This window comes from Paracoccus sp. DMF-8, assembly GCF_029309835.1.
GTDB lineage: Bacteria > Pseudomonadota > Alphaproteobacteria > Rhodobacterales > Rhodobacteraceae > Paracoccus.
Map to the genome: position 1 here is coordinate 168,924 of NZ_JARJHL010000017.1, position 224,799 is coordinate 393,722.

The 224,799-nt window shown below is 64.9% G+C and carries 226 protein-coding genes and 9 pseudogenes (2 of these 235 running past the window's edge); 101 read left to right on the top strand and 134 right to left on the bottom strand.

Going from position 1 to position 224,799, the window contains the following annotated elements:
• Positions 1-407: pseudogene (locus tag PE067_RS18840) on the top strand (crotonase/enoyl-CoA hydratase family protein); it begins 391 nt to the left of the window's first position.
• Here PE067_RS18840 and PE067_RS18845 read toward each other — a convergent pair.
• The 5 genes from PE067_RS18845 to PE067_RS18865 all read right to left on the bottom strand — a co-directional run bounded on the left by PE067_RS18845 (position 408) and on the right by PE067_RS18865 (position 2,906).
• Complete coding sequence (locus PE067_RS18845) at positions 408-719, bottom strand: DUF2794 domain-containing protein (protein WP_276191228.1); 312 nt, start codon at positions 717-719, stop codon at positions 408-410.
• Positions 720-724: 5 nt separating this feature from the next.
• The gene (locus PE067_RS18850) at positions 725-1,132 is read right to left on the bottom strand and encodes an I78 family peptidase inhibitor (protein ID WP_276191230.1); all 408 of its coding nucleotides are present in this window, start codon (positions 1,130-1,132) and stop codon (positions 725-727) included.
• Positions 1,133-1,140: 8 nt separating this feature from the next.
• Positions 1,141-1,512, bottom strand: coding sequence for a hypothetical protein (locus tag PE067_RS18855; protein WP_276191231.1), 372 nt, complete (start codon positions 1,510-1,512; stop codon positions 1,141-1,143).
• Positions 1,513-1,691: 179 nt separating this feature from the next.
• Complete coding sequence (locus tag PE067_RS18860; protein ID WP_276191232.1) at positions 1,692-2,363, bottom strand: TetR/AcrR family transcriptional regulator; 672 nt, start codon at positions 2,361-2,363, stop codon at positions 1,692-1,694.
• A 300-nt stretch (positions 2,364-2,663) separates the two neighbouring features.
• The gene (locus PE067_RS18865) at positions 2,664-2,906 is read right to left on the bottom strand and encodes a hypothetical protein (RefSeq protein WP_276191234.1); all 243 of its coding nucleotides are present in this window, start codon (positions 2,904-2,906) and stop codon (positions 2,664-2,666) included.
• Positions 2,907-3,360: 454 nt separating this feature from the next.
• Between PE067_RS18865 and PE067_RS18870 the strand changes: the two genes are divergently transcribed.
• From PE067_RS18870 to pcaQ, 3 genes are all read left to right on the top strand, one after another.
• Positions 3,361-5,259: a glycosyltransferase gene (locus PE067_RS18870; protein WP_276191235.1), complete on the top strand. Its 1,899-nt coding sequence runs from the start codon at positions 3,361-3,363 to the stop codon at positions 5,257-5,259.
• Positions 5,193-5,714, top strand: a complete 522-nt coding sequence (locus PE067_RS18875; RefSeq protein WP_276191236.1) for a hypothetical protein — start codon at positions 5,193-5,195, stop codon at positions 5,712-5,714. The genes PE067_RS18870 and PE067_RS18875 overlap by 67 nt, the downstream gene beginning before the upstream one ends.
• Before the next feature lie 133 nt (positions 5,715-5,847).
• Positions 5,848-6,792 (top strand): pca operon transcription factor PcaQ, encoded by a 945-nt coding sequence (gene pcaQ, locus PE067_RS18880; protein ID WP_276191237.1) that lies wholly within the window; start codon positions 5,848-5,850, stop codon positions 6,790-6,792.
• Here pcaQ and PE067_RS18885 read toward each other — a convergent pair.
• Complete coding sequence (locus PE067_RS18885) at positions 6,779-8,059, bottom strand: alpha/beta fold hydrolase (protein WP_276191238.1); 1,281 nt, start codon at positions 8,057-8,059, stop codon at positions 6,779-6,781. The genes pcaQ and PE067_RS18885 overlap by 14 nt on opposite strands.
• Before the next feature lie 69 nt (positions 8,060-8,128).
• Positions 8,129-10,000 carry a sigma-54-dependent Fis family transcriptional regulator gene (locus tag PE067_RS18890; protein WP_276191239.1) on the bottom strand — a complete coding sequence of 624 codons (1,872 nt, stop codon included), beginning with the start codon at positions 9,998-10,000 and terminating at the stop codon, positions 8,129-8,131.
• 347 nt (positions 10,001-10,347) lie between these two features.
• On the opposite strand from PE067_RS18890, the gene PE067_RS18895 reads away from it, so the two are divergent.
• Positions 10,348-12,153, top strand: coding sequence for an NAD(P)/FAD-dependent oxidoreductase (locus tag PE067_RS18895; RefSeq protein ID WP_276191240.1), 1,806 nt, complete (start codon positions 10,348-10,350; stop codon positions 12,151-12,153).
• A 96-nt stretch (positions 12,154-12,249) separates the two neighbouring features.
• On the opposite strand, the gene PE067_RS18900 is transcribed toward PE067_RS18895, so the two are convergent.
• Both PE067_RS18900 and PE067_RS18905 read right to left on the bottom strand, forming a co-directional pair.
• Positions 12,250-12,774: an AraC family transcriptional regulator gene (locus PE067_RS18900; protein ID WP_276191241.1), complete on the bottom strand. Its 525-nt coding sequence runs from the start codon at positions 12,772-12,774 to the stop codon at positions 12,250-12,252.
• A complete protein-coding gene (locus PE067_RS18905) occupies positions 12,705-13,106 on the bottom strand; it encodes a hypothetical protein (RefSeq protein ID WP_276191242.1) in 402 nt (133 codons plus the stop codon). The genes PE067_RS18900 and PE067_RS18905 overlap by 70 nt, the downstream gene beginning before the upstream one ends.
• Positions 13,107-13,231: 125 nt before the next feature.
• On the opposite strand from PE067_RS18905, the gene PE067_RS18910 reads away from it, so the two are divergent.
• Positions 13,232-14,116: a DMT family transporter gene (locus PE067_RS18910; RefSeq protein ID WP_276191243.1), complete on the top strand. Its 885-nt coding sequence runs from the start codon at positions 13,232-13,234 to the stop codon at positions 14,114-14,116.
• Between the two features lie 102 nt (positions 14,117-14,218).
• A complete protein-coding gene (locus PE067_RS18915; protein ID WP_276191245.1) occupies positions 14,219-15,631 on the top strand; it encodes an FAD-binding oxidoreductase in 1,413 nt (470 codons plus the stop codon).
• On the opposite strand, the gene PE067_RS18920 is transcribed toward PE067_RS18915, so the two are convergent.
• From PE067_RS18920 to PE067_RS18940, 5 genes are all read right to left on the bottom strand, one after another.
• Entirely contained in the window at positions 15,628-16,464 is an 837-nt protein-coding gene (locus PE067_RS18920; protein ID WP_276191246.1) for a hypothetical protein, read from the bottom strand. The genes PE067_RS18915 and PE067_RS18920 overlap by 4 nt on opposite strands.
• Before the next feature lie 59 nt (positions 16,465-16,523).
• Positions 16,524-18,167: a C39 family peptidase gene (locus PE067_RS18925; RefSeq protein ID WP_276191248.1), complete on the bottom strand. Its 1,644-nt coding sequence runs from the start codon at positions 18,165-18,167 to the stop codon at positions 16,524-16,526.
• Positions 18,160-18,930: a hypothetical protein gene (locus PE067_RS18930; RefSeq protein ID WP_276191249.1), complete on the bottom strand. Its 771-nt coding sequence runs from the start codon at positions 18,928-18,930 to the stop codon at positions 18,160-18,162. The genes PE067_RS18925 and PE067_RS18930 overlap by 8 nt, the downstream gene beginning before the upstream one ends.
• Positions 18,927-19,673: a DUF4123 domain-containing protein gene (locus PE067_RS18935; RefSeq protein WP_276191251.1), complete on the bottom strand. Its 747-nt coding sequence runs from the start codon at positions 19,671-19,673 to the stop codon at positions 18,927-18,929. The genes PE067_RS18930 and PE067_RS18935 overlap by 4 nt, the downstream gene beginning before the upstream one ends.
• A 513-nt stretch (positions 19,674-20,186) precedes the next feature.
• On the bottom strand, positions 20,187-21,863 hold the full coding sequence (locus PE067_RS18940; protein WP_276191603.1) for a formate--tetrahydrofolate ligase: 1,677 nt from the start codon (positions 21,861-21,863) through the stop codon (positions 20,187-20,189).
• A gap of 346 nt (positions 21,864-22,209) precedes the next feature.
• Here PE067_RS18940 and PE067_RS18945 point away from each other — a divergent pair, with 346 nt between their 5' ends.
• The 12 genes from PE067_RS18945 to napH all read left to right on the top strand — a co-directional run bounded on the left by PE067_RS18945 (position 22,210) and on the right by napH (position 31,592).
• Complete coding sequence (locus PE067_RS18945; RefSeq protein ID WP_276191253.1) at positions 22,210-23,052, top strand: LysR family transcriptional regulator; 843 nt, start codon at positions 22,210-22,212, stop codon at positions 23,050-23,052.
• A gap of 294 nt (positions 23,053-23,346) precedes the next feature.
• Positions 23,347-24,321, top strand: a complete 975-nt coding sequence (locus PE067_RS18950; protein WP_276191256.1) for a hypothetical protein — start codon at positions 23,347-23,349, stop codon at positions 24,319-24,321.
• A 136-nt stretch (positions 24,322-24,457) separates the two neighbouring features.
• Positions 24,458-25,519, top strand: coding sequence for a methylamine dehydrogenase (amicyanin) large subunit (gene mauB, locus PE067_RS18955; protein WP_276191258.1), 1,062 nt, complete (start codon positions 24,458-24,460; stop codon positions 25,517-25,519).
• Position 25,520: 1 nt separating this feature from the next.
• Positions 25,521-26,681 (top strand): methylamine dehydrogenase accessory protein MauD, encoded by a 1,161-nt coding sequence (gene mauD, locus PE067_RS18960; RefSeq protein ID WP_276191260.1) that lies wholly within the window; start codon positions 25,521-25,523, stop codon positions 26,679-26,681.
• 43 nt (positions 26,682-26,724) lie between these two features.
• The gene (locus PE067_RS18965) at positions 26,725-27,027 is read left to right on the top strand and encodes a hypothetical protein (protein WP_276191612.1); all 303 of its coding nucleotides are present in this window, start codon (positions 26,725-26,727) and stop codon (positions 27,025-27,027) included.
• On the top strand, positions 26,931-27,293 hold the full coding sequence (gene mauA / locus PE067_RS18970; protein WP_276191262.1) for a methylamine dehydrogenase (amicyanin) small subunit: 363 nt from the start codon (positions 26,931-26,933) through the stop codon (positions 27,291-27,293). Before PE067_RS18965 ends, mauA begins: the two co-directional genes overlap by 97 nt.
• A 182-nt stretch (positions 27,294-27,475) precedes the next feature.
• Entirely contained in the window at positions 27,476-27,748 is a 273-nt protein-coding gene (locus PE067_RS18975; RefSeq protein ID WP_276191263.1) for an amicyanin, read from the top strand.
• 29 nt (positions 27,749-27,777) lie between these two features.
• A complete protein-coding gene (gene mauJ / locus PE067_RS18980; RefSeq protein WP_276191265.1) occupies positions 27,778-28,707 on the top strand; it encodes a methylamine utilization protein MauJ in 930 nt (309 codons plus the stop codon).
• A gap of 4 nt (positions 28,708-28,711) precedes the next feature.
• Complete coding sequence (locus tag PE067_RS18985; RefSeq protein WP_276191267.1) at positions 28,712-29,488, top strand: cytochrome-c peroxidase; 777 nt, start codon at positions 28,712-28,714, stop codon at positions 29,486-29,488.
• Positions 29,457-29,951, top strand: coding sequence for a hypothetical protein (locus PE067_RS18990; protein WP_276191268.1), 495 nt, complete (start codon positions 29,457-29,459; stop codon positions 29,949-29,951). The genes PE067_RS18985 and PE067_RS18990 overlap by 32 nt, the downstream gene beginning before the upstream one ends.
• Positions 29,952-29,982: 31 nt before the next feature.
• Positions 29,983-30,648: a ferredoxin-type protein NapG gene (napG, locus tag PE067_RS18995; protein WP_276191270.1), complete on the top strand. Its 666-nt coding sequence runs from the start codon at positions 29,983-29,985 to the stop codon at positions 30,646-30,648.
• The gene (napH, locus tag PE067_RS19000) at positions 30,645-31,592 is read left to right on the top strand and encodes a quinol dehydrogenase ferredoxin subunit NapH (protein WP_276191272.1); all 948 of its coding nucleotides are present in this window, start codon (positions 30,645-30,647) and stop codon (positions 31,590-31,592) included. Before napG ends, napH begins: the two co-directional genes overlap by 4 nt.
• Here the strand turns inward: napH and PE067_RS19005 are convergent.
• A complete protein-coding gene (locus PE067_RS19005; RefSeq protein ID WP_276191274.1) occupies positions 31,531-32,976 on the bottom strand; it encodes a GntP family permease in 1,446 nt (481 codons plus the stop codon). The genes napH and PE067_RS19005 overlap by 62 nt on opposite strands.
• A 195-nt stretch (positions 32,977-33,171) precedes the next feature.
• On the opposite strand from PE067_RS19005, the gene PE067_RS19010 reads away from it, so the two are divergent.
• A complete protein-coding gene (locus PE067_RS19010; RefSeq protein WP_276191275.1) occupies positions 33,172-34,011 on the top strand; it encodes an alpha/beta fold hydrolase in 840 nt (279 codons plus the stop codon).
• A gap of 145 nt (positions 34,012-34,156) precedes the next feature.
• Here the strand turns inward: PE067_RS19010 and PE067_RS19015 are convergent, their stop codons facing one another.
• Positions 34,157-35,050, bottom strand: coding sequence for a LysR family transcriptional regulator (locus tag PE067_RS19015; RefSeq protein WP_276191276.1), 894 nt, complete (start codon positions 35,048-35,050; stop codon positions 34,157-34,159).
• Positions 35,051-35,250: 200 nt separating this feature from the next.
• On the opposite strand from PE067_RS19015, the gene PE067_RS19020 reads away from it, so the two are divergent.
• Entirely contained in the window at positions 35,251-36,294 is a 1,044-nt protein-coding gene (locus PE067_RS19020) for an NAD(P)-dependent alcohol dehydrogenase (protein ID WP_276191278.1), read from the top strand.
• On the opposite strand, the gene PE067_RS19025 is transcribed toward PE067_RS19020, so the two are convergent.
• Both PE067_RS19025 and PE067_RS19030 read right to left on the bottom strand, forming a co-directional pair.
• The gene (locus tag PE067_RS19025; RefSeq protein WP_276191279.1) at positions 36,272-37,216 is read right to left on the bottom strand and encodes a GntR family transcriptional regulator; all 945 of its coding nucleotides are present in this window, start codon (positions 37,214-37,216) and stop codon (positions 36,272-36,274) included. The two genes, PE067_RS19020 and PE067_RS19025, sit on opposite strands and share 23 nt — an antisense overlap.
• A 30-nt stretch (positions 37,217-37,246) precedes the next feature.
• Positions 37,247-38,914 carry a glycerol-3-phosphate dehydrogenase/oxidase gene (locus PE067_RS19030; protein ID WP_276191281.1) on the bottom strand — a complete coding sequence of 556 codons (1,668 nt, stop codon included), beginning with the start codon at positions 38,912-38,914 and terminating at the stop codon, positions 37,247-37,249.
• Between the two features lie 265 nt (positions 38,915-39,179).
• Here PE067_RS19030 and PE067_RS19035 point away from each other — a divergent pair, with 265 nt between their 5' ends.
• The 8 genes from PE067_RS19035 (at position 39,180) to PE067_RS19070 (ending at position 48,720) form a co-directional block, all read left to right on the top strand.
• Positions 39,180-40,733, top strand: a complete 1,554-nt coding sequence (locus PE067_RS19035; RefSeq protein WP_276191283.1) for an FGGY-family carbohydrate kinase — start codon at positions 39,180-39,182, stop codon at positions 40,731-40,733.
• The gene (locus PE067_RS19040; protein WP_276191284.1) at positions 40,730-41,818 is read left to right on the top strand and encodes an ABC transporter ATP-binding protein; all 1,089 of its coding nucleotides are present in this window, start codon (positions 40,730-40,732) and stop codon (positions 41,816-41,818) included. Before PE067_RS19035 ends, PE067_RS19040 begins: the two co-directional genes overlap by 4 nt.
• Positions 41,811-42,899, top strand: coding sequence for an ABC transporter ATP-binding protein (locus PE067_RS19045; protein ID WP_276191285.1), 1,089 nt, complete (start codon positions 41,811-41,813; stop codon positions 42,897-42,899). Before PE067_RS19040 ends, PE067_RS19045 begins: the two co-directional genes overlap by 8 nt.
• On the top strand, positions 42,886-43,749 hold the full coding sequence (locus PE067_RS19050; RefSeq protein WP_276191286.1) for a sugar ABC transporter permease: 864 nt from the start codon (positions 42,886-42,888) through the stop codon (positions 43,747-43,749). Before PE067_RS19045 ends, PE067_RS19050 begins: the two co-directional genes overlap by 14 nt.
• 13 nt (positions 43,750-43,762) lie before the next feature.
• Complete coding sequence (locus tag PE067_RS19055) at positions 43,763-44,632, top strand: carbohydrate ABC transporter permease (RefSeq protein WP_276191288.1); 870 nt, start codon at positions 43,763-43,765, stop codon at positions 44,630-44,632.
• A 15-nt stretch (positions 44,633-44,647) separates the two neighbouring features.
• Positions 44,648-44,932 carry a DUF2160 domain-containing protein gene (locus PE067_RS19060; protein WP_276191289.1) on the top strand — a complete coding sequence of 95 codons (285 nt, stop codon included), beginning with the start codon at positions 44,648-44,650 and terminating at the stop codon, positions 44,930-44,932.
• 178 nt (positions 44,933-45,110) lie between these two features.
• Positions 45,111-46,850: an ABC transporter substrate-binding protein gene (locus PE067_RS19065; protein WP_276191290.1), complete on the top strand. Its 1,740-nt coding sequence runs from the start codon at positions 45,111-45,113 to the stop codon at positions 46,848-46,850.
• Between the two features lie 94 nt (positions 46,851-46,944).
• Positions 46,945-48,720 carry a thiamine pyrophosphate-binding protein gene (locus PE067_RS19070; RefSeq protein WP_276191291.1) on the top strand — a complete coding sequence of 592 codons (1,776 nt, stop codon included), beginning with the start codon at positions 46,945-46,947 and terminating at the stop codon, positions 48,718-48,720.
• Positions 48,721-48,792: 72 nt separating this feature from the next.
• Here PE067_RS19070 and PE067_RS19075 read toward each other — a convergent pair whose 3' ends face one another.
• The 8 genes from PE067_RS19075 to PE067_RS19110 form a co-directional block, all read right to left on the bottom strand.
• Entirely contained in the window at positions 48,793-49,569 is a 777-nt protein-coding gene (locus tag PE067_RS19075) for an enoyl-CoA hydratase (protein ID WP_276191293.1), read from the bottom strand.
• Positions 49,562-50,449 (bottom strand): 3-hydroxyisobutyrate dehydrogenase, encoded by an 888-nt coding sequence (gene mmsB / locus PE067_RS19080; RefSeq protein ID WP_276191294.1) that lies wholly within the window; start codon positions 50,447-50,449, stop codon positions 49,562-49,564. The genes PE067_RS19075 and mmsB overlap by 8 nt, the downstream gene beginning before the upstream one ends.
• A complete protein-coding gene (locus PE067_RS19085; protein ID WP_276191295.1) occupies positions 50,446-51,501 on the bottom strand; it encodes an enoyl-CoA hydratase/isomerase family protein in 1,056 nt (351 codons plus the stop codon). The genes mmsB and PE067_RS19085 overlap by 4 nt, the downstream gene beginning before the upstream one ends.
• Complete coding sequence (locus PE067_RS19090) at positions 51,498-52,640, bottom strand: acyl-CoA dehydrogenase family protein (RefSeq protein ID WP_276191296.1); 1,143 nt, start codon at positions 52,638-52,640, stop codon at positions 51,498-51,500. The genes PE067_RS19085 and PE067_RS19090 overlap by 4 nt, the downstream gene beginning before the upstream one ends.
• A 148-nt stretch (positions 52,641-52,788) precedes the next feature.
• Positions 52,789-53,715, bottom strand: a complete 927-nt coding sequence (locus PE067_RS19095) for an FAD-binding protein (RefSeq protein ID WP_276191298.1) — start codon at positions 53,713-53,715, stop codon at positions 52,789-52,791.
• On the bottom strand, positions 53,715-54,473 hold the full coding sequence (locus PE067_RS19100; protein WP_276191299.1) for an electron transfer flavoprotein subunit beta/FixA family protein: 759 nt from the start codon (positions 54,471-54,473) through the stop codon (positions 53,715-53,717). Before PE067_RS19100 ends, PE067_RS19095 begins: the two co-directional genes overlap by 1 nt.
• A 35-nt stretch (positions 54,474-54,508) precedes the next feature.
• Positions 54,509-56,794, bottom strand: coding sequence for a 3-hydroxyacyl-CoA dehydrogenase/enoyl-CoA hydratase family protein (locus tag PE067_RS19105; RefSeq protein WP_276191300.1), 2,286 nt, complete (start codon positions 56,792-56,794; stop codon positions 54,509-54,511).
• Positions 56,795-56,803: 9 nt separating this feature from the next.
• Positions 56,804-57,583, bottom strand: coding sequence for an enoyl-CoA hydratase-related protein (locus PE067_RS19110; RefSeq protein WP_276191301.1), 780 nt, complete (start codon positions 57,581-57,583; stop codon positions 56,804-56,806).
• A 276-nt stretch (positions 57,584-57,859) separates the two neighbouring features.
• On the opposite strand from PE067_RS19110, the gene bktB reads away from it, so the two are divergent.
• The gene (bktB, locus tag PE067_RS19115) at positions 57,860-59,035 is read left to right on the top strand and encodes a beta-ketothiolase BktB (protein ID WP_276191302.1); all 1,176 of its coding nucleotides are present in this window, start codon (positions 57,860-57,862) and stop codon (positions 59,033-59,035) included.
• A gap of 299 nt (positions 59,036-59,334) precedes the next feature.
• Positions 59,335-60,516 carry a DcaP family trimeric outer membrane transporter gene (locus tag PE067_RS19120; RefSeq protein WP_276191303.1) on the top strand — a complete coding sequence of 394 codons (1,182 nt, stop codon included), beginning with the start codon at positions 59,335-59,337 and terminating at the stop codon, positions 60,514-60,516.
• Between the two features lie 98 nt (positions 60,517-60,614).
• Here the strand turns inward: PE067_RS19120 and PE067_RS19125 are convergent, their stop codons facing one another.
• From PE067_RS19125 to PE067_RS19135, 3 genes are read right to left on the bottom strand one after another with little or no spacing between them, the layout of a single operon-like run.
• Positions 60,615-61,772 (bottom strand): acetyl-CoA acetyltransferase, encoded by a 1,158-nt coding sequence (locus tag PE067_RS19125; RefSeq protein WP_276191304.1) that lies wholly within the window; start codon positions 61,770-61,772, stop codon positions 60,615-60,617.
• Positions 61,765-62,154 carry an OB-fold domain-containing protein gene (locus PE067_RS19130; RefSeq protein WP_276191305.1) on the bottom strand — a complete coding sequence of 130 codons (390 nt, stop codon included), beginning with the start codon at positions 62,152-62,154 and terminating at the stop codon, positions 61,765-61,767. Before PE067_RS19130 ends, PE067_RS19125 begins: the two co-directional genes overlap by 8 nt.
• Before the next feature lie 12 nt (positions 62,155-62,166).
• Positions 62,167-63,435, bottom strand: coding sequence for a CoA transferase (locus tag PE067_RS19135; RefSeq protein WP_276191306.1), 1,269 nt, complete (start codon positions 63,433-63,435; stop codon positions 62,167-62,169).
• 178 nt (positions 63,436-63,613) lie between these two features.
• On the opposite strand from PE067_RS19135, the gene PE067_RS19140 reads away from it, so the two are divergent.
• From PE067_RS19140 to PE067_RS19165, 6 genes are read left to right on the top strand one after another with little or no spacing between them, the layout of a single operon-like run.
• Positions 63,614-64,375: an SDR family oxidoreductase gene (locus tag PE067_RS19140; RefSeq protein ID WP_276191307.1), complete on the top strand. Its 762-nt coding sequence runs from the start codon at positions 63,614-63,616 to the stop codon at positions 64,373-64,375.
• A 13-nt stretch (positions 64,376-64,388) separates the two neighbouring features.
• On the top strand, positions 64,389-65,669 hold the full coding sequence (locus PE067_RS19145; protein ID WP_276191308.1) for an aromatic ring-hydroxylating dioxygenase subunit alpha: 1,281 nt from the start codon (positions 64,389-64,391) through the stop codon (positions 65,667-65,669).
• A gap of 1 nt (position 65,670) precedes the next feature.
• On the top strand, positions 65,671-66,120 hold the full coding sequence (locus PE067_RS19150; RefSeq protein ID WP_276191310.1) for a MaoC/PaaZ C-terminal domain-containing protein: 450 nt from the start codon (positions 65,671-65,673) through the stop codon (positions 66,118-66,120).
• A gap of 1 nt (position 66,121) precedes the next feature.
• Positions 66,122-66,874: a ThuA domain-containing protein gene (locus tag PE067_RS19155; protein WP_276191312.1), complete on the top strand. Its 753-nt coding sequence runs from the start codon at positions 66,122-66,124 to the stop codon at positions 66,872-66,874.
• The gene (locus PE067_RS19160) at positions 66,871-67,764 is read left to right on the top strand and encodes an alpha/beta hydrolase (RefSeq protein WP_276191313.1); all 894 of its coding nucleotides are present in this window, start codon (positions 66,871-66,873) and stop codon (positions 67,762-67,764) included. The genes PE067_RS19155 and PE067_RS19160 overlap by 4 nt, the downstream gene beginning before the upstream one ends.
• Positions 67,764-68,570 carry an SDR family oxidoreductase gene (locus tag PE067_RS19165; protein ID WP_276191314.1) on the top strand — a complete coding sequence of 269 codons (807 nt, stop codon included), beginning with the start codon at positions 67,764-67,766 and terminating at the stop codon, positions 68,568-68,570. Before PE067_RS19160 ends, PE067_RS19165 begins: the two co-directional genes overlap by 1 nt.
• A 108-nt stretch (positions 68,571-68,678) precedes the next feature.
• On the opposite strand, the gene PE067_RS19170 is transcribed toward PE067_RS19165, so the two are convergent.
• Genes PE067_RS19170 through PE067_RS19180 form a run of 3 tightly spaced genes read right to left on the bottom strand, consistent with a single transcriptional unit; the run spans position 68,679 to position 71,999 of the window.
• Positions 68,679-70,388: an AMP-binding protein gene (locus tag PE067_RS19170; RefSeq protein ID WP_276191315.1), complete on the bottom strand. Its 1,710-nt coding sequence runs from the start codon at positions 70,386-70,388 to the stop codon at positions 68,679-68,681.
• Positions 70,378-71,226, bottom strand: coding sequence for a ThuA domain-containing protein (locus tag PE067_RS19175; RefSeq protein WP_276191317.1), 849 nt, complete (start codon positions 71,224-71,226; stop codon positions 70,378-70,380). The genes PE067_RS19170 and PE067_RS19175 overlap by 11 nt, the downstream gene beginning before the upstream one ends.
• A gap of 11 nt (positions 71,227-71,237) precedes the next feature.
• On the bottom strand, positions 71,238-71,999 hold the full coding sequence (locus PE067_RS19180; RefSeq protein WP_276191319.1) for an SDR family oxidoreductase: 762 nt from the start codon (positions 71,997-71,999) through the stop codon (positions 71,238-71,240).
• Between the two features lie 211 nt (positions 72,000-72,210).
• Here PE067_RS19180 and lpdA point away from each other — a divergent pair, with 211 nt between their 5' ends.
• Positions 72,211-73,650: a dihydrolipoyl dehydrogenase gene (lpdA, locus tag PE067_RS19185; protein WP_276191320.1), complete on the top strand. Its 1,440-nt coding sequence runs from the start codon at positions 72,211-72,213 to the stop codon at positions 73,648-73,650.
• 48 nt (positions 73,651-73,698) lie between these two features.
• On the opposite strand, the gene PE067_RS19190 is transcribed toward lpdA, so the two are convergent.
• The 6 genes from PE067_RS19190 to PE067_RS19215 form a co-directional block, all read right to left on the bottom strand.
• Positions 73,699-75,435: an FAD-dependent oxidoreductase gene (locus PE067_RS19190; protein ID WP_276191321.1), complete on the bottom strand. Its 1,737-nt coding sequence runs from the start codon at positions 75,433-75,435 to the stop codon at positions 73,699-73,701.
• 114 nt (positions 75,436-75,549) lie between these two features.
• Positions 75,550-76,734 (bottom strand): class I adenylate-forming enzyme family protein, encoded by a 1,185-nt coding sequence (locus PE067_RS19195; protein ID WP_276191322.1) that lies wholly within the window; start codon positions 76,732-76,734, stop codon positions 75,550-75,552.
• Between the two features lie 40 nt (positions 76,735-76,774).
• On the bottom strand, positions 76,775-77,656 hold the full coding sequence (locus PE067_RS19200) for an SDR family oxidoreductase (RefSeq protein WP_276191323.1): 882 nt from the start codon (positions 77,654-77,656) through the stop codon (positions 76,775-76,777).
• Positions 77,653-78,453, bottom strand: coding sequence for an enoyl-CoA hydratase-related protein (locus PE067_RS19205; RefSeq protein WP_276191325.1), 801 nt, complete (start codon positions 78,451-78,453; stop codon positions 77,653-77,655). Before PE067_RS19205 ends, PE067_RS19200 begins: the two co-directional genes overlap by 4 nt.
• A 3-nt stretch (positions 78,454-78,456) precedes the next feature.
• Entirely contained in the window at positions 78,457-79,710 is a 1,254-nt protein-coding gene (locus PE067_RS19210; RefSeq protein WP_276191327.1) for an aromatic ring-hydroxylating dioxygenase subunit alpha, read from the bottom strand.
• Positions 79,711-79,845: 135 nt separating this feature from the next.
• The gene (locus tag PE067_RS19215; RefSeq protein WP_276191328.1) at positions 79,846-80,520 is read right to left on the bottom strand and encodes a GntR family transcriptional regulator; all 675 of its coding nucleotides are present in this window, start codon (positions 80,518-80,520) and stop codon (positions 79,846-79,848) included.
• A 293-nt stretch (positions 80,521-80,813) separates the two neighbouring features.
• On the opposite strand from PE067_RS19215, the gene PE067_RS19220 reads away from it, so the two are divergent.
• The 9 genes from PE067_RS19220 (at position 80,814) to PE067_RS19260 (ending at position 88,835) form a co-directional block, all read left to right on the top strand.
• Complete coding sequence (locus PE067_RS19220; RefSeq protein WP_276191330.1) at positions 80,814-81,371, top strand: VOC family protein; 558 nt, start codon at positions 80,814-80,816, stop codon at positions 81,369-81,371.
• A gap of 27 nt (positions 81,372-81,398) precedes the next feature.
• Complete coding sequence (locus PE067_RS19225; RefSeq protein WP_276191331.1) at positions 81,399-81,716, top strand: 2Fe-2S iron-sulfur cluster-binding protein; 318 nt, start codon at positions 81,399-81,401, stop codon at positions 81,714-81,716.
• Positions 81,717-81,771: 55 nt separating this feature from the next.
• Positions 81,772-83,415 (top strand): class I adenylate-forming enzyme family protein, encoded by a 1,644-nt coding sequence (locus tag PE067_RS19230; RefSeq protein WP_276191333.1) that lies wholly within the window; start codon positions 81,772-81,774, stop codon positions 83,413-83,415.
• Between the two features lie 176 nt (positions 83,416-83,591).
• Entirely contained in the window at positions 83,592-84,722 is a 1,131-nt protein-coding gene (locus PE067_RS19235; protein ID WP_276191335.1) for an ABC transporter substrate-binding protein, read from the top strand.
• A 68-nt stretch (positions 84,723-84,790) separates the two neighbouring features.
• Positions 84,791-85,681 (top strand): branched-chain amino acid ABC transporter permease, encoded by an 891-nt coding sequence (locus PE067_RS19240; RefSeq protein WP_276191336.1) that lies wholly within the window; start codon positions 84,791-84,793, stop codon positions 85,679-85,681.
• Positions 85,678-86,589 (top strand): branched-chain amino acid ABC transporter permease, encoded by a 912-nt coding sequence (locus tag PE067_RS19245; RefSeq protein WP_276191337.1) that lies wholly within the window; start codon positions 85,678-85,680, stop codon positions 86,587-86,589. Before PE067_RS19240 ends, PE067_RS19245 begins: the two co-directional genes overlap by 4 nt.
• Positions 86,570-87,340, top strand: coding sequence for an ABC transporter ATP-binding protein (locus tag PE067_RS19250; RefSeq protein WP_276191339.1), 771 nt, complete (start codon positions 86,570-86,572; stop codon positions 87,338-87,340). Before PE067_RS19245 ends, PE067_RS19250 begins: the two co-directional genes overlap by 20 nt.
• Positions 87,330-88,034: an ABC transporter ATP-binding protein gene (locus PE067_RS19255; protein ID WP_276191341.1), complete on the top strand. Its 705-nt coding sequence runs from the start codon at positions 87,330-87,332 to the stop codon at positions 88,032-88,034. Before PE067_RS19250 ends, PE067_RS19255 begins: the two co-directional genes overlap by 11 nt.
• Positions 88,035-88,040: 6 nt before the next feature.
• Positions 88,041-88,835 carry a TIM barrel protein gene (locus tag PE067_RS19260; RefSeq protein WP_276191343.1) on the top strand — a complete coding sequence of 265 codons (795 nt, stop codon included), beginning with the start codon at positions 88,041-88,043 and terminating at the stop codon, positions 88,833-88,835.
• Here the strand turns inward: PE067_RS19260 and PE067_RS19265 are convergent.
• Positions 88,832-89,170 carry a Rieske (2Fe-2S) protein gene (locus PE067_RS19265; protein ID WP_276191344.1) on the bottom strand — a complete coding sequence of 113 codons (339 nt, stop codon included), beginning with the start codon at positions 89,168-89,170 and terminating at the stop codon, positions 88,832-88,834. The two genes, PE067_RS19260 and PE067_RS19265, sit on opposite strands and share 4 nt — an antisense overlap.
• 73 nt (positions 89,171-89,243) lie before the next feature.
• Positions 89,244-90,407, bottom strand: a complete 1,164-nt coding sequence (locus tag PE067_RS19270) for an acyl-CoA dehydrogenase family protein (protein WP_276191345.1) — start codon at positions 90,405-90,407, stop codon at positions 89,244-89,246.
• 125 nt (positions 90,408-90,532) lie between these two features.
• Between PE067_RS19270 and PE067_RS19275 the strand changes: the two genes are divergently transcribed.
• From PE067_RS19275 to PE067_RS19290, 4 genes are read left to right on the top strand one after another with little or no spacing between them, the layout of a single operon-like run.
• Positions 90,533-91,510, top strand: coding sequence for a thiamine pyrophosphate-dependent dehydrogenase E1 component subunit alpha (locus tag PE067_RS19275; RefSeq protein ID WP_276191346.1), 978 nt, complete (start codon positions 90,533-90,535; stop codon positions 91,508-91,510).
• Positions 91,507-92,520, top strand: a complete 1,014-nt coding sequence (locus PE067_RS19280; RefSeq protein WP_276191347.1) for an alpha-ketoacid dehydrogenase subunit beta — start codon at positions 91,507-91,509, stop codon at positions 92,518-92,520. The genes PE067_RS19275 and PE067_RS19280 overlap by 4 nt, the downstream gene beginning before the upstream one ends.
• 2 nt (positions 92,521-92,522) lie before the next feature.
• Positions 92,523-92,903 carry a biotin/lipoyl-containing protein gene (locus PE067_RS19285; protein WP_276191348.1) on the top strand — a complete coding sequence of 127 codons (381 nt, stop codon included), beginning with the start codon at positions 92,523-92,525 and terminating at the stop codon, positions 92,901-92,903.
• Positions 92,818-93,939: a dihydrolipoamide acetyltransferase family protein gene (locus tag PE067_RS19290; RefSeq protein WP_276191349.1), complete on the top strand. Its 1,122-nt coding sequence runs from the start codon at positions 92,818-92,820 to the stop codon at positions 93,937-93,939. The genes PE067_RS19285 and PE067_RS19290 overlap by 86 nt, the downstream gene beginning before the upstream one ends.
• Before the next feature lie 62 nt (positions 93,940-94,001).
• Here PE067_RS19290 and PE067_RS19295 read toward each other — a convergent pair whose 3' ends face one another.
• The 3 genes from PE067_RS19295 to PE067_RS19305 are packed head-to-tail and all read right to left on the bottom strand — an operon-like array spanning position 94,002 to position 95,045.
• Positions 94,002-94,481: a VOC family protein gene (locus PE067_RS19295; RefSeq protein WP_276191350.1), complete on the bottom strand. Its 480-nt coding sequence runs from the start codon at positions 94,479-94,481 to the stop codon at positions 94,002-94,004.
• The gene (locus tag PE067_RS19300; RefSeq protein WP_276191351.1) at positions 94,441-94,911 is read right to left on the bottom strand and encodes a nuclear transport factor 2 family protein; all 471 of its coding nucleotides are present in this window, start codon (positions 94,909-94,911) and stop codon (positions 94,441-94,443) included. Before PE067_RS19300 ends, PE067_RS19295 begins: the two co-directional genes overlap by 41 nt.
• Complete coding sequence (locus PE067_RS19305; protein WP_276191353.1) at positions 94,887-95,045, bottom strand: nuclear transport factor 2 family protein; 159 nt, start codon at positions 95,043-95,045, stop codon at positions 94,887-94,889. Before PE067_RS19305 ends, PE067_RS19300 begins: the two co-directional genes overlap by 25 nt.
• A gap of 106 nt (positions 95,046-95,151) precedes the next feature.
• On the opposite strand from PE067_RS19305, the gene PE067_RS19310 reads away from it, so the two are divergent.
• The 4 genes from PE067_RS19310 to PE067_RS19325 are packed head-to-tail and all read left to right on the top strand — an operon-like array spanning position 95,152 to position 97,970.
• On the top strand, positions 95,152-95,679 hold the full coding sequence (locus tag PE067_RS19310; protein WP_276191355.1) for a PaaI family thioesterase: 528 nt from the start codon (positions 95,152-95,154) through the stop codon (positions 95,677-95,679).
• Entirely contained in the window at positions 95,679-96,131 is a 453-nt protein-coding gene (locus tag PE067_RS19315; RefSeq protein WP_276191356.1) for a hypothetical protein, read from the top strand. Before PE067_RS19310 ends, PE067_RS19315 begins: the two co-directional genes overlap by 1 nt.
• A complete protein-coding gene (locus PE067_RS19320; RefSeq protein ID WP_276191358.1) occupies positions 96,106-96,471 on the top strand; it encodes a MaoC/PaaZ C-terminal domain-containing protein in 366 nt (121 codons plus the stop codon). Before PE067_RS19315 ends, PE067_RS19320 begins: the two co-directional genes overlap by 26 nt.
• Complete coding sequence (locus PE067_RS19325) at positions 96,471-97,970, top strand: AMP-binding protein (RefSeq protein WP_276191604.1); 1,500 nt, start codon at positions 96,471-96,473, stop codon at positions 97,968-97,970. Before PE067_RS19320 ends, PE067_RS19325 begins: the two co-directional genes overlap by 1 nt.
• Positions 97,971-97,997: 27 nt before the next feature.
• Here PE067_RS19325 and PE067_RS19330 read toward each other — a convergent pair whose 3' ends face one another.
• The 10 genes from PE067_RS19330 to PE067_RS19375 all read right to left on the bottom strand — a co-directional run bounded on the left by PE067_RS19330 (position 97,998) and on the right by PE067_RS19375 (position 106,090).
• Entirely contained in the window at positions 97,998-98,780 is a 783-nt protein-coding gene (locus PE067_RS19330) for an SDR family oxidoreductase (protein WP_276191359.1), read from the bottom strand.
• Positions 98,773-98,988, bottom strand: a complete 216-nt coding sequence (locus tag PE067_RS19335) for an aldo/keto reductase (protein WP_276191360.1) — start codon at positions 98,986-98,988, stop codon at positions 98,773-98,775. Before PE067_RS19335 ends, PE067_RS19330 begins: the two co-directional genes overlap by 8 nt.
• On the bottom strand, positions 98,940-99,707 hold the full coding sequence (locus tag PE067_RS19340) for an aldo/keto reductase (RefSeq protein ID WP_276191362.1): 768 nt from the start codon (positions 99,705-99,707) through the stop codon (positions 98,940-98,942). The genes PE067_RS19335 and PE067_RS19340 overlap by 49 nt, the downstream gene beginning before the upstream one ends.
• A gap of 12 nt (positions 99,708-99,719) precedes the next feature.
• A complete protein-coding gene (locus PE067_RS19345; RefSeq protein ID WP_276191364.1) occupies positions 99,720-100,133 on the bottom strand; it encodes a VOC family protein in 414 nt (137 codons plus the stop codon).
• A 109-nt stretch (positions 100,134-100,242) separates the two neighbouring features.
• Positions 100,243-100,569 (bottom strand): hypothetical protein, encoded by a 327-nt coding sequence (locus tag PE067_RS19350; protein ID WP_276191365.1) that lies wholly within the window; start codon positions 100,567-100,569, stop codon positions 100,243-100,245.
• Positions 100,523-101,038, bottom strand: coding sequence for a hypothetical protein (locus PE067_RS19355; RefSeq protein ID WP_276191366.1), 516 nt, complete (start codon positions 101,036-101,038; stop codon positions 100,523-100,525). The genes PE067_RS19350 and PE067_RS19355 overlap by 47 nt, the downstream gene beginning before the upstream one ends.
• 43 nt (positions 101,039-101,081) lie before the next feature.
• Entirely contained in the window at positions 101,082-101,378 is a 297-nt protein-coding gene (locus PE067_RS19360) for a DUF4286 family protein (protein WP_276191368.1), read from the bottom strand.
• A complete protein-coding gene (locus PE067_RS19365; protein WP_276191370.1) occupies positions 101,375-103,219 on the bottom strand; it encodes an FAD-dependent oxidoreductase in 1,845 nt (614 codons plus the stop codon). Before PE067_RS19365 ends, PE067_RS19360 begins: the two co-directional genes overlap by 4 nt.
• Positions 103,219-104,859, bottom strand: coding sequence for a GMC family oxidoreductase N-terminal domain-containing protein (locus tag PE067_RS19370; RefSeq protein WP_276191372.1), 1,641 nt, complete (start codon positions 104,857-104,859; stop codon positions 103,219-103,221). The genes PE067_RS19365 and PE067_RS19370 overlap by 1 nt, the downstream gene beginning before the upstream one ends.
• Before the next feature lie 103 nt (positions 104,860-104,962).
• Positions 104,963-106,090 carry an ABC transporter substrate-binding protein gene (locus PE067_RS19375; RefSeq protein WP_276191373.1) on the bottom strand — a complete coding sequence of 376 codons (1,128 nt, stop codon included), beginning with the start codon at positions 106,088-106,090 and terminating at the stop codon, positions 104,963-104,965.
• A gap of 206 nt (positions 106,091-106,296) precedes the next feature.
• Between PE067_RS19375 and PE067_RS19380 the strand changes: the two genes are divergently transcribed.
• Genes PE067_RS19380 through PE067_RS19400 form a run of 5 tightly spaced genes read left to right on the top strand, consistent with a single transcriptional unit; the run spans position 106,297 to position 109,537 of the window.
• On the top strand, positions 106,297-107,187 hold the full coding sequence (locus PE067_RS19380) for a branched-chain amino acid ABC transporter permease (protein WP_276191374.1): 891 nt from the start codon (positions 106,297-106,299) through the stop codon (positions 107,185-107,187).
• Entirely contained in the window at positions 107,187-107,663 is a 477-nt protein-coding gene (locus PE067_RS19385) for a branched-chain amino acid ABC transporter permease (RefSeq protein ID WP_276191375.1), read from the top strand. The genes PE067_RS19380 and PE067_RS19385 overlap by 1 nt, the downstream gene beginning before the upstream one ends.
• A 4-nt stretch (positions 107,664-107,667) precedes the next feature.
• Positions 107,668-108,069 (top strand): branched-chain amino acid ABC transporter permease, encoded by a 402-nt coding sequence (locus PE067_RS19390; protein WP_276191376.1) that lies wholly within the window; start codon positions 107,668-107,670, stop codon positions 108,067-108,069.
• Positions 108,066-108,824, top strand: a complete 759-nt coding sequence (locus tag PE067_RS19395) for an ABC transporter ATP-binding protein (protein WP_276191377.1) — start codon at positions 108,066-108,068, stop codon at positions 108,822-108,824. Before PE067_RS19390 ends, PE067_RS19395 begins: the two co-directional genes overlap by 4 nt.
• The gene (locus tag PE067_RS19400; RefSeq protein WP_276191378.1) at positions 108,824-109,537 is read left to right on the top strand and encodes an ABC transporter ATP-binding protein; all 714 of its coding nucleotides are present in this window, start codon (positions 108,824-108,826) and stop codon (positions 109,535-109,537) included. Before PE067_RS19395 ends, PE067_RS19400 begins: the two co-directional genes overlap by 1 nt.
• 67 nt (positions 109,538-109,604) lie before the next feature.
• Here the strand turns inward: PE067_RS19400 and PE067_RS19405 are convergent, their stop codons facing one another.
• The 14 genes from PE067_RS19405 to mbhE all read right to left on the bottom strand — a co-directional run bounded on the left by PE067_RS19405 (position 109,605) and on the right by mbhE (position 125,157).
• Positions 109,605-110,789 (bottom strand): FAD-dependent oxidoreductase, encoded by a 1,185-nt coding sequence (locus PE067_RS19405; protein WP_276191380.1) that lies wholly within the window; start codon positions 110,787-110,789, stop codon positions 109,605-109,607.
• 230 nt (positions 110,790-111,019) lie between these two features.
• Positions 111,020-113,953 (bottom strand): FAD-binding and (Fe-S)-binding domain-containing protein, encoded by a 2,934-nt coding sequence (locus PE067_RS19410; protein WP_276191381.1) that lies wholly within the window; start codon positions 113,951-113,953, stop codon positions 111,020-111,022.
• A gap of 237 nt (positions 113,954-114,190) precedes the next feature.
• The gene (locus PE067_RS19415; protein ID WP_276191382.1) at positions 114,191-114,871 is read right to left on the bottom strand and encodes a GntR family transcriptional regulator; all 681 of its coding nucleotides are present in this window, start codon (positions 114,869-114,871) and stop codon (positions 114,191-114,193) included.
• A 108-nt stretch (positions 114,872-114,979) separates the two neighbouring features.
• Positions 114,980-115,672, bottom strand: a complete 693-nt coding sequence (locus PE067_RS19420; protein WP_276191383.1) for a GntR family transcriptional regulator — start codon at positions 115,670-115,672, stop codon at positions 114,980-114,982.
• Positions 115,673-115,794: 122 nt separating this feature from the next.
• Positions 115,795-116,220 carry a heme-binding protein gene (locus PE067_RS19425; RefSeq protein ID WP_276191385.1) on the bottom strand — a complete coding sequence of 142 codons (426 nt, stop codon included), beginning with the start codon at positions 116,218-116,220 and terminating at the stop codon, positions 115,795-115,797.
• Between the two features lie 225 nt (positions 116,221-116,445).
• Positions 116,446-117,633 (bottom strand): aminotransferase class V-fold PLP-dependent enzyme, encoded by a 1,188-nt coding sequence (locus tag PE067_RS19430; protein WP_276191386.1) that lies wholly within the window; start codon positions 117,631-117,633, stop codon positions 116,446-116,448.
• A gap of 42 nt (positions 117,634-117,675) precedes the next feature.
• Positions 117,676-119,175 (bottom strand): SLC13 family permease, encoded by a 1,500-nt coding sequence (locus PE067_RS19435; RefSeq protein WP_276191388.1) that lies wholly within the window; start codon positions 119,173-119,175, stop codon positions 117,676-117,678.
• Positions 119,176-119,581: 406 nt separating this feature from the next.
• Positions 119,582-119,875, bottom strand: a complete 294-nt coding sequence (mnhG, locus tag PE067_RS19440; protein ID WP_276191389.1) for a monovalent cation/H(+) antiporter subunit G — start codon at positions 119,873-119,875, stop codon at positions 119,582-119,584.
• Positions 119,868-120,164, bottom strand: coding sequence for a monovalent cation/H+ antiporter complex subunit F (locus tag PE067_RS19445; RefSeq protein WP_276191390.1), 297 nt, complete (start codon positions 120,162-120,164; stop codon positions 119,868-119,870). Before PE067_RS19445 ends, mnhG begins: the two co-directional genes overlap by 8 nt.
• A complete protein-coding gene (locus PE067_RS19450; RefSeq protein WP_276191391.1) occupies positions 120,164-120,643 on the bottom strand; it encodes a Na+/H+ antiporter subunit E in 480 nt (159 codons plus the stop codon). The genes PE067_RS19445 and PE067_RS19450 overlap by 1 nt, the downstream gene beginning before the upstream one ends.
• Positions 120,640-122,154, bottom strand: coding sequence for a Na+/H+ antiporter subunit D (locus PE067_RS19455; RefSeq protein WP_276191392.1), 1,515 nt, complete (start codon positions 122,152-122,154; stop codon positions 120,640-120,642). Before PE067_RS19455 ends, PE067_RS19450 begins: the two co-directional genes overlap by 4 nt.
• A complete protein-coding gene (locus PE067_RS19460) occupies positions 122,151-122,513 on the bottom strand; it encodes a Na+/H+ antiporter subunit C (protein ID WP_276191393.1) in 363 nt (120 codons plus the stop codon). The genes PE067_RS19455 and PE067_RS19460 overlap by 4 nt, the downstream gene beginning before the upstream one ends.
• On the bottom strand, positions 122,513-122,914 hold the full coding sequence (locus PE067_RS19465) for an MnhB domain-containing protein (RefSeq protein WP_276191394.1): 402 nt from the start codon (positions 122,912-122,914) through the stop codon (positions 122,513-122,515). The genes PE067_RS19460 and PE067_RS19465 overlap by 1 nt, the downstream gene beginning before the upstream one ends.
• Complete coding sequence (gene mbhE, locus PE067_RS19470) at positions 122,911-125,157, bottom strand: hydrogen gas-evolving membrane-bound hydrogenase subunit E (RefSeq protein ID WP_276191395.1); 2,247 nt, start codon at positions 125,155-125,157, stop codon at positions 122,911-122,913. The genes PE067_RS19465 and mbhE overlap by 4 nt, the downstream gene beginning before the upstream one ends.
• A gap of 131 nt (positions 125,158-125,288) precedes the next feature.
• Between mbhE and PE067_RS19475 the strand changes: the two genes are divergently transcribed.
• Entirely contained in the window at positions 125,289-126,191 is a 903-nt protein-coding gene (locus tag PE067_RS19475) for a hydrogen peroxide-inducible genes activator (RefSeq protein WP_276191397.1), read from the top strand.
• A gap of 364 nt (positions 126,192-126,555) precedes the next feature.
• On the opposite strand, the gene PE067_RS19480 is transcribed toward PE067_RS19475, so the two are convergent.
• Together PE067_RS19480 and PE067_RS19485 are read right to left on the bottom strand one after the other, a co-directional pair.
• Positions 126,556-127,434, bottom strand: a complete 879-nt coding sequence (locus PE067_RS19480) for a bifunctional allantoicase/(S)-ureidoglycine aminohydrolase (protein WP_276191605.1) — start codon at positions 127,432-127,434, stop codon at positions 126,556-126,558.
• Positions 127,435-127,456: 22 nt separating this feature from the next.
• Positions 127,457-128,788 (bottom strand): C4-dicarboxylate transporter DctA, encoded by a 1,332-nt coding sequence (locus PE067_RS19485; RefSeq protein ID WP_276191398.1) that lies wholly within the window; start codon positions 128,786-128,788, stop codon positions 127,457-127,459.
• A gap of 117 nt (positions 128,789-128,905) precedes the next feature.
• On the opposite strand from PE067_RS19485, the gene PE067_RS19490 reads away from it, so the two are divergent.
• The 3 genes from PE067_RS19490 (at position 128,906) to PE067_RS19500 (ending at position 131,249) form a co-directional block, all read left to right on the top strand.
• Positions 128,906-129,805, top strand: coding sequence for a LysR substrate-binding domain-containing protein (locus PE067_RS19490; protein ID WP_276191399.1), 900 nt, complete (start codon positions 128,906-128,908; stop codon positions 129,803-129,805).
• A gap of 131 nt (positions 129,806-129,936) precedes the next feature.
• Positions 129,937-130,164, top strand: a complete 228-nt coding sequence (locus PE067_RS19495; protein ID WP_276191400.1) for a hypothetical protein — start codon at positions 129,937-129,939, stop codon at positions 130,162-130,164.
• Positions 130,165-130,172: 8 nt separating this feature from the next.
• The gene (locus PE067_RS19500) at positions 130,173-131,249 is read left to right on the top strand and encodes an alpha/beta hydrolase (RefSeq protein WP_276191401.1); all 1,077 of its coding nucleotides are present in this window, start codon (positions 130,173-130,175) and stop codon (positions 131,247-131,249) included.
• A gap of 160 nt (positions 131,250-131,409) precedes the next feature.
• On the opposite strand, the gene PE067_RS19505 is transcribed toward PE067_RS19500, so the two are convergent.
• On the bottom strand, positions 131,410-132,945 hold the full coding sequence (locus PE067_RS19505; RefSeq protein WP_276191402.1) for a Na/Pi symporter: 1,536 nt from the start codon (positions 132,943-132,945) through the stop codon (positions 131,410-131,412).
• A gap of 44 nt (positions 132,946-132,989) precedes the next feature.
• Positions 132,990-133,226 carry a hypothetical protein gene (locus PE067_RS19510; protein WP_276191404.1) on the bottom strand — a complete coding sequence of 79 codons (237 nt, stop codon included), beginning with the start codon at positions 133,224-133,226 and terminating at the stop codon, positions 132,990-132,992.
• A gap of 553 nt (positions 133,227-133,779) precedes the next feature.
• Between PE067_RS19510 and PE067_RS19515 the strand changes: the two are divergent.
• A pseudogene (locus PE067_RS19515) lies at positions 133,780-134,499 on the top strand (IS5 family transposase).
• Between the two features lie 484 nt (positions 134,500-134,983).
• Here PE067_RS19515 and PE067_RS19520 read toward each other — a convergent pair.
• The 3 genes from PE067_RS19520 to PE067_RS19530 all read right to left on the bottom strand — a co-directional run bounded on the left by PE067_RS19520 (position 134,984) and on the right by PE067_RS19530 (position 138,056).
• The gene (locus PE067_RS19520) at positions 134,984-136,309 is read right to left on the bottom strand and encodes a TRAP transporter large permease subunit (protein ID WP_276191405.1); all 1,326 of its coding nucleotides are present in this window, start codon (positions 136,307-136,309) and stop codon (positions 134,984-134,986) included.
• On the bottom strand, positions 136,306-136,938 hold the full coding sequence (locus PE067_RS19525; RefSeq protein WP_276191407.1) for a TRAP transporter small permease: 633 nt from the start codon (positions 136,936-136,938) through the stop codon (positions 136,306-136,308). Before PE067_RS19525 ends, PE067_RS19520 begins: the two co-directional genes overlap by 4 nt.
• Before the next feature lie 113 nt (positions 136,939-137,051).
• The gene (locus PE067_RS19530; protein ID WP_346429743.1) at positions 137,052-138,056 is read right to left on the bottom strand and encodes a TRAP transporter substrate-binding protein; all 1,005 of its coding nucleotides are present in this window, start codon (positions 138,054-138,056) and stop codon (positions 137,052-137,054) included.
• Positions 138,057-138,205: 149 nt separating this feature from the next.
• Here PE067_RS19530 and PE067_RS19535 point away from each other — a divergent pair, with 149 nt between their 5' ends.
• The 3 genes from PE067_RS19535 to PE067_RS19545 are packed head-to-tail and all read left to right on the top strand — an operon-like array spanning position 138,206 to position 140,878.
• Positions 138,206-139,435, top strand: coding sequence for a PAS domain-containing protein (locus PE067_RS19535; RefSeq protein ID WP_276191409.1), 1,230 nt, complete (start codon positions 138,206-138,208; stop codon positions 139,433-139,435).
• Between the two features lie 29 nt (positions 139,436-139,464).
• Positions 139,465-140,247, top strand: a complete 783-nt coding sequence (locus tag PE067_RS19540) for an ATP-binding protein (protein WP_276191410.1) — start codon at positions 139,465-139,467, stop codon at positions 140,245-140,247.
• 16 nt (positions 140,248-140,263) lie between these two features.
• Complete coding sequence (locus PE067_RS19545; RefSeq protein ID WP_276191411.1) at positions 140,264-140,878, top strand: response regulator; 615 nt, start codon at positions 140,264-140,266, stop codon at positions 140,876-140,878.
• Between the two features lie 213 nt (positions 140,879-141,091).
• Here PE067_RS19545 and PE067_RS19550 read toward each other — a convergent pair whose 3' ends face one another.
• The 16 genes and pseudogenes from PE067_RS19550 to PE067_RS19625 all read right to left on the bottom strand — a co-directional run bounded on the left by PE067_RS19550 (position 141,092) and on the right by PE067_RS19625 (position 155,796).
• Positions 141,092-141,757 carry an ABC transporter permease subunit gene (locus tag PE067_RS19550; protein WP_276191412.1) on the bottom strand — a complete coding sequence of 222 codons (666 nt, stop codon included), beginning with the start codon at positions 141,755-141,757 and terminating at the stop codon, positions 141,092-141,094.
• Positions 141,758-141,772: 15 nt separating this feature from the next.
• A complete protein-coding gene (locus PE067_RS19555; protein WP_276191413.1) occupies positions 141,773-141,919 on the bottom strand; it encodes a hypothetical protein in 147 nt (48 codons plus the stop codon).
• Positions 141,916-142,773 (bottom strand): ABC transporter permease subunit, encoded by an 858-nt coding sequence (locus tag PE067_RS19560; RefSeq protein ID WP_276191414.1) that lies wholly within the window; start codon positions 142,771-142,773, stop codon positions 141,916-141,918. Before PE067_RS19560 ends, PE067_RS19555 begins: the two co-directional genes overlap by 4 nt.
• Before the next feature lie 10 nt (positions 142,774-142,783).
• Complete coding sequence (locus tag PE067_RS19565) at positions 142,784-143,854, bottom strand: glycine betaine/L-proline ABC transporter ATP-binding protein (RefSeq protein ID WP_276191415.1); 1,071 nt, start codon at positions 143,852-143,854, stop codon at positions 142,784-142,786.
• Between the two features lie 65 nt (positions 143,855-143,919).
• Complete coding sequence (locus PE067_RS19570) at positions 143,920-144,771, bottom strand: glycine betaine ABC transporter substrate-binding protein (protein ID WP_276191416.1); 852 nt, start codon at positions 144,769-144,771, stop codon at positions 143,920-143,922.
• 283 nt (positions 144,772-145,054) lie between these two features.
• Positions 145,055-146,020, bottom strand: a complete 966-nt coding sequence (locus PE067_RS19575; protein WP_276191417.1) for a LysR substrate-binding domain-containing protein — start codon at positions 146,018-146,020, stop codon at positions 145,055-145,057.
• A 26-nt stretch (positions 146,021-146,046) separates the two neighbouring features.
• The gene (locus PE067_RS19580) at positions 146,047-147,393 is read right to left on the bottom strand and encodes an FAD-binding oxidoreductase (protein WP_276191418.1); all 1,347 of its coding nucleotides are present in this window, start codon (positions 147,391-147,393) and stop codon (positions 146,047-146,049) included.
• 3 nt (positions 147,394-147,396) lie between these two features.
• A complete protein-coding gene (locus PE067_RS19585) occupies positions 147,397-148,905 on the bottom strand; it encodes an aldehyde dehydrogenase (protein WP_276191419.1) in 1,509 nt (502 codons plus the stop codon).
• A gap of 1 nt (position 148,906) precedes the next feature.
• Positions 148,907-149,824 (bottom strand): dihydrodipicolinate synthase family protein, encoded by a 918-nt coding sequence (locus tag PE067_RS19590; protein WP_276191420.1) that lies wholly within the window; start codon positions 149,822-149,824, stop codon positions 148,907-148,909.
• A 228-nt stretch (positions 149,825-150,052) separates the two neighbouring features.
• Entirely contained in the window at positions 150,053-151,270 is a 1,218-nt protein-coding gene (locus PE067_RS19595; protein ID WP_276191422.1) for an MFS transporter, read from the bottom strand.
• An 18-nt stretch (positions 151,271-151,288) separates the two neighbouring features.
• A complete protein-coding gene (locus tag PE067_RS19600) occupies positions 151,289-151,636 on the bottom strand; it encodes a carboxymuconolactone decarboxylase family protein (protein ID WP_276191423.1) in 348 nt (115 codons plus the stop codon).
• A gap of 13 nt (positions 151,637-151,649) precedes the next feature.
• Positions 151,650-152,237, bottom strand: coding sequence for a TetR/AcrR family transcriptional regulator (locus tag PE067_RS19605; RefSeq protein ID WP_276191424.1), 588 nt, complete (start codon positions 152,235-152,237; stop codon positions 151,650-151,652).
• 78 nt (positions 152,238-152,315) lie between these two features.
• The gene (locus tag PE067_RS19610; RefSeq protein ID WP_276191425.1) at positions 152,316-153,599 is read right to left on the bottom strand and encodes an NtaA/DmoA family FMN-dependent monooxygenase; all 1,284 of its coding nucleotides are present in this window, start codon (positions 153,597-153,599) and stop codon (positions 152,316-152,318) included.
• 121 nt (positions 153,600-153,720) lie between these two features.
• A complete protein-coding gene (locus PE067_RS19615) occupies positions 153,721-155,088 on the bottom strand; it encodes a TonB-dependent receptor (RefSeq protein ID WP_346429744.1) in 1,368 nt (455 codons plus the stop codon).
• Positions 155,089-155,313: 225 nt separating this feature from the next.
• Positions 155,314-155,568, bottom strand: a pseudogene (locus tag PE067_RS19620) (TonB-dependent receptor plug domain-containing protein); the annotation flags it as partial.
• Positions 155,569-155,592: 24 nt separating this feature from the next.
• Positions 155,593-155,796, bottom strand: coding sequence for a hypothetical protein (locus PE067_RS19625; RefSeq protein ID WP_276191426.1), 204 nt, complete (start codon positions 155,794-155,796; stop codon positions 155,593-155,595).
• A gap of 197 nt (positions 155,797-155,993) precedes the next feature.
• On the opposite strand from PE067_RS19625, the gene PE067_RS19630 reads away from it, so the two are divergent.
• On the top strand, positions 155,994-156,791 hold the full coding sequence (locus PE067_RS19630) for an IclR family transcriptional regulator (RefSeq protein ID WP_276191427.1): 798 nt from the start codon (positions 155,994-155,996) through the stop codon (positions 156,789-156,791).
• On the opposite strand, the gene PE067_RS19635 is transcribed toward PE067_RS19630, so the two are convergent.
• Positions 156,788-157,591, bottom strand: coding sequence for an ABC transporter ATP-binding protein (locus tag PE067_RS19635; protein WP_276191428.1), 804 nt, complete (start codon positions 157,589-157,591; stop codon positions 156,788-156,790). The genes PE067_RS19630 and PE067_RS19635 overlap by 4 nt on opposite strands.
• A 180-nt stretch (positions 157,592-157,771) precedes the next feature.
• Between PE067_RS19635 and PE067_RS19640 the strand changes: the two genes are divergently transcribed.
• The 4 genes from PE067_RS19640 to PE067_RS19655 are packed head-to-tail and all read left to right on the top strand — an operon-like array spanning position 157,772 to position 161,671.
• Positions 157,772-158,638 carry a siderophore-interacting protein gene (locus PE067_RS19640; protein ID WP_276191429.1) on the top strand — a complete coding sequence of 289 codons (867 nt, stop codon included), beginning with the start codon at positions 157,772-157,774 and terminating at the stop codon, positions 158,636-158,638.
• Positions 158,639-158,649: 11 nt separating this feature from the next.
• Positions 158,650-159,588: a Fe2+-enterobactin ABC transporter substrate-binding protein gene (gene fepB / locus PE067_RS19645; protein ID WP_276191430.1), complete on the top strand. Its 939-nt coding sequence runs from the start codon at positions 158,650-158,652 to the stop codon at positions 159,586-159,588.
• Positions 159,585-160,625 (top strand): iron ABC transporter permease, encoded by a 1,041-nt coding sequence (locus PE067_RS19650; RefSeq protein ID WP_276191431.1) that lies wholly within the window; start codon positions 159,585-159,587, stop codon positions 160,623-160,625. The genes fepB and PE067_RS19650 overlap by 4 nt, the downstream gene beginning before the upstream one ends.
• The gene (locus tag PE067_RS19655) at positions 160,622-161,671 is read left to right on the top strand and encodes an iron chelate uptake ABC transporter family permease subunit (RefSeq protein ID WP_276191432.1); all 1,050 of its coding nucleotides are present in this window, start codon (positions 160,622-160,624) and stop codon (positions 161,669-161,671) included. Before PE067_RS19650 ends, PE067_RS19655 begins: the two co-directional genes overlap by 4 nt.
• Positions 161,672-161,762: 91 nt before the next feature.
• On the opposite strand, the gene PE067_RS19660 is transcribed toward PE067_RS19655, so the two are convergent.
• Positions 161,763-163,199, bottom strand: coding sequence for a helix-turn-helix transcriptional regulator (locus tag PE067_RS19660; RefSeq protein WP_276191433.1), 1,437 nt, complete (start codon positions 163,197-163,199; stop codon positions 161,763-161,765).
• Positions 163,200-163,344: 145 nt separating this feature from the next.
• Here PE067_RS19660 and PE067_RS19665 point away from each other — a divergent pair, with 145 nt between their 5' ends.
• The 4 genes from PE067_RS19665 (at position 163,345) to PE067_RS19680 (ending at position 166,941) form a co-directional block, all read left to right on the top strand.
• Positions 163,345-164,601 (top strand): malate synthase A, encoded by a 1,257-nt coding sequence (locus PE067_RS19665; RefSeq protein ID WP_276191434.1) that lies wholly within the window; start codon positions 163,345-163,347, stop codon positions 164,599-164,601.
• Positions 164,602-164,787: 186 nt separating this feature from the next.
• Positions 164,788-166,125 carry a hypothetical protein gene (locus PE067_RS19670; RefSeq protein WP_276191435.1) on the top strand — a complete coding sequence of 446 codons (1,338 nt, stop codon included), beginning with the start codon at positions 164,788-164,790 and terminating at the stop codon, positions 166,123-166,125.
• Positions 166,126-166,127: 2 nt separating this feature from the next.
• Positions 166,128-166,655 carry a DUF2249 domain-containing protein gene (locus tag PE067_RS19675; RefSeq protein WP_276191436.1) on the top strand — a complete coding sequence of 176 codons (528 nt, stop codon included), beginning with the start codon at positions 166,128-166,130 and terminating at the stop codon, positions 166,653-166,655.
• A complete protein-coding gene (locus PE067_RS19680; RefSeq protein WP_276191437.1) occupies positions 166,648-166,941 on the top strand; it encodes a metal-sulfur cluster assembly factor in 294 nt (97 codons plus the stop codon). Before PE067_RS19675 ends, PE067_RS19680 begins: the two co-directional genes overlap by 8 nt.
• 46 nt (positions 166,942-166,987) lie before the next feature.
• On the opposite strand, the gene PE067_RS19685 is transcribed toward PE067_RS19680, so the two are convergent.
• Positions 166,988-168,184, bottom strand: coding sequence for an NnrS family protein (locus PE067_RS19685; RefSeq protein WP_276191438.1), 1,197 nt, complete (start codon positions 168,182-168,184; stop codon positions 166,988-166,990).
• 205 nt (positions 168,185-168,389) lie between these two features.
• On the opposite strand from PE067_RS19685, the gene nirK reads away from it, so the two are divergent.
• Entirely contained in the window at positions 168,390-169,523 is a 1,134-nt protein-coding gene (gene nirK / locus PE067_RS19690; RefSeq protein ID WP_276191439.1) for a copper-containing nitrite reductase, read from the top strand.
• 236 nt (positions 169,524-169,759) lie between these two features.
• Here nirK and PE067_RS19695 read toward each other — a convergent pair whose 3' ends face one another.
• Positions 169,760-169,915, bottom strand: coding sequence for a hypothetical protein (locus PE067_RS19695; RefSeq protein WP_276191440.1), 156 nt, complete (start codon positions 169,913-169,915; stop codon positions 169,760-169,762).
• A 14-nt stretch (positions 169,916-169,929) separates the two neighbouring features.
• On the opposite strand from PE067_RS19695, the gene PE067_RS19700 reads away from it, so the two are divergent.
• The 4 genes from PE067_RS19700 (at position 169,930) to PE067_RS19715 (ending at position 172,652) form a co-directional block, all read left to right on the top strand.
• A complete protein-coding gene (locus PE067_RS19700) occupies positions 169,930-170,409 on the top strand; it encodes an SUMF1/EgtB/PvdO family nonheme iron enzyme (protein WP_276191441.1) in 480 nt (159 codons plus the stop codon).
• Positions 170,410-170,534: 125 nt separating this feature from the next.
• The gene (locus PE067_RS19705) at positions 170,535-171,191 is read left to right on the top strand and encodes a Crp/Fnr family transcriptional regulator (RefSeq protein WP_276191442.1); all 657 of its coding nucleotides are present in this window, start codon (positions 170,535-170,537) and stop codon (positions 171,189-171,191) included.
• A gap of 260 nt (positions 171,192-171,451) precedes the next feature.
• Entirely contained in the window at positions 171,452-171,805 is a 354-nt protein-coding gene (locus tag PE067_RS19710; protein WP_276191607.1) for a pseudoazurin, read from the top strand.
• A 124-nt stretch (positions 171,806-171,929) separates the two neighbouring features.
• Positions 171,930-172,652, top strand: coding sequence for a Crp/Fnr family transcriptional regulator (locus tag PE067_RS19715; RefSeq protein WP_276191443.1), 723 nt, complete (start codon positions 171,930-171,932; stop codon positions 172,650-172,652).
• Here PE067_RS19715 and PE067_RS19720 read toward each other — a convergent pair.
• The 8 genes and pseudogenes from PE067_RS19720 to PE067_RS19745 all read right to left on the bottom strand — a co-directional run bounded on the left by PE067_RS19720 (position 172,645) and on the right by PE067_RS19745 (position 178,029).
• A complete protein-coding gene (locus PE067_RS19720; protein ID WP_276191444.1) occupies positions 172,645-172,869 on the bottom strand; it encodes a cytochrome C oxidase subunit IV family protein in 225 nt (74 codons plus the stop codon). The two genes, PE067_RS19715 and PE067_RS19720, sit on opposite strands and share 8 nt — an antisense overlap.
• A 25-nt stretch (positions 172,870-172,894) precedes the next feature.
• Positions 172,895-173,431, bottom strand: a complete 537-nt coding sequence (locus tag PE067_RS19725; RefSeq protein WP_276191445.1) for a cytochrome c oxidase subunit 3 — start codon at positions 173,429-173,431, stop codon at positions 172,895-172,897.
• The gene (locus tag PE067_RS22025; protein ID WP_346429735.1) at positions 173,431-174,171 is read right to left on the bottom strand and encodes a VWA domain-containing protein; all 741 of its coding nucleotides are present in this window, start codon (positions 174,169-174,171) and stop codon (positions 173,431-173,433) included. The genes PE067_RS19725 and PE067_RS22025 overlap by 1 nt, the downstream gene beginning before the upstream one ends.
• 42 nt (positions 174,172-174,213) lie before the next feature.
• Positions 174,214-175,110, bottom strand: a complete 897-nt coding sequence (locus PE067_RS22030) for a hypothetical protein (protein ID WP_346429736.1) — start codon at positions 175,108-175,110, stop codon at positions 174,214-174,216.
• Positions 175,111-175,181: 71 nt separating this feature from the next.
• The gene (locus PE067_RS22035) at positions 175,182-175,358 is read right to left on the bottom strand and encodes a hypothetical protein (protein ID WP_346429737.1); all 177 of its coding nucleotides are present in this window, start codon (positions 175,356-175,358) and stop codon (positions 175,182-175,184) included.
• Positions 175,359-175,363: 5 nt separating this feature from the next.
• Positions 175,364-176,172, bottom strand: a pseudogene (locus PE067_RS19735) (CbbQ/NirQ/NorQ/GpvN family protein).
• A gap of 4 nt (positions 176,173-176,176) precedes the next feature.
• A pseudogene (locus PE067_RS19740) lies at positions 176,177-177,554 on the bottom strand (cbb3-type cytochrome c oxidase subunit I).
• An 18-nt stretch (positions 177,555-177,572) separates the two neighbouring features.
• Positions 177,573-178,029, bottom strand: a pseudogene (locus tag PE067_RS19745) (cytochrome c).
• A gap of 133 nt (positions 178,030-178,162) precedes the next feature.
• On the opposite strand from PE067_RS19745, the gene PE067_RS19750 reads away from it, so the two are divergent.
• The 10 genes and pseudogenes from PE067_RS19750 (at position 178,163) to PE067_RS19800 (ending at position 187,704) form a co-directional block, all read left to right on the top strand.
• Positions 178,163-178,408, top strand: coding sequence for a hypothetical protein (locus PE067_RS19750; RefSeq protein ID WP_276191446.1), 246 nt, complete (start codon positions 178,163-178,165; stop codon positions 178,406-178,408).
• Between the two features lie 226 nt (positions 178,409-178,634).
• Positions 178,635-178,991 (top strand): DUF2946 family protein, encoded by a 357-nt coding sequence (locus PE067_RS19755; RefSeq protein WP_276191447.1) that lies wholly within the window; start codon positions 178,635-178,637, stop codon positions 178,989-178,991.
• Between the two features lie 62 nt (positions 178,992-179,053).
• Positions 179,054-181,220: pseudogene (locus tag PE067_RS19760) on the top strand (4Fe-4S binding protein).
• Between the two features lie 17 nt (positions 181,221-181,237).
• Positions 181,238-183,181 (top strand): annotated as a pseudogene (gene nosZ, locus PE067_RS19765) (TAT-dependent nitrous-oxide reductase).
• Between the two features lie 4 nt (positions 183,182-183,185).
• On the top strand, positions 183,186-184,514 hold the full coding sequence (locus PE067_RS19770; protein WP_276191448.1) for a nitrous oxide reductase family maturation protein NosD: 1,329 nt from the start codon (positions 183,186-183,188) through the stop codon (positions 184,512-184,514).
• A complete protein-coding gene (locus PE067_RS19775; protein ID WP_276191449.1) occupies positions 184,480-185,379 on the top strand; it encodes an ABC transporter ATP-binding protein in 900 nt (299 codons plus the stop codon). Before PE067_RS19770 ends, PE067_RS19775 begins: the two co-directional genes overlap by 35 nt.
• The gene (locus PE067_RS19780) at positions 185,376-186,197 is read left to right on the top strand and encodes an ABC transporter permease subunit (protein ID WP_276191450.1); all 822 of its coding nucleotides are present in this window, start codon (positions 185,376-185,378) and stop codon (positions 186,195-186,197) included. The genes PE067_RS19775 and PE067_RS19780 overlap by 4 nt, the downstream gene beginning before the upstream one ends.
• A complete protein-coding gene (locus tag PE067_RS19785; RefSeq protein ID WP_276191451.1) occupies positions 186,194-186,778 on the top strand; it encodes a nitrous oxide reductase accessory protein NosL in 585 nt (194 codons plus the stop codon). Before PE067_RS19780 ends, PE067_RS19785 begins: the two co-directional genes overlap by 4 nt.
• 11 nt (positions 186,779-186,789) lie before the next feature.
• Positions 186,790-186,954 carry a hypothetical protein gene (locus PE067_RS19790; RefSeq protein WP_276191452.1) on the top strand — a complete coding sequence of 55 codons (165 nt, stop codon included), beginning with the start codon at positions 186,790-186,792 and terminating at the stop codon, positions 186,952-186,954.
• 23 nt (positions 186,955-186,977) lie between these two features.
• Positions 186,978-187,704 (top strand): annotated as a pseudogene (locus tag PE067_RS19800) (FAD:protein FMN transferase).
• Positions 187,705-188,190: 486 nt separating this feature from the next.
• Here the strand turns inward: PE067_RS19800 and PE067_RS19805 are convergent.
• From PE067_RS19805 to PE067_RS19835, 7 genes are all read right to left on the bottom strand, one after another.
• Positions 188,191-188,670 carry a hypothetical protein gene (locus tag PE067_RS19805; protein ID WP_276191454.1) on the bottom strand — a complete coding sequence of 160 codons (480 nt, stop codon included), beginning with the start codon at positions 188,668-188,670 and terminating at the stop codon, positions 188,191-188,193.
• 161 nt (positions 188,671-188,831) lie between these two features.
• Positions 188,832-189,035, bottom strand: a complete 204-nt coding sequence (locus PE067_RS19810) for a hypothetical protein (protein WP_276191456.1) — start codon at positions 189,033-189,035, stop codon at positions 188,832-188,834.
• A 15-nt stretch (positions 189,036-189,050) separates the two neighbouring features.
• Entirely contained in the window at positions 189,051-189,287 is a 237-nt protein-coding gene (locus PE067_RS19815) for a hypothetical protein (RefSeq protein WP_276191457.1), read from the bottom strand.
• Positions 189,288-189,452: 165 nt separating this feature from the next.
• Complete coding sequence (locus PE067_RS19820) at positions 189,453-189,650, bottom strand: hypothetical protein (protein ID WP_276191460.1); 198 nt, start codon at positions 189,648-189,650, stop codon at positions 189,453-189,455.
• Entirely contained in the window at positions 189,628-190,308 is a 681-nt protein-coding gene (locus PE067_RS19825) for a hypothetical protein (protein ID WP_276191462.1), read from the bottom strand. Before PE067_RS19825 ends, PE067_RS19820 begins: the two co-directional genes overlap by 23 nt.
• Positions 190,257-190,889, bottom strand: coding sequence for a hypothetical protein (locus PE067_RS19830; RefSeq protein WP_276191463.1), 633 nt, complete (start codon positions 190,887-190,889; stop codon positions 190,257-190,259). The genes PE067_RS19825 and PE067_RS19830 overlap by 52 nt, the downstream gene beginning before the upstream one ends.
• Positions 190,867-191,196 (bottom strand): hypothetical protein, encoded by a 330-nt coding sequence (locus tag PE067_RS19835; protein WP_276191464.1) that lies wholly within the window; start codon positions 191,194-191,196, stop codon positions 190,867-190,869. The genes PE067_RS19830 and PE067_RS19835 overlap by 23 nt, the downstream gene beginning before the upstream one ends.
• Here PE067_RS19835 and PE067_RS19840 point away from each other — a divergent pair.
• Positions 191,188-191,544 (top strand): hypothetical protein, encoded by a 357-nt coding sequence (locus PE067_RS19840; RefSeq protein WP_276191465.1) that lies wholly within the window; start codon positions 191,188-191,190, stop codon positions 191,542-191,544. The two genes, PE067_RS19835 and PE067_RS19840, sit on opposite strands and share 9 nt — an antisense overlap.
• Before the next feature lie 436 nt (positions 191,545-191,980).
• Here PE067_RS19840 and PE067_RS19845 read toward each other — a convergent pair whose 3' ends face one another.
• Genes PE067_RS19845 through PE067_RS19880 form a run of 8 tightly spaced genes read right to left on the bottom strand, consistent with a single transcriptional unit; the run spans position 191,981 to position 200,713 of the window.
• The gene (locus tag PE067_RS19845) at positions 191,981-192,706 is read right to left on the bottom strand and encodes an aldolase/citrate lyase family protein (RefSeq protein WP_276191467.1); all 726 of its coding nucleotides are present in this window, start codon (positions 192,704-192,706) and stop codon (positions 191,981-191,983) included.
• A gap of 11 nt (positions 192,707-192,717) precedes the next feature.
• On the bottom strand, positions 192,718-193,776 hold the full coding sequence (locus PE067_RS19850; protein WP_276191468.1) for an Ldh family oxidoreductase: 1,059 nt from the start codon (positions 193,774-193,776) through the stop codon (positions 192,718-192,720).
• Positions 193,777-193,787: 11 nt separating this feature from the next.
• On the bottom strand, positions 193,788-194,753 hold the full coding sequence (locus tag PE067_RS19855; RefSeq protein WP_276191469.1) for a phosphoglycerate dehydrogenase: 966 nt from the start codon (positions 194,751-194,753) through the stop codon (positions 193,788-193,790).
• A gap of 4 nt (positions 194,754-194,757) precedes the next feature.
• Positions 194,758-195,639 carry a dihydrodipicolinate synthase family protein gene (locus tag PE067_RS19860; protein WP_276191471.1) on the bottom strand — a complete coding sequence of 294 codons (882 nt, stop codon included), beginning with the start codon at positions 195,637-195,639 and terminating at the stop codon, positions 194,758-194,760.
• Positions 195,639-197,309 carry an ABC transporter ATP-binding protein gene (locus PE067_RS19865; protein ID WP_276191472.1) on the bottom strand — a complete coding sequence of 557 codons (1,671 nt, stop codon included), beginning with the start codon at positions 197,307-197,309 and terminating at the stop codon, positions 195,639-195,641. Before PE067_RS19865 ends, PE067_RS19860 begins: the two co-directional genes overlap by 1 nt.
• A complete protein-coding gene (locus PE067_RS19870; protein WP_276191473.1) occupies positions 197,302-198,213 on the bottom strand; it encodes an ABC transporter permease in 912 nt (303 codons plus the stop codon). Before PE067_RS19870 ends, PE067_RS19865 begins: the two co-directional genes overlap by 8 nt.
• 14 nt (positions 198,214-198,227) lie before the next feature.
• Positions 198,228-199,139: an ABC transporter permease gene (locus PE067_RS19875; protein WP_276191475.1), complete on the bottom strand. Its 912-nt coding sequence runs from the start codon at positions 199,137-199,139 to the stop codon at positions 198,228-198,230.
• Positions 199,140-199,192: 53 nt separating this feature from the next.
• Positions 199,193-200,713, bottom strand: a complete 1,521-nt coding sequence (locus tag PE067_RS19880; RefSeq protein WP_276191476.1) for an ABC transporter substrate-binding protein — start codon at positions 200,711-200,713, stop codon at positions 199,193-199,195.
• Between the two features lie 341 nt (positions 200,714-201,054).
• On the opposite strand from PE067_RS19880, the gene PE067_RS19885 reads away from it, so the two are divergent.
• The 3 genes from PE067_RS19885 to PE067_RS19895 all read left to right on the top strand — a co-directional run bounded on the left by PE067_RS19885 (position 201,055) and on the right by PE067_RS19895 (position 204,400).
• Positions 201,055-202,254: an exo-alpha-sialidase gene (locus PE067_RS19885; protein WP_276191477.1), complete on the top strand. Its 1,200-nt coding sequence runs from the start codon at positions 201,055-201,057 to the stop codon at positions 202,252-202,254.
• On the top strand, positions 202,251-203,201 hold the full coding sequence (gene pdxA, locus PE067_RS19890; protein ID WP_276191478.1) for a 4-hydroxythreonine-4-phosphate dehydrogenase PdxA: 951 nt from the start codon (positions 202,251-202,253) through the stop codon (positions 203,199-203,201). Before PE067_RS19885 ends, pdxA begins: the two co-directional genes overlap by 4 nt.
• Before the next feature lie 89 nt (positions 203,202-203,290).
• Positions 203,291-204,400 (top strand): iron-containing alcohol dehydrogenase, encoded by a 1,110-nt coding sequence (locus PE067_RS19895; protein ID WP_276191479.1) that lies wholly within the window; start codon positions 203,291-203,293, stop codon positions 204,398-204,400.
• A 241-nt stretch (positions 204,401-204,641) separates the two neighbouring features.
• Here PE067_RS19895 and PE067_RS19900 read toward each other — a convergent pair whose 3' ends face one another.
• The 6 genes from PE067_RS19900 to PE067_RS19925 all read right to left on the bottom strand — a co-directional run bounded on the left by PE067_RS19900 (position 204,642) and on the right by PE067_RS19925 (position 210,721).
• Entirely contained in the window at positions 204,642-205,361 is a 720-nt protein-coding gene (locus PE067_RS19900; RefSeq protein ID WP_276191480.1) for a FadR/GntR family transcriptional regulator, read from the bottom strand.
• On the bottom strand, positions 205,358-206,380 hold the full coding sequence (locus tag PE067_RS19905) for a four-carbon acid sugar kinase family protein (RefSeq protein ID WP_276191481.1): 1,023 nt from the start codon (positions 206,378-206,380) through the stop codon (positions 205,358-205,360). The genes PE067_RS19900 and PE067_RS19905 overlap by 4 nt, the downstream gene beginning before the upstream one ends.
• Entirely contained in the window at positions 206,377-207,876 is a 1,500-nt protein-coding gene (locus tag PE067_RS19910) for a tripartite tricarboxylate transporter permease (protein WP_276191482.1), read from the bottom strand. Before PE067_RS19910 ends, PE067_RS19905 begins: the two co-directional genes overlap by 4 nt.
• Entirely contained in the window at positions 207,873-208,358 is a 486-nt protein-coding gene (locus tag PE067_RS19915; RefSeq protein WP_276191483.1) for a tripartite tricarboxylate transporter TctB family protein, read from the bottom strand. The genes PE067_RS19910 and PE067_RS19915 overlap by 4 nt, the downstream gene beginning before the upstream one ends.
• Positions 208,359-208,451: 93 nt before the next feature.
• Positions 208,452-209,423 (bottom strand): tripartite tricarboxylate transporter substrate binding protein, encoded by a 972-nt coding sequence (locus PE067_RS19920; protein WP_276191484.1) that lies wholly within the window; start codon positions 209,421-209,423, stop codon positions 208,452-208,454.
• Positions 209,424-209,964: 541 nt separating this feature from the next.
• Positions 209,965-210,721, bottom strand: a protein-coding gene (locus PE067_RS19925; protein ID WP_276188865.1) for an IS5 family transposase whose coding sequence is annotated in 2 segments (ribosomal slippage) — positions 209,965-210,391 and positions 210,390-210,721 — 759 coding nt in all. Because the reading frame shifts where the segments join, the coding sequence is not laid out codon by codon here.
• A gap of 258 nt (positions 210,722-210,979) precedes the next feature.
• On the opposite strand from PE067_RS19925, the gene PE067_RS19930 reads away from it, so the two are divergent.
• Positions 210,980-211,456 carry a hypothetical protein gene (locus PE067_RS19930; RefSeq protein WP_276191485.1) on the top strand — a complete coding sequence of 159 codons (477 nt, stop codon included), beginning with the start codon at positions 210,980-210,982 and terminating at the stop codon, positions 211,454-211,456.
• A 128-nt stretch (positions 211,457-211,584) separates the two neighbouring features.
• Here PE067_RS19930 and pcaD read toward each other — a convergent pair whose 3' ends face one another.
• The 10 genes from pcaD to PE067_RS19980 form a co-directional block, all read right to left on the bottom strand.
• Entirely contained in the window at positions 211,585-212,379 is a 795-nt protein-coding gene (gene pcaD, locus PE067_RS19935) for a 3-oxoadipate enol-lactonase (protein ID WP_276191487.1), read from the bottom strand.
• Between the two features lie 62 nt (positions 212,380-212,441).
• The gene (locus tag PE067_RS19940; RefSeq protein WP_276191489.1) at positions 212,442-213,773 is read right to left on the bottom strand and encodes an aromatic acid/H+ symport family MFS transporter; all 1,332 of its coding nucleotides are present in this window, start codon (positions 213,771-213,773) and stop codon (positions 212,442-212,444) included.
• Positions 213,774-213,859: 86 nt separating this feature from the next.
• A complete protein-coding gene (gene benD, locus PE067_RS19945; protein WP_276191490.1) occupies positions 213,860-214,645 on the bottom strand; it encodes a benzoate diol dehydrogenase BenD in 786 nt (261 codons plus the stop codon).
• Positions 214,642-215,670 (bottom strand): benzoate 1,2-dioxygenase electron transfer component BenC, encoded by a 1,029-nt coding sequence (gene benC / locus PE067_RS19950; RefSeq protein ID WP_276191492.1) that lies wholly within the window; start codon positions 215,668-215,670, stop codon positions 214,642-214,644. The genes benD and benC overlap by 4 nt, the downstream gene beginning before the upstream one ends.
• Before the next feature lie 39 nt (positions 215,671-215,709).
• Positions 215,710-216,219: a benzoate 1,2-dioxygenase small subunit gene (gene benB / locus PE067_RS19955; RefSeq protein WP_276191493.1), complete on the bottom strand. Its 510-nt coding sequence runs from the start codon at positions 216,217-216,219 to the stop codon at positions 215,710-215,712.
• Positions 216,216-217,568, bottom strand: coding sequence for a Rieske 2Fe-2S domain-containing protein (locus PE067_RS19960; protein ID WP_276191494.1), 1,353 nt, complete (start codon positions 217,566-217,568; stop codon positions 216,216-216,218). Before PE067_RS19960 ends, benB begins: the two co-directional genes overlap by 4 nt.
• 110 nt (positions 217,569-217,678) lie before the next feature.
• On the bottom strand, positions 217,679-218,620 hold the full coding sequence (gene catA, locus PE067_RS19965) for a catechol 1,2-dioxygenase (protein ID WP_276191495.1): 942 nt from the start codon (positions 218,618-218,620) through the stop codon (positions 217,679-217,681).
• Positions 218,621-218,684: 64 nt separating this feature from the next.
• On the bottom strand, positions 218,685-218,975 hold the full coding sequence (gene catC / locus PE067_RS19970) for a muconolactone Delta-isomerase (RefSeq protein WP_276191496.1): 291 nt from the start codon (positions 218,973-218,975) through the stop codon (positions 218,685-218,687).
• A gap of 2 nt (positions 218,976-218,977) precedes the next feature.
• The gene (locus PE067_RS19975; protein WP_276191497.1) at positions 218,978-220,165 is read right to left on the bottom strand and encodes a muconate/chloromuconate family cycloisomerase; all 1,188 of its coding nucleotides are present in this window, start codon (positions 220,163-220,165) and stop codon (positions 218,978-218,980) included.
• Positions 220,166-220,300: 135 nt separating this feature from the next.
• Positions 220,301-220,699, bottom strand: coding sequence for a hypothetical protein (locus tag PE067_RS19980; RefSeq protein WP_276191498.1), 399 nt, complete (start codon positions 220,697-220,699; stop codon positions 220,301-220,303).
• A 127-nt stretch (positions 220,700-220,826) separates the two neighbouring features.
• Between PE067_RS19980 and PE067_RS19985 the strand changes: the two genes are divergently transcribed.
• The gene (locus PE067_RS19985; protein WP_276191499.1) at positions 220,827-221,294 is read left to right on the top strand and encodes a LysR substrate-binding domain-containing protein; all 468 of its coding nucleotides are present in this window, start codon (positions 220,827-220,829) and stop codon (positions 221,292-221,294) included.
• A 78-nt stretch (positions 221,295-221,372) separates the two neighbouring features.
• Here PE067_RS19985 and PE067_RS19990 read toward each other — a convergent pair whose 3' ends face one another.
• The gene (locus PE067_RS19990; RefSeq protein ID WP_276191501.1) at positions 221,373-222,131 is read right to left on the bottom strand and encodes an IclR family transcriptional regulator C-terminal domain-containing protein; all 759 of its coding nucleotides are present in this window, start codon (positions 222,129-222,131) and stop codon (positions 221,373-221,375) included.
• A gap of 110 nt (positions 222,132-222,241) precedes the next feature.
• On the opposite strand from PE067_RS19990, the gene PE067_RS19995 reads away from it, so the two are divergent.
• The 3 genes in view from PE067_RS19995 to pcaF are tightly spaced (at most 1 nt apart) and all read left to right on the top strand, a layout consistent with a single transcriptional unit that may run on beyond the window.
• Positions 222,242-222,976, top strand: a complete 735-nt coding sequence (locus PE067_RS19995) for a 3-oxoacid CoA-transferase subunit A (RefSeq protein WP_276191503.1) — start codon at positions 222,242-222,244, stop codon at positions 222,974-222,976.
• Positions 222,973-223,644 (top strand): 3-oxoacid CoA-transferase subunit B, encoded by a 672-nt coding sequence (locus PE067_RS20000; RefSeq protein ID WP_276191504.1) that lies wholly within the window; start codon positions 222,973-222,975, stop codon positions 223,642-223,644. The genes PE067_RS19995 and PE067_RS20000 overlap by 4 nt, the downstream gene beginning before the upstream one ends.
• 1 nt (position 223,645) lies before the next feature.
• On the top strand, positions 223,646-224,799 hold the 5' portion of the coding sequence (pcaF, locus tag PE067_RS20005; RefSeq protein WP_276191505.1) for a 3-oxoadipyl-CoA thiolase. Its footprint extends 46 nt past the window's final position; the window shows 1,154 of its 1,200 coding nt (coding positions 1-1,154); its start codon is at positions 223,646-223,648; its stop codon lies beyond the right edge, outside the window.

Sequence of the window (224,799 nt, forward strand, 5' to 3'; positions counted from 1 at the left end):
TGGATCACACCACCTATTTCGCCCTGCCCGAAGGCCAGCGCGGCCTGTTCACCGGCGGCGGCGCGACGATCCGCGTGGCCGGTCTGATCGGCAAGGCGCGGATGATCGACATGATGCTGACCGGCCGCATCTACCGCGAGGCCGAAGCCGTGACCGTCGGTCTGGCCCAGTATCGCACCCCCGATTCCGAGGCATAAGCCTATGCGCTGGCCCGCATGGCCGCCCAGAACCCGCCCCTGACGAATTTCGCGATCTGTTCGGCGATTTCGCATATTCAGAACATGTCCGCGCTGGATGCCGCCTATGCCGAGGCGGTCGTGGCTGGCGTCGTCAACACGCAGGACGCGGCACGGGGGCGGCTGGAATCCTTTTCCAAAGGCACGGCGGCCAAGGTCAAGCCGCAGTAGTCAATCAATCGGGCGGATCAGCTTGCGTTCCAGCACGCGCAGAACGGCGCGCAGGTCATGGCCGCGTTTCAGCACGCGCCCATCCATGCCGATCACCGCATAGGCGCCCTGCGCCGCCCGCAGCCGGGGCCGCTTTTCGATGCGATACAGCGGATGTTCGGTCGCCCGGCGAAAGACCGAGAAGACGGCGACATCGCGCAGAAAGGACATGGCGTAATCGCGCCACTCACCCGCGGCGACCATCCGGCCATAGACGGTCAGGATGATGCCCAGTTCACCCCGGTCAAAGACGACGCGGTCGGGATCGGGCATCTGGGTTACCTGCGGGTTCGACATGACGGAATGGTGACAGCCGATCCCACGGCAATCAACAGGAAAGGGCGGCCACGGCCGCCCCCTCTGGCGCGAATGCGGTCCGGTGTGGCGCGAATGCGCAACCCGTGACGCGGATCAGTAGCAGGAAATCTTTCAATCCGCTGGTTCGTCGAAATCTCGACGTTCAGGCGGTTGGGGCGATAATCCATCGTCACCGCGCTGCCCGGCTGGATGATCCGGGTGCCGATGGGAAAGTTCATCTTGTCCAGAACCGAAGCGGGCTGACCGACCAGCCCCTGATACTGGCTGGCCGCACATTCATCCACGGGCGGCTCGGCCGGTGGGGTCTGCTCCTCCGGCACGCAGGCCATCAACGCAAGCAGCGGGGCATAACGCAGAAATCGTGTCATCCTGAACCTCAACCACAGTCGATATTGGTGATGTTGCCCGCCTGATCCAGACGGAAAACGATGCGCAGCGAATCGTATTCCTGCGATCTGATGCCGCGATATTCGACGACATTATAGCTGCGGGTGATGCCAAGCGTCGGAATGACCGAACCGGGCTGGCCGATCACATGGCGGTAATCCCCGGCGTGGCAGGCGTCGGGTTCGCGCGACTGCAGCCCGCTGATCCCCGCGACAGGCGCCACGCCCGGGGCGGGTGCGACGGGGTCGGCCATCGGCACGGGCTGGTTATAGGACGGGTCGAAGGGCTGGTCGTAGGACTGCGGGGCCATGCAGGCCGCCAGCGGCAGAATTGCAAGAAGCGCGGTCAGGGCTTTGTTCATTCTCGGGCTTTCCGGCTCGGACGTGTGATCGGGCCAGCTTACACATCCGGCCGGGGCTTGAGAAGCGGGCTGCATGGGGAAGCTGCGCACAAATTCGCTTGTTTCCCCACGGCAACCAAATGAATTTCCGGTGTTTTCAGAGTGATCTCGTCGAAATTTCGCGATAATCAATGCCGGCGCTATTCCGCCACGGCACGCGTCGAACCTGCGCCCGAACCGGCCGCCGCACTTGCGCCCGCGACGCCGTAGCAGGCCAGAAACATCCGCACGGCCCCGCGATTGATCCGGCGCAGCAGTTCCTTGTCTATCGAGTCGGGTCCCAGAAACACCGCGCGGTCGTGGATCGAGGTGCTGGACAGTTCGATCAACTGATCCGCCGCCAGTTCGAAATCATTCACCGCCAGTTCGCCGCGTTCGACACAACGCTGGAAATAGCGGATCAGCTGCGACCGCAACTGTCCCGGACCCGCTTCGTAATATTCGCGGGCAAGCGACGGAAAACGTTCGGATTCACCGACGCTGACACGGAAAACCCGCACGCCGAATTCCGACACCATATAGGCAGAGATCATCTGCACGATGAACGGCAGCACCTGTTCGATCGGCAGGTCCACGTCGATCAGCGCGCTGGCATCGGCGGTTTCACGGGTCAGTTCCGCCCGAAAGACTTCGATGAACATCAGCCGCTTGTCGGGAAAATAGCTGTAAAGCGTCGCCTTGGAAACAGCCGCCTCGCGCGCGATATCATCGACACTGGCGCCTTCGAAACCGTCACGCAGAAACACTTTTCGCGCGCCTTCAAGCACTTGGGCGAATTTTCGTCCCCGGGTGATCGGCAGAACTCTGGACATCGGAAACAACTCCTTTGGAAACGGCGACTGCAATAGCCTTACTTTACGTCAATACAAATCACTCATAACAGATCAGGGCTGACGAATTAAACGGTCCGGTTCTCTCCTTCGGTGCAATGCCCGGGTAAGGCGCCAAGCGGCAAAACAAGTCAATATCGAATTGCGAAAACCGGCCATAAAACAACACACTCATGCAGCGTTTCAACAACAGCGCCAGTGCGCCATACCCCGGCGATGATTGTCGCAGACAAGTCGGGTGCAAGACAATTGGCATAAAACTGCCTATCCTTAATCGTGTATTCATATAATAAAAACAACCATTACGGGAATTTTGGACGCCAATCCCTCTGTCCGCCACAGAGTCAAACTGCATATGATCTGCGCAATTTCATCAAATGAGTGGCGATACGCATCTATAGTGTGCCCTGCCTGCCTGATGACCTGCCCAAGCAACACGGACGGATCACAAACCATCTCAATACCAATGAGTTCACTTATCGCTCTGAATTCAGACAGCCGTTCCGGATGCAGCAGCGAATCCATGCCGATCCTCAAACCCGCCATCCTGCCCAATCCAGCAGACACCGGGGGAATATCACCCAAGGCATTGGAGTAACAGGATAACAAACAACGGACACAGCAGGCGACAGTTCGCTCATCCTTGGGTTGAAGCTGCGTCTTTTCAGCGCCATAACGACAAAAAAGCGATCTCCTGCGGAATGGGATCGGGCAGCATGCTATCCTATCGAATGTTCTTTCCGCGTGGCGCCCGCCGCGCACCCCGGATAGTCAGGCGCCATCGCACAAAAGAGACGCGAATTTCGTAGATTGATTTCCCCTGTCGCGGTTTTCGCGACCGACCGCATGACGGCAAGACGATATTCTGAAGCTGATCCAGACCAGTCCATTCTTTGACGCGGATTGGTATATCCGGAGCTATCCGGATGTCGCCGTTTCGGGCCTGTCGTCCGCCCGGCATTATCTGCGCTTTGGCCGGTTGCTTGGCCGCGACCCCGGCCCGGATTTCAGCAGCGCGCCTTATCTGCATCATAATCCGGACATTCCCGAAAAAGGGTTAGAGGCGCTGACCCATTATGAAAGCCGGGGCCGCAAGGGCAACCGGCGCCATTTCGCCTCGGATGCCGCCCGCCCCGGCGAAGATCCGGCGATCATCGCCTCGGTGATCGACCGGCGGCGGCTGAAGCTGGATCCCCAGCAGGCGCGGGACGAGGTTCTGGCCATTCTGGCCGAACGGCCGCAGGGGCCGATCCGGCGCAAGCTGGACCGTTTCGATGCCGACATCAGCGCGGCGCTTTGTCGACGCGCTGATGTCGCTGCGCCCCGAAGAAGGAGCAGCAAGCCTTCGACCCATGACAACGTCGCGGTGGTGCTGCGCGGGCTGGCGGGCGACCGGCCCCGGCCCGGCCAGCTCAGCCTGATGTGGAACATCTCGCATCCCGACCAGATCGGCTATGACGAATATGCCGCCTATCACGGGATTTTCGTCGCCTCGTCATCCTGGGCGGCGCTGCTGTCGCAGATTCTGGGCCGCCCGGTCGAAACCATGCTGCAATGCACCGACCGCAGCCGCTTCGGCTTTGATCCGCGCCCGCCCGCGCCGGCTGGTCCGGGCGTCTTTGTCGGCAATTCGCGCAAGACCTATCGCGACATCGTGCGCTGGTCGGTCGAGCCGGGCCTGCCCGTCGATATCCACGGCCAGCATTGGGAAGACTATATTCCCGCCGCCATGATCCGCAGCCAGAACGTGCCCAACACCCGGCTGTCGGGCCTTTATGCCACGGCGGCCTTTGTGCTGAACGACCATTGGCCCTCGATGCGCGATTTCGGCTTTGTGTCGAACCGGGTCTTTGACGTGCTGGGCTGCGGCGGGCGGCTGGTGTCGGACGAACTGCCCTCGATCCGGGGGCTGTTCGGGGATGCGGTGCTGATGGTCCGCGACCAGCAGGATTTCAATGCGCGGGTGTCGGGCGGGCTGCCCGCCCTGTCCCCGGCCGAGCGGCGGGCGGCCGCGCAAAAGGTGCTGCGTCACCATAGTTTCGACGCCCGCGCCCGGCAGCTTGTCGATTGGGTGCGCGCCTATCTGTCGACGGAAACGCCGGTGGCCAGCGGCGCCGCGCAGGCGATGGTGGCCGCAGGGCGGCTGCGCATCGGCATGATCGCCGCGCGGACGAACGGGCATCCCGACGCGGCGGCCTTTGTGCGCCTGTTCGGCCCGCTGACCACCGATGCCGCGAATGCCTGGATCGAACTGCTGTCGCTGGACACCGATACGCCCCGGCTGGCCGGTCTGGACGGGGTGATCGTGCAGGATGGTGCCCTGTCGGCGGATGCGGCGCTTGCGCTGACCGCGCGTCTGGCCAAACGCAACCTGCCGCTGTTTCTGGACATTCCCGCCGGGACGACCGGCGATGACGCGACCCGCGGCCTGCTGGCCGATGCCGCCCATCAGGTCTGGGCTGCGACCCCGCAGGCCGTGCCCGGCATCGCGGCCCGGATCGTGCCCGACGGAATCGATCCGCGCTACTGGCGTAATTACCGCAAGCCGCGCCTGCCGCATTACCGCAAGGGCAAGCTGCGGTCGAGGATTTTCTGGAAGACGGGCTGCGCCATTTCGACAGCAAGGCACAGGATCAGGACGCGCCAATCCTGCATGGCGTGTCGGATTGGCTGCAAGAGACGTTCCGCATCATGGAAAGCTGGGCCGGTCAGGGCGAAAACCCTGCCGATCGCGCCACGCTGGACCGCATCCGGGCAGAGCTTGACCGGGCGGAAACGCTGTTCGGCGGGCTGGTCCGCGATGGCCGTAACGTGCGGCGCACGCTGCAGGCGATTGGCGACATTCGCGCCGACGCCCGGCAAAGCGCCGCAGAGCTGACCGCCGCGCAAAAGCAGTTGGCCGCAGCCGAGGCCCGTGAAAAAGACGCCCTGACGCGGCTGCGCCAACAGGCCGATCAGGCCGACAGGCGCATCCATGATCTGGAATCGCGCCTGTCCGTGGCCCAGACCGAGGCCCGCGAACAACGCGGCGATGTCGCATCCGCGATCCGCCGCCTTGAGGCACGCAGCCACGAACTGGGCCTGCTGACCCGCCGTCTGGTCGAAACCGAAGATGCCCTGACCGCCGCCAGAACCACTGCGGCGAACCCCGTCGCGCCCGAACCCGCAATGCCCACACCCGCAGCACCGGTGATCGACTCCGCCGAACATGATGCGCTGAAACGGCGCATTGCGGAACTGGAACAGCTGGACGCCCTGACGCGCGGCAGCCTGTCATGGCGCGTCACCCGCCCGCTGCGCGCCATCCGCCGGATGATCCCGCCCCGGTCCTGACCCATAAGGCCCCCCGCCGCATCGTGCCGAGCACGTGCCGGACCGGCGCGGGCGGTGGGGGCGCGCATGACATTCCATTCCGGCAAGAAAAACCCGCTTTACGCCGGTATTTCTGCGCCATACGGTTATCTGCATGGATCGGCGCATCAAATTCAGACATCTGGAATCCTTCATCGAAATCACCCGGCAAGGCAGTCTCAAGGGGGCGGCCGAGGTGCTGCACCTGACCCAGCCCGCCATTTCCAAAACCCTGCGCGAATTGGAGGAAATCCTTGAACTGCAACTGCTGATGCGGGGTCGTGCGGGCATTTCCCTGACGCCCGAGGGCGAAACCTTCGTGCAATTCGCCGAACTCAGCCTGCGCGCGCTGAAGCTGGGCATCGACAGCCTGGACCAGATGCGGCAGGGCGAACGCGAACGCCTGATCACCGGCGCGCTGCCAAGCGCCGCCGCCCGCCTGATGCCAGAGGTTTCACGCGTGTTTTCCAGCCTGTCGCCGGGCACGCTGCTGCAGATCGAGGACGGCCCCCACAGCTATCTGGCCGACCGTTTGCGGGGCGGCGATATCGAGGTGCTGATCGGCAGGCTTGGCACGCCCGCCCAGATGGACGGGGTCAGCTTTACCCAGCTTTACCTGGAGGATGCGGCCTTTGTCGTCCGCGCGGGCCATCCGGCGTGCCACAGTTCGACCCTGCGCGAGATCGAGGGTTATCCGCTGATCTATCCCCCCAAGGGCGCGGCGATCCGCGAACAGGTCGACCGCATGGTCCTGTCCAGCGGCGCCGATCTGGATTTGCGGATCGAAACCATCTCGGGCGCCTTCGGCCGCAATATGACGCGAAGCTCGGATGTGATCTGGGTGATTTCACGCGGCACCATCGCGCCGGAACTGGAAAGCGGCGAATTCGTCACCCTGCCGATAGATTGCAGCGGCAGTTCGGGGCCGGTGGGGCTGATGATGCGGGCGGACGAAGAACCCTCGCCCATCGCGCGGCTGTTCTGCCATGCGGTGCAAAAGGCCGTCGAGCAACTGGGGCTGGCCGATTTCCGCGACGACGGCCGGGTCAGGAAAAGTTGAAGCCTTCCAGCCCGTCACCCATCGCCAGCAGCCGTTCCAGAACCCGGCTCGCGGCGCGCAGCCCGTTATGTTCGTATTCGCTGGTGATCCACAGCCGCGCATTGCCCAGATGGCGCGCGGTTTCCAGCGACAGGTCCATATCGACATACATGTCGTCGCTATAGACCGCCGCCGTCACCGGCACCTCATTCGCGGCCAGCCGCGCCGCGTCATAGAAACCACCCCGCGCGGGCATCCGCGCCAGCGCATCGGCGGCGGGCGCAAAGGGGCGCAGGGCCGCCATGTCCTGAAACATCCACGGATAGATCATTTCCCCGGTGAACAGCAGCGGCCGGGCAGCGGCGGCAAAAGCCGGGAATTCCGACAGCAGCCGTTCCGCTGCCCAATCGGTCGCCGCGCCGGTCCGGCCATAGATCGCCTCGTGAATCGCGGCATAGAGCGGGCGCTGGTGGTAGGATGTGGCATCGGCCACGGCGGCAAGAAAGCCGTCCGACAGCCGGTCATCGGCGCAAAAGGCATCCTCCAGCAGCCAATGCAGCGCCTCGAACCCTTCGGACATGCCCAGCCCCATGCCCAGATGCTGAAGCCGGCGGCTGTGCAGCCGGTCGCCGTCGGGCAGGCGGATGTCATGGGCGTCCAGATGGTCGTCCAGCCGGTCCAGCAGCGCGCGGTCCTGCGGATAGCGGCGGAAATATTGCGCGTTCTTGGACGCCACGCGCGGATAGGTCTGGCGATAGACCTGCGCCGCATCGGCATGGATGCCGGGCAGCCCGCCGGTGACATAGCAGCCCGCCAGACCTTGGGGCGCGTGCGACAGATAGGTCAGGGTCAGGAAACCGCCATAGCTTTGACCAAGGGTGAACCATTTCCGGCCGTCGAACAGGGTCTGGCGGATATGTTCGGCGTCGCGGATGATGCTGTCGGCCAGAAAATGCGACAGATAGCGCCCGCCGTCCCCGGCGTCCATCGCCTGCATCCGCCGCGCCTGAACCGGCGATGACAACCCCGTGCCGCGCTGGTCCAGCAGCAGCACGCGAAAGCGTTTCAGCGCGACCGACAACCACCCCGGCCCGCCATTCGGGCGCGGCGATCTGCCCCCCGGCCCGCCCTGCAGGAACAGCAGCACCGGCAGGTCGCGCCCTTGCCCCGGCGCGGCGATCTCCCGCGCGAAAACGGTGATCCGCTCGCCCTCCGGCTGCGCCCAGTCCAGCGGCACGGGGATGCGGTGATCGGTCACGGTAAAGCCGGGAATGGAATAGCTGGTCATGGTCACCGCCTGTCATCTGCGCATTCGCCGCCACCCTACAGGCTTGCACCGACGCGCAACAGGCCCCGGCTAACCCCCGCGCGGATCCAGCCCATAGCGCCGGATCCGGCGATGCACGGTGGACCGGTCCACCCCCAACCGCCGCGCGCAGGCTGAAACATTGCCCCGCGTTTCGCGCAGCATCCGTTCCAGCACCAGCGCATCCGAGGACGGGTTGGCACGAACCGGAACCGTCACCAGCCCCGCCAGCGCGATTTCGGACAAGACCCCGCCACCCGTCCCGAACGCGGCCAGCCTGCGCGCCAGAAAGCCCAGTTCGCGCAGATTGCCGGGCCAGGGATGGGCAGCCAGGGCGCGCATCACCTCGGGCGGGATATCCAGCCGCCGTTCGGCTGCCTGACAGATCATCCGGTCGGCCAGCCACAGCAGGTCCTGACGTTCGGCCAGACGCGGCAGCGCAAATGTCGCGCCGCACAGGCGATGGCAGAAATCGGCCCGCAGCGCGCCCGTTTCGATCAGCGCCGCCGCGCCCTGCTGGCTGGTCGCGATGACGCGCAGATCGACCGGCACGGGACGCAGACCGCCCAGAGGCACAAAGCTGCTTTCCGACAAAAGCCGCGACAGGCGGCTTTGCAGACGGTCGGGCAGTTCGTCGATATTCTGCAGGACCAGCGTGCCGCCTTCCAGCTCGGCCAGCAGGCCCGGCTCCAGCCTGCGCGCGGACAGGCGACCGAAAAGCTGCGCATCGGACAGGGGATCGGCCAGATCGGCGCAGGACAGGGTGACGACCGGGCCGCGACGGCTGGCCTCGTGGATGGCGCGGGCCAGCGTCAGCTTGCCCGTGCCGGTTTCGCCGGAAATCAGGATCGGCAGGCGCGAGGTCGCGACCGAGGCCGCGCGGGCCAGCAGGTCGGTCATCTGGGGATCATCGCCCGCCAGCGCACGCAGGGGGGCGGACATCCCGTCGCGCAGCGCCTCGGCCCGGCCCACCGCCCTGACTGGCGCGGGGCGCGGCTCGATCGCATGGGCGAACAGGCGGTGGCCGTCGCGGGTTTCGATCAGACGCTCGGCTGCGGCGCGGTCGCGGGTCAGTTCGTCCAGACGGTCCAGCCGCACATTCAGGAAATCCGACACCGGCCGCCCGATCAGATCGCCGCCCCGCCGCCAGTCGATCCCGGCGGTCCCGGTCAGGATCCGCATCGCGCCATGGGTCGCGCCAATGATCCGCCCCGAGCCGTCCAGCGAAATCGCGGCCTCGGGGTCGACATCCAGAAAATCGGGGCTGCCCGCCAGCCGCAACACCCATTCGCGGCGGCTTTCGGCCATGATATTGGCCATTTCGATGCGCCTGACCGCCTGCTTGACCAGATTCAGCGCCATCGACTGGCTGGCGCGCGGCAGGGGCGAGGACAGCAGCGAGATATCCAGCGCCGCCACCAGCCCGCCCCGCGTGTCATAGACCGGCGCCGCCGTGCAGGACAGCGCGCCATGGGTCGCATCGAAATGGTCGGTCTGGTGGATGATCAGCGGCTCGCCCGATTCAAGGCAGGCGCCGATGGCGCAGGTCCCGGCGCGGGGTTCGGACCATTCGGCGCCCAGATACAGGCCGCCCCGCCGCAGCATCGCCTTTTGCGCCTCATCCCCCAGATATTCGACGGTGACGCCCAGATTGTCGGACAGCATCAGCACATAGTTCTGGCCCGCGACCAGCGCATACAGCCGTTCGATCCCGGAACGCGCGATGGCGACCAGATCCTCGGATCGCTGGCGATGTTCGCGCAATTCGGCATCGGTGACGATATGGGCGGCGGCGCGATTGGCCGGGTCCAGCCCGTGCTGGTTCAGGCAGCGCAGCCAGCTTTCGACCACGACCGGGTCGCGCTTGGCGTTCCGCCCCTGCCAGACGCTTTCGATTTCGCGGATATGGTGCAGGTCATCCACCGGCGACCCCGCCCACCGGCCGGCACAAGGCCGGGCGACAGGCCCAAGGCCCACAGGCCGCCCCCGCCGCTGCCCGCGCCGCAACGCTGCGAATCCACCCGGTCATGCAATCTCCTCCGCGCGATCAGCCTAGCGCGAAGCCCCGGACCGGCCAAACATTCTTTCGTCTCATGGCCCGCGCCACACCTGTTGCAGCGGGTGCAACAGTCCTGACGGCCAAGCCATTGATAACACGCGATGCGATTTTTTCCCTTTGCCACGCTGCGGCCCGCGCCGATGCTTTTGACCAAGCGCATCGCGGGAAAGAGGAGCCCGCCTGCACCACATCTGGGCACGAAGGAGGAGAGATGCTCGACCAATCCATACATGACACGCGGTTGACGGCACTGGTCGCGGAACTGGAATCGGCGCTGGTGGCGCAGGATGCCGACCGCGTCGCCGAGCAGTTTCTGGAAACCGGCTTCTGGCGCGATCTCGCGGCCTTTACCTGGAACATCAAGACCAGCGAGGGCCGTGACCAGATCCGCGCCATGGCCGCCGCGCAACTGCCGAAAATCAGGCCGCAATCCATCGCCCTGAACCCGGCCGAGCCGACCGGCGGCGCCGATGGCGTGACCGAGGGCTGGCTGGTTCTGGAAACCGAAACCGGGCGCGGTGTCGGCCATATCCGCATGAAGGACGGCAAGATCTGGACCCTGCTGACCACCCTGCACGAGTTGAAGGGCCACGAGGAACCGCGTGGCCTCCGCCGCCCGATGGGTGCCGAACACGGCCACGACCCGCATCGCAAGACGTGGAAGGAAAAGCGCAGATCCGAAGCCGCGACCCTTGGCTATGACACCCAGCCCTATGTGCTGGTGATCGGCGGCGGTCAGGGCGGCATCGCGCTTGGCGCGCGACTGCGCCAGCTGGGCGTGCCCGCGATCATCGTCGACAAGCATCCCCGCCCCGGCGACCAGTGGCGCAACCGCTACAAGTCGCTGTGCCTGCACGACCCGGTCTGGTATGATCACCTGCCCTATATCCCCTTTCCCGACAACTGGCCGGTCTTTGCCCCCAAGGACAAGATCGGCGACTGGCTGGAGATGTATACCAGGGTCATGGAACTGAACTACTGGTCCAGCACCACGGCGCAATCGGCGGTCTGGGATGACGTGAAAAAGGAATGGACCGTCACCGTCGATCGCGACGGCGAACAGGTCGTCCTGCGCCCGAAACAGCTTGTGCTGGCGACCGGCATGTCGGGCAAGAAAAACATCCCCGTCATCCCCGGTCAGGATATCTTCAAGGGCGAACAGCAGCATTCCAGCGAACACCCCGGCCCCGACGCCTGGCGCGGCAAGAAGGTCGTGGTGATCGGCGCCAACAACTCGGCCCATGACATCTGTGCCGCGCTTTGGGAAGGCGGGGCGGATGTGACGATGGTGCAGCGCTCATCAACCCATATCGTCAAGTCGGACAGCCTGATGGATATCGGTCTGGGCGATCTGTATTCCGAACGTGCGCTGGCCAATGGGATCACCACCGACAAGGCAGACATGATCTTTGCATCCCTGCCCTATGCGATCATGGCCGATTTCCAGATCCCGATCTATGACAAGATCAAGGAACGCGACGCCGAATTCTACAAGGCGCTGGAAAACGTGGGCTTCATGCTGGATTTCGGCGATGACGAATCCGGGCTGTTCATGAAATACCTGCGCCGGGGGTCGGGCTATTACATCGACGTGGGGGCCTGCGATCTGGTCATCGACGGGTCCATCAAGCTGCAATCGGGCAAGGGCATCAGCCATCTGTCGGAAACCGGCGTCGTGCTGGACGACGGCACCGAACTGCCCGCCGATCTGGTGATCTATGCCACCGGCTTTGGCTCGATGAACGGATGGGCCGCCGATCTGATTTCGCAAGAGGTCGCGGACAAGGTCGGCAAATGCTGGGGGCTTGGCTCTGGCACGACCAAGGACCCCGGCCCATGGGAAGGCGAGCAGCGCAATATGTGGAAACCGACCCAGCAGGAGGGCCTGTGGTTCCACGGCGGCAACCTGCACCAGTCGCGCCATTATTCGCGCTATCTGGCCTTGCAGTTGAAGGCCCGTCAGGTCGGGCTGGATACGCCTGTCTATGGCCTTCAGGAACGCCACCACATCAGTTGACCGCCCATCCCGGTCCCGGCTGATCCGGGGCCGGGTCGGTCAAACCATCCCCACCTGCCCGGCGCGCATCCAGGATGCGGCCGGGTTCTTTTTTCGTCAGATGGCCAGCGGCCTCGCCCCGCCCTGTTTCAGCGCCGCGCGATAGGCGGCGGGGGTCAGCATCGTGCGCGCCTTGAAGACGCGGGTCAGGTGGCTTTGGCTGGCGAAACCGCAGGCGACGGCGACCTCGATCAGGGGGCTGCGCCCGCGCAGCAGCAGCTTGGCGCGGTCGATGCGGCGGGTGGTGATCCAGTCCTGCAGCGTCATCCCGCGCGAAAGCCGAAACATCCGGTGCAGGTGAAAGGGCGACAGATCGACGAGCCGCGCCAGATCGGCCAGCCGGATCGCGCCGTCCAGATGGGCCTCGATCCAGTCGTCGATGCGGTGCGACAGATGCGGGGCAAGGCCGCCCTTCAGCACGATCTGCCGCGCGCCAAGCCGGGCCAGCAGGTCGGCCAGCGCGATCTCTGCCGCCAGCCGGTCCTGTGCCTGCGCGGCGCGCGACAGGCCGGTCAGGGGGCAATCAGATGGGGCATGTCGACCAGCGTGACCTCTGGCAGGTCCAGACGCCGGGCGTCGCAATCATGGATCTGCGCGAACCCGGCCTTCAGCGCATCGTCGGGCAGATACAGATGGACGAAACGATGGGCGGTCGTCACCTCCCATTCAGAGCTGTGGCCCCTGGGCATGATGCAGATCGCGCCGGGAAAGCCCGTGCAGTCACGGCGGTCGACCCGGCGCGTGCCCGCGCCACCCGCCAGATACAGGCTGAAGACATTGTCGCTGGCGCGCTGGTAGCTGACCCGGTCGCTCTGGTTTTCCCAGACCGCGACCGCCTGCCCTGCGCCCAGATCAAGCTGGGCGGTCGCGCGCGCCGCCGATGAACTGCCCAAGACATCGCGTATAGAGCCCATGGCCCATTCTTGCCCCTTGATCGTCAACCGACAATAGGCCCGCGCCATTCCACCGCAAGATCGTGCAACGCCGCCGCGCCGCGCCGGGCTAGACACGGGGCGCAGCCAACAAGGTGACCGCCATGATGACCACACCCGCCCTGTTCATTTCGACCGTGCTGATCTGGGGCACGACCCGGATCGCCATCGCCGCGCAGGTGGGCGATGCGCCCATCGCCGTGTCGGTGTTCTACCGCTTTGCCGTGGCGGGTGTGGTCATGGTGGCGGGGCTGGCGCTGGTCGGGCGGCTGAAGCGCCCGGTCGCATGGCGTTTCGTGCTGGTGCAGGCGCTGTGCCTGTTCTGCATGAATTTCATGGCGCTTTATACCGCGACCTCGCTGATCCCGTCAGGGCTGGTTTCGGTCATCTTTTCGCTGGCCTCGATCTTCAACGCGGTCAATGCGCGGCTGTTTTTCGGCGACAGGATCAGCCGCCAGACGGTGCTGGCGGGTGGGCTGGGGGTCATCGGGCTGGTCGGGTTGTTCTGGCACGATCTGGCCGTGACGCTGAACCCCGACACGCTGCGGGGGATTGGCTGGGCGGTGCTGGGCACCTCGTTCTTTTCATGGGGCAACATGGCCTCGCGCCGGAATGCGATGCTGGGGGTGCCGCCGGTCACCGCGAATGCACTGGGGATGTGCATCGGGGCGCTGATCCTGCTGGCCGTTCTGGCGCTGCGCGGCCAGCCTCTGGTCGTGCCGCAGGTGCCGGATTACTGGGTCGCGCTGGCCTATCTGTCGGTGATCGGCTCGGTTATCGGCTTCACCACCTATCTGGAGCTGGTGCGGCGCATCGGGCCCGCGCAGGCGGGCTATGCGACGGTGCTGTTCCCGGTCGTCGCGCTGACTGCCTCGACCCTGTTCGAGGGGTATGAATGGACCGCCGCCTCGGTCATCGGCATGGGTTTCGTCATCGCGGGCAATGCCGTGATGTTCCGGCGCAGCGCCCCGCCTCCGGTCCCCGCCAGATGAGCCGGGGCCAGCGGATTGGCCCGATCAGGATCGCGCCCCTTGCCGGCAGGCGCATCGCCGGGCAGGGTTGCGCAAGAGAGCCGGAACAGATGGGCAGAGGCGATGACGACCGCCAGCGACACGGGACATGACGCGCCCCGCAACGGCCGGGTGTCGTTCTGGTATGCCGATATCGGCGGGCTGCCCGACAGGCGCCCGCCGCTGCCCGGCGACCGGCAGGCGGACGTCTGCATCATCGGCGCGGGCTATACCGGGCTGTGGGCCGCCCGGTATCTGAAGGCCCTGCAGCCCGATCTGGATATCGCGGTGGTCGAGCGGGAATTCGCGGGCTTCGGCGCCTCGGGGCGCAATGGCGGCTGGCTGACGTCGGAGTTTTCATGGAACCGCGAACGCTATGCCGCCGCGACCTCGCGCCAGCAGGTGATCGCGCTGGAAACGGCCCTGCGCGACAGCGTGGCCGAGGTGATCGGCCTTGCCGATGCGCAAGGCATCGACGCGGATATCCGGCGCAATGATTGCATGATCCACGCCTGCGCGCCCGCCCAGTGGCAGCGGCTGCGGGATGACCATGCGCGTGAGCTTGGCTGGCAGGTGCCGGCAGACAGCCTGTCGCTGATCGGCGCGGCCGAGGCGCGGGCGCGGATCGACGTCGCCGGCAGCATCGGCGCGCTGGTCCGCCATGGCACCGCCCGCATCCAGCCCGCGAAACTCGTGCGCGGGCTGGCGCGGGTGGTCGAGCGCGCGGGCGTGCGCATCTTCGAGGCGACCACGGTCACCCGGATCGACCCCGGCCGCGTGGTGACCGATCGCGGCACCCTGACCGCCCCGATCATCCTGCGCGCGACCGAAGGCTTCACCCCGACCCTTGCCGGGCATCGCCGCGATCTGGTGCCGGTCAATTCCGCGATTGCCGTGACCCAACCCCTGCCCCGCGCGCTGTGGGACCGGATCGGCTGGCAGGGCTGCGAATTGCTGTCCGATGCCTCGCATCTCTATTCCTATGCGCAGCGCACGCGCGACGGGCGGATCGCGATGGGCGGGCGCGGCGTGCCCTATCGCTATGGCTCGGGCATCGACGACCGGGGCCGGACGCAGGATGCGACCATCCGCCAGCTGCAGGACATGCTGCACCGTCTGCTGCCGCAGGTGCGGGGCCTGCGGCTGGATCATGTCTGGTGCGGCGTGCTGGGCGTGCCGCGCGACTGGTGCGCCAATGTCGCCTATGATCCGGGCAGCGGCATGGGCTGGGCGGGGGGCTATGTCGGCACGGGGGTTGCGGCCTCGAACCTTGCCGGGCGGGTGCTGGCCGATCTGGTGCTGGGCCGCGACACCGATCTGACGCGCCTTGCATGGGTCAACCGCACCGCCCGCCGGTGGCAGCCCGAGCCGCTGCGCTGGCTGGGCATCCATGCGATGTATCGCCTGTATCATCTGGCCGACCGGCAGGAACGCCGCGGCGACGGGCGGCGCGGGTCTTGGCTGGCCGATCTGGCCGACCGGCTGACGGGGCGCTAGTCGCGGTCGTCGGGCAGCGCGACCGGCTGCAATCGCAGCGCATCGCGTTGCCCCGTCACCCGCAGGTTCAGCCCGACATCCTGCGGCAAGGGCGCGCGGCCGATGGATTGCGCGCCGGGCAGTTCCAGCACCTCGGCATGGCCGGGATCAGCGGCGCGGCGGATCAGCAGATAGCGTTCCGCGACATCGAAAAAGACCATGTCGATTTCAAAGACCGCATCGATGCGCCGCTCCTGCCCGCCATCGAAATCCTGCAGACGGTAATGCCCGTCACCATCGCTGTCCACCGACAGGCCATAGCGCCCGCTGTCCGAGATCACGATCACCGATCCGGCACCATCCTGATCGGCAAACGGCACGCCGATATCCAGAACCGTAAAGCCCTCGCCGTCCAGAGAGGGGGCGAAAAAGCGTTTGCCATCGCAAGACATCTGGCTGCGCAGCGCGATGGTGTCCAGCAGATACGGTTCCGCCACGAAATCAACGGCGTAGAACGGGGCAAACGACTGCCGCGCCAGTTCGTGCAGCGCATCGTCCAGCACCAGAAGTTCCGCCTGATCGGTCAGAAAGGGCATCGCGGCCAGACAGGCGGTCTGCCCCGCGCCGGGCAGGAAACGCGCGCCCGGCACCACCTGCCGCAAGGCACCGTCAGGGCCCAGCACGCGCGCATCCGCACCCTCCTGCACAACGATACAGCCGCCGCCGCAGGCCATCCACGCCGGGACGCCCGCAATGGCGCTGGCCGCCGGATCGGTGCAGCCGCGCAGTTGCGACGCCACCGGATCGGAACAGCCATCCGCAGGCGGCTGCGCGGCAGAGGGATCGGCAATCATCAGGCTTGCTCCTGCCAGAAGGGCCGCGAAGGCCACGGCCTTGTTGATCGGATCGCGGCTCAGTTTTCGGCCTCGTCCTGACGGCGATAGGTGCCGGGATGCATTCTTTGCGCGATCTGTTCCACGGTCAGGGCCGTGGTCGGCTCGACGACGCTGGTCCATGCCTGCCCCTTCAATCTGAAATTGCCGCGATAGTCACCTTCGGTCCCGCCATTGTAATAGACATGGCGGCCACGGTCGCCGGTCGGGCCGTTGCGTTCGTTTTCGACGGCGGAATATTTCGGGCTGCTGCCTTCGGCGACGCGCTGGTTCAGCCGCCGCATCGTCTGGCCGCCGGCGTCGATCACCCCATCCGCACCACGCCCCTGAAAGGCGCGGATCGCGGCAATCGTCGGGTCGTTCGGATCGTCGCCATTGATCGCGGCACCCGGTTCGCCGGTATAATGCCGGGTGCGGATCAGCGCCTCCTGCACGGCGCGGACATCGGCGGGCGCATTCGCACCCCCTGCCCCGACCGAGCCGGTCAGATCCAGCGTCCCATAGATGGAATCGACACTGGCCAGCGTGCCGTTCGGGTCGTTCAGGATCAGCCATTCGCTTTCGTCGTCATGTTTGACCACCGCCCCGATGACGATCATCACATGGCCATCCGTCGCATAGGTCGAGGTGACGACCGGCACGCCCTGCGCCACCCTGGCCGTGATACGATCCGCGTAACCGCTTGGGATCGTTTCGACATCCGCGTTCGAGGCGGGACCGTTGTTCACCGTGAACCCGCCCGCCCGATGCGCCTCGGACAGATCCGTCATGGCGCCGCGCAGGTTCGTCCAGTCCTGCCAGTGGCGCGGAAAGGCCCCCAGCCTGAAGCCTCGGGGATTGCGATCATAGGCTTTCTGCATCACGTCCAGCCGGTCCATCTCGGCGCGGGTCTCGGCACCGTCCGCGGCGGTGGCGACCGACTGGATGCCCCAATAGCGCGCCTGCATTTCGGCGGAACTGGGCATGCACAGAACCGACCCGCTGGTCGTGACGCCATTCACCGTTTCGGATGCGTCGTTCTGGTTGCGATAGGGCACATCCAGCGACAGAGTCGCCATTTTCACGCTGACCCGGACCTCTGGCGCGCCCTGACCCTGCGCCGGGACGCTGACCAGATCGGCGCCGCTGTAGCTGTCATCGAAATCCTTGTCACCGGGAAAGCCGCCCGCGCCCGAGCCGAACACATCCTGCACCTTGGGAATGAAATTCCGCGCCCGGCCCCCCGTCGCACGGCGCGCGGCCATGTCGATGCCGGTGATTTCAAGGGTGAATTCCTCGCGTTTCAGCCGCGCCGCCTGATTTTCATAGATCGCCTTGAGCCGGATGCGCCCGTCGCAGGCCGAAACCTGAGCGCGCAGCAGCCCCTGGGCATTGGTGCGCCCGACCAGCCGGCCATCCGCCTCGATCACGATCCCGCGCAGGGGCAAATCGCCCGCGCGCGTCGTCACGGTGACGGCAACCGCGACGGGGCAGCGCACGCGATCCCCCCCGACCTCGGCATCGGGCGCGGCGGCGACGGCCTGCGCGGTCCGGCGCGCATCGGCATTGCCGCCCGGCGCCTGCGCCCCCGTCCCTGCCCCACCCCCGCCAGAGGTGAACCGCGACAGCAACGCGCGCAGCGTATCGGCGATGCCCATCGGTTCGCTCATTGTTGCATCAACCATGCCTGTCCTCACTTGGTGAGGGCTCGGAGGCCCAAATCCTGCGGATCGTTTCTGCCGCTGCGACCGACCGGGTGGCATCATCCTCGCCCTTGTTCACAAAGGCGCGGGAGAGATCGACATATCGGGCGTCATGGAAAAAATAGGCGCCCAGATGTAACGACAATACGGCAAAAATAACGGAAACGTCATAAGGCATGCGCTGCCGTTTGACGTTTTGCATGACGTGTTCGGCAAAACCGTCCATGGCGCTGTCGCTGGCAACCGACGACCGGTCGGGCCAGGCCTCGGTCACGATCCGGGCGACGCGGCACATATCCAGATTGCCGCCGGCTTCGATCGCGCGCAGACAACTGTCCAGCGCCACGGCGGGGTCATCGCATTCGACCCGCCCCATGCCCTGCCAGCGGTTGGCAAAAGGGGTAAAAGCCTCGGTATCGGGGGCAAGCGTGGCCGCGCCGCGTTCGTCCAGCCAGCCCGCGCGGGCCAGTTCGTGCCGGAAAAGCGGGTTTTGTTCAAAGGCATAGCCACACAGCACGCTATGCGACAGATAGCGCAGATGTTCGCGTTGCCGGACAATGCCAAGCGCCTGCGACCGGTCCAGACAGGCGCGGGCGAAATCGCGCCTTGGCTGCGCCGCAGCCAGCCACGGATCGTCGTCATAGGCAAAGCCCAGAAAGCTGATGGCATCGTCCAGATAGACCTCGGCCCGCTGTTCGCGCGCTTCCCGCTGCGCATAATGGGTCAGGATGTCATACAGCCTCACGCCATGGCCTCGCGCGGATCATCAAGCGGCTTCAGCCGGAGCGGTGGCGGATCAAACAGCAGGGGCGCAGAGGGCAATGTCGCGTCAGTGGCAGAAAGCCCGTCGTCAGGCGGTGGCGGGGCCAGAGGTGTCTGCGTCAGAGGCAGCGGTTCGACCAGCAGGCAGCTGTCGCGGTCGGGGACCGGAACCATCACCCGTTCGCAGGGCGCGAAAAAGCGCCGCGCCTCGGGCAGGGAGGCCGCGCTTTTTTGCAGCATCTGCACCGATTGCGCGTCCCAGAAGCGGAAATACAGCCAGGCACCATTATCGTCCTGAACGCGGGTATATTTGCGGAAATGGCGCCACAGATCGTCCATCGTCCGTCGCGAGCGCAGGAACATCGCCGCCGCCGCATCCCACAGGCCAAAGGGCGCCCCGGCCGTGAACAGGCGGCGGGTCAGCCGGGCATCGGGGCGCAGCGCGACCAGCCAGGGCGCGACATGGCCCCAATCCTCCTGCGCCTTGCCGCGAAACAGGCAGCGATGGACAAGGCCGCTGGCCTCAAGCTCTTCGGCCAGGTTGGGCAGGCGCGCGGCGTCCAGAACCGCCCAGGTCGAACAGGGGCTGGCAGGCTCGTCGGGGCGGCCGCGGTCGGGCAGATCGCCAAACAGCAGATCGGCCAGAGCGTCCGGCACGCAGCGTTTCGGCCAGACACCGATCTGCGGCCCAAGCGGTTCGATCATGGAAAGCGAGGTCAGCCTCAACGTGGGACCTGCCCCATCCGGGGAGGACGCAGATCTGCGGATGCGCCGCCAGACATTTGAACCGCCCGCCCCATTGGGCACCCCGACCTGAATTCCCATTCGCCCCCGCATGATAGCAGCGGTGAAATACGCAAACAACTCGATATGTCTGTCTTGTCGGGGCCGGATGCAATGGCGGCGGACAGCGCGGGTGCGGGCCAACCCATGACGCAACGCAGGCGCGCGGAAATTCAGGGGCGCGCAGACATCAGGCAGCCCTGCGGTCGGGCCAGACAGGCCGAGATGCAGAACGGCCCCGGCCCGCCGCGTCGCCAAGGCGCGCGCCCCTCACGGCTGGCTGGCGCCGGGTCGCCTGACCATCGCTGATTGCGCGGTCTGTCCGATATCGCGCGGGCACCGGCAGGCGCGGCGGTCTTTTCCGCCTGCCCCGCAACCCGTATCCGGATCGCGGGGATCACGGCGCAGTGACATCATCCGGCAATGGTGCCCCGGACATGCGTCAGGGATCGGGGGTCAGAAAAGCCCCTCGATCTGTCCTGCCGCGTTCAGGCGGATCGATTCCGCCGCCGGGTGGCGCGGCAGGCCCGGCATGGTCATGATATCGCCGCAGATCACCACGACGAAACCCGCCCCCGCCGACAAACGCACCTCGCGCACCGGGAGGACATGGCCCGAAGGCGCGCCCAGCTGGGTCGGATCGGCCGAGAAACTGTATTGCGTCTTGGCCATGCAGACCGGCAGATCGCCATAGCCTTCCTCTTCCCACCTTGCCAGTTGGGCGCGGACGGATGCCGGGGCGTCGGCCCGGTCGGCGCCGTAGATCTGTTGAACGATGGTCTGGATCTTGTCCCACAGCGGCATCGCATCGGGATAGAGCATCCGGAAATCCGCCTGACCGCCTTCGGCCAGACCGACGACGACACGGGCCAGTTCCTCGGCCCCGGCGCCGCCTTCGGCCCAGTGACGCGCGACCACCGCATCGACACCGATTTTCGCGCAGATATCGCGCAGAGCCTGAACCTCGGCATCGGTGTCGCTGTGGAAATGGTTGACGGCGACGACGACCGGCAGGCCGTAGCGGCGCATGTTCTGGACATGGCGTTCCAGATTGACGGAACCACGGGTCAGCGCGGCCACGTCTTCCTGCCCCAGATCGGCCTTGGCCACGCCGCCGTTCATTTTCAGCGCGCGGATGGTCGCGACGATCACCACCGCATCGGGCGCGATCCCCGCCTTGCGGCATTTGATGTCCAGAAACTTCTCGGCCCCCAGATCGGCGCCGAAACCGGCCTCGGTCACGACATAATCGGCCATGGTCATCGCGGTGCGGGTGGCGATGACGCTGTTGCAGCCATGGGCGATATTGGCAAAGGGGCCGCCATGAACCAGCGCGGGATTGTTTTCCAGCGTCTGGACAAGGTTCGGCTGCAAGGCATCGCGCAACAGCACGGTCATCGCGCCATGGGCGTCGATATCGGCCGCCGTGATCGGAGTCCGTTCGACCGTATAGCCGACGACGATGCGGCCAAGACGGGTCTGCAGGTCATCCATATCCGTCGCCAGACACAGGATCGCCATGACCTCGGACGCGACGGTGATGTCGAAACCGCTTTCGCGCGGATAGCCGTTCGCGGCCCCGCCAAGCGAGACGACGATATTGCGCAGCGCCCGGTCGTTCATGTCCAGAACCCGGCGCCAGGTCACGCGGCGGGTGTCGAACCCGGCCCTGTTGCCCCAGTAGATATGGTTGTCGATCATCGCCGACAGCAGGTTGTGGGCGCTGGTGATGGCATGGAAATCGCCGGTGAAATGCAGGTTGATGTCCTCCATCGGGACAACCTGCGCATGACCGCCGCCGGCCGCGCCGCCCTTCATCCCGAAGTTCGGGCCAAGGCTGGCCTCGCGGATGCAGACGACCGCCTTTTTGCCGATGCGATTCAGGGCGTCACCCAGACCGACGGTGGTCGTGGTCTTGCCTTCCCCGGCGGGGGTGGGGTTGATTGCGGTGACCAGGATCAGCCGCCCCTTGGGCCGGTCGGCGCGCGCGGCCACGGCCTCATGGGTGATCTTGGCCTTGTCATGGCCATAGGGCAGGACTTCCTCGGGGGACAGGTCCAGTCTGGCCGCGATGTCGAAGATCGGGCGTTTGGTGGCTTGGCGGGCGATTTCGATATCTGACAACATTTCAATCCTCTGGCGGGCCGACCCTGTCAGTTGCTCTGCCGGGGGGGCGCTTGGCAAGTATTTTCGAAAGTCGCAATACTCTTGTCGGGTTGTCGCAATACTCTTGTCGGATCAGCCGAAAGGCGCAGATTTCGCGCCTGTCCGGGCAGGTTTCAGCGCATCGCCACACATGCAATCCCCTGATATGCAAGGCTGCGGAATGGGCGGCGCCATGGATCCGGCAGCAGGCACATTGACAAGGCCGGGCTTTGTCGGCGCAATCCCTGCCACATCGTTTTCCGCGTCTTGACGGGCAGTTGCCGGGCGCGTCAATGGGACAGGACCAGACAGGGGGGGCGCGGCAGGATGGGGCATGAACTGGGACGACCTGCGCATCATTGCGGCGATCTGCAGCACCGGGTCCTTTACCCGCGCCGCGCGCGAGTTGCAGATCGACGAAACCACCGTCAGCCGCCGCCTGACCCGGCTGGAAGCCGCGCTGGAGGTCACCCTGTTCGAGGCTGTGGACGGCCATCGCCGCCCGACCAGCGCCTGCCGCGCCATCCTGCGCCATCTGGACGAGATGGAGCAATCCGCCTCGAACATCCGCAAGCTGCTGGCGGGGCAGGACCATATGCAGCGGCAGTTCCGGCTGACCACGGTTGCGTTCATCGCCGAACAATATCTGGCGCCGAACCTGACCCGGCTGCTGACCGACCTGCCCGAACTGTCGCTGAGCATCGACACCTCGGACCAGAATGCCGACATGTCGCGATGGGAGGCGGATTTCGCCATCCGCCTTGGCCGTCCCCGGCAGGGCGCCTTTCTGATGCGCCGCATCGGTCAGATCGGCTTTTCGCTGGTGCGCCCCCGCGATCCGCAGGAACGCGCCCGCGCCGTGGTCCTGTCCTATCCCCATCCGCTGGTCGAGGCCCCGGAAATGCAGCGCCTGATGACCGCGACGCAGGGGCAGGCCGTGCGGGTCGAAACCTCGGATTTCGGGCTGATCCGCCGCATGCTGGAAGGGGGCGGGACGATTGCCGCCGTTCCCGATTTCATCGCCCGCGGCCTTGGCTGGAATTCCGCGCTGGAAACCCTGCCGCTGGAGGTCGAACGCGAGGTCTGGCTGCTGTCCCAGCCCCATCTGCGCAACGACGCTTTGGCCCGTCAGGTGGCCGAGTGGTGTTCGAATCTGTTCATGCCGCGCCCGGCCTGACGCCGCTTCGGTATACCATTACATACAAAAGTCATACCAAAGGATGAGAATGGACCTTTGCCGCCATGAAAGAAGTTTTCCTGACAGTTATATAATTTTCAAAATGATATCATGCGGTTGAAAATTTCCCCTGATTCGGCCTGCATTTTTGCACCCACCCCTGCTGAAATACCAATTCAATCGCCGCGTCACTTGGCCGCACAGTTGTCACATCCGATCACCTGCCTTCCCTTACGGCACTCTGGCGAGTCCGAAGGCTGGTGATCGTGATGACCGAACGAGAGGAGGCGTGAGGTGACATCCATTCAAGAGTTTCCGATCCGTGGTGACATCGCCGCAGATCGGGACGAAGTGCCCGATTGCGTCGTTTTTCCCGACCAGCTTTCGGCCCCGGCCCGCCTTGGCGTGCTGGCCGCCGGCCTTGCCGCGGGCATCGCGGGCGGTTTCGCACTGAAAGGCGCGGCTGATCCCGGTCAGGCGCTTTGGGGGGTGATCGGGCTGGCCGCCGTCGCGGGGGGCGTCCTGTCGACATGGTCGCCCTGCGGCTATTCGTCGATTTCGCTGCTGCGCGCATCGGGCAAGGGCCTGCAGGCGGCGGTGGGCTATATCCCGACCTTTGCCGCGCATGGGCTGGGCCATGCGGCGGGGGCGCTGATCCTTGGTTCGCTGCTTGGGGCCTTGGGTGCGATTCTGGGCTTTGCCGGGTTTGCCACGGGTTTCGGCCTGTCGGTGCTGGCCCTGATCGGTCTGGCCTACGGCGCGCATCAGCTGGATTTCCTGCGCGTGCCCTATCCGCAGCGCCGGGCGCAGGTGCCCCATGACGCCCGCCAGCGTTTCCCGAAATGGGTCGTCGGCGCGCTTTACGGTCTGTCGCTTGGCCTGGACTACCTGACCTATGTGCGAGACGCCGCTGCCGTATATGGTGACCGCCGCCGCCGTTCTGACCGGCAACATCACCCACGCCATTGCCATTATCGCGCTTTTCAACCTTGGGCGTTACCTGCCCGTCGCCGTGAATTTCCTGCCGATCAAGGATTACGCGATCCAGGCACGGCTTGGTCGCAATCAGGAACGCGCCGCCATTGCCGACGGGGCGATCCTGATCGACTGGCGCGGCCTTGCCGTGCTCGCGGTCGCCTGACAGCCAGCAAACGACCGGAATTCTTCGCAATTACTGCCTTATCCCAGGGCTCACCGTGCCCCGGACAGGGTGCCATCACAGGGAGGACAGGATGGCCAATCCACATAAATCTACCCCCAAATACCTGAAACTGCTTGGCGCGGGTGTCGCCACCTCGCTGCTTGCGCCTGGTGCCGCCACCGCGCAGGGAGTGCACAGACCTCGGGTCAGCGCGCCGCAGCCGAGGCCGCAGCCGCCCTTGCCGGGGGCGAGGCCGACGAGCCGGTGATCCTGAACGCGCCCGCGCCCGACACGCGCCGCGTCTATGTCACCGACCCCGCGCATTTCGCGGCCGTGACCCAGCAATATGCCATCGACGCCGAAAACGGTCGCGTGATCGGCATGACCGATGGCGGCTTTCTGGCCCATCCCGTCGCGGCCGAGGACGGTTCGTTCTTTGCCCAGGCCAGCACGGTCTATTCCCGCATCGCGCGCGGCGACCGCACCGATTACATCGAGGTCTTTGACCCTGAAAGCTTCCTGCCCACCGCAGATATCGAACTGCCCGAAGGCAACGAACGCTTTCTGGTCGGCACCTATCAGTGGATGAATTCGCTGACGCCCGACAACAAGAAATACCTGTATTACCAATTCCTGCCCGCGCCCGGCGTCGGCGTCGTCGATCTGGAAGGCAAGGCGTTCGAGCGCATGATCGAAGTGCCGGACTGCTACCACATTTTCCCGGCGACGGAAAACGTCTTTTACATGAACTGCCGCGATGGCAGCCTTGCCCGCATCGACATGTCGGGCGAAGAGCCGCAGATCACCAATACCGAAGTATTCCACACCGAAGACGAACTGCTGATCAACCATCCGGCATTTTCCATGCGCTCGGGCCGTCTGGTCTGGCCGACCTATACCGGCAAGATCTTTCAGGCCGACCTGACCGGCGAAGCGGCGACCTTCCGCGCCCCGATCGAGGCCCTGACCGAGGCCGAACGGGCCGACGAATGGCGTCCGGGCGGCTGGCAGCAGACCGCCTATCGCCGCCCCTCGGACACGATCTATCTGCTGGTCGATCAGCGCGACCAATGGCGCCACAAGACCGCCAGCCGCTTTGTCCGCGCGATCAATGCCGCGACCGGCGAACGGATCGCGAAACATGATCTGGGCCACGAGATCGACTCGATCAGCGTCAGCCAGGACGACAATCCGCTGCTCTATGCGCTGTCGACCGGCGACAAGACGCTGTATGTCCACGATGCCGCCTCGGGCGAGGAACTGCGCAGCGTCAACGAGCTGGGCCGGGCGCCGCAGATCCTTGTCACCCATGACATGGGGTCCTGAGATGCAGGAGGTTCTGCATGAACCCCTGGTCACACAGGGGCTGCGCGGGTTTCTCGCGCTGCTCTTTGTGACTGCGGCGGTGTCGAAACTGACCAGCCTCGAAGAGTTCTACGGCGTCGTGCGGAATTTCCGCCTGCTGCCGGACGGGCTGTCCAAGGCCGTGGCCTTCGTCCTGCCCGTCGCCGAGCTTGCCATCGCGGCGGGGCTGCTGATCACGCCGCTGGTGATGCCTGCGGCACGGGCTGCGGCGGCCCTGCTGACGGTCTTTGGCACGGCCATCGCGATCAACGTCCTGCGTGGCCGGACGCAGATCGACTGCGGCTGTTTCCGCAACGGCATGAAACCAGACATCAGCTGGGCTTTGGTCGGGCGCAACATCGTCCTGACCGGGCTTGCACTGGCGCTGGTCGGGCTGTTCCCGGCAACGGCGGCGGGCAGCCTGGCCGATATCTTCGTCGGGCTGATGGCCGGTCTGGTGATGATGCTGCTTTACTTCAGCGCCTCGATGCTTGGCGGTCTGACTGCCCGGCAAACGCAACTTCCATGTCGAAAGGTCGCTGAGATGACATTTCTGATTGCCTCGAACATCCTGCTCTGGGTTGCCTTTCTGGGTGTGACGCTGGTTCTGCTGGGCCTGATCCGTCAGGTCGGGCTGCTGCACGAACGGTCCTCGCCCATGGGGGCGATGATCACCGATCACGGCCCCGATATCGGCGACAACGCCCCCGAATTCGACATTCCGGACTATTTCGGCCGCAATGTCCGCATCGGTGGCGCCTCGGATCAGGGCCGCCCGACGCTGATCATGTTCACGGCGCCGACCTGCCCGGTCTGCGACAAGCTGTTTCCGATCATCAAATCCATCGCCAAGGCCGAAAAGATCGGCGTGGTGATGATCAGCGACGGCGCACCCGAGGAACATGCCCGCTTCCTGAAGAACCACGAGCTTGGCCAGATCCGCTATGTCGTCTCGGCTGAAATCGGCATGGCCTTCCAGGTCGGCAAGATCCCCTATGGCGTCCTGCTGGATGCGGAAGGCGTGATCAAGGCCAAGGGTCTGACCAACACCCGCGAACATCTGGAAAGCCTGCTGGAAGCGGACAAGAGCGGTTTCGCCTCGCTTCAGCAGTTCATGGCCAGCCGCAAGAAATCCGCGGCCTGACCCGGCCGTTCAAGTTCAACCCCAAGCAGAGGGAGGATAATCGATGCTGGGGAACTTCAAATTCGACGCTCTGGTCGAAAAAATGTCCCGCCGGGTTGCCGGCAGAACCAGCCGCCGTGGTGCGATCGGCAAGCTGGGCACGGTTCTGGCAGGCGCGGCACTGGTGCCGTTGCTGCCGGTCGACCGCCGTGGCCGCGTCAGCCGCGCCAATGCGGCGGGCGCCACCGATGGCAGTGATCCGCGTGCAAAATGGCAGCCGCAGGATCACGGACATCCAGTCCCCGCGACTACTGGCGGCACTGCTCTATTGACGGCAACATCTGCGACTGTTCCGGTGGGTCACTGACCAATTGCCCTCCGGGCACCAAGCTGGCGACGGCTTCCTGGGTGGCAAGCTGCTACAACCCGACCGACGGGCAAAGCTACCTGATCGCCTACCGCGACTGCTGCGGTGCGAACCAACCGGGCCGCTGCCCCTGCCTGAACACCGAAGGCGAGCTGCCGGTTTACCGGCCGGAATTCGCGAATGACATCATCTGGTGCTTCGGCGCCGAAGATGACGCGATGACCTACCACTGCACGATCTCTCCGATCGTCGGCAAGGCCAGCTGATCAACCTGCCGGGCGCGGCATCCCCGCGCCCCGGCATCCCATCCCGTGGAGAACCGAATGAACATCATCGCAAGAACGCGGACGGTCATGGCCGCCGCCGCTTTCACCTGGCCGCTGCGACCGGCGCATTCGCGCAGGACAAGATCGCCCTGCCGAACGAAGGCATCATCCCGGCATCCGAAGTGCCCGCCGATGCCACCATCGTCGAAATCGACAAGCTGAAATACGCCACCCCCGAACTGACCGTTGCCACCGGCACCACGGTCTATTGGGTGAACAAGGAAGTCATGCCCCATAACGTCGCCTTCAAAAAGGAAATCGTCGGCCCCGACGCCTTCCGCGGCGAGATGATGAAAAAGGACGAAGCCTTCGCCATCACCTTCAACGAGGCGGGCGAGTTCGACTATTTCTGCACCCCGCATCCCTTCATGCGCGGCAAGGTCACCGTCGAATAGCATCGTCGCCCCTAGCGAAAGAACCTGCCATGTGGATTCCCTATGACATACGCGCCTCGCTCAAGGCTGAAACCAGCCCCGAGGTGATCCGCCTGTCCCGTTCGGACATGGCGCAGCGGGAATTCCTGGTGGGATTTTTCCTGCGCAACCCGGTGACGCAGGTCTGGGAACTGGATCTGGTCGCGGGTTCCGACAGCACCGAAATTCCGGCGGGCGCCGAACTGCCTGGCGCCCGCCTGTCCTTTTTCGGCAATGATTCCGGCAAGCTGGCCGAGGTGATCTATCGCCTGCCCGCCGTATCTGCCGAAGATGCCCTGACCCGCGCCCATGCCGATTTCCAGCGCCGCCTGCTGCGCTGGCAGGTCGAAATCGGGCGTGGCATGGCGATTGCCGGATGGCGCATCGCCGATATGACCCATGGCGCGCGCTGGCGCTGCACGCCCTTCCGCCCATCCGCGATGAAGGTGGATTTTGGCGCGCTTGGCACCATGCCCGCCGATCTGGCGCCCTTTGCCGAACTGTTCCAGCGCGCCCGCAACGCGCCCGATGCCGCCAGCCGGTTAATGGCGGCCTTCGCGATCCTGCACGCCGCCCGGACCGGCCATGCCGCCCTGTCGGGCTGCGGCGCCGAGGGTTTCCGCGTGACCCAGGAAATGCTGATCCATTCCGGCGCCATGGCCGCCGATCAACCGCTGGAGGGGCTGGACCTGCCCGGTCTGGATGCCGTCCTGCGTCCCGCCCATGACCGTCTGACCGCGCCCGGCGGCATGCTGGCCGCCGTTCTGGACGACCTGCCCGCGCAGCGCCAGATGGCCCTGCTGGCCAATCTGGCCGATCTGATCGCCCATCGCCTGATCGGGGCCGAGATCCGCGCCCGTATCGCGGGCCGCCCGGTCTCTGTCCCGCCCCCCAGCCACGCCGCCGAAACCCGCGCCGAATCCGGCGCCCTCCGAGCCTAGGGTCATGTTCCGTCCGCTGCTGTCACTGTCCGCCCTGTTGCTGCCCGCCGCCATCGCGATGTCCGTCACCGCATTCGGCCCGACCTTTGGCGCCGGCACCCGCCCCGATCCGGCGGGCAGCAATGCCGACCGTCAAAGCCGGCTGGCGCAGTTGGGACAGGCGCTGTTCCACGACCCTTCGCTGTCGCGCAACGGCACGCAATCCTGCGCCACCTGCCACGACCCCGACCACGCCTTTACCGATCCGCGCCCGAATGCGGTCGGCGGCGCGGTTTCGGTCGGGGATGACGGGGTGTCGCTTGGCGACCGCAACACGCCGACGCTGACCTATGCCTTTCTCAGCCCCGATTTCCATCAGGATGCCAAGGGCCGTTACAAGGGCGGCCAGTTCTGGGACGGCCGCGCCGACGACCTGGCCGATCAGGCGGGCCAGCCGATGCTGAACCCGGTCGAGATGGGCATGCCCGACCGTGCCGCCGTGGTCGCGCGCCTGCGCGACAATCCCGGCTATGCCGACAGTTTCGCGGCCCTGTTCGGCGCGGATGCGCTGGACGACGTGGACCGCGCCTTTCAGGGCGCCGCGATGGCGCTGGCCGCCTATCAAAGCACCGATGAATTCGCGCCCTTCGATTCCAAATTCGACCGCTGGAAACGCGGCGAGGTCCAGCCTGACCCCTCAGGAAGAATTCGGTTTCACCGTCTTCATCACCTGGAACTGCCGGCTGTGCCACCAGTTGCAAAAGCAGGGCGTGGTCGAACGCGAAACCTTTACCAGCTATGAATTCCACAATATCGGCGTGCCGGTGAATACCGCCGTGCGCGCCGCGAACAGGCTTGGCGCGGATCATGTCGACCTTGGCCTGTCGCAGCGCGCGGGCATCGACGACCCCGCACAGGACGGCAAGGTCCGTATCCCGACCCTGCGCAATATCGCCGTGACCGGCCCCTATATGCGCAACGGCATCTTTCAGGACCTGCGCACCGCGGTGATTTTCTACAACAAATACCCAAGCCGCCGGGCGCATCGCCAGATCAACCCCGAAACCGGCCAGCCCCGGGGCCCGCCAGAGGTCGCGGCGAACCTGTCGCTGGCGGAACTGGAATCGGGGCTGATGGTTGATGATACACGGATCGACGCGCTCGTCGCCTTTCTGGAAACGCTGACCGATCAGCGATACGAGCCCCTGCTGGCCGAAAAGCGTGCCGCCCGCGAACTGGCACGGAAAACCGCCCGGAACGACTGACACAGCCGCCCGAACCAAGGAGGGGGCGCAGATGGCATCCAGCAAACGCAAGATGAGCCGTCGCACAGCCATGACAGAAATCGCCCGCGGCGCCGGGGCGGTCTGTCTGGGCGGCTTTTCCCTTGCCGCGCTGGTCCAGTCCACGGCGCAGGCCGATGCCCGCGCCATGCGCCCCCCCGGCGCCCTGCCCGAGGACGACTTTCTGTCCGCCTGCGTGCGCTGTGGGCTGTGCGTGCAGGCCTGCCCCTATGGCACGCTGTCGCTGGCCGAATGGGGGACCGAGGCCGCCGTCGGCACGCCATTCTTCACCCCGCGCGAGGTGCCGTGCTACATGTGCCGCGACATCCCCTGCGCGCGGGCCTGTCCGACCGGGGCGCTGGACCGCGACATCCCGTCGATCCGCGACGCAAACATGGGTGTCGCCGTGCTGGTCGGGCACGAAGATTGCCTGGATTACAAGGGCATGAACTGTTCGATCTGCGTCCGCGTCTGCCCGATCCGGGGCGATGCGATCACGCTGGAGCCGGGCGAATTCAACGGCCGCAAGATCATGATCCCGACCGTTCATTCCAAGCATTGCACCGGCTGCGGCACCTGTGAAAAGCATTGCGTGACCGGCCATGCCTCGATCCGGGTGCTGCCGCGCGATCTGGGGTTGGGCGGCGACGGGCGCAACCGCGCGGGGCGCGACGTATGAACTGGCGCGCGATCATCGCCGACAACCGCCGCCTGAACATGCAGGCCAATGGCATCTTGCGCGCGCATAAATGGTGGCTGTTGCGCCGGGCCAGCCAGATCGGCCTGCTGGGGCTGTTCATGCTGGGTCCGATGTTCGGCATCTGGCTGGTGCGCGGCAATTTCGGCGCCAGCCAGATCCTGGACAGCGTGACCCTGTCCGACCCCTATCTGTTCGTGCAAAGCCTGGCCGGCGGCACGCTGATCGTCGGCCCGGCGATGCTGGGCGCGGCCATCGTCGCGGGGTTTTACCTGCTGATGGGCGGGCGGGCCTATTGCGGATGGGTCTGCCCGGTCAATATCGTCACCGATACCGCATTCTGGCTGCGCGAGAAAACCGGCCTGACCCGCGACCGCAAGCTGGACAAGCGCACGCGGCTGATGGTGCTGGCCGGGACCATTCTGGCGTCCTTCGTCACCGGCACGATCGCGTGGGAATTCGTCAACCCGGTCAGCCTGCTGCAACGCGCCTTCATCTCGGGGATCGGGCTGGGCTGGGGCATCATCATCGCCGTTTTCCTGCTGGACCTGTTCGTGTCGCGCCGGGCGTGGTGCAGCCATATCTGCCCGGTCGGGGCCTTTTACGGGCTGATCGGCCGGGCCTCTGTCGTCAGGGTCTCGGCGGCGAACCGCAGCGCCTGCACCGATTGCGGGGCCTGTTTCAACATCTGCCCCGAACCCCATGTCATCGTCCCCGCGCTGAAGGGCAAGGGCAGCCCGGTCATCCTGTCGGGCGATTGCCAGAACTGCGGCAATTGCATCGATTCCTGCCCGGTCGATGTGTTCCGCTTTTCCAACCGCTTTTCGATGCGGCTGACAGACGCGCCGGACCTGACGGACGCGCCTAAAACGAGCCGAACACCGATCCCAGAGCGATCACCACGACCAGCGCCGCCAGCGCACTGACGATGGCGACCATGACGATATCCAGATAGCTCTTGCGGTGGTTGCAGCCCGACACGGCCAGCATCGTCACCACCGCGCCATTATGGGGCAAGGTGTCCAGCGTCCCGGACGACATCACCGCGACCCGGTGCATCAGCCCGGGGTCGATGCCCGCGTCACGGGCGATCTGCAGATAGGTCGGCCCAAGCGATTCCAGCGCGATGCTCATGCCGCCCGAGGCCGATCCGGTCAGCGCCGCCAGAATATTCGTCGCCACCGCCAGCGACACCAGCGGCCCGCCGGGGGTCCCCAGCACCCAATCCCGCACCAGATCGAATGCGGGCAGCGTGGCGATGACCGCGCCGAAACCGACCAGACTGGCTACGCTCATCACCGGCAGGACCGAGGCATTCGCCCCCGCCTCGACCGTCAGGCGCAGCCCGGTCAGGCGGCGCCGGTTCAGCAGGGTCAGCACGACGATGGCCAGCGCCAGCGCCACGGCCACCGACCAGACGCCCGCGACATCCGACAGTTGCACCCCGCCCCAACGCGGCGCGGCCAGCCATGCGGTATCCATGCGCGGCAACAGGAATTGCGACAGGATCAGGTTCGCGGCCAGCACCACCCCAAGCGGCACCAGCGCCACCCAGACCGGGGGCGTATCGCCGCTGCGGCTGCCCCGGTCGATTTCCGCCGGGTCGAAATCGCTGGCCGTGCTGGCCAGACCGCGCAGCTTGCCCTGCTGCACCGGATCGCGGCGGATGCAGCCCTCGAACCCTTCGTCACCGTCGTGCGCGCGCCTGTGGGCATGGGTCAGCCAGCCCATGCCGATGGTGAACATCACCACGGATGCGATGATCCCCAGCCCCGGCGCGGCAAAGGGATCGGTGCCGAAAAACGGCATCGGAATGGCGTTCTGGATCGCGGGCGTGCCGGGCAGCGCCGACATGGTGAAGGTCGAGGTGCCAAGCGCCAGCGCGGCGGGCAGCAGGCGGCGCGGGACCTCTCCGGCGCGAAACAGCGCAAGGCCCATCGGCGCGATGACAAAGAACGCCACGAACAGCGACACCCCGCCATAGGTGACCAGCGCCCCCGCCAGCACCACCGCCAGAATGGCCCGGCGCGGTCCCAGCCTGCGGGTCATCAGCCGCGCAATCGCCCGGACCGAACCGCTGTCATCCATCAGCTTGCCAAACAGCGCGCCCAGCAGGAACAGCGGAAAGAACTGCGCGATGAACCCCGCGGCCGAGGGCATGAAGATCTGCGTCCAGTTCGCCAGCAACGGTTCCGCCGACAGCGCCGCTGCCATCAGCGCGGCAACGGGCGCCAGCAGCAGGATCGACCAGCCGCGAAAGGCCATGAACATCAGAAAGGCCAAGGCGATCAGAATACCCGACAGTCCCATGCGTCCCGCTCCGTTTTGCCGCCCCTTCTGCGTAGGACGGGATTACGACAATTCTGCATCGCAGCAAAACCCTTGCGTGAACATGACCTGACGCAAGTCCGGCATCGCGCCGGACGGATCAACGTATTGTCGCGGTTGACCGCAGGCGCGTGCCGCCCGCAACATGGCCGCCCGACAACCAAAGCCACGGAACCGATGCGTATTTCCGCCCCCCTGCTGCTGGCCATCGGCCTGACCGCGACCGCCCCGGCGCTGGCCGATGAAACCGACCTGATCCTTGACCAGGGCATCGCCGCGACCCTGCACCTGCCGGATGGCGAAGGCCCCTTTCCGGCGGTGCTGCTGCTGCATGGGCTTGGTTCGACCCGGTCCGAGATCGGCAATATCTATGTCGATACCGCGCAGGCGCTGGCCGACCGGGGCATCGCATCGCTGCGGATCGACTTTCGCGGCTTTGGCAAATCGGATGGCGACACCGGCGCCTTTACGCTGGACCGCCAGAACGAGGATGCCCAGACCGCGCTGACCGCCCTGCAGGACAAGCGCGGGATCGACCCGGCGCGGATCGGGGTGCTGGGCTATTCCTTTGGCGCGGGTGCTGCGGTCGAACTGGGCGCCGCCCGCCCCGATGACGTGAAATCCGTCGTGGTCTGGTCGCTGATCGGCGATTACCGCGCCGATATGCTGTCCAGCATGGGCCAGAAGGTCTTTGACCGCGCGGCCGAGGACGGCATCGTCGGTTTCGATCTGGGATGGCGGACCATCGTGCTGAAACAGGCGTTTTTCGACAGCCTTGCCGCCCATGACCTGAATGCCGCCGCCCGCGCCTATCCCGGCGCCTTCATGACGATCAACAGGGCCGATGATTTCTACCTGCCCTATGCTGCGCCGCTGCTGGAGGCCGCGGCGGGGCAGGACAAATCCGCACTGGTCATCCCCGGCGCCGACCACATCTTTCACGTCTATACGCCCAGCAGATCGCAGGCCGCCGAGGTGATCGAGGCGACGGTGCAGCGTTTCGCCGACACGCTCTAGCCGGTCCTGCGGGCCTGTGCCGCCAACGGGCGCCCGGCGCCCCCGCCCCTGCGACGCAGGCAGGCTTGTCGGGCCGGTCGCGGGCGCGTCGCGACTGGATGGCGTGGCAATGCCCCATCATCGACCGGCCGCAAAGAACGCGCCCCTATCCGCGATGCCGCAACGCCTCGACCACCAGCCGAAAGGCGGGCAGGTCCTGACGGCGGCTTGGGTAATAGATGTAATAGCCCGGAAAGGGCGGCGACCAGTCGTCCAGCACCGCGACCAGCCTGCCCGACGCGATCTGATCGGCAACGATGTCATCGGGGGCATAGGCAATGCCGTAACCCGCCAGCGCCGCCTCGACCGTTTCGTAGGACCCGTTGAAGGTCAGCTGCCCCCCGACCCTGACGCGCAGCTCTTTGCCGTCCCTGGCGAATTCCCAGGCATATAGCCCGCCTGCCGTCATGAGCCGGATATTGATGCAGTCATGGCCGACCAGATCCCTGGGGTGATGCGGCGTGCCGTGGCGGGCCAGATATCCGGGCGTCGCCACCGCCCGCATCCGCCAGTCCGGGCCGATCCGGACCGCGACCATATCCTGCTGGATGCTTTCCCCCAGCCGGACCCCGGCGTCGAAGCCGCTGCCAACGATATCGCGAAAGGCGCTGTCGACGCTGAACTCGACCCGCAGATCGGGATAATCCGCCAAAACATGCCGCAGCTTGGGCCAGACGACCGTGCGCAGGGCGTGGTCGGACAGGGTGATGCGGACGCGCCCGGCAGGCTTGTCGCGGTAATCCATGATCGCGGCCATCTCTGCCTCGATTTCGGCAAAACGCGGGGCAAGGGATTGCTGCAACCGCTCGCCCGCCTCGGTCGGGGATACGCTGCAGGTCGTGCGGTTCAGCAGCAAGACCCCCATCCGCGTTTCCAGCCGCTTGATCGTATGGCTGAGCGTGGATTGCGAAATCCCTAGCCGCGCCGCCGCGCGGGTAAAGCTGCGATCCTCGGCCACGGCCAGAAACCACAAAAGATCGTTGAACTGTTCGCGCGCCACGTCCTGTCCCACTGCGTCGTTGCGCCTGATTTATGGCGCGGGTCGATCAATGCAAGCGGATTATCCGGGGTAATCGCGGCTGAGCGCGGTTGATATCCTGCCCGGCGGCAGGCACATTTCCCGTGCCCCGAAACAGATCGGCCGGTCATATCCCGGCTGTCCCGCATCCATGACGTTCCGTTCCGAAAAGGAGACCGAAGATGGTCGTTAAAGCCTATGGCGCCCCGGCAGCCCACGAACCGCTGGCGCCGCTGAACATCACCCGCCGCAGCGTCGGCGCCCATGACGTGCAGATCGACATCCTGTTTTGCGGCATCTGCCATTCCGACCTGCATCAGGCCCGCGGCGAATGGGCGGGCACGCTGTATCCCTGCGTGCCGGGCCATGAGATCGTCGGCCGTGTCGCCGCCGTCGGCAATCATGTCACCAACCACAAGCCCGGCGATCTGGTCGGCGTCGGCTGTATCGTCGACAGTTGCAAGGATTGCGACGAATGTGCCGACGGGTTCGAAAACTACTGCGACAACATGATCGGCACCTATAACGGACCGACGCCCGATGCGCCCGGCCATACCCTTGGCGGCTATTCGCAGGAAATCGTGGTCCACGAACGCTATGTCCTGAAGATCTCTCACCCCGAAGATCAGCTTGCCGCCGTGGCGCCGCTGCTTTGCGCCGGGATCACCACCTATTCGCCGCTGCGCCACTGGCAGGTCGGCCCCGGCAAGAAGGTCGGCGTGGTCGGCATCGGCGGTCTGGGCCATATGGGGATCAAGCTGGCGCATGCGATGGGCGCGCATGTCGTGGCCTTCACCACGTCGGAATCGAAACGCGACGCGGCGCTGGAACTGGGCGCGGATGAGGTCGTCGTCTCGCGCAATGCCGATGAAATGGCGGCGCATGCGGCCAGCTTCGATTTCATCCTGAACACGGTCGCGGCGCCCCATGATCTGGACGCCTTTCTGGCGCTGCTGAAACGCGATGGCACGATGACGCTGGTCGGCGCACCCGCGACGCCCCATCCCAGCCCCAATGTCTTCAATTTCATCATGCGCCGCCGCAGTCTGGCGGGGTCGATGATCGGCGGCATTCCCGAAACCCAGGAAATGCTGGATTTCTGCGCCGAACACGGCATCACCGCCGATATCGAGATGATCCGCGCCCAAGACATCGAACCCGCCTATGAGCGGATGCTGAAAGGCGATATCAAATACCGCTTTGTCATGGATATCGCCACGATGTGACGGTGACCGCCGTTCCGGCCGCCGATGGTGGCCGGAACCCTGCACCCCGGAATCCTGATCCGCGCAACCCTGATCCGTGCAGCCTTGCGCCGCGCCCGGCGATCAGCCGACCTGAAAATGCAGCCGCGCCTGATCGGTGCGGTAAAAGGCGGTGTAATGTTCGATGGGCCGGTTGTCCGGCCCCTTGGAAATCGATTCTGATCCGCAGCACGGGCGAGCCTTCGGGCGCGCGCAGCAGGGCGGCGGCCTCTCCGGTGACGGCGACGGCCTCCAGCCAGCGTTCGGCATTGCGGATCAACAGGCCGTAATGTTCGCTGAGCGTCGCATAAAGCGATTTGTCATGCATGTGCAGATCCTCGAACCCCGGCACGCTTTTGGCGCGCAGGCAGGTATCGACGACGATGCGGGGAATGTCATCGACCAGAATCAGGCGGTTGAATTCCACGACCTTTTCGCCCGGCGACAGCATCAGCGCCTCGGCCTCGCGTTCGGTCGGGTCGCGCAGCTTCTGGGACAGGACGATGCGCAGCAGCACCTCGTCCCGGCCGACGAAATCGCGGGTAAAGGAAATGTTCGAGCCGACGAAATCCTGCGTCCCCCGCGTATCCGCCACGAAAGAGCCCTTGCCCTGAATCTTGTAGACCCGCCCGCTGACGACCATCTGGTTCAGCGCCTCGCGGACGACGGTGCGGGACACGCCGAATTCGGCGCAAAGCTCTGCCTCGGAGGGCAGCTTGCTGTGCGGGGTCAGGCCGCCGTCGGCGATCTGGCGGACCAGCGAATCGCGCAACTGCACCCACAGCGGCGGGCCATCGCGGTCAAGCGGCGCGCCATGCACGCCCTCGGCCCCGGCAAACCCGTCATCCGTGACCATCTGGATGTCGTCATCCGGCAATTCGGCCCCCATATGCGCTGTCGTCATCCCGGTTTATAGCCGCACGGTGCCGGGAGATCAAAACCGAGATCGTGGCGTCGATTTCCGGCGCGTCCGGTCGGGCGACCAGCCCAGAACCGGCGCGGCGATCCGGGCCAGTTCGGTGACGCCGGCGCGGCTGGCCAGCCCCTCAAAGGCGATCAGCGTGCGGCGCAGCACCAGATCCTCCAGCCGGACCACCCGTTCGTTGCGGCACAGCCATTCGATTTCCTCGTGCCAGTAGCCCGGCAATGCGGCGATGGGCCGGGGCCGCGCCGCGAAACTGTCGGCGATGCGCAGCGCGGTCATGCCGTAACGGGCCAGCAGGATGGCGGCATCCCCCGTCGCAAGCCCCGATTTTTCAGCGATCCGGCCGATGATCCGGTCCTGCCCGGCGGGATCGGCGGGCAACCCCGCGCCGCCGCCGATCTGCAATTCCAGCGTGCTGCGGCGGCGCTTCTGCCCGATCCGGTCCAGCACCGCATCGGCGATCTGGGCGGCGCAGGCGCGATAGGTCGTCCATTTCCCGCCAACCAGCGTCAGCACCGCAAAGGGCCTGTCACCGGCGGGTTCGAAATTGCGCAGGCTGTGGTCACGGCTGATCGCCCCCGTCGCGGATGCGCTGCTCAGCGGCAGCGGGCGCACGCCGGTAAAGGTGTGGATGATATCCTCGCGCCGGGCATTGGCACCGGGCATGACCTCTTCCAGAACGCGGAACAGATAGGCGATTTCCGCCTCGGTGCAGCCCGCCGGATCGGGGTCGTCGCAGCGCAGATCGGTGGTGCCCAGGATGACCTTGCCGCCATCCAGCCGATAGGCAAGGCAGGCCCGGAAATCCGAGGTTTCGAAATACAGCATCGCATCGCCCAGCTGGTCCGCCAGATCGGGGCGGTCCAGCACCAGATGCGACCCCTTGGTGCCGCCCGTCAGCCGTTCGGGGATGCCGATGCCCGCATCGACCGGGTCCACCCAGGCACCGGCGCAATTCACCACCAGCGCGGGCCGGATCGTCATGCTGTCGCCGGTCAGCCTGTCGGTCAGCACGACCCGGTCGCCCTGCCGCCCCGTGAGTTCCAGATAGTTGATCGCCATGCTGGCGGGGCAGTCGGCTTCGGCATCCGCCGCCACTTCCAGCGTCAGCCGCTCGGGCGAGCTGATCCGGGCATCGTAATATTCCAGCACCGCGCGAACGCGCCGCGACAGGTTCGGAAAGCGGCTGCGGGCCTCGGTCATGGCGATCTGGCGATGGCGGGGCATGCTGCGCCTGACCTCGCCAAAGCGGTCGAAGACCCACAGGCCAAGCCGCACGACCAGCGCGCCCTTGGCCCCCGGATCGCGTTTCAGCCGCAGGAACCGCAGCCCCGCCGCCAGCGCGCCGCCCGTCCAGCTCAGCACCGGGACCCAGACCGGGATCGGCCTGACCTGATGGGGCGCGTTCATCAGCAGGTGGTTGCGTTCCTCGACCGATCTGCGGACCAGCGCGAATTCCCCGGTTTCCAGATAGCGCAGCCCGCCGTGAATCAACCGCGAGGGCGCCGAACTGGTCCCCGATGCGAAATCCGCCCGCTCGACCAGAACGGCGGCGACGCCCTGCGCCGCCAGATCGCGCAAGACCCCGGTGCCGTTGATCCCCCCGCCGACGATCAGGACAAGGCCATCCCCCGCACCGCGCCGCAATGCCTCGATCAGATCCTGACGCTGTTTCATACCCTTCCCCTCTCCCCGGATATTCGCCCAAGGCTAGATTTCATAATTTGTAATTACAAGTATTGATTCGTCATTACATAGCATTTGCATCACGGAAATACCTATCAATACACGAATATTCGTCATTTTCTCGCCGGAGAAAATAATCGTTGACAGGTCGATCCATTTCAGACCTCATATGATGTAATTACAGGTCAGCCACAACCTGGGAGGGGCAGGCAGACCGGTAGCGGACGGTGGAGCGTCCGAAAAACGGGAGGAAGCTATGGCAAGATTGCTGATCGGCGTGGATGCCGGGGGCACGATGGTAAAGGTCGCCGTCTTTGACGAAACCGGGCGCGAACTGGGCTGCGAACATCGCCCCAATCCGATGAGCTTTCCGCATCCGGGCTGGACGGAACGCGACCCGGACCGGATGTGGCGCTCGGTCGCCGATGGCATCCGCATCCTGGTCGAACGGCTTGGCATCGACCCCGCCGATGTCGCGGCAGTCACCGCCGCAGGCTATGGCGCCGGGGTGTTCCTGCTGGACGCGCAGGGCGACCCGGTGCGCCCGGCGCTCGGCTCGACCGACAGCCGCGCCGCCGCGCTGGTCGCGCAGATGCAGCGCAGCGCCGGCGCGCAGAAACTGTCGCTGGCGACCAGCCAGGGGGTGTGGACGGGCCAGACCTCGGTGCTGCTGGCCTGGTTCCAGGCCCATGAGCCGGGCGTGCTGGACCGCACCGCCCATGTCATGAGCTGCAAGGATTTCATCAGCTATCGCCTGTGCGGGCAGATTTCGACCGATGTGACGGACGCGGGATGCGCGGGGCTGATGGATCTGGAACGCGGCGAATATGCGCGGGATGCGCTGCGCGACGCGGGTCTGGGCGCGTGGCTGGCAAAGCTGTCGCCCATCGGCCAGCCGGGCGAGATCGTCGGCGGGTTGACCGATCAGGCGGCGGCGCTGACCGGGCTGCGCGCCGGCACGCCGGTCGCACGCGGGGTCTTTGACGTGGTGTCCTGCTCGCTGGCCTCGGGCTTTTCGCGCAGCGATCAGCTGGGGGTCGTCGCGGGCACCTTCAGCATCGATTCCACGCTGCACCGCACGCCCTGTCTTGACCCGATGCCGACGCTGCAATCGGCCTATCCCGGCGCGCCGGGCCATTACATCGCGACGATTGCCACGCCGACCTCTGCATCCAATCTGGAATGGCTGTGCCGCACCATGCTGGCCGCCGAGGCAGAGCGCGCGCAGGCCGCGGGCAAGTCGATCTATGAGGTCTGCAGCGAGTTGGTCGCCGCGGGCGAGCACCGCAAAAGCGATGCGATGTTTCTGCCCTATCTGTTCGGCGGGCCCGATGGCGCGCCGGGCGCGCTGTTCGGGCTGACGGCGGGCGCCGATCTGGGCGACGTCTTGCGCGCCGTGTTCGAAGGCATCGTCTTTGCCCATCGTCAGGATATCGACCTGCTGCTTGGCGGTCGCGATTCGGCCTGCCCCGGCAGCGTGCTGCTGGCCGGTGGCCCGTCGAAAAGCGATGTCTGGTCGCAGATGTTCTGCGACGCGATCAACATGCCGCTGACCGTCGCCGAAGGGTCGGAATTCGGGGCCAAGGGGGCCGCGATCTGCGGCGCCGTGGCCGTCGGCATGGCCCGCGACATCCCGTCCGCCGTCAAGGACATGACCCGCATCGCCCGCGTCTACAACCCGCGCCCCGAACAGGTCGAGCGGCTGGAACAGCAATACCGCCGCTACCGCCGCATGTCGCGCGAACTGTCATCGGCATGGATGCCCGGCCCCGAACCGACGCCCTCCTGTTTCGCGGGGGCGCAGGCATGAGCATTCATCTGGAACAGGCCGGGCGCGACGTCGATGGCATCATGCATCTGGCCGATATCGACCTGACGCTGGAGCCGGGGCAACTCTATGTCCTGCTGGGCCGCACCCATGCGGGCAAGACATCCCTGCTGCGGCTGCTGGCGGGGCTGGACCGGCCGACCTCGGGGCGGTTCACGGAAAACGGCGCCGATCTGACGCGGGTGTCGATTTCGAAACGCAGCGTGGCCTTTGTCTATCAGCAATTCGTCAACTACCCCTCCTTCACCGTGCGCGGCAATATCGCGGCGCCCCTGAAACGCATGGGCCTGCCTGCGGGTGAAATCGCGCGCCGCGTCGATGATGTCGCCCGCCGCGTCCATATCGAGCCCTTTCTGGACCGCCTGCCCGGCCAGCTTTCGGGCGGCCAGCAGCAGCGTCTGGCGATTGCCCGCGCGCTGGCCAAGAACGCATCCCTGCTGCTGTTCGACGAACCACTGGTCAACCTTGACTACAAGCTGCGCGAGGGGCTGCGCGAAGAACTGCGCAACCTGTTCAGGCAGGGCAACCAGACCGTCGTCTATGCCACCACCGAACCCGAGGAAGCCCTGCAGATGGGCGGCACCACCATCGTCATGCACGAGGGCCGCGTCATCCAGACCGGCCCCGCGCATCAGGTCTATCGCAACCCCGCATCCGTCACCGTGGCAGAGGTGTTTTCCGAACCGCCGATGAATGTCGTCCCCGCCCGGATTGATGGCGACCGGCTGCACATCGGCGCGCTGGACATTCCCCTGCCCGCCCATGTCCCGCCGGGTCAGGGCGGCGATTGCCGGATCGGGGTTCAGCCCCACCGCATCGCCCATCGCCAGCAGGCAGGCAGCGTCCGTCTGGACGGCCCGATGGATCTGGCCGAGGTCGATGGATCCTCGACCTTCGCGCATTTCACCGCGCAGGGGCACCCGTGGATCGCGCGGCTGGACGGGGTTCACGTGCTGGCGCAGGGCAGCGCCTTCGCGGGCTATGTCGATCCGCGCGATTTCTATGTCTTTACCGCTGCGGGCGCGCTGGTCGTGCCGCCCGCCACGCAAGGGGCCGCTCATGGCTGAGATCACCATTTCCGACCTGCGCCACGCCTATGACGGCGACCTGTCCGACCCGTCGAAACTGGCGCTGAAAGGCATCAACCACGTCTGGCGCGACGGCGGGGCCTATGCGCTTCTGGGGCCTTCGGGCTGCGGCAAATCGTCGATGCTGAACATGATTTCCGGGCTGGTGCGCCCGACCGCAGGGCGCATCCTGTTCGATGGCCGCGACGTGACCGACCTGCGCCCCGAGGAACGCAATATCGCGCAGGTGTTCCAGTTTCCGGTGCTGTATGACACGATGACGGTCGCCGAAAATCTGGCATTCCCGCTGAGAAACCGCCGCATCGCACCCGCACAGATCACCCGGCGCGTGAATGAGGTGGCCGAGATGCTGGACCTTGGCCCGCTGCTGAAACGCCGCGCGGCGGGGCTGGGGGCGGCGGACAAGCAAAAGATCAGCCTTGGCCGCGGTCTGGTGCGCGAGGACGTGGCCGCGATCCTGTTCGACGAACCGCTGACCGTGATCGACCCGCAGGTGAAATTCGACCTGCGCCGCAAGCTGAAACTGGTCCATGAGACGCTGAAGCTGACGCTGGTTTACGTCACCCATGACCAAAGCGAGGCGCTGACCTTTGCCGATCAGGTCGTCGTCATGTCCCATGGCGAGGTGATGCAGGCCGCCACGCCCGAAGAGCTGTATGACCGTCCCAGCCACAGCTTTGTCGGGCGCTTCATCGGGTCACCCGGCATGAATTTCCTGCCCTGCGCGCTGGACGGCAACCAGATCCGTTTCGATGGCGGCACGATCCCGGCGCCCGCGCTGGCACCGCGTCCGGGCAGCCAGTTGACGCTTGGCCTGCGCCCCCATGCGATCCAGCCCGCCGACGCCCCGACCGGCATCACCGCCGATCTGATCGAGGTCGAGGATCGCGGTCCATGGCGCATCGCCGATATCGCCATTGGCACCAACCACCTGAAAATGAAGCTGAAAGACGATGTGCCCCTGCCATCCGGCAGCTTCCCCGTCCGCTTCGACCCCGACGCCACCCTGCTTTACGCCGACGACCTGCTGACCGGAGACCTGCGCCATGCACAAGCTTGACGACAACCGCGCCTGGCTGCTGATCGTCCCGGTCTTTGCGCTGGTCGCCTTTAACGCGATCATTCCGCTGATGACCGTGGTCAATTATTCGGTTCAGGACATATTCGGCCCCGGTCAGCGCGCCTTTATCGGCGTCGAATGGTTCCGCGAAATGCTGCGCGATCCGACCATTCAGGCGGCCTTCATCCGCCAGATGGTGTTTTCGGGGCTGGTGCTGGCCATCCAGATCCCGCTTGGCATCGCGATCGCGCTGCTGCTGCCGCGTTCGGGGTGGAAATCATCGCTGGCGATCATCCTGATCGCGATCCCGCTGCTGGTGCCCTTCAACGTCGTGGGCACCATCTGGCAGGTCTATGCGCGACCCGAAATCGGCCTGCTGGGCCGGGCGATCAATGCGGTGGGTTTTGACTACAACTATACCGCCAGCCCGGTTGCGGCATGGGTCACGCTGCTCTTGATGGACACTTGGCACTGGACGCCGCTGGTCATCCTGCTGGCCTTTGCCGGGCTGTGTTCGATCCCCCAGCCCTATTATCAGGCGGCGCGGATCGACGGGGCGTCCCGCTATGCCATCTTTCGCTATATCGAACTGCCCAAGCTGAAAGGCGTGATGACCATCGCCGTCCTGCTGCGCTTCATGGACAGTTTCATGATCTATACCGAGCCCTTCGTCGTCACCGGCGGCGGGCCGGGGTCCAGCACGACATTCCTGTCGATCCGGCTGGTCAACATGGCGGTGGGGCAGTTCGATCTGGGACCGGCAGCGGCGTTCAGCCTGATGTATTTCCTGGTCATCCTGCTGTTTTCCTACGTCTTTTACACCATCCTGAAAATGAACAGCCGCGCGTGAAAGGGGCCTGATGATGAGCATTGCCGAAACCACCCTTGTAGCCGCGCCCCTTGCCCGCAAACGCGCGCGCAGCGGCGGCCGCCGCCGCGCGATCACCGCCAGCCTGCTGGGCCTGTTCCTGATCTTTCAGGCGCTGCCAATCTACTGGATCGTGCGGATGTCGCTGATGACGCCCGCCAATGTCCTGAGCCGCCCGGATTTCCTGCCCGTCGATCCGTCGCTGGACAATTACCGCACGATCTTTTCCGACCCGAGCTGGTATATGAGTTTCGTGAACCAGATCACCTATGTCTGCCTGAACACGGTGATTTCGCTGGCCGTGGCGCTGCCTGCCGCCTATGCGTTTTCGCGCTATCGCTTTATCGGCGACAAGCATGTGTTTTTCTGGCTGTTCACCAACCGCATGGCCCCGCCCGCCGTGTTCCTGCTGCCGTTTTTTCAGCTTTATTCGGCGGTCGGGCTGTTTGATACGCCTTGGGCCGTGGCGCTGGCGCATACCCTGTTCGTCGTGCCGCTGGCGGTCTGGATTTTGGAAGGCTTCATGTCCGGGATCCCGCGCGAAATCGACGAAACCGCGCTGATCGACGGCTATTCCCTGCCGCGTTTCTTCGTCACGATCTTTATGCCGCTGATCGCCAGCGGGGTCGGGGTCACCGCATTTTTCTGCTTCATGTTTTCCTGGATCGAGCTGCTGCTGGCCCGGACCCTGACTTCGGTCGATGCGCGCCCCATCGTGGTGACGATGACGCGCACGGCCTCGTCCTCGGGGCTGGACTGGGGGCTGCTGGCGGCGGCGGGGGTGCTGACCATCCTGCCGGGTGTCGCCGTGATCTGGTTCGTCCGCAACTATATCGCCAAGGGCTTTGCCCTGGGCCGTGTGTAAGAAAGGGCTTTCGCGATGATTGATCTGGAATGGATGGCCTGGACCACGCCGACCGCCATATTCTTTGCCGTGATGGCGCTGATCCTGATCACCATGACGGTGGCACAGATCCTGTGGCCCACGGTCGAACGCAAGGGGCTGCTGCCGATGCCCACGACACGCGGCGACCGGCTGTTTCTGGCGCTGATCTCGGCCGCCTTCATGCAGCTTGGCTTTATCTGGGCGACCGATATCCAGAGCTTCTGGCTGCCCCTTGGCCTGTCGGTTGTGCTGGGCGGGCTGATCCTGCGCTACGGGTGAGTACCCGGCCCCACCGCCTGAACACGACCTGAATTCAACCACTTGCCGAACTTGTTCGCACGGCCCCGCAGGCCGCGCACGGGAAAGGTCACGCCCAATGCCAACGGCGGACCACAATCAGGGAGAGAGAGACATGACCAGAACGACATTTGCCAGAACACCCCTTGCCAGAAGGGCCATGCCACGCCCCGGCCGCACGGCGCTGCTTGCCGCCAGTGTCAGCCTGTTCGGGCTGGCGGCCCTTGCGCAGGACGCGGTGGTGGAAAAATGGGTGGATGAGGAATTCCAGCCATCGGCCCTGAGCCGCGACGAACAGATCGCGGAAATGGAATGGTTCCGGCAGGCGGCCGAGCCGTTCAAGGGCATGACGATCAATGTCGTGTCCGAGGTCGCCCCGACCCATGCCTATGAATCCCAGACCCTGACCAAGGCGTTCGAGGAAATCACCGGCATCAAGGTCACCCATGACCTGCTGCAGGAAGGCGATGTCATCGAAAAGCTGCAAACGCAGCTGCAATCGGGACAGAATGTCTATGACGCCTATGTCAACGACAGCGACCTGATCGGTACCCATTTCCGCTATGGCTGGACGGTCGCGCTGGACGACTACATGGCGGGCGAAGGCGCCGATGTCACCTCGCCGACGCTGGATCTGGACGATTTCATGGGCCTGGCCTTTACCAAATCGCCCGATGGCAAGCTGTATATGCTGCCCGACCAGCAATTCGCCAACCTGTACTGGTTCCGCCACGACCTGTTCAGCCGCGAGGATCTGAAGGCGCGGTTCAAGGAAAAATACGGCTATGACCTGGGCGTTCCGGTCAACTGGTCGGCCTACGAGGACATCGCCGACTTCTTCACCAACGACGTCAAGGAAGTCGATGGCAAGGTCATCTACGGCCATATGGATTACGGCAAAAAGGACGCCTCGCTTGGCTGGCGCTATACGGATGCGTGGTTTTCCATGGCCGGTTCCGGCGACCGCGGCCTGCCCAATGGCGTGCCGGTCGACGAATGGGGCATCCGCATGGAAGGCTGCCACCCGACCGGATCGTCGATCGAACGCGGCGGCGACATCAACGGCCCGGCGGCGGTCTATGCGCTGGAAACCTCGATCCGCTGGCTGAAAGAATTCGCCCCGGCCGAGGCGCAGGGCATGACATTCTACGAATATACCCCGGTGCCGACGAATGGCTCGGTCGCGCAGCAGGCGTTCTGGTATACGATCTTTCTGGCCGATTACGTCAAGGAAGGCGTCGCCGTCATCAACGAGGACGGCACGCCCAAATGGCGCGTCGCCCCGTCGCCCCATGGCGCCTATTGGCAGGATGGGATGAAACTGGGCTATCAGGACGTCGGGTCCTGGCTGCTGCTGAACAATACCGAAGCCGACCGGCGCAAGGCGGCCTGGCTTTATGCGCAGTTCGTCACCTCGAAAACCGTGGACGTCAAGAAAAGCCATGTCGGCCTGACCTTCATCCGCGACAGTACCGTGCGGCACGAAAGTTTCACCGAACGCGCCCCCAATCTGGGCGGGATCGTCGAATTCTACCGCTCGCCCGCGCGGGAATCCTGGACGCCGACCGGGGTGAACGTGCCCGATTACCCCAAGCTGTCGCAACTGTGGTGGTCGAATATCTCGACCGCGATCTCGGGTGAAACCACGGTGCAGCAGGCGCTGGACAATCTGGCCGATGCGCAGGACCGCGTCATGGAACGGCTGGAGCGTGCGAATGTGCAGGCCGTCTGCGGACCCAGGCTGAACCCGAAAACCTCGGCCGAGGAATGGTATGCCCGCGCCGAAGCCGACGGCAACCTGGCCCCGCAGCGCAAGCTGGAAAACGAAAAGCCGCAGGGCGAAACCATCGCCTACGAAGATCTGCTGGCGGCATGGGCCGAAGGCAAGGTCCGTCCCTGATGTCTTGCTGCGGGGGCGCGCTGTCCCCGCAGCCTTCCGCCCCGATCCGGCCCCGATCCGGCATCGCGGGCACAATCGAAAAAAGGAGAAAGAAATGGCCCATATGGGTGATTTGGTGGCCGAAATGCTGGCGCAATCCGGCGTCGAGGCGGTTTTCGGCATGCCCGGCGGGCAGACCACCGCGCTGCATGACGGGATTTCGCGGCGCCAGAACCGCATCCGCCATGTGCTGATGCGCGATGAACGCAACGCCGCCTATGCCGCCGACGCCTATGCGCGCCTGACCGGCAAGCCCGGCGTCTGCGACGTGACCGTGGGGCCCGGCGCGAACCTGCTGCCCGCAGGGTTGCTGGAGGCGCTGAATGCCTCGATCCCGATGATCGCGATTGTCGGCGAACTGCCGCTGGACTGGCTGACGCTGAAGGAAAAAGGCATTGCCAGCCAGGGCTTTGATCAGCTTTCTTTTTTCAAGACCTGCACCAAGGAAAGCTATCTTGTGCCTTCGGTCGCGGCCCTGCCCGATATCATCCGCACGGCGTTCCGCGTCGCGACTTCGCCGCGCCCCGGTCCGGTCGCGATCATCATCCCCCATGATATTTTCGACGCCGAATGGGACGGCACCAGCCCCGCCGCGACGGTCGATGATCGCACGCAGCGCGTGCCCTATCTGCGTTCTGTCGCGCCTGCCGCCGATATCGCGCGCGCGGCGGCGCTGATCCGTCAGGCGAAGCGCCCGGCCCTGATCTGCGGCGGCGGTGTGCATGGGTCCGACGCGGCGGATATCGTCACCGGCTTTGCCGACCGTTTCGGCGGGCTGGTCGTCACCTCGCTGTCGGGCAAGGGCGCGGTCCCGGAAACCCGCGACTATGCGGCGGGCGTCCTGAACCCGCTTGGCTCATGGGCGGCGATCGAGCTGGTGCAAGAGGCCGACCTGCTGGTCTGGTGCGGATCCAAGGTCAGCCAGAACACCGGCATGAACTGGACCCTGCCCCGCCCCGAACAGGCGACGATCACCATCGACTGCGACCCCCTGGAACATGGCCGCACCTTCCGCCCGACCGTTCCCTTGCTGGGCGATGTCCGCGAAATCGTCACCGCGCTGGATGCGGCACTTGGCGATCCGGTCGCCCGCCCCGAATGGCTGGCCCGCATCGCCGAGGTCAAGGCCGAGGGCGAGGCCGCCAAGGCCGTCGAGATCGCATCGGACAGCGCGCCGATCCAGCCGCCGCGCGTCATGGCGGAACTGGCCGCGCGGCTTGGCGATGACGATATCGTGGTGTCGGATGCGTCCTTTTCGGCGGGCTGGATCGCGGGCTATATCCCGGCGAAACGTCCGGGCCGCCAGTTCCTGTTCGCGCGCGGTCAGGGGGGCTTGGGCTATTCGGTTCCGGGCGCCATCGGCGCCGCCGAAACCCGCCCCGGCACGCGGATCGTCACCGTCGCGGGCGACGGCGCCTTTTCCTATACGGTGGGCGAACTGGCCACGCAGGCGCAGTTCAACCAGCGTGTCGTGAACGTGGTGCTGAACAATGGCCGGCTTGGCTGGATCCAGCTTTGGCAGGAAATCTTTTTCAAGAACGTGCAATCCGCGCTGCTGGAAACCGACACGGTGCAGCCGGGTTTTGCCGCCGCCGCGCAGGCCCTTGGGCTAAAGGGCATTCTGGTCGAACGCGCCGAAGATATCGGGGCGGCGCTGGATGCTGCCCTTGCCCATGACGGCCCTTCGGTGGTCGAGGTCCGCATCGACGACCGCGCGACCCCGATCCATTCCTTCAAACGCCGGATGCGCGAAGGCGCGGATGCGCCGCGCGCGCGTCCGGGCACGGTCTACAAGCTGCGCGAATGGAAGGTCTCGCCCGATCTGGACTGACAAGAAACCCTGCCCGCGCGACGGCGCGGGCAGGGTCAAATCCGTTTCGCGGACGAGGTCAAAAGACCTTGTTCAGCGATGCACGAAATCCGCTTTCCGCTTTTCGATGAAGGCGGTCATGCCTTCCTTCTGGTCCTGCGTCGCGAACAGCGCATGGAACAGCCGGCGCTCATAGCGGATGCCGTCGGCCAGCGCCATGTCGGCGGCGCGGCGGATGGCGTCCTTGGTCGACATGACCGCAGGCAGCGACATTTCCGCGATGGTGGTCGCCGTGGCCATGGCCTCGTCCAGCAGGTCATCGGCGGGGATGACGCGGGCGACAAGGCCGCTGCGCTCGGCTTCGGCGGCGTCCATCATGCGGCCGGTCAGGCACATCTCCATCGCCTTGGCCTGCCCGATCAGCCGGGTCAGGCGCTGGCTGCCGCCCATGGCGGGCATGACGCCCAGCCTGATTTCCGGCTGGCCGAATTTCGCATTATCCGCCGCCAGAATGAAATCGCACATCATCGCCAGTTCGCAACCGCCGCCAAGCGCATAACCCGCGACCGCCGCGATGCTGGGCTTGCGCAGCGCGGCAAAGCGTTCCCATTCCGCGAACCAGTCCAGCGCATGCATCGAGGCGAAATCATGCGGCAGCATTTCCTTGATATCGGCACCGGCGGCGAAGGCCTTGGGCGATCCGGTGATGACCAGACAGCCGATACCGTCATCCGCCTCTGCCTCGGTCGCGGCGGCGATCAGTTCGCGCGCGACCTGACGGTTCAGCGCGTTCAGCGCCTGAGGCCGGTTCAGCGTGATCAGCCGGACCCGGCCACGCGTTTCGATCAAGAGGCTGGGTGCATCAGCCATCCTGCGCATCCCCGCGCCCGCGCCCCGCAAAGCGCGGCAGCATGGCGGAAAAATCGCGGCCCTTGCCGCCCTCTTCCTCGACAAAGGCGCCATAGAGTGCGGTCGCAAGCTGCCCCATCGGCGTGTCGGCATCGGCACCCGTCGCCGCCTGCTGCGACAGCCGCAGGTCCTTCAGCATCAGTTCCGACGCAAAACCCGGCTTGTAATCATTATCGGCGGGGCTGGTCGGGCCGACGCCCGGCGCCGGGCAACAGGCGTTCATCGACCAGCTGTAACCCGACGAGGTCGAGACGACATCGAACATCTTCTGCCGGTCCAGACCCAGTTTATCGGCCAGGGCAAAGGCTTCGCAGGTGGCGATCATGGTGACGCCAAGGATCATGTTGTTGCAGATCTTGGCGGCCTGACCGGCGCCCGCCGCGCCGCAATGAACCGCCTTTTGACCCATCATCTCGAACAGGGGCAGGACGGTCGCAAAGGCGGCATCCGGCCCGCCCACCATGAAGGTCAGCGTGCCCGCCGCCGCCCCGCCGATCCCGCCCGAGACCGGCGCATCCAGCGCGCCAAGCCCCGCCGCCTGCGCCTGATCGGCCACGGCCCGCGCGCTTTCGACATCGACGGTCGAACAGTCGCACAGCACCGCGCCCGCCGTCATCGCGGGCAGCACCTCTGCCGCGACGGCACGCAGGATCGCGCCATTCGGCAGCATGGTGATGACCACATCCGCACCCTGCGCCGCAGCCGCAGCGGTGTCGGCGCGGCTGACGCCCTCGGGCATCGGCGCGGTCAGGTCGAACCCGGCGACCGCATGGCCCGCGCGCGCCAGATTGGCCGCCATCGGGCCGCCCATATTGCCAAGGCCGATAAATCCGATCTTCATGTCGTCACCTCCGGTTTCGCGGCCGCCGCGAACAGCGACGGCAGGGGTTGCAGCTTTGCGATCAGCGCGGCCTGATCGACGTCGTCAAGGCGCGCGGGCGACCATTGCGGATTGCGGTCCTTGTCGATCACCGCCGCGCGCACGCCTTCGTAGAAATCATGGGTTTTCAGGATCAGCGCATCGCCCGCGAATTCGCGGTCAAGGCAGGTCTCCAGATCGGGCGAGGCCGCGCCCTGACGCAGCAGATGCAGGGTCAGGACCAGGCTGGTCGGGGATTTCCGCGCCAGCAGATCAAGGGTTTCCGTGGCAAAACCCGAGCCATCGGCGGCCAGAGCGTCCAGAATCCCCCGCATATCGCCGGCGGCAAAGCAGGACTCGATCAGGGCGGCATTGCCCTGCAGGCGCGAGGGGCCGGGATCGGCGGCATGGTTGGCAATCGCCTGCTGCGGGTCATGCCCCGCCGCCAGATCAGCCAGCAGCGCCGCGATCCGGTCCGAGGGGATCATCGCATCGGCCAGCCCCGCCGCAATCACATCGGCGGCGCCGACGGTCGCCCCGGTCAGCCCCAGCCACATCCCCAACCCCTGCGGCGCGCGCGACAGCGCATAGCTGCCGCCGACATCGGGGAAATAGCCGATCCCGGTTTCCGGCATGGCGAATTTCGTGCGCCCGGTCACGATGCGGTGGCGGCCATGGACCGACAGGCCGACGCCGCCGCCCATGCAGATACCGTCCATCACCGCGACCCAGTGGGTTTCAAGCCGGTGGATGCGGGCGTTCAGGCGATATTCCTCGGCCCAGAAGCCCATCGCCCGTTCCGGATCGGACCGGCCCGTGGACCACAGCATCTTGATGTCGCCACCCGCGCACAGCGCACGGTCGCCCGCGCCAGTCAGGGCGATGACGCGCACCCTCGGGTCGGCTTCCAGCCGGTCCAGCCCGGCATTGATCAGGCGCACCATTTGCAGGTCAAGGCTGTTCAGGACCTCGGGGCGGTTCAGATGCACCCGGCCAAGCGCGCCCTCGACGGAAATCAGGACGGGATCGGTCATGATCCCTCGATCAGGCTACGGGCGACGATCAGGCGCATGATGTCATTGGTTCCTTCCAGAATCTGATGCACGCGCAGGTCGCGCACGATTTTCTCGACCCCATATTCGGCCAGATAGCCATAGCCGCCATGCAGTTGCAGCGCGTCATTGGCGATGTCGAAACAGGTATCGGTGACGAATTTCTTGGCCCCCGCGCACAGCATCGTCGCATCGGGCGATTTCGCATCCAGCGCCGATGCCGCGCGCCACAGAAAGGCCCGCGCCGCCTCAAGCCCGATCTTCATATCGGCCAGACGGAATTGCAGGGCCTGCATCTGGTCCAGCCGCTGGCCAAAGGCGCGACGTTCCGCCATATAGCCGCGCGCCTTGTCCAGCGCCGCACCCGCGCCACCAAGCGAACAGGCGGCGATGTTCAGGCGCCCGCCATCCAGCCCGGCCATGGCGATGTTGAAGCCCTTGCCCTCGGCCCCCAACAGCGCATCGGGACCAAGCCGCACGCCGTCCAGCTGGACGGTGCGGGTGGGCTGGGCGTTCCAGCCCATCTTGCGTTCATTGGCGCCAAAGGACAGGCCCGGCGCATCGCCCGGCACGATAAAGCAGGAAATCCCCCGCGCGCCCTCACCGCCCGTCCGCGCCATCACCAGATAGACATCGGAACTGCCCGCACCGGAAATGAACTGCTTCTGCCCGGTCAGCACCCAGTCATCCCCATCGCGCACTGCCCGCGTGGCCAGCGACCCGGCATCCGACCCGGCGCCCGGTTCGGTCAGGCAATAGCTGGCGCGCCGGTCCAGGGGCGCCAGACGTGGACACCATTCCCGACGCTGCGCATCGCTGCCGAACCGGTCGATCATCCAGACGCACATGTTATGGATCGAGATATAGGCCGCGATGGTCGGACAGCCCTGCGCCAGAGCCTCGAAGACCAGAACCGCATCCAGCCGCCCCAGCCCCGAGCCGCCGACGTCGTCGCGCGTATAGATCGCGCCCAGTCCAAGCGCCCCGGCCTCGGCCAGAACATCGGTCGGGAAATGCTTCTCGGCGTCCCAGTCCAGCGCAAAGGGCGCGATCCGGTCGGAGGCGAAGGACCGCGACATTTCCTGAATGGCGGCCTGTTCGTCGCTGAGGTCAAAATACATGCCGTTTCCTTGCGTTGCTGCATCAGGCCCTGCGGTTCATATCGGGCGGTATCGGGGCCTTGCCTCGCCCCTGAGACCCCTCGATGGGGTCTCAGGGGCGTCCCCCGGGGTATTTGGGTGATGAAGAAAGTTCCCCGGGGGTGGGTGATCAGAGTTTTTCGGTCAGTTCGGGGACGGTGGTGAAGAGGTCGCCGACCAGGCCGTAATCCGCGATCTGGAAAATCGGGGCCTCTTCGTCCTTGTTGATCGCGACGATGACCTTGCTGTCCTTCATCCCGGCAAGGTGTTGAATCGCCCCGGAAATCCCGACCGCGACATAGAGGTCCGGTGCCACGACCTTGCCGGTCTGGCCGACCTGCCAGTCGTTCGGCGCATAGCCCGAATCGACCGCAGCCCGCGACGCGCCCACCGCCGCGCCGAGCTTGTCGGCCAGCGCCTCGATCACCGCGAAGCTGTCTTTCGACCCCACCCCGCGACCGCCGGAAACCACGCGTTTCGCCGAGGTCAGTTCCGGGCGGTCGCTGACCGCGACCTCGTCGGCGACCCAGTTCGACAGCCCCGGATCGGCGATGGTCGCGGCGGGTTCGACCGCCGCCGCGCCGCCGTCGCCCGCCGCGTCGAAGCTGGCGGTGCGGATCGTGAAGACCTTGGTCGCATCCGCCGATTTCACCGTCTGGATTGCGTTTCCGGCATAGATCGGGCGTTCGAAGGTATCCGCGTCGATCACCGCCGAGACGTCCGAGATCACCATCGCATCCAAGAGCGCGGCGACGCGGGGCAGGATGTTTTTCGCATCCGTCGTCGCCGGCGCCGCGATATGGCTGTAGCCCGGCGCCAGCGCCACGATCAGCGCGGCGGTCGGTTCGGCCAGGCGGTGGCCGTAGATCGCATCCTCGGCGACCAGAACTTTTGCGACACCGGCGATCTTGGCCGCTTCCGCCGCCGCAGCCCGGGCCGAGGCCCCCGCACAGAGCACCGTCACATCGCCCAAGGCGCCGACCGCGCCGACCGCCTTGGCGGTGGCATCGCGGTTCAGCTCGCCATTCGTCACTTCTCCAAGCAGCAAAACAGCCATCAGATCACCCCCGCTTCTTTCAGTTTGCCGACCAGTTCGTCCACCGAACCCACCTTGATCCCCGCGCTGCGGCCCGCCGGTTCGCGGGTCGAGACCACCGTCAGGCGCGGCGAAACGTCGATGCCGAAATCCGCCGCGGTCTTTTCGTCCAGCGGTTTTTTCTTTGCCTTCATGATGTTGGGCAGGCTGGCATAGCGCGGTTCGTTCAGGCGCAGGTCGGCGGTGACGATGGCGGGCAGCGCCACCTCGATGGTTTGCAGGCCGCCGTCGACCTCGCGGGTGACTTTCGCCTTGTCGCCGTCGATGTCCAGTTTGGATGCAAAGGTCGCCTGACCCCAACCGAGCAGCGCCGCCAGCATCTGGCCGGTCGCGTTCATGTCATTGTCGATGGCCTGCTTGCCCGCGATGACCAGCCGGGGCTGTTCCTGATCGACCACGGCCTGCAGGATCTTTGCGACAGCGAGCGGTTCGATATCGGTTTGCACGTCATCGGTGGCAGTGACCAGAATGGCCCGGTCCGCGCCCATGGCCAGCGCCGTGCGCAGGGTCTCGGCCGCCTGTTTGACGCCGATCGAGACCACGACGACCTCATCGGCCTTGCCGGCTTCCTTCAGCCGGATCGCCTCTTCCACGGCAATCTCGTCGAAAGGGTTCATCGACATCTTGACGTTCGCAAGATCGACACCCGAACCGTCAGCCTTCACACGCGCCTTCACGTTGTAGTCGATCACCCGTTTCACCGGGACAAGAACCTTCATCGGTTCAACCTCCTATTCCAGTTTCATGAAAACGCTCAGTTCCGCAATGGTTTTCCGGTTCTGAGCATATGTTCCATGCGTGCCTGCGTCTCGGGACGGGCGACGAGGTCGAACAGGACCCGATGTTCCACCGCCATATTCCCGGCATCGGTGCGTGTGTCACTGCCGCCAAGCACGCGGGACAGGCCCGCCAGCACCTGCCGGTCGTAATCCGACCCATCCGCCGCCAGCGTCGACAGGTCGAGCCCGTCAACCGAGGTCACATCCAGACAGTTTGGTGGGGTATAACCCTGCCGGATCATCTGCAAGACCAAAGCCCGCGCCTCGGTCAAGAGCAGGTCGCGGTTCATGACCAGCCGGTCCGAGGGCGACAGGATTCCCGTTTCCAGCGCCTGTTCGGCAGACCCCGATTGCGCCGCGCCAAAGATGATGCGCGCCGCGCGCATGGCCGCATCCTCGGGCGACAGGCCCTGTTGCAAGCCGCGCGCCAGCAGGCTGGTGCAGCCGCCCCATGCCGGGATCAGGCCCACCAGCACCTCGGGCAGGCCAAAGCGCGTTTCGGCATGGGCGACGATACGGTCGGCATGCAGCGCCAGTTCACAACCGCCGCCCAGCACGAAGCCATGCACCGCCGCGACCACGGGGACCGGGGCATAGCGCAGCCCCAGATACAGCTTTTGCCCGCGTTCCACGAAATGCGAGAACTGATCGGCGTTACCGCCCTGTATCAGCGACAGAATAAAGCCCAGATCCGCGCCCGCCGAAAAGGCGCGCGGATCGTCATTGCCGATCACCAGCCCCTGCAGCCGGGTGCCGAGCAGCGGCAGCACCTGTTCGATGACATCCAGCACCTCGGGAGAGATGGCGTTCATCTTGGTGTGGATTTCCAGCAGGCCGATGCCGTCGCCCGCATCCAGCAGCGTGGCCGCCTGATTGCCCAGAATGGGTGCGCCCTGCGCCCTGAGCGCGGCGGCGGTCAGGGGGGTGGCGCCCCCATCCGATGCGGCGGCGCCGGTCAGGAAACGGCCCTTGTCGTAAAAGCCGCCATTGGCCGCCGCCTGCGCCAGCAGGGGCGGAACGGGGATGGCCTGGCTTTCCAGATGTGCCACGACGCGGTCGAGCCCCCAACGGTCGGCCAGAGTGAACGGCCCCTGCCGCCACGCATAGCCAAGCTGCATCCCGGCATCCAGATCGGCCGGGTCGGCGGCGATATCGGGGCCGTGTTCGGCGGCATAGGCCACGACCTCGGACAGGACGGCACGGGCATATTCGCCGTAGCGGCCGGGGTCGGACAAAAGCGCCCCCGGATCCTTGCCGCCGCCCGGCAGGTCGCGGGCCGCGACGGCTCGGGTCGGGCGCCAGCCTTGATCGCCAAGGTCGCTGGCCTCGATCCCCTTTTCACCCTTGCGAAAGAAACCGCCGCCGGATTTGCGGCCAAAGCGGCCTTGGGCAACCAGCGTCTGGAACATCGGATCAGCGGCAATATCATAGCGGCGAAAGCGGTCGGTTTCGGGCAGGCCGTCGACCAGACTGCGCCAGACCTGCGGCACCAGATCAATGCCGATCAGGTCGAACAGGCCAAAGACGCCGGTCTTTGGGATACCCATCGCCTGATGGACGGCGTCGGCCTCTTCGACGGTCAGGCCGTGCTGGCGGGCCAGCAACGCGGCGGCGGCCATCCAGAAACAGCCGATGCGGTTGGCAACAAAGCCCGGCGTGTCGCGGCAGTTGATGACCGTCTTGCCCAGAACCTGCGCCGCGCCGCGCTGCGCGCGCGCCAGCAACGCCGGATCGGTTTCGGGGGTCGAGACGATTTCCAGAAGCGGCATCAGACGCGGCGGATTGAAGAAATGCGAGATCAGGAATTCGCGGCGGAACGCATCGGACATGCCCGCGATCAGTTGCGAATGCAGCAGGGTCGAGGTGTTCGAGGACACAATCGACCCCGGTTTGCGGATCGCGTCGATACGGGCGTAAAGGGCACGCTTGATATCCAGCCGCTCGACAATCGCCTCGACGATCCAGTCCGCTTCCGCCAGCAGATGCAGGTCATCACTGGTGTTGCCGGTGACGACGCGGGCCGGGCCAGAGGTGCCGGTAAAGCCCTGGATCCTGACCTGACGCGCCAGCCCCGCCTGCGCCGGTGCATCGGGGGCCGCGCCGTCGCCGCCCGGCATGTCCAGCAAGATGACCTTGACCCCGGCATTGGCGAATTGCGCGGCAATCCCGCCCCCCATCGCGCCCGCGCCGATCACCGCCACACAGGCGATATCGCGCGGCACACCCGCCCAGAACGTCTGGCTATCCGTCATCTTGGTCATCTGTTCCCCTTACCGGCCGCTGAAACGCGCGGGCCGCTTTTCAAAGAAGGCATTGATCGCCTCGGCGAAATCATCCGTGCCGGCGGCGGTCTTGAAGGCCTGTTTTTCCGCCTCGAGCGTGGTCGCGAAATCGCGGCCCAGACTGTCGCGCAACAACCGCTTGAGCGCGGCAGCGGCGCCCGGCGCCATCCCGGCCAGCTTTGCGGCCAGTGCCGCGCCCTGATCATGCAGATCCTGATCCGCCACGACGCGATTGACCAGCCCCCAATCCAGTGCCTGCGCGGCGGGCAGGCTGCTGCCCTCGATGGCAATCCAGGTCGCCCGGCGCAGCCCGACGATACGCGGCAAGGACCAGGTGATGCCGCAATCGGCGGGCGCGCCGATTTTCAGATAGGCAAAGCTCATCACCGTGCTTTCGGCGGCGATGGCGAAATCGGTGGTCAGGGCCAGCGACAGCCCCGCCCCCGCAACCGGACCATGCAGCAGCGCAATCGACAGCACATCCGATTCGGCCAACTGTCGCAGGGCGCGGTTCATCGGCGCGATGATCGCCTCGGCCTCGGCGGCGCGGTCGTCGCTGCGGCGAAAGGCGGCCAGATCGCCGCCCGCGACAAAAGCGCGACCATTTCCGGACAAGGTCAGCACCCGGACATCTGCGGCAATCGCCTGCGCGATTGCGGACTCAAAGGCCAGAGCGGTCGGGCGGTCGATAGCGTTCAGGGCCTCGGCACGGTCAAAGACCACGCGGGCACAGCCCTTGTCGATATATAGCTGGACGAGCGTGGTCATCTGTGTCCCCTGCTGCGGTGCCGAACCCGGACTGATTGCCATGGCGGAGGGTTCGTAGCAAGTAAAATATACAATAATGTGTGTTTAAAAATACAATAAACGCCAACCCGTAGCGCGCCGTCCCCGGCACAGAACGCCCAATCATCGGCGTTTTTATAATATTTATATTGATATATTGTATTATTTCTGCGATCAGGTTCCACACATCTCTTGCAGTCAACAGACCCGTCACCTTGGGGACCGGCTTTCCGGACCAGTCGGGCCGAAGGATCATCCATGAACGACATCGTTATCCTGTCAGGCGTGCGCACGGCGATCGGCGGCTTTGGCGGCGCCCTGTCCGACCTGCCCCCGCACGAACTGGGCGCAATCGTCGCACGCGCCGCGATTGCCCGCGCGGGCATCGAACCCGCGCGCATCGGCACAACCGTTTTCGGCAATGTCATCAATACCGAACCCAAGGACATGTATCTGTCCCGCCTGGCCGCCATGGGTGCGGGCGTTCCCGATACAACCCCCGCGATGAACGTCAACCGGCTGTGCGGATCGGGCGTTCAGGCGGTCATTTCGGCCGCGCTGGCCCTGCGCGCCGGAGAGGCCGATTTCGCCCTTGCCGGCGGTGCCGAAACGATGTCGCGCGCGCCCTATGCGGTCCAGACGGCCCGATTCGGGCAAAAGATGGGCGATACCCCGATGGTAGACATGCTGGTCGGCACGCTCAGTTGCCCCTTCGGCACCGGCCATATGGGCATCACCGCCGAAAACGTCGCCGCCGAACATGGCATCAGCCGCGAGGATCAGGACGCTTTCGCGCTGGAAAGCCAGCGGCGCGCCGCGCGTGCGATTGCAGCGGGATATTTCGCGGATCAGATCGTTCCGGTCGAGCGATGCACGCGGCGCGGCACCGAAAGCTTTGCGCAGGACGAACACCCCAAGGAAACCACGGCAGAGGCCTTGGCAGGCCTGAAACCCGCCTTCCGCAAGGATGGCACGGTGACGGCGGGCAATGCCTCGGGGATCAATGACGGCGCGGCGGCGCTGGTTCTGGCGCGGGCAGAGGCTGCGGACAGGCTGGGCCTTGCGCCCGTCGCCCGCATCACCGGCCATGCCATCGCGGGGGTCCGCCCCGAGGTCATGGGGATCGGCCCGGTTCCGGCGGTCCGGCAACTGCTGACGCAAACCGGAATGCACGCGGCCGATTTCGACGTGATCGAATCGAACGAAGCCTTTGCCGCACAGGCGGTCGCGGTGACCCGCGCGCTGGATCTGGACCCGGCCAGGGTCAACCCCAACGGCGGGGCTATCGCGCTTGGCCACCCGGTCGGCGCGACGGGCAGCATCCTGCTGGTCAAGACGATCAACGAACTGGCCCGCATCGGCGGCAAACGCGGTCTGGTGACCATGTGCATTGGTGGCGGACAAGGGATTGCGCTGGCCATCGAGATGAACTGACGGGCGCCTGACGCCCGAGAGCAATGGATTTCAGGCTGCGCGAAAGCGTGGCCTGTTCCGCGTTACGGACGCGCGACCAACATATTGTAATATAATATAAAAATGACAATTCCCCGCAAAAAATACCTTGCGGAAAAACACTTTTATGTCATCTTAAATATGCACAGAATCAATTTCTGTATTCCAACAAGGAACGCATAACGCTTTGGCAAGGTTCCCGACAGCCGTCCCGTTCGTCGTCACGGCACCGGACGGGCGGATAGGGAACACATGCCGGACATCGCTTTGGGAGGAAGTGGATGAAACGCAAGCAACAGATCGGAACGGCAGGCAAACTGGCCGCCGTCGCCCTGATCGGGGGGGCAGGAATGGCAGGCGCGCAGGACCTGTCATCGCTGGAGGCGCGCATCGCCGCGCTTGAAAACAGCCAGCCGGCGCAGGGCCAGGTCAGCGTCGCACCGGGGGTCAAGCTGTCCTTTTACGGCTATACCAAGCTCGACATGATCTCTGACAATAACTTCGACCTTGGCGCGACGACCGGGGCCATGGCGGGTGTCACGACCGGCAGCGCGCTGGAAGGGTCGGGCTCGAACGCGCATGCCTATGAAAGCCGCCTTGGGATGCGCGGCACGATCGACACCGATATCGGTGAGGTCAAGTTCAACATCGAAGGCGATTTCTTTGGCAGCGGCGGCGGCAACTTCCGTCTGCGTCACGCCTATGGCGAGGTCGGCCCGCTGCTCGCCGGCCAGACCTGGACGAACTGGGTTCCGGCCGAGGGCACTGTCGCAACCGTTCAGGATTTCAACGGCCCGGCGGGCAGCAGCTATTACCGCACGCCCCAGATCCGCTATACCCACCGGCCCAACGACCAGTGGCGCCTGTCCCTGGCGATCGAGGAAGATTACGCCCCCGGCACGCAGACGCGGCTGGCGGTCACCGGCTTCGCAGGCTATTCCAACGGCCCGCTGAAGGTCGGCATCGGCGCGATCTCGCGCGGGATCGAAACCACAGATCACGGCGATGTCACCGGCTACGGCTATGCGATCGGCGCCGATTACGAAGCCTGGCAGGGCGGCAAGATCCATGCGCAATATCTGGGCGGCAAGGGCATCACCACGCTGCTGAACAACGCGGGATTCTCGGGGTTGGAGGTTGAAAATCCGGGTGCGAAATACGCATTCGACGTCGACACCAATGGCGACACGATCAAGGCGACCACGATGCGCTTTGGTGTGACGCAGAAAATCGGCGAGAAAAGCGACATCTCGCTGGCCCATGGCTTCCAACGCTATGACGACTACGCGGGCGCCCTAGGCAATTACACCAAGGAAGTCAGCTCCAGCTATGTGACCTACCGCTACCATGCGACCAAACAGGTCATGCTGGCGGCCGAAGTGTCCCATGTCGAACGCGAACAGTTCGATGGCACCAAATTCGACAACACCCGCCTGCAAGGCGTGGTCAAGTTCACCTTCTGATCGCGGTTGGCCCGCCGCTTGGGCGGGCCAAACCCGCATACGGATAAGCCCCGCCGGTTGGACGGGGCTTTTTCATGGCTCCGGCGCGTGAACGCGGGCTAGATCGTGTCGGGGCTGCCCAGAATGACGCTGGTCTGCGACGACAGGACGCCGCCATTGCCGTGGCAGATTGCCAGATCCGCCTTGCCCAGTTGACGCGCGCCCGCCTGCCCGCGGATCTGGCGCGCGGCCTCGACCAGGGTAAACAGGCCATACATGCCGGGGTGAACGCAGGACAGCCCGCCGCCATTGGTATTGACCGCCAGCGCGCCACCGGGCGCAATCGCGCCATCCGCAACGAAACGCCCGCCTTCGCCCTTGGGGCAAAAGCCCAGATCCTCCAGGAAAAGCACGGTATTGATGGTAAAGGCGTCGTAAAGCTGGACCATATCCATATCGCCCGGCCCATAGCCCGCAGCGGCATAGGCCCGCTGACCCGACAGCCTGGCGCCGGTCGTGCACAGGTCGGGCATCGATGCGATTTCCTTATGCGTGGTTTCAGCCCCCGCCCCCAGAACCGCGACCGGCCGTTGTGCCAGATCGCGCGCCCGGTCCAGCGCGGTCACGACAATCGCCGCCGCGCCATCGGTGACCAGACAGCAATCCGCGACCGACAGCGGGGTCGAGATCATGCGCGAGGACATGTAGTCGTCCAGCACCATCTCCTCGCGCCGGAAAGCTTCGGGGTTCAGCCGCGCCCAATCCCGCGCGGCCAGCGCAACCGCGCCCAGTTGTTCGCGCGTCGTGCCATAAAGGTGCATGTGACGGCTTGCGGCCAAGGCATAGCCCGCAACCGGCATCCGTGCGCCATGCGGCGCCTCGTAAACCGATCCGCGCAGGGCCGAAACCAGCCGCCCCGCCGCCGATTTTTGATTTGAGCCGTAGCAGATCAGCGCGGTTTTCATATACCCGGCCGAAATCATGAAACAGGCCGTCATCAGATGGTTCAGAAAGGACGACCCGCCGGTGCGGTTGTTGTCGACGAAACGCGCGGGCACGCCCAGATATTCGGCGACGGCCAAGCCGCCCAGCAGATCCTGAGGCAGGCAGGTGAACAGCCCGTCGACATCGGCCAGCCCCAGCCCCGCGTCCTGCAAGGCCAGCAGCCCGGCCCTGGCGGTCATTTCCAGCGCGGAATAGCCGGGACATTCGCCGATGCCAAAGGTCGCGGCGCCCGCGATGGCGCAGGCGGCGCGGGGAAAGGCGTGATCAGACATCTTGCGGGGCTTCCGGAACGAAATAGACATGGGGCGGATCGGCCTCGGTAGCGATGCGCGCGATCAGGCGCTGACCGATCTGCACGGGGCCGGTGGCGTCGACGCGGGAAAACAGGCGAAAGCCTTCGTCCATGTCCAGGATGGCAAAGACGCGGGCGGGGGCCGGGGGTTTCTGCGGCTGTTCGGTCACGGCATGGACCGTCCCCCGCCCCGCCGATTGCGCCCATTCCAGCGCCGCGCCATCACCGGGCGCGGCCAGACGGGGCGGGAAAACCGCCCTGCCCGTCGCCGTGCGCTGATAGCAGAATCGCCCGTCGCGCAGCGCCGCGAGATATTCGGCCTCTGGTCCTTGTGGGGGTGGGTCGTCTTGGGGGGTGTCCATGCTCATCGCGCCTTAAATGATCGAGGTTGCGCGCAGCTTCTCCAACTCGTCGGCGGAAAGCGAGAGATATTGGCGCAGCACGTCATCGCTGTGTTCCCCCGCCAAGGGCGGCGCCGAGCGATAGGTGACGGGCGTTTCTGACAGATGCAGCGGGCTGCCGACCAGTTGCACGCTGCCGGTGACGGGGTGGTCCATGGTCACGAACATGCCGCGCGCCTGCAACTGGGGGTCATCCTCGATATCGGGCATTTCGTTGATCGGCCCACAGGACACCTTGGCGGCCAGAATCCGTTCCATCCAATGCGCGCGCAGATTGGTCGACAGAACCCCGTTGATCTCGCGCGTCAGGGCGACGCGGTTTTCCAGACGGTCGCGGGATCGCAGGAACCGCGCATCCTCGGCCCATTCGGGACGGCCAAGCGCCTTGGCCAGCCGCGCGAATTCGCGGTCGTTGAAGGTCGCGATCAGGATGAAACCATCCGCGCATTCAAAGACGCCATTCGGCACGGCGGTCGGATGTTCATTGCCGGTGCGCGGCAGCGGCGCGCGGGCGTTCAGCCATGACCCGATGTTGTTCATCAGCAGCGCGACCTGGCTGTCGAACAGCGCGATGTCGATATGCTGGCCCCCGCCGCCGTTCTGGCGATGCAGCAGCGCCGCCAGAATCGCGATGGCGGCATTGTTGCCCGCGGTGATATCGGCGATCGGCACGCCGACGCGGGTCGGAATGCCGCCGTCGGCCTCGGGTTGGCCGGTCACCGCCATCTGCCCGCCCATCGCCTGCACCAGATAGTCGTAACCCGAGCGGTCGTTGTAAGGCCCGGTCTGGCCGAATCCGGTGATCGAGCAATAGATCAGGCGCGGGTTGATCGCGCGCAGGTCCTCATACCCCAGACCATATTTCGCGAGCGTCCCGGTGCGGAAATTTTCAATGAAGACATCGGCCCTGGCCGCCAGATCGCGCAGGATCGCCGCGCCTTCGGGGCGCGAGAAATCCAGCCCGACCGAACGCTTGTTGCGGTTGACCATCTGGAAATAGGTCGATTGTTCGGGCGAACCGGGCCGCCCCTCGATCCAGGGGGGGCCGAGCGTGCGCAGGTCGTCGCCATCGCCGACCCGTTCGATCTTGATCACATCCGCGCCCAGATCGGCCAGGGTCTGCGCCGCAAGCGGCCCCGCGACGACGCGCGTCAGGTCCAGAACCACCACCCCCGCCAGCACGCCCCCGGCAACAGAATCGGTCGCGGCTGTGCTGTGTTCATCAGCAAGAGAAGTGTTCACGCGATCTTCCATATCAGTCGTCAATGCCATTTGGATCCTCGGGCTGTCCGGCCGGATGTTGCTTTGCTTAAATATACAATAATTGAGTTCTGTTATACAAGCAAAGTATTCTTATTGTTTTATTCGCCGCAGTATGTAATATCCCGGCAAGCAAGCGACCAAGTAAGCGGAGAGCGGGATGGATCTGCGGCTGAAGGGCCTCAAAGTGGCGGTGACAGGCGGAACCCGGGGCATCGGCAACGCCATCGTCCATCTGTTGGCGGATGAAGGCTGCGATATCGCGACCTGCGGCCGTGCACCCGAACGGATCGACGCCGTTGCCCGTGACGTTGCCGCAGCCGGCGTGCGATTCCATGGCGAAACGGTTCAGGGTCGCGACGGCGACGCGATGCGGCAGTGGGTGCGCAATTCCATCAAAGCTCTGGGCGGTCTGGATATTTTCGTCGCCTCGCTGTCGGCAGGCGGCGGGTCGGACGAAGAACGCTATTGGTATCGCAATTTCGAAATCGACCTGATGTCCGCCGTCCGTGGCGTCGAAGAGGCCCTGCCCACGCTGCGCCAGTCGCAAAACCCCTCGATCCTGATTCTGGGCACGATGGCCGCGTCGGAAACCTTTGTCGCGCCGATGGCCTATAACGCGATCAAGGCGGCCTTGATCACCTGGTCCAAGCAGCTCTCCCAGCAGCTTGCCCCCGAGGGCATCCGCGTCAACTGCCTGTCCCCCGGCCCGACCATGTTCAAGGGCTCGAACTGGGAAATGATTCGCGTCGCGCGCTCGCGCATCTATGACAATGCCGTCCGCCAGCAACCGACCCGCCGCATGGGCACGGCCGAGGAAATCGCCAAGGCGGCGGTGTTTCTGGCCAGCCCCGCGGCCTCATGGTGCAACGGCGCCCATCTGCTGGTCGACGGCGGCTATTCAAAGCGTGTTTCGTTCTGAAAGGAAAATCCCCATGTCCGTGGAACGCATCAAACCAACCGACTTCACGCTGACCCCGGCGGCCCCCGCGCCGCGCCCGAATTTCGACAATGAGATGATCCCGAAACATCGTTATGTTTCCGCCGATTACATGCGGCTGGAATGGGAACGCATGTGGACCAAGGTCTGGTTGCTGGGTTGCCGAGAGGAAGACATCGCCAATCCCGGCGACTATCTGGTCACCACCATCGGCAAGGAGGAAATCATCCTTGTCCGGCAAAAGGACATGTCGGTGCGCGGTTTCTACAACGTCTGCCTGCATCGCGGAAACCGCATCATGGTCGGCGAAGGCAATGCCACCAGCTTCAAATGCCAGTATCATTTCTGGGAATACGGCATTGACGGCGAGTTTGAAAACATCCCCGATCTGGAAACCTTTCCGCAAGGCGCCCCGCCGTGCAAGGGGCTGCGCGAGGTGAAATGCGACACCTGGAACAGCTTTGTCTGGTTCAACATGGACCCCGACGCCTGTTCGCTACAGGAATATCTGGACCCGTTGCAGCAGCATCTGGAACCCTATCACTTTGACCGCATGGTCAAGGTCAGCGACATGACCGTCGAATGGGACTGCAACTGGAAAACCTCGGTCGATGCCTTCAACGAATCCTATCACGTTCAGGGTATCCATCCCGAACTGCTGTATTTCATCGAAGACAAGGACGTGCAGATCGACTGCTACGGACGGCACAACCGCTATCTGGTGCCCTTCTCGACCATCTCGCACCGGGTCGAGGAAACCACCGAAATCCCGCATCTGATCAAGCATGCGATGAAGGAGGCGGGCATGAACCCCGCCGATTTCGACGGCCGCGTGACCGAGGTGCGCAAGGCCCTGCAAGACTTCAAGCGCAAGCACGGCCCCGAAATGGGGCTGGATTACAGCGATCTGAACGACGACCAGCTGACGGATGATTATCACTACAACATCTTTCCGAACCTGACGCTGAACACCCATGCCGATGACCTGATGCTGTTCCGCCAGCGTCCGCACCCGACCGATCCGAACAAGATGTTTTTCGACATCTTCATCTTCAAGCTGCTGAAAAAGGACGAACCCCGCCCGAAAAAGCCGCGTCACGAACAGTTCAGACATGGCGAGAAATCTCTGGGGCTGGTGCTGGATCAGGATGCCTACAACCTGCCCGGCGTGCAGGCGGGGATGAATTCGGACAGTTTCGACGGGCTGTGGATCGGCGATCAGGAGTTGCGCATCCGCCACTTTCACCATGTTCTGGCATCCTATGTCGGATCGTGACGTGAAGCCGCCCCGCAAATGGGAAGATCTGGCCGTGGGCGAGGAAACCCGATCCCGCGCCATGCTGGTCGAACAGGGCCCGATGATCGAATTCGCGACGAAATACGACCCGCAATTCTTTCACATGGACCCTGACAATGCCGATCAGTCGCTGTTCGGCGGGCTGATCGCCAGCGGTCTGTATACGGCCTGCATGTGGCGCATTCTGGATGACGAGGAAAACGGCAATATCGCATGGGTCTGCGGCGTCGGCTGGAACGATGTGCGGTGGTCGCACGCCGTGCGCCCCGGCGACCATATCACCGCCCATTCCCGGATCGAGGCACTGCGCCCCTCGAACTCACGCCCCGGCGTCGGCATGGCGACCCTGCGCCATTGGGTGACCAATCAGGATGGCGAGACGGTGTTTTCCTTTGTCTCGGCCGATATGGTCTATCGGCGGGACGCCTGACATGCGCGCGCTTCGCCGGGTTTTGCTGATCGTGGGCGGGCTGTATCACGATTTCGATTTCGTCCGGCTGCAACTGCTGTCGCATCTGGCGCGGCGCGAACATCTGCGCGTCGATCTGCGCCATGATTACAGCGATCTGGATGCGCTGTCGCGCTGCGATGCGCTGATCACCTATACCTGTGGCGTCATGCCCGACGGCGCGCAGACGCAGGCGCTGGCCGATTGGGTTGCGGGCGGCGGGCGCTGGCTGGCGCTGCATGGCACGAATTCACTACTGGTGATCCAGCCCGATGGCAAGGTCCTGACGCCCGCGATGGACCCCTTGCTGTTCGATCTGCTGGGCAGCCAGTTTCTGGCCCATCCCGCCCCCGGCCGCTATCGCATCCGCCCCGTCAGCCCCCATCCGCTGACGCAGGGCATCGACGCTTTTTTCCTGGAGGATGAGCATTACCTGCAGCGCCATGCCGAGGGAAATATCGTTCTTCTGGCCTCGGAATTCGAAGGCGAAACCGCGTTGTTCGAAACCCGCCACTGGCCGCGCGGGCAGCATCAAAGCTGCTATATCCGGCCGCGCGGGGCGGGTGCGGTGCTGTATCTGACGCCCGGCCATGCGCGCGGTCGCCATGACATGCAGCCCCTGACCGACGCCTACCCCTTTGTCGAACGCAGGGCCTGGGTCCTGCCCGTTTTCCACGACCTGATTGCACGCAGCATCGCCTGGCTTGACCGCGATCTGCCGGAGATGACGCCATGACCACCCCCGAGATTCTGGAATTCCGCACCTCGGACGGTTTGCGCCTTGAGGCCGAAGCCTATGGCGCGGGGCCGACCATCCTGCTGGCGCATGGCGGCGGGCAGACCCGCTATTCCCGGCGCCATGTCGCGCAGGCGCAGGCCGAAAAGGGCTGGCGCACGGTCGCGATCGACCTGCGCGGCCATGGTGCCAGCGATTGGGACCCGAACAAGGATTACAGCCTTGAACGCTATGGCCGCGACATCGCAGAGGTCGCGGCGGCGCTTGGCGGCGATATCTATCATGTCGGCGCCTCGCTTGGCGGGAATTCGGCGCTGGCGGCGGTCGGGCGCTTTGCCCCGGATCTGTTCCGCGCACTGGTGCTGGTCGATGTCGTGCCCCATGTCGATGCGGCGGGCGTCGCCGAGGTTCTGGGCTTCATGGGCGATCATCTGGACGAAGGTTTCGCCGATCTGGAAGAGGCCTCGCGCGCCGTATCCGCCTATCGCAAGCAGGCGCCGCGCCCGCAGGGGCAATCATCGGGGCTGGCGCGCTATCTGAAGCCGCGCGCCGACGGCCGGCTGGTCTGGCATTGGGATCCGGCTTTTGTCATCGGCGACCGGCCGGGGCGTCTTAGCCCACAGGCCGCGCTGCAACTGGAACAGGACCTGAAAAACATCACCTGCCCGATCCTGCTGTTGCGCGGGCTGGACAGCAATCTGGTCACCGATGCCGCCGAAATCAGCTTTCGTCAGGCGGTGCCGCAGGCGCAGGTCTGGCATGTCGGCGCCGCCGGTCACATGGTCGTCGGCGACAACAACACCCAATTCGCGGCAGATCTGGACCGTTTCCTGAACGCCGTCCGCGACCCGTCCGGCACCGCGCCCGAAATCATCAGAGAGGACATATGATGCCCGCATTGCAGGGAAAACGCGCCGTCATCATCGGCGCCGCAGGGGCCGGAAACCTGGGTCAGGTGCTGGCCCGCCGCTTTGCCGCCGAAGGGGCGCAGGTCACGGTCGCCGGTCGTCATCTGGACCCCCTGACCGCGCTTGCGGCAGAGATCGGCGGCCATGCCGTTCTGGCCGACATCACCCGGACCGAGGATAACGAGACCCTTGCGACAGCCGCAACCGAACGCATGGGCGGCATCGACATCGCGGTGAACTGCACGGGCTGGGGCCTGCTGGTGCCGTTTCTGGACACCACGCGCGAACAGTTGGAACAGATGACCCGGCTGCAGTTCATCGGCCCGTTCGAATTCTTTCAATCCATGCTGCGCCGCATGTCGTATGGCGGATCGGTGGTGCAGGTGTCATCCGCTACGGCGCGGATCATGATGGATGACCACGCCGCCTATATGGGCACCAAGGCCGGCACCGATCATGTCATCCGCTGCATCGCCAATGAATTCGGCGCGCGCGGCATCCGGGCGAATTCGGTGTCGCCGGGCTTTACCGCCTCGCCCATGACCGGCAGGGCCGGGGGCAATCCGGCGGTGGTCGGTGCATTCGCGCGGGAATATCCGCTTGGCCGGGTCGGCACGCTGGACGACACGGTCGAGGCGATCACATGGCTGTGCACCGATGCCTGTTTCCTGACCGGCGAAAACATTCAGGTCAACGGTGGCCTGACCCTGCGCCGCAATCCGACCAATGCCGAAATCGTCGCATCCGTGCAGGCCGCCGGGGCGGCGCGCGCTGCGGCAGCAGAATAACGGTTCCGCGACCTGTTCCCTTGTCGGGGGACCTGAACCAGCCCCCGACACTTCAAGGCCCCGCGCAGGCGGGGCCTCTTTTTTGTTCCGGTGGCAATCCGGGTCGCGTCAGACTTCGGCAGCGGCGCGGCGGTCGGCCATCAACGCCTTGATGTCGAAATATTCATCCGCGCCGAATTCACGCGACAGGCGGAATTTCTGGATCTTGGTCGTCGACATCGGCCATTCGCGGACAAAGCGCACATAGCGCGGCACCTTGTAGCTGGCGATGCGGCCCAGACAGAAATCGACCACCTCGGCCGCCGTCAGGCTGGCACCGGGGCGCAGTTCGACATAGGCGGCGGCGACCTCGAACAGGTGGCCGTCGGGCACCGCAATGACCTGCGCCAGCTCGATATCGGGATGGGTGCACAGATAGCCTTCGATTTCCAGCGCGGCGACATTTTCGCCGCCGATCTTCAGCATATCCTTGAGCCGCCCGTCATAGGTGACGATGCCCTGCGCATCGACATAGCCCAGATCGCCGGTGCGCAGCCAGCCATCGGCGCGCAGGGTTTCAGCGGTCGCGGCATCGTCCTTGAGATAGCCGCTGAAGCGGCAGAACCCGCGCAAACGCAATTCGCCGCGCGTATCAGGCGGCAGCCGTTCGTCGGTTTCGGGATCGAAGGCCGCAATTTCCAGCCCCTCGAACGCCTTGCCGGAATGGGTAAAGGGATCGTCCGCCGGGTCCGAAGGATCGGACCAGACCGCGACGCCGCTGGCCTCGGTCAAGCCATAGGCATTGACGAAACCCACGCCCGGCAGGCTGTCGCTGTAGCGGCGCAACAGGTCGGCCGGACCCACGCAATGCAGCAACCGGATCGACGACAGATCGGCCGCGCCAAAGCCCGGATCGTTCAGGATGCCCGCGACGATCGTCGGAAAGGAAACATAGGCAAAGCTGACCTTTTCCTGTTCGATCAGGCGCAAGGCTTCGGCCGGTTTGAAATGCCCCGTGCAGATCTGCATCGCCCCCGAGGCGCGGCAGGCGGCCATCGGCAACATGCTGGACATGTGGAAAAACGGCATCGGGTTATAAACGACATCATCCGGCCCCAGATCGAAGCGGCGGGCAAAGGACTGGCCGATCTGCGACAGGTTGCGGTGGCTGAGAATGCAGGCCTTGGGATGCGCCGTCGTGCCCGAGGAATAGATGATCAGCGCATCGCTGGATGACGGGATATCGTCGCGCAACTGCCGGGCGCGGGCCACATCCTCAGGCGTGACAGCGGACAGAAAGGCGTCCTCATCCGGCCAGATCCGTTCATCCGGGTCGCCGAAACTGAAGATCTGGCGCAGATGCGGCGCACCCGCCAGCGCCAGCGGCGACCTGCCATCCCAGCCCTGCAATTCGGGATAGATGCCGGTCACCATGCTGCGAAAATCCATGAATGCCTTGGCCTGACCACCGATGAACAGGAATTCAGCCTCGGCATGGTCCAGCGCATAGACCAGATCCGCTTCCTTGAAACGGGCGTTCAGCGTGATCGCGCATGCACCGATCATGCCAGCCGCATACAGCAGCTTGACATATTCGACGGAATTCGGCCCCAGAATCCCGATCCGGGTCCCCGGTCCCGCCCCGCGCGCCAGCAATGCCGCCGCATAGCGTTCGGATTGCGCCAGCATCTGCGCATAGGTCAGGCGCTGGCCATCCAGCAACAGCAGGTCATTGTCGGGCCAGCGCGCCGCCGATTGCGCCAGAATGCGGGCGGTGGTGTGTTCGCCCGCCGCCTCGACATCGGGCGGGGTGATCAGGGGCGTGTCGCTATGCGCCATGGGTCGGTCCTTGGGGTTTGTCGGCCTGTTGCGCCGCCAGATCTTGCGCCGCAGGGCCAAGCAGCCAGTCGATCGCATTGCGCAGCAGCAGCCGGAAATTCGGGTTGGTAAAGGTCTGACCGTCATTGCCGCATTGCAGGGTGACGGTGGGTGCGCGACCCGCCAGCCGCGCCCAGGCAATCAGATCCGTGCCCTTGGGCGGCGTCCAGCCATCGGATGTCCACATCCGCGCCGCAAGCGCGTTCCTGGCGGAATGAAAGCGCGCGGGGTCGAAATCGGTGCGGGCGCGCAGGATGGGCACGACATCTTCGAGCAGGTCGAACAGGTAAAGCTCATCTGTCAGTTCAAACCCGTCTTCCAGACCCGCCGTCACCGGATGGGGGGCGACGGGTTCGGCATGGTAGGTGACGGGGAACAGATAGCCGGAATCGGGATGCGCCCGGCCCTTGTAACGGCCGGGCTGGTAAAAGAAGCGCGCCCCGATCGCCTCGGCATAATCGTCCCACAACGGCCAGCCCGCAATGGCGTGATGCAGAAAGATCAGGGGTTTTCCCGCCGCCAGCAGATCGCGAAAGCCCTGTTTGAAATCCTGATCCGGTTCGACCAGATCGGGCGGATTCGGCGTGCGGAACTGCAGCCCCGGCACGTCATAGAACAGGATCAGGTCATAATTCAGCCCGCCGCCCGCCCCGATCAACTGGGCGGCGGCGGGTTGTTCGACATGGGTCCAGCTGATCCCCTTCAACCCATCGAACAGATCGGAAAAAGCTGCACGATCATAGGGATGCCCTTTGGTCACGACCAGCAGGCGCACCTTTGCATCATAGCGGATCAGCATGGCGCGGGTCGTCAGAACTGGACGCGCTTGGTAAAGCCGCCGTCAACGACCAGGTTCACGCCATTGATCCAGCTTGACGCATCCGAGGCGAGGAAGGCGATGGCGCGGGCGACCTCTTCGGCCTCGCCCATGCGGCCGTCGGGCTGCTGCACGAGGATCGACTGAAAGAACGCCTCATCCTGTTCGCGGACCTGATCCCAGGAACCGCCCTCGATCATGATCGGACCGGGAGAGACCAGGTTGACGCGCAACCCGCGCTTGGCATGGGCCTGCGACAGTTGCTTGCCATAGGTGATCAGCGCGGCCTTGAGCGCGTTATAGGCCATTGGCCCGATGAAGGTTTCGACCGCCGCCGTGGTCGAGATGAACACGACATTGCCCGAACCCTGTTTCTTGAAGGTCGGGAACAGCGCGTCAAAGCCGCGCACACAGCCCATCAGGTCGATCTCGAATGCCTTGTACCAGCTTTTTTCGCCATCCATGCCGCCACCGGCCGACACGCCGGGGACAAAGATATCGACGCCGCCCAGTTCCTCGGCCGCGCCCTGCAGCCATGCCTTGTAGCCTTCGGCGTCCTTGACGTTGGCGGTGCCCCCGATGATGCGCGTGCCGTATTGCTTCAGCGCCTCGACGGTGGCGTCAACCTCGTCCTGCTTGCGGGCGCAAAAGGCGACATCCGCGCCCTCTTGCGCCAGGATTTCCACCAGGCTGCGGCAGATCCCGCGGGTCGCCCCCGTGACAATGGCGCGTTTGCCCTTGAGTCCCAGATCCATCCATTCCTCCTTCGGTTCTGCGCGGCATCCGGTCATGGATAGGTCCGCATATATGCGCCGGCAAGCGCGCTGTGGGCGGCGGCCTGTTCGGAATGACGCCTGCCCTGACTGATCCCGCCCAAACTGGACGCAAACCCGCCGAATTGCAATATACAAAAATTAGTAAGTTGTATAAATAAGTCAGCGAAAATTTCCTGAACCGGAGAATCTCATGCAGCAGGACTTTGATGTGATCGTCGTCGGCGGCGGTCCCGGCGGCTATGTCGCGGCGATCCGGGCGGCCCAGTTGGGGCTGAAAACCGCGCTGGTCGAACGCGAGCATCTGGGCGGCATCTGTTCGAACTGGGGCTGCATCCCGACCAAGGCGCTGCTGAAATCGGCCGAGATCCTGACCCATGCCCGCCATGCCGCCGATTATGGCGTCAGCATCGAGGGTGCTGTGACCGGCGACCTGTCCGCGATGATCAAACGCGCGCGCGGGGTGGCGGAACGCATGGCGGGCGGCGTCGGCATGCTGATGCGCAAGAACCGCGTCACCGTGATCTGGGGGCAGGCGCGGCTGGACGGCGCGGGCGCCGTGACCGTTCAGGATGCCGCGCCCCATCCCCGCAACGCGGGCGTGACGGCACCGAAAGCTGCGCAGGGCGCCGGGCGCTACAGCGCGAAACACATCATCCTTGCGACCGGCGCCCGTCCCCGCGCGCTGCCGGGGCTGGAACCGGATGGCGACCGCGTCTGGAGCTATTTCGACGCGCTGGCCCCCAAGGCGCAGCCCGATCATCTGCTGATCATCGGTTCGGGCGCGATCGGCATCGAATTCGCCGGTTTCTACGCGGCGCTTGGCGTCAAGGTCACGGTGGTCGAGGCCGCGGATCGGATCCTGCCCGCCGAGGATGCCGAAATCTCTGCCTTTGCCCGCCAGCAGTTCGAGCGTCAGGGCATCGCCTTTCGCACCGGCGCGACCGTCGGCCGGTTGGACCGCACCCCCGATGGCGTCACGGCCCATCTGCAGGCCGCCGATCAGGACAGCGCGATTGCGGTCAGCCATGTGCTTGTCGCCGCAGGCGTTCAGCCCAACAGCGAGTATCTGGGTCTGGAACAGGCGGGGGTCGCGCTGGATCGCGGCTTTGTCCGGATTGATGCCACCTGCAGCACCAATATCCCCGGCATCCATGCCATCGGCGATCTGGCGGGCGGCCCGATGCTGGCCCATAAGGCCGAACATGAGGCCGTGATCTGCGTCGAGGCAATTGCCGGTCTGCATCCCCACGCCCTGAACCGCGACCGTATTCCCGGCTGCACCTATTGCGATCCGCAAATCGCATCGGTCGGGATGACCGAAGCCCGCGCGCGCGAGGCGGGGATGGATATCGCCGTCGGGAAATTCCCCTTTTTGGCCAATGGCAAGGCCATTGCGCTTGGCGCCGATCAGGGTTTCGTCAAGGTGGTGTTTGATCGCCAGACGGGCGAGCTGTTGGGCGCCCATATGATCGGCGCCGAGGTGACAGAGATGATCCAGGGCTTTGTTCTGGCGATGGATCTGGAAAGCACCGATCAGGAACTGGCCGAGGCGGTTTTCCCCCATCCGACCATTTCCGAAACGATGAAAGAGGCGGTCTTGGCCGCCATGGGCCGCGCGATCAACATCTGACGCCCGCGCAGGATATCGGCCCCGGGAACAACCCGGGGCCGTCATCCGTCAATCCCCGCCCGGCACCGCAACGCCCGCCCGCCGCGCGATATCGCGGCCCGCGATCCAGCCAAAGGTCACCGCAGGCCCAATCGTCGCCCCCGCGCCGGGATAGGATCCGCCAAAGACATTCGCCTGATCGTTTCCGGCGGCATACAGCCCCTCGATCACTTGGTCACCCTGACCGATCACGCGGGAATTTTCATCCGTTTTCAGCCCCTTGTAGGTGCCGATTTCGCCGGGATAGATGCGGACCGCGTAATAGGGCCCCTTGTCCAGCGGACCAAGCGCGGGGTTCGGCGCGTGGTTTTCATCACCCTGATAGCGGTCATAGATCGATTCCCCGCGCCCGAATTCGGGATCGCGCCCGTCCCTGGCGTGCAGGGAAAAGTCCCGGATCGTCGCGGCAAGGCCCGCCGGGTCGATGTTCAGCTTGCGCGCCAGTTCCTCTGGCGTGTCGGCGCGGGTCAGATAACCGTTTTTCAGATAGCGCCCTTTCGGGATCGGAAAGGGCCGGACAAAGCCCATGCCCCACCGCCGGATCGCGCGATCATCGCCGATCAGATAGGCGCGTTCCGTGCCCCGGCTTTGAAACGCCTCCAGCATCGCCGGGACGATATCGTGATAAGGCGCGCTTTCATTGGCAAAGCGTTTTCCGTCCGACAAGACCATGATGAATCCGGGCTTGTTGCGGTCGGTCAGATGCGGCCAGACGCCATTCTGGTCACGCGCATCGCTCAGCTTTGACGTCGGCAGCCAGGCGGCGGGCTGCAACAGATTGGCGTTGAACTGGGCGCCGACCGCTTCGGCCATGCGGATGCCGTCGCCGACATTGGTGACAGGCGCGGGCGTCACCGGCTCCATGACGGCGGCATGGCCCTGATAATTGCCGGCGCGGCGCGCCTTGTCGCGCGGAAAGCCCCCGGCGCCCAGCACCACGGCATGACGCGCGCGCACCGTCACGCGGCGGCCGTCGCGCATGATCTCGGCCCCGACGACGCGACCGTTTTCGGCGATCAGGCGCTGCGCGGGCGCGTTCAGCCAAAACGGCACGCCCATGTCATGCGCCGTCTTTGCCAGTCGCGCGATCAGCGCCCGGCCCCGCACGATCCGCTGAGACGAGCCTTTCACCGCCAGATCGACGAAATGCCGCGCCATGCGGCGGATCACATAGGCCATCGCCTTGGGCGAACGTCCAGCCGCCAGAAACTGTTTCATTTCAAGGGTCGAACCGATGGCCAGCCCCATGAACAGGGTCTGGGGCAATTCGCCCTTCAGCGTCTTCATCAGATCGCCCATCTTGCCCGCGTCGTAATCCATCGTCCCGATGGACCGGATGGTGGAACCGCCCTCGGCCTCGGGGTGATAGTCGGGAAATTCCATGGGGTAGAATTTGACCTCGGTCTGGTCTTCCAGAAATTCGACCATGCGGGGGGCGTAGGTCAGATAGGCTTCGATCCGCGCCTCGTCAAAGCAGTTGCCGGTTTCGTGGCGCAGATAGCTGCGCACGCGCGCGCCGTCATCCGCCAGATCATCGGCAACCCCCAGCTTTTGCCCAAGCGCCTGCGAATGGCGGCTGCCCGGCACCCACAGGACCCCGCCCGAGGTCGCGGTCGTGCCGCCGAATTTATCGGCCTTTTCAGTGACCAGCACCTTCAGCCCGGCCTTGGCGCAGGTCACGGCCGAGGTCAGCGCCCCCGCCCCGGACCCGATCACCAGCACATCGACGGTTTCCGTGTCTGTCATCGTGATATTCTCCCATGCGACACCGGCCCGGCGCCGTCAGGGCGCGCCGGTCGCTTTGCCTGTCTTGTCCCGTTTGTGGCCCGGACGCCCATGCCGGGCGTCAGGAACCAGGCGTCAGATCTGCGCGAATGCGTCGCGACAGACGATCACGCGGCCTTCGCTGTCCAGGTAACCCATGTCTCCGGTCTTGAAAAATCCGCTGCTGTCCAATGCGCGGCGGCTGGCGCGCAGGTCGTCGTGATAGCGCAGCATCCGCGTGCTGCCGCGGATCCAGATTTCACCGATTTCATACAGCAGCATGTCCATCGAGGTGCAGGGATCGACGATCATCACCTCGACCCCCTTGAGCGGTCGCCCCATGGTCGTATGCGCGGTATGGGTCGGGTCGCGCGGATCGGAACAGATGGCGATGCCGCCCAGTTCGGCACGGATATAGCTGTTGTAGATGCGGCTGTGTGGCAGCGCCCTTTCCCAGCCACGGATCCGCCGGTTGTCGCCGCTGACCAGCAGCATGCCGGGCTGATGCAGCGCGCCCGTGTCGTTCGGTGGCAACGCTGCGCCGTCGCCTAGGATCACATGGCTGGCGGGCTGCGAAAAGGCAGCTTCCTCGGCCAGGGTGGCGCCACTGATCAGCACGGCCAGCTCGCAGACCAGCCGGGCGGCATGGTTCAGCGATAGGGGCACGACGACGCGGCTGCCCGGACCGATGGCATAGCGCGCGGCCAGACCGCGCGCCGCCGCCAGCACGGCATGATGGCTCAGCACGACGCCGCGCGCGGTATCCTGCGCGCCCTCGCCATACAGCACCACCGCCGGATGTTCGGGCTGAACGCGGCGGGCGCGGGCCGCAATATCGTCGGGGGAAACCGGCGCGAGCGCCTTGAGTTCGGCGCAGGTCAGATGACGCAGCGCGGTCAGGACCGTGCCCAGATCGCCCTGCCCCGGTTCGTGGATGACAAGCCGCGTGCCCGAGCCTTGCAGGGCCATGGTCAGGCGTGCCTGCGGCAGGCTGGTCCCCAAGGGCACCACCACCGCCCCGATCCAGACAATCGCCGCGCATAGCGCCATGCGATCCGCCGAGGGCGGCAGATGGACGCCGACCCTTTGACCGCGCCGGACCTGCGCCGCCAGCAGCGCGCCAGCATAGCACAGGGTCAGGTCGCGCATCCCGTCATGGCTGACGGTGACACCATCGGCGGCAAAGGCGGGCAAGGCACCATGCCCGCCGCAGACCAGCGCCGCGCCGATGGTCTGGTCATCCACCTGAAACCCCGCCCCTATCGCTCTGTCCACGCCCATGCCTCGCCTACCGTTCCATGTCCTGCCTATGGCGCTGTGATCATACGACGTTGAAATGATCCGGCACACCCGCCGGCCAGACCGTGCCCCACATCTGCATCCCGCCGTCGATGGTCAGGACCTCTCCGGTGATGAAATTGCCGCTGTCGGCGGACAGATAGGCCACGCCTTCGGCAATATCCCAGCCATTGCCCATGCGGCGCTGCGGGTTGACGTTGCGAAAGCGCGCGGTGGCATGTTCGGGATAGCGCGACAGCCCTTCGGACGCGATGGCGCCCGGCGCGATGCAGTTCACGCGAATGCCAAGCGGCGCCCATTCCGTCGCGACCGTGCGGCTGAGATAGATCACCCCTGCCCGCGCCGCACAGGTATGCGCCGCCTGCGGCATGCCGCGTTCGACATGAGCCACGATGGAGATGACATTGCCCGGCTCGCCGCGCTGCTGCCAGCGTTGCGCGGCGCCCTGCATCATCCACCACGTCCCGTTCAGGTTCAGGTCGATGACCGAATTCCAGCCCTTGCGGGAAAAACCGATGGCATCTTGCGGAAACTGCCCGCCTGCGTTGTTGACCAGCGTGTCCAGCCCGCCCCATTCGCCAAACACCCGGTCCAGCAGCGCATCGACCTGACCCGTGTCGCGGATCGACATGGCCATGTAATCGACATGCTGGCCGGTCAGGCGTTCGACGGTGTCCCGGGTTTCGACCAGCACCTCCTCTCGCCGCCCGGCGATCATCACCCTGGCGCCAAGCCGCGCCAGCAAGAAGGTCATCGCCCGGCCCATGCCGGTGCCGCCGCCGGTGATCAGAAAACGCTTTCCGGCGAACAGTCCGGGCGCATAGATCGTCTTGCGCACCGCCATATCTTCGTCGCTGAGAGACCAGTCAAAGCCATGAGGGCCGCTTTGCGCCATGTCGTTCATATCGCTGTCCCGTTTGAAAAGCCCGCCGCCCTGCCCTGATTATAGGCCGCGATCCCTTCGCGGCTGTCGGCAGAGTTCATCAGCGCGGCGCCGTGTTCGTGGCCCCAATCAATCGCCTGCTGCAAGGTCCCGTCGCGGGCCACCTGATGAAGCTGCTTGGCAAGACGCAGGCAATGCCATGAATTCGCAAGGATTTCATCGGCCAAGGCCAGGGCTTCGTCCAGCACGCGATCCTGCGGCACGACGCGGTTGACCAGCCCGAGCGCCTGGAATTCCGCCGCCCCGTAATAGGCGCCGGAAAAGATGATCTCGAACGCCTTTTGCCGTGGCAGGGCCCGGGCGATGCGCTGCACGCCCCCGGCAAAGGCCACCATGCCGCGCTTGATTTCCGGCAGGCCAAAGACCGCATCCTGCGAGGCCACGACCAGATCGCAGGCCAGCGCGGCCTCCATCCCGCCGGCGACGGCGGCGCCATTAACGGCGGCGATCAGGGGTTTCGGGCAGTTGCGTTCGGTGATGCCCAGAAAGCCCGCGCCCGGAACCAGCCCGGTGCCCGCGCCGACCCGCCCCGCCTCTTTCAGGTCCATGCCGGAACAGAATGCGCGGTCGCCGGTGCCGGTCAGGATGATTGCGCCGATGCTGTCATCGGCTTCCGCGTGGTTCAGCGCGTGATGCACCGCATGGGATGTGGCGCTGTCGGCCGCATTGCGCAGATCGGGGCGGTTCAGGCGGATGATCGCCACCGCGCCCCGCTGTTCATAGTGAACAGTGGCCGGAAGATCGGGCAGATTGGTCATGGCCTAGACCCGTTCGGCTTCGGCCTGGGCCTCGGCCTCTTTCCAGCCGCTGTCCCAATAGGGTTCCAGCAGTGGATGGATGCGCAGCGCCTCGGGGACGTTTTCGACGCCGATGCGACGGTCCAGCTCCTCGTGCCAGTGATAGATGCGGCGTTCCTGATAATTCAGCGGGAAGTTCCGCAACCCGCTGGACATGGCCGCGATCTGGATCTTGTCGGCGAATTGCAGGTCTTCCTCCAGAATGATCGCGAAATTCCTGATGCGCGTGTCCCAGATTTCGGGCCGCTCGCCCTCGCCCCAATGGGGCGCGAACCAATAGACGTCGATGGACATCGTGTCGATGGTTTCGGGCCAGAAGGCCAGAACCGGGATGCCCCAGGGCGAAACCGGCGTGACCAGATTGGGATAGGCCATCAGCGACAGGTTGGTGTCGCCAAACCACGGATCGACCCCGTCGATTTCCGGCAAGCCGCGCACGCCGGGGTCCTTCCACCCTTCGCGCTTGAAGGGCGTCACCATCCGGGAATGGCCATGTTCATACAGCGTGATCGCAGAGCCGCGATGGTCCAGAAAGCGGTCCACCGTATTCTGGTGGATGGATTTCAGATGATAGACTTCCAGAAAGGCGTCGATCAGGATCTTGACGTTGCATTTCACCTGAATCGTCGATTTGTGGATCAGCGACAGGGTTTCGGGTTTCATTTCCTCCAGCGCCTGCGCCACGGGGCCAAGGTAATCGCGCAGCGGCATAGCATCGGGATCGAGGTTCACGAAATACAGATTGCCGATGTTTTCGCAGCGCACCTCGACCAGCGAGCGGCAGCCAAGGTCCAGCCCGACGAAATCGCGCCGGTCGCGCAGATTGATCAACTCGCCCCGGGTGTTGTAGGTCCAGCCGTGATATTTGCACGACACGCCGCGCGACTTGCCCGAAGGCTCTGTCACCACCGGGGCGCCGCGATGGCGGCAGGTGTTGTAGAAACAACGGACCTTCTGATCCTCGCCCCGGATAAAGAACAAGGGCTCTCCAAGGCGCGACCATTGGATATAGGATCCGACCTCTGGCACCTCATCGGCGTGAACGGCGTAAAGCCAGGTCTTGCGCCACAGATGTTGCATTTCCAGATCAAAGAACGCCGGATCGGTATAGCGCAGCCCCGGCAGATCGGGGAATTGCGGGAACCCCTCGGGCGGGCCGCCCCGCGCGCTTTCATAGGCCTGTTGATCCAGAATCCGCTGTTTTTCCCGTTGGTCCATCGTCACCCCTCCCAGAAGACGGCGCCGGGGATGGGGAAAATGGCCAATGCCCGATCACCCCGACTCGGGTAGTATTTTTATAGAACAATTTTGCATACACAAGGGCTGATTCAACTGAATGCTGTTGATCGGCAATTATCCGGCGCGCACGCGATCTTCGTTCATGGCGATGTAATCCGCCAGAATGTCGCCCTGAACCTTGGTGTGCTTGCGGAATTCATCGGCGGCGCGTTCACTGTCCTGCGTCAGGATCGCGTCCAGAATGGCGCGGTGATCGTCCAGGTTGGTCTGCGACTGTCCCGGATACCCCAGTTGAAAGCGGCGATAGGGCACCAGCTTGCTGCCAAGCCGGTTGGTCATGTCGATCAGTTCCTTGTTATGCGTGCCGTCGATCACCAGCAGGTGGAACTGGCGGCTGAGCGTGTAATAGGTCGCGCTGTCGCCCGTCGCAAAGGCGCGTTCGGACCTGTCGTGAACATCCTTCAGGGCCGCGCGCTCTTCGGCGGTCATGCGCCGCGCGGAAAACTTGGCGCAGATCGATTCCAGCTCGGACATGATTTCGAACTGCCGGATCAGGTCCGACACATCCGTCATGGTGACGACAGCGCCCTGCCGGGGCCGCTTTTCGACCATGCCGGATCTGATCAGTTGCAAGATCGCCTCGCGCACGGGGGTGCGCGAAACATCGAAACGCCGGGCCAGTTCTTCTTCGTCAAGCGAACTGCCGGGGGCGATGGCGCCCGAAAAGATATCCTGCTCCAGCGCAAGCCTGACTTTTTCCGAATGGGTCATCCCTGCCGATCGTGCCATCTCTGCTCCTTCTCCACCGCGTTCCGGCGGCCCGGAAACGTCATCAAGATATGTCCGGGACCGCGTCTTGTATGCCTAAACTTCCTGAGAAGCGTATTCTACCCTAATGTTGTTCCATAACACTAACAGCGCGCACCCCATCAGCGGTAGAAAATCTTGACCAGGTGACGCCCCGGCGCCCACCGGTGCGAGGCCGCCCGCAGAAGGCCGGAAGAAAATCTCATACCTGCGATTATTGTATATTGATTCCTGCGAAAAATTACACAATAACCAATCGCGGAGGAGGAAGGATCATGCCGAAAAGCCCTGATCCTGTGGTGACAGGACCGATCCAGCGCAGCAGCGGGATCGTCCAGATGGGCTATGTGGTCCCTGATCTGGGGGCCGCGCTGGACCATTGGACGAAAACCCTGGGCGTCGGCCCGTTTCTGGTCACGTCGCGGATCGACTATGCCGAATTGCACTATCGCGGCAAGCCGATTGCAATCGAAAATGCCGTGGCGCTTGCGTCATGGCGCGGCATGCAGATCGAGATCATCCAGCAGACCTCTGGCGACGATTCGATGTTCACGGATTTCATCGCGCGGCGCGGGGGTGGGCTGCATCATGTCTGCGTCCTCAGCGATGACCTGAACAGCGATCTGGCCGCCTGGCAGGCCGCCGGAACCACGGTGCTGATGGGCGGACGCACGGCTGCGGGCATCCCCTTTGCCTATCTGGACAGCGATCCCGACGACGCGGGCCGCGTCATCGAAATCGTTCAGCCCTCGCCCGGCCTGACCCGTTTCTTTGCCCGGCTGGATCAGCTTGCCGAAAGCTGGGACGGCAGGGATCCCATCCGCCACGTCTAGACATCACCAGCCATATCAAGGAAGCCAATGCCACGCATCATTGCCACCGACCGCGACGGCAGCGTCAAGGAATTCGACGCCGACCCCGGCATGACCCTGATGGAGGCGCTGCGCGACACCGCCGGGCTTGATATCGCGGCGATCTGCGGCGGCTCGTGTTCCTGCGCGACATGCCACGTCTATATCCCCGCGCATTGGGCCGAACACCTGCCCGCACAGCAAGCGGATGAGGTCGAGCTGATCGAATTCCTGCCCGCCTATCGCGACACGTCACGCCTGAGCTGCCAGATCGAAATCACGGACGCGCTGGCCGGTCTCGAAGTCGAGCTGGCCCCCGAGGACTAAACCCGGCCCACCGGGCACTGCATGCGGCCCGATGCCACCGGGCCTGGGAGGACGAATGCCAACGCAATCGGAATATACCACCACCACGACAGTCGGCGACCTGCTGGTGCGGGCCAGATCCCTTTGGCCCGACAAGGATGCCATCCGCTTTCCCGGCGACAAACGCAGCTTTGCCCAGTTGCACGAGGCGGCGATGCTGCGCGCGCGCGAGTTGCACGGGCTTGGCATCAGGCCGGGCGACCATGTCGGCCTGTTCCTGCCCAGTTGCATCGAATATCTGGAATATTATTTCGGGCTGGCCTATCTGGGCGCGGTTTCGGTGCCGATGAACGCGCGCTACCGCGAATACGAATTGCGGTATCAGACGGTGAATGCCGATCTGGTGCATATCATCTCGACCACGTCGGTAGCCGAGGGGCTGGATTTTCGCGCGCGTCTGTATCAGGCCTTTCCCGCCTTGCAGCAGGCATCGCCCGATCAGCCCGTCGCCCTGTCCGATGCGCCGCGCCTGCGCGGGATCACGCTGCTGAATGACGAGGTTTCGCCGGGCTGCCTGCGCCAGTCCGTTTCCAGCGGTTACGCACGGTTCACGAAACCCGAGGTGATCGAGGCGCTGCGACGCGCCGTGACCCTGCGTCAAACGGCGCTGATCCTGTATACATCGGGGACGACTTCGGACCCCAAGGGCTGCATGATCAGCCACGAGGCGCTGGTGCGCACCGGCATCGGGCTTGCGGAACGCTACGGCATGACCGATCAGGACGTCTTCTGGTCGCCGTTGCCCATGTTCCACGTCGGCGCGCTGTTTCCGCTTTGTGCGGCCTGGCATGCCGGGGCGACCTACGCCAGCATGCAGCATTTCGACCCCGGCACCGCGCTGCGGCTGATTCGCGAAGTCCGGCCCACCGTCGGCTATCCCAGCTTTGCGCTGTTTCTGTCCGATATGGTCTACCATCCCGATTTCCGGGCCGAGGACATGGCTTCGCTGCGGCTGATCAACTGCTCGATGGCACTCAGCGCCGAACCGTTCCGCGCGCTGATGCGGAAAAGCTTTCCGAATGCGGTCTTTGTCGGCACCTATGGCATGACGGAAACGGCGGGCACCGTGACGACCAGCGACCCGTCGGACAGCGAAACCGAAAGGCTGAATCGCCTTGGCCGTCCCTTTGCCGGCCTGTCGGTCAAGATCATCCGCGAAGACGGCCATGAGGCCGCCCCCGGCGAGATCGGAGAGATCTGCGTCAAAGGCTTTTCGATCTTCACCGAATATTACCGCGACGCCGCCAAAACCGCCGAGGCCAAACGTGACGGCTGGTTCCATACCGGCGACCTTGGTTCCCTGGACGATGCGGGCACGCTGATGTTCCACGGCCGCGCCAAGGATATGCTGAAGGTCGGGGGCGAAAATGTCGCCGCGCTGGAAATAGAAATGATTGTCGCCAAGCATCCGGCGGTCAAAACCTGCCAGGTTGTCGGCAAGCCCGATGAGCGCCTGCAGGAGGTCCCGGTCGCATTTGTCGAACTGGTTCCCGGCGAGGCCGTGGACGCCGCCGAACTTATCGCCTATTGCAAGGGCAGGATTGCCAGCTTCAAGGTTCCGCGCGCTGTCCACTTCATCGCCGAATGGCCGATGTCGGCAAGCAAGATCCAGAAGTTCAAACTTCGCGAACAGGCTGTTGAACTGGCCGCCAGCGTCTGACCGGACGCCGGAGGTCAGATCAATATTTTTACTATCATAACAAAATATTTATATACCGCAAATTTGTATACATGATAGGCTGCCGATTAACGAATCCACGCTGATCCGTTCGGGACACTGCCGCCGCAAAGGTGCCGCTGTCGCCACAATCATACACTCCTGGGGAGGAAGGTGTCATGAAGCTATCCAAACTGTTCCTGACCTCGGCCGCGATGGCGCTGCTGACCGGCGCTGCGGCCAGGGCCGAAGAATATCACGTTGTCGTCCTGCAGGCGCTGACCGGCCCCGCGGCCTTCATCGGAACGGCGGTGGCGGACGGGATGCGCCTTGCCGAACAGCAGATCAACGAACAGGGCCTGTTGGGCGAGGGCAATACGCTCAAGGTCACCTATGCCGATGATGCGACCGACCGCACGCAGACCATGTCGCTGATCGCCCGCTATGCCAATGACCCCTCGGTTCTGGGCATTCTGGGGCCGACCAGCGGCGCGGTGGCGATTGCCGGTGCGTCCTCGGGAAACCAATACAGCGTGCCGGTCATCACCACGACCAATTCGCCCGAGGTGCTGGAACAGGGGCCGTGGTCCTTCATCCTGACGCAGCCGCCGGAAATCACCATTCCCTACCTGGCGGAATATGCGGCCGATGTGAAAGGCGTCAAGGAATGCGCCATCATCGGCATCCGCGATATCGAGGCCTATGTCGCGCTGCAAAAGCAGTTCGAAAAGCTGGTCACCGACAAGGGTGTCAAGATCACCACCGTCGAACAGGTCGGCGGCACGGATTCCGATTTCTCGTCGGTCGCGACTAAGATCGCGACGGCGCAACAGGATTGCGTCTTTGTCTCGGCCTCGGCTTCTCAGGGGGCAAATATCATCGTCCAGTTGCGTCAGGCCGGTCTGGACCCGGCGATCCCGGTTTTCGGCCATAACGCGTTCGCCTCGCCCGAGTTTCTGGAACGTGGCGGCGCCGGGGTCGAGGGCGTGACCTTTATCGCCGATTGGGTGCCGGGCGGTTACGACGAATTCACCACGGCCTTTGATCAGGCATTCACCGCGCGCTTCAGCCACGCCGCCGACAACTGGAACGCGGTCGGTTACGGCGGCATGCTGGTCATGGCCAATGCGCTGAAGAACATGGGGCCTGACGCCTCGCGCGAGGCCTTGCGCGATCAGTTGGGCCAGACCAAGGACGTGCGCGTCGCCGCCGGTCAGGGCACCTATTCCGTCGACGAAAAACGCTATCCCCATGTCGGCATGAACGTGCTGACGGTGCAGGGTGGCGAATTCGTCGCCGCGCCGCGCTGATCCACGCCATCCGGCAGGCCGTGGCGCATTCGCCCGCCATGGCCGCCCAGCAATGACGGACAACCGGGATGCTCCTGCAACAGATACTTAACGGAACCGTGTCCGGGGCGATCTATGCCCTGTTCGCGCTAGGCTTTACGCTGATATTCGGCGTGCAGAAGCTGCTGAACCTTGCCCATGGCGCCATCTTCATGGCCGGGGCCTTCATCGCCTATTATGCGACCGTGCAGGGGCTGCCCTTCTGGTTCGCGCTGCTGCTGGCGACAGTATCGACGGGCGTCATTTCGGTGATCGTCGATTTCGTCGCCTTCCGGCAGTTGCGCAAGGCGGGGCACGCGGAATTCGCGGCCATCGTCACCTCGATCGGGGTCGACCTGATCCTGATGAACATCGCGCAACGGGTGTCGAATACCAAGGTGCTCAGCTTTCCCTTCGGCACCTTCCCGGTCAAGTTCTACAATATCCTTGGCCTGCGGACCTCGCTGTTGCAGCTGACGATCCTGGGGCTTGTGCTGGTTCTGGTTCTGGCGCTGGCCTATTACATCAACCGCACCAGCTTTGGCCGTCAGGTCCGGGCGGTGTCCAGCAATGAAAACGCCTCGGCCCTGCTGGGGATTTCGGCGCCTGCGGTCTATCGCCAGACGTTTTTCATCGCGGGCGCGCTGGCCGGGCTTGCGGGCGTGCTGATCGGGCTGTCCTTCAACTCGATCCACTTCATGATGGGCGAGCCGTTTTTGCTGCAAGCCTTCGTCGTCGTCGTGATCGGCGGGCTTGGGTCGCTGCAAGGGGCGGTGATCGCCGCCATCCTGATTGGCATCATCCAGTCGCTGACCATCGCCTACCTGTCCAGCGAGCTGTCGACGGCGATCATCTTTGCCCTGCTGTTCGTCACGCTGCTGTTCTTTCCGAACGGGCTGTTCGGCCGGGCAGGCAATTATGCAGGGGGAAGCCGCAGATGATGTCCTTCTACTATGCGAACCAGCCGCTGATCGACTTTTTCCTGCTGGCCGTCGGGCTTGGCTACAGCCAGCAGCTTGCGCTGCGCGCCGGGGTGTTTTCGATTGCGACCGCAGGGTTTTCGGCGCTTGGCGCCTATGCCACCGCAATCCTTGTCACCCGCCACGGCGTTCCCGTGCCCTTTGCCATCATGATCGCGGCCTTTGTCGGGATCGCGGCCAGCTATATCCTGTCGGTGCCGCTGGCCCGGCTGCGCGGCGCCTTTCAGGCCATTGCCACGCTGGCATTCGTGCAGGTCGTGATCGCGCTGCTGCTGTATTTCGAAGCCTTTACCGGCGGCGCCATCGGCATTTCGGGCATCCCGCGGGTGATGAACACGGGCTGGCTGCTGCTGGCGGTGCTGGTCACCATCTATGTGATCTGGTCGATCAACCGCACCTCGGTCGGCAGGGTCTTCAGCGCGCTGCGTCAGGACGATTCCGTCGCCGCCTCGCTTGGGATCCCGATCAAGAACTATTACGCGCTGGCCTTTGTGCTGTCGGGTGTGATCGGCGCGGTCTTTGGCTCGCTGCGGTCGCTGTATGTCTTCAATATCGAACCCATCGATTTCGGCTTTCACGCCATGGTCGCCAGCCTGACCGTGGTCGTGCTGGGCGGGCGCAATACGCTGCTTGGCCCGATTGCGGGCGCGCTGATCATGGCGGTTCTGCCCGAACTGGCCCGGCCGCTGGCCGAAAACCGGGGCATCGTCAACGGTGCCATCCTGATCCTGGTCATCACCTTCCTGCCCAATGGCGTCGGCGACGAACTGGTCTATTGGTTCCGCCGCCGCATGCGCCGCAGGAACCAGACCACCGCCCTGACCCCGCAACCCCATAAGGAAGACAAACATGTCATCGCTACGGATTGAGGGTGCCTGCAAATATTTCGGCGGTCTCAAGGCCGTCGACGGGATCAACATGACCGTCCCCTCGGGCCGCATCACCGGGCTGATCGGCCCGAACGGCGCGGGGAAAAGCACCGTCGTGAACATGATTTCCGGCGTCTACAGCCTGACCCATGGCGAGGTCTGGCTGGACGACCAGCAGATCACCCGTCTGCATGTCGATCAGGTCGCGCGCTGCGGCATCGCCCGCACCTTCCAGAACATCCGCCTGCTGCCCGAGGAAAGCGTGCTGGACAATGTCGTCATCGGCTTTTTCCGCAAGCAGCAGACCGGCGTCATCTCCAGCCTGCTGGGCCTGCCTGCCGCGCTGGCCGAAACCCGGCGGCTGCGTGAACAGGCGTGGGAATTGCTGGGCCGCTTCGGCATTCAGGAATATGCCGATCTGGACGCGGGCAGCCTGCCCTATGGCCACCAGCGCCGCGTGGAAATGGCGCGCTCCATCGCCGCATCGCCGCGCATCGTCATGCTGGACGAACCCGTCGCCGGCATGAACGAAGTCGAATCCGCCGAGATGGCCGAGATCTTTGAAAGCCTTGCGAAATCCGGCATGGGGCTGCTGCTGATCGAACATAACGTGGCCTTTGTGTCGCGCCTGTGCAGCCATGTCTATGTGCTGGATTCCGGCCGTATGATCGCCGAGGGCGCGCCCGAAACCGTCACCCGCGACCCCAAGGTCATCGAGGCCTATATCGGAGGCAAGGCCCATGCTGCTTGACGTCAGGAATATCTGGGTTTCCTACAAAGGCATTCAGGCCCTGCGCGATGTCAGCCTGCATGTGAACAAGGGCGAAATGGTCGCGCTGGTCGGCTCGAACGGGGCGGGGAAATCGACGCTGCTGAACGCGCTGAGCCGCGCGGTCACGCCGCAAAAGGGTCAGGTCACCTTCAACGGCCGGGATCTGGGGCGGCTAGCCGCCTATCAGGTTGCGCGTCAGGGGCTGTTGCAGGTCCCCGAAGGGCGGCAGGTGCTGGCCGATATGTCGGTCTGGGAAAACCTGCAGCTTGGCATGTTGGCGCAGGGCCGGCGCCCGGCGAAATACACGCTGGAACAGGTCTATGACATCTTTCCCATTCTGCAGGAACGCGCCACCCAGATCGCGGGCACGCTGTCGGGCGGGCAGCAGCAGATGCTGGCCATCGGTCGCGCGCTGATGGGCGCGCCCGATATCCTTTTACTGGACGAGCCTTCGCTTGGCCTGTCGCCCCTGATGAGCGATCAGGTCTTTGACGCGCTGATCCGCCTGAACCGGCAGGGGCTGACGATCCTGCTGGTCGAACAGAACGCCTTTCGCGCGCTGGAATGCACGCAGCGCGCCTATGTGCTGGATCGCGGCAAGATCGTGATCGAGGGCGCCTCGGCCGATCTGATGCAGGACCAGCGGGTCATCGAAAGCTATCTGGGGTCGTAACCGGACATGTCGCGCATCCTGACCCTGCACCAGCTTAGCCTGCGCGACACCGATCCGGTCGCGCTTTGCTGCATCGCGGCGGATACGGGCTTTGACCATGTGTCGGTGTTTCTGCATCCGCCCGCGCCGCAACTGGATATCTTTCCACGCCTGAAACCCGGCGCGGAAACCGCAGCCTTCCGCGAGGTGATGCGGACGACCGGCGTTCAGGTCCATAATATCGAGGCCCTGCCCTTTTCCGGCCGCACCGATCCGGCGGAATATCTGCCGGTTCTGGATCACGCGGCGGATATCGGCGCGAAACGGGCGACCGTGCTGATCTATGACCGCGACCTGCGCCGCGCCTCTGACCGGCTGTCGCGGACCTGCGATGCGGCGGCGGAACGCGGCATTGCGATTTCCATCGAATTCATGGCCTATTCGACGCTGTCGACCCTGCCGATTGCGGCGGCTTTCGTGCGCGACAATGGCCATGCCAACCTCAGCCTGCTGCTGGACCCGCTGCATCTGGCGCGCACCGGCGGCAGCCCCGCCGATATCGCGCCCGCCGCCGACCGGATCGGCGCGCTGCAATTTTGCGACGCGCCCCTGACCGCGCCCGCAGATGCCTTTGCCGAGGCGGTCGAGGATCGCGCCATTCCCGGTCAGGGCGAATTGCCCCTGCAACAGATCCTGGACCTGACATCGCCCGATCTGCCGCTGGATGTCGAGGTCCCGATGCTGCGCCTGCAACAGCAGGGCATCAGCGCGCTCGACCGGGCAAGGCTGCTGAGAAAATCGCTGGACGATTTCCGGATCTAACGGGCGCGCACCAAGACGCGGCGGCCCTGAATCCGGACCTCGACCTTGGGCAGATCGCGGCACATCGAGGACAGGGATTTGCCGGTCGAACAATCGAACCGCGCGCCATGGGCCGGGCATCTGACAATCGTGCCCTCGACCTCGCCCTGCGAAAGCTTCGCGAATTGATGGGTGCAATTTCCGGAAAAGGCGACGATTTCATCGCCCTGACGACACAGGATCACCTCGCGCCCGGCTGCGGTCACGAACCACGGCGCCTTGCCGGGCACCTGCATGGTCGAACCGACATCGGTGAATTCGTCCTGATCGCCCGAACCCAGATTCTTGGGGATCATCTTTCCCTCGTCTCGTTTACGGCATGCAGCCTCTGGCGAAGCGCCGGGCAGGTCAACCCGCCCGGCAGGATGTTCACGACCGGCGCTGATTGAAGCGGCGGCCGACCATGGCGGCGGTGATGTTCACCTTCTGGATATCCACGGCGCCACCCGCGATGCCCCAGCCCCGAGAATCGCGCAGCCGGCGTTCCATCGGATATTCCTTGGAATAGCCATAGCCGCCCATCAACTGCACCGCATTCCCCGTCACCTCGCGCGAGATTTCATTGGCAAAGCATTTCGCCAGCGAACTGTCGAGGATCGAGGGCATACCATCCTGCGCGTTCTGCGCCGCGCGATGGATCAGCAGGCGGGCGGCATCGACGCGCAGGCGCATTTCGGCCAGCTTGATCTGCACCGCCTGAAAATCGACCAGCGGACGGCCGAATTGCTGGCGTTCCTGAACGTATTCCAGAACATCCTCCAGCGCGCCGGATGCCTGGCCAAGCGACATGGTCGCATTGCCGCAGCGTTCCAGATCGAACGCCTCCATCAGGCGCTTGAAGCCACCGCCGGGAACGACGATGTTTTCCAGCGGCAGTTCGACATTGTCGAAAAACAGATCGCTGGACGGCACGCCGCGAAAGCCCATAAGCTTTTCCTGCGGGCCAAAGCTGAAACCGGGCGTGCCCTTTTCCAGATAGACCGCACCGATCCCGCCCGCGCCGGGCGTGTCGTCGAAACGCGCATAGATCACATAGCCGTCGGCATGGCCGCCGCCCGAACACCACCGCTTGTTGCCGTTCAGCACGACCTTGTCGCCTTCGACACGGGCGCGGGTCTTCAGGTCGGTCAGCGCCGATCCCGCATCGGGTTCGGACATGCCGATGGCGATGACCTTTTCGCCCCGGCACACTTCGGGGATGACGCGCGTCTTCAGCGATTCTGGGGCGAAATGTTCGATGGCACGGACCGGGCCCACGCAGGATCTGAACACCGGAAAGGCCACGGCGGAACTGATCTTGGCAAATTCCTCGACGACCAGCAGCGCCTCGAGATTGCCAAGGCCAAGCCCGCCATATTCCTCGGACACGTTGATGCCCAGAAAGCCCATTTCAGCGTAGCGCCGGATCACGTCATGCGGGACAGGCTCTGCCTTTTCCTCAAGCTCGCGGGCGAGATCCGTCAACCCGCTGCGCGCGAACCTGCGGGCGGCCTCTTGCAGGTCACGCTGGATCTCGGTCAGCCGGAAATCCATCAACTCCTCCAAAAATACATTTATGCTTGCTTAAATATACACAACGCCGCAGATTTGAACATATATAAATTGACATCACCCTGAAAATCGACCAGCTTTCAGACACAGAAAGCGGAGAGAGACCCATGCAGCAAAGCCGCACCGACATTCTCAGGGCCTATCGCCAGATGCGGATGATTCGGGAATTCGAAGAAAAGCTACATATCGAAAACCGCAGCGGCGAAATTGCGGGTTTCACGCATCTTTATGCCGGGCAGGAAGCGATTGCCGTGGGCATCTGCGAACATCTGACCGACCGCGACTACATCAGTTCGACCCACCGCGGGCACGGCCATTGCATCGCCAAGGGCTGCGATCCGCGCCTGATGATGCATGAAATCTATGGCCGCGCGGATGGGCTGTGCAAAGGGCGCGGCGGTTCCATGCATATCGCCGATATCGACAAGGGGATGCTGGGCGCCAATGGCATCGTCGGCGGCGGCCCCCCGATCGCGGTTGGCGCGGCGCTGACCTGTCTGGCGCGCGGCGATGGCAGCGTTTCGGTGTCCTTTGGCGGCGGCGGATCATCGAACCAGGGCACCGTGTTCGAGGCGATGAACATGGCCGTCGTGCTGAAGCTGCCCAAGATCTTTGTCTTTGAACTGAACGGCTATTCCGAACATACCGGCGAAACCTACATGATCGGGTCGGACATCGTGCAGCGCACCGAAGGCTTTGGCCTGCCGGTCTTTCAGGCGGATGGGTTCGATTATTTCTCGGTCCATCAGGCGATGGCCGATGCGCTGGAACATGTCCGCGCGGGCAAGGGTCCCTGCGCGCTGGTCGCCGAGGCGACGCGCTATTTCGGCCATTTCGAAGGAGATCCGCAGAATTACCGCGCCAAGGACGAGGTCAAGGGCCTGCGCGAAACCCGCGACGCCCTGCTGCATTTCCGCGCCAGGGTGACCGAGGCGGGCCCTTTGGACGCCGCCGAACTGGACGCCATCGACAGCGAAGTCGCCGCCTTTATCGAAGATTGCGTGACATCCGCCAAGGCCGGCCCGACACCCGGACCCGAGGTGATGCTGGCCGATGTCTACGCCGATTACCAGGACAAGCCATGACCGTTAAATCCGTAAGAGATGCGCTGAACGAGGCGCTGTTTCAGGAAATGCGCCGCGACCCCAGTGTCATCGTCATGGGCGAAGACGTGTCCGGCGGCGCGGGCGGCTCGTCCGGCAGCCGTGACGCTGCGGGGGGCATTTTCGGCGTCACCAAGGGGTTGATCACCGAATTTGGCGAACATCGTGTCATCGACACGCCGATTTCCGAAAGCGCGATCATCGGCCTTGCCAATGGCGCGGCGCTGACCGGGATGCGTCCCGTCGCCGAATTGATGTTTGCCGATTTCGTCGGCGTCGCCATGGACCAGATCTACAACCAGCTGGCCAAGTTCCGGTATATGTTCGGCGGCAAGGCCAAGGCGCCGGTCGTCGTGCGCATGTCGATGGGCGCGGGCATGAACGCGGGCGCGCAGCACAGCCAGACCATCTATTCGATGCTGTCGGCGGTGCCGGGGCTGAAGGTCGTCGTGCCCTCGAACCCGGCGGACGCCAAGGGGATGCTGGCTGCCGCGATCCGCGACGACGACCCGGTGATCTTTCTGGAACACAAGGCCTTGTATTCGACCAAGGGCGAGGTGCCGGATGGCGAATATATCGCGCCGCTGCATGGCGCGAACCTTGTGCAATCGGGCAAGGATGCGACCGTCGTCACGCTTGGCCGGATGGTGCCGTTTTCGCAAAAGGCATCCGCCAAACTGGCCGAGGAGGGCATCACCTTTGATCTGATCGACCTGCGGTCCACCTCGCCCATCGACGAGGAACTGATTCTGGAAAGCCTGTCGCTGACCGGGCGGCTGGTGGTCGTCGACGAATCGAACCCGATGTGTTCCATCGCATCCGAAATCGCGGCCATCGCGGCGGAAAAGGGCTTTTCGTCCCTGCGCGGCCCCGTCATCCGCGTCACCGCACCCCATACCCCCGTGCCCTTCGCCCGCGAACTTGAACGGATGTATGTGCCCGGCCCCGACCGGATCGCAGCGGCCATCCGCAAAGCCGTGAAAGGAGAATGAGCATGGCCGATATTCATCCCGTCACGCTGCCCAAATGGGGGCTTGAAATGTCCGAGGGGCAGATCTCGCGCTGGCTGGTTGCCGAAGGCGATGCGATCGAACCCGGCACCGAACTGGTCGATATCGAAACCGACAAGATCGTCAACACGCTGGACACCGACAAGGGCGGCAAGCTGCGCCGCATTCTGGCGCCCGAAGGCGAAACCGCGCCCGTCGGCGCCCTGATCGCCGTGCTGGCCGATGACAGCGTCAGCGATGACCGCGTTGCCGAATTCATCGCCTCCTATGTCGCGGTCAATGCCTCGTTCGACCCCGATTCCGATACCCCCGCCCCCCGAACCCGCAGCGGCGCCCTCCTCCTTGGCCGCGGCGGACAGCGCTGATGTGAAGGCTTCCCCCTTGGCCCGTCGCATCGCCGGTCAGCAAGGCATTGATCTGACCCAGGTGACCGGATCGGGCGTGAACGGCAAGGTCCGCAAGACCGACCTGCCGTCCACGCCCGCCGCGCTCTCCCCCGAACAGGCGGCGGCGCGCAATGCCGGTGCCAAGGCCAGCCAGATCGCGGTGAATTTCGCCAATGCGCTTGGGCTGGATATCAGCGGGCTCAGCGCGACCGGCTATCGCGGGCGGATTTCGCTGGCCGATGCGCAGGCGGCGGCGCAGGCGGCGGGCCTGTGGTCGCCTGTTGTCGCGGCGCCAGCGGCTGCCGCCCCTGTCGCCTTGGCGGCAACGCCGGGCGTCGAGCAACCCTTTACCGGGATGCGCAAATCCATCGCCAATGCGCTGCGCCAGTCGAAACAGACGGTGCCGCATTTCTACACCGCGATGGATGTCGAAATCGACGCGCTGATGGCGCTGCGCGCGCAGTTCAATGCGGGCCGCGAGGGCGCGGGCAAGCTGTCGGTCAACGACTTCATGCTGCGTGCGACCGCGCTGGCCTTGGCCGCCCATCCCGAGGTGAACATCCATGTCTCGGACAATGGCATCACCCGTTTCGATCAGGTCGACCTGTGCGTGGCGGTGGCGATTGACGCGGGGCTGATCACGCCGGTCATCCGCAATGCGGCGGCGCGGTCGGTGTCCGATATCTCGACCGAGGCGGGGCGGCTGATCGCGGCGGCGCGCGACCGCAGCCTGACGGCGGATGACCTGCGCGGCGGCACCTTCACGCTGTCGAACCTTGGTATGTATGGCGTGCGCCAGTTCGACGCGATCATCAACCCGCCGCAGGGCGCCATTCTGGCCGTCGGCGGTCCCCGCCGCGAGGCGCGCGAGGCCGAAGGCGGCGGCATCCGCTTTGCCAGCGTGCTGACCCTGACCCTGTCGGCCGATCATCGCGGCATCGACGGCGCGGTTGCGGCGCAATTCCTGTCCACGCTCAAGGCGCGGATCGAAACCCCGATGTCGCTGGTCATGTGACCCCGCGAACGGATCCGGCATGATGAAAAGGCCCCGTTTCGGGGCCTTTTCCATGTCTCGCATCAGACCGTGTCAGGCATCTGCCAATGCGGCGCAAAGGTCTGATCCGGATCGTGAAATTCCAGCAGCTCGACGACATTGCCATCGGGATCGCGGCCATAGACGGCCGTCAGACCGGGACGCGCCAAAGGTTCGGAGTTGAACGGCATCCCCGCCGCCAGCAGCCGCGCATATTCGCCCCGGATATCCGAGACGACCAGCCCGATATGCGTCAGACCGGCCCCGAAAAGGCGCTGTTCGCGATCTCGCATTTCGGGGTCGGGGCTGGAAAACTGGAACAGTTCCAGAAAGCAGTTGTGATGGCGCAACATCGCCATCTGCGCCTGCGCCCCCTGCGTGCCCAACAACCGGTTCTGCACCGGCGCGCCGGGTTCCCATTCGTGGCGATGCACCAGCGTGAAACCCAACAGCCCCGTGTAAAACCCGATCAGCCGCTGGATATCACGGGTGGAAATCGCCGTGTGATGGACCCCCAGAATCACGCCTGGCTGTCCCGGTGCCGGGTAATGTCTCGACCCAACCCGTCCAGCTTGGCAGCGTTTCCGGGTAATCGCCCGGCAAGGGCGTATCATAGCCGCGCTGCCGCAGGGGCGAGGCCAGCGCCTCAGCATAGGCCTGCACCGGGACGTAATACAGGAATTTCAGCAGCCGCGAGGCAAAGAACCACTGCCCGTTTTCCCGGCGATATTCGTCCTCATACCGCAGCGAGCCGACCAGAACCTGTTGATTGCGCACGGCTTCGGCATGGCAAAACACCTCGCCCGTGGCGCGGTCGGGGTTTTCGGGGTCAAAGGTGATGACCGTGTCATGGGTCCAGTGGACCGACAGGCCCAGCACCTCGAACCGCTTGCGATACATCTGCATGATGCCGTCCAGCCCCTGCCCCGTCATGCGCCCATCGGCGGAACGCACCCAGAGCTTTCGCGAAACAGCGACCGCAGCAGCGGCACGTCGCGATCATCGCAGGCTTTGCAGTAATGTGAAATCAGCGCCAGAATCTCGGCACGCGATTCCAGCCGGTCAAGGCGGCTTTCCAGATCGGTCATATCATCCTCCCATATTCGACGCATAGATTTGCACATATTGACTTGCCGTTCATTATATTATTTTATTATTTTTGCATATTTATTGCTGCGACCACAGGGATCACCCATGTCAGCAGAAGCCTTCTATCGCCCGCAAGACTGGGAAAGCACCTATGCCACGCCGGACGGCTGGATCGAACTGCCATCCCCCGGCGGGTTCTGCGATACCTTCGGGCCTGTCCATGCGACCCGCGACGGCCCCGGCAGCTTTGCCGTGGGCTTTCGCTGCACGGAACGCCACCTGAACCCCTCGCGCTACTGCCATGGCGCGGCGCTTGGCGCCTTTACCGACATGCAGGCCTATGGCGTCCAGCATCTGGTCGGCTATCAGGCCGCCGTCGTGCCGACGATTTCGATGAACATCGACTTTCTGTCCATCGTCAACATGGGCGAATGGGTGCGCGGCGATATCGAGGTGACGCGCAAGACCCGCAATCTGGTCTTTGCCCTGATGCGTTGCAGCGTGGACGGCCGCCCGGTGATGAACGCCCGCGCGCTGTTCAAGGTCGCGGCCATGTCGGATCTGGCCGACACCAGTTATTTCGACAATATCGGCCCGGAAATCGAACGCCGCTTTGCCCGGATCGGCCGCTGATGCCCCGGCCAGAGGCTGCAACCGACCCGCGCGACATGCCGGACGGCTGGTTCGACCTGACGCCGGAACTGGACGACCGGGTGCGCGCGCTTTCCGCCGCCCCGCCCCGTCAGGGCGACCGCGCCCATCCGATCCATGCCTATCTGGGCGCGCTTGGCGGGATGCCGATGCGCATCGGTGATTTCAGCCGCGCGCTTGGGCTGGCCTTTGATGCGGGGCCGGTTCTGGGCGAATGCACGATGACCTATCCGGGCCGCCTGCGCACCGGACAGCGTTACCGGGTATCGACCGAAATCCTTGACCTGACGCGCAAGCCAAGCCGCCGCTTTGGCATGGCCGACCATCTGGTGCTGGCGATCACCCTGTCGGACGCGAGCGGCCCGGCCAGCATCCTGCGGTTCAAGATGATAACTCCGGTGGTGGAAGATGAGCAGCGACACGACACGACCTGACGCGACATTCGGACCGGTCAGCGGCGATGACATGGCGGAATGGTGCGCCGCCCTGCGCGACGACAACGCCATCCACCTCAGCCGCGCGGCGGCAGCAGCAGCGGGCTTTGGCCCGAACCGCGTCAACCCCGGCCCCGCCAATCTGGCCTATGTCCTCAGCGCCGCGATGGCACGCGATCCGCAGGCCGAATTCGCCCGGATCACCGCGCGCTTTCTGGGCAATGTTTTCGAAGGTGATATGCTGTCCATCCGGCTCGCCGACGAAGCCGCCGAATTGCGCGCCACCACCCGCGACGCCACCGTTCTGGCCGTCCAGCTTACCCGAAAGGAAAGACCGTGATGCAAGAGATCCTTGGCGCCTCGACCACCAATCTCTGGCGCCTGATCGTCGCCCGCGCCGAGGCCGCGCCCGATGCGCTGGCCCTGATCGAAGGGGATTGCCGCATGACCTACGCCCAGATCATCGCCGCCGCGAACCGCATCGCCGCCGATCTGGTGGCGCGGGGCGTCGGGCGCGGCGACCGCGTCGCGGTGCTGTCGGAAAACTGTCTGGAATATGCCCTGACGCAACTGGCCTGCGCGAAACTGGGCGCGATGGTCGCCTGTTTGAACTGGCGCCTTGTCGCGCCGGAACTGGCCTGGTGCATCGAACTGGTTCAGCCGCGCCTGCTGCTGGCTTCGGACCGTCACCGCGATCTGGCGCGGGCGGCCTGTCCGGCGCTGGAACCGGTCGATCTGCGCAGCCTTGGCCGCGATGGCGACACCACCGAACAGGCCCAGGCCGAGGACGGTTTCATCATCATCTACACATCCGGCACGACGGGCCGCCCCAAGGCCGCCGTCATCAGCCAGCGCGCACAGATCGCGCGGATGTGCGCCTTCCGGCTGGATCTGGGCCTGACGCTGGATGACGGCTATATCTCCCGGGCGCCGATGTTCCACATGGGCGGGACGGAGCATCTGTTCTCGACCCTGCTGATCGGCGGCACGGTCACGATCATGGATGGCTTTCAGACCGATGCGATCATGCAGACGCTGCGCGAATTCCGCATCGGCTGGCTGATGACCATCCCGGCGACGACCGAACTGCTGCTGGACCAGCTGCGCCGCGACCCCGGCCCGATCAAGGGCGTGCGCGTCGTCGGCGCCATGGCCGACATGACCCCCGCCGCCGTCATCGACGAGGTGACGCGGCTGTTGAACGCACCCTATCTGAATTCCTTCGGTGCGACCGAAACCGGCATGCCGCCCCTGTCCGGTGACCTGATCCAGCCCGGAACCATGCCGCGCAGCCTTGCGAAAAAGATCAGCATCCTGACCGAACTGCGCCTTGTCGGGCCGGACGGCCAAGACGTCGCCCCCGGCGAGACCGGCGAGGCATGGGTGCGCGGCCCGACGCTGTTCAGCGGCTACTGGAACGCCGATCAGGTCAACCGCGACAATTTCAGCGGTGGCTGGTTCCACATGGGCGACCTGTTCCGCCGCAGCGCCGAGGGTTACGAATTCGCGGGCCGGTCGAAGTACCTGATCAAATCCGGGGGCGAGAATATCTATCCCGCCGAAATCGAGCGCGTGATTCTGGCCGATCCCCGCGTCGCCGATGCCATCGTCGTGCGCAGGCCGGACGACAGTTGGGGCGAGGCTCCCGTCGCCGTCATCGCCCGCAGTGACGACACGCTGGACGAGGATCAGGTCATTGCGCTGTGCCGGGCCAATCTGGCGGGCTACAAGCGGCCCAAGGGCGTGGTCTTTATCCCCGTCGCCGATTTCCCGCGCAGCACCAGCGGCAAGATCATCCGCGAAGATGTTGAAATCATGGTCAGAAACGCCGCGACCTGAACCGGCGCGGCGCCCTGTGATGCGCGTTCAGTCGACGAAACGATCCTCGGCCTGATGATAGGCCGGGGGCACGACGGCGGTGCTCAGCCCGCTGTCGATGACCAGAACCTGCCCCGTGATGCCCCGCGCCGAAGGCCCGGCCAGATAGGCGAAGGCATCGGCGATATCGTCGGCCGTGCAGACATAGGGCACCGGATTGCGCGCCAGCGCCCGGTCATGGGCCGCCTTTTTCCCGCCGCTGAGGCTGCTGGTCATGCCCGTGACGACATTGCCCGGCGCCAGCGCATTGACGCGGATGCCTCGCGACGCCAGCTCGACCGCGGTGGATCGCGTCAGCTCGACGACCGCATGTTTCGCGGTCGTGTAGGAATGGTTCGCCCATGCCCCGATCCTGGCCAGGCTGGCGGTGTTCAGGATCACCCCGCCATCTTCGCCCATCGCATTCGCGGCATGTTTGGTCCCGTAAAAGACGCCGCTGACCATGATGTCCAGCACACGGTTGAAATCGCGGGCGGGGGTGCGGCCAACCGGGCCGATGGCACCCAGAATGCCCGCATTGTTGATCATGCAATCCAGCCGCCCGTGACGTTCGACCGCCGCCGCGACCAGCGCGGCAACCTGATCTTCGTCCGCGACATCGCAGGTCAGGGCCGTAGCCCCCAGTTCCTGCGCCAGCGCGCCCACCCCTTCGGCGCGCAGATCGCCCAGCACAAGGGTCCAGCCGTCGCGGTGAAACCGCCGCGCCGTCGCCGCCCCAAGGCCCGAACCCGCGCCGGTGATCACGGCGACCTTTTTCAATGCTTCAGTCATCGTGCAACATCCCTTCCAGCGCGGCGATCTGATCGGCGCTCAGCCGCAGGCTGGCGGCCTTGGCATTGGCCGTAACCTGTTCGGGCTTGGTCGCCCCCGCCATGACCGAGGCCACGACAGGCTTCGACAGCAGCCAGGCAAAGGCCACATCGGTGATGTTCAGCCCGTTCTGGTCGCACCAATCCGCGATGCGGTCGATGCGCACCATGTTTTCGTAGCGTCATCGTAGCGCTCCGCCAGCCGGTCGATCTTGCCAAAGCGGCCCGCATCGACATTTCCGCCCCGGTATTTCCCGGTCAGCAGCCCCGAGGCCAGCGGGAAACAGGGCAGGAACCCCATGCCAAGCGCATTCAGGCAGGGGATCGTCGCAGCCTCTGCCCCGCGCCGGATCAGCGAATATTCCGCCTGAAGCGAAATGAAATGCTGCACCCCCAGTTCGCGCGCCAGATGATGGGCATGGGCGATTTCCCAATCGGCCATGTTCGAGGTGCCGATATAGCGCACCTTGCCCTGCCCGATCAGCCGGTCCAGCGCATCCAGCGTTTCCTCGATCGGGGTCGAGGGGTCGGATTCATGCAGTTGATACAGGTCGATCCAGTCGGTGCCCAAACGCCGCAGGCTGTCTTCGACGCAGCGGATGATATAGGAACGGTCGGCGCCCTTGCTGCCATCGGCCATCTGCATCCCGAATTTGGTCGCGATCACCGCCTGCGGCCTGCGCGCGCCTGTGGCACGGCCCAGAAACTCCTCTGATCCGCCGGAATGGCCATAGATATTGGCCGTGTCGAAAAAGGTGATGCCCGCGTCCAGCGCGGCATCGACGACGCGTTTCGACTGCGCCTCATCCGTGGTCCAGTTGAAATTGTTGCACCCCAGCCCCACCGTCGAGACGCGCAGGCCGGAACGCCCGATCTTGCGATATTCCATCATCCTTCCCCCTTACAATTCGCGGATCACGTCATTGCCGTCCCACCCGACCGAGGGCAGGCGCATCCGGTCGAACATCTGGCGGCGTTCCGGTTTCAGATCGACCAGTTCGATCATGGGCGCGTCGGGGTCGGTCGGATCGGCAAGATAGCACATGCGCGACAGCGCCTGATGGCCTTCGATGGCGCGAACCATGCCCCGCGCCTCTGCCGCCGCGATCTGGGCGTCGAAATCGTCGCGGAGAAAGCCGAAATGCTGCAATCCCGCCCCGCGCCGTTCCAGAAAGTCGCGATAGGGCGAGGCGTCCTCCGTGGGTTCGATCAGCTCGATCTGGACGGGGCCGGTATAGCCCATCAGCACGCGCTGGTGGACCTGACGGGTGACCTGCTGGCCCCAGATCTTCAGCACCTGAAAGGGGATCGGCACGGGATAGATGAAGAGGGACCGACCCCCATGCGCGCCGCCCGGTCATGCGCGGCGGCATCGGCGTCGGGGACGACATATCCGTGCTGGAACAGGGTTCCGTAATGGCGGCTCATGCGTTTTCTCCGATTGTTTTCAGTATGTTTCGGGTTGCCGTCAAGGCGCAGCGGGCGGCCATCGGGCCGGGAATGCCAGCCTGCGGCACCTCGATCCCGATGATGGCTGTGCGGGGCAGCGGGCGCGGGAAACCGACCAGATCGGCGATGCCCGCGCCGGGCAGGGCGCGGTCGGACAGCGCCTCGGACGGTTCATCAGCGGGGGCGATGCCGGGTTTGACATCGCATAGCTGGATGCGCCCGACATGCGCCGCATGGGTCGGCAGATCCGCCAGATCACCGCCCACGCGCCAGAAATGCAGCGCATCCAGTTCGATGGTCATTGGCAGGTCGCGGGTGCGGATAAAGCGCGCGGTCTGGTCCAGCGTGACCAATGTGCCGCGTTCTGGAAATTTCGGTGACGATGCCAAGCCCGCGATCCCGCGCGGCGGCACGAATTTCGCCCATCTGTTGGCCAAGCCGGGGCAGATCAGGGGTGCGCGCCAACAGGTTAACCAGCCGCGCGCCCAGTTCGGCGGCGATGTCCAGCAGCGGCGGCAGGTCGGCCGTCACCGTGTCCGGCGCGACGCAAAAGGGTTCCGCCATGTCCAGACGGACGCCCGTCTCGCGCAAGGCCCGTTGCGCGGCGCGGCGCTCGGGTCCGGGCGCGGACAGGCGGTAATCGGGCAGACCCAGCACCGGCGCCAGCAACAGCGACACCCGCCCCAACCCCAGATCCGCCGCCAGATGGATGAAATCCGCCGCAGGCAGGTCAGGCGCGGTCGGGAAATCCAGGCACAGCCTGTCGCTCATGCCGTGGCCATGCGGGGCGCCCCGCGCGGGGCAAAGACCAGCGTCAGCCGTTCAGGGTCCAGCGCGTCGAGATCGGCATCAGGGCGTGCCGCCGCGTGCCCCGCATATCCTCGATCAGCGCGGCGAGATCCTCGGTTTCGACCTCGTAAAAGGCGAAATAACCGTAGGGATGGGGCGGGTCCATGCGCTGCACGGGCGCCAGATCATAGCGCTGCGCGGACAGCACGCCGGGGATCGCCAGCACATTCGGGATGTGGCGGTTGTCATACCAGTCGTTGAATTCCGCCTCTTGCCCCGGTTTCGGATTGGTCAGGACGGCGATCACGAAACGCGCGCTCATGCCCGGTCACCCCCAAGGGTCGCGAAGGAAAACGGATGGCTGTCGTCATTCACCTCAAGCAGTTCCAGCACATTGCCATCCGGGTCGTGCCCATAGACCGAGGCATGGGTCGGCCGCCGCTGCGGGTCCGAACGAAAGCGGATGCCAAGGGCCTGCAGCCGCGCGACCTCTGATTCCAGATCGCGGACATGCAGGCCCAGATGGGTGATGCCGTGGTCCTGAATCCGGCGGTTCAGGGGCGCGGGTTCGGGGCTGGAAAACTCGAACAGTTCCAGAAAGCAGTTGCCCGCGCGCAGCTTGGCCTGACGCGCGGCCGAGCCGTTCAGCGCCATGATCGTGTCGGGCAGCGCCGTGCCCCGGGGCCAGTCCATGCGCGAAGCGACGGTAAAGCCCAGGACATCGCAGTAAAACGCCAGCGCCCGATCCAGATCGGGGGTGGAAATCGCGGCGTGATGGATGCCAAGGATCATGATTTCGCCTCTGCCGCTGCGTTGGTGCCCGCCACCCGGCCGAAGACGATGGCATTGCCGATGGATGCGCCGCCCCCCGCATAGCAGGGACCGAACATGCCGCCGGTGGTTTCGCCCGCCGCATACAGGCCGGGGATGGGGCGGTCGGACTGGTCCAGCACGCGCGCCTCTGGGTCGATGCGCAGGCCCGTTCCGGTCCAGCAGACGATCGCCGGGGCGGATGCGCGCGCCGTAAAGAGGCGGGGTCGCGATAGGTTTCAGATGCTCGCCGGGCTTGAAGAAATGCGCGTCTTCACCCAATTCGGCGGCGCGGTTGGTTGCGGCGACGGTGGTGGCAAGGGTCGCGGCGTCGATGCCAAGCTGCGCGGCCAGCCCCTCCAGCGTGTCCGATTGCGCGATCTGGCCCTGCGCGATGAAATGCGCCAGCCGATCCGCCGACCAGTTCGGCGCGGTCTGGGATTTGGCCACCGCCCGCGCGGCTTCGTCAAAGATCGAGAAACATTCCCGCGCGGTCTGTTCGTTCAACAATTCCGACAGGATCGAATATTCGCAGGATTCATCGACGAAACGCCGCCCTTCGTGGGTGACATGGATCAGCGAGGGCGGCAGGTAGGTTTCCAACTCCTTGGCCCAGCCCGGCGTCATCAGCAACAGCCCGCGGTCCGGCCGGGTGATGCCCGCGCCGATGCCGCGCCCGATGCGGATGCCGTCGCCCTGCGCATGGGTCGAACCGATATACCACGACAGATCGCCCTGCAGCGCGGCGGTCGGGAACAGTTCCGCCAGCAACTGCCGGTTCGCGCCAAAGCCGCCCGTCGCCAGGACCACCGCCCCCGCCGTCACCGGGTCGCCGTCGATGGTGATGCCGCGCACCCGGCCATCCTGAACCAGCAGGCCCTGCACCCGCGTCCGCAGCGCGATGTCGACGGGCAGATCGGTCAGCGAACCTTCCAGAACCTCGGCGATTTCGGCGCCATGACCCTCGGCGCGGTGGCCGCGACGGATCTTGTCCACGCCCGAGCAATACAGGTTGTCCTGCGGGAAACGGACACCAAGCGAAACCAGCCATTCAAAACCGGGCGTCGCGTCATAGCACAGGCGGCGCACCAGCGCGGGGTCCAGCTTGTATTGGTTGATGTGCAGGTAATAGCGATACATCGCCTCTGGCGTGTCATCGATCCCGGCGGCGCGTTGCAGCGATGTGCCCGCCGCGTAAAACACCCCGCCCGACAGCGCGGTCGAGCCGCCCGCCCGGTCGCCCGCATCGACCAGCAGCACGCGCGCGCCACCCTGTGCGGCCATATGCGCCGCCGACAGCCCGGCCCCGCCCGCGCCGACGACGATCACGTCGTAATCGTTTTCGCTGGTCATCATGCTGCTCCGCTTGTCTGAATTCGGCCGGCCGCCGCGTCTTCGAGGATCATGGCCGCGCATTTTTCCCCGATCATGATCGAGGGCGCATTGGTATTGCCCGCAGGCAGGCTTGGCATGATCGAGGCATCCGCGACGTAAAGCCCGCCGATACCATGGACCCGCAGCCGGTGATCGACCACCCCGCCCGCGCTGGCAGGGCGCATCGCGCAGGACCCGACGGGATGCAGGTTCGCGATGCCATTGCCGCGCAGCCAGTCGGTGATTTCGTCATCGGTCCGGACATCGGGACCGGGCCGGATTTCTCCCGCCATGTAGCGCGCCAGCGCGGGCTGGCTGGCGATATTGCGCACGATGCGGACGGCATTGACCATGGCCATGCGGTCGACCTCGTCACGGAAAAAATTGTGGCGGATGACCGGGTCGGCAAAGGGATCGGCATTGCGCAGCCGCACCTCGCCGGTGGCGACCGGGTCCAGATGCACCGGGCTCATGGTAAAGCCGGGGAAATCATGGACATGCATGCCCTTTTTATCGCGCGAGGCGACCGACCAGATATTCGTGTTGATCTGCAGATTGGGCCTGTCGCGGGTGTCGTCGGTGCGGGTGAAGACCCCGGCAAAGATGCCGTTTGCCGCCAGCGGACCCCGCCGCGCCAGCACATATTGCGCCCCCGCGATGACCTGACGCAGCGGGCTGCGCGCCAGTTCGTTGATCGTCACCGGCTCATGGCAGCGAAAGATGATCGAGGCATAGAAATGATCGCGCAGCCGGGATCCGACGCCGGGCAGATCATGGACGACCCCGATGCCATGGCTTTGCAGATGATCCGCCGGGCCGATGCCCGACAGTTGCAGCAGTTGCGGCGAACCGAACGACCCGCCGCTGACGACAACCCCGCGCCGCGCGCGGGCGCGCCGGATCTGGCCGTTCTGGCGATATTCGATGCCGATGCAGTCGCGCCCCTGAAACAGCAGCCGCGTCGCATGGGCGCCGGTGTCGATGCGCAGGTTGCGCCCGGCCCTGGACAGATAGGCCCGCGCCGAATTGCAGCGGCGGCGGTTGCGGGTGGTGGTCTGGAACAGGCCCGTGCCCTCTTGCCGGGCGCCGTTGAAATCGGGATTGGCGGGGATGCCGGTCTGCTTTGCCGCCTCAATGATCGCCAGCGCGACGGGCGAGGGGTTGGGCTGGTCCGACACGGCCAGCGGCCCGCCGGTGCCGTGATATTCATCCGCGCCTCGGCCCTGATCCTCGGCCTTGCGGAAAAAGGGCAGGACGTCGTGCCAGCCCCATCCCGGATTGCCCATCTGCGCCCAGGTATCGTAATCATTCGGATGGCCGCGCACATACAGCATGCCGTTGATGGAACTGGTCCCGCCCAGCACCTTGCCGCGCGGGTTGTACATGGGGCGGTTGTTCAGCTCGGATTCCGGTTCGGATTCGAACATCCAGTTCACCTTGGGATTGGTGAACAGCATCGGATAGCCCATCGGGACCTTGATCCAGAACGCGCTGTCCGCAGGCCCCGCCTCTAGCAGCAACACGCGGTGCCTGCCCGATTCCGCCAGCCGCCCGGCGACGGCACAGCCCGCCGAACCGGCGCCCGAGACGATAAAATCGAATTCGCTGTCGAACTGCATTCGTTTCCCCCTGTCCGGCCCCCCTGCCCGGCCCGCTGCCGGATCGCCGCCGGATCGCAGGGCGGGCCAAAAGGCCCGCCCGCATCATGTCGGATCGCTGCGACTACAGATCGTCGGGACGGACGAATTGCCCATCCTTGACGGTCAGGATCCCCATGCCGAAATTCGCGGCGCGATCTTCGGTAAAGTTGTAGGTGCCCTGCCCCACGACGACCGGCACATCCTTGATCGAGGCCAGCGCGTCGCGCAGCTCTTCGCGCGTCGCATCCGGCCCGGCGCGGCGCAGCGCATCGGCAAAGACCAGCATCGTCGAATAGCCCTGCGGCGCCCAGTTGTCGGCCTCGACCCCGGTGCGGGCCTTGTAGGCTTCGGCAAAGGCGCGGGATTCGTCGTTGAACCCGCCCGGCGTCCATTCGCCGATCACCGTGACGCCCTCGACCGCGCCGCCACCGGTGTTCAGGAATTCGGGCGAGGCCAGCGATTGCAGGCCAAAGATCTGCACCGCCGGATCAAGCCCGGCCTGTTTGAACTGCATAATCAGATTGGCGCCAAGCGCGGCGGGCGTCGCCACGAACATGCAGTCGATATCGCTTTGCGCGACCTTCACCGCCTGCGCGGAAAAGTCGATATCGGCCAGCTTCACCCCTTCCAGCGATGCCTCGACCCCGTGTTCCTTGGCCGTGTTCATGAAGACATTGGCCATGGCGACATAGGCCTCGTTGTCCAAGACGCTGACGACGGTGCATTTCTTTACCCCGCGCGTTTCCGCCGCATAGATCGCGATGGGCGGCGTGGCGATGGCCGGGGATTGCGAAAACGGGAAGGACCACGGCCCCGCGCCCGGCACGGCGTCATTGTTCGACTGGATATAGGCCGGGATCTGCAGGTCATTGGCGGCGGCCGCGGCGGCCAGGCCGATTGCGCCGGTGGTCGGCCCGATGATCGCCAGATTGGTCGGATCGGCCGCGCGCCGGGCCAGCAGCGACAGCGCCTGTCCGCGTTCGCCCGCGTCGTCATCCAGCGTATAGGTGATGGTGACGCCTTCGCCGGCCAACCCCTTGGCGTTGATTTCCTCGATCCCCATGACCGCGCCATCGGCGATGCCGCGCCCGATAAAGGCCGGGCTGCCGGTCAGCGACTGGATGATCGCGACCTTCACCTCTTTGGCGAAAGCCATCGGCGTGAATGCCGTGGTTGCGGCCAGCGCCGCCATGAACACCCTGATTGTCATTCCTGTTCCTCCCCAGTTCGGGCCCAGATCGGGCCTGCGCCCCTTGGCTGCTGGCGGCTACGGCAGATGCAGCAGCGTCACCACAGCGGCGTTTGATTCGCCTCGTATAAAAAAACACATTACACCAGTTATTGTATACACAAATATGCTCCCATGAATTATAAGAACAGGAATCCGCATCGCAACCACCAAGGGAGGAGAGGTTTGTGTTCTTGCAGCAAGTTGTGAACGGGCTGATAATCGGCGGCGTCTACGCATTGTTTGCGTTGGGCTTTACCCTGATTTTCGGCATACACAAGATCATGAACCTGGCCCATGGCGGCATCTTCATGACCGGGGCATTCATCGGGTTGTATTCGGTTCAGGCAGGTTTGCCGATCTGGGTCGCCTTCATTCTGGCGATGATCGGCGCGGGGCTGGTGTCGGTCATCATCGAAGTCACCGCCTTTCGCCGCCTGCGCCAAAGCGGCGAGGTCGAATTCAGCGCACTGATTTCATCCATCGGCGCCAATCTGGTGCTGGTGTCGATTGCGCAGATCCTGTCCAGGACGCAGGTGCTGCGCTTTCCCTTCGACACCTTTCCGATCATCATCTTTTCGTTCTGGGGGCTGCGGGTTTCGGCGCTGCAACTGGCCATCGCGCTGCTGGCGCTGGTGCTGGTCGGCGTGATGTCGTGGTATCTGTACAAGACCGCCTTTGGCCGTCAGGTCCGCGCGGTCGCGCAGAACGAACGCGCCGCGCTGCTGTCGGGGATCCGGCCCGGCGCGATCTATTTCCAGACCTTCATGCTGTCGGGGATGCTGGCCGGTGCGGCCGGGGTGCTGGTCGGGCTGGCCTTCAACTCGATCCATTTCATGATGGGCGATCCCTTTCTGCTGCGCGGCTTTGTCGTGGTGATTCTGGGCGGGCTTGGGTCGGTTGCCGGGGCGCTGGTCGCCTCGCTTGGCTTTGGCGTGCTGCAAACGCTGAGCATCGCCTATCTGTCGGCCAGCCTGTCCGACATCATCATCTTCGGCCTGCTGTTCGTCGTCCTGCTGCTGCGCCCCAACGGGCTGTTCGGCAAGGATGAGGCGGGCGTCTTGCGGGGGCGTCGCTGATGGAAAGCCTGCTGAGTTTCCGCCCGCTGTTCGATCTGTTCCTGATCCATCTGGGTTTCGCCTATTCGCAATATATCGTGCTGCGCGCCGGTGCCTTTTCCATCGGCAATATCGGCCTGTCGGCGATCGGCGCCTATACCGCCGCGATCCTGACCGTCCAGTATGGCCTGCCTCTGCCGGTCACGCTGGCGGCAGGCGCCTTCATGGGGCTGGTCTTTGGCATGCTGCTGGCCATTCCGCTGGCGCGGCTGCGCGGCGTCTATCAGGCGATTGCCTCGCTGGCCTTTGTCCAGATCGTGCTGTCGTCGAACCTGTATGCCGAAAACATCACCGGCGGCGCCATGGGCTATTCCGGCATCCCGAAAATCGCCGGGACCTGGACGCTGCTGATCTGCACGGCGGCGACCCTTTACGTGATGTTCGCCATCTCGCGCTCACGCGCTTGGCCGGGCCTTCGACGCCGTGCGCGAGGATGAGGGCATGGCCGTGTCGCTTGGCATCAACGCGACGCGCACCCAGACCATCGCCTATGCGATTTCCGGCCTGATCGCCGGGCTGTTCGGCAGTCTGGAGGCGCTGCATTCCTATGCCATCGAACCCAATCAGTTCGGCTTCCACCTGATCATCGTCATCCTGTCCTATGTCGTCCTTGGCGGTCGGCGCAGTGTCTGGGGGCCGCTGGTCGGCGTGGCGCTGCTGATCGCGCTGCCCGAAATCTCGCGGCCTTTGGCGGATGCGCGGATCATGATCTACGGCCTGATCCTGATGGTGATGATGAACTTCATGCCGCGCGGCATCGTCGACACGCTGATCGCATGGCGCGAAAACCGCAAAAGCACGGCGGCACAATCCGCGACACGTCAGGCAGAGGTGAAGGGATGACCGATCTTGTTCTTGAAAAGGTGAACAAAAACTTTGGCGGCGTCACCGCGTCGAGGGATGTGTCGATGCAGGTTCCTGCGGGCCGGATCACCGGGCTGATCGGGCCGAACGGCGCGGGCAAGACGACGCTGATCAACCTGATCACCGGCATGTTGTCGCTGAGTTCGGGCAAGGTGATGTTCGGCGGGCGCGACATCTCGCATGATGCCGCCGACAAGGTGGCACGCGCCGGGATGGGGCGGACCTTCCAGAACATCCGCCTGCAAAAAGAGGCCAGCGTTCTGGCCAATGTCATGGTGGGCTATCACCGCCATGAAACCTGTTCGCTGCTGTCGGCGATTCTGGGCCTGCCCTCATCACGGCGCGAGGATGCCGAACTGCGCCGCCGCACCATGGCCCTGCTGGAGCGGTTCGACATGACCGAACATGCGCAAAGCCATGCCGGCAGCCTCGCCTATGGCCATCAGCGCAAGGTCGAGATGATGCGCGCGCTGGCGACCGATCCGGACCTGATCCTGCTGGACGAACCCGTCGCCGGGATGAACGATGTCGAGGCGCTGCATCTGGGCCGGATCTTTCGCCGCCTTGCCGATGAGGGCAAGGCGATCCTGCTGATCGAACACAATATGCGTTTCGTCCGGGAGCTGTGCGATTACGTCTATGTGCTGGACGGCGGGCGCCTGATCGCCGAGGGCAAGCCCCGCGACGTGGTCGCCGACCCCGCCGTCATCGCCGCCTATCTGGGGGAGGAATGATGCTGCTTTCCATTGACGACATCCACGCCTCTTACAGCGGGATCCGCGCGCTGGACGGTGTGTCGCTGCACATCGCCAAGGGCGAGATGGTGGCGCTGATCGGCCCCAATGGCGCGGGCAAATCGACGCTGCTGAACTGCATCAGCGGCATCGTCACGCCGACCGCAGGCTCGATCAAGGTCGAGGGGGTGGAACTGGTGCGCAAGCCCGCACGGGCGATTTCGCGCATGGGCGTGCTGCAATCGCCCGAAGGCCGGCAGGTTCTGCCCGACATGTCGGTGCTGGAAAACCTGATGGTCGGCGCGAATGCCCTGCACGGCCGCGCGCCGACCCATGACCTTGGCGACGTCTATCGCCTGTTCCCGATTCTGGATGAACGGCGCGAACAGATGGCGGGTTCGCTGTCGGGCGGCCAGCAGCAGATGCTGGCCATCGGGCGGGCGCTGATGGGCGGGCCGAACATCCTGCTGCTGGACGAACCCAGCCTTGGGCTGGCTCCGGTCATCGTCCAGCAGGTGTTCGACGCGCTGGCCCGGCTGCGTCAGGACGGGATGACGATCCTGCTGGTCGAACAGAATGCCCGCAAGGCGCTGCAATTTTCGGACCGCGCCTATGTCATCGAACATGGCCGCGTCGTCACCCAGGGGAGCAGCAGCGAGCTGGCGCATAATGACGACATTCTGGCGCATTACATGGGGACCGGCGGCCACTGACCGCTTGCGCAACGCAAAACGGCCCGAGGCATCGCCTCGGGCCGTTTTCTTCATGGTTGACGTGCTGTTACGCCGGGGCCGTTTCGCTTTCCAGATCGCGGCGCGCGCGCATATGTTCGGCGGGCATATTCACGGTTTCGACGCAGACCAGCCGGTCGCCGCGATAGCTGCGCACGATCAGCTTGCCCGCATCCGGATCGGCGCCGGTGTCGAAACGGTCGGCGCCGTGGCGCAGCCCGGCGATCTGCAGCTTGGCCGTGCCCTGATCGCTCCAGAACCAGGCGGATTTGCGATAAGGTTCAGGCTGGCCCAGCAAGCGCGCGGCAAGGTTTTTCGCCTGATCGACCGCCGCCTGAACCGATTCCAGCCGCAGATGCGGACCATCCGGACCATGTTGGACATTGGCGCAATCGCCAATCGCCGAAATCGCCGGATCGCTGGTCGCAAGGAAGCAATCCGTGACGATGCCGTTGTCGATCCGCAGCCCGGCATCCCGCGCCAGATCGTCATTCGGCACGATGCCCGCCGCGATCAGCACCGCATCGGCATCGACAATGGTGCCGCAGCCCAGTTCGACACCCGCGACCTTGCCACCGGCATCGGGCAGGATGCGCCGGACGGTTTCTTGCAGATGGATATCGGCCCCCGCCGCGCGATGCAGGGACAGGAAATGATCCGACACCTGCGGCGAAACCGCGCGCGCCATCAGCCGCCCTGCCGCCTCCAGCAGGGTGCCCCGCAGCCCTGCCGCACGGAACACCGCCGCCGCCTCCAGCCCGATAAAGCCGCCGCCGATGATCGCGACATGGCGCGCGCTGCCGGCCAGCGACCGCATCCGGTCGGCGTCCTGAAGCCCGCGCAGCATCAGCACCCCGGCGAGATCGGCGCCCGGAATGGACAGCACCCGGTTGCGCGCGCCGGTCGCCAGCACAAGATGGCCATAATCCACGACCTCTCCCCCCGCCAGCCGGATCTGCCGCGCGTCCCGGTCAATCGACACGACGCGGGCAGAGGTGCGGATCTCGATCGCGTTCTTGTCGTAGAAATCCTGCTTGCGCAGCAAAAGCCGCTCGGGCTGGCCATCCTTGAAATAGGCCTTGGACAGCGGCGGGCGGCTGTAGGGCAAAAAAGGCTCGTCGCCGATCAGAACGATCCGCCCCGCGTAACCGCCCTGACGCAGGCTGATCGCCAACTGGCTGGCCGCCTGACCTGCGCCAATGGCAACCACGGAATCTGGCGCGTTTTCGGACATCTGACACTCCGTCGGTTTGAGGATCGGGTTATCGCGGTATGGCCGCAGCCCACGGCTCCACTGTAATCCACCGACAATAAGTATACAATTTTTCATTATTGAAATACTTAAAAAGCCATCCCCGCGCTTTGGACCCGCCCCGCCGCGTCATGACCGGCCACGAATGCCGCCCCAATATCCACGTCCCCCCTGCCCGAACCGAGGCATGAGGAGCCTGCGAAACCCGCGACCTAGCGTTGCAGCGCCTGATCCAGCACGCGGGCGACATGGATCGCCTGTCGCCCCGTACCATCGTGGATCTGGTGACGGCAGCTTGTCCCATCCGCGACGATCAGGTCCCCATCCCCGGCCTTGCGCACAGCGGGCAGCAAGGACAGTTCGGCCATTTTCTTCGACACCTCGATGTTTTCGGCGGCATAGCCAAAGGCGCCCGACATGCCGCAGCACGAGCTTTCGATGACCTTCAGTTCCAGCCCCGGTACGCTGCGCAGGATGGTTTCGACAGGCCCCATCGCGGCAAAGGCCTTTTGATGGCAATGGCCATGCAGATGGGCGATGCGCCCGCCCTGATCGGCCAGCGGCAATTGCACCCTGCCCTGCGCCATGTCGGCGGCCAGCAGTTCCTCTAGCAAGAGCGCCTTGCCCTGGATGAAATCGGTCTGGTCCGGTGGCAACAATGCCGTCATTTCGTCGCGAAAGCTCATGATGCAGGACGGTTCCAGCCCGACGACACGGGCGCCGCGTTCGACAAAGGGGCGCAGGGCGTCCAGCGAGCGCTGCGATTCCGCCCGCGCCGCATCCGTCTGCCCCGAGGCCAGATAGGTCCGGCCGCAGCACATCGGACGGCTGCCGCCCGCGGGCTGGACGCGGTGCAGCCGGTAACCGGCGGCGGTCAGCACACGCTCGGCCGCTTCCAGATTTTCGCGTTCGAAATAGCGGTTGAAGGTGTCGCCGAACAGGACCAGATCGCGGCCATCGCCCCGCACATCATCGGGACGCGCGGGGCTGCGATCCTCGCGCCATGGCCTGCGCCATTCCGGCAGCGTGCGCTGCGCGGAGAAACCCAGCATCCTTTCCGACAGTCTGGCCATCAGGGGAATGCGGTCGCGCAGGTTCAAAAGCGGTGCGATCAGGCTGGCGAAACGCGCATATCGCGGCAGATGCGCGATCAGCCTTTCACGCAAAGGCAGGCCGTGCCTGCCGTAGTAATGGTGCAGGAATTCGATCTTCATACGCGCCATGTCGACGCCGGTCGGGCAATCGCGCTTGCAGCCCTTGCAGGACACGCACAGATCCATCGTCGCCTTCATCTCGGGCGAGGTGAAGGCGTCGGGACCAAGCTGCCCGGAAATCGCCAGCCGCAGCGTATTGGCCCTGCCCCGCGTCAGGTGCTGTTCGTCGCGGGTCGCGCGCCAGGACGGGCACATCGTGCCCCCGGCCAGCTTGCGACAGGTGCCGTTGTTGTTGCACATCTCGACCGCGCCGCCGAACCCGCCCCATTCGGACCAGTCCAGCGCGGGTTTCAAAGGCTGCACCTGATAGCCGGGGCCATAGCGCATCAGGCTGCGGTCATCCATTTTCAGCGGACGGACGATCTTGTTGGGATTCAACCTGTTATGCGGGTCGAATTCATCCTTGACCCGTTCAAAGGCGCGGGTCAGCCGGGCGCCAAACAGGGGCTCGACGAATTCGGAACGCGAAATCCCGTCGCCATGTTCGCCGGAATAGGACCCCTTGTAGCGCCTGACCAATTCCGCCGTTTCTTCGGCGATGGCGCGCATCTTGCGCACGCCGTCGGCGTCTTTCATGTTCAGGATCGGGCGAACATGCAGACAGCCGACCGAGGCATGGGCATACCATGTCCCGACCGTGCCATGCCTGCTGAAAACCTCGGTCACGCCATCGGTATAATCGGCCAGATGTTCCAGCGGCACGGCGCAATCCTCGATGAAGGACACAGGCTTGCCGTCGCCTTTCATCGACATCATGATGTTCAGGCAGGCCTCGCGCACCTCCCACACGGGTTTCTGGCGGGCAGGTTCGACAACCTCGACCACGGCGTCGGGAAAGCCGTAATCGGCCATGCACTGGTCCAGCCGCTTCAGGTCGCCGCGCAGCGCATCCAGATCGTCGCCCGCGAATTCGACCAGCAGCAGACAGTTCGGCCGGCCCCGGGTGATATCGCCCAAGGTCTTGACGAACAAAGGAATATCAGCGCCCAGAACCAGCACATTGTTATCGACCAGCTCGACCGCGACAGGGTCCAGCGCGACGATGTGCTGCGTCGTTTCCATGGCGTCGCGAAAGGTCGGGAAATGGCAGACGCCCATGACGCGGTGTTTCGGCAGGGACGACAGTTTCAGCGTGACGCCGGTGGTCAGGGCCAATGTCCCCTCGGACCCGACCAGCAGATGCGCGTAGTTCGGGGCATCGGGCAGCAATTCATCCAGATTATAGCCGCCGACGCGGCGCTGGACCTTCGGGAAAATCGTCTCGATATCGGTGCGATGCAGCCGGGCCAGATCGGTCAGCCGTTCCATCATGGCGCGGCTGTGCGGCGTCAGCCCGTTCGACAGCGGCCCCGCGCCAAGTGACAGCCGTTCGCCGTCATGCAGCATCGCGTCGATGGCGATGACATTGTCCACCGTCTTGCCGAACCGCAGCGACCGCGCCCCGGACGAGTTGTTGCCGCACATCCCCCCAATCGTGCAGCGCGAGGCGGTCGAGGGTTCGACCGGAAAGAACAGACCATCCTTGCGCAGCATGTCGTTCAGCGTGTTCAGGACCGTGCCGGGCCGGACACGCACCGTCCGCGCCGCCGGGTCATAATCGGTCACGCCATTGAAATAACGCGACATATCCAGAATCAGCCCGCGCCCAATCGGCTGCCCGTTCTGCGAGGTGCCCCCGCCCCGCGCGATCACCGGCACACCATGTTCCGCCGCGACCTGCAAGGCGGCCGCAATATCGTCTTCGTGTTTGGGAAAGGCCACGCCCTTCGGCATGATCTGGTAGATCGAGGCATCCGTCGCATAACGCCCGCGCGTAAAGCTGTCGAAACGCGTTTCACCTTGCAAGGCGTTGGACAAGGCGCGCTCGAATGCCTGATCGCGGGCCTGACTACGTGCGGCAGGTGGAATGCGCTGCGTGTCGGGTCGGGTCATCTGCCTGCACTTTCTATCTGCGTGGCGCGGCGGGCGGTCCGTCGGGCCTGGCCTGAAACAAGGGTATGGGGCTGAAAGACCGCGGCCCTGCGCATTCCGCCGCAAAGCGACCGGCAAGAACCGCATGGGCATGTCCCCCTGCGCAGCGCAAATCCCCCTCCGGCGCTACCGGATCGAGGCTAGCAGCGACAAGAAATGAATTCAATATTTATGTTGGCTAGGAATAAATGAACGCGATCATGGCGCCAATTTGCGCAGAACCGCATCCTTGGTGCTGCGCAGATGCTGAAACAGCAGCCCGGCCAATTCTTCACCCGCGCGGCGGCGCAAGGCATCCAGGATCAGCTCATGTTCTCGAACGGCCTCGCTCCAGCGTTCGCCATGCTCATCGACATTCGCGCCATAGCGGACACGGCGCAACCTGCCCTGCAATGTCCGCGCCATGGACGACAGCGCGAAATTGCCCGCCGATGCAAAGATCTGCTCATGGATCCGCTGATTGCAGGCGAAATAGCCGGGCCGCTCGCCCCGAAGGAAATGGAAATACATCTCTCCGTGAGTTTTCTCAATCTTGTCAAATTCTTCGTCAGATATTCTTTCGCAGGCCAGACGTCCCGCCAGGGCCTCCATCCCGCCCATCAGATCGAAAAGCTCGCCAACTTCGGCAGGGGTCAGCGCCCTGATCCGCGCGCCGCGATTGGGCAGCAATTCGATCAACCCCTCAGAGGCCAGAACCTTCAGCGCCTCGCGCAGGGGGGTGCGCGAAACGCCGAACATCTCGCATAATTCACGCTCGGGGATGCGCGCGCCGTCGGCCAAAGGCCCCTCGACGACATAATCGCGCAACTGCGGCAAAAGCTCTGTATGCAGGGTGCCCAAACGCTCAAGCGCGCCGATTTCCACATCCGGATCGCTCATCTGACGCACCCCCTTAGACCATAGCCAAGGATATCGCGGCACAAAGCCAAGCGCAAATGCGAATAAAATGAATTCAGTTTGACGCCGAACGCGCTTGGCCCAGCAGGATCAGCCGCCCGTCACGCCGCCCCGACGTCCCAGGAACTGCTTGATCGCCGTCAGCTTGTTTTCCAGATGCAGCCGCAACACCTGCGCCAGCTTGTCGCCATCGCGGGCGCGCAGATGGGTCATGATATCTTCGTGTTCCTGCACCGCCTGCGCCCAACGTGCCGGGGTGGTGTTGGCGACATAGCGCGCCCGTTGCACGCGCGCCGACAGCGCCCGGTGATGCGTGGTCAGTGTCGGATTGCGGGCCGCGTCCAGAACAGCTTCGTGGATACGCTGGTTGACGCTGAAATAGCTTTCCAGATCACCGCCACGATAATGGCCCAGCATCTCGTCATGCAGCGCCTGAATTTCGCGGATTTCATCGTCGGTGACATTGCGGCAGGCCAGTTCCCCGGCCAGCGCCTCCAACGCGCCCATGACCGGAAAAACCTCGTCCATGTCCTGCGGGGTGATCAGGCTGACGCGCGCGCCGCGATTGGGTTCCAGCACCACCAGCCCCTCGCTGGCCAGCACTTTCAGCGCCTCTCGCAACGGGGTGCGCGACACGGAACAGGCGTCGCACAGATCCTTTTCCGGGACCTTCACCCCCGGCGGCAGGCTGCCATGAATGATCAGGTCACGAAGAGTCTGGGTCAGCTCTTCGTGCAGGGATTTTCGTCGCAGGTCCTTCGTCGTGTTTGACAGATAGTTCATACAATAATGCCCTGAACCCCTTGCAGGCCCCCCGCCTGTTGCACCGTCTGTTGCACCGTCAAGACGCATCCGGACTCTAGCATTGCCGTCCTGCCACGCGCCAGCCTGTTTTCAGCACTCCTTTAGCCCGGATCGGCGGACAGTCCCAAAGCTTCGATCGCATGGACGGCACAGGCCTCGTCATTGTCCGAGGAATCTCCGGTGATGCCGATGGCGCCGATGATGCCCCCCTGATCGCGGATCAGCACGCCCCCCGGCACCGGGACCAGACTGCCGTCGGCCAGCGCATTCATCGACTGGATGAAATAGGGCTGTTCCTGCGCGCGATTGAACAGCGCGCGCGACCCCAGCCCCATGGCGACGGCCCCGCGCGCCTTGCCCTGCGCGATTTCCGCGCGCAACAGGCTGGTGCCGTCCTGACGCAGCAGCACGACCAGCGCACCGCCCGCGTCCAGCACCGCCACGGTCAGCGGCTTCAGCCCCAGTTCACCTGCGCGCAGCAGACAATGATCGGCCAGTTTCCGGGCCATATTCAAGGTCAGTGTCATTTCAATGCCTTATCAATATGTCGAGATCGTCGCGCCCTGTCAGAACTGGACCGCCGCGCGATGCCACGATCCAGCGCCGTCTCATGACGGCTTTTGTCAGGCGATATCCGTTTCCGCATCGACCAGCCCCGGCAGGCCTTTCCGCGTGCCGAGACCGGCCGGACGCATTCGACCCTGCCGCCCCGCGCGCATCGCATCGGTGATTTCGGGCGGGGCGCACAGGGGTCAGGCGTCGATGCCGGGCGCGGGCGTGTCCTGCAGATATTGCATCGCGACCGCGACGCCGCCCTTGTCATGCGGCACGCCCGCCTTGCCCAAGGCCATCTCGACCCCGCTGAGGGCGCCGATCAGGGTCAGGTCGTTGATGTCGCCCAGATGGCCGATGCGAAACACCTTGTCGGCGACTTTCGACAACCCGCTGCCAAGCGAGATATTGTAGTGATGCAGGGCCTTGGCCCGGAACTGGTCGGCGCTATGGCCTTCGGGCATGACGACCGTGGTCAGGACGCCGCTTTCATGGCCCTGACGGCTGCACAGGACCTCCAGCCCCCATGCGCGGACGGCGGCGCGGGTCGCGGCGGCGTGGCGCTGATGGCGGTCAAAGACGTTTTGCAGCCCTTCCTCGTGGATCATCTTGATCGCATCGACCAGCCCGTAAAGCATGTTCGTCGCGGGCGCATGACGGAAATAGCCGGTCGCGTTGATGCCGATCATGTCCTGCCAGTCCCAATAGGACCGACGGGTGCCGCCGGCCTTGGACGCCGCAAGCGCCTTGGCACTGACGGCGTTGAAGCTGATCCCCGGCGGCAGCATCAGCCCCTTTTGGCTGCCCGACACCGCGACATCGACGCCCCATTCATCGAAACGGAAATCGACCGAGGCAAGGCCCGAAATCGTGTCGACCATCAGCAGCGCCGGATGACCCGCCGCATCCATGGCCCGACGCACATCGGCGATGGGCGACACCGAACCGGTCGAGGTTTCGTTGCGGACGACGCAGACCGCCTTAATTTCGTGGTTGGTATCGGCGCGCAGATGCTGTTCGATCTGGTCGGCATCGGCACCCGAACGCCAGTCGCCACCGATGAATTCGGCGCGGATGCCCAGCTTTTCGGCCATCTTTTTCCACAGCGTCGCGAAATGGCCGGTTTCATACATCAGGACGCGGTCGCCTTCGGTCAGGACGTTGGCCAGCGCAGCTTCCCATGCGCCGGTGCCCGAGGACGGGAAGATCACCACATCCTGCCGGGTCTTGAAGATGGTCTTGATCGCTGAAAGCGCGGCATGGCCCAGTTCCGCGAATTCCGGGCTGCGGTGGTCGATGACCTGCGCCGACATGGCGCGCAATACGCGGTCGGGCACCGGGCTGGGGCCGGGGATTTGCAGAAAGTGGCGGCCGGAAACATGGGTCATGATTCTCTCCTGGCGGGAATAAATGAATTCGCGATTATGAATTCATTTTAGATGGGTGCTGTCAAGTTTGAAACGGATCGGCAGGCGCTGCTGTCGAAGTCGTGAATTCGGGGAACCGCGACGGGATGGGGCCGCGGTTCCCCTGCCGGCACGGGCCGTCAGCCGGGAATGACCACGAAGATCACCCACAGGACAAAGGGCGCGACCAGGGTCACCAGCGCGCCGTAGCCAAGCAGTTGGCGATAGAACGCCTGCTTGTCGATGCCTTTGGAATTGGCCAGCACCAGCGCCCCGCTGGTCGAAAACGGGCTGGACATCCACGATGGTCGAGGCAACCGCCATACCGGCGATGAAGCCGATGGGACCGACGCCCGTGCCCGCCTGCAGGAACGGCACGGCCAGCGGGATCAAGGCCCTAAGCAGCGCGGTGGACGAGGCAAAGGCCGACACGATGCCGCCGATATAGAACAGCAGCAATGCCGCCAGCAGCGGCGAGGTCATCGAGGCCACGCTGCTGCCGATGAAGTCGATGGTGCCCATCTTTTCCAGCACGGCGATATAGGTGCCGACGCCGGTGATCAGCATGATTTCCGGCCGTGCGACCTCGGCCATGGCGCGCTTTTGCAGGTTCGGCTGGCTGAGCGCGATGACAAGCCCGACGGTCAGCGAGACGAAGCCGATGTCCAGATTGAAGGCCAGAACCAGAATGGCGACCAGCGCCAGACCAAAGACGGTCAGCATCTGAATGAAACTGCCATCAGGCTGGTCGCCCTCGGGCAGCTTGGCCACCAGCCCGTTGGAATCGCCGCCGCCTTCGCGGCCGATGCGGGTGCTGAGTGCCTCGGCCTCGCTGTCGCCAAAGATCTGGGGGCCGGTCGCGGCACGCGCGATTTCGATATGCGGAACCTTCGGCGCATCGCCAAGGTCAACCCGCGCATGGATCAGCTTGCGCCCGCCCAGCACAAAAAACAGGATCAGGACGCAGAACCCATTGGCGAAAAAGCTGGCGGCGAACGTCACCATTTCGTTCAGCGGCAGCCCCGCCCGCGCGACGACGCCATTGGTGATGCCACCAAAGATGCCGATGGGTGAAAAGGCGCCGGCCGATGCGCCCTGCGCGACCATCATCCCCATCAGCAACGGAGAGATGTGATAGCGGAACGCAAAGCTCAGCGCGATGGGCGCGACAATCGCGACGGCACCGGGCGTCACGGCCCCGATCGCGGTCAACAGCGCCGCGATGAAGAACATGATCCATGGGATCATCACGATCCGGCCACGAACCCCGCGCACGGCGGACCGGACCAGCCAGTCGATGGTGCCATTGTTCTGCGCCAGCGCGAACAGCCAGGTGATGCCCGCCAGCGTCAGGAACAAGCCACTGGGAAATCCGGCAATGATTTCCTTGGTGGTATCCCCGGCCAGCAATGTCCCGACCAGAAACGCGCCGACAAAGGCAAGAACGCCGATATTGATCGGCAAAGCGGTTGCAACGACGAACATCGCAACCAACAGACATATCGCAATCAAGTGATGCGTCATGCGCGGCCTCCCTTCCTTGCGATGATGCCCCCGGATGAGTCCGGGGATCGTGATTATGAATGTAATTATGAATTATAAATTGGCATAGAATTTTCTTGCGATGAACGACTCTTGTCGCATGCAGCCGGTTGCATGCGGTATTTTTACGTTAAATCAAAATATTGCTTTGGATTTTTCGCACGCGGTCAGACCTGCTCCGACGCATTACCCGATGAATGCCTCGTGCCCAAGCCGACCTGTCAATGCCCTGAAAACGACCGAAGGCAGCGGTGCCCCTTTCGACAGCAGGCGATTCTTTCCAAGGGGCGCGCCGTCATTAAAATATGGTTTTGGATCGTTCCGGCTGGTCTGGTGAACCGCGCAAGACCAGACCGAACCCGCGCGTCCCGCCCCGGACAGTCCCCGTTTACCGCCGTTTGCCGCCCTTGCCCCGCCAGGCTGCGGCGCGGCCCAGCAGATGGGCGCCGATGGGCGCGGTCAGAAAGATGAACCCGATCGCGAACACCGCCCGCGTCACCGCGCCCAGATGTCCGATGTCGATGGCCGCCGCGATCAGCGCCAGCGCCCCCGCGAAAGAGCCGACCTTGGACGAGGCATGCATCCGCGTCAGCACATCGGGAAAGCGCAGCACGCCCACCGCCGCGACCAATGCAAAGCCGCCTGCCAGCAGCGCGAGGATGGCGGTCACGATCTCAATCATCACGGTCGCTCCTGCGGTCAAGGCGTTCGGCATAGCGCGCCAGCGCCACGACGGACACAAAGCTGACCAGCGCCAGCGCGACGGCAATGTCCAGATAGCCCTCGACCTGCGCCTTGACGGCGAACAGCCCACAAAATCCGATGATGGCCGAGGTCATCATATCCAGCGCCACGACCCGGTCGGCCAGCGTCGGACCGCGCCACAGCCGGATCATGCCAAGCGCGATCGACAGGGCGATCAGCCCAAGACCGGTGTTCAGCGCATATTCAAGAAAGGCTGCGGGTGTCATCAGTGAAAAACCTTCTCGACACGATATTCCATGCCGGATTTCAGATCGGCGACCAGCGCGTCTTCGTCCTGGGCATAGATCGAATGGATCAGCAGATGGGTTTTGTCATCGGCCACGTCCAGCGTCAGCGTGCCGGGGGTCAGAGTGATCAGATTGGCCAGCACGAAGATTTCCAGATCGCTTTTCGGGCCGATGGGCATTTTCACGATGGCAGGGTGCAGCGCGGGCCGGGCTGCGATGCAGTCGCGGGCGACCAGCAGGCAGGATTTGACCAGTTCCTTGACGAAATAGACAAACAGGATCAGCACCTGCGGCAGGGTGCGGAAATAGCGCGCCTGACCCGCGCCAAGCGTGGCGCGCGCAAACCACAGCGCCGCAAAGCCGAAAACGAACCCGCCCAGCAGATCCAGCGGCGAAAACGCCCCCCAGAGCGCGGCCCAGACCAGCGCCAGCAGGATATTGACGGCGAACAGGGTCATGGCGCCCCCTTTCCGGCTGTCGCGCCCAGAACCGTCTGCACATAGTCGGTCGGGTCCAGCAACTGTTCTGCTGCGGTCGTGGCAAAGCGGACGAAAGGCTCCGGGAACAGGCCGATCACAACGGTCATCAGCGCCAACGCGGCAATCGGGGCCAGCAGCAGGGCACGGGGCCGGGCCGGGATGGTGGTCAGCGCGGGCAGGCGTCCGTCGGGATGGGGTTTCCAGAAGGCCTCGGCCCAGATCTTGGTCATGGAAAAGATCGTCAGCAGCCCGGTCAGCAGCGCGACAAAGGCGACCAGCCCCATGTCCAGATCCAGCGCAGCCTTGACCAGCACATATTTCGCCCAGAACCCCGACAGGGGCGGAAAGCCCGCCAGCGAAAAGGCCGGGATCAGGAACAGCACCGCCAGCAGCGGCGCCGACAGATACAGCCCGCCGATGGCATAGAGGTCGGACCGCCCCGTCAAGCGGCGCGAGACGCCCGCGATCAGAAACAGGTTCGCTTTGACGATGATATGATGGACCAGATAGAACACCCCGCCCATCAGCGCCAGCTGCGTCATCAGCGCAAGGCCAAGGATCATATAGCCGATCTGGCTGATGATGTGGAACGACAGGATCTTGCGGAAATCCGATTGCGCCGCCGCGCCCAGAACCCCGGTCAGCATGGTCACGCAAGCGCTCCACAACAGGATCTGATGGGTCCAGCCCTGATCGCCGACAAAGATCAGGGTGAACACGCGGATCAGCGCATAGACCCCCACCTTGGTCAGCAGTCCGGCAAAGACCGCCGACACCGCGTAATGCGGGGTGTGGTAGGATGCGGGCAGCCAGAAGAACAGCGGAAAGACCGCGGCCTTCAGCCCGAAGCCGATCATCAGCATCATGGCGATCACGCTCATCAGCCCCTGATCGGGATGGGCGGCGACCGCGCCCCGCAGGTCCGCCATGTTCAGCGTCCCCGTCGCACCATACAGCAGGCCCGCCGCGCACAGGAACATCACCGTCGATATCAGGTTGAGCGTGACATATTTCACCGCCCCGTCGATGGCTTTCCTGCGCCCGCCGATGACCAGCAGGCCGAAAGACGAAATCAGCAGCACCTCGAACCAGACGTAGAGGTTGAAGATGTCTCCGGTCAGAAAGGCGCCGGTGACGCCCGCGATGAGGGTCTGGAACAGCCCGTGCCAGCCCATCCGGGTCGAGGTCTGGCCGACTTCGGCCATGGCCCAGATGGCGGTGGCAAGGCTGATGATCGCGGCGATCAGCACCATCGCCGCGCTGAGGTAATCGGCGGCCAGCGCGATGCCGAAGGGCGCGGGCCAGCCGCTCATCTGCGTGGCGATGGTGCCGCGATCCAGCACCGCCAGCAGCAGCCGGATGGCAAGGATCAGCGACAGCGCCGATCCGGCGACCGAAATCCAGCCGGAACCGCGCCGGTTGCGCAGCAGAAAGGCCAGCGCCGCCGTGGCGAAAGGCGCGATGATCGGCAGGGCAAGGGTCCAGCTCATTCGCCATCCCCTTCCGGTTCGGCGCGGCGCATCCGGTCGATCTCCAGATGGCCAAAGCTGCGATAGGCGCGGATGGTCAGGGCCAGCGCAAAGGCAAACAGGCCAAAGCCGATGACGATGGCGGTCAGCAGCAGGGCCTGAGGCAGGGAATTCGCCATCTCATGCGCGGGCAGCGTGCCGCCCGGCTCCAGCAGGGGCGGGGCGCCTGTGGTCAGGCGACCGGCGGCGAAAATCGCCAGATTGACCGCATTCGACAGCAGCAAAAGCCCGAACAGAAAGCGCAGCAGATTGCCCGACAGCATCAGCCACAGGGCAGCAGACGTCAGCACGCCCGACAGGATGGCCAGAACGGTTTCCATCACGACACCTCTTCCAGCGCAAAGATCAGGGTCAGGATGCCGCCGACCACGGCCAGATAGACGCCGATATCGAACAGCAGGACGCTGGACAGGTGGTAACCCGCCACCTCGCCCCAGATCCCCGCAAAGGGGGCAAGGCCAAAGGGCATGGCCATCAGCCCCGCGACCACCGCGCAGATCAGGCCGGACACGCCGATGGTGCGGGGGTCGATGCGCAGGGCGCGCCGCGCCTCGGCCACGCCGCTGGCGAATGCGTGGATGGTAAAACCGCAGGCCGCGATCAGCCCGCCGATGAAACCGCCCCCCGGCGCATTATGGCCGCGCAGCAGGACATAGAGCGAAAAGACGATGAACAGCGGGATCAGCAGCCGCGCGCCGGTGGACAGGATCGGCGATTTCATTTCCGCACCCCTCCGCCCCGGCGTTTCAGCACGGCATAGGCCCCGACCGAGGCCAGCAGCACCACCGCCAGCTCGCCGAATGTGTCAAAGGCGCGGAAATCGACCAGAATGACGTTCACGATGTTCAGCCCATGGGCCAGCGCGTAGGAGCCGGATTCGAAATAATCGGTGATATGGCGATCCAGCGGGTGGCTGGTGATGGCAAGGATGATCAGCGTCATGCACAGCCCGACCGCACCCGCCAGCACCGCATGGGCCAGTTGGCGCGGGCGGCTGCGCCGCTCGACGATGCCCGGCAGGCGCAGCATGGCGATGCCGAACAGCACGGCGGACAGGGTTTCGACCATCAATTGCGTCGTCGCGACATCGGGCGCGCCAAAGGTGATGAAGATCAGCGCCACCCCGATCCCCACCGTCCCGATCCCGGCGATATTGGCGATGCGCGAATGCGGCGTCAGCGCCAGCGCCATGCCCGCGACGGTAAAGCCCGCGATGATCCACAGCAGCACCGGCGCCGACAGGTCCAGCGCGATCAGCGGGCGTTTCACGAACAGCGTCGCGCCCAGAACCAGCGCCAGCGTCACGAAGGTCGCGGTCAGATAGCGGCCAAGCCGGCCATTCTGGATCAGCCGGGTCTGCCATCCGGCAAAGGCACGGAAGCCGTCCAGAAAGCCGTCCCAACCGGGATCGAAACCGGGCAGGCGCTCCAGCCCGGCAGCGATGATCCGGCGCAATGCCGCGCGGCCCAGATAAAGCGCCGTGCCAAGCGCGAAGGTCGCAAGGCTGAGGATCAGGGGCAGGTTCACCCCCGCCCACAGATGCAGCCCCGCCGCGCGCGGCTGGTCCAGACTGCCGGTCAGCGTCGCGCCGATCAGCGGCTGCAACAGCCCCGCGCCCAGTCCCAGCACCAGCCCCAGACCGCCCAGCACCAGCGGACCCGCCAGCATCTGCCAGCCCGCTTCGTGCGGGTGATGCGGTGTCGCACCCGGCGCCCCCCAGAAGGGCCGCAGCGCGACGATCCCCGCCACCGCGAACATCAGCGCATTCGCCAGCACCACGCCCGCCGAGACCAGCGCGGCGGGCGCCAGCGTCTCCGCCCCGGCATACAGCAATTCCTTGCCGATCCAGCCGATCATCGGCGGCAGCCCCGCCATCGAGGCCCCGGCCAGCGCCGCCGCCAGCGCGGTCAGCGGCATGGCGCGGCGCAGCCCGCCAAGCAGCGCCACATCGCGGGTGCCGCAGCCGTGGTCGATCGCGCCGACCACCATGAACAGCGCGGCCTTATACAGCGCATGGACGACGACAAAGGTCACCGCCGCCGTCAGCGCATAGGGCGACCCTCCGGCCAGAAACAGCGTGATCGTGCCAAGCGCCATCAGCGTCGTATAGGCCAGCGCGGTTTTCAGATCGCTCTGCCGCAGCGCAAGCACCGAGGCGATGACGGCGGTGACCAGCCCCGCCGCGGTCAGCGTCACGCTCCATGCCGCCGTGTCGCCCAGCACCGGATGCAGCCGCGCCAGCAGATAGACCCCGGCCTTCACCATCGTCGCGGAATGCAGATAGGCCGATACCGGGGTCGGCGCGGCCATGGCATTCGGCAGCCAGAAATGGAACGGGAACTGCGCCGATTTGGTAAAGGCCCCCAGCAGGACCAGCACGAGGATCGGCAGATACAGCGCATGGTCCTGCAACCCCGGCCCGCGCAGGATCTGGGCCAGATCAAAGCTGCCCGCCGCCGTCCCGATCAGGATGAAGCCTGCCAGCGCGGCCAGCCCCCCTGCCCCGGTGACCAGCATCGCCTGCAAGGCGTTGCGCCGGGCAATGGCGTCGTCATTGTTGAACCCGATCAGCAGGTAAGAGGTGACCGAGGTCAGTTCCCAGAACACGAACAGCGTGATCAGGTCGCGCGCCAGCACAAGGCCCAGCATCGACAGCATGAACAGGAACAGGAACAGCACGAACCGCCCGAATTGCGGGTGATCGCCCATGTATCCCGTCGCATAGAGAAAGATCAGCGCCCCGATCCCGGAAATCAGCAGGGCAAAGATCAGCGACAGCCCGTCGATCAGAAAGGCCAGCGAAATCCCCAGTGACGGCGCCCATGCCCAGTCCAGAGCCAGCGCCTGCCCCGCCACGACCTGCGGCAGGGCGCTCGCGAACCAGATCGCGAACATCAGCGCCGCCAGCGCCGCGACATATCCCGAAATCCGGCCAGACAGGGGCGCGGCATTCTGTGCGGTCATCGGCTCTCCTGCTGAGGCGAATGGGGTGTGGCCGGGTGTCTTGCAGGTCTACACAGCCGCTTATTCGAATGGAAATAGATAATTATATTGCCGCTTATAGCCGATGGCTATAAGCTGCCCGGATGCCGACCTTGCAGCAGCTTCGATATCTGGTCGCGATTGCCGACACGCTCAGCTTCAGCCAGGCGGCAGAGATCTGCCGGGTGGCGCAGCCGACGCTGAGCATCCAGTTGAAGGAACTGGAATCCAGACTGGGCGCGCGGCTGGTCGAACGCACCCGCGCCCGCGTCTCGGTCACGCCGACCGGGCACGAGGTCGCGCGGCGCGCCCGCGCCATGCTGGCCAGCCTTGACGACATTCGCGAAATCGCGCTGCGCAACGACCCGCAGGCCCCTCAGGCGCTGCTGCAGATCGGCGTCGTCCAGACCGTCGGCGCCTATGTGCTGTCGATCACCATGCCCGCCCTGCGCGCGGCTTTTCCCAATATGAAATTTCAGGTCCGCGAAGAGCGCGGCGATACCCTGCTGCGCCAGTTGGGCGATGGGGTGCATGACCTGATCCTGCTGCCCGACCGGACGAACCGCCGGGATCTGGAATGCCATCACCTGCTGCGCGAGCCCCTGATGGTGGTGATGCCGGTCGATCACCCGCTGGCGCGGCTCGACAGCATCGCGCCCAAACAGCTTGCCGGGGAAACCGTGCTGGCCATGGAATGCGGCCACCGCCTGCAGGACCAGATCATCGGCCTGTGCCGCGATGCGGGCGCACATCACGCCAGCGACTACCAGGGCACGACGCTGGACACCCTGCGCCAGATGGTCGCCATCGGCATGGGTATATCCCTGCTGCCCGCGCTTTATGTCCGGTCCGAGGTGCTGCGCGAACAGCTGGTCACCGCCCGCCCGATGACCCATCACACCCCGGTCCGCGATATCTGCCTGATCTGGCGACAGGATGCGGCGCGCGGATCGACCTATGCCGCGATCGCCGACAGCCTGCGCGGATCGCTGCAACCGTGGCATGTGGCGGGATAGGCCTGCCGGTCACGCCGTCTTGCCATGGCGGTAGCCGATGCCGGGCGGCGTTTCGATGATGCACGGCTCATGGCGGCGACGCGCGATCTATCGGTGCAGCGCCCCGGTCCTGAGGCTGATCCGGCGCGGTTTGGGCGTGCTGTTGCGCCCGGTCCTGAGGTTGGCGGGCGCGGTGCGATCCGTCACAGCCGGCACGGCCGACAGCGCAAGTCGCACCCGCGCGGCGCTGACAAACCCTGAGGTTGCCGCCCCGTCTGCCGCGATGTTTCGCGCGGCCCGGCCTGTCAGCAGGATCGCGGCGGCCACGCGCCGCTATCGGGAAGCGGGAAAGGCCGCGTCATCGCGGCCATTCCCGTTGGCGGCGCTATCTGTTCGGCCAAAGCGGCGCGTGGCGGTTCACGTCCTTATACAGCAGATAGCGGAACGGTCCCGGCCCGCCAGCATAGCAAGCCTGCGGGCAAAAGGCGCGCAGCCACATGTAGTCGCCGGGGCCGACCTCGACCCAGTCACGATTCAGGCGATAGACCGCCTTGCCCTGCAGGACGAACAGCCCGTGTTCCATGACATGGGTTTCGGCAAAGGGGATCGAGCCGCCGGGTTGCAGCGTCACGACCGTGATATGCATGTCATGGCGCAGGTCCTCGGGGTCCATGAAGCGCGTCGTGCCCCATGCCCCACCCGTGTCCGGCATCATCGCGGGCGCAATATCCTGTTCCCGCGCGATGATCGGATCGGGTTTTCCGACGCCGTTGCAGGGCTGCCAGCGCTTGCGCCACCAGTGGAAACCGGAATGGCCCTGCGCCTTGTTGTGCAGGCTCCACGATGCGCCGGGCGGGATATAGGCAAAGCCGCCGGGCGTCAGCAGATGTTCGGCGCCGTCGATGGTGATGCGGATTTCGCCGCCGGTGACGAAAATCGCGTGCTGGACGCCGGGGTCGTCATCGGGGCTGTCGCTGCCGCCGCCCTCGGCCAGTTCGACGATATACTGGCTGAAGGTTTCCGCAAATCCCGACAGGGGCCGCGCGATCATCCACATCCGCATCCCCACCCATCCGGGCAGATAGCTGGTGACGATATCGCGCATCACGGATCGCGGAATGACCGCATAGGCATCGGTAAAGACGGCATTGTCGGTGGTCAGCCCCGTCTGAGGGGGCAGACCGGCGACAGGCCCGGCATAGGATGCGGCGGGCGTCTTGATCCGGGCAGTGGCGCGGGTGCTTTCGGCGATATCGCCTGTCATGGCGCCTGCGGCGGGCTGATGATCATCCATGGCTCACCTGCGTGTTCGATGCGCTCAGCGGCTGGTCCTCTTCCAGAATGTCCAGGCTGTCCATCTGTTCGCCCTCCAGCACGCGGCGCGCGCGGTCGCGGTCGATATCGCCCACCCAGGATGCGACGGCGATGGTGGCCACGCAATTGCCCGGGTAGTTGCCAAGGGCGCGCGCGATCCCCATGAACCAGTCCACCGACAGCACCAGCACCAGCCCGATGGCCGGGATCGCGGGCACGGCGGTCAGGGTCGCGGCCAGAATGACGATGGCCGAACCCGGCACGCCATGCGCCCCTTTCGACGTGATCAGCGCGACGCCCAGAATGGTCATCAGATCGACAAAGGCCAGATCGGTATTCGTCGCCTGCGCAATGAACAGCGCGGCCAGCGTCAGATAGATCGAGAAAGCGTCCAGGTTGAACGAATATCCGGTTGGCACGACCAGGCCCACCGTCGAATCCTTGATGCCCAGATGTTCCAGCTTGCGCATGGTCTGGGGCAGCACGCTGTCGCTGCTGGTGGTGCCGGCGACGATGCCGACCTCGGTGCGCATGTAGCGGATCAGCTTGATGATGCTGAACCCCGACAGCCGCATCACCAGCCCAAGGATGCCAAAGACGAAGATGATCACCGCGATATAGAACAGCGCGACCAGATAGCCAAGCTGCGCCAGTGAACCAACGCCGTAGCTGCCGACCGTATAGGCGATGGCGCCAAAGACGCCAAAGGGCGCCAGACGGACGATGAAGCCCATGATGCGGAATGTCGTGTCGCCCGCCAGTTCGATCATCGACAGCAGCGGCTTGCCGCGCGGCCCCAGCATGGACAGCGCGCAGCCGAACAGGATCGCGACCAGCAGGACCTGCAAAACGTCGCCCGTGGCAAAGCCGCTGAACACGGTCGTCGGGATCAGCTTCATCAGGAAATCGACGGTGCCGCCGCTGCTGACCTCATGCGCGCGGTCGACATAGGCGCCAAGCGCGGATGCGTCCAGCGTGCTGGTGTCGATGTTCATGCCCGCACCGGGCTGAAAGACATAGGCCAGGATCAGGCCCAGAACCAGCGCGACGGTGGTGATGACCTCGAAATAGACGATGGCGCGGACGCCGACGCGGCCGACCTTCTTGATGTCGCCCGCCCCGGCGATGCCGTGGACGACGACGCAAAAGACGATGGCGGGGATCAGCATCTTGATCAGCTTGATGAACCCGTCGCCCAGAGGCTTCATCTTGGCGGCGAATTCCGGCGCGGCAAGACCGACCACCACCCCCAGCACCAGCGCGGCGCAGACCTGCCCGAACAAGGATCTTGTCCAACTTGGCATTGCAATACTCCCTGAAAGCGCGGCGTTTTGCGCCGCTGATTTTTCGTGGCGGGAACTGTTGGCCAGATCACCATCTGAGTCTAATATCGTTTTTCATGTGATCTATATGGTTTTTATATGCGTATCCGACAGCTCCACTGCTTTGTCGTCCTGGCCGAAGAGCTGAATTTTACCCGCGCGGCGCAGCGGCTGAACATGTCGCAGCCGCCGCTGAGCCTGCAGATCCAGTCACTGGAGCGGGCGCTTGGCGTCGAATTGTTCCAGCGCAGCAGCCGCCGCATCACCCTGACCCGCGCCGGAGAGGTCTTTGAACGCGGCGCCCGCCGCATCCTCGCGCAGCATGATCTGGTCATGCAGGAACTGCAGGAAATCCGCATGGGGCAGCATGGCGTCCTGAACATCGGCACCACCGGGTCGATCCTGCGCGCCGGACTGGCGGTGCTGCTGGCGAAATTCTGCGACGAATTTCCGCGCATCACCGTCCATCTGCATGAACAGGCCCCCGAATTGCAGATCAACGGGCTGGTCAGCGGACGGATGGACGTGATCTTCAACCGCTCGGCCCCCGGCCACGAGGATCTGGCCTGCGATCTGGCGTGGCAGGAAGACATGGTCGTGCTTTTGCCCGACGATCATCCGCTTTGCGACCGGGCGCAGGTCGCGCTTGATGACCTGAAGGATCAGCGCCACATCGTCCTGCGCCCCGACAGTTCCGATTTCGCGGCCCTGATCATGTCGCTGATCACCCGCAGCGGCGGGCGGCCCAGGGTGTCGCAGCAGGTGGTCGATGCCCAATCCATCCCCAGCCTTGTCGCGGCGGGCTTCGGGATCAGCATCCTGCCCGCGGGGATCGCGACCCTGACCTCGGGGCCGCTGGCCTTTCGTCCGATTGCCCCCGACGGCCCGGTTTCGGATATTTTCACGATCTATCACCGCAGCCATGACAACCCCGCCCTGACGGTCTTTCTGGACGCGATCCGCCGGTTCGTCAGCCAGGGCGCGGTGGGCGCGGGCTGAACCTTGGGGCCGGGGTCAAGGTCACCCCATGCCAAGGTCCCGCCCCTGCCCCGCCCCACGCTGATGCTGTTCGCGACAGGCGTGCCCGGCAACTCTCTGGCGAAAGTGTCGCGCTGCGGATGATGCTTGTCATGCTGCCGCTTCCGGTGCTTTCTGGCGCGATGACACCACGCGAATCCCTGCCCGAGATGATCCAGACACCGACGCTTGCCGTCCCCCGTGACATCACGCCGTCGCGGGGCGCCCTGTTCCGGGGCGCGGGCCTTGGCATCCTGCGGCCCCAATTTCCGGCGCTGGCCGCCATCGGGGCCGAACTGTTCCCGCCGGCCCCGCAACACTTTTCCAAATTCCCGAGATAGAGGCCCCCATGCGCCGCAACGGTTTTCTTCTGGTCATGATGCTGACCCTTGCCGCCTGTTCCGGACGCCCCGGCCCGGAACTGCTGGCGCCCATGCCCGCTCACCGCGTCGAGGGCGCCAGAAGCGTCACGGTCCATGTCGTGACGACGCGGGCCGATGCCCCGGACATGCCCTTTGCCTTCGGCAGGGGCCGCGCCGGTGCGCCGCAATATGCGGAATTCGACATTTCCATTCCGCCGGGCCACCAGCCCGGCCAGATCGAATGGCCGGAACAAACCGCCGATCCCGCAAAAAGCTTTGTGACGGTCGGGCAAAGACGCATGGGCGGGCAGGAACTCGCGCGCGGGGTCGCGGGCGAACATGTCGGCCTTTATGTCCACGGCTACAATACCTCGTTCCAGGAGGCGCTGTATCGGCTGGCGCAGCTTTCGGCGGATGCGCATCTGGCCGGAACGCCGGTGCTGTTTTCATGGCCGTCCGAGGCCCATGTCGCCGCCTATATGGCCGACCGCGACGGCGCCGATTATTCCCGCAGCGCGCTGGCAAATCTGTTGCAGCAGCTGACCGCCGGTGCGAAACCCGGCGATACCGTGTCGGTGCTGGCCCATAGCATGGGCGCCCGCCTGATGATGGAGGCGCTGCGCGAGTTGAACATGACCGGGCGCGGCGCTGTCATCGACCGGCTGGACATCATTCTGGCCGCCCTCGATATCGACGTCGACCTGTTCCACGAACAGCTTGCCGCCCTGCGCCCGATGAAGCGGCCGATCACGGTGCTGGTGTCCTCGGACGACAGGGCGCTCAAGGTCTCGTCGCGGCTGGCGGCGGGGCGCCCCCGGCTTGGCCTTGCCGATGTCCACGACCCCGAAATCCAGCAGGGCGCGCAGCAGGCGGGCATCACCATCGTCGATATCACCGCCCTGCCCAAGGGCGATTCCGCCCATAGCCGCTATGTCGGCCTGATCAGCGCGGGCGGGCTGGCGGCAGAGGGCAACCCCTTCAGGCTGGTCCGACAGGCCGGGGCCTTTGTCTTCAATCAGGTCGGCGCGACCTTTGGCGGCATCGGCAGCGTGCTGGAAGATTAGGCGGCTCTGGCGCGATCAGCGCCGGGGACGCGGGGCCGTGCCGGCCGTGGACAGGTGCGAAACCGTTATCCCGCCTCGGCTGGCTTGGGGCCGGGTGGTGCATCGGGGGCGGCCACCAGTTCCTCGCGTTCCAGCCAGGGCATCAGGATGGTCTGGATCTTCAGCGCCAGCACGACGATGTCCCACAGGGTCTTGGAATAGGGCCAGCGCGGATTCCGCCTCGGCAAAGCCGCATTCGCCGCGCGTCATTCCGGCCAGCAGCCGCGACTTGATCTGCTCGCAGGCGTGGCGGCTGTCCGCGACCCTGTCGGCAAAACCATGCCGGGTTTCGGCGGGCCATGGCATCTGCAACCCCTCTTGTGCGATGGCGATCTGCGCGGCAAAGGCCGGTTCGGCCAGCGACAGGATCCCCGCTGCGGGAGCGGCCCGGCATCTCTTTGATATGGCGGGAAAGTTCGTCCAGATAGATCAACACGCGGATCCCGTCCGACATCGCCTGAACCTGTTCGGGTGGCAGGGGCTGGCGACCCAGTTCAGCCAGCTCCCGCCGCAACTGCCCGCCCAGATCGGCCAAATTGGACTGGGCATCCTCGGCCAGGGGCGCATCGGCGATCCGGCTGCGGGCCAGATGGAAATGCGCGCGCAGGATGCGGGAAAATTCCAGCGCGACGGCACGCAGGGCCAGATCGGGCAGGTCGCGCAGCGTGGCGTCGACATAATGCAGGCTCGTGCCTTGCCGGTCGGCCTTGCGAAAGCGGCTTTCCAGAAAGCGGACGACGCCGGGGTTCAGCGGCACCATCACGGCGGCGCCGATCAGGATATAGCTGGTATGAAACAGCGCCAGCCCCGGCACCAGATGCGCAGCCCCGCCGACCAGCCAAAGGCACAGCGGCGTCAGGACGGGCAGCAGGACAATCGCGATCGCCCCGGCGATCAGGTTGAAACCGACATGGCCGGCCGCGACCTGCTTGGCCGCGCTGGTCGCGCCGATGGCCGCGAACACCGCGGTCGAGGTCGTGCCGACGCTGGCCCCCACGATCAGCGCCGCCGCCTGCTGAAAGACCAGCGCCCCGCCCGCCGCAGCCCCCAGCACGATCGCAATCGTCGCGCTGGAGGATTGCGTCAGCAGCGTCATCGCCATGCCGATGGCGAAAAAGGCCAGCGATTCCCACCGGCTGCCCGACAACATTCCGGTCAGCCCCAGAATCTGCGGCGTCAGATCGGCGAAAGCCGCCTGCAAGTTGCCGATCCCCAGAAAAAAGGCGCCGAAACCGGCAATCGCCGCGCCCGCGCCGGCGGCACGTTCGCGCCCGCGCAGGATCAGGCGCAGGATCATGCCGACCCCCAGAAGCGGCAGGGCCAGCGCGCCGATGCTGAACCTCGTCCCCATCAGCGCGACGATCCAGCCGGTCATCGTATTGCCAAGGCTGGTGCCGTAGATCACCCAGATCAGATGACCGAACCCGACCAGCCCGGCATTGGCGAAACCGATGCTGGCGACGATCACCGCGCTCGAACTTTGGACCAGCGCGGTGATCCCCGTGCCGACCGCAAAGGCGCGCAGCCGCGACCGGGTCGCGCTGTCCAGCCCGCTGCGCAGCGCGGGCCCCGCCGCCTGCGTCAGCCCGGCGGTCATCATCTGCATGCCCAGCAGAAACAGACCGATCCCGCCAAGCAGGCTTGCCCAGATGTCCACGTGCATCCCCTATGCCCCCGCCACCGGTGCAGAACTGTCCCGGATCATCCTATCCGACAAAACCCGCGATGATCAGGCAGGTTCGGGATGCCAATGAAAAAACCGCAGACCAGCGGCACGATGACGAATACCCGCTGTGCCGCGCCATAATTGCGGCCCATGGCGGGAACAACAGCCAGAAGATTCCGCCCGACCGGGATAGAGACCGGCTGATGGATCTGCAGACTCGTCAGCACCGCGACCAGCAGCAGCCCGGGCGACCGGCCCGACATCGGCGTCATCGCGCCCCGGCCATGACCGCCACGCCATCGGCGGCAAAGTGGCGGCAAGGTTGAAACCCGGAACAGGCTGCCGTTCGAAAGTCGTCACGCTGAAATTCCATTGCGGGGGCAAGGTGCGCAGCAAGGGCATCCGCCCTGCCATATCATGTTGCGCTGCCTTGTGTCCGACCGGGCGGCACGGGTCAAGCGACCCGCCCTGTCTCCAATCCCGTCTTCAATTCCCGGCGCTGGAATGAAAGCCGCTGCGACATAAAGGCATGCAGCAGGAAATCCAGCCGCCCAATTCCCCCGTGAGCCGTTCCAAAACCGCCTCGCGCTGATCGTGGACTACCGGCAATCCGTGGCGTGCCGGAACCTTGACGGCATGATGCGAATCGCGGGCAGGCCGTGCCCTGTTCACCCCGCCCGCGACCGATGGCACGGCAAAGGCGGCATGAAAGGTTTTTCGCCCGGCATTAGGCTCAGGACCCATTGATTTCCGACTGGCGGCGTGATTCACGGTTCGAAAAGCGAGCGGTGACCATGTCTGATCTTTTGGTTGACGGACGCGCAGATGGCGCGTCTTGAGCCTTTCTTCCCAAGTCCCACGGCAAGCCTCGCGTCGATGATCGACGCGTGTTAAGCGGGATTATCTTCATCAATCGCAATGGCTTACGGTGGCGCGATGCCCCGGCAGCCTATGGCCCGCACAAGACACTATACAACCGTTGGAAGCGGTGGAGCGACAAGGGCATCTTTGCCCAAATGATGGCGGGTCTGGCGGCTGGGCACGGCGAAGAGAAGACCGTGATGATCGACGCCACTTACCTGAAGGCCCACCGCACCGCGACCAGCATGGGCGTGAAAAGGGGGCGTGGGCGCCTGATTGGTCGCACCAAGGGCGGCATGAACACCAAGTTGCACGCCATCTGCGACAGCCGTGGCGCCCCTCAACCTGTTCGTCACTGCCGGACAGGTCAGCGATTACATCGGCGCGCGGGCATTGCTGAGCAGCCTGCCGGATGTCGATTGGCTGCTCGGGGATCGCGGCTATGACGCCGACTGGTTCAGAGAAGCGTTGAAAGACAAAGGGATACGCGCCTGCATCCCAGGCCAGAAGCAGCGGAAGAAAACCGTCAAGTACGACAAGCGCCGGTACAAACGGCGCAACCGGATCGAGATCATGTTCGGCAGGCTCAAGGATTGGCGGCGTGTGGCGACCCGGTACGACCGTTGCCCCAAGGTATTCTTGTCAGCAATCGCACTTGCTGCCCTCGTCATCTACTGGCTTTGAAACTCAATGAGTCCAGACCCTAGGCGCGGTGCGCGGGATCGGTCGCTCCCCCACGGGAGCGTGGATAGAAACATCGACGAACGAAGAAGCCGCGCCGTCCTGTCCTTCAGCCGGTCGATCAGGATCGGGCGGGTCACGCCTGGGGTTTCCGCCACGGCCTTCGCCGGAAATCTCCTTCCGTTCACGGCGACTGCGCGAGCAAGGTCTGTTTTGGCGGCCGTGGCTTGTCCGGGGTTCCGCGCAGGAAATCGGGGCCCATGCTGCCGGGCTTGCCGAGATGATCGTCAGCCACGGCCTGACCGTGGCGCAGATGGCGGCGTTCATCAAGATATCAGGCGACGACATGCAGAAATCGCCGGGAAAGAAATGGATGTTTCGCGATCTCGCCACAGATCGCGATGCCGCGGCGGATCGTCAATCCGCCAATGGGAAAACGCCGGGCCAGAGGGGGCTGGCCCGGCGTCCGTGCAGGGTGCCGATGGCGCTACATCATGCCCATCATGCGCGGCAGAATCAGCGTGATTTCCGGCACATAGGTTATGATCATCAGGAACAGCAAAGCCGTCAGCAGCCATGGCATGACGGCCTTCGATACCTCGGTCAGGCCAAGTTTCGAAATCGCCGATCCGACATAGAGGTTCAGGCCCACGGGTGGCGTGGCCAGCCCGATTTCCATGTTCACGATCAGGATGATGCCGAAATGGATGGGGTCGACGCCCAGCTTGACCGCGATCGGATACAGGATCGGGGCCATGATCAGGATGATCGCCGAAGGCTCCATCACCATGCCGATGACCAGCAGCATGACGTTGACCATCAGCAAAAATCCGATCTTGCCAAAGCCAAGCGAGACGATCCAGTCCGACATCTGCTGCGGGATCTGTTCCGAGGTCAGGATGAAGGCGAACATCACCGCGTTGGTGATGATATACAACAGCATCGCCGACATCGCGGCCGAGGTCAGCAGCACGCGCGGCACGTCGCGTATCCTGATGTCCTTGTAGACAAAGACCGCGATGACAAAGGCATAGACGGCAGAGACCGCGGCGGCCTCGGTCGGCGTAAAGATGCCGCCATAGATCCCGCCCATGATGATGACGATCAGCAAGAGGCCCCAGACCGACTTGCGAAAGGCGGTAAACCGTTCGCCCCAAGCGGCGCGGGGCAGGCGCGGATAGCCGTTCTTCCATGCGCGCCAGACGGTCGTGACCGCATACATCGTGGCCAGGATCAGGCCGGGGACGACGCCCGCGATGAAGATCTGGCCGATGGACGGCGAAAAGATGGTCTCGCCATCCGGCCCGGTCGCCAGCATCCCCGAAGTCGCCACGGCATACATGACCATGACGATGGACGGCGGGATCAGGATGCCCAGACCACCGGCAGCGGCCACGGGACCGACCGCGAATTGCGGCGGATAGCCCATGCGCACCATCGCCGGGATCATGATCGAGCCGACCGCCATCACCGTCGCCGGGCTGGACCCGGAAATCGCGGCAAACAGCGCACAGGCGACGACCGCCGCCAGCCCCATGCCGCCGTGCCAATGGCCGACCATGGACGTGGCGAATGCGATCATCCGCCTGGCGACGCCGCCATGGGTCAGGAAGTTGCCGGCAAGGATAAAGAACGGGATCGCCATGATCTCGAACTTTTCGATGCCGGTGAACAGCTTCAGCGCGATGCTGTCCATCGGGATATTGGTGAAGGCGAACAGAAAGCTGAACACCGTCAGGCCCAGTGCGATCGACACCGGCATGCCGGTCGCCAGCAGCACCGTCAGAATGGCGAAAATGATCAATGCGGTCATTTCGGCGACCCTCCGGACTGGTTGGCGGGGGCGTCGTCCATGCCATCGACATGGCCATGTTCGTGATGCACGATTTCGCCGGTGGTGATGTATTTCCACAGCGCCTGAATGAACCGGAAACACATCAGCGCCGAACCAAGCGGCACGGCCAGATAGACGATCCACATCGGGATTTCCAGATCGGCCGAGGTCTGGCCGCCGACACCGACGTGATAGACGAATGTCGACCCGATCCAGACCAGAATCGCGGTGAACAGGATGCCGCCCGACATGGCGATGATCGTGGTGATCCGCTGCCATTTCGGGTTGAGCTTGTTGACCAGCATGTCGACGCCGACATGGATGCCGATCCGCACGCCGTAAGCCGCGCCGAATTTCGCCATCCAGACGAACAGATAGATACAGGCCTCCTGGGCCCAGGTCAGCTTGATCCCGTTGATCGTGGAATACAGCGACCGTGCCCAGGCCTGCAGCTCGGGCATGTCATTGGCGCGCGCGTAGCGCACCAGATCGGCGGCATAGCCGATCGAAAAGCGATGAAAGACCGCAACGAAGATCAGGATGACGGCCGCAGCCATCAGGAAAGAAATCAGGACTTCTTCGAAGCGGTCGAGGAAGCGCAGAAACATGGCGTGACCTCGCGGGTGCAAAAAGGGGACGCGGGCTGGCGCGTCCCCCGGTTCATTCTATCCCGGTTCATTCCGGGGACTGGGTTTCCGGGAATCCGGGCGATGGGCCGGGATCAGTCGGCGGCGACGACCTCGCGGGCCTGCTGGATCAGATCGGCCCCGATGCGCGATGCCATTTCGTCATGGACGGGGCGCAGGCGTTCGATCCATTCGGCGCGCTCTTCCTCGGTCGGTTCATGGAAGGTGGTGGTGCCCGCCTTGACCATTTCGGCCATCGCCCAATCGTTTTCTTCCTTGGCGATCGAGTTGGCGTATTCGGTCGCTTCGGCCATGGCGCGGTCCAGCTGTTCGCGCACCGCCGGGTCCAGACCGTCCCAGAACGCCTTGTTCACGATCACCGCATAGCCCAGATAGCCGTGGTTGGTGACGGTGGCGTGTTTCTGGACCTCGTGCATTTTCTGGGTGAACATGTTCGAGGGCGGGTTTTCCGTGCCATCGACAACGCCCGTCTGCAGCGCCTGATAGACCTCGGAAAAGGGCAGGACCTGCGGCACGGCGTCCAGCGCCAGCATCTGCGCCTCCAGGATTTTCGACGACTGGATGCGCATCTTCAGGCCCAGCAGGTCGTCGGGCGTTTCAATGGGCGAATTCGCCGACATCACCTTGAAGCCGTTGTCCCAATAGGCCAGCCCCTTGATGCCCTTGTCGTCCAGCAGGCCCAGCAGGGTCTGGCCGACTTCGCCATCGGTGATCTTGCGCAGGTCGTCATAGCCGTCCATCAGGTAAGGCAGGTCGAACAGTTCGAACTGCTGCACGCCAAGGGGGCCGAATTTCGCCAGCGAGGGCGCCAGCATCTGGACCGCGCCCAGTTGCAGCGCCTCCAGCTCTTCCTTGTCCTTGTAAAGCTGGCTGTTGGGATAGACTTCGACCACGACGGCGCCGTCGGTATATTGCTCGGCCAGTTCCTTGAATTTCAGCGCGCCCTTGCCCTTGGGCGTATCGGGGGCGACGACATGGCTGAACTTGATGGTGACGGTCTGGGCCAGCGCCGGGAATGCTGCGGTCAGCGCAAAAGCGGCAGCGCCGGCCAGAGCGGCGAATGTGCGACGTTTCATCAGATATCCTCCGTTGGTCCCACCGCCCTCCTGCTGCGGGATCCTTGGCAGTTCCTTGCCAGCTTGTTCACATTCCCGCTATTGTGGATTCCCGCAATAGGGGCAGGCAGCCGCCCCGACAGCGGACCGGAGGAGATGGAACGGACCCCGCGATGAGCGATGCAGACCTGCCGAAGGCGCCGGACTCTTCGCCGCGCCCTGCCCGGCAGGGTCGCGGCACGGCGCCGGATATGGCTGCGTTCGGCATGGACAGCATCGACATCGCCCAGCCACCGCGGCGCCGCATCGACCTGCTGTCGCTGGTGCCGCTGGTCGCCATCATCGCGCTGGTCGGGCTGGTCTGGGCGCTGGTCTGGGCGGTGACGCGCGACGACAACGAAAGCGCGCGGACCAAGCTGGCGACGGATGCGCTTTGGGTCGAACAGACCCTGCGTTTCCAGTTGGGCGTCGACGAGGACATGCTTGTGCGGCTGGCGATGGACCATGCCGGGGGCGTGCCCGATGCGGTGATGGCCGCCCGCGCCCGCAGCCATATTTCCAGCAACCCTGAAGTCCTGTCGATCAGGTGGCACGGGCCGGACGGTCAGGCCGACGACAGCCCGCCCCCGATCGGTCTGGCCGATGATCCGGTGCTGGTCGACCTGATCCTGAACACCCGCGCCGGCACGATCCGCCCGGTTTACGGACAGGTCACCCCGGACGGGCTGGTCACGATGGGCGTCGCGCTGAACGATGGGCAGGGCGCGCTGACCGCGACGATTTCGCTGCCCCATGTGCTGGAACGCCACCTGCCCTGGTGGATTGCCGAACAATATGGCGTCCTGCTGGTCGATCTGTCGGGCGATGTGCTGGCCAGCCGTCAGCGCCTGTCGCCCGATCCCGACAACCCGTCCCATGTCATCAGCTTTGACCCGCCGCTTGGCGGCACATGGCTGCGCATCACCGCCTATAACCCGCCCGCGCCGTTTCGTTCCACCGTGCTGTTCGGCGCGATTGCGGCGCTGGCGGCCTTTGCGGTGCTGGCCCTGGGCGTGCTGTATCGGTCATCCAAACGCCGCCGCGAAACCGAATTGCGATTGTGGAGCGAGACCGCATTCCGCCGCTCGATGGAAGAAAGCCTGACCGTCGGGCTGCGCGCCAAGGACCATCAGGGCCGCATCCTGTTCGTCAACCCGGCATTTTGCAAACTGGTCGGGTGGAGCGCGGCCGAACTGATGCGCCGCGACCCGCCCATGCCCTATTGGGACCGTTCCATCCTGCCCGAAACCCAGGAACGCCACGCCAAGCTGGCGGCGGGCGGCGCGGTCAGCCAGCGCTTTGAAACCCGCTTCGTCGCCCGCGACGGCCGCGAGATCGAGGTCGAGGTCTATGAGGCCCCCTGATCACCGCGCGCGGCGACCATATCGGCTGGATGGGTTCGGTCATCGACATCACCGAAACCCGCAAGGCCGCCCGCACCGCCCGCCTGCAGGACGAGGCGCTGGCCCGGACCGGGCGGCTGGTCACGCTTGGCGAAATGGCTTCGACCCTTGCGCATGAGCTGAATCAGCCCTTGTCGGCGATTGCATCCTATGCGGCGGGGATGCTGAACCTGATCGAACGGCAAAAGGCCGATCCCGCCATCCTGCAGGGCGCCACGGAAAAACTGGCCCGGCAGGCCGACCGCGCAGGCCAGATCATCCGCCGCATCCAGGATCTGGTCAAAAAGCGCGAACCGCATTTTTCCGAACTGGATCTGGCCGAGGTGGTCGATGAAACCCTTGGCTTTCTGCAGGCCGATGCCCGCGAACACCGGGTCAGGCTGCACCGTCAGGGCACCGTGTCAGCCCCCGTCGCCGCCGACCGCATCCTGCTGGAACAGGTGCTGATCAACCTGATCCGCAACGGGATGGAGGCCATGACCGAAACCCGCAGCGGCGACACGGTCACGGTCCATCTGTCCACAACCGCAGGCCATGCCCTGATCAGGATCGAGGATCATGGCGCGGGCATTTCCGACGCACTTTCGGCCAATCTGTATGACGCCTTTGCCACGACCAAGCCGCAGGGCATGGGCATGGGCTTGAAAATCTGCCGCTCGATCGTCGAATTGCACGGCGGCAGCCTGAACTGGCACCTGACCGAAGGCGGGGGCACGACATTCGCCTTTTCCCTGCCGTTCGCCGCGCCGACCGAACCGAAGGAGGACAGATGAGACAAAAGGAACGCCCATGCCCGCGCTGATCGACATCGTTGACGACGAAGAACCGATCCGCGATGCACTGGCCTTTCTGCTGGCCTCGCGCGATATCGAAACCCGGCTCTGGGCCTCGGGAGAGGAGTTTCTGGCCGCCCAACCCCTGGACGACATGACCTGCATCATCATGGATGTGCGGATGACGGGCATGTCCGGCCCCGATGTCTATGAACGGCTGCATGCGATGGGTTCGGTGGTGCCGGTGATCTTTCTGACCGGCCATGCCGATGTCCCGGTCGCGGTCCGCACGCTGAAGGCCGGGGCCTTCGATTTCATCGAAAAACCCTTCAACGACAATCAGATCGTCGATCTGGCGCTCAGCGCGATTGCGGCGGGGGAAATCGCGCAGGCCAATGCCGCCAGCAGGCGCGAGCTGGACAGCCGCCGCGCATCCCTGTCGGCGCGTGAAGCCGAGGTCATGGACCTGATCCTGACCGGCGCGATGAACAAGCAGATCGCCGACCAGCTTGGCATCGCCATCCGCACGGTCGAGGCGCATCGCGAAAAGGTGCTGGGCAAGATGGGCGTGCGCAACGCGCTGGAACTGGCCGCCCTGACCCGCGACCACGGCCCCGACCGCAAGGACTGACGCCCGGCGCGGCGGTATCGGGTGCGGATGATGTCGCGGTCCCGTGGTGCACGGCCCGGCGCGGTCGCGGCGACAGATCGCGGGCAGGTCATCGCCCCATCCGGCCGTCGCCACCCGCCGAAGACCGGAAACCCGCCGCGCAATGTCCCGGTCGGGCGGCACGCGGCGGTTCCGGGGATATCGGGCCATCCTGCACGGGCGGCCCGTTTCTGTTCACGAGGTTTTCTTCTGGATCGCGCCTTTGGAAAAGCTGTCCAGCAGGATCGCCACGGCGACGATGGCCAGCCCTGCGCGCAGGCCCAGACCCATCTCCATCCGGGTCAGGCCGCGCGTCACCTCGGCGCCAAGCCCCCCTGCTCCGACCAGACCGGCCAGCACGACCATCGCCAGCGACAACAGGATGCACTGGTTCAGCCCGACCAGCAGCGTGGGCGTCGCGGCGGGAAACTCGATCTTCCACAGGATGGTGCGGGGTTTCGCGCCGATGGCCTGCCCCAGTTCCTTGAGGTCAGAGGGCACGCCGCGAAAGGCCAGCGTGGTCAGGCGCAGCATCGGCGGGATGCCGTAGACGATGGTTGCGATGATCGCGGGCACCCGGCCAAGGCTGAAGATCATCACCGCAGGGATCAGATAGACCCATGGCGGCACCGTCTGCATCACGTCCAGAACCGGGCGCAGCGCGGTCTCGATCCGGGGGCGGCGGGCGGCAAGGATGCCAAGCGGAAAGGCGATGGCGACGGCGATGGCCACCGCCACCACGACCAGCGCGACCGTCTGCATCGACGCCGTCCACAGCCCCACCAGCCAGCAGAACGCCAGACAGCAGCCCGCCAGAACCGCGACCTTGCGGCCCGCGACGACCAGCGCCACCACCGCCACGACCGCGATCAGCGCCTAGGGCGGCAGCACCAGCAGCGCCCGTTCGATCGCGCCCAGAACGGTTTCGATGATACGCGTAACCGCCGCGAAAAAGCCGTGGAAATTCGCATTCAGCCAGTCGACGACGGGGGCCAGGAAGGCACCGGGATTGATCTGGGTCATGTCCGTTCTTTTCCGGCGCGCGCGGCGCCCTGCCCTGCGCTTTGCGTCACGCGGTCCAGGATCATCGTCAGGATGACGATGGCGATCGAAGCATTGATCGAGGTCGCGATATCCAGCGTGCGGATCGCGCCATAGATCGTCGCGCCCAACCCGCCGGAACCGACGATCCCCGCGATGACCACCATGCCAAAGGCCATCATCAGGCTTTGGTTGATGCCGGCCATGATGCTGGGGACGGCAAAGGGCAGCCGGATCTTGAAAAACATCTGGCTGCGGCTCAGGCCAAGCGCCTGCCCCAGTTCGATGAATTCCTGCGGCGTCATGCGGATGCCAAGCGCGGTCAGCCGGATCGCGGGCGGCACCGCGACGATCACCGTCGCAACCAGCGCCGTCGCCGGGCCGAAACCCAGCAGCGCGATCGAGGGCAGCAAGTAGATATAGGGCGGCATCGTCTGGATCAGGTCCAGCACCGGGGTCAGCGCCCGGTCCAGCCGCGGCATCAGCCCGGCCAGAGTGCCGACGGGCAGGCTGATCGCCAGCGCGATGACCACGGCGGCGATGACCAGCGCCAGCGTCTCCATCGTATCGGACCACAGGCCCATGGCCGCGCAGAACGCCAGCGCGGCGGCGCTGCTGATCCCGAACCACAGGTTCAGCGCCCGCCAGCCGATCACCCCGGCCAGCGCCGCGATGACGTAAAAGGGCGGCAGCAGCACCAGCCACAGGATCGCGTCATACAGCCCTTCCAGCAGGGCGCGGGCGCCGTCGAACAGAAAACCCGCGTGATCGCCCAGCCAGAACAGCGCATTGTCGATTGCCGTATCGAAACCGTCGATAAAGGCGCTATTGTCCATGCCGCCCCCCTTAATGCGCGGCGGGGGCGCCATCGCCCCGGACGCTCAGCAACAGGTTGCGGGTGGTGACGACACCAGCGATGGCGCCGTCTTCGGTCACCGCGACGGCATCGCTGCCGGTTTCGGTGATCTTGCCGATCAGCGCGTCGATATCGGCCTGGCCGTCGCATTGCGGCAGGCTGGCCGGGTCGGTCGCGGGGTCCAGGGCGCGGAAATCCGCGACCGGGATCATCACCGAATGCGCCTTGACCAGATGCAGCCGCGATATCCCGGCGACGAAATCGGCGACATACTGGTCGGCCGGGTTCATGACGATATCCTCGGCCGTGCCGACCTGGATGATGACGCCGTCCTTCATGATGGCGATGCGGTCGCCGATGCGGATCGCCTCGTCCAGATCATGGGTGATGAAGACCGCCGACTTGCCCAGATCCTTGGTCAACTGGCGGAATTCGTCCTGCAACTGGCGGCGGATCAGCGGGTCCAGCGCGGAAAACGGCTCGTCCATCAGGATGATTTCCGGGTCCGAGGTCAGCGCGCGGGCCAGCCCCACCCGCTGCTGCATGCCCCCCGACAGTTCGGACGGATAGCGGTCCAGCCAGTCCGACAGCCCGACCTTGGCCAGCGCGGCGCGGGCGGCCTGATTGCGTTCGTCGCGCCCGACGCCCTGCACCTCAAGGCCAAAGGCCGCGTTTTCCAGCACATTGCGCTGCGGCAGCAAGGCCACGGACTGAAAGACCATGCCGATATGGCGCGCCCGCGTCTCGCGCAGGGTCGCGGCATCCATCTGGGCCAGATCGCGACCCTTGACCAGAACCTTGCCAAGGCTGGGTTCGATCAGCCGGTTCAACTGCCGGATCAGCGTCGATTTGCCCGAACCCGACAGGCCCATGATGCAAAAGATCTCGCCCCGGTGGACCTTGAGCGTCGCGTCGGACACCCCCACCACGCAGCCGAACTGCTGCAAGACCTCGGTCTTGCCAAGCCCCCGTTCGGTGATCGCGCGGATCGCCTCGGCCGAGCGTGTGCCGAATACCTTCCAGACCGACTGGCAGTCGATCAGAACCTCACCATTTTCCATGATTTCCCTGTCGATCCTGTGGGCGTGAAAAAGGCGGCCGGAACGGCCGGCCGCCAGACGCGAGATCAGTAGCTTTTGATATTCGACCAGCGGCCGATCAGATCGGCATGACCCGCGGTCCAGTCGGCAACCGCCTGATCCATGGTCTTGCCGTCATTCACCTCGGCATTGATCAGCGCGATATCGGCGATGGGCACATAGACGCTGCCGATGATTTCGCGCGCTTCGGGATTGGCTTCGGCAAAGCCCTTTTGCCCGATCCAGTAATAGCTTTGGGGCGGGGCGAAAATGCCCTTGGGATCGGCCAGGAATTTGGTGTCGTAGCGCAGGGCCATCCAGGTCGGCTCCCACAGGGTGACGGCGATCCAGTCCTGACGATCGGTCGCGGATTTCAGCGCGGCGGTCATCGCGGCGGTGCTGCCTTCGACCAGTTGCAGGTTCAGGCCATAGGCCGAAACCGCATCCGCCGTTTCGCGCATCAGGCCGGCGCCGGGCTCGATGCCGATGATCTTGCCGCCGAATTTATCGGCGTTTTCGTTCAGTTGTTCGACGGGATCGATCGGCACATATTTCGGAACCGCGATCCCCTGATACAGCCCGTGCGACACCGGAGACAGCTTTTCCAGCCGGTTCTTGTTGCGGTTCCAGTAATCGTGGGCGACGTAATCGGTCTGCGAGGCGATGATCTGGATATCGCCCTTGGTCAGCGCCGCATAGGCGATGCCCCATTCGGAAAACTCGGTCACCTCGACGGTGAAGCCCTTGTCCTCAAGGACCTTTTTGGTGATGCCGGTGATCGGGGTCAGGTCTTCCCAGATGATGGTGCCCATCTTGATGACCTTGTCCTGCGCCATCACGGGTGTCGTCAGGCCAAGCGCCAGCATGCCGGCGATCAGGGCTTTGAACAGTCTGCGCATTTAGTCCTCCGCAAAGTTGGATGTGCGATGAAGGACCGGGCGGCGGGCATGATCTGACCCAGACCGCAAGCGTGATTGCGGCGCAATTCGCCCGGACCCGTCTTTCGTGACGGGGGAATTCTGATTTTTTCGGGATTTGACCGGCTTGTTTTTTCCGGGATGCCCCCTCATCCCGAATTGGATGATTTATCCCCCGTGGGGTGACGTCGGGCAAACGAGAATTTGCAATGGCCGCGCATTAGAAAATCTGCGTCAGCCGCCCGCCTGCCCTAGCCTGCCTGACCTAGCCCGCCTGTCGGGCGGACAGGTCCATCTGCGCCCGCACCGCGTCCAGCACATGTTCGACAAAACCCGCGACATAGGGCCGGGACAGGGATTTCTGCTTGCAGTTCAGAAAGTTGCCCCTGCCCGCAGTGATCGGCGCAGGATGGGCAAAGACCAGATCGCCCGTCCGGATCAGGCCCTGCACCATATGGTGCCAGCCCAGCATCACGCCCTCGCCCGCCAAGGTCGCGCGCATCAAAAGCCCGACCTTGTTCGTGCTGAGCGTCGAGGGCGCGCGATTCCAGTCCAGCCCCTGCGCGCGGAACCATTCGGGCCAGCCAAGCGGCTGCCAGCCGATCGCATCGGCGGTCCAGTGGCGGTCGTGCAGATGCAGCAGATTGACCCGGTTCAGGCTGTCGGCATCGCCAAAGGGGCCGAAGCGGGCCAGAAAATCCAGGGTGCAGACCGGCTGCGCGGTTTCGGGGAACAGGAAATGCAGCACCTCGCCGACCTCGCAGCGGTCATTTCCGCAGAGCATGGCGATATCGACCTCGGCATAGTTGCGCAGGTTGTCATCCTCGTCCGAGGCGAAGACGACAAAGCCGACATCGGGGTGTTTCGCGCGGAAACTGTCGATCAGCGGCTGCAGCCAGAACTGCGCCGCGCCATCGGTGGCCGAAATCGTGACGGTCTGCGGCCCTTCGTCCTGACTGAGCAACGCGACACCGGCGCTGATCGTGTCCAGCCCTTCGGTCACGGCGCCGAACAGGCTGACGCCTTCGGGCGTCAGTTCCAGCACATTGTGTTTGCGGATGAACAGCGCCACGTCCAGCGCGCGTTCCAGCAGCCGGATCTGCTGGCTGACCGCGCCCTGGGTGACGTTCAGCTCCTTGGCGGCCAGCGTAAAGCTGAGATGCTTGGCCGCCACCTCGAAGGTGGCGAAGGCCCCAAGAGACGGCAGATAGCGGCGCTTGATCGGTGGCATGGCGGCTCCGGTTGAACGAAGCGGCGTCATTCGAGTCGGGTCCGCCACTCCTTCCAGCGAAGATAGACATTTGCGCCGATGGTGTCGAAGGGATGTGGCGGCAGGCGCGAAGGTTCCGCCTCGGCCGCGAAAAACGCGGTGATCGCGCTTTGCCGCCCACAGGCCAGTTCCGCCGCCCCGATCCCGGTCAGCGTGCTGCGCGTGGTGCCCAGACCGTTGTCGACGCAGGCCGCGAACAGCCCCGGTTCCAGCTGCCGCATGACCGAGACGCTGTTTTTCGACAGGCACAGATGCCCGGACCAGCTATGCCGGAACCTGACGCCCTTCAGCATCGGGAAACGCGCATCGAATTTGCGCCGCATCTGGCCGACCAGCCGCGACAGATCGGCGGCGCTGGTCTGCATTTCAGGGCGGTAATAGCTGCCCTGCCGGATGACGATGCGGTTGCCGCCCTGCGCCGGGCCGATGCGGCGCACGGTGGTTCCCATCGGATCGGCGGGGGTGACGCCCCAGCATTCGTGCCCGCCAAGCGCGCGGATCGCATCGGGGGGCAGTTCCCCGGTCATGCAGGCGCTGAGCATGATATGCATCAGCGCGCCCTGCTCGAAGCCGAAGCTTTCCAGATGGCCGTTATTGGCCAGAATGAGCTTTTGCGCGGTCAAGCGGCCCTGCGCGGTCTGCACATGCCAGCCCTGCGCCACGGGTTCGATGCGCTGGACGGGCGATTGTTCCAGAATGCGCACCCCGTCGCGTTCCAGCCCCGCCGCAAGGCCCTGCACATAGCCCGCGGGCTGCAACATCACCGTGCCGGGGGTAAACAGCCCGCCGTGGTAATAGTCGGACCCAGTGATCTCGCGCATGGCGCGGGCGTCCAGCAATTCATGCGCTTCGCCGAGGGCGCGCAGATGTTCGGCATAGCTGCGGTTGGCAGCGACACCCGCGTCGGATGCGGCGCCGTTGACCTTGCCCATGCGCTGGAACCAGCCCTGTGGGATGGCGTAATCCGCGACGATATCGCCCGCGAATTCAATCGCATGGCGGTTCAGCGCGGTGATCTGGCGGTCATGGCTGTCGCCCTGCCCCGCATAATCCGACGAGGTCAGTTCGTGCGGCAGGTCGATCATGAAACCCGAATTGCGCCCGGTGCCGCCTTCGGAAATCCGCGCCGCTTCCAGAATGACGATATCCAGACCGGGGTCGATCTGGCGCAGGCGGCGCGCGGCGGAAAGCCCCGCGAAACCGCCGCCCACGATGGCGATGTCGCAGCCCGCGCTGCCGTCCAGCCGCGCGCGGGGCGCGACTGGCGGCAGGATCACGCTCCACCCGGCGGGGCCGTTGAACACCGGGGTGCGTATCGCCTGATGCGCGGGCATGGGTCAGTCCAGCGCGGTATCGGCGTTATCGGACAGGTCCAGCCAGATGGTTTTCAGCTGGGTATACTGGTCATGGGCATGGATGGAATTGTCCCGCCCGCCAAAGCCCGACTGCTTGTAGCCGCCGAACGGGGTCGCGATATCGCCCTCGCCAAAGCTGTTCACCGTCACCGTCCCGGCCCGCAGCATCCGCGCGCCGCGCAGCGCGCGCTTGCCATTGGCGGTAAAGATCGACGCGGCCAGCCCGTAGTCGGTGGCATTGGCCGTGGCGATGGCTTCCTCGAAACTGGCGACCTCGATCACGCTGAGGATGGGGCCAAAGATCTCCTCGCGCGCGAGCCTATGGTCATTGCCGTCGATTTCCACCACGGTCGGCTCGACATGGGTGCCGTCATGGCTGGCGCCGCCCAGAATGATGCGGCCCGTTTGCGCGAGTTCCAGATAGGATGCGACCTTGTCGAAATGCGCCGGGCTGACCAGCGCGCCGACCCGGACCGCAGGGTCCAGCGGATCGCCGTGCCGCCATTCGCGGGCATGGGCCTGAACGCGGTCCAGCAGGCGGTCCTTGATGCCCTTTTGCACGATCAGGCGGCTGGCGGCGGAACAGTTTTCGCCCATGTTCCAGAAGGCGCCATTGACGACATGCGCGGCCACGGTGTCCAGATCCTCGGCATCGTCCAGCACGATGCAGGGGTTCTTGCCGCCCAGTTCCAGCACGATTTCCTTGAGGTTGCTGTCGGCCGAATAATGCAGGAACCGCCGCCCCGTCACGGTCGAGCCGGTGAAGCTGACCATATCGACATCCGGGTGGCGGCCAAGCGGCTCACCGACCTCGGCGCCGCCGCCGGTGACGATGTTCAGCACGCCGCGCGGCAGGCCCGCCTCGGCCGCCAGTTCCGCCACGCGCAACGCGGTCAGGGTGGTTTCAGCGGCGGGCTTGACCACGACCGAACAGCCGGCGGCCAGCGCCGGGCCGATTTTCCATGCCAGCATCAGCAGCGGGAAATTCCACGGCAGCACCAGCCCCACGACGCCCACGGGTTCGCGCACGACCAGCGCCAGATGATCGTCGGAGGAAGGCGCGACCTGATCATATATCTTGTCGATCAGCTCGGCATGCCATTTCAGGACATGGATGGTTTCCGGCACATCGACGGTTTCGCAATCATAGATCGTCTTGCCGCTGTCGATGCTTTCCAGCACGGCCAGTTCGCGGGCATTGCGTTCCAGCAGTTTCGCCAGACGCAGCAACACGCCCTTGCGCTCGGACGGGTGCAGGCGCGACCAGCGGCCATCCTCGAACGCCTCGCGCGCCCTGGTGACGGCAAGGTCCACGTCCTCGGCCCCGCAGGCGGCGATTTCGGTCAGAGCCGCGCCGGTGGCCGGGTTGGTCGTGGTGAATGTCTTGCCCGAAATCGCGGGCCGAAAGCCGCCGTCGATCCAGGCGTTCTGCGGCAGGTCCAGCGCGGCGGCCAGAGCCTTGTATTCCTGAATGGTCAGAAGATCGCTCATCTCAGTTCCCTTCCGTGATCGCCGTGACGGTGGTTTTCAGCACGCGGATCACCTGTTCCAGCGCGCGCTTTTCATCCTTGTTCAGCCCTTTCAGCGGCGGGCGCATCGGGCCTGCGCGCAGGCCGGTGATCTCGACCCCGTGCTTGACGCATTGGATGAACTTGCCGCCCTGTTCCAGCACGCGCATCAGGGGCAGCATCGCCGACATGATGCGGCGGCCCTGATCGAAATCGCCGCGCACGGCGCAGGCTTCATACAGCGCGATATGTTCCTCGGGCAGAAAGTTCGAGCCGGCGCAGATCCAGCTGCGCGCACCCCGAGCAAAGAATTCCAGCGCCTGATCGTCCATGCCGCAGGACAGCCCGATATGCGGATAATCCCGCGCCAGCAGATGCACGCGGTTGATATCGCCCGAGCTTTCCTTGATCCCGATGACATTCTTCGACCGTCCGACGCGGTCCAGGAATTCGGTCCCCATCTCGACGCCCATGCGACCGGGATAGTTATGCAGGATGATCGGCAGATCGGCGGCGCGGTCGATGGCCAGCGCGTTCAGCGCGTTTTCGCGTTCGGTCGGCACCGAATAGGGCGGCGTGCCCAGCAGGATCGCATCGGCCCCCATCTCGCGCGCGCCCTGCGCCAGCGCGATGCTGTCGGGGGTGCGCATGGCGCCCGTCCCGACGATCACCGGCACGCGACCGGCGGCCTGTTCGGCGATGAAGCGCGCCAGTTCCAGCCGTTCCTCGACGGTTTCGGCGTAATTCTCGCCGGTGGACCCGCCTGAAATCAGCCCGTGAACCCCCGCCGCAATCAGCCTTTCGACCACATCGGCCAGCGCGTCGAAATCGAACGAGCCGTCATCGTGGAAAGGTGTGATCAGCGGGGTGTAAATGCCTTCCAACACCAACCGGGGGGCCATGTCGCATCCTCCATCCCTGTGCGCGCCGCGTCATCGGCGCGGCCTGTCGCCATGGGTAAGCCAGCGCCCCGCCACCGGGCAAAGGAGAATGTTCAGCGCATTGGCATTAGTAAAACTGGGGCGCAGCGGGCCGACCGCCGCCGATGGTCCGGGGGCCGGGGGTCCGGGCGCGCGGCTGCCCCGGCGTGATCCCCCTGCGTGATCCCCATCACCGGGCGGCGGTGTCGGCTATTTCCGGCCCCCGGCCAGCAGCCCGGATCCGGGGTCGCGACGCAGGCGCCACATCGCGATGCAGCCAAGCGCGGGACCGATGGCCAGCATGCCGAAGGCGCCGGGCCAGCCCAGGGCGGATTGCACCACGGGCACCAACTGGATGCTGCCAAGCGTCAGCAAAAATCCCGCGCAGGTCTGTATCGTCAGCAGCGTGCCCACCGCCTCGGGCGCGGCGAGTTCAGCGACCGAGGCGGAAAACTGCGCCGAATCCGCAACCACCGTCACGCCCCAGACCAGCGCGACCACGATCACGACCGCCAGAGGCGCCCAGAACAGCCAGCCCATCAGCGCCGCACAGCCCGCGCTGATCGCCATGGCCCCGATGGTGACGGCGGTGCGCCCGTGCCGGTCGGCCAGAACCCCGCCCAGCCACGACCCGACCGCCCCGGAACCGATGACCAGAAAGGTCAGCAGTGCCGCCCGTGCCGGTGCGTTTTCCAGCCCGCGCTGCGCAAAGGACTGGCCCAGAAACACCCCGACCCGAGCCCACATCGCGTAAAGTTCCCACATATGGCCCAGATAGCCCAGATTGGCCTTGCGCACCGCAGGGCGCCGCCAGCTTTCCGAGAGTCTGGAAAAGTCGATCCGCCGCGCCCGCTGCATCTGCGGCCCGATCCGGACAAGGCAGATGACCACCGCCGCCCCGGCCGCCGCCATCGCGGCCGCGCCATAGATCGACTGCCAGCCCAGACCGCCCGTCGCCGCCAGCAGATGCGGGCTGGCCGATCCCAATGTCAGGGCACCGACCAAAAGCCCGATCAGCAACCCCAGATCCCCCTGCGCCCATGTCGCGGCCAGCCGCATCCCGACCGGATAGACCCCGGCCAGACAGATGCCGGTCAGCACGCGCAGGGCGATGACGGGGGCGCCCGTCGGTTCCAGAAACACCAGCGCCCCGGTCGCCGCCGCCGCGACCAGCGCCGACAGGCCAAAGACCGCCCGTGGATCGAACCGGTCCGCAAGCGCCAGCAGCGCCGAAATCACCGTGCCGATGACAAAACCGATCTGGACGGCGCTGGTCAGCAGGGCCTCGGCCCCGGCGGTCAGGTCATGGCCGCGCTTGATATCGGCGACTGCGGCGCTGGCGGCGAACCAGACGCTCATCGCCAGAACCTGCGCCACAAGCAGCAGCAAAAGCGACCGCCGGCGGGTCGCGGAACCGTCAGCGGCCATGCGCCCGCCCCTTTGCCGTCAGCCTGTCGACCTGGCACCGAATTCCGTCGCCGCTTCCATCGCGCGCGAGGAATAGACAAGCGCCGCGCCAAGGTTCATCGACATGGCAACGCCAAGCGCCTCACCGATTTCCTGCTGCGTCGCGCCTGCGGCAACGGCCTCTTTGGCGTGGACCGAGATGCAGCCGTCGCAGCGCGTCGTCACGGCAACGGCCAGAGAAATCAGCTGGCGGGTCTTTTCATCAAGATGGCCGCTTTCGGCGCCTGCCGCGCTGGCCTTGGCATAGGCCGCGACGGGACCGGGGGCGACCTTGCCCAAGGCCCCGATCCTTTGCAGCAGGCTGGAACGCATATCTGTCCAATTCATCATTCTCTCCTCCTCAGTGTGAAATCCGGTGATGTGAGCCTTTGGCCCCGGCGCAAAGGCTGGCGCAAAGCTCGGCGACGAGGTCGTCAAAGGGATGGCCGCTGGCCACCCCGGACAGGCCCCATCCGACGATCGCCCCGCCTTCCAGCGCGACCAGCAGGGCCATGGCCGAACGCGCCGCATGGGCGACACCGCCCTGGGCCAGCACATCGGTCAGCCAGTCCAGTTGCACCCGCAAGAGCCCGGCCGCCTTGTCCCGCATCGCCTGCGGCAGCGCGTCCCGTTCCGCCGCCAGCGCGCCGCACAGGGGCAACAGACCGTCGCCCGAGCCTTCGCGAAACAGCGCGCCATAGGCCGTCAGCCGTTCCCGCAGATCCGCGGCATCATCGGTAATGGCCTGAAGCCGCGCGGAAAATTTTTCCTGATGTGCGTCCAGCACGGCAAGGCCAAGCGCCTCTTTCGTCGGGAAATGATGGTGGACCGAGGCTTTGCGGATCCCGCATTCCGCCGCCAGATCGCCGTAGCTGAACGCCGCATAACCCCGGCTGCGCATATGTCGCGCCGCAATGTCCAAAAGATTCTGGCGTGTCGAAACGGTCATGCCGACAGGCTACCTACCAGTAGGTAGACAAGTCAATCATCTTTGACCACAGCCCGGCAAGGCAGCTTGCGCCCCGGGTCAGTCGCGGCCCTCTTGCAGATGCCCCAGCAGCGTGTCGGCGCTATAGGACTGGCGGAACAGCCCCTGCGCGGCCAGCGCCGGAATGACCCGGTCCAGCAGCAGATCCAGCGAACGGACAGAGCCGCCGGGCACCGCGATGAACCCGTCCACGGCGCCCGCGCGGAACCAGCCGGCGATCTCTGACACGGCATCTTCGGGCGTGCCGATCACCTGCCAGTGGACCGAGGCCTGGATTTCCGGCCGGGCCAGCAATTCATCCACCGTCGGGGTCAGGTCGCGGATGATCCGGCGCAGCGCATCGCAATGCGTCTTGCAACGCGGCGACGTGAACCCTTCGGGCAGATCGGCATCGGTCAGCCTGCGCGCGCCCGGCCAATCGCCCAGATCAAGGCCCAGAAATTCCTGCACGCGGGCGATGCGTTGCTTGCGGTCGACACGGCGGTTGGTGGCCAGAAACAGCGCCTGCGCCTCGGCCCGGGTTTCGCCCAGATACAGGCTGAGACCGGGCAAAAGCCGCACATCATGCGGCTGGCGGTGATGCGCCAGCGCGCGGTCCGACAGTTGCGCGCGCAGGGCCTGCGCCGATTGCAGGTCGGGGGTCTGGGCAAAGACCATATCGGCCACCTGCCCCGCGAAATCGACCCCATATTTCGACCCGCCCGCCTGCATCAGCGGAATGCGCGGACCGGGATATTGCGGCAGGTTCAGGGGGCCGCGCACGGCGAAATGCGCGCCCTGATGGTCGATCGGCAGCAGCAGATCGGTATCGGCATAGCGCCCCGCCGCGCGGTCGACCAGCAACGCCTCGAGCGGGAAACTGGACCACAGGCGGCGCACGATATCGGTGAACTCCGCCGCGCGGGCATAGCGGGTTTCGGACGATGGCATCTCGGGCAGGCCGAAATTTTCATTGCCCTGCAAGGCGGTCACGACATTCCACCCGGCCCGCCCCCGGCTGAGCCAATGCAGCGACATCATCTGCCGCGCTGCGGAATAGGGGTGGCCAAAGGTCGTGGAAATCGTCGTGACCAGTCCGATCCGGCTGGTTTCCCGCGCCAGCGTCGCCATCAGCAGCGTCGGGTCCAGACTGGAAAAGCCAAAGGATTGTTCCATCATCTGCATGGGCAGAAAACTGGCATCGGGGCGAAAGACGAAATCCATATGCACGGCTTCGGCGCGGCGGGCGACATCCAGCGCCAGATCGCTGGAATACAGCCCCTCGATGCCGCTGTCGGGATCACGCCAGCCCTCTCCGCTCAGCCAGGTCGGGGCGACGGACATGCCGATGCACAATTTCCGGCGGTGTTCTGGTTGGTGCATATTGCCCTGCCTGATCCTGAAAATACCCGCAAAAATCGACCGGCGCGTCGCCACGCCGGTCGCGATGATTCCGCAAACCGCGTCAGAAACGGCCGCGCAGCCCGACGCCGACCATGCGCGGCGCGGTCAGGCTTGCCTGCGTAAAGACCACATCCCCACGGGCGGGTTCAAGCAACGTCGGCGCGCGTTCGTCCAGCAGGTTGTTGACATAGCCATAGAACTCGACCCGGTCATTGACCCGGTAGCTGGCGCTGACATCGACCAGCGTAAAACCGTCGACCTCATAGGCGGGCGTATTCGCGGTATTCGAATAATAGCCGTCGATATAACGAACCTGCCCGCCCAGATTCAGCCGGTCCGTCGCATCCCAACTGGCGCCCAGGCTGAACATCTTGCCCGGCGCGCGGGCGAATTCGTTGCCTTCGTAAGCGGGCATCTGTTCAAAGCGCTTGAATTCGCTGTGCAGCAAGCCAAGGCTGCCGCGTAGGGTCAGGCTGTCCACCGGGCGGTAATCCACGGCCAGTTCCAGACCATAGGATTCCGCGTCCTGCGCGTTGACCGTCTGGACATAGCTTTGCCCGTCCACCAGCGTCGAAATATTGTGCTGGGCGTTCCTGTAATCCATGTAGAACAGGTTGCCGCTCAGGAACAGCTTGCCGTCCATCAGTTCGGCGCGGGTGAACAGTTCGTAATTCCAGACGGTTTCCGCGTCGAACTCGGTCCATTCCCTTGACCCCGCGAAATCCAGCGAGACCCCGCCGGGGTTATAGCCCTTGCTGATCATGCCGCCGACCATCCAGTCGGGATTGACCTGATAGGACAGCGACAGTTTCGGCAGGATCTCGTCAAAGGTGCGGTCGTAATCGACATCGCTGTTTGCAAACAGCGGCGAGACATCGCCCGTCCGGCGGATATGGTCACGCTGGTAACGCAAGCCCCCCGACAGGGTCCAGCGGTCGTCGATGCGCCAATTCAGTTCGGAATAGATGCCCAGATTCGACTTGCGGTCGCGGAAGGTCGAATCGCCGCCCTGTTCCAGCCATTCATCCTGATCGGTAAAGGCGACATAGATGCCCGCGACGCCGCTGAATGTGTCGTCCGGCGTGCCAAAGGACAGTTTGCTTTCGTTCGAATAATTGTCCTGATCGACATTGGCATCGCCCATGTTGACCGTGCCGATCCGGCGTTCGACATCCGAGGTCGAATATTGCGTCTTGCTGCTGACCACCAGCCCGTTGCCCAGATCGTAATCGACATCCAGAATGCCGGTCCGGGTCGTCTGATCCCAGCCCGGCATCCAGTTGGTGATCGAATTCAGATCGTCGAACGGCTCTGCCGCGCCTTCGGCGCTTGGGCGTTTCATCCGGCTGTGGCTATAGGTCAGCTTGACCGACAGCCCGGCGATTTCGGCCGGTTCCCACAGCAGTTTCACGCGGGCATTGGCGTTCATGAATTCCTGCCCGATCTCGTTTTGCACGAAATTCGGGGAAACATAGTCGATGAAACTGTCGCGGCCGGAATAATCCAGCGCGACACGGGCGGCCAGTTCTTCGGTGATCGGGGCCGACCACGCAACCGAGGCGCGGCGCTGGTTGTAATTCCCCGCCTCGATCCGATAGGCGCCTTCGGGGGTAAAGCTGGGATCCTTGATGTTGACGACAATCGCGCCCGCAATCGCATTCGCGCCCTGCGAAGTGGTCTGGGGACCGCGGAACACCTCGATACTGTCGACATCCCAGGTCGAGGTCGCGCCGAAATACAGCTCGTTATAGCTGAGATAATGGCCGTCCAGATTGATCGTGGCGCGCGGGACCGAGCCCGCAAAGAACGCATTCGCCCCGGTATGCGGCCCCTGCGCGTCCTGACCCCGGATCACCGGCGTGCTGACGTTGTCGGTGTAAAGGACGTTGGGCGTGCCCTGAATAACGGTGCGGACCTCGTCCTTGCCGTCCTTTTAGCGCTCCAGTTCCTCGGAGGTGACGACCGACACCGAACTGGGCGTTTCCATCAGATCGCGCGCAATATTGTCGCCGGTGATGATGATCGTATCCAGCACGATGGGGCTGGGGTCGGCCTGTTGCGCATGCAGCGGCAGCGCGGCCAGCAGCGTGATGATGCTGACGCCCTGCGCCAGCCTGCGACGGTAAGTGATGGGCATGATGTTCCTCGACCTGACAGCAACGCATGGGCTGGCGCGGGGAACCTTGCTGGCGACGCATTTATTTGTCCCACATTGCGCAATGCGTTCCGCATGTCAATCACCAGAACAGACAAGCCTTTGCCTTTCCGCGTCGGGGCCGCTAGTCTTTCGCGACCAGCCACCGCCCGGCCAGAACGACCTGCAGGAGAACCGCGATGATGGAGTTCGAGCCCTTCCTCGACGAGGATGCCAAGCTCTCGGGCGGCAAGCGGTCGGCGACGATCCAGTCGATTGCCATCGCGATGCGGTTTCTGAACATTCTGGCAGCGGCGGAACGCGCCCTGCCCTTGGGCGAATTGGCACAGATTTCGCGGACGGGGCGATCAACGGCACATCGCTATATGCAAAGCTTGGTCAAGGAAGGTCTGGCGGTGCAGGATCCGGCAACCAGCCTGTATGATCTTGGCCCCGCCGCGCTCAGCATCGGCATCGCCGCGCTGCGCCGTGTCGATGCGGTCGAAATCGCCGGCGCGCAGATGAAGCAACTGGCCCAGACCCATGCGCTCAGCGGTGGCGTCGCGATCTGGACCGAACAGGGGCCGACCCTTGTGCGCTGGTATCGCAGCGCGCATTTCGCGATCACCACGGTCAGTCTGGGCGATGTGCTGCCCATCGACAACACGGCCTGCGGCTTTGTCTTTCAGGCCTATCTGTCCCGCACCCGGATCGAGGCCGCCCGCCGCATCCAGCCCCCGCATTTTCGCGGCACCCCGCCCGGCAAATCCCTGATCGACAAGATCCGTGCCGAAAAATGGGCGGAACTGACCAGCCATCTTTTGTCGAATGTCACCGGACAGGCGGCGCCGATTCTGGATGCGCAGGGCGAACTGGCCTGCGTCCTGACCACGGTCGCGGATTTCGGCAGGCTGAATGCGCCGGAAAACCGGCTGGTTTTGCAGGATGTTGCGCGGCTGGTCAATCGCGCGACGGGCGGGCAAAGCACGTTTGACTAGCTGGCAGCCACGCGCGGGTCTGTGCGGGGGCGCGGGATCACCATCGGCTTGGCCGTCAGCGGATCTGGCTGGATCAGCGCATCCAGATCGAAAACGCGGCGCATCAGGTCCTCGGTCACGATATCCATCGGCACGCCCTGCGCGACAATCGCGCCATCGCGCATCGCGACCAGATGCGAGGCATAGCGAAACGCCAGATTCAACTCGTGCAGCACGGCCACCACGGTCCGGCCCTGCGCGTTCAGCCGGGCCAGCAGTTCCAGCACCTCGACCTGATGGACGATGTCCAGAAAGGTCGTCGGTTCATCCAGCAGCAGGATCGGGGTTTCCTGCGCCAGTGTCATCGCGATCCAGACCCGCTGCCGCTGCCCGCCCGACAGTTCCGCGACCGGGCGCTGCGCCAGCGCGGTCGTCCCCGTCGCTTCCAGCGCGGACAGGACGGCGCTTTCGTCATCCGGCGACCATTGCCGCAGAAAGCTCTGATGCGGGAAACGCCCGCGCCCGACCAGTTCGGCAACGGTCAGCCCGTCGGGCGCCGCCGGCGATTGCGGCAGCAGGCCCAGCCTGCGCGCGACCTCCTGGGTGGGCAGTTCGGAAATCGCCTTGCCGTCCAGCACGACCTGTCCCGATTCTGGGCGCAGCAATCGCGCAAGGGCGCGCAGCAGCGTCGATTTCCCGCAGGCATTCGGCCCGACCACCACGGTAAAGGAACCATCCGGGATGCGCAGCGTCAGGTTTTCCGAAATCACCCGCGCCTGATAGCGCAGGGTCACGGCATCGGCAGAAAGGCGATGGGTCATCGGCTGTTCCCGTTCGCGACCCCGGCGGGCCTGTCATGGGCTTGTGTATTGCATTGCGGAACGCGCTCTGCAATATGGCCTCAGCCAAGTCGCGGATACCCTGCTGTCGCGACCAGCCATCCCCTTTGAACCAATCGGATCGACCGGCCCCGGAAACGGCTTTGGACGGAAAGTGATGGCATGAGCGCAGCACGGACAGAATCGGTCGGCGACCCCGCAGGCATCCTGACGGAACAGGACCACATGCGCGACATGGACCGCATCCGGATGGAGGTGCTGGCCATCGCAACCCCCAGCCCCTCGGTCGCGCGCGTCACCGCCCGCATCGCGCCCGCCGACCCCTCGGCATGGATGCCCGCGAACCTCGCCATCCGGATCGAGGTCGAAACCCCGCCCGGCGAACGCCCCGTGTCGCGCATCTATACCGTGCGCCGCTTCGACCCGGCGGCCAGCACGATCGAGGTCGATTTCGTCATCCACGAAGACGACAGCCCCGCCATGCGCTGGTTGCGCGCCGCGCGCGCCGGCGACCACGTCTGGCTGACCGGGCCGCGCCAGCATTTCGTGCCGGACCATGAACTTGCCAAACGGGCCGCGATCTTTGCTGATGAAACCGCGATCCCGGCGGTTTACGCGATCCTGAACGACTGGCCCGAAGGGGCGCAGGGCGATGTCTGGATCGAAACCGATGACCGCGCCGCCTTCGACGAATTGCCGCGCCCGCAAGGCGTCGCGCTGAACCTGCTGTTGCGCCGCCCCGACCAGCCCGCGGGCAGCACCGGCGCGCTGTTCGCCGCGGCACAGGCGGCGCTGACCGATCCCGCCCGCCACAGCCTCTGGGCTGCAGGCGAACGGCAGGAGATGCGGCATTTCCGCGACCATTTCCGCGCGCTTGGCATGGCGCGGCAGGATATCCGCGTCTTTGGCTATTGGCGGCGCGGCACCAGCAGTTCCGAAATCGACCGCATCCGCCTGAGGGAGTATTCCGCGCTGCGCCAGACCGGCGCCCGGCTGGAAGATTTCAGCGATGCGGATCTGCCGATCTGAAAGGGCCACCGATGTTGAAACGCCTGATCCCCCTGATCCTGCTGCTGCCCGCCACGAGCTTTGCCCAAGATGACGGCTGGCCCCGCACCATCGCGCATGAGGCGGGCGAGATCGTGATCGAAAAACAGCCGCAACGCATCGTTTCGATATCGCCCAGCCTGACCGGGATCCTGCTGGCGATTGATACGCCTGTTGCGGCGACGGCCTCGGCGGTGACGGGGCCCTTGACCGACGACAAGGGGTTTTTCGACCAATGGGCCGGTGTCGCCGATCAGCGCGGCGTGCAGGTTCTGTATAACAACCTGAATTTCGACATGGAATCGCTGATCGTGCAGGATGCCGACCTGGTCGTCGCCTCGTCCGTCGGGGGCGATACCGTGCTGCCCTATCTGGCCGAATTGCAGGCGCAGGACGTGCCGGTGATCGTGCTGGATTATTCGACCCATGGCTGGGAGGATCTGGCCCGCACCCTTGGCACCGCGACCGGGCATGAAAGCGACGCCGCGCGCGTGGTCACCGATTTCGCCGCACAGGCCGCCGACGCCCGGCCCAGGCTGAACCATCCGGCGGGCCATATCAGCATCGTTTCCTATAATTTCGCGGGCACCTATGGCATCAGCAAACCCACCAGCGCACAGGCCCGCGTGATGGCGGCGCTTGGCTTTGACACCATTGCCATCCCCGATGACCTGGCGACCGAGGTGTCGCGCTCGGCCGATTTCGATTTCATTTCCTATGAAAACCTGCCCGCTGCGATCCGGGGCGAAACGGTGTTTCTGCTGAACGGCACCGATGAGACGGTCAGCACCTTTCTGGCCGATCCCATGCTGGCCAACCTGCCCGCCGTGCAAAGCGGTCAGGTCTATCCGCTTGGCCTGACCTCATTCCGGGTGGATTACTATTCCGGCCTGCAGATCATCGAAACCGTCCGGCAATATCTGGGGAAATGAGCTCAGCACGGCCAGAGGGCAGGCCCGTCCTGCGCCGGGCCGCCCCGGCGATCCGGCACTATCTTGCGGGGCTGGCGCTGCTGGTCGCGCTTGGCCTTGCCAGCCTGACCATCGGGTCGCGCACCATTCCCCCCGCGCAGATCCTGACCGGGCTGACCGATTTCGACGCAACCAATGACGCCCATCTGATCCTGTGGCAGTTGCGCCTGCCCCGCACGCTGCTGGCGATCACCGCCGGGGCGGCGCTTGGGCTGGCCGGGGCGATCATGCAGGCCGTCACCCGCAACCCGCTGGCAGAGCCGGGCCTGCTGGGCGTCAATTCCGGCGCGGCGATTGCCGTGGTTCTGGGCGCCTCGGCCTTCGGGCTGACGGATATGGCCGGTTATGTCTGGTTCGGTTTTCTGGGCGCGGGTCTGGCGGGGGCTGCGGTCTTCGTGCTGGGGCGCGCGCATGAAAGCGGCACCGATCCGGTGCGGCTGGTGCTGGCGGGGGCGGGCATCTCCGTCCTGCTGGGCGCGGCCGCCAGTCTGGTCGTGCTGAATTCGGGGCTGGAGGTGCTGGACCTGTTCCGCAACTGGGGTTCCGGCGCGTTGGAGGGGCGCGGCCAGACGGTCGCGCTGACGATGACCCTGACCCTTGCGGCGGGTGCGGCACTGGCATTCCTGCTGGCGCCGGGACTGAATGCGATGGCGCTTGGCCATGATGCCGGGCGGGCACTGGGGGTCAGGCCCGGGCGGATCTGGGCGCTGTCCTGTCTGGCGGTGATGGTCCTTGCCGGCTCTGCGACCGCCGCCGCCGGGCCGATCGGCTTTGTCGGTCTGGTCGCGCCCCATGCGGCGCGGGCGATCACCGGCCCCGACAATCGCCACGTCCTGCCGCTGTCGGCGCTGTTCGCGGGGGCCGTGCTGCTGGCCGCCGATATCATCGGCCGCGTCGTCGCCACCCCGAATGAAATCGCGGCGGGCATTGTCGCCGCCGTGCTGGGCGGGCCGTTCTTTATCCATGTCGTGCGCCGCTTCCGGCTGGCCCGGCTATGATCGGCGCCGGGGTCAGGGTTTTCCGCGCGGGCCGCGCCTCGTTGCTGTTCAGGCCAAGGGTGGTGCTTGTCTGCCTGATCCTGATCGCGGTGGGCGGGCTGATCGCGGTGATGCTGCTGGGGACCGGCAGCCTGCCCCTGTCGCCCGCACAGGTCGTCGCGGGCCTGACCGGCCATGCCGATGACCCCATCGTGACGCGGGTGCTGCAACGCATCCGCCTGCCCCGCGTGCTGACCGCGGCGATGGTCGGCGCGGCGCTTGGCATGGCGGGGGCGGTGTTTCAGTCGCTGTCGCGAAATGCGCTTGGCTCGCCGGATATCATCGGTTTCACCACCGGCGCGGCGACCGGCGCGATTGCCCAGATCATCCTGTTCAACGCGGGCGCCTTTCACGTCGCGATGGCCGCGATCCTGTCGGGGCTGGTCACGGCCTGCGTCGTCCTGCTGCTGTCGCGGCGCGGCGTTCAGGGCGGCGGCTATCGGCTGATTCTGGTCGGCATCGGCATCGGCGCGATCCTGACCGGCATCAACAACATGATCATGGTGATGGGCAATCTGGACCGGGCGATGTCGGCGCAGATCTGGCTGGCCGGTTCGCTGAACGCCCGAAGCTGGTCGCATGTCTGGCCCGCCCTGACCGGGCTTGCGGTTTTTGCGCCGATGATCGTCCTGAACGCCCGCCGCCTGCACATGCTGGAACTGGGCGAGGAAATGGCCCGCCAGCTTGGCCTGCGCATCGGCCGGACGCGGCTGATCCTTGTGCTGGCGGCGGTGGGGCTGACATCGGTCGCGACAGCCAGCGCGGGGCCGATCGCCTTTATCGCGCTGGCCGGTCCCCAGATCGCGCGCCGTCTGACCCGCGCCCCCGCCCCACCGCTGGTTTCGGGCGCGCTGACCGGGGCCGTGCTGCTGCTGATCGCCGATCTGAGCAGCCAGAGGGCGCCCTTCGATCTGGTCCTGCCCATCGGGGTGATGACGGGTTTCGCGGGCGGGCTGTATCTGATCTGGCTGCTGGTCGTCGCCAACCCGACCGGAGGGCGCAGCTAACCACCGGCGCGGATCGGCGGGCAGACCGTTCAGCCGATACCCATCCCCGACCGCCCGGAAACGCAAATGCCCGGAAACCGGCGCCGGATGCCTAGCCTTCCTCGAACCGAAAGATGGCAAGGCTGCGTTCGCGTTCGTTGACCGCCAGCCGCCGGTTGATCGGGGCATGGGCGCGGGCGGCGCAGTTGCGGCGTTCGCACAGATAGCAGTTCAGGCCGATATCGACGGGCCGGGTGCGGTCAAGGTCGATCCCGTCGGCATAGATCAGGCGCGGCGCATAGGCGACATCGCAGCCCAGCCCGATCGCCAGCCGCTGTGCGGGCGCGCCGTGGCTGCCCCCCGCCCGCCGCACCGTCCGCGTGATCGAGAAATAGCTGGCGCCTTCGGGCATGCGGATGACCTGCGTCTGGATCTGGTCGGGGGTCTCGAAAGCGGCGTGAATGTTCCACAGCGGACAGGTCCCGCCAAAGCGCGAAAACGGAAACCGCCCCGCGCTGAAACGTTTCGAGATATTCCCCGCCCGGTCCACCCGCACGAAAAAGAACGGAATTCCCCGCGCATCGGTTCGTTGCAGCGTCGACATGCGATGCGCGGTCTGTTCGAAACTGGTGCCGAAACGGTGGCTGAGCAGTTCGACGTCATAGCGCGTGCTTTCGCAGGCGGCCAGAAAGCGCGCGTAAGGCATCAGCAGCGCGGCGGCAAAGTAATTGGCCAGGCTGACCCGCATCAGGCTGACCGCCGCCGGATCGTCCAGCGCCGCATCCTGCACCAGCGCGGCCATGGTCTCCTCTGCCTCCAGCCGGGCCAGCAAGACCCCGATCTGGAACCGGCGGCTTGGCTGACCCAGCAATTCGGACAGCAAAAGTTCCTTGCGATGCTGGTCAAGGCGGCGCAACTGGTCGCCCATCACCGGCGCGGGCAGGATGCGGACATGGATGCCATGCGCGCCAAGCCGGGCGCTCAGCGCGACATGGGGTTCGTTGCGATGCAGCGCCAGTTCGCCCGCCAGCGATTCGGCGGCGCGGTCCAGCGCATCGACATGGTTGCCGCGCGCATAGAACCAGGCCCGGACACGTTCGACCGGGCGCGAGGTTTCGGCCAGCGCCTCGACCTTGTCGCGGTCGGTCATCGGGTTGGCATCGGACTGCGGCAGCGACAGCGCCTGACGATAGCGGTCATGCAGCCGCACGAAAGCCGCGGCGATTCGCGGCGAGGATTGCAGCACGGCCTCGATTTCCGCGCGGGGCAGGCTGCCCGTCTCCAGCGCCGGGTCCTTCAGCACGGATGCGAAATCCGCCGAAAGCTGCGCATCGGCCGAGGGCGCGAGTTCCGCGATGTTCAGGTCATAGACTTCGGCCAGCCGCATCAGCAGCCGCGCCGAGGCCGGGCGCTGATCGGATTCGATCAGCGTGATATAGCTGGGCGAGACCTGCAATTCCGCCGCCATCTGCGCCTGCGTCAGCCCCAGTGACTGGCGCAGCACGCGCAGCCTCTGGCCGATGATCAGCTTTTCCGTCCGCGCTGCCATCCCGGTCGCCCATCTTACAAAAGTTACAGGTTACCCGGATGTCACATGACAGAAGTGACAGGAAAACCCCTTTATTTCAGATCAATACTGCGCATGAACAGTGACATTACTAATCTGACAATACACGGAATCACCGGAGCTTGTCATGCCCCTCGATCATTCTGCCCCCGCCGTTCTGCCGCCCGCCATCCAGCCCCCCGTCGTCCTGCGCGCCGTCGCGGGCGCCGATCACGTCCTGACCGCCGGGGCGCTGGCCTTTGTCGGCCAGCTTCAGGCCCGGTTCGGCCTGCGCCTGCACAGCCTGATGGTCGCCCGCCAGCGCCGGCAGGAACGCTTTGATCGCGGCGAGTTGCCCGATTACCTGCCCGAAACCCGTGCCATCCGTCGCGGCATCTGGCAGGCCGCGCCCGTGCCCACCGCCCTGCTGGACCGCCGGGTCGAGATCACCGGCCCGGTCGACCGCAAGATGATGATCAATGCGCTGAATTCCGGCGCCAACGTCTTCATGGCCGATTTCGAGGACGCGACCGCGCCGACATTCGCCAATATCATCGCGGGCCACGCCAATATGCTGGACTACCGCGATGGCACGCTGACCCATGACGATGCGAAAACCGGGCGCAGCTATCGGCTTGGGCCGAATCCCGCGCTGCTGATCCTGCGTCCACGCGGGCTGCATATGGTCGAATCGAATGTCATCATGGGCGGTCAGCCGGTGTCGGCGGCGCTGTTCGATTTCGGCCTGTCGATCTTTCACAACGGCCGCGCGCTGGCGGCATCCGGGCGCGGGCCGTTCTATTACCTGCCCAAGCTGGAAAGCCACCGCGAGGCGCGTCTGTGGAACGACATCTTTCTGTTCGCGCAGGAACAGGTCGGCCTTGCCCCCGGCACGATCAAGGCGACCGTGCTGATCGAAACCCTGCCCGCCGCCTTTGAAATGGACGAAATCATCTGGGAATTGCGCGACCATATCGCCGGGCTGAATTGTGGCCGTTGGGATTATATCTTCAGCTATATCAAGACCCTGCGCAATCACGGCGCCTATGTCCTGCCCGACCGGGCAGAGATCACGATGGACCGCGCCTTCCTGGCGACCTATGCGGCGCGGCTGGTCAAGGTCTGCCACCGGCGCGGCATTCATGCGATGGGCGGCATGTCGGCCGCGATCCCGGTTCCCGGCAACCCGGCCGCCCATGACGCCGCGCTGGCGCAGGTCCGCGCCGACAAGCTGCGCGAGGTCGAACTGGGCCATGACGGCACATGGATCGCCCATCCCGATCTGGTCCCGGTGGCGCGCGCCGTCTTTGACGCGGCCATGCCCGGCCCGAACCAGATCCGTCGCCCGCGTCAGGATTATTCCAGCGGGGCACGCCAGCCCGCAGCGCCGCTTGCTAACGGGTAAAGCCGACGCACGACCCCCGCGCCCCTGCGGCGGCGATGCCCCGGCCCGTGCCGGCAGGGCGACGCCCGATGATCCCAAACCGGCATTGCCATTTTCAACGCCGCAATGACGGGCGCTGTTTGAGCCGGAGCAAGGAAAGCCCGCCGCCATCGTGTATTCTGGGCGGATCATTTCCAAGGGACGCGCATGCCGGGAAAATCTCTTTCACCCTGGACGCTCGGCTGGTTCGGCAGCGCCGTGATCTTTTTGCTGCTGGCGCTGGTGCTGGCCTTTGTCTGCGACCTTGGCCCCGGAGACTGGGCCAGACCGCAGGCGCTGGCGGTCGTGCATCTGTTCACGCTTGGCTGGCTGGCGCAGGTCATGCTGGGGGCATTGGTGCAATTCGTCCCGGTGCTGACCGCATACCCCCTGCCGCGCCCGGCGCTGGCGCTGCCCGCCCTGCTGGCCACGGGCGCGGGAACCCTTGCGCTGTCGGCGGGCTTTCTTGGCCTGGATGGCCATACGGGCATGCAGGTCCTGTTCCGGATCGCGCCGCTGGTTCTGGGCTGCGGTTTTGCCCTGGTGGCGGTGATGATCCTGCCCTCGCTGGCCCGCAAGGCGAACCTGCACCTGATCGAGGTGCGGATGGTGCTGATCGCGCTGGCCGGGCTGGCCGGGCTGTGGACCACCGGCGGCGCGATGGTCCTGACGCTTGGCGGCGCCAGCCTGACCGTCGATCTGGCGCAGATGCTGCCCTTGCACATGCTGTTCGGGATCGGCGCCTTTCTGTCATTCGCGGCCTTTGGCGTCAGCTACAAGCTGTTTGCGATGTTTCTGCTGGCACCCGAAACGGCGGGCTGGCAGCGCCGTTGGGTGGGCGGGCTGGCGGCAGTTTGCGCGGTGCTGATGCTGGCCGCCCTTGCCGTCGCGCTGTCCGGTGCGTTTGCAGCCCCGATAAGGCTGGCCCTGTCGCTGCCTGCGCTGGCTTTGTGCGGGCTTTATCTGGACGATATCCGCAGGCTCTGGCGCAACCGCCGCCGCCCCGCGCTGGAACCCAACATGGCGTGGAGCCGTGTCGCGCTGGTCTTTCTGGGGCTGTCCGCCGCCCTGCTGCCCCTTGCGCAATGGCAGGGCGGGCGGATGGCCGAGGCGGCGGTCTTTGCCGCGCTGGTGGGCTGGCTGTCGACGCTGACGCTGTCGCAACTGATCCGGATCACCAGTTTCCTGACATGGATACAGGTGTTTGCGCCGCTGATCGGACGCCGCAAGGTGCCCGTGGTGCAGCAGATCAGCGACCGCGTGACGGCCAGCCGTGCGCTGGCGCTGTGGTCGGCCTCGACCGGGCTGGGCGTGGCGTCGCTGCTGTTCGGGTCGCATATCGCCTTTCGGCTGGCGCTGGCCGGGCTTTTTCTGGCCGCTGCCGCCATCGCCCGCGAACTGGTGGCGATCCGCAAGCTGTGGCACCTGCCCGTCGCGGATCGTCCGCCCTGCCTGCCGCCGATCATCCGCCCCTCCGTTCACCCTCTTTCTGTTGCAGAGCCATGACCATGACCCGACCCGACCCCTATGAGCTTGACGCCCGCCCGATCCTGCAGCGTGGCGAGGAACCTTTCGGCGCCATCATGGCCGCGGTCGAGGCGCTGGCCCCCGGCCAGCCGCTCCGGTTGCTGGCCCTGTTCCGGCCCGCGCCGCTGTTCAACGTCATGGCCAATCGCGGCTTCGACTGCGCCGACCGGCGGCGCGACGATGGCGTGTGGGAGGTCACGTTTACCCCTCTGGGCGATGGGCTGGCGGATGCCGGGATGGCGCCGGGTTCCGCGCCGGGCGCCGGTCTCTGGCCCGATCCGGTGCGCGATCTGGACCTGACCGGGCTGGAGCCGCCAGAGCCGATGGTCCGGATCCTGGAGGAGATCACCCTGCTGTCGCCCGGTGAGGTGCTGTTTGCGCTGCTGGACCGTGAACCGATGTTCCTGTTTCCCGAACTGGCGCAGCGCGGCCATGAATGGGCGGGAAATTTCGCCAGCGACGGCCAAAGCTATCGCCTGATGGTGCGGGCAGGCGTTTCCGATGGCTGACCCGCAGCTTCAGGACCTGCGGCAGGCGCTGCGCGCTGTGGTCGATCCCGAAACCGGGCATGACCTGATTGCGATGGGCATGATCTATGATCTGCGTCTGGATCGGGATCGCGCGCTTGTCACCATGACCACGACGACGCCCGGCTGCCCGCTGGCCGGGTTTCTGCGCATGGGAGTCGAAACAGCGCTGCGGGCCGTTCCGGGCATCCGCGAGGTCGCCGTCACGCTGACATGGGACCCGCCCTGGTCACCCGACCGGATGGAGTCCCCGCGCCCGCGACCCTGACGGCAGACGCGGCCCTGCCCGCCATCAGGAGGTCGTCAGGTGGCCGTCAGGCCATGGGCTTGCGCCGGGCCCGCAGCAACATCGGGCCGTATTCCACCACGAACAGGCCAAAGCCCAGCATCCAGAACAGGCCCGAGGCCTCGATCAGGACGGGGGCCTGAACCAGATCGGCCAGCGGGCGCGACAGGGCGGCGGCGAACAGGCACAGGTAGGATGCCACCGTCCAGCGCGACGCCGCCAGCGGCCTGCCCGTATGCCCGCGCGTCGCACGGGTCATCACCGCCAGCATCATGGTCGCGATCACCCCGACCGTCAGCACATGCAGCGACGACACCGGGGCAATCACCCCGAAGGCCGCCAGCGCGATCGCCAGAAAGCCAAGCGGCACAAAGCCATAGGACAGGTGCAGCACCAGCAGCAGCCATTCGGCCCGGACCAGGACGCCGCGCCAGCGGATCAGCCGCGCCGTGTTCAGCCCCGCCGCCAGCAGCGCGGGCACCGCGATCAGCCGCAGCTCCGGTCGCAGCGCCCAGAAGGCCAGCGCCAGCGCCGACACCGCGATCACGCCCATGTCGAACCGGTTATAGGCCACCGGAAAGCGCGTGGCGCCGTGCTGGTTCAGCCAGTTGCGGGTAAAGCTGGGAATGATGCGCCCGCCGATGATCAGCACCAGCAGGACATATCCCGCCACCGCCGCCCGCAACCAAAGCTGTGGATCGCCCCCCGCCAGAACCGAAATGTGAAACCCGAAATTGCCCAGCATGATCGCCGTGACCCCGGCCAGAACCTTCAGGTCGTTCCATTTGCGGCCGGTCAGGATCTCGCGCCCGCAGATCGCCAGCAGAACCGGCAGGAACAGCAGGTCAAGGCCGGCGGCCAGCCACGGCCCCGTGATCCCGGCACAGGTCATCGCCACCCGCCCCACGACCCACAGCATGACCAGACCGATCAGCGGCCCGCCCGAAACGGGCAGGCTGCCGGTCCAGTTCGGAATCGCGGTCAGCAGGAACCCGGCCAGCACGGCCGGGGCAAAGCCGAACACCATTTCATGCGCGTGCCACAGCGGCGCGCCCAGATCGCCGCCCAGGGACAGGCCCTGCGCAAGGGCCGCGATCCACAGCGCCATGGTCAGCAGCGCCCAGATCGCGCCGCCAAGGAAAAACGGCCGGAAACCATAGGACCAGATCGCGGCGCCATCCTGTTTCAGACCGCGCGGGATACGGGGGCGTTTTGATTCGGTCATGGTGCGATCCCTTTTCGTGTCAGGCTGTTTTCCGTCACAGCTACAGGTGAAAAATCGCTGCTCTTTGCGCTGCAGCAAGCAAAACGGCAAATCGGCTGGTCAAGGTTGCTCCGGCACAACGAAGGCGCCGCCCGACTGGCTCATAGTCTGGGCACCGGAAACAGATCCGGCAAGAAAACAGAGACATGAGCCAAAGGAGCCAGCCATGACGACACTTTCTGTCAGCCGCCGCACCATTCTTGCGGGCGCCGCGATTGCCGGGGCCATGACGCAGGTCCGCCGGGCCGCTGCCGAAGCGAAAGACGTGCTGACCCCGGCAGCCGCCGCCGACATCGCCAGCCTGCCGCGGGTCAAGGTGAAGCTGGTCGATCCGCCCTATGTCCATCAACACGAACAGGTGGCGACGGGCGGCCCCGTGGTCGTCGAATTCGAGATGGAGATCATCGAGAAAAAGATCACGCTGGACAGCAGCGGCGCGACCTGCTGGGCCTCGACCTTCAACGGCACGGTGCCGGGACCGCTGATGGTGGTGCATGAAGGCGATTATGTCGAACTGACGCTGATCAACCCTTCGAGCAACGAGCTGATGCACAACATCGACTTTCACAGTTCGACCGGGGCGCTTGGCGGCGGCAGCCTGACGCAGGTCAATCCGGGCGAGAAATGCGTGCTGCGCTGGAAAGCGACGAAACCGGGCGTCTTCGTCTATCACTGCGCCCCTCCGGGCATGGTCGCATGGCATGTGGTTTCCGGGATGAACGGCGCGATCATGGTCCTGCCGCGCGACGGCCTGAAAGGCCGCGAGGGCGAGCCGGTGACCTATGACAAGGTCTATTACATCGGCGAACAGGATTTCTATGTGCCGCGTGATGCGGATGGCAACTGGATCGACTATGCCAGCCCCGGCGAAAGCTACGAAGACACGCTGGCCGTGATGCGCAGCCTGACGCCGACCCATGTGGTGTTCAACGGCGCCGTGGGCGCGCTGACCGGCGACAATGCGATGAAGGCGAATGTCGGCGAAACCGTGGCCTTCGTCCATGCGCAGGCCAACCGCGACACGCGGCCGCATTTGATCGGCGGGCATGGCGACTATGTGTGGGCGACCGGCAAGTTCAACAACCCGCCCGAGGTCGGGCTTGAGACGTGGTTCATCCCCGGCGGCACCGCTGGCCTGATGGTCTATACCTTCGAACAGCCCGGCGTTTACGCCTATGTGAACCACAATCTGATCGAGGCATTCGAACTTGGCGCCGCCGCCCATGTCGTCGTCGAAGGCGAATGGAACAACGACCTGATGATGCAGGTCCTGCCGCCCAGCCCGATCAGCGGCAGTTGACCCGCGCCTGAAATCCGCCCCTGCCCGCCGCTGCCCCGTGGCGGGCCCGCGACAGCAAGGAAGCCTGCGATGCATCAGCTTATCACTCCGGTTCTGCTCACTGCGGGGCTGGCGGCCCTTGGCGCCACGCATCTCATGCCGCCGGACAGGGACGCGCCGCAGGACCGGCCCGCCGTGGTGCGGCTGGAACCGGCGCCCTTTACCCACCGGCTGGATGGCGACTGGCAGCGCAACGGCTATCCCGTCGACGCGCCAAGGGCCGTCGTGTCCATCGACAGGCCGGTCGAGATCATGACCATGCGCGTCAGCAACCGCGAATGGCTGGATTGCGTCGCCGCCGGCGCCTGCACCCGGCCCGGACATGCGACCGACGATCCCGACCTGCCGGTCACCGGCGTCAACTGGTATGACGCGCAGGCCTATGCCGCATGGCTGTCCGCCAGGACCGGCCAGTCCTCGGCGCCTGCCGACGGATGTCGAATGGGCCCATGCGGCGGCGGAACTGTTTCGCGACGACGCGCTAGGGGTTCAGGCGGATCCGGGCAATCCGGCAAGGCTGTGGCTGGCGGAATATGCCGTCGAATCGGCCCGCGCCCGCGATCTGGACCGCCAGATCCGCCCGGTCGGCAGCCTGAATGTGAACTCGCTTGGCGTGCGCGATATCGGCGGCGCGGTCTGGGAATGGACATCGACCTGCCTGCGTCGCGGAGAGCTGGACGATCAGGACCGCATCCTGCGCGAAAGCGACAGTTGCGGCATCTATATCGCCGAAGGGCTGCACCGCGCCGCCATCACCGATTTCGTGCGCGACCCCAAGTCCGGCGGCTGTTCGGTCGGCGTGCCTCCGGCCAATCTGGGCTTTCGCCTGATCCGAGAGATCGGCTGACACCCGCCCCGTCCCCCGCCCTGTCCCGCCCCGTCCCGAACGATCAAGCCAGAAAGAACCGACGCCGACCGCATATCTGGCTTTGCTTTCGTCCCGTCTTTGCGGCACCCAAGGAAAGGATCCGAGTGAAGGCACAAAACGTGGCGATCGACATTTCAGTGGTCAGAAATCTTCCGCTGTTCCGGCAGATGGAACCGGCGGCGCTGACGCGCCTGATGATGCGTGCCACGCCCCTGCGCATCCTGCAGGGCAATACCGTCTTTGAACAGGGCGCCGAGGCGGTGGCGTTCTACCTGCTGCTGCATGGCCGGCTGAAGGTCAGTCAGGTCACGCCCGACGGCCAGCAGGTGATGGTGCGGGTGGTCCATCCGGGCGATCTTTTCGGATTTGCCCGCGCCCTTGCTCGGGACGATTATCCCGGCACGGCCAAGGCGGCGGTGGAATCGCTGGTCATTTCATGGCCGATGGCCGATTGGGACGCGGTCGTGGAAAACAACCCCCGGCTGGCCATCAACGCGATGCAGACCATCGGTCAGCGCCTTGACGAAGCCCATACCCGGCTGCGCGAAATGTCCACGCAAGAGGTCGAGCGCCGGGTCGCCCATGCCGTTTTGCGACTGGCCGGAAAGGCGGGCCGGATCGAACAATCCGGCACGTTGATCGACTTTCCGATCACCCGTCAGGACATCGCCGAAATGACCGGCACCACCCTGCACACCGTATCGCGGCTTTTGTCCGCATGGCAGGCGATGGGTCTGGTCGAAGGCGGGCGGCGAAGCTGACCGTCACCGATGCCGAGGCCCTCGGCCCGGATCGCCGATCCGGACGACTGACCGCCGCCTGCCCGCCGCCAAAGAAGCGCCCGCTGTTTGCGATTTCGCAAAGTCGGGCCTGCGAAACCGGCCTAGATCTTTGCGCAACGGATCGACGCAACGATCCGCATGACCGGAGATCTGATGTGAAATTTGCCACCCTTCTTGCCGCCCCCGCCCTTGTCCTCGCGCTGACCGGGACAGGTTTTGCCGCCGAACACGAAGTCCATATGCTGAACAAGGGCGAAGCGGGGGTGATGGTGTTCGAACCTGCCTTTGTCAGGGCCGAACCGGGCGACACCATCCGTTTCATCCCCACCGACAAAAGCCACAACGTCGAATTCATCGCGGATATCCTGCCCGAAGGCGTCGAGGCCTTCAAAAGCAAGATCAACGACGAATACACCCTGACCGTCAACGAAATCGGCCTTTACGGCGTGAAATGCACCCCGCATTTCGCCATGGGCATGGTCGCGCTGATCCAGGTCGGCGATGCCCCCGCGAACCTCGAAGCGGCGCAGACCGCCAAGATGCCGAAAAAGGCGCGCGAACGGCTGGACGCGGAAATCGCTCAGGTCCAGTGACGCGCCTTCGCGCGGGACAGACCGCGATGACATCTGGCCGGGCGGCACGACCTGCCGCCCGTCATGCTGAAAAGACCCGGCCGCATCGGTGCGACCGATGCCCATGTCCGCCAGAGAAAGGCCGATGACCATGCACCAGTCCCTGACCCCGCTTCACCGCCGGATCGCCTGCCAGTCGCGGCTGTTTGCAACCCTGCCGGGCGATGTCGCGGACAGGTTGCTTGACGCCGCGCATCTGAAAAAGCTGCGGCGCGGGCAGACCCTGTTTCACCACGGCGATACGGCCCATGCGATCCATATCGTGACCGAAGGCTGGGTCAAACTGTATCGCATCGCCCCCAACGGGACCGAGGCCGTGGTGGGCGTGATGACCCGCGGCCAGAGCTTTGGCGAACCGATCGCGCTGCGCCGGGCCGCCTATCCCGTCTCGGCCGAGGCCACGACCAACGCCGAGCTGCTGGCGATTCCGGCGCTGGCCTTTCTGGATATCCTGCACGCCCATCCCGAAACCGCGATTTCGGTTCTGTCGGCCACATTCCTGCATCTGCAGGGGCTGGTCGAACAGATCGAGCAGTTGAAGGCCCGCCCTGGCGCGCAGCGGGTGGCCGAATTCCTGCTGGAACTGTGCCCCGAGGGGGCCGAAAGCGCGACCGTGAACCTGCCCTATGACAAGGCGCTGATCGCGGGCCGGTTGGGCATGAAACCCGAAAGCCTCAGCCGTGCCTTTGCGCGCCTGCGTCATTTCGGGGTCAATGTGCATCAGGCCAGCGCCAGCATCGCCTCGGTTTCGGCGCTGCATGGGCTGGCGCATGACGATGCGACCGGCTGTCTTGGCCGCGCTATCTGATAACCAGCACATAGGCCCCGCCGATCAGCAACAGCCAGATCGCAATCGGCACCGTAAAGGCGACCAGCCAGCCCGGCGCTGTGGCCAGATGCAAAAAGCGTCCCAGAATCAGCCGCGCCTTCAGAAACGACAGCAGCAGGATCCCGCGACCGCCGCCCGGCCATCCACCCCGGCCAGCGTGGCGGTCGCCAGCGTCAGGGCGATCAGCAGGACCCATGTTTTCGTCAACTGGTCCATGCCGCTCACCAGATCAGCCAGACGGCGGGCAGGATCAGCACCCAGACCAGATCCACCATATGCCAGAACATCGCGCCCGCCTGCACCGGCTCGGGGCGGGCGTGGATCGCGACCAGCGCCAGAACCGCCACGCCCGCGACGACATGGGCCGCGTGAAAACCGCTGAGCAGATAGTAGAACGTAAAGAACGGATGACTGTCGATGCCCAGCCCGGCCCTGATGTCGCGGCCATATTCGACGCCCTTGACGATCAGGAAAACCACCCCGCCCAGGACCGCCAGCAACAGCCCGCGCCGGGCCTGCGCCCGTCGGCCGGCCCGCGCCGCGCGTTCGGCCTGCGCGGCAAACAGCCCCGAGGTCACCAGAACCAGCGTGTTCAGCGCCGCCATCCTGCCGTCAAGCTGCGCCTGAGCCGCCGAAAACCCGGCGGGGTCCATCAGCCCCAGAACCACCATGACCGTGACCCCGGCCATGAACACCGCCAGTTCGGACAGGATCAGGATCCACAGGATCAATTCGCCGGGCAGGTCCTCGACACGCATCACATCACCAGTTGCCGGTAGATTTCGGGCAAGGCGGTAATCAGCCGGTCGGGTTCGCGGATCACCTGAAAGCCGCCCTGACCAAAGATGCGCGGGAACCAGCTTTGCGAATCGCGGTCGATGGTGATGCCGAATACCGCGTGACCGGCGCGGCGGGCCTCGCGCACGGCCATGGCGCTGTCCTCGATCCCGTGGCGGCCTTCGTAATGGTCCAGATCGTTCGGCTTGCCATCGGTGATGACGATCAGCAGGCGGCGCGAGCGGCCCTCGCGTGCCAGCCCCTTCGACGCATGGCGGATCGCGGCCCCGAGCCGGGTATAGAAACCGGGCCGCAGGGCATGGATGCGCGCCTCGATATCCGGGGTCATCGCTTCGTCGAAACCCTTGCAGTCATGGATCCAGACCCGGTCGCGCTTCAGCGAGGAAAAGCCCTGAATGGCAAAGCGGTCGCCGCAGGCATCCAGCCCCCATGCCAGCGCGGTCAGCGCCTCGCGCGCGATGTCGATGACCGCGCGGCCCGTCACCGCGCTTTCGGTCGAGCGCGAGACATCCATCAGGATCGACACCGCCAGATCGCGGTTCTCGGGCCGCGCCTGCTGCCAGATCCGGTCCGATCCCCGGCCCGTGGCGCGCAGATCGGCGACGGATCGCAGGGCGGCGTCCAGATCCAGCTCCTCGCCATCGGGCTGGGCGTGCCGGATCGCCTTGGCGGGGCGCAGCGCCTCGAACTGGCGTTTCACGGCGCGGATGCGCCTGCGCGCGGCGGGGCCGGTGACGCCCGCCTAATCCGGCGCGGGCGTTGTCGGCGTGGCCAGCACCCGGCAATGATCGGGCAGCCGAGCATTCGCCCGCGCATCCCATTCCGGATAGGTCGAAACCCCGGCGATGCGTTCGCGGTCCACGTCTTCGGGCGCAAGGTCCAGATGCAGCTTCAGCTTGGTCGCGGGCGCCTTGGCAAGCTGGCCCAGCACGATTTCCTCGTGATCCTCGGCGGCTTTTCTGGCGTTGTCCAGATCGTCATCCTCGACCCGGCGGTTGATGTTCATCATCTCGGCCCAGGTCAGCATCGCCTCGAATTTGTAAAGGATCAGGCTGTCCTTGCGCGCGACCTGATCGGCCTTCATCCGGCGGGCCTTGCGCGCGGTGCTGTCACCCGATTCCTCGGGCGTGCCATCGGTGGGCAGGGTCGCGACCTCGGTCGGATTGCCGCGGGCCAGCGCGCGCAGATCGGGCCAGAGCGGCACCGGCAGAAACGGGCGATAGCCGCGGGGCGCGACCCAATGCGCGGGCGGGTTTTCATGGTCGCGCAGCAGGTCGGGCGCGGGCGCGTCGCGGGCGCCCAGCATGTGGCGCACCAGGGCCTCGACCCGCGCCTCGGTGCCGCGCAGGGCGGGACGCTGGCGCAGGTCCAGATGCGCCCGCGCCAGCCGCGCCCAGATCCGGCGCAGACCGGGCGCGGCCTCCAGCGTCGCGCGGGTCATCGCGACGCCCGCACGGATCGCGGCCAGATCGGCGCGCAACGGATCGGTTTCAACCGGGACGCGCGGGGCATGTGCCGCCGCCGCAGCCAGCCACAGATACAGCGCTTCATTATCCGCGCGTTCGGGAAATACCGCGATTTCCAGCGGCAGGCGCAGTGCGTCGCCGTCGAAGCTGGCTGCGGGCGATGGCTTCGGCATCAAAGGCCAGCCAGCGCCGCCATGAAATCCGGTGGCGCGAGGTTTCATCCGCCACCGGCTTCAGCTCGACATCATGGTCGCCGCCTAGACCGCGAAACAGGACCGCGATCCGGCCACGCATCGTCGTCGAAGCGGTCAGCGGCCTGATCGGCAAAGCGTTGCGGCGGGTCCATCCGGGCGGCCAGCCGGTGCCAGATCTTGCCAACCGTTTCCTCGGGCTCCCAGGGGGTGATGTCGAGATGCGCCACGATCCTTACCCCACCACCGCAACGACCAGATCCATCAGCCCCTGACGGGTGTCGGGATCATCGGTCAGGGGTTCGATCATCGCGGCGCGGATGGCGCGGTTCATATCCATCCCGCCCTGAATCAAGGTCGCCGCATAGACCACCAGCCGGGTCGAGACGCCTTCTTCCAGATCCTGCCCTTTCAGCCCGCGCAACTTGCCCGCAAGTCGCACCAGCAGCGCCACCCGATCCCGGCGTCCAGCCCGCTTTCGCGGGCGACCACCTCGGTTTCATGGGCGGCGGCGGGAAAGGTGAATTCGACCGACAGGAACCGCTGGCGGGTCGAGGGTTTCAGCGTTTTCAGGATATTCTGATAGCCGGGGTTGTAGCTGGCCACCAGCATGAAGCCGGGCGCGGCCTGCAACTCCTCGCCCGTGCGGTCGATGGGCAGGATGCGGCGGTCATCGGTCAGCGGGTGCAGGACCACGGCCACGTCCTTGCGCGCCTCGACCACCTCGTCAAGGTAACAGATCGCGCCCTGGCGCACGGCGCGGGTCAGCGGGCCATCGACCCAGACCGTCTCACCGCCCTTGAGCAGATAGCGCCCGATCAGATCCGCCGCCGACAGGTCGTCGTGACAGGCGACCGTATAAAGCGGACGGCCAAGACGCGCGGCCATATGGGCGACAAAGCGCGTCTTGCCGCAGCCCGTCGGACCTTTCAGCAAAAGCGGCAGGTTGCTGGCACAGGCGGCGGCAAAGACATCGCATTCGTCGCCCTGCGCCAAGTAGAAGGGCGCCTGCCCCTCTACCGCCAGTTTCGGATTTCCGTCCATCAGATTACTCCGCTGCGTGTTTGACGACCGCGCCGGCCGTTCGATCACTTCGGCGCTTGCGCGGCACCAGCAGCGCGTAGATCAACAGATAGGTGCCGATCACCACCGCCACGCCGGACCCCAGCCGCATCCAGAAAAACAGCGCGATCTGGTCCTGCACCTCCATGTAATACTGGCCCATGACGCGCTGCAGATGGGTCTGGATCGTGCCGGCAAAGGTCAGCACAAAGGTCATGAAGACCATCCCCGCCGACATCAGCCAGAAGGCCGCCATGTTCAGCACCTGATTATAGGGATCGCGCTGGCGCAGGATCGGCAGCGCATAGGTGAACAGCGCGATATTGACGCAGACATAGGCCCCGTAAAAGGCAAGGTGACCGTGGGCAGCGGTGACCTGCGTGCCGTGGGTGTAATAGTTCACCCCGTGCAGCGTATGCAGGAACCCCCAGACACCCGCGCCAAAGAAGGCCAGAACCGAACAGCCAAGCGACCACAGCAGCGCCGCCTTGTTCGGATGGTCGCGGCGGCCCTTCCAGACCATGACGAAGGCGAAGGCCATCATCGCAAAGAAGGGCACCATCTCGAAGGACGAGAAGATGGAACCGATCCACTGCCAATAGGCGGGCATCCCGATCCAGAAATAGTGGTGGCCGGTGCCGAGGATCCCCGAAAACAGCGCCGTGGCGACGATGACATACAGCCATTTCTCCACGACCTCGCGGTCCACGCCCGTCAGCTTCAGCATCAGGAAGCCAAGGATCGAGGCCATGATCAGCTCCCACACGCCTTCGACCCACAGGTGGACGACGTTCCACCAATATTGCTTGTCCAGCGCCAGGTTGTCGGGGTTGTAGAAGGAAAACAGGAACAGCAGCGCCAGACCCCAAAGCCCGAGCAGCAGGATCGAGGAAATCACCGTCTTGCGCCCCTTGGCGACGGTCATCGTCACGTTCCACAGGAAAATCAGCGCGGCGACGACGATTCCGGCCTTGACCCATTTCGGCTGTTCCAGAAACTCGCGCCCCTCGCGGCCCAGCAGGAAATTGCCTTCGAACAGGTTGAACAGATAGGTGACGACCACGCCCGCGGTCCCGATCACCAGAATGGCAAGCTGGATATAGGCGGCCTTGACCGAATGGATTTCGCGTTCGGCCTCTTCGGGGATCAGGAAATAGGCGGCCCCGAAAAAGCCGGTCAGCAGCCAGACGATCAGCGAATTGGTGTGCAGCATCCGCGCCGACCGGAAACGGCAGCACCTCGGACAGGAAATTCGGCTGGACATAGATGTAACCCAGCACGATCCCCATCGTCACCTGAACGGCGAACAGGGCCAGCGCGACCAGAATATAGGCCAGCGCGATATTTTGGGATTTGTATTTCATGATTCTGTCTCCCCCCACTCAGCCGGCGTCATTGGGCGGCCAGCCCTGGGTGTTGATGCTTGCCGGTCCACAACAGGAAATCCGACAGCCCCTGAATGTCTTCGTCGGACAGGTGGAATTGCGGCATCTGGCGACGGCCCTCGACACCCGACGGCTGCGCCTCCATCCAGCCCTTGAGCGTTTCGAATGCCGTCTCGGGGTCGTCCTGGACGCCCCAACGGGTCATCACATTGCCGACCTCCGGGGCGAAATAGGCGCCTTCGCCCAGGATCGAATGGCAATTCACGCAGGCATTCTTCTCCCAGACATGCTTGCCGCGCTGCGACCGCTGTCGGTGAGCCCCGGCATGATCGGTCGAGACATTGACGATATACCAATGGCCGTGAGCGAACAGGCCGATGAAAATAAGGATGAAAAACAGGGACCCGCCGTAAAAGATGTTCCGGGCCATGCTCTTCGTCAGGACTTCGCGCATGGCGAGGGTCTCCCGAAGCTGTTGGCGATGGAACCGGCTTGCGTCTTTGGGGCGGAACTCTCCTTAACCAAAGTCAAGGATATCGCATTTCGCCCATTCTAACCCGACCCGGTCATGTCGGATGGGTCTTGCAATGGATGATCACGAGAACCCGCGATCCGCGCCGCAATGGACGGTCCTGCGTCTGGCGCTGCTGCTGTATGTCTTTGCGGCGGCGGCGGTGGCCATCAATCTGTTCATGCTGGGGCTGCTCATGCAGGCCTTTGGCTTTACCGCGATCGCGCCCGTCGATGCGCTGATGGCGTCGGGGGTGCTGGGCATCCCTGCGGCATGGGCCGCGGGCAAATGGGCGCGGCATCTGCTGGATGAGGCCAGTTGACGCCGGCACCGCATGTCCCCCTTGCCGATCCGCGCCCGGCCCGACCGGAAACGGATATCTCACCCGAAATCATGGTTTTCGCACAGCCTCGCCCCAATCGTCCCGCCGCCCCCCGTCCCGCCGCCTTGAATGCGCTTGCTGTTTGTCCCGGCGCAAAGAAGCCCCACCCCTCCGGCCATATCCCTTGCCCATGATGACCCGATACGCGCCTCCTTTCCGGCTTTACATGGCCCTTGCGTTGCTTGCGGTGCTGAGCCTGCTGATGGCTGGCCAGATGCGGGCCGCGATGCCGTTTTCCGGGCCGTTGACGGCGGTGGTGATCTGCCATGAGCAGCAGGTCACCACGATCTGGGTGGATGCGGATGGCAATGAACACCCGCCCGCCGGTGACTGCCGCGATTGCACGCTTTGCGCCATGCCCGCGCCGGTGCTGGCCGGGTCAGCCGAAGTCGTGGCCCCGCGCCCGATCCATCGCGCAGACGCGCCCCGGCCGCGCCATGACCTGACCGCAGGGGGACCGGATCGCCGGACCCCGCCCACCCGCGCGCCACCATCCCCTTCATTTCAGGCAGCCAGCGCATGATGATCCATATCCCCCTCCTTCGCCGTTTTGCCGCCTTTCTGGCCGTTCTGATGCTGCTGGCCATGCCTGCGGCGGCGCAAACCGTGCTGGAAAAGCTGCTGCCCGACCAGATCGCTGCGGATCTGGTCGCCAGCGCCGATGCCTTTGGCCCCATCCGGCCCGATCTGGCAGTCGCCCCTGTCCTGAAAGGTGGCGAAACCGTGGCATGGGCCTTTGTCACCTCGGATTTCGTCGGCACCACCGGCTATTCCGGCAAGCCCATCCATACGCTGGTCGCCATCGACAAGGACGGCAGGATCGCGGGCATCCGGTTGGTCAAGCATTCCGAACCCATCGTCCTGATCGGCATCCCCGAGGCGAAGATACAGGCCATGGTCGACGGCTATCTGGGCCTTGATCTGGTCGCCGAGGCACAGGCGGGCGGCACCGGGCACGAGGTCGATATCATCTCGGGCGCGACCGTGACGGTGATGGTGATCGACGATTCCATCATCCGCTCGGGGTTGAAGGTGGCGCGCACCCTCGGGTCTGGGGGGGCTTGCACCCGAGGCGGCCACCGCCGGGCCGGAATTCGCCATCGACATGGACGCCCCCCTTCCCGCCGACTGGTCCGAGATGGAGGGCGACGGCACCCTGCGCCGCCTGTCGCTGGATGTCGGGCAGGTCAATGCCGCCTTTGCCGCCAACCCGGACCCGCGTTCCGCCGAACGCCCCCTGACCGAGGCCCCTGCAACCACCTTCATCGAAATGCAGGCGGCGCTGGTGTCCGTGCCCGCGATCGGCGGCGCGCTGTTGGGCGATGCGGCGAACGGCAACCTGCAAAGCTGGCTGCAGGACGGCGATCACGCCATCGCCATACTTGGGCGCGGCCTCTACAGCTTCAAGGGATCGGGCTATGTGCGCGGCGGCATCTTTGACCGGATCGTGCTGATCCAGGACGATGTTTCGGTGCGTTTCCGCGACCGCGACCATCGCCGGATCAACGCCATCACCGCCGATGGCGCGCCGGAGTTCACCGAAATGGACCTGTTCCGCATCCCCGCCGATCTGGGCTTTGATGCGACCAGACCGTTTCGCATCCAGCTTTTGGTGCAGCGCGCGCTTGGGCCGGTGGACAAGGCATTCCAGACCTTTGATCTGGGCTACCAACTGCCGCCGCAATATCTGCGCGCGCTGACCCCGCCCCCGGCGGCGCCGGAAACCGCCCGGATCGCCGACAGGGACGAGGCGCAGGCGCAATCCGATCTGTGGAAACGGATCTGGCGGGGCGCAAGGGCGGAAATCATCGCGCTGGCCGCCATGCTGGCGGTGCTGACCGGCACCTTTTTCTTTCAGGGCTTTGCCGTCCGCAATGAACGCCGCTTCTACATCTTTCGCATGGGCTTCCTGACGGTCACGCTGGTTTTCCTTGGCTGGTATGCCAATGCGCAACTGTCGGTCGTCAACCTGATGGCCCTGTTCGGCAGCGTGATGACCGGCTTCAGCTGGCAGGCGTTCCTGCTGGATCCGCTGACCTTCATCCTGTGGTTCGCCGTCGCCGCCGCGCTGCTGTTCTGGGGACGCGGGGCCTATTGCGGCTGGCTGTGCCCGTTTGGCGCGCTTCAGGAACTGACGAACCAGATCGCGCGCAAGCTGCGGATCCCGCAATGGACCCTGCCATGGGGGCTGCATGAACGGCTGTGGCCGATCAAATACATGATCTTTCTGGGGCTGTTCGGGGTGTCGCTGGCCAGTATCGAACAGGCCGAGCGTCTGGCCGAGGTCGAGCCGTTCAAGACCGCCATCATCCTGAAATTCATGCGCGCCCGGCCATTCGTGGCCTATGCCGCCGCGCTGCTGATCGCCGGGCTGTTCGTCGAACGGTTCTATTGCCGCTACCTGTGCCCGCTTGGCGCGGCGCTGGCGATCCCGGCGCGGCTGCGGATGTTCGACTGGCTGAAACGCTATCACGAATGCGGCAATCCCTGTCAGACCTGCGCGCATCAATGCCCGGTGCAATCCATCCACCCGACCGGAGAGATCAACCCTAACGAATGCATCAACTGCCTGCATTGTCAGGTTCTGTATCAATCCGAAACGACCTGTCCCGTCGTCATCAAGAAACTGAAACGGCGGGAAAAAATCGCGGGCAGCACGCCCCCGGACCTGGGCCAGAAACTGGGCCCGAAACTGGGGATGCCCCCGGCGGGGCACCCCAATGCGGCCCGCACAACCCCTTCTCAACTCTGATCGAAAGGACACCGATCATGGAAAAGACCCCTTCTTCCGGACTCAGCCGCCGCGCGCTTTGAGGCGCGACCGCGGGCAGCGTGGCGCTGGCCGGCACACTGCCCGGCCGTCTGGCGCTTGGGATCGGTGGCGCGACGGCGGTCACCGCCGCCACCTCTGGCGCGGCGCTGGCGGCCGGCGCGGATGGCGGCGTGGCCCCCGGCCAGCTTGATGACTATTACGGTTTCTGGTCTTCGGGCCAGACCGGAGAGCTGCGTATTCTGGGCATCCCCTCGATGCGCGAATTGATGCGGGTTCCGGTGTTCAACCGCTGTTCCGCCACGGGATGGGGTTCGACCAATGAATCGATCCGCATCCACCAGCGCACCATGTCCGAAAAGACCCGGAAACTTCTGGCCGCGAACGGCAAACAGATCCACGACAACGGCGACCTGCACCACGTTCACATGTCCTTTACCGAGGGCAGATATGACGGCCGCTACCTGTTCATGAACGACAAGGCCAATACCCGCGTCGCCCGCGTGCGTTGCGACGTGATGAAGACCGATGCCATTCTGGAAATCCCGAACGCCAAGGGCATCCACGGCCTGCGCCCGCAGAAATGGCCGCGCAGCAATTACGTCTTCTGCAATGGCGAGGACGAGGCGCCCTTGATCAACGACGGCTCGACCATGCGCGATGTGTCGACCTATGTGAACATCTTCACCGCTGTCGATGCCGACGCATGGCAGGTCGCGTGGCAGGTGCAGGTGTCGGGCAACCTTGACAACTGCGATGCCGATTATTCGGGGAAATACGCCTTTTCGACCAGCTACAACTCGGAAATGGGGATGTCGCTGGCCGAGATGACGGAATCCGAGATGGACCATGTCGTCGTCTTCAACATCGAGGAGATCGAAAAGGCCATCGCCGCCGGAAATTACCAGGAAATCAACGGCGTGAAGGTCGTCGATGGCCGCAAGGAGGCGAATTCCCAATTCACCCGCTATATCCCCATCGCCAACAACCCGCATGGCTGCAACATGGCGCCGGACAGGAAACACCTGTGCATCGCGGGCAAGCTGTCGCCCACGGTCACCGTGCTGGATGTCACCAAATTCGACGCGCTGTTTGACGAAAACGCCGATCCGCGTTCGGCGGTTGTCGCTGAACCGCAGGTGGGTCTGGGGCCGCTGCACACCGCCTTTGACGGGCGCGGCAATGCCTATACCACGCTGTTTCTGGACAGCCAGGTCGCGAAATGGAACATCGAAGACGCGATCCGCGCCCATAACGGCGAAAACATCGACCCGATCAGGCACAAGATCGACGTGCATTACCAGCCCGGCCACCTGAAGACGGTGATGGGGGAAACGCTGGATGCCACGAATGACTGGATGGTGTGCCTGTCCAAATTCTCAAAGGACCGTTTCCTGAATGTCGGGCCGCTGAAACCTGAAAACGACCAGCTGATCGACATTTCCGGCGATGAGATGAAACTGGTCCATGACGGCCCGACCTTTGCCGAACCGCATGACGCCATCGCCGTTCACCCTTCGATCCTGTCGAACGTCAAGACGATCTGGGACCGTCAGGATCCGATGTGGGCCGAAACCCGCGCGCAGGCCGAAGCCGATGGCGTCGATATCGACGAATGGGCAGATACCATCATCCGCGACGGCAACAAGGTCCGCGTCTATATGTCCAGCGTGGCGCCTTCGTTCTCGGTCGAGGAATTCACCGTGACAGAAGGCGACGAGGTCACCGTGATCCTGACCAACATGGACGAGATCGAGGACCTGACCCACGGCTTCACCGTCGGCAACCACGGCGTCGCGATGGAGGTCAGCCCGCAGCAGACCTCGTCCATCACCTTTGTCGCGGCGACCCCCGGTGTCTACTGGTATTACTGCCAGTGGTTCTGCCACGCGCTGCATATGGAAATGCGCGGCCGCATGTTCGTCGAGCCGAAAGAGGCCTGATCCCATGCGCGTTCTGGCCCTTTGCCTGACCTTCCTTGCCGCCCTGCCCGCCCTTGGCGCAGAGCATGAGGTCGTGCCCGGCAGGGGCCGTCTGGCCGATGCCATCGCCGGGGCGGATCCCGGCGATGTGCTGATCCTGACCGGCGGGACCTATGCCGGCCCCGTCACCATCGACCGCCCCCTGACGATCACCGGCCCCGAAACCGCCGTGATCGACGGCGAGGGTCAGGGCACGGTCGTCACCGTCAGCGCGCCCGATGTGGTGCTGCAAGGCTTCAGCGTCACGAAATCCGGCACCCGCAACGAAGATCTGGATGCGGGCATCAAGATCCTGAAGGGCGCGGATCGCGTGCGGGTTCAGGGCCTGACCCTTTTCGACAACATGCACGGCATCGACATTCACGGCGGGCGCGATACGCAGGTGATCGGCAACCGGATCACCGGGCGGCAGAACCGCCTGATGAACGAACGCGGCAATGGCATCTATGTCTGGAACAGCCCCGGCACGCTCCTGGATGGCAACGATATCCGCCATGGCCGCGACGGAATCTTTTCCAATGCCAGCACGGCCAGCATCTACCGCAACAACATCATGCGCGATCTGCGCTTTGCGGTGCATTTCATGTATACGAAAAATACCGAAGTGTCGGGCAATATCTCGATCGGCAACCATCTGGGTTTTGCCATCATGTTTTCGGACCGCACGAAAATCCTGAACAACCAAAGCCTTGGCGACCGCGAACACGGGCTGATGCTGAACTATGCGAATAATGCCGATGTGACCGGAAACCTGATCCGGGGCGGCGCCCGAAAATGCCTGTTCATCTATAACGCGCACAAGAACCTGATCTGGAACAACCGCTTTCAGGATTGCAGCATCGGCATCCATTTCACCGCCGGATCCGAGCGCAACGTGCTGACCGGCAATGCCTTTGTCGCCAATCGGGGGCAGGTGAAATATGTCGGCACCCGGTTCATGGAATGGAGCCATGAGGGGCGCGGCAATTTCTGGTCGGACCATCCCGCCTATGACCTGAACGGCGACGGCATCGCCGATGCCAGCTATCGCCCGAATGACCTGATGGACCATATCCTGTGGTCGCAGCCCGCCGCCGCGCTGCTGACCGGATCGCCCGCCGTGCAACTGATCCGCTGGAGCCAGTCCAGCTTTCCCGCCACCATGCCCGGCGGCGTGACCGACAGCGCGCCGCTGATGCAGCCCCTGACCATCCCCGTTCTGCCCGAAACCGCCGCGCTGGAGGCGGCGGTCGCCGGGCGCTGGAAAACCGGAAGCTACGATGAACTCGACCCTGACGATCTCACATCTCACTAAGCGTTTCGGCGAGGTCGCGGCGCTGTCGGATGTCTCGCTTGCGGTTCAGCCGGGGCAGCGGGTGGCGCTGCTCGGCCATAACGGCGCGGGCAAATCGACGATGATGAAGATCGTTCTGGGGCTGATCGGCTTTGACGATGGCGCGGTCCGCGTCTGCGGCGGTTCGCCGGGGGCGGCAAATGTGCGTGCGCAGGTCGCCTATCTGCCCGAAAACGCGGCCTTTCACCCCGCCCTGACCGGCGAGGAACAGATCCGCCATTACCTGCGTCTGCGCGGCGAAAACCCTCGGCTTGCGCCGGATCTGCTGGCCCGCGTCGGGCTGAGGGACGCCGCAGCGCGCCGCATCGGCACCTATTCCAAGGGGATGCGCCAGCGCGTCGGTCTGGCCCAGACCCTGATCGGCAGCCCGCGCCTGCTGGTGCTGGACGAACCGACCTCGGGGCTGGATCCGGTCTCGCGGCGCGATTTCTATGCGCTGCTGGATGGGCTGGCTGCCGAAGGCGCCGCGATCCTGCTATCATCGCATGTGCTGACCGAGGTCGAGGCGCGGACCGACCGCATCCTGATCCTGTCCGGCGGGCGGCTGGAGGCCGAAGGCACCCTGCCCGACCTGCGCCGCAAGGCGGATCTGCCCGTCACCCTGATCGCGACGCCCGCCGCAGGTCGGCAAGGCGACGTGCTGGCCGCGCTGTCTGGCGCGCAGCCGCATGGGCCGGGGCAGGTCCGCCTGACCTGCCGTCAGGATCAGAAACTGGCGCTGCTGTCGGCGATCACCGCCCTTGGCGCGCAGATTGCCGATCTCGACCTGATCCCGCCCAGTCTTGAAGACATCTACACCCATTTCAGCCGGAGAAGCGGGCAATGAAACCGATCCTTTCCACCGCAGGCATCGAATTCCGCATCGCCCTGCGCAACCGTTGGGTGGCGATCGCGACCGGGCTGATGGTGCTTTTCGCGCTGGTTCTGGCCGCTGCCGGGGCCGCACCCACCGGCGATATCGGCGCGGACCGGCTGTCCGTCACGGTGGTCTCGCTGACCTCTCTGGCGGTTTATCTGGTGCCGTTGCTGGCGCTGCTGATCAGCTTTGACGCCATCGCAGGCGAGGTCGAGCGCGGCACCCTGCCCCTGCTCTTGACCTATCCCGTGTCGCGCAGCGGGATTCTGGCGGGCAAGCTGCTGGCCCATCTGCTGATTCTGGCGATTGCGGTCAGCCTGGGCTATGGCGCCGCCGCGCTGACCGCGCTGTGGGCGGATGCCGGGGCAATGACGGGGATGGCGGCGCTGATCCGGCTGATCTGGACCTCTGTCCTGCTGGGCGCGACCTTTCTTGGTCTGGGCTATGCCCTGTCGTCGCTGGCCCGCCGCCCCTCGGGCGCGGCAGGGCTGGCGATCGGGCTGTGGCTGGCCTTGGTCGTGCTGTATGATCTGGGGCTTCTGGCGCTGGTCGTCTCGGGCGCGGACGGGGGCCCTGCCACGCGATCCCTGCCCGGCCTTCTGCTGGCAAATCCCGCGGATTCGTTCCGGCTGTTCAACCTTGCCGCAGCCGAGGCGGGCGGCGCGGCGGGCGGCATGGGCGGGGCGGCGGCCTCGATCCCGCTGTGGCAATCGGCGCTGTCGCTGATGCTGTGGCCGCTTGTCGCGCTGGCCCTTGCACTGGCCGCTTTCAGAAAGGTCACGCCATGACCCGTCTTTCCCCTGCCCTGATCGTCGCATTGGTGCTGGCGCTGTCCGCCTGCAAGCCGGAAGACACGCAGGACGTCACCCTCGTCGATATGACCGCAGAAACGCTTGGCCATTTCTGCCAGATGCACCTGCTGGAACATCCCGGCCCCAAGGCGCAGGTGCATTTGCAGGGCATGGCGGGCACGCCGCTGTATTTCAGTCAGGTCCGCGACGCCATCGCCTATCAGCGCCTGCCCGAACAAAGCCTGCCGATCCCGGCCGTCTATGTGAATGACATGGGTGCGCCGGGCGCGCTATGGGATGTTCCGGGCAAGGGCAACTGGATCCCCGCCGAAACCGCATTCTGTGTGCTGGGCTCCATCCGCGAGGGCGGCATGGGCGCCCCGGAAACCGTGCCCTTTTCCAGCCGTCAGGCCGCGCTGGCCTTTGCCGCGACCGAAGGCGGCAAGGTCGCGACGCTGGATGAGATCCCCGACAGCGCGGTCCTTGCCCCCGTCGATATCGACCCGAACCCCGCCCCCCCGGATGCCGCCGGGGATGCGGATTTCGACGCGCGGCTTCGCGCCCTGACCGAACAGTGAAGGCAATGCCCATGTCCCTGACACGCCGCCGTTTCATCGCCCTTTCCGCCGTCGCGGCCAGCCTGCCCGGCGCAGCCGCCGCCCGCCCCGCCCGGCACTGGACCGGGCAGGCGCTTGGCGCGCGCCTCGATCCGGCGGATCACCCCGGGCCGGGGCGATCACCGCCCCTTGCCTGACCGAGATCGAGCGGCTGGAAAACATCCTCAGCCTCTATCGCCCGGACAGCGCGCTGTCGCGCCTGAACCGCGACGGCTATCTGGATGCCCTGCCGTTCGAGCTGCTGGACTGTCTGGCGCAGGCTGAGGCGGTTCACCGTGCCAGCGGCGGGCTGTTCGATGTCACGGGTGCAACCCTGTGGACGCTATGGGCGCAAGAGGCCGCAACGGGCGCCGCCGCCCCGGCCCTGCCGCGCGCCGCGCGGCGCTGGACCTGACGGGGATGCAGCGGATGCGGATCTCGCCCGCCCGCATCGCCATGCCGCGCGGCATGCAGTTGACGCTGAACGGCATCGGTCAGGGCTATGTCGCCGACCGCATCGCCGCCCTGCTGCAGGCGCAGGGGCTGACCAATATCCTGATCGACACCGGCGAACATCGCGCCGCAGGCACCGCCCCTGACGGCACCGGCCCTGGCCGATTCCGCCCCGAAGGCAGCAGCCGCGCCATTCCGCTGACCTCGCGGGCGATGGCGACCTCGGCCCCGCGCGGCACCTGTTCGATGCCGCGCAACGCGAGCGGCCATATCCTCGACCCCGGACCGGGGCGCCCGTCGCCGCGTCGTGGGCCAGCGTGACCATCTCTGCCCCCCATGCGGCGCTGGCGGATGCGCTGGCCACGGCGGCCTGCCTGTGCCGTGACGAAAAGGAACTGTCGCGGATGCTGGCCACCTTCCGCGACTGCCGTGCAGAGGCGATCAACGCAACATAGGCCATCATCAGGCAACAGGATCAGGGGTCTGACGCTGCGCCCCTGCCTTTCAGCGGAACGGCAGAAGCGACAGCGCCCCCATGCCGTCAGGATCGCGGCCCGCTGCGACAGATCCCCGACAGCCCGTCTCGCGGCCATCGCTGTGGCCGGGGCCGTCCTGCTCTGGCGATGAAGCGGGAACCCGTCCTGACGTCAGCGACATGATTCCCGGCGGGAAAGCCGCCTGTCCTGCAACCGTTCGACAAGGATTGATCGGGGCCGCTGGCAGCCCGATCAGGACGCTGGACGGGCCCGCGATCCGAGGCCCGGCACTTCGGACCCCGGCACTTCGGCCCCGGCACGTCAGACCCTTGCGGTTTCTTTTCCAAAGACCGCGCAGCAGCGCCAGACGTTCATCGCTGAAATCACCGGCGCGCGGGGTCAGCCCCGTGATCTCGCGCACGAAGAACTGGCGGAGATCTGCGCGCACTCGCACGGGCAGCAGCTTCACCCTTGCGGCGGATGCACCGGCGCCAGCAGCAGGACGCTGCGCGTGGTCTCCATTCCCGAAGATCGGTGTAGCCGAAGGCCACCGGCTGACAGGCAAGAATGGCCCCGTGCAGCACAGCAAGGTCGGCCGCCGCAGCCTCGGGGACATCCTCCGAGCCAGTATTGCGCCGGGCGCACGTCAAGCACCTGATAGATGCGGGCAAGCAGCGCCCCTTCGGGATCGAGGCGTAACCTGTCGATCGCGGCATGGGCCACCGCCGCCGTGACCGGATCGCCACGATAGCCCGCAAGCGCCAGACCGCGCAGCGCCGCATCGCGCAGATCGGGGTCCATGACCGGCACCGGAGCCGGCATGGCGCCGGCAGCAGCGCTGTTCCGCAAACCGATCATGGCGGCGAAACCGGCAAGCCGGGTGCCCAGAGCGCGGCGCGTCGGGGACGGGATCAGGGGCGAGGGCGGGGTGCGACCGGGTCGCATGGCGTATCCTTTTGCGGAATTGAAGGTGCCCCTGCATCGCGCTGGCAGCGGGCTTTCCGGTCCAGAGCTTTCAGAACCTTTGCCTGAATTCCGGGCCGCATGTTGCATTTGCGCCGGCCTACCTGCCCCGCTGCGCATCGGCCTGAAATATCAGCTTGTCGTCAGGACATCGGATGCGCCAGCGTGAATGCCAGCAGGCAATAACCAGCCATGCGAAAACTGCTGGCTTCTTGCGGCAGAATGTGGCGAACACGGCAATCGCGGTTGCGGTCGGCGAGCCATTGGCGTTGCGCGTCCTGCACCCCCTCGGCACCCTTCTTCGCGGCATAGGCCGCCACGCAGATTGCATCGGCGCGGGCCAGCACCGGAAAAGGCGCAGATCACCTGCGCCGCCTGTCCGGGTCCGCTCCGCAATCCAAGCTGGGGCCGTCGTCGCGAAGGAATTCGGCCGGAACCCCGGCAAAGGGATCGGCGGTAAGAAACAGGTCGTCGCCGGTCAGCGCCCGCCACGGTGATTGCAGGCCAAGGGCGTTATGTTCGGTGACGACAAAGGGCGCGCTGCCATTGACCTCCAGTGTGATTGTCGTAGTTCGGAAAATCCCCTCCCATCGTGACATGCCATTCCGCACCTGCCTGCCGGAGCTTGCATTCAAACGGTCCACGCCCGCTGACGTTCCATTCCACCGTGATGCCGTCCGCATCGACGGCGCCCCGGACACGGCCCCAGGGCGATCCACCGCGGCCAAAGGCGGCCAGATCTGCAGGGTCGCCGAGATCCGGGGTCATCTGGGGCGCGAAATCATCCGGTAATCATCGGCAGCGCATGCGACCATCAGGACATAATCGCAGACCAGCGCCCTCCAGCAGGCCGATCTGCCGGACCTTGCGCGCGACTGATCCGCCAGCAATGCCAAGCCATTGCCGAACAAGGGGGCGGCCCGGTCGACCATCAGGAATTCATCGGGGCCCTTGCCAAGCATCTCGACCAGAAACTCCGGGCCGAACCTGCCAATCCGCCATCCTTGCCTGAATGTCGCGGATCGATTCCCGCGCCAGATCGTAAAACAGGTTTGCGACCAGTTCGATCCCGGCCTGACCGAGATTGCCGGCGCCTTCGGGATATTCGCGGTTGAAGGGGGCATGAAATCCCAGTTCGGCATCGACATGCAAATAGCGGCTTGGTTGCCACATGACAGCGCGGATGGTCTGACGCCTGCACCTTGACCAGGCCAGCGCGCAGGCGGACAGGCAACTGTCGCCGGGGCCGACATAGGTGGCCGCGCTGTGGTTCTGGATGATGTCCGACAGGGCCAGGCCTTCCTGATAGTTGCCGCCGGGGCTGTCGAAACTGACGATCAGGGATTGCCACCCGTGCTGGCGGTCGCCTGTATATGCGTCGCTTTCAAGCAGATCGGTCAGCCGCTGCGCATCGCCTGCCTCGATCGGGCCGGAAACATGGATATGTTGCAGCCCGGCGAAATCGAACCCAGCAAGCTGCGGAACGACCCCCTCCATGGTGGTCCAGGTAAAAGGCGTCACGAACGGCGTGGTGATCTGCGAGGCAAAGCCGATCTCTGCTGCCGGTGCTAGCGCCGGGAAAAGGCAAAAAGCAGCGGCCAGGATGTCGGTTTTCGGCATGTCTCCCCTTCCTCGGTCGGTTTCAGTTTGGGATCGTCAAGGCCATAGCCGACCCCGGCCATGTCGAAACCCGCAGACATCTGATCCAGCACCTGCCCGTAAAGCAGTTCAAAATCGGCGATATGCTTGCTGAAATACTGGCAGGCCACGTCAGGGTTGCAGGCGATGTCAACGCAGGTCGACAACTCGTCATAAAATGACGTGACGGTCAGGATCTGCGCCTGCAGGTCGCTGGAAGTCTGACTGTTGACCCTGACGATCTTTTCGGCCAGTTCGCCGATCTGATCGCGGCTCAGGCCGCCCTCATCCCCGAAACTGGCCAGTTGATCGCGATATTGCAGCCATGGGGCGGTGATGGCGCGCCGCGCCTCAAGCATCTCGGCATGGTTGAAACGCTCGACAAAGGACAGGGTTTGGTCGACGCCACGGTCGAACCGGGCGATGGCCATTTCGATCAGCACATAAAAGATGCCAAGCGCCGTCACCATCAATGTCAACAGCTCGATCAGATTCCAGTCCCGCCCGCGCCCGGATGGCGTGGGTCGAGGCGCCGCCAGACTAGCTTGCCGGACATTGGCCAAGGTCGATCCTGACCGGATCGCTGCCGCCATTGGTGTCGCGGTCAAGTTTCAACTGGTCCAGCAGGCAGGCGATCTCGTGTTTCGTCAGGATCAGGATCGGCAACCCTTGTCCGATCACTGGGGTGGGGCTGCCCGGCGACGCGGCCAACTGCGTGGATTTCAGGTCATCGACACGCGCGACGATATCGGGACAATTATCCAGCTTGAGAAGCACCGGGTCGGTGGTCAGCCTTTTATCCAGTTCCACGATATTGATCAGGCAGTCGGCCCTTTCCCGTGGAATGAACAGCAGCCGGTCTTGCGCCATGACCGCATTGGGCAGCGCCAACATGGCCGTGAATGCCACGCAGATCATGCGAATTGCCGATGTCATTTTGCGCTGTGCCATGGGCAGATTATTGCCACATCGGTTGATAAAATAAATAACAACCTATGGGTTTTCATTGCCGTTTTTGCGAAAAACGAAAGACGAGATGATTGCCGCGATCAGAAAATTCAGCATTTATCGTATCTTACGATCATTCGTGGATTGCATCATATGGCCGGAAATTTGTTTGAACAGGGTGCCTTGCCGCCTGATCCGCCCCATGATCGCATTTTTCAGGGGGAATGCGGCGCGTCCTGTTTCAATATCCCGACCGCCTCCCCGGAATGAGGTCATATCATCTCGAACGGAATGGATCGCGCGATACGTATCGCAGCATTCACGGAAAGCGGACGGTTCGCACCCGGTCGGATCGCCGGGAGCTTGCGGGGGCTGTTTTACGGCGCCGGGTTCCGGGCACGGCCCTTGCGCGCGACGTTCATCCATGACACCGTCGGCAACAAAGGGTTTATCGTCCCAATGAATGGCTGCGAACTGACGCCGCGCAAATGGCAGGGGAGAGGCCGCCCGGCTCGGCATCTGTCCGGAAAACGCGGACCGAATGCTGCCCGTATATTTTCCTGACCGCGCGGCGCATGTCTGGCTGGACCCGATCCCGCCCGTCGCGGGGCCGGAGCCTCGGACAGGTGCGGCCTTGCCCCGCATCATTGACCGGGCTGCTGCCGGGCTGTCGCCAGATGCTGCCGGGCGGCCTGATCGAGATGGTTCAGATCCGACGAAATCGAGGCGAAGGTAAAGCCTTCGTCCAGCCGCCGCCGGGCCACAGCCCCATCACCGGTATGGATGCCGGTCGCGATGCCCGCCCGTCGGCCCGCCTCGCGGATCCGGGCCAGCGCCGCCTCGAAGGTCTCGGCATGGGCGGGATCGGTGATGGTTTCGCCCCCAGTGCCAGCATCAGATCGCCCGGCCCGACATAAAGCCCGTCCAGTCCCGGAACGGCGGCGATGGCGTCCAGATTGTCCAGCCCCTCACGGGTCTCGATCATCGCGACACAGGCAATTTCGGCATTCATGCCCGCCGTGCGCGGACCCGAGCGCAGCCCGGCCCGCATCGGACCATAGCTGCGCCCGCCCTCGGGTGGGAAACGGCAGGCGCGCACGGCGGCAGCCGCCTGTTCGGGGCGGTCGATCAGCGGCACGATGACGCCCTGCGCCCCGGCATCCAGCGCCTGACCGATCAGCGCCGGATCATTGGCGGCCACGCGGACCATGCCGCCACAGGCGGTCCCGGCCAGCGCGGCACCCGCATCGACGCCGATCAGCCCGTTCAGGATCGCCGGATAGTCCAGAAACCCATGCTGGGCGTCAAAGCAGACATAGTCATAGCCATGCCGCGCCGCGCGTTCCTGCACCGCCGGCACCGGCAGTTGCGTCCAGTATCCGACGATGCGCTCTCGCGCCCGCAGCCGTTGCGCCAGCGTCCAGCCTGCCATGTCGTCCCCGTTCACACCGTTTCGACGGCGGCCAGTGCCGGCGGCACGGCGACCGACAGCTTGCCCGCCTGCTCGATCAGCCCCGCGAGGATGCCGGGATAAAGCGTGACCCCCTGTTCCAGCGCCTTGCGCCTGCGCGCCAGCGCCGCCTGCCCCGGCATCCGCACCGGATTGCCCGGATCGCGGGCGGGCGTGGCCAGACAGGCATCGACCAGCCAGCCGGTCTGGCGCAGGAACGCATCCGCCCCGCCAAAGGCCGCCGGGTCGTAGACCGAGATCGTCACCGCCGCATTCGTCCCCTTGGGCGCGTCGGCGCGGCCATAGCCCGCCAGCCCCTGCGTGATCGCCTCGACCGACAGCGCCATGCCGTAGCCTTTCTGCCCGTGATCCAGCCCGCCGGTCGGCAGCAGCGTGCCGCCCTCCAGCACGGCCTTGGGATCGGTGGTCGGCTGGCCTGCGGCATCGACAACCCATGGGTGTTCATAGGCCCGCCCCTCGCGGATCATGCGCTGCGCCATGTTCACCGTGGTAATCGAGGCGGAAATATCGATCAGGATCGGATCGTTCGGCGTCGGGATGCCATAGGCGACAGGATCGGGCGTGAACACGCCTTTCAGCCCGCCAAAGGGTGCCACCTGCGCGCCAGAGGGCGAGGACGAGGCGATCGAGATCATCAGCCCCTGATCGGTCGCGTCGGTCAGATAGGCGGCCAGCGCGCCGATGTGATGGCTGTCGCCGATCACCAGCGTCGCCGTGCCATATTGGCGCGCGCGTTCGCAGGCCAGCCTGACGCCTTCGGCCACCAGCCAGGCGCCCGGCAGGCGCTGGCCGCGCCAGCAGATCGCCGCGCCCTTGTCCGAGACCGTCTCGGGCACGCCATCGCGCGTCATCACCCCGTCGGCGATGCTTTGCAGATACCACGGCGCCAGCGCAAGGCCGTGGGTGGTGTGGCCCATCAGGTCGGCCTCGACCAGATATTTCGCCACGGCTGCGGCCTTGTCATCCGCCAGCCCGGCGGCGCGGAACAGATCGGCGGCAAAGCCGCGCAGGGTTTTGGCATCAACGGTCATGTCCCGCCCCCTCACTTGCCAAAGACTTCGGGATTGAGGACCCGCGCCGGGCGCCCGCCCGCCATCAGATCCTGAATGTCGGCGATGTTCATCAGCCCGACGTTTTCGACCGCCTCGACGGTATCGGCGCCGTTATGCGGCATGAAAACCGTGTTCGGCGCGGTAAAGATCGGATGGCTGCGCTCCGGTGGCTCGACCACATAGGCGTCGATGGCGGCCCCGCCCAACTGGCCCGAGGTCAGCGCAGCGGCCACCGCGTCCAGATCGACCACCTCGCCGCGGGCAAGGTTCAGCAGCCGCGCGCCGGGTTTCATCCTTGCAATGGTTTCGGCATTGATCAGCGCGGCATTGTCCTTGCCGCCGAAAATATGCAGCGACAGATAGTCGGATCCGGCGAGCAGCCCGTCCATATCGGTCAGTTCGATGCCGTGGGCGGCGGCGAAATCCGCATCGGCCCAGGGGTCCGAGGCGATGATCCGCATCCCCAGCCCCTGCGCCTTCAACGCCAGATTGCGGCCGATATTGCCCAGCCCCAGAATGCCCAGCACCTTGCCGCCCAACTGGCTGCCGACCTTGCGGTCCCAACCGCCCGTCACCACCGTCTGATGCCCGGCGGGCATGTTGCGGGCCATGGCGAACATCATGCCAAGCGCCAGTTCGGCCACGGCATCCGCGTTCGCGCCGGGGGTGTTCAGCACCGGCAGGCCGCGCCGGGTGCAGGCCGGAATGTCGATATTGTCGACACCGACGCCGTGTTTCAGCACCGCTTTCAGGCGGCTGCCCTGCGCCAGCAGCGCATCGGTGGCCGGGACAAGCCCCACCACCAGATAATCGGCGCGGGCGATATGATCCCAGACCCCGCCATCCTTCAGGTCCGGGTTCGAACAGCGGATCAGTTCCCAGCCCAGTTCCTTCAGCTTTGCCTCGACGCGCCCGATGCGGCCGAAGCTGGGAGAGGTGGTTACAAGAACGGTCATGGGTCTACACCAATTCGTATTTCACAAGGATGTCGTGGATCTGCGCGTCCTGCGCCGGATCGGGCAGCAGCGCGGGCTGGCGGCTGGCGCCGACGGAATTGTCCATCAGAAACAGCGCGCGCTTGACCAGCGCCGGCGGATAGCCAAGGCCGTAAAGATCCTTGCGGAAATTGCCAAAGATCTCTTGCTGACGCGCAGCCTCGGCCTGATCGCCGGCATTGAAGGCCCGGATGATGGCCGCCAGCACCTCGGGCAGCACATTGCCAAGGCCCGAGATGCAGCCCGCCGCGCCGTTCTGCAACGACCAATGCACCAGATGGTCGGGGCCGGAATAGACCGCGAAATCCGGCGTCTCATGGCCCACGGCCAGATATTGTTCCAGCGTTTCCTGCGCGCCGCCGGAATCCTTGATCCCGGCGATATTGCCATGCGCGGCCAGCCTGCGGGCGGTTTCGGGTTCGATATGGTTCTGGGTGCGGGCCGGGATGTCATACAGATAGACCGGCGCCTTGACCGCATCCGCCACCGCCGAGAAATGCCGCACCAGCCCGTCCTGTGTGCAGGCGATGAAAAAAGGCGTGATGACCGCGATGCCATCGACGCCGATGCGGTCGAATTCGCGGGCCAGCTTGATGGTTTCAAAGGTGGCGGGCATGCCGGCATTGACGATCACGCGCGCGCGGCCTGCGACCTCGTCCACCACTGCCTCGGTCAGCGCCAGTTTTTCGTCATAGGTCAGGGCGGTGAAATCGCCGTTGGTGCCGGCGCACATGATATTGTTGCCGGCCTGAACCTGCCTGCGCACCTGCGCGCGGGTGGCGTCGAAATTGATCGTCTCGTCATCGTTGAAACAGGTGACAAGCGCGACAAAGGCTTCTTTGGTCATCAAGGGCTCCGAAGTGAGGGCGGATCGTTCCGCCGCAGAATTCCAATGGGTTGCAGGACAAGCGCCAGACGCGCCTGACGGCGGGCGGCCTGCACGGCGGGATCGGGATCGAGACCGGCGGCCAGCAGCGCCTGCGTATAGGGCTGGCGCGCTGCGTCAAAGATCTGGCGGACGCTGCCCTGTTCGACCACGCGGCCCTTTTGCATGACCATGACGTGATCGGCAAAATCGCGCACCACAGGCAGGTCATGGGCGATAAAGATGAAGGCGATGCCCATCTCGCGCCGCAGCCTGTCCAGAAGGTCGATCACCTGCGCCTGAACCGAGACATCCAGCGCCGAAACCGCCTCGTCGCAGACGATCAGCTTTGGCTCCAGCGCCAGCGCCCGGGCGATGGCGATGCGCTGGCGCTGCCCGCCGCTGAACTGATGCGGATAGCGCGCGGCATGTTCGGGCTTCAGCCCGACCTGCGCCAGCAGCTCAGCGACCCGCGCCTTCCAGCGCGGGCGGGGCAGGATGTCGGGATGGATCACCCATGCCTCGGAAACAAGCTGGAAAACGGTCATGCGCGGGTTCAGCGATTGCGTCGGATCCTGAAACACCATCTGCAGGTCGCGGCGCAGGGCGAACAGTTCCCTGGGCGGCATGGTCAGCAGGTCGCGGCCCTGCCACAGCGCCTGTCCGCCATCGGCCTGATCCAGCCGCAGCAGGATCCGCGCCAGCGTCGATTTGCCCGAGCCGCTTTCGCCCACCACCGCCATGGTTTCGCCCGGCATCAGGTCAAAGCTGATCCCGTCCAGCGCGGTGAAACCGCCATAGCTTTTGCGCAGGTCGCGCACGCTCAGCACCGGCTGGACCGGCGGCAGCGGGTCGTGCATGACGCCCTTGCCGGGCGCGGCGCCGATCAGCTTTTTCGTATAGGGATGGGCGGGGTTGGCATAGACCTGCGCGGCGGTGCCGGTCTCGACCACCTCGCCCGCGTTCATCACCACCACGCGGTCGGCGATTTCGGCCACGACGCCCAGATCATGGGTGATGATCAGCACGCCCATGCCGGTTTCGGCCTGCAACTCCTCCAGCAGCGACAGCACCTCGGCCTGCACGGTCACGTCCAGCGCCGTGGTCGGTTCGTCCGCGATCAGCACATCGGGCTTCATCGCCAGCGCCATGGCGATCATCAGCCGCTGACGCTGCCCGCCCGAAAACTGATGCGGATATTTCCGCAGCGCGGCCTGTGGTTCGGGAATGCCGACACGGGTCAGCAGCCGCAGGGTTTCGGCCCTTGCATCGGAACCGGCGGTGCCGTGGGTCGTCATCGCCTCGGCGATCTGCCAGCCGACCGGATAGACCGGGTTCAGGTGGCTCAGCGGATCCTGAAAGATCATCGCGATGCGGCGGCCGTTGATCCGGCGCCGCTGTTCGTCCGACAGCGCCAGCAGATCCTGCCCGTCAAAGCGGATCCGGCCCGAGGTGATGCGGCCCGGCGGCATGTCGATCAGGTTCATGATCGCCGAAGCCGATACCGATTTTCCCGAACCGCTTTCACCAAGGATCGCCAGCGTCTCACCCCGGTCCAGATGAAAGCTGACGTTCTGGACGGCCTTCACGGTGCCGGCGGCGGTGTGGAATTCGACCGAAAGGCCCTCGACCTGCAACAGATGCTCAGTCATTCTTGCGTCCCCGCATTTCCAGCCGCCAGCGCTGCACCGGGTCCAGCGCGATGCGCAGCCAGTTCGACAGCAGGTTCAGCGACAGCGTGGTCAGGATGATGGCCAGCCCCGGCCAGAAGGACAGCCACCAGGCATTGGCCAGGTATTGCTTGCCCTGCGCGATCATCAGCCCCCAGGTGATCTCGGGCGGCTGGATACCGATGCCAAGGAATGACAGGCTGCTTTCGGCCAGCATGACAAAGGCGAAATCCAGCGTGGCGATGGTCACCAGCGTCGGGACCACCACCGGCAGGATGTGGCGGAACAGGATGCGCCGCGAGGGCGCGCCCATGACCTGCGCGGCCTGCACGAACATGCGCTCGCGGATTTCCAGCACCTCGGCGCGGGTGGTGCGCAGATAGACCGGGATGCGGGTGATCGCCAGCACGATGACCAGATTGGCGACCGAAGGCCCAAGGATATACAGCACCACCACCGCCAGCAGCAGCGACGGAAAGGACATGATGATATCGGCAAGACGCATGATGACCTCGCCCGTGCGCCGGCCGGCATAGCCCGCGACCAGCCCCAGCGTGGTGCCGATGATGGCAGAGCCAAGCACCGCACCCGCCGCGATCAGCACGGTGTTCTGCGCCGCCACGATGATGCGCGCCAGCAGCGGCCGCCCCAGCGCGTCGGCGCCCATGACCCAGACCCAGCCGCGCGACAGGTCGAATGGCGGGGCGTTGCGGCCGCGCAGGTTCTGTTTCGTCGCCAGATCGCCGATCAGTGCCGGGCCGAACAGCGCCATCAGCAGGACGACCAGCAGAAAGATCGCCGCGCATAGCGCGAATTTGTCGGCCCACAGCATCCGGGCATAGCGGCGCAGCGCGCCCGGCTCGTCCATGACGGTCGTATCGGTCATCGCCCTGCCCCCCATCAGTGCCGGATGCGCGGATCAAGCAACGCATAGGCGATGTCGATCAGCACGTTCATCAGAAAGATCGCCAGCGCCGTGACCATGATCGCGGCCATGACCACGTTGAAATCGCGTTGCAGGATGGAATCGATCATCAGCTTGCCGACGCCGGGAAAGCCGAAGATGGTCTCGATCACCACGGCGCCGTTCAGCAGCGCCGCCGCCTGATCGCCGATCACGGTAATGACCGGCAGCATGGCATTGCGCAACGCATGGACAAAGATGATCGGCCGCGCCCGCACGCCCTTGGCCCGCGCCGTCTTGACATAGGCCGAACTCAGCGCCGTCATCATCGCCCCGCGCACCACCTGCACGATCAGGCCGAAAGGCCGGATGAACAGCACCGCGACCGGCAGGATCCAGTGCCAGACCGTTCCCGTCCCCGAAGTCGGCAGCCAGCCCAGCGATACCGAAAAGATGACGATGCCGACGATGGCGACCCAGAAATCCGGCGCCGAAGCGCCGATCAGCGACAGGATCGAGGCGACACGGTCGAACAGACCGCCACGCCACGCCGCCAGCGCGCCGATGATGATCGCCAGGATGGTGACGATGCTCATGGTGATCAGCGCCAGTTGCAGCGTCCAGGCAAAGGCTTCGGTGACCACCTCGATCGCCGGCCGCGCCTTGCGCAGCGAATCGCCGAAATCCAGATGCAGCAGGTCGCGGACATAATGGCCGAACTGCACCAGCAGCGGATCGTTCAGCCCGTGCAGGGCGCGGAACTGCTCGCGCATCTCGACGGTGGCATCGACCGGCAGGAACAGCGCCGTGGGATCGCCCGTCAGCCGGGACAGGAAAAACACCAGCACCACCAGCCCGATCAACGAGATCAGGCTGCCGACGGCGCGTTTTCGCAGGAATGTCAGCATGATGCCCTCCGGTCCCTGCCCTGACCGGCGCCGTGGCCGGTCAGGGGGCTGGCTTAGTGAAAGCCGATTTGCGACAGTTGCAGTTGGCCGTTGGTGGCGATGCTGGGCCGGAAATCCAGCCGTTCGGCAACCCGCGCATAGCCGACCATGTGGAACAGCAGCACATCGGCCACCACCTCGTCATGCAGATAGGCGACCAGTTCCTGCCACAGCCTGACCCGCTCGTCCCCGGTCGCCGCCGACGCGCGGGCGATCAGGTCGTTGGCCTTGGGATCGGCCATGCCCGATTGCAGCCCCTCGCTGTCATATTTGAAATACATGGTGAAAGCCGGGTCGCCCCTGCTGTTGTCATGCATCGCGGCCAGCATGTAGGGGCCCTGATCCTTGGGGTAGGGTTTGGTGTAAAAGGATTCGTGTTCCGCCACTTCGTAGAATTGCAGCTTCACGTTGAAACCTGCCTCGGTCAGCATCTGCTGCATCGCCTCCATCACCTCGGTGACGTTGGGATATTGCGCGGTGCGGGCGATCAGCCGGATTTCGGTATCGACCGGCACCCCGTCGGCCTTGGCCTCGGCCAGCAGCTGCCTTGCCCCCTCGGGGTCATAGGCGGGCACCTGGACAGCGGGGTTCGATCCGGCGGTGGTCGGCGGGAACAGCGCCACGGCAAGCTGCGCGCCTTCGGGCAGCAGCGTGCCGATAAAGGCCTCGCGGTCGATGGCCATGTTCAGCGCCTTGCGCACCCGCACGTCATTGATCGGCGCCACGTCGTGCATCAGCCGCAGATAGACGGTTTCAGGATCCAGATAGGGGAAATCCGTCGCCGGGTTGGTCGCGTCGATCAGCGAGATCGAGGGCGCCAGATCCGCCTCGCCGGTCTGGACCATGGCGGCCCGCACCGCCGGGTCCGGGCGCACGACATAGGTGGCCGATGTCACCTGAGGTTCGGCGCCCCAACAACCCTCGCGGCGGGTCAGCACGATCCGCTGGCCGGGGGTCCATTCGCTGACCGCATAGGGGCCGGTGCCGACCGGGTCGCGCACGAATTCGACCGGCGTTTCCGCCGGAACGATGGTCACCATCGACAGCAGCAGCGGCAGGATCGGCTGCGCCGGATCGGCCCTGAAGTCGATGGTGTGGTCATCCACCACCACCGCCTCGACCGTCATGCCGCCGAAATAGCGCGGGGTTTCGCAACTGATCTGGTCGCTCATCGCGCGGTCGAAGGAATGTTTCACATCGCCCGCATCAAAGGCGCTGCCGTCCGAGAAGGTCACGCCCTGCCGCAGGTGAAAGCGCCATGAGCCGTCGGGCTGCTGTTCCCATGTTTCAGCCAGACGCGGCTGCAGGTCCCCGCCGTCATCCCGGGCCTGATATTCGGTCAGCGTCTCGTTGACGTTCTGAAAGATCACCCGCCCGATGTTCGAGCGCGTGGCCATGCACGGCTCCAGCAGGTCCACGTCCTCTGGCAGGACGATCCTGATATCCGTCCCGGCGGCCCGCGCCGGCATCGCCGCGGTCGTCGAAAGCCCGGCCAGGATCGCCGCCGCGCCCCAGGCAAGAATGCGTTTCCCCATAGTCTCCTCCCCATCTGCATACCGGGCGGAAGCCATTTCAGGCAGCCCATGCCACTGCCACGGATCACCGGGAAAGACCCGGCAGGACGCGCCCGCAGCGATTCATCTGCGCCCTCTCCTCGGTCGGCAGAGTGCCAATCGCTGTACCAATTTGTCAATAAATTGTTTTACGCGAGAATGAAAACCGCCCTGAAATAATTACATTATACTGATATTTAATGTTTTTTTATTGTTATTGATATTATTTTCTATCGAATACTGTAAACTGCAACTTGACAACTGTGCCCGCTATGCTGTTTCTGATTCCTGCCGCGGCCCCGCCTGCGGCAAGGAGGAAACAGATGTCACCCGAAGAAATCGCCCAAGGCATGACCGGGCTTGTCTCGGCCACGGCGCCCGGCCGCTCCGAGGCGCTGCTGCCTTCGCCCATGGTGCAGAACCATGCGGCGTTCCTGCATATGTCAGCGGATGGCACGCTGTTCTGCCTGTGGTTCGGCGGCTCGCTGGAGGGGAAATCCGACATCTCGATCCACGCCTCGGCGCTGCTGCCCGGCGCAGAACGCTGGAGCGCGGCGCAACAGCTCAGCCATGACCCCGACCACTCCGAACAGAACCCGGTGCTTTTTGCGACGCCGGATGGCCGGCTCTGGCTGTTTCATACGTCGCAGGCCGGCGGCAATCAGGACGGTTGCCGGGTCCGCATGGTGCCCTTGACCCGCGACCCCGCCGATCCGGCGCGGCTGATCCCCGGCGCGGGGCGTTTTCTGGACGATCTGCCGCCGGGCTGCTTCGTGCGCGCCCCGGTCACGCTGCGCGCGGACGGCGCATGGCTGCTGCCGATCTTTCGCTGCATGCCGCGTCCCGGCCAGAAATGGACCGGCAGCCATGATGTCGCGACGGTCGGCGTTTCCACCGACGACGGCCAGACATGGCACCTGCAGGAGGTGCCCGGCTCGACCGGATCGGTGCATATGTCCCCGGTGCCGCTGGCTGACGGCAGCATGCCGGCCTTTTATCGGCGCAGGCAATCCGACCGGGTGCATAGCAGCCTGTCGGTGGACGGCGGATTCAACTGGTCGGCACCGGAACCGACCGACCTGCCGAACAACAATTCCTCGATCGCGGCGACGCGGCTGCGGGACGGGCGGCTGGCGCTGATCTGCAACCTTGCATCCGCCGCCACATCGCCCGACCGCCGCGCATCGCTGTATGACGAACTGGGCGAGGATGACACCCGCCCCGATGCCGACCCGGCGGGCGGCTGCGTGCCGATCTGGGGCGTGCCGCGCGCGCCGGTCGCGGTCTGCCTGTCGTCGGACGGCGGCCGCAGCTTTCCGCAGCGGATCGTCATCGAGAACGGCCCCGGCACCTGCACCAGCAACGATTCGACCGATGGCCGCAACAGGGAACTGTCCTATCCCTGGCTGCTGGAAGGCCCGGATGGCAGCCTGCACATCGCCTATACCTATCACCGCCGCGCCATCAAATACGTCCGGCTTGCGCCGGGCTGGGCGGACGCAGAACCCGCGAGGAAAGCATGAGCGACATCATCGGCATCACCATGGGCGACCCCTGCGGCGTCGGCCCCGAAATCAGCGTCAAGGCCCTGGCCAGCATGACGCCGGATGACCGGGCCCGGACCCGCATCTATGGCAACCGCGCCACGCTGGAGGCCGCGAAGGCGGCCGTCGGCTGCGACGTGGATCTGGACGGCCATGTCGTCGATCTGCCGGTCGCGGGTGCGCCCCTGCCCTGGGGCCAGTTGTCGCCCGCTGCGGGCGACGCCGCCTTTCGCTTCATCGAGGCTGCTGTCCGCGACGCCGAGGCGGGCGAGATTGGCTGCATCGTTACCGCCCCCATCAACAAAGAGGCGCTGAACGCCGCCGGCCACCATTACGACGGCCATACCGGCATGCTGCGCAGCCTGACCGGGTCGCAGGCGGCCTATATGCTGCTGGCCTCGGACCGGCTGAAGGTGATCCATGTCTCGACGCATGTGTCCTTGAAGGACGCCATCGCGCGGGCCTCGACCGAACGGGTGCTGGCGACGATCCGGGCCGGCAATGCGCATCTGAAACGCATCGGCATCGCCAGCCCGCGCATCGCCGTCGCCGGCATCAACCCGCATTGCGGCGAAAACGGCCTGTTCGGGACCGAAGACGACGACCATATCGCCCCCGCCGTCGCCGCTGCCCGCGCCGAAGGGATCGACGCGCAAGGCCCGATCTCGGCCGATACGGTGTTTCACCGCGCCTATAACGGCGCCTTCGATCTGGTCGTGGCGCAATATCACGATCAGGGGCATATCCCGATCAAGCTGGTGGCTTTTGACGATGCGGTGAACGTCTCGGTCGAGCTGCCCATCGACCGCACTTCGGTCGATCACGGGACCGCTTTCGACATCGCGGGCAAGGGCATCGCCAACCACGGCAACATGAACGCCGCCATCGCCTATGCGCGCAAACTGGTCGCTGGCAAGCGCGCCTGACGCCCGGAACCACACCCAGACCCACGCCCCACCAAGGCGTCACCACCCGCCCATGCCGGGCATTATTCGCTATCATCGGGGAGGCTCGCATGACCTTGGCTCGCAACATTACCCTGCATCTGCCCAAACGGCTTGAAATCGGCGCCGGCGCCGTCGCCATGGTCGGCGCATGGGCGCCTGATGCAAAAAATGCTTTGGTGTTGACCACGCCCCATACCGTGGGTTTCGTCGAGCGGCTTGGCCTGACTGGCGCGATCACGATCTTTGACGACATTCCGGGCGAGCCGGACATCGCCTGTTTCGACCGCGCCATGGCCGCCGCCCGCGCAGCCCGCCCCGATCTGGTCGTCGGACTGGGCGGTGGCTCGGTCATGGATCTGGCCAAGCTGGTCGCAGCGATGTGGGATGGCGACCAGACGCTGGCCGATGTCGCGGGACCGAACCGGGTCGCCGGGCGCAACACCCGGCTGGCGCAGGTCGCCACCACCGCCGGCACGGGTTCCGAGGCCGGTATCCGCGCGCTGATCACCGATCCCGGCGTCGGCAACAAGATCGCGGTCGAAAGCCCGCATCTGCTGGCCGATCTGGCGGTGCTGGATCCCGAACTGACATTCACCGTGCCGCCCGCCGTCACCGCCGCCACCGGCATCGACGCCATGGCGCATTGTGTCGAGGCTTTCACGAACAGGAACGCCCATCCCGTCATCGACGGCTTTGCCCGCATGGGTATCGCGCTGGTCGGCCGCTATCTGGCCCGGGCGGTGCGCGACGGCGCGGATACCGAGGCGCGCGAGGGGATGATGCTGGCCTCGTTCTACGGCGGCATCTGCCTTGGGCCGGTGAACACGGCGGCGGGACATGCGCTGTCCTATCCGCTTGGCACGCTGCTGCATCTGCCGCATGGGCTGGCCAATGCGATCATCTTTCCCCATGTGCTGGCCTTCAACGAAAGCGCGGTGCCGGAAAAAACCGCCGAGGTGGCGGCGGCGCTTGGCCTTTCGGGACAGAATCTGTTGCCCGCCGCGCATGGGTTCTGCACCGGTCTGGGCATCGAGATGCGCCTGTCGGCCCATGGCGCGACCGCAGACCAGCTTGCGCGCTTCGCCGGTGACGCCCACGCCATCCGCCGTCTGATGGACAACAACCCCCGCGACATGAGTGTGGACGATGTGCTGGCGATCTACCACGCCGCCTATTGAGCGCGGCGGCCCCGGTCCGGTGCGCCCGGGCCGGGGCATCCGCTATCGCCGGTTCATGGCGGCCAGCAAATCGCTTTACGCGGTCTATGTGAACACGCAGGGGTCTGACGACGCCAAGGAACAGAGGGGCCAAAGGTCCAAAGAGGCCAAACGACCAGAGGGGGCAGGGCCTGAACGCCCTGCCCCTTTGCCATGCATGATGGATTGTCCGCACGAATGGCCGGTCACGCGACCGGCCGGTTCAGGCCACCGCCGCGCCGGGGCGCTTGCGTTCGAACAGCCGCTCACGCGAGCCGATCAGGTGCTGGTGCATCAGGCTTTGCGCCAGATCGCCCTTGCCGTCGCGGATCGCCTCATAGATACGGCTGTGTTCGTCAAACACCTTGGACAGGCCGCTGACCTCGCGCTTGACCGAGGCGCCGTGAAACCGCATCCCCACCGCGATATGATCCTTGAGCGCCTCCATCGCGGTGGCGAAATAGCTGTTTTCGCTGGCGCGGGCGATGGCAAGGTGGAACTGGAAATCCGCATCCTCGCGGTGCGACTGGCGGTTGGTGGCGTCGCGCATCAGTTCCAGCGCCTGTGCGATGGCCTCCAGCGTCGTGTCGTCATGGCGTTCGGCGGCGCAAGCGGCGGCGGCGGGTTCGACTGTCAGGCGGAATTCGTAGCAGTTCAGCAGATCGGCGACGTTTTCCAACTGCCCAAAGCCCAGCGGCTGCTTCAGCCCGACCGAGCGCACGAAGCTGCCCGCGCCGCGCCGGGAATAGATCAGCCCCTGATCGCGCAGCCGTTGCAGCGCCTCGCGCACGACAGGGCGCGAGACCTCGAATTCGGCGGCCAGTTCGTGTTCGGTCGGCAGGCGCTCATCGGCGGCAAAGGCGCCCGATTTGATCGACCGCAGGATACGGTCAAAGACGATATCGCCCAGACTCTTGCGCCCCGCCGGCCTGTCGCCCTTCATCGCTCAATCCCCCCGATCATACCCGCCACCCGTAACAGACTGTCCCTGTTCCCGAATCCGCCGGATTTCGTCAGGATCGTCAAGCCATTCGTCACGGAAACCACCAGACCGGGCAGGCACTCGCCCCGGATTTCCAGCCAGCCGACGCCCCGACGCGCCAGCACCGCCTCGGCCGTGGCGCCGCCACACAGCAGCGCGGTGCCAAAGCCCGGCCGCAGCAGCGGCGCCAGCGCCGCGGCAAGGTTCTCGGCCACCTCTGCCCCGTCAAGCGCGTGGTCGCCCGGCAGGGCCTGAACCAGCAGGCGCGGGGCATCGGGCAGCGGCGGGACATGGCCATTCGGGGCACCGACGAAATGCGTGCCGGGATCGGCGCGCAACGCATCGGCCTGCGCCAGCGTGATCGGATCGCGCGAACCGATGCCGAACAGCGCGGCCGGCCCCGGAAGGGTCGCGACGGGCCGGGGCGGTCGGCCGGTCATCTGCGCCGCCAGCGCCTCGGCCAGACCACGCGCACCGATCAGCAGCGCCCCTGTCGGCGCGGCCCGCAGCGCCTGCGCCATGTCCCCCGAGGTCAGCGTATCGGGTATCTCTGCGCGCATGGCGTGACGGCCCAGCCGGGCACGGATGTCGATGGGATGATCGACGCCAAAGCCCGCGACGCAGCCGCCGCGCACGACCCGGCCGAATTCCGGGATCGCGGGCAGCACCAGCGCCTGCCCGAAATCCAGCGCATCCAGCTCGGCCCCGATATTGCCCTTGAGGCGGGAATCGACCTTCTTGAAGATCCGCATCGGCGGCAGCGCCCGCAGGGTGCAGCGCATGGCCGCCGTGGCATCGGCGGGGGCGATTTCGCGGCTGGCGGTGGTCACGGCGATCACCTCGGGGGCCTGCGCCAGCGCGGCGCCCAGATGTCCGGGTCCCAGCGCCACCCGCACCCGCAACCCCCGCGCCGCGAACGGGGCCGCCGCATCCAGCGCGCCCGTCAGGTCGTCGGCGATGATGGCAAGGCCGGGCGTCATTCCTCGAACGCGACCTCACGGGTCTTGCGCACCTTGGGCAGCAGCATCGCGACAAGGCACAGCACCGCCAGCCCCAGCAGCACCGCCGAAATCGGCCGCGTCACGAAGACCGATGGATCGCCGCGCCCGGTCAGCATCGCCCGGCGCAGGTTTTCTTCGAGCATGGGGCCAAGGACCAGCCCCAGCAGCAGGGGCGTCGGCTCGCAGCCCAGCTTCATGAACAGATAGCCCAAGATGCCGAAGCCGACCATCAGCATCACGTCAAAGGTGCTGTTGCTGACCGTATAGACGCCCACGCAGCACAGCGCGACGATCAGCGGGAACAGCATCCGGTAGGGCACCGACAGCAGTTTGACCCAGATGCCGATCAGCGGCAGGTTCAGCACCACCAGCATCAGGTTGCCGATCCACATGCTGGCGATCAACCCCCAGAACAGCGTCGGCTCGGTCGAGATGATATTCGGCCCCGGCGTGACCCCGTGCAGGATCAGCGCGCCGACCATCATCGCCATGGTGGCATTGGCCGGGATACCCAGCGTCAAAAGCGGGATGAAACTGGTCTGCGCCCCGGCGTTATTGGCCGATTCCGGCGCGGCCACGCCTTCGATGGCGCCATTGCCGAACCGCTCGGGCGTTTTCGAGACGCGCTTTTCCAGCACATAGGCCGCGAAGGCGCCAATGGTCGCGCCGCCGCCCGGCAAGATGCCCAGCAGCGAACCGATGCCGGTGCCGCGCAGTACGGGCCGGGCGATGCGGCGAAAATCCTCGCGCGTCAGCATCAGCGAACCGACCCGGCCGACGGACGAGGCACGGGCGGATTCGTCTTCCAGATTCTGGCAGATCTCGGCCAGTCCGAACAGGCCCATGGCGATGGCCACGAACTCCATCCCGTCCAGCAGTTGCGGCTGACCAAAGGTCAGACGCGCGGCGCCGGTATACATGTCCTGCCCGACCAGCCCCAGCATGATGCCGATGACGATCATCGCCAGCGCCTTGACCACCGAACCCGAGGCCATCGCGACAGAGGCGATCAGCCCCAGCACCATCAGCGAAAAATATTCCGCCGGGCCAAAGCGCAGCGCCACCCCGGCCAGCAGCGGCCCCATGGTGGCGATGATCAGCGTGGCGACCGATCCGGCAAAGAACGACCCCAGCGCCGCCGTTGCCAGCGCCTTGCCCGCCTGCCCCTGCCGCGCCATCTTATAGCCGTCCAGCGCGGTGACGACCGAGGATGCCTCGCCCGGCAGGTTGATCAGGATCGCAGTGGTCGAACTGCCATATTGCGCGCCATAGAAGATGCCGGCCAGCATGATCAGCGCCGTCACCGGGTCCAGCCCGAAGGTCAGCGGCAGCAGCATGGCAATGGTCGCGACCGGCCCAAGGCCCGGCAGCACGCCGATCAGCGTGCCGACCAGCGCGCCAAGAAAGCAGTAGAACAGGTTGGTCAGGCTGAGCGCGGTGGAAAAGCCCAGTCCCAGATCGGCGATCAGGCTCATGCCGCACCTCCGGCTTGCAGCCAGCTTCCCAGCATCTGGAACGGCAGGCCAAGCGCCCAGGCAAAGATCAGCCAGGCGCCAAGGGCGGCCAGCGCCGCCAGCCCCAGGCCGGGCAGGATCCGGAACTGCCGGCTGGCGCTGGCCGAGATCAGCACCGCGCCGAACACCGCCAGCGGCATGCCCAGCGGACCAAGCCCCCAGGCAAAGAACACCGCGCCGCCGCAAACCACCAGCATCCGGCCCCATGCCAGCGGCGCGGTCGCATTCTCGGGCGTCAGGTTGCGCAGCCCGTCAAGCAGGGTCAGCAGGCCCAGCACCGCAAGGATGCCGGCCAGAACCGGCGGAAAGAACCCCGGCCCCATGCGCAGGGCGGTGCCGACCGGCAGGCCGCGCGCACCCCATGCCACGATCCCCGCAATCAGCAGGAACAGCAGGCCGGACAGCACGTCCTTGTTGGTTAAGATCATTTGACGGCGCGACATGGGGTCCTCTGTCCGGCGGGCGCAAGAACCCGCTTCTGCAATGAAAAAGACCGGCGCCGGTCAGGGACCGGCACCGGCAGCAGGAACGCGTGATTACTTGTTCATGCCATACATGCCGAGATCGCGGATGATCTCTTCGGCCATCTGGCTGTCCTTGCGCGCCATTTCCTCATAGGCGGCGCCGTCGCGGGTATCGACGGTTTCGCCCATATCCTGCATTCTCGCGACGAAATCCGGATCCTGCACCGCCGCCGAAAGTGCGGCGACCAGGGTGCTGCGCACATCTTCGGGCAGGCCCTTGGGCGCGATCACGCCTTTCCAGGACGACCAGGTGAAATCGATGCCCTTTTCCGTGGCGGTGGGCACGTCGGGCAGATCGGCGATGCGTTCGGCCTCCATCACGAACAGCGGGGTGACGGCACCGGATTCGATATGTGGCCGCGCCTCGGCGGGGGTGGCGGTGACGGCGTCGATATGGCCACCGGCGCAGGCGGTCAGCGCCTCGGACGCGCCGCCGAAGGGCACATGTTCATAGCTGGTGTCCGATGCGCGGCCAAAGGCCTCGATGGACAGGTGATTGGCACCGCCCGCGCCCGAATTGCCGATCAGCACCGTGCCGGGATTGGCCCCGGCATGGTCCAGAAACGCGTCGAAGGTCTGGAAGGGCGCATCCTTGCAGGCCAGCACGACCCACAGGTTGCGTGCGATCAACTGCAGGAAATCGGTATCGTCGATGGCATAGGTCGTGGCACCGTAATGCGGCAAAAGCGTGATCGGCCCCTGCGCGCCGGTGCCCAGAGTGTAGCCGTCAGGCCGGGCCGAAAGACTTTGCCCGGTGCCGATCGAGCCACCGCCGCCCGGCACGTTGCGCACCACGACCGTCGCACCGGCAAGCTGCTTTTGCAGCGCCTCAGCCAGAACGCGCATCGACAGATCGGTGCCGCCGCCGGCCGCATAGGGCACGATGATCTCGATGGGTTGCGCAGGGTAGTCTGCGGCCTGCGCCGATGCGGCAAAGGCAATCGTGGCCGCAACCGCGGCAACCGTGCTGGTCAGCTTGTTCATGTGAAACCTCCGAAGAGCCCGGCCCTCCCGCCAGACATCGACGGCAGCATGCATCAGCCCGCAGCATGTTGTCAATAATTTATTGATATCGGATGTTTGTTCTTGTCATTTCAATTTCAACTTGTTGATATATTTTGATTATTTAAAAAGACCTCACGCCAATTCACAACATAACGCCTTTACAACAAATGGATTCCCGTATCGAATCCGGCTGACAATCTGGCCTGATACGTCGCCAATGGCCATGGTGCGCAGGGGGGCAAGCCCGAACACAGACGCGGACCAAGGCCGGGGACCTGCCACGCCATGATGCTGATCTGGCTTGAACCGACGTCGGCAGAGGGGACGACCTGCATACGACTGAGGCCGGGCAAAACGATCTCGCCCCCTGGATGGCGCAAGCTGCGCACAAGCCGTTGCCTCTTCTCGACACGGCCTGACGACAGGCCGCACCGACCGAAACCTGCGATGGAAGACTTCAGAGTTGACCGGCAACATGCAGATGCCACATCATTCCTCTAGGGTCTGGACTCATTGAGTTTCAAAGCCAGTAGATGACGAGGGCAGCAAGTGCGATTGCTGACAAGAATACCTTGGGGCAACGGTCGTACCGGGTCGCCACACGCCTCCAATCCTTGAGCCTGCCGAACATGATCTCGATCCGGTTGCGCCGTTTGTACCGGCGCTTGTCGTACTTGACGGTTTTCTTCCGCTGCTTCCGGCCTGGGATGCAGGCGCGTATCCCTTTGTCTTTCAACGCTTCTCTGAACCAGTCGGCGTCATAGCCGCGATCCCCGAGCAGCCAATCGACATCCGGCAGGCTGCTCAGCAATGCCCGCGCGCCGATGTAATCGCTGACCTGTCCGGCAGTGACGAACAGGTTGAGGGGGCGCCCCTGGCTGTCGCAGATGGCGTGCAACTTGGTGTTCATGCCGCCCTTGGTGCGACCAATCAGGCGCCCACGCCCCCTTTTTCACGCCCATGCTGGTCGCGGTGCGGTGGGCCTTCAGGTAAGTGGCGTCGATCATCACGGTCTTCTCTTCGCCGTGCCCGGCCGCCAGACCCGCCATCATTTGGGCAAAGATGCCCTTGTCGCTCCACCGCTTCCAACGGTTGTATAGTGTCTTGTGCGGGCCATAGGCTGCCGGGGCATCGCGCCACCGTAAGCCATTGCGATTGATGAAGATAATCCCGCTTAACACGCGTCGATCATCGACGCGAGGCTTGCCGTGGGACTTGGGGAAGAAAGGCTCAAGACGCGCCATCTGCGCGTCCGTCAACCAAAAAAGATCAGACATGGTCACCGCTCGCTTTTCGAACCGTGAATCACGCCGCCAGTCGGAAATCAATGGGTCCTGAGCCTAATATACCCGCAAATCACAGCAATGACAGTTTTACACGACAGGACAAAGGGGACATGACATGACCACAAAATACCTTGCCATCCCCTTGCTAATTGCGACACTGACATCCTGCACAAAGCAATATGAAACTGATATCACAAACGATGAGATCACATTCATCCGCCGTTATACAAATCGGAAGCGCCAGAGCGATTGACTTTCAAATCATGCGGATCGACGGAATGGGGTGCGCTTCACAAGAATTACTTTACATCGCAATATGGAAGCGATGCAGAGATAACCTGCACACAACATCTGCCAGATGAAAGCACATTGGTTCGCGTCGGCACCGAGTCTTATTGCATGAAAAATTACTGCGATACACTCCAGATCGACAAGCAATACTCCATGGGAAGAACAACCGGCATCAAACTGCCAAAAACGCGCGGGGATTTCGTTGCCATAGCATCGAGTCAAAACATATGCCGCCAGGCGGTGAACGATTGCACGGCCATTCCTCTTTGCGAAATGGAGAAAAGAGTCATCAGCAAAAATCCGAGCTCCATCGTGTTCAGCCCTGCAAACGGAACGGAATGGAACTATACGATAGACACCGACCGCGGGACAATAAACACAACCATTTCCGTTATCGGCACCTCAGGCCTTGGTTTAAGCGCAATAGAAAGCTAAAGACGCAGCATATCACCCAAAATATACGGCGCGAACCCAGATGATTGCATAGTTTACAAACCCAAGGCGGCAGACTGTTTTCCAATTCGACAATCCAGATCAACCCGCCCGAGCATCCGGAATTCGCGTCAAAACCCGGGCGCTGCGTTCAGGAAATCGCCAAGGGCGGCATTGAATTCCGGGGCCGATTCCAGATTGACGATATGGCGGCCCGGCAGGCTGATATGGCGGCCGTCCTGCACGCCATCGGCGATGGCTTGCAGATCGTCGGGCGGGCAGACCGGATCGTCATCGCCGGAAATGGCCAGCAGCGGGTTGGCGATCCGGTGCAACTGGTCGCGCAGATCCGCCCCGGCCAGCGCGGCGCAGCAGCCGATATAGCCGTCAGTGGCGGTCGCGGCAAAGCTTGTCAGAACCTCTTGCACAGGCTCAGGCCGGGCGACGCGGAAATCACCCGTGAACCAGCGTTCCGCCGTGGCGGGGACAAGCGCGCCAAGCCCGTTCGCCTGCACATCGGCGACGCGGCTGTTCCAGCTGTCGGCCGTGCCGATCCGGGCCGCCGTGGCGCAAACCGCGACACGTCCAAGCCGCGCGCCGGCATGGATCGCCAGCCATTGCCCGGTCAGCCCGCCGATGGACAATCCGCAGAAATGGCTGCGCTCGATCTGCAGCGCATCCCATAGGGCGATCACATCGCCGCCCAGATCGGCCATGCTGTAAGGCGGCGTCGGGGTGCCGGACTCCCCATGTCCGCGACGATCATAGCGCAGGATGCGAAAATCGCCGGACAGGCCCGCGACCTGCGCGTCCCACATATGCAGGTCGGTGCCCAGAGAGTTGCAGAAGGTCAGCCATGGCTTGCCCCGCGCATCGCCGTCGATGCGATAGTTCAGGCGGTGGCTGGGCAGGTCCAAATAGGGCATCGTTCGGCCTTTCATGCAGATGCGGCGCGCAACCGGAGCCGCGCGCCCTGTTGCTGTGATTTTCAGGCGGTGGCAAGCCGCGTCGTGTCGCGGGCCCGCCCGTTGGCAAGCGCAAAGACCAGCATGGCAAGCGCCGAGACCACCGCCGGGATGGCGAAGATCAGGAAGTTCTGCGCCAGCGGCAATTCCCGCGCCAGCAGCACCCCGCCAAAGGTCGGCCCGACGATGGCGCCGATCCGCCCCACGCCCGAGGCCCAGCCAAGCCCCGCCCCGCGCACTGACAGATTGTAAAGCTGCGCCACGCTGGCATAAAGCAGGATCTGGGTGCCGATGGTCGTGGCTCCGGCGATAAAGACCAGCCCGAACAGCAGGCCCGGCGCAGGATTATAGCCGATCAGCGCAATGGACGCCGCCGCCGCCGCGAAAAAGCCGACCACGACCTTGGGCAGGCCGAAACGGTCGCCCATCCAGCCCCCGGCGATCGCCCCGGCCATGCCGCCGAAATTCAGTGAGAACAGCGACAGCAGGCTGGCGCGTTCGGCGTAACCGGCCTCTTGCAGCACCTTGGGCAGCCAGGAGGACAGCAGATAGACCAGGAGCAGGCAGCAGAAGAAGGACAGCCACAGCATCAGCGTGCGCAGGGCGCGATTGTGGCGGAACAGTTCCGCGACGGAGGCCGAGGCGCCCTTGGTTTCGCTGAAGACCAGCTGGTCGTCGGCGGACAGCGGCGTTGCCGGGCTGATCCTGGCAAAGATACGCCGCGCCTCGTCCTGCCGGCCCTGACGGATCAGAAAGCCCAGCGATTCCGGCAGTTTCCACAGGATCAGCGGCAGCAGCAGCAGCGGCACGGCGGCGATGAAGAACATCGGTTTCCAGCCGAAACTGGGGATCAGGCCGATGCCCAGACCCGCCGCGACCATGCCGCCGATCGAATAGCCCGAAAACATCAGCGCGACCATCGTGCCGCGCAGCCGTTTCGGCGCATATTCATTCATCAGCGCCACCGCATTGGGCATCAGCCCGCCGCAACCCAGACCCGCGATGAAACGGAAAATCTTGAACTGTTCGGGCGAATTGGAAAAGCCGGTCAGAACGGTGGCCGAGGTGAACAGCACGAAGCTGATCGCCACGCCTTTCTTGCGCCCGATCCTGTCGGCCATCGGCCCAAGGATCAGCGCCCCGAACATCATCCCGAACAGCGCCCAGGCCTGCAACGCGCCCGCCTGCGGCTTGGTCAAGCCCCATTCCGCGATCAGCGTGGGCAGCACCGTGCCCGCCACGAACACGTCATAGCCATCGACGATCAGCAGCGCGCCGCAAAGTGCGACCACCATCCACTGAAAGCGGCCGAAAGGGCCTTGGTCTATCGTTTCGCTTACATCTATGTTTCGCATGTCGTTCCTCCCTTGTTTTCGCTTGAAAGCCCGGCCAGCCGATGTCGCCTCCCGCCACGCTTAGCCTGTGTCGCCTCCGGCGGTGCTTAACCCGTGTCGCCTCCGGCGACGGGCAGGACCGATCCGGTGATGTAGGATGCCTCGTCCGAGGCCAGAAACAGGATCGGTGCGGCCTGTTCGCTGATGGTGCCATAGCGGTGCATCGGCGCGGATTGCGTGACCTGTTCGACGACCTCGGCCATCCATGCCTGTTCCGCCGCGCTGTCGCCTTCGGCATTGCGGGGGACGCGGCGGGGCGGTGCCTCGGTGCCGCCGGGGGCGGTGGCGACGACGCGGATATTCTGGCCGGCCATCTCCATCGCCAGCGATTGCGTGATCGCGTTCACGCCGCCCTTGGCCGCCGAATAGGGCACGCGATAGATGCCGCGCGTGGCATTGGACGAGACGTTGACGATGGTGCCGCCGCCCCGCGCCAGCAGATGCGGCAGGACCGCCCGGCAGCAATAAAGCGTCGGCATCAGCGAGCGCCGGATTTCGGCGTCGATCTGGGCCGGCTCGAACTCGGCAAAGGGGCGCATACGGATCGCACCGCCCACATTGTTGATGAGAATGTCGATCCCGCCAAAGACCTCTGCCGCATGGCGCATGGCGGCATCCGCGCCGTCCCATGTTTCCAGATCGGCGGTGAAGGCGGCGGCATTCGTGCCTGCCTTGGCGGCCACCTCGACCACGAAATCGGCGCGGTCCACAAACAGCACGCGGCCGCCTTCGGCGGTGGCGCGCAGGGCGACCTCGCGGCCGATGCCCTGCGCGGCGCCGGTCACGACCAGCACCTTGCCCGCGAAACGCCCGGTGAATACCGCGCCGCTCATGCGCTGGCCTTCAAGGGCGCGTTGGGCGTGAACTTCTCGTAATGGAAGCTGGCGGCCTGGATCTTCTGGTCGTCCAGATAGTGACGCACGGCATCGACCATCGGCGGCGGGCCGCACAGATAGACATCGACCTCGCCCGCCGCCAGCATCTCGTCCGGCATATGCTGCGTGACCCAGCCCTTGCGCGGGTGATCCAGATCGGGATCGGCCACCACGGTTGCAAAGCTGAAATTCGGCAGACGTTCGGTATAGGCGGCAACGTCATCGACCAGCACCAGATCCAGATCCCGGGTCACGCCATAGATCAGGTGGATCTGGCGCTGCGATCCCTCGCGCGCCAAAACCTCCAGCATCGACAGGAAGGGCGCAAGCCCGGTCCCGCCCGCCAGAAACAGCAGAGGACCGTCGCCACCGCGCAAGTAAAAGCTGCCCATCGGCCCGGTCAGGTCCAGCCGGTCGCCGGGTTTCGCGCCGGCCAGCCAATTCCCCATCAGCCCGCCGTCGATCTTCTTGATCAGAAAGCCAAGCGCCGTTTCCCCCGGCGCGGTGCTGAAGGAATAGGAACGGTGATCGCCGCTGCCCGGCACGTCGATATTGACATATTGTCCGGGCAGGAAGGCGGGGGCGGCCTCGCCCTCACCCACCGCCAGTTCCAGCACCGCCGCCGCATCGTTATGTGGGGCGATCCGGGTCACGGTGGCCGCGAATTTCTGCTGGCCGGTCTTGCAGGACGCCGCCGTCACCGGGACCGAGATGACGCAATCCGAGGACGGCACCATCTGGCAGGTCAGGACAAGGCCGCTTTCGGCCTCGTCCTCGGTCAGGGCGTCCTCGATATAATCGTCGCCCATGTCATAGCTGCCGCTTTCGGCGCGGCATTTGCAGGTGCCGCAAACGCCGTCCGAACAATCCATCGGCAGGTTGATCTTGTTGCGGAATGCCGCATCAAGAACCTTTTCACCCGGCTTGCAATCGACGAAGCGCGTGACCCCGTCCTCAAAATTCAGTGCAATTCTGTAGCACATGGTCGCTTCCTCCTTGCGGTTGTGCTGGGTCCGGCGACCTCAGACGTGATAGACGTCGATGACCTGCCGGATGTAATCGTTCTTCAGGACGATCTTTTTCGCCGCGATCAGCAGGCCGTCATCCGTCCGGCGCAGGGTCACGAACATGGTGCCGAAAAACTGGTCCGTCGTCTGATAACGATGGTTCAGCGTGTGGAAGTTGTAGCGGACATCCACCTCGGCCCCGCGATCCTCGACCACCTCGACATTCTGGACGGCGTGGCTGGTGCGGGGTTCGGGCGTCGATGCGCCCGAACGTTCGGTCTTGATGCGGAAAACGCGATCCTCCAGCCCGCTGCGGTCGGGGTAATAGATCAGCGAGATTTCCGATTGCGGATCCTCGGTGGTGGTATCGTTATCGTCCCATGCGGGCATCCAGTAGCTGGCATCCGGCGCATAGCAGGTCAGCCATTCATCCCATTCCCGGTCATCCAGCAGACGCGCCTCGCGATACAGAAAGGCGCAGATGGCGGCGTAATCCAGTCCGGTGACGTTGTGATCAAGGCTCATGCTGCTTCTCCCTTCTTTTCGGCGGCCAGCGCCTCGCGCATCGTCCTGGCCCAGAATTCGTGCTGCACGACGAACAGGCCCTCATCCTCGCTGCGTTCGCCCGACAGGATCGGGTTCAGCCCCATGCGGCGGGCGTTGTCGTCCGGTCCCTCGATCCACAAGGGCGCGCCGCGTGACATGTCGTTCCACAGGGGCGCGGCATAGGCGGTCTGGCAGGCGCGGAATTCTTCCAGATCGTCCGAGGTGCCCATGCCGGATACGTTAAAGAAATCTTCGTATTGGCGGATGCGATGGGCGCGGTCCTCGGCGCTTTCGCCCTTGGGGGCAAAGCAGAAGATGGTAATCTCGGTCCGGCCCACATCCAGCGGGCGGATGACGCGGATCTGGGTGCTGAACTGGTCCATCAGGAACACGTTCGGATAGATGCCCAGATTGCGGGTCTGGTTGACGATGAAACCCGCCTTTTCCTCGCCCAACCGGGTGACAAGGTCGTCGCGCCGGTTCCAGATCGGGCGCACCTCGGGGTTTTTCGTATTGGTCCACAGCAGGATATGGCCGTTCTCGAAGCCATAGACGCCGGCGACCGATTTCGACCAGCTATTGGCATCAACCGCCTTGGTGCCGGTCTCGGCGCGGCGTTCCATGGTCGTGGCATAGTTCCAGTGAACGGAACTGACGTGATAGCCGTCGCAGCCGTTTTCCATCTGCAACTTCCAGTTGCCGTCATAGATATAGCTGGAATTGCCGCGCAGAACCTCCAGCCCCTCGGGGGCCTGATCGACGATCTGGTCGATGATGAGTTTGGCCTCGCCCAGAAACTCCTCCAGGGGCGCGACATCGGCGTTCAGGCTGCCGAACAGAAAGCCGCGATAGCTTTCGAACCGGGCCACGCGGGTCAGGTCATGCGAGCCGTCGGTGTTGAACTGGTCGGGATATTGCGTGGTTTTTGCGTCCTTGACCTTCAGCAGCTTGCCGGTGTTGGAAAAGGTCCAGCCGTGGAACGGGCAGGTAAAGCTGCCCTTGTTGCCCTGTTTGCGGCGGCACAGCATCGCGCCTTTATGGGCACAGGCGTTGATGACGGCATTCAGCGCGCCGGTCTTGTCGCGGGTGATGACGATCGGCTGGCGGCCGATCCAGGTCGTGTAATAATCGTTGACATTCGGGATCTGGCTTTCATGCGCCAGATAGACCCAGTTGCCTTCAAAGATATGCTTCATTTCCAGCGCAAACAGGTCTTCGTTGGTGAAGATGTCGCGGCGGCAGCGGAACAGCCCGGCCTCTTTGTCGTCCTGCACGGCGACGTCCAGAAGCTGTTCCAGATCGCGGGTCTTTTCGATGATCGCGGACATAAGTCTCCTCCCCAGGGGATGCGCGTCTTGCGGACAGGCCCCTGCCAGATGTCAGTGATGAAGGGATCGGGTCGGGCGGCGGTCTTGTCGGCGCCGCCCGGAAACACGGATCAGGCGGCGGCGCGGCGGCGCTGTTCGTTGACCTGATTGTCGACGCCATCGACCAGCGCGGTCAGGTGGATGTCCCATTCGATTTCGGCAAAGGGACCGTTGAGGTTATTGGCGTGGATACTTGCCTCGTCATCGCGTTCGATCACGGAAGGCACCAGCCCCTCGCGGGTCGCATAGGCGAAATCGTCGTCGATCAGCGGATCGCCCTCGATATTGATCTGGGTGGTCAGCTTGCGGTGGCCATCGGCGCTGATGAAGAAATGGATATGCGCCGGGCGCTGGCCATGGCGGCCAAGGGCCGTCAGCAGCTTTTCGGTCGGGCTGCCGGGCGGCACGCCATAGCCGCTGGGCAGGATGCTCTGGAACTTATAGCGGCCGTTTTCATCCGTGATGATGGTGCGGCGCATGTTGAAATCGGATTGCAGGCCGGTCGGGTCGAAATGCGAATAGAAACCGCGGGTGTCGCAATGCCAGACCTCGACCTGCGCGCCGGGCAGCGGCTTGCCATCCGCGTCATGGACGATGCCATGCATGATCAGCGTCTGGCCATCGGTATCGCGGCCATCGTCCAGCCGGGCAAAGCCCTGTGCGACCGGCGCGCCCTCGACATAAAGCGGGCCTTCGATGGTGCGCGGCGTCGGGTTGTCGATGCCCAGTGCCGCGTCGATGGCGTCCAGCCGTTCGTCGATGAAGTGATCGACGCCCAGACCCGGCGAGATCAGCCCGGCCTGACCGGCAGCGCCAAGGTCGTTCAGCCATGCCACCCCGGTCCAGTATTCGTCGGGGGTGATGTTCAGGTCGTCGATTGCCTTGAACAGGTCCGACATCAGGCGATGGATGATTTCCTTCATGCGCGGATCGCCATCGGCGCTGTTCAGGCCGCTGAGTTCCTTCAGGAACGCCTGCACATCGGGTCGGTCGAAAATCTTGACACTCGTCATAGTCTCTCCTCCTGGATCTGCTTGGAAACTGGGTCGGGGCGGCGCCTGCGCCCCGTGGGTATGGTCAGCTGTCATCCTCTCTGATCGCGGATGGATGACGCAGAAGCGGCGTGACCTTGATGTCCATGAAAGGAAACAGGGGCAGGCCCGACAGGATTTCATGCAGTTCGGCATTGTCGCGAACGTCGAAGATGCTGACATTCGAATATTGCCCGGCGATCCGCCAGATATGGCGCCACTTGCCGCTGCGTTGCAGATCCTGCGAATAGGCTTTCTCGCGGGCGACGATCTCGGCCTTTTCCTCGGCGGGCAGGTCGCGCGGGATATTCACATCCATGGTCACATGGTAAAGCATGGTCACACCTTTCCGGGCAGGCTTATGGTCTTGCGGATTCCGTCGCGGGCGAAAAAGGCCACGCGGTCCTCGTCCAGCGTCACGCCAAGGCCCGGCCCATCCGGGACGGCCAGGGAAAATTCGCTGTAATCCAGCGGCTTGGACAGGATTTCCTCGGTCAAGAGCAGCGGGCCGAACAGTTCGGTGCCCCATTGCAGATTGGCGAAGGTGGCAAAGGCATGGGCCGAAATCACCGTGCCGACCGCGCCCTCCAGCATGGTGCCGCCGTAAAGGCCGATCCCCGCCGCATCGGCAATCGCCGCGACGCGCAGCGCGTTATAGGCGCCGCCGCTTTGTTCCAGCTTGACGGCAAAGACATCGGCGCCATGGACCCGCGCCAGTTCAAAGGCGCTTTCAGGACCGGTCAGGGATTCATCGGCCATCAGCGCCACCGGGAAACGACGCACCAGCCGCGACAGGGCCGAGGTCTGCGCCACCGGCTGTTCGACCAGTTCGCAGCCCGCATCGGCCAGCGCGGCCATGCCATAGGCGGCCTCGGTTTCCGACCATGCCATGTTGACATCGACCCGCACCGCAGCGCGGTCGCCAAGCGCGGATTTGATCGCGGCGACATGGGCGATATCGTCGCTGACCCGGCGCGCACCGATCTTCAGCTTGAAAATATTGTGCCGGCGCAGGTCCAGCATCTGTTCGGCCTCGGCAACGTCGCGGGCGGTGTCGCCCGAGGCCAGCGTCCACGCCACCGGCAGCCGGTCGCGCCGGCGACCGCCCAGAAGCTCGCTGACCGGCAGGCCAAGCCGCTTGCCATGGGCATCCAGCAGCGCCGTTTCCACCGCCGATTTGGCAAAGCGGTTATCCTTGACCATCTTGCCGATGCGCGCCATCAGCGCCTGCACCCGCGTCGCATCCTGACCGATCATCACCGGCGCAAACCAGGTGTCGATATTGGTCTTCATGCTTTCGGGGCTTTCGCCGCCATAGGCGAGGCCGCCGATGGTCGTGCCCTCACCGATGCCGACAATCCCGTCGCTGCAATGGACGCGGACAAGCATCAGGACCTGCCCGTTCATCGTCGCGACCGACAGTTTATGCGGCCGGATCGTGGGCAGATCGAGGATCACGGTTTCCACCCGCGAGATGACGGGCCGGATATCCGAAGAGGGGGCGAAAGGGGCGAATGACTGGTTCATGACACCAAGTTGCGTCAGGCACCCTTTTCCTGTCCAACACCGTTTCGGTTTACAACCATACCCTGAGGATATTATACAAAAGAAAAAGCGGCGTTTCAGCCAGTTGCCGCGCCGCAGAATACCCAGAACAACCTTTTATTTTGGTCTTGCAAGCCGGGAATCGGGATGGATTTGCGACAGTTGCGCTATTTCACCGCCGTCGCGCGCGAGCGGAACTTTACCCGCGCGGCAGAGGTCCTGAACATCGCACAGCCGCCGCTGAGCCGCCAGATCCAGTTGCTGGAGGAGGAGTTGGGCGTCACCCTGATCCAGCGCAAGACCCGCCCGATCAGGCTGACCGATGCGGGGCGGCTGTTCTATGAACAGGCGTTGCAGGTGCTGGGGCGCGTCGATCAGATGAAAGAGGCGACCCGCCGCGTCGGGCTGAACCGCAACCCGGTGCTGTCCATCGGCTTTGTCGCCTCGACCCTTTACGGCGGCCTGCCGGTGCTGGTGCGCAAGCTGCGCCGGCATCTGCCCGATCTGGATATCCAACTGCTGGAAATGCTGTCGATCCAGCAGATCCCCGCGCTGAAAGAGGGGCGGATAGATATCGGCTTCGGCCGCCCTGAAACACCGCGACCCGAATGTCGCCAGCACGGTCCTGCGCGAGGAAAGGCTGGTGGCCGCGCTGCCGCTGGACACGCCGCTGGCGCGCGATACGGGGCCGCTGCCGCTGGCGGCGCTGGCCGGGCAAAAGCTGATCGTCTATCCAAAGGAACCGCGCCCCAGCTATGCCGACCAGGTCCTGAACCTGATGCAGGACGAAAACGTGCGCCCGGCCGACGTGCTGGAGGTGCGCGAGATCCAGACGGCTCTGGGGCTGGTCGCGGCGGATTCGGGGATCTGCATCATCCCGTCATCGGCCCGCCAGATGCGTTCGGATGTCAGCTATCGGGTGATCGACAGCCCGCGTGCGATTTCGCCGGTCATCCTCAATCACCGCGCGGGCGATGCGTCGGGCCATCTTGATCTGGTCAAGCAGTTGATCCGCGACATCTATGCCGAAAACCCGGTCTGGCTGGAGGCGAACAACCTGCGCAGCCCATCGGCGGGCGGCAAGACCCCTCGGGGTGATGATCGTCCCTGAAGATATGAGGTCAACTCAAGCAAGACGGCCGCCTTTCCCCGGCCTGCCCTGCCGCATGGACTGAAGCGGCGGAGATCCTCAGCGCAGCACCCTGCGCAGCCCGTCCTGCACCTTCAGAAGCGGCGCGAGATACAGGGAAACCAGATCGTCCGCGCTGGCCTGCACAACCGCCACGCCGGTATTCAATGCCGCGACCACTTTCCCATGGGCGTTAAGGATCGGCACGGCGATAGAGCGCAATCCCAGTTCGATCTCCTGATCGATGACGGCGTAGCCATCGGCCCAGGCGCGCTGGACACGTTCCATGATTTCCTCTGGCGAGGTCAGGCTGTGCGCGGTGCGCGGCGTCAGGTCCGATCCTTCAACGATCGCGCGTGCCGCAGGGTCCGACATCGCCGCCAGCAGCACGCGCCCCATCGAGGTGCAATGCGCGGGAAGGCGAGAGCCGGGCATCAGGCCAATCGACATGACCCTGCGCTGTGCCGCACGCGCAAGGTAAACGATTTCGGCGCCGTCGAGGATCGAAACCGAACTGGACTGCCCGATCTGTTCGGACAGCTGATCCAGCCAAGGCTGCACCAGTTGCGCCAGCGGCATCGCGGCCAGCGCCCCCATGCCCAACCGCAGCACGCGCGGCGTCAGGGTAAAGAATTTGCCGTCATATTCGGCATATCCCAGATGATGCAGCGTCAGCAGGCAGCGCCGCGCGGTCGCCCGGTCCAGTCCGGTGGCTTCGGACACGTCCGAAATCGACAGGCGCGGCTTTTCGGCGCGAAAAGCCTCGATGACCGCGAGCCCCTTGCCCAACGAGGCGATGAAATCGGTTTTGTTCACCATGCGCACGATATTTTACGTTAGTTGAACAAATATCAATATGCGAACGAAAACTCTGGCTTCGAATCTGACCTGCGGGCATGACCCGCTCAGAAATCGTAGCGGAGGAGTTCATGGACAAACGCATCCCCACATTGGCGCAGGCCGTGGCCGACATACCCGACGGCGCCACGGTGATGATCGGCGGCTTTGGCGGCTCGGGCGCGCCGATTGAACTGATCCATGCGCTGATCGACCGTTATCTGGCCACCGGCAGCCCCAAAAACCTGACCGTCATCAACAACAATGCCGGCAACGGCCATGTCGGCATTGCCGCGATGATCGAACAGGGCATGGTCCGCAAGATGATCTGTTCCTTTCCCCGTTCGGCGGATCCCAAGGTCTTTACCGACAGATATCTCGCTGGCGAAATCGAACTGGAACTGGTTCCGCAGGGCACGCTGGCCGAACGCATCCGGGCGGGCGGCGCGGGCATTCCGGCCTTTTACACCCCGACGAGCTACGGCACCGACTTGGCCAAGGGCAAGCCGGTCGCGGAATTCGACGGCCGCAGCTATGTTCAGGAACGCTGGCTGAAGGCCGATGTGGCGCTGATCAAGGCTGAACTGGGCGACCACCACGGCAACCTGACCTATCGCATGGCGGCGCGGAACTTTTCGCCCCTGATGGCCACCGCTGCGGCCAAGACGGTGGCCCAGGTCAGCCGGGCGGTCGAACCGGGCGATATCGACCCCGAATCCGTGATCACACCGGGCATCTTTATCGGCGGCATCGTCGAAGTTTCCGATCCCGCACAGGAAGAAGACCTGAATCGCGCCAACGCATATTACCCGAAGGTGACGGCATGACCGATAAGCTGACCAACGCCCAGATCGCCTGGCGCGCCGCCCAGGACATCGCCGATGGCGCCTATGTGAACCTCGGCATCGGCTTCCCCGAGATGGTTGCCCGCTTTCAGCCGCCGGGGCGGCAGGCCATTTTCCACACCGAAAACGGCATCCTCGGCTTTGGCGAGGCCCCGGAACCCGGGGCCGAGGATTGGGACCTGATCAACGCCGGAAAAAAGGCGGTGACGCTGAAACCCGGCACGGCCTTTTTCCATCACGCCGACAGCTTCGCCATGGTGCGCGGCGGGCATCTGGACGTGGCGATCCTTGGCGCCTATCAGGTGGCGCAGAACGGCGACCTTGCGAACTGGTCCACCGGCCCCAAGGGCGTGCCCGCCGTGGGCGGCGCGATGGATCTGGTGCATGGCGCGAAACGTGTGGCCGTCATCACCGATCACGTCACCAAGGACGGCAAGCCCAAGCTGCTGGCCGCCTGCACCCTGCCGCTGACCGGCGTTGGCTGCGTGACCCGCGTCTATACCTCGCTCGCCGTGGTGGACATTCAGGACGGCCGCTTCGTGCTGCGCGAGAAGCTGCCCGCCATTTCCCTTGACAATCTGCAAGCCGTGACCGGCGCAGAACTGCATCTGGACGGTGCGGTTGGCGATCTGGTCGTGCCGGAGCTGTGACATGACCGAAGTTTTCATCTGCGACTATATCCGCACGCCCATCGGCCGTTTCGGCGGGGCGCTGTCATCCGTCCGTGCCGACGATCTGGGCGCCATCCCGCTGCGGGCGCTGATGGCGCGTCATGCCGGGCTGGACTGGCAGGCGGTGGATGAGGTGGTCTATGGCTGCGCCAATCAGGCGGGCGAGGATAACCGCAACGTCGCCCGCATGTCCCTGCTGCTGGCGGGCCTGCCGGTCGAGGTGCCCGGCACCACCGTCAACCGGCTGTGCGGTTCGGGCATGGACGCGGTGCTGATCGCCGCGCGCCAGATCGCTGCGGGCGAGGCCGGGCTGGTCATCGCGGGTGGGGTGGAAAGCATGAGCCGCGCGCCCTTCGTGCTGCCCAAGGCGGAAAGCGCCTTTTCCCGCGCGGCGGAAATCCACGACACCACCATCGGCTGGCGTTTCGTGAACCCGGCGATGGATGCGGCCTATGGCACGGATTCCATGCCGCAGACCGGCCAGAATGTCGCCGACGATTACGGCATCTCGCGTGATGCGCAGGACGCGATGGCGCTGGCCTCACAAGCCAAGGCCGCGGCGGCGATTGCGAACGGGCGGCTGGCGCGAGAGATCACGCCGGTTTCCGTGCCGCAGCGCAAGGGCGATCCGGTCGTGGTGGATACCGACGAACATCCCCGCGCCACCACGCCCGAGGCGCTGGCCAAGCTGCGCCCGCTATTCGCGAATGGTTCGGTCACGGCGGGCAATGCCTCGGGCGTGAATGACGGGGCGGCGGCGCTGATCCTTGCCTCCGAGGCGGCGGCGAAGCAGCACGGGCTGACCCCCATCGCCCGCGTGCTGGGCGGAGCGACGGCGGGCGTGCCGCCGCGCATCATGGGCATCGGCCCGGCTCCGGCTTCGCAGAAACTGCTGGCCCGGCTTGGCCTGACCCCGGCCGATTTCGACGTGATCGAGCTGAATGAGGCTTTCGCGGCCCAAGGCATCGCCACCCTGCGCCAGCTGGGCATCGCCGATGACGACCCGCGCGTGAACCCGAACGGCGGGGCGATTGCACTGGGCCATCCGCTTGGCATGTCGGGCGCGCGGATCACCGGCACGGCGGCGCTGGAACTGGCGCTGAATGGCGGGCGGCGCTCGCTGTCCACGATGTG

What these genes read in the sequence shown, in the direction of transcription:
- PE067_RS18845 (WP_276191228.1), bottom strand. Translation starts at nt 719, where the DNA reads ATGCCCGATCCCGACCGCGTCGTCTTTGACCGGGGTGAACTGGGCATC.
- PE067_RS18850 (WP_276191230.1), bottom strand. Translation starts at nt 1,132, where the DNA reads ATGACACGATTTCTGCGTTATGCCCCGCTGCTTGCGTTGATGGCCTGC.
- PE067_RS18855 (WP_276191231.1), bottom strand. Translation starts at nt 1,512, where the DNA reads ATGAACAAAGCCCTGACCGCGCTTCTTGCAATTCTGCCGCTGGCGGCC.
- PE067_RS18860 (WP_276191232.1), bottom strand. Translation starts at nt 2,363, where the DNA reads ATGTCCAGAGTTCTGCCGATCACCCGGGGACGAAAATTCGCCCAAGTG.
- PE067_RS18865 (WP_276191234.1), bottom strand. Translation starts at nt 2,906, where the DNA reads ATGGATTCGCTGCTGCATCCGGAACGGCTGTCTGAATTCAGAGCGATA.
- pcaQ (WP_276191237.1), top strand. Translation starts at nt 5,848, where the DNA reads ATGGATCGGCGCATCAAATTCAGACATCTGGAATCCTTCATCGAAATC.
- PE067_RS18885 (WP_276191238.1), bottom strand. Translation starts at nt 8,059, where the DNA reads ATGACCAGCTATTCCATTCCCGGCTTTACCGTGACCGATCACCGCATC.
- PE067_RS18895 (WP_276191240.1), top strand. Translation starts at nt 10,348, where the DNA reads ATGCTCGACCAATCCATACATGACACGCGGTTGACGGCACTGGTCGCG.
- PE067_RS18905 (WP_276191242.1), bottom strand. Translation starts at nt 13,106, where the DNA reads ATGGGCTCTATACGCGATGTCTTGGGCAGTTCATCGGCGGCGCGCGCG.
- PE067_RS18910 (WP_276191243.1), top strand. Translation starts at nt 13,232, where the DNA reads ATGACCACACCCGCCCTGTTCATTTCGACCGTGCTGATCTGGGGCACG.
- PE067_RS18915 (WP_276191245.1), top strand. Translation starts at nt 14,219, where the DNA reads ATGACGACCGCCAGCGACACGGGACATGACGCGCCCCGCAACGGCCGG.
- PE067_RS18920 (WP_276191246.1), bottom strand. Translation starts at nt 16,464, where the DNA reads ATGATTGCCGATCCCTCTGCCGCGCAGCCGCCTGCGGATGGCTGTTCC.
- PE067_RS18925 (WP_276191248.1), bottom strand. Translation starts at nt 18,167, where the DNA reads ATGGTTGATGCAACAATGAGCGAACCGATGGGCATCGCCGATACGCTG.
- PE067_RS18945 (WP_276191253.1), top strand. Translation starts at nt 22,210, where the DNA reads ATGAACTGGGACGACCTGCGCATCATTGCGGCGATCTGCAGCACCGGG.
- mauD (WP_276191260.1), top strand. Translation starts at nt 25,521, where the DNA reads ATGCAGGAGGTTCTGCATGAACCCCTGGTCACACAGGGGCTGCGCGGG.
- PE067_RS18965 (WP_276191612.1), top strand. Translation starts at nt 26,725, where the DNA reads ATGCTGGGGAACTTCAAATTCGACGCTCTGGTCGAAAAAATGTCCCGC.
- mauA (WP_276191262.1), top strand. Translation starts at nt 26,931, where the DNA reads ATGGCAGCCGCAGGATCACGGACATCCAGTCCCCGCGACTACTGGCGG.
- mauJ (WP_276191265.1), top strand. Translation starts at nt 27,778, where the DNA reads ATGTGGATTCCCTATGACATACGCGCCTCGCTCAAGGCTGAAACCAGC.
- PE067_RS18985 (WP_276191267.1), top strand. Translation starts at nt 28,712, where the DNA reads ATGTTCCGTCCGCTGCTGTCACTGTCCGCCCTGTTGCTGCCCGCCGCC.
- napG (WP_276191270.1), top strand. Translation starts at nt 29,983, where the DNA reads ATGGCATCCAGCAAACGCAAGATGAGCCGTCGCACAGCCATGACAGAA.
- napH (WP_276191272.1), top strand. Translation starts at nt 30,645, where the DNA reads ATGAACTGGCGCGCGATCATCGCCGACAACCGCCGCCTGAACATGCAG.
- PE067_RS19005 (WP_276191274.1), bottom strand. Translation starts at nt 32,976, where the DNA reads ATGGGACTGTCGGGTATTCTGATCGCCTTGGCCTTTCTGATGTTCATG.
- PE067_RS19010 (WP_276191275.1), top strand. Translation starts at nt 33,172, where the DNA reads ATGCGTATTTCCGCCCCCCTGCTGCTGGCCATCGGCCTGACCGCGACC.
- PE067_RS19020 (WP_276191278.1), top strand. Translation starts at nt 35,251, where the DNA reads ATGGTCGTTAAAGCCTATGGCGCCCCGGCAGCCCACGAACCGCTGGCG.
- PE067_RS19025 (WP_276191279.1), bottom strand. Translation starts at nt 37,216, where the DNA reads ATGACGACAGCGCATATGGGGGCCGAATTGCCGGATGACGACATCCAG.
- PE067_RS19030 (WP_276191281.1), bottom strand. Translation starts at nt 38,914, where the DNA reads ATGAAACAGCGTCAGGATCTGATCGAGGCATTGCGGCGCGGTGCGGGG.
- PE067_RS19035 (WP_276191283.1), top strand. Translation starts at nt 39,180, where the DNA reads ATGGCAAGATTGCTGATCGGCGTGGATGCCGGGGGCACGATGGTAAAG.
- PE067_RS19040 (WP_276191284.1), top strand. Translation starts at nt 40,730, where the DNA reads ATGAGCATTCATCTGGAACAGGCCGGGCGCGACGTCGATGGCATCATG.
- PE067_RS19045 (WP_276191285.1), top strand. Translation starts at nt 41,811, where the DNA reads ATGGCTGAGATCACCATTTCCGACCTGCGCCACGCCTATGACGGCGAC.
- PE067_RS19050 (WP_276191286.1), top strand. Translation starts at nt 42,886, where the DNA reads ATGCACAAGCTTGACGACAACCGCGCCTGGCTGCTGATCGTCCCGGTC.
- PE067_RS19055 (WP_276191288.1), top strand. Translation starts at nt 43,763, where the DNA reads ATGAGCATTGCCGAAACCACCCTTGTAGCCGCGCCCCTTGCCCGCAAA.
- PE067_RS19060 (WP_276191289.1), top strand. Translation starts at nt 44,648, where the DNA reads ATGATTGATCTGGAATGGATGGCCTGGACCACGCCGACCGCCATATTC.
- PE067_RS19065 (WP_276191290.1), top strand. Translation starts at nt 45,111, where the DNA reads ATGCCACGCCCCGGCCGCACGGCGCTGCTTGCCGCCAGTGTCAGCCTG.
- PE067_RS19070 (WP_276191291.1), top strand. Translation starts at nt 46,945, where the DNA reads ATGGCCCATATGGGTGATTTGGTGGCCGAAATGCTGGCGCAATCCGGC.
- PE067_RS19075 (WP_276191293.1), bottom strand. Translation starts at nt 49,569, where the DNA reads ATGGCTGATGCACCCAGCCTCTTGATCGAAACGCGTGGCCGGGTCCGG.
- mmsB (WP_276191294.1), bottom strand. Translation starts at nt 50,449, where the DNA reads ATGAAGATCGGATTTATCGGCCTTGGCAATATGGGCGGCCCGATGGCG.
- PE067_RS19085 (WP_276191295.1), bottom strand. Translation starts at nt 51,501, where the DNA reads ATGACCGATCCCGTCCTGATTTCCGTCGAGGGCGCGCTTGGCCGGGTG.
- PE067_RS19090 (WP_276191296.1), bottom strand. Translation starts at nt 52,640, where the DNA reads ATGTATTTTGACCTCAGCGACGAACAGGCCGCCATTCAGGAAATGTCG.
- PE067_RS19095 (WP_276191298.1), bottom strand. Translation starts at nt 53,715, where the DNA reads ATGGCTGTTTTGCTGCTTGGAGAAGTGACGAATGGCGAGCTGAACCGC.
- PE067_RS19100 (WP_276191299.1), bottom strand. Translation starts at nt 54,473, where the DNA reads ATGAAGGTTCTTGTCCCGGTGAAACGGGTGATCGACTACAACGTGAAG.
- PE067_RS19105 (WP_276191300.1), bottom strand. Translation starts at nt 56,794, where the DNA reads ATGACCAAGATGACGGATAGCCAGACGTTCTGGGCGGGTGTGCCGCGC.
- PE067_RS19110 (WP_276191301.1), bottom strand. Translation starts at nt 57,583, where the DNA reads ATGACCACGCTCGTCCAGCTATATATCGACAAGGGCTGTGCCCGCGTG.
- bktB (WP_276191302.1), top strand. Translation starts at nt 57,860, where the DNA reads ATGAACGACATCGTTATCCTGTCAGGCGTGCGCACGGCGATCGGCGGC.
- PE067_RS19120 (WP_276191303.1), top strand. Translation starts at nt 59,335, where the DNA reads ATGAAACGCAAGCAACAGATCGGAACGGCAGGCAAACTGGCCGCCGTC.
- PE067_RS19125 (WP_276191304.1), bottom strand. Translation starts at nt 61,772, where the DNA reads ATGTCTGATCACGCCTTTCCCCGCGCCGCCTGCGCCATCGCGGGCGCC.
- PE067_RS19130 (WP_276191305.1), bottom strand. Translation starts at nt 62,154, where the DNA reads ATGGACACCCCCCAAGACGACCCACCCCCACAAGGACCAGAGGCCGAA.
- PE067_RS19140 (WP_276191307.1), top strand. Translation starts at nt 63,614, where the DNA reads ATGGATCTGCGGCTGAAGGGCCTCAAAGTGGCGGTGACAGGCGGAACC.
- PE067_RS19145 (WP_276191308.1), top strand. Translation starts at nt 64,389, where the DNA reads ATGTCCGTGGAACGCATCAAACCAACCGACTTCACGCTGACCCCGGCG.
- PE067_RS19155 (WP_276191312.1), top strand. Translation starts at nt 66,122, where the DNA reads ATGCGCGCGCTTCGCCGGGTTTTGCTGATCGTGGGCGGGCTGTATCAC.
- PE067_RS19160 (WP_276191313.1), top strand. Translation starts at nt 66,871, where the DNA reads ATGACCACCCCCGAGATTCTGGAATTCCGCACCTCGGACGGTTTGCGC.
- PE067_RS19165 (WP_276191314.1), top strand. Translation starts at nt 67,764, where the DNA reads ATGCCCGCATTGCAGGGAAAACGCGCCGTCATCATCGGCGCCGCAGGG.
- PE067_RS19170 (WP_276191315.1), bottom strand. Translation starts at nt 70,388, where the DNA reads ATGGCGCATAGCGACACGCCCCTGATCACCCCGCCCGATGTCGAGGCG.
- PE067_RS19175 (WP_276191317.1), bottom strand. Translation starts at nt 71,226, where the DNA reads ATGCTGATCCGCTATGATGCAAAGGTGCGCCTGCTGGTCGTGACCAAA.
- PE067_RS19180 (WP_276191319.1), bottom strand. Translation starts at nt 71,999, where the DNA reads ATGGATCTGGGACTCAAGGGCAAACGCGCCATTGTCACGGGGGCGACC.
- lpdA (WP_276191320.1), top strand. Translation starts at nt 72,211, where the DNA reads ATGCAGCAGGACTTTGATGTGATCGTCGTCGGCGGCGGTCCCGGCGGC.
- PE067_RS19190 (WP_276191321.1), bottom strand. Translation starts at nt 75,435, where the DNA reads ATGACAGACACGGAAACCGTCGATGTGCTGGTGATCGGGTCCGGGGCG.
- PE067_RS19195 (WP_276191322.1), bottom strand. Translation starts at nt 76,734, where the DNA reads ATGGGCGTGGACAGAGCGATAGGGGCGGGGTTTCAGGTGGATGACCAG.
- PE067_RS19200 (WP_276191323.1), bottom strand. Translation starts at nt 77,656, where the DNA reads ATGAACGACATGGCGCAAAGCGGCCCTCATGGCTTTGACTGGTCTCTC.
- PE067_RS19205 (WP_276191325.1), bottom strand. Translation starts at nt 78,453, where the DNA reads ATGACCAATCTGCCCGATCTTCCGGCCACTGTTCACTATGAACAGCGG.
- PE067_RS19210 (WP_276191327.1), bottom strand. Translation starts at nt 79,710, where the DNA reads ATGGACCAACGGGAAAAACAGCGGATTCTGGATCAACAGGCCTATGAA.
- PE067_RS19215 (WP_276191328.1), bottom strand. Translation starts at nt 80,520, where the DNA reads ATGGCACGATCGGCAGGGATGACCCATTCGGAAAAAGTCAGGCTTGCG.
- PE067_RS19220 (WP_276191330.1), top strand. Translation starts at nt 80,814, where the DNA reads ATGCCGAAAAGCCCTGATCCTGTGGTGACAGGACCGATCCAGCGCAGC.
- PE067_RS19225 (WP_276191331.1), top strand. Translation starts at nt 81,399, where the DNA reads ATGCCACGCATCATTGCCACCGACCGCGACGGCAGCGTCAAGGAATTC.
- PE067_RS19230 (WP_276191333.1), top strand. Translation starts at nt 81,772, where the DNA reads ATGCCAACGCAATCGGAATATACCACCACCACGACAGTCGGCGACCTG.
- PE067_RS19235 (WP_276191335.1), top strand. Translation starts at nt 83,592, where the DNA reads ATGAAGCTATCCAAACTGTTCCTGACCTCGGCCGCGATGGCGCTGCTG.
- PE067_RS19240 (WP_276191336.1), top strand. Translation starts at nt 84,791, where the DNA reads ATGCTCCTGCAACAGATACTTAACGGAACCGTGTCCGGGGCGATCTAT.
- PE067_RS19245 (WP_276191337.1), top strand. Translation starts at nt 85,678, where the DNA reads ATGATGTCCTTCTACTATGCGAACCAGCCGCTGATCGACTTTTTCCTG.
- PE067_RS19250 (WP_276191339.1), top strand. Translation starts at nt 86,570, where the DNA reads ATGTCATCGCTACGGATTGAGGGTGCCTGCAAATATTTCGGCGGTCTC.
- PE067_RS19255 (WP_276191341.1), top strand. Translation starts at nt 87,330, where the DNA reads ATGCTGCTTGACGTCAGGAATATCTGGGTTTCCTACAAAGGCATTCAG.
- PE067_RS19260 (WP_276191343.1), top strand. Translation starts at nt 88,041, where the DNA reads ATGTCGCGCATCCTGACCCTGCACCAGCTTAGCCTGCGCGACACCGAT.
- PE067_RS19265 (WP_276191344.1), bottom strand. Translation starts at nt 89,170, where the DNA reads ATGATCCCCAAGAATCTGGGTTCGGGCGATCAGGACGAATTCACCGAT.
- PE067_RS19270 (WP_276191345.1), bottom strand. Translation starts at nt 90,407, where the DNA reads ATGGATTTCCGGCTGACCGAGATCCAGCGTGACCTGCAAGAGGCCGCC.
- PE067_RS19275 (WP_276191346.1), top strand. Translation starts at nt 90,533, where the DNA reads ATGCAGCAAAGCCGCACCGACATTCTCAGGGCCTATCGCCAGATGCGG.
- PE067_RS19280 (WP_276191347.1), top strand. Translation starts at nt 91,507, where the DNA reads ATGACCGTTAAATCCGTAAGAGATGCGCTGAACGAGGCGCTGTTTCAG.
- PE067_RS19285 (WP_276191348.1), top strand. Translation starts at nt 92,523, where the DNA reads ATGGCCGATATTCATCCCGTCACGCTGCCCAAATGGGGGCTTGAAATG.
- PE067_RS19290 (WP_276191349.1), top strand. Translation starts at nt 92,818, where the DNA reads ATGCCTCGTTCGACCCCGATTCCGATACCCCCGCCCCCCGAACCCGCA.
- PE067_RS19305 (WP_276191353.1), bottom strand. Translation starts at nt 95,045, where the DNA reads ATGACCGATCTGGAAAGCCGCCTTGACCGGCTGGAATCGCGTGCCGAG.
- PE067_RS19310 (WP_276191355.1), top strand. Translation starts at nt 95,152, where the DNA reads ATGTCAGCAGAAGCCTTCTATCGCCCGCAAGACTGGGAAAGCACCTAT.
- PE067_RS19315 (WP_276191356.1), top strand. Translation starts at nt 95,679, where the DNA reads ATGCCCCGGCCAGAGGCTGCAACCGACCCGCGCGACATGCCGGACGGC.
- PE067_RS19320 (WP_276191358.1), top strand. Translation starts at nt 96,106, where the DNA reads ATGAGCAGCGACACGACACGACCTGACGCGACATTCGGACCGGTCAGC.
- PE067_RS19325 (WP_276191604.1), top strand. Translation starts at nt 96,471, where the DNA reads ATGCAAGAGATCCTTGGCGCCTCGACCACCAATCTCTGGCGCCTGATC.
- PE067_RS19330 (WP_276191359.1), bottom strand. Translation starts at nt 98,780, where the DNA reads ATGACTGAAGCATTGAAAAAGGTCGCCGTGATCACCGGCGCGGGTTCG.
- PE067_RS19335 (WP_276191360.1), bottom strand. Translation starts at nt 98,988, where the DNA reads ATGGTGCGCATCGACCGCATCGCGGATTGGTGCGACCAGAACGGGCTG.
- PE067_RS19340 (WP_276191362.1), bottom strand. Translation starts at nt 99,707, where the DNA reads ATGGAATATCGCAAGATCGGGCGTTCCGGCCTGCGCGTCTCGACGGTG.
- PE067_RS19350 (WP_276191365.1), bottom strand. Translation starts at nt 100,569, where the DNA reads ATGACCATCGAACTGGATGCGCTGCATTTCTGGCGCGTGGGCGGTGAT.
- PE067_RS19355 (WP_276191366.1), bottom strand. Translation starts at nt 101,038, where the DNA reads ATGAGCGACAGGCTGTGCCTGGATTTCCCGACCGCGCCTGACCTGCCT.
- PE067_RS19360 (WP_276191368.1), bottom strand. Translation starts at nt 101,378, where the DNA reads ATGAGCGCGCGTTTCGTGATCGCCGTCCTGACCAATCCGAAACCGGGG.
- PE067_RS19365 (WP_276191370.1), bottom strand. Translation starts at nt 103,219, where the DNA reads ATGACCAGCGAAAACGATTACGACGTGATCGTCGTCGGCGCGGGCGGG.
- PE067_RS19370 (WP_276191372.1), bottom strand. Translation starts at nt 104,859, where the DNA reads ATGCAGTTCGACAGCGAATTCGATTTTATCGTCTCGGGCGCCGGTTCG.
- PE067_RS19375 (WP_276191373.1), bottom strand. Translation starts at nt 106,090, where the DNA reads ATGACAATCAGGGTGTTCATGGCGGCGCTGGCCGCAACCACGGCATTC.
- PE067_RS19385 (WP_276191375.1), top strand. Translation starts at nt 107,187, where the DNA reads ATGGAAAGCCTGCTGAGTTTCCGCCCGCTGTTCGATCTGTTCCTGATC.
- PE067_RS19390 (WP_276191376.1), top strand. Translation starts at nt 107,668, where the DNA reads ATGGCCGTGTCGCTTGGCATCAACGCGACGCGCACCCAGACCATCGCC.
- PE067_RS19395 (WP_276191377.1), top strand. Translation starts at nt 108,066, where the DNA reads ATGACCGATCTTGTTCTTGAAAAGGTGAACAAAAACTTTGGCGGCGTC.
- PE067_RS19400 (WP_276191378.1), top strand. Translation starts at nt 108,824, where the DNA reads ATGCTGCTTTCCATTGACGACATCCACGCCTCTTACAGCGGGATCCGC.
- PE067_RS19405 (WP_276191380.1), bottom strand. Translation starts at nt 110,789, where the DNA reads ATGTCCGAAAACGCGCCAGATTCCGTGGTTGCCATTGGCGCAGGTCAG.
- PE067_RS19410 (WP_276191381.1), bottom strand. Translation starts at nt 113,953, where the DNA reads ATGACCCGACCCGACACGCAGCGCATTCCACCTGCCGCACGTAGTCAG.
- PE067_RS19415 (WP_276191382.1), bottom strand. Translation starts at nt 114,871, where the DNA reads ATGAGCGATCCGGATGTGGAAATCGGCGCGCTTGAGCGTTTGGGCACC.
- PE067_RS19420 (WP_276191383.1), bottom strand. Translation starts at nt 115,672, where the DNA reads ATGAACTATCTGTCAAACACGACGAAGGACCTGCGACGAAAATCCCTG.
- PE067_RS19425 (WP_276191385.1), bottom strand. Translation starts at nt 116,220, where the DNA reads ATGACACTGACCTTGAATATGGCCCGGAAACTGGCCGATCATTGTCTG.
- PE067_RS19430 (WP_276191386.1), bottom strand. Translation starts at nt 117,633, where the DNA reads ATGACCCATGTTTCCGGCCGCCACTTTCTGCAAATCCCCGGCCCCAGC.
- PE067_RS19435 (WP_276191388.1), bottom strand. Translation starts at nt 119,175, where the DNA reads ATGACGCATCACTTGATTGCGATATGTCTGTTGGTTGCGATGTTCGTC.
- mnhG (WP_276191389.1), bottom strand. Translation starts at nt 119,875, where the DNA reads ATGATTGAGATCGTGACCGCCATCCTCGCGCTGCTGGCAGGCGGCTTT.
- PE067_RS19445 (WP_276191390.1), bottom strand. Translation starts at nt 120,164, where the DNA reads ATGACACCCGCAGCCTTTCTTGAATATGCGCTGAACACCGGTCTTGGG.
- PE067_RS19450 (WP_276191391.1), bottom strand. Translation starts at nt 120,643, where the DNA reads ATGACCCTGTTCGCCGTCAATATCCTGCTGGCGCTGGTCTGGGCCGCG.
- PE067_RS19455 (WP_276191392.1), bottom strand. Translation starts at nt 122,154, where the DNA reads ATGAGCTGGACCCTTGCCCTGCCGATCATCGCGCCTTTCGCCACGGCG.
- PE067_RS19460 (WP_276191393.1), bottom strand. Translation starts at nt 122,513, where the DNA reads ATGGAAACCGTTCTGGCCATCCTGTCGGGCGTGCTGACGTCTGCTGCC.
- PE067_RS19465 (WP_276191394.1), bottom strand. Translation starts at nt 122,914, where the DNA reads ATGAAATCGCCGATCCTGTCCACCGGCGCGCGGCTGCTGATCCCGCTG.
- mbhE (WP_276191395.1), bottom strand. Translation starts at nt 125,157, where the DNA reads ATGACCGCACAGAATGCCGCGCCCCTGTCTGGCCGGATTTCGGGATAT.
- PE067_RS19480 (WP_276191605.1), bottom strand. Translation starts at nt 127,434, where the DNA reads ATGACAGGCGATATCGCCGAAAGCACCCGCGCCACTGCCCGGATCAAG.
- PE067_RS19485 (WP_276191398.1), bottom strand. Translation starts at nt 128,788, where the DNA reads ATGCCAAGTTGGACAAGATCCTTGTTCGGGCAGGTCTGCGCCGCGCTG.
- PE067_RS19490 (WP_276191399.1), top strand. Translation starts at nt 128,906, where the DNA reads ATGCGTATCCGACAGCTCCACTGCTTTGTCGTCCTGGCCGAAGAGCTG.
- PE067_RS19495 (WP_276191400.1), top strand. Translation starts at nt 129,937, where the DNA reads ATGCTGCCGCTTCCGGTGCTTTCTGGCGCGATGACACCACGCGAATCC.
- PE067_RS19500 (WP_276191401.1), top strand. Translation starts at nt 130,173, where the DNA reads ATGCGCCGCAACGGTTTTCTTCTGGTCATGATGCTGACCCTTGCCGCC.
- PE067_RS19510 (WP_276191404.1), bottom strand. Translation starts at nt 133,226, where the DNA reads ATGACGCCGATGTCGGGCCGGTCGCCCGGGCTGCTGCTGGTCGCGGTG.
- PE067_RS19520 (WP_276191405.1), bottom strand. Translation starts at nt 136,309, where the DNA reads ATGACCGCATTGATCATTTTCGCCATTCTGACGGTGCTGCTGGCGACC.
- PE067_RS19525 (WP_276191407.1), bottom strand. Translation starts at nt 136,938, where the DNA reads ATGTTTCTGCGCTTCCTCGACCGCTTCGAAGAAGTCCTGATTTCTTTC.
- PE067_RS19535 (WP_276191409.1), top strand. Translation starts at nt 138,206, where the DNA reads ATGAGCGATGCAGACCTGCCGAAGGCGCCGGACTCTTCGCCGCGCCCT.
- PE067_RS19540 (WP_276191410.1), top strand. Translation starts at nt 139,465, where the DNA reads ATGGGTTCGGTCATCGACATCACCGAAACCCGCAAGGCCGCCCGCACC.
- PE067_RS19545 (WP_276191411.1), top strand. Translation starts at nt 140,264, where the DNA reads ATGCCCGCGCTGATCGACATCGTTGACGACGAAGAACCGATCCGCGAT.
- PE067_RS19555 (WP_276191413.1), bottom strand. Translation starts at nt 141,919, where the DNA reads ATGACCCAGATCAATCCCGGTGCCTTCCTGGCCCCCGTCGTCGACTGG.
- PE067_RS19560 (WP_276191414.1), bottom strand. Translation starts at nt 142,773, where the DNA reads ATGGACAATAGCGCCTTTATCGACGGTTTCGATACGGCAATCGACAAT.
- PE067_RS19565 (WP_276191415.1), bottom strand. Translation starts at nt 143,854, where the DNA reads ATGGAAAATGGTGAGGTTCTGATCGACTGCCAGTCGGTCTGGAAGGTA.
- PE067_RS19570 (WP_276191416.1), bottom strand. Translation starts at nt 144,771, where the DNA reads ATGCGCAGACTGTTCAAAGCCCTGATCGCCGGCATGCTGGCGCTTGGC.
- PE067_RS19575 (WP_276191417.1), bottom strand. Translation starts at nt 146,020, where the DNA reads ATGCCACCGATCAAGCGCCGCTATCTGCCGTCTCTTGGGGCCTTCGCC.
- PE067_RS19580 (WP_276191418.1), bottom strand. Translation starts at nt 147,393, where the DNA reads ATGCCCGCGCATCAGGCGATACGCACCCCGGTGTTCAACGGCCCCGCC.
- PE067_RS19585 (WP_276191419.1), bottom strand. Translation starts at nt 148,905, where the DNA reads ATGAGCGATCTTCTGACCATTCAGGAATACAAGGCTCTGGCCGCCGCG.
- PE067_RS19590 (WP_276191420.1), bottom strand. Translation starts at nt 149,824, where the DNA reads ATGGCCCCCCGGTTGGTGTTGGAAGGCATTTACACCCCGCTGATCACA.
- PE067_RS19595 (WP_276191422.1), bottom strand. Translation starts at nt 151,270, where the DNA reads ATGGCCGCTGACGGTTCCGCGACCCGCCGGCGGTCGCTTTTGCTGCTG.
- PE067_RS19600 (WP_276191423.1), bottom strand. Translation starts at nt 151,636, where the DNA reads ATGAATTGGACAGATATGCGTTCCAGCCTGCTGCAAAGGATCGGGGCC.
- PE067_RS19605 (WP_276191424.1), bottom strand. Translation starts at nt 152,237, where the DNA reads ATGACCGTTTCGACACGCCAGAATCTTTTGGACATTGCGGCGCGACAT.
- PE067_RS19610 (WP_276191425.1), bottom strand. Translation starts at nt 153,599, where the DNA reads ATGTCCGTCGCCCCGACCTGGCTGAGCGGAGAGGGCTGGCGTGATCCC.
- PE067_RS19615 (WP_346429744.1), bottom strand. Translation starts at nt 155,088, where the DNA reads ATGAACGCCAATGCCCGCGTGAAACTGCTGTGGGAACCGGCCGAAATC.
- PE067_RS19625 (WP_276191426.1), bottom strand. Translation starts at nt 155,796, where the DNA reads ATGCCCATCACTTACCGTCGCAGGCTGGCGCAGGGCGTCAGCATCATC.
- PE067_RS19630 (WP_276191427.1), top strand. Translation starts at nt 155,994, where the DNA reads ATGATGGAGTTCGAGCCCTTCCTCGACGAGGATGCCAAGCTCTCGGGC.
- PE067_RS19635 (WP_276191428.1), bottom strand. Translation starts at nt 157,591, where the DNA reads ATGACCCATCGCCTTTCTGCCGATGCCGTGACCCTGCGCTATCAGGCG.
- PE067_RS19640 (WP_276191429.1), top strand. Translation starts at nt 157,772, where the DNA reads ATGAGCGCAGCACGGACAGAATCGGTCGGCGACCCCGCAGGCATCCTG.
- fepB (WP_276191430.1), top strand. Translation starts at nt 158,650, where the DNA reads ATGTTGAAACGCCTGATCCCCCTGATCCTGCTGCTGCCCGCCACGAGC.
- PE067_RS19650 (WP_276191431.1), top strand. Translation starts at nt 159,585, where the DNA reads ATGAGCTCAGCACGGCCAGAGGGCAGGCCCGTCCTGCGCCGGGCCGCC.
- PE067_RS19655 (WP_276191432.1), top strand. Translation starts at nt 160,622, where the DNA reads ATGATCGGCGCCGGGGTCAGGGTTTTCCGCGCGGGCCGCGCCTCGTTG.
- PE067_RS19660 (WP_276191433.1), bottom strand. Translation starts at nt 163,199, where the DNA reads ATGGCAGCGCGGACGGAAAAGCTGATCATCGGCCAGAGGCTGCGCGTG.
- PE067_RS19665 (WP_276191434.1), top strand. Translation starts at nt 163,345, where the DNA reads ATGCCCCTCGATCATTCTGCCCCCGCCGTTCTGCCGCCCGCCATCCAG.
- PE067_RS19670 (WP_276191435.1), top strand. Translation starts at nt 164,788, where the DNA reads ATGCCGGGAAAATCTCTTTCACCCTGGACGCTCGGCTGGTTCGGCAGC.
- PE067_RS19675 (WP_276191436.1), top strand. Translation starts at nt 166,128, where the DNA reads ATGACCCGACCCGACCCCTATGAGCTTGACGCCCGCCCGATCCTGCAG.
- PE067_RS19680 (WP_276191437.1), top strand. Translation starts at nt 166,648, where the DNA reads ATGGCTGACCCGCAGCTTCAGGACCTGCGGCAGGCGCTGCGCGCTGTG.
- PE067_RS19685 (WP_276191438.1), bottom strand. Translation starts at nt 168,184, where the DNA reads ATGACCGAATCAAAACGCCCCCGTATCCCGCGCGGTCTGAAACAGGAT.
- nirK (WP_276191439.1), top strand. Translation starts at nt 168,390, where the DNA reads ATGACGACACTTTCTGTCAGCCGCCGCACCATTCTTGCGGGCGCCGCG.
- PE067_RS19700 (WP_276191441.1), top strand. Translation starts at nt 169,930, where the DNA reads ATGACGCGCAGGCCTATGCCGCATGGCTGTCCGCCAGGACCGGCCAGT.
- PE067_RS19710 (WP_276191607.1), top strand. Translation starts at nt 171,452, where the DNA reads ATGCTGAACAAGGGCGAAGCGGGGGTGATGGTGTTCGAACCTGCCTTT.
- PE067_RS19715 (WP_276191443.1), top strand. Translation starts at nt 171,930, where the DNA reads ATGACCATGCACCAGTCCCTGACCCCGCTTCACCGCCGGATCGCCTGC.
- PE067_RS19720 (WP_276191444.1), bottom strand. Translation starts at nt 172,869, where the DNA reads ATGGGTCCTGCTGATCGCCCTGACGCTGGCGACCGCCACGCTGGCCGG.
- PE067_RS19725 (WP_276191445.1), bottom strand. Translation starts at nt 173,431, where the DNA reads ATGCGTGTCGAGGACCTGCCCGGCGAATTGATCCTGTGGATCCTGATC.
- PE067_RS22030 (WP_346429736.1), bottom strand. Translation starts at nt 175,110, where the DNA reads ATGCCGAAGCCATCGCCCGCAGCCAGCTTCGACGGCGACGCACTGCGC.
- PE067_RS19750 (WP_276191446.1), top strand. Translation starts at nt 178,163, where the DNA reads ATGGATGATCACGAGAACCCGCGATCCGCGCCGCAATGGACGGTCCTG.
- PE067_RS19755 (WP_276191447.1), top strand. Translation starts at nt 178,635, where the DNA reads ATGGCCCTTGCGTTGCTTGCGGTGCTGAGCCTGCTGATGGCTGGCCAG.
- PE067_RS19770 (WP_276191448.1), top strand. Translation starts at nt 183,186, where the DNA reads ATGCGCGTTCTGGCCCTTTGCCTGACCTTCCTTGCCGCCCTGCCCGCC.
- PE067_RS19775 (WP_276191449.1), top strand. Translation starts at nt 184,480, where the DNA reads ATGAACTCGACCCTGACGATCTCACATCTCACTAAGCGTTTCGGCGAG.
- PE067_RS19780 (WP_276191450.1), top strand. Translation starts at nt 185,376, where the DNA reads ATGAAACCGATCCTTTCCACCGCAGGCATCGAATTCCGCATCGCCCTG.
- PE067_RS19785 (WP_276191451.1), top strand. Translation starts at nt 186,194, where the DNA reads ATGACCCGTCTTTCCCCTGCCCTGATCGTCGCATTGGTGCTGGCGCTG.
- PE067_RS19790 (WP_276191452.1), top strand. Translation starts at nt 186,790, where the DNA reads ATGTCCCTGACACGCCGCCGTTTCATCGCCCTTTCCGCCGTCGCGGCC.
- PE067_RS19805 (WP_276191454.1), bottom strand. Translation starts at nt 188,670, where the DNA reads ATGCGACCCGGTCGCACCCCGCCCTCGCCCCTGATCCCGTCCCCGACG.
- PE067_RS19815 (WP_276191457.1), bottom strand. Translation starts at nt 189,287, where the DNA reads ATGTCACGATGGGAGGGGATTTTCCGAACTACGACAATCACACTGGAG.
- PE067_RS19820 (WP_276191460.1), bottom strand. Translation starts at nt 189,650, where the DNA reads ATGCTTGGCAAGGGCCCCGATGAATTCCTGATGGTCGACCGGGCCGCC.
- PE067_RS19825 (WP_276191462.1), bottom strand. Translation starts at nt 190,308, where the DNA reads ATGCCGAAAACCGACATCCTGGCCGCTGCTTTTTGCCTTTTCCCGGCG.
- PE067_RS19835 (WP_276191464.1), bottom strand. Translation starts at nt 191,196, where the DNA reads ATGGCGCAAGACCGGCTGCTGTTCATTCCACGGGAAAGGGCCGACTGC.
- PE067_RS19845 (WP_276191467.1), bottom strand. Translation starts at nt 192,706, where the DNA reads ATGGCAGGCTGGACGCTGGCGCAACGGCTGCGGGCGCGAGAGCGCATC.
- PE067_RS19850 (WP_276191468.1), bottom strand. Translation starts at nt 193,776, where the DNA reads ATGACCGTTGATGCCAAAACCCTGCGCGGCTTTGCCGCCGATCTGTTC.
- PE067_RS19855 (WP_276191469.1), bottom strand. Translation starts at nt 194,753, where the DNA reads ATGACCGTTCTTGTAACCACCTCTCCCAGCTTCGGCCGCATCGGGCGC.
- PE067_RS19860 (WP_276191471.1), bottom strand. Translation starts at nt 195,639, where the DNA reads ATGACCAAAGAAGCCTTTGTCGCGCTTGTCACCTGTTTCAACGATGAC.
- PE067_RS19865 (WP_276191472.1), bottom strand. Translation starts at nt 197,309, where the DNA reads ATGACTGAGCATCTGTTGCAGGTCGAGGGCCTTTCGGTCGAATTCCAC.
- PE067_RS19870 (WP_276191473.1), bottom strand. Translation starts at nt 198,213, where the DNA reads ATGACCGATACGACCGTCATGGACGAGCCGGGCGCGCTGCGCCGCTAT.
- PE067_RS19875 (WP_276191475.1), bottom strand. Translation starts at nt 199,139, where the DNA reads ATGCTGACATTCCTGCGAAAACGCGCCGTCGGCAGCCTGATCTCGTTG.
- PE067_RS19880 (WP_276191476.1), bottom strand. Translation starts at nt 200,713, where the DNA reads ATGGGGAAACGCATTCTTGCCTGGGGCGCGGCGGCGATCCTGGCCGGG.
- PE067_RS19885 (WP_276191477.1), top strand. Translation starts at nt 201,055, where the DNA reads ATGTCACCCGAAGAAATCGCCCAAGGCATGACCGGGCTTGTCTCGGCC.
- pdxA (WP_276191478.1), top strand. Translation starts at nt 202,251, where the DNA reads ATGAGCGACATCATCGGCATCACCATGGGCGACCCCTGCGGCGTCGGC.
- PE067_RS19895 (WP_276191479.1), top strand. Translation starts at nt 203,291, where the DNA reads ATGACCTTGGCTCGCAACATTACCCTGCATCTGCCCAAACGGCTTGAA.
- PE067_RS19900 (WP_276191480.1), bottom strand. Translation starts at nt 205,361, where the DNA reads ATGAAGGGCGACAGGCCGGCGGGGCGCAAGAGTCTGGGCGATATCGTC.
- PE067_RS19905 (WP_276191481.1), bottom strand. Translation starts at nt 206,380, where the DNA reads ATGACGCCCGGCCTTGCCATCATCGCCGACGACCTGACGGGCGCGCTG.
- PE067_RS19910 (WP_276191482.1), bottom strand. Translation starts at nt 207,876, where the DNA reads ATGAGCCTGATCGCCGATCTGGGACTGGGCTTTTCCACCGCGCTCAGC.
- PE067_RS19915 (WP_276191483.1), bottom strand. Translation starts at nt 208,358, where the DNA reads ATGTCGCGCCGTCAAATGATCTTAACCAACAAGGACGTGCTGTCCGGC.
- PE067_RS19920 (WP_276191484.1), bottom strand. Translation starts at nt 209,423, where the DNA reads ATGAACAAGCTGACCAGCACGGTTGCCGCGGTTGCGGCCACGATTGCC.
- pcaD (WP_276191487.1), bottom strand. Translation starts at nt 212,379, where the DNA reads ATGCCCTATTTGGACCTGCCCAGCCACCGCCTGAACTATCGCATCGAC.
- PE067_RS19940 (WP_276191489.1), bottom strand. Translation starts at nt 213,773, where the DNA reads ATGCGAAACATAGATGTAAGCGAAACGATAGACCAAGGCCCTTTCGGC.
- benD (WP_276191490.1), bottom strand. Translation starts at nt 214,645, where the DNA reads ATGAGCGGCGCGGTATTCACCGGGCGTTTCGCGGGCAAGGTGCTGGTC.
- benC (WP_276191492.1), bottom strand. Translation starts at nt 215,670, where the DNA reads ATGTGCTACAGAATTGCACTGAATTTTGAGGACGGGGTCACGCGCTTC.
- benB (WP_276191493.1), bottom strand. Translation starts at nt 216,219, where the DNA reads ATGAGCCTTGATCACAACGTCACCGGACTGGATTACGCCGCCATCTGC.
- PE067_RS19960 (WP_276191494.1), bottom strand. Translation starts at nt 217,568, where the DNA reads ATGTCCGCGATCATCGAAAAGACCCGCGATCTGGAACAGCTTCTGGAC.
- catA (WP_276191495.1), bottom strand. Translation starts at nt 218,620, where the DNA reads ATGACGAGTGTCAAGATTTTCGACCGACCCGATGTGCAGGCGTTCCTG.
- catC (WP_276191496.1), bottom strand. Translation starts at nt 218,975, where the DNA reads ATGCTTTACCATGTGACCATGGATGTGAATATCCCGCGCGACCTGCCC.
- PE067_RS19975 (WP_276191497.1), bottom strand. Translation starts at nt 220,165, where the DNA reads ATGAACCAGTCATTCGCCCCTTTCGCCCCCTCTTCGGATATCCGGCCC.
- PE067_RS19990 (WP_276191501.1), bottom strand. Translation starts at nt 222,131, where the DNA reads ATGGTGAACAAAACCGATTTCATCGCCTCGTTGGGCAAGGGGCTCGCG.
- PE067_RS19995 (WP_276191503.1), top strand. Translation starts at nt 222,242, where the DNA reads ATGGACAAACGCATCCCCACATTGGCGCAGGCCGTGGCCGACATACCC.
- PE067_RS20000 (WP_276191504.1), top strand. Translation starts at nt 222,973, where the DNA reads ATGACCGATAAGCTGACCAACGCCCAGATCGCCTGGCGCGCCGCCCAG.